The sequence below is a fragment of the Bacillus halotolerans genome (assembly GCF_004006435.1).
Lineage (GTDB): Bacteria > Bacillota > Bacilli > Bacillales > Bacillaceae > Bacillus > Bacillus halotolerans.
Genome location: NZ_CP029364.1, coordinates 403,700 through 633,602, shown reverse-complemented (window position 1 = coordinate 633,602; position 229,903 = coordinate 403,700). Strand labels below are relative to the sequence as shown.

Annotated in this window: 240 protein-coding genes, 5 pseudogenes and 7 riboswitches (2 of these 252 cut by a window edge); of the genes and pseudogenes, 175 read left to right on the top strand and 70 right to left on the bottom strand. The window is 43.0% G+C overall.

Going from position 1 to position 229,903, the window contains the following annotated elements; translation table 11 throughout:
* Positions 1–322: the 5' portion of a serine/threonine exchanger gene (steT, locus tag DIC78_RS03010; RefSeq protein ID WP_099042852.1), read on the bottom strand. It extends 995 nt beyond the left edge of the window; 322 of the gene's 1,317 nt are visible here — the first part of the coding sequence; it begins with the start codon at positions 320–322; its stop codon lies beyond the left edge, outside the window.
* Between the two features lie 394 nt (positions 323–716).
* Here steT and DIC78_RS03005 point away from each other — a divergent pair, with 394 nt between their 5' ends.
* The 4 genes and pseudogenes from DIC78_RS03005 to DIC78_RS02995 all read left to right on the top strand — a co-directional run bounded on the left by DIC78_RS03005 (position 717) and on the right by DIC78_RS02995 (position 5,073).
* Positions 717–1,667: a ring-cleaving dioxygenase gene (locus tag DIC78_RS03005; protein WP_127695396.1), complete on the top strand. Its 951-nt coding sequence runs from the start codon at positions 717–719 to the stop codon at positions 1,665–1,667.
* Positions 1,668–1,811: 144 nt separating this feature from the next.
* A pseudogene (locus DIC78_RS21725) lies at positions 1,812–1,907 on the top strand (hypothetical protein); the annotation flags it as partial.
* Positions 1,908–1,914: 7 nt separating this feature from the next.
* Entirely contained in the window at positions 1,915–4,089 is a 2,175-nt protein-coding gene (locus DIC78_RS03000) for an ArnT family glycosyltransferase (protein WP_106020443.1), read from the top strand.
* Between the two features lie 12 nt (positions 4,090–4,101).
* A complete protein-coding gene (locus DIC78_RS02995; protein ID WP_105953633.1) occupies positions 4,102–5,073 on the top strand; it encodes a glycosyltransferase family 2 protein in 972 nt (323 codons plus the stop codon).
* A gap of 180 nt (positions 5,074–5,253) precedes the next feature.
* On the opposite strand, the gene DIC78_RS21515 is transcribed toward DIC78_RS02995, so the two are convergent.
* Both DIC78_RS21515 and htrA read right to left on the bottom strand, forming a co-directional pair.
* The gene (locus DIC78_RS21515; RefSeq protein WP_164848133.1) at positions 5,254–5,430 is read right to left on the bottom strand and encodes a hypothetical protein; all 177 of its coding nucleotides are present in this window, start codon (positions 5,428–5,430) and stop codon (positions 5,254–5,256) included.
* A gap of 156 nt (positions 5,431–5,586) precedes the next feature.
* Complete coding sequence (gene htrA, locus DIC78_RS02990; protein ID WP_106022237.1) at positions 5,587–6,942, bottom strand: serine protease HtrA; 1,356 nt, start codon at positions 6,940–6,942, stop codon at positions 5,587–5,589.
* Positions 6,943–7,123: 181 nt separating this feature from the next.
* Here htrA and proG point away from each other — a divergent pair, with 181 nt between their 5' ends.
* The 10 genes from proG (at position 7,124) to DIC78_RS02940 (ending at position 17,495) form a co-directional block, all read left to right on the top strand.
* Positions 7,124–7,942, top strand: coding sequence for a pyrroline-5-carboxylate reductase ProG (gene proG / locus DIC78_RS02985; RefSeq protein ID WP_024121099.1), 819 nt, complete (start codon positions 7,124–7,126; stop codon positions 7,940–7,942).
* 127 nt (positions 7,943–8,069) lie between these two features.
* The gene (gene dppA, locus DIC78_RS02980) at positions 8,070–8,894 is read left to right on the top strand and encodes a D-aminopeptidase DppA (protein ID WP_024121100.1); all 825 of its coding nucleotides are present in this window, start codon (positions 8,070–8,072) and stop codon (positions 8,892–8,894) included.
* A gap of 15 nt (positions 8,895–8,909) precedes the next feature.
* Positions 8,910–9,836, top strand: coding sequence for a dipeptide ABC transporter permease DppB (gene dppB / locus DIC78_RS02975; protein WP_044156207.1), 927 nt, complete (start codon positions 8,910–8,912; stop codon positions 9,834–9,836).
* A gap of 5 nt (positions 9,837–9,841) precedes the next feature.
* On the top strand, positions 9,842–10,804 hold the full coding sequence (gene dppC / locus DIC78_RS02970) for a dipeptide ABC transporter permease DppC (protein ID WP_024121102.1): 963 nt from the start codon (positions 9,842–9,844) through the stop codon (positions 10,802–10,804).
* Positions 10,805–10,808: 4 nt separating this feature from the next.
* Positions 10,809–11,816, top strand: a complete 1,008-nt coding sequence (locus tag DIC78_RS02965; RefSeq protein WP_106020436.1) for an ABC transporter ATP-binding protein — start codon at positions 10,809–10,811, stop codon at positions 11,814–11,816.
* A gap of 18 nt (positions 11,817–11,834) precedes the next feature.
* Positions 11,835–13,466 carry a dipeptide ABC transporter substrate-binding protein DppE gene (gene dppE / locus DIC78_RS02960; protein ID WP_095713479.1) on the top strand — a complete coding sequence of 544 codons (1,632 nt, stop codon included), beginning with the start codon at positions 11,835–11,837 and terminating at the stop codon, positions 13,464–13,466.
* A gap of 107 nt (positions 13,467–13,573) precedes the next feature.
* The gene (locus DIC78_RS02955) at positions 13,574–14,509 is read left to right on the top strand and encodes a S66 peptidase family protein (RefSeq protein WP_106022236.1); all 936 of its coding nucleotides are present in this window, start codon (positions 13,574–13,576) and stop codon (positions 14,507–14,509) included.
* A gap of 2 nt (positions 14,510–14,511) precedes the next feature.
* Positions 14,512–15,612: an L-Ala-D/L-Glu epimerase gene (gene ykfB / locus DIC78_RS02950; RefSeq protein WP_106020434.1), complete on the top strand. Its 1,101-nt coding sequence runs from the start codon at positions 14,512–14,514 to the stop codon at positions 15,610–15,612.
* Entirely contained in the window at positions 15,609–16,499 is an 891-nt protein-coding gene (locus DIC78_RS02945; protein WP_106022235.1) for a gamma-D-glutamyl-L-lysine dipeptidyl-peptidase, read from the top strand. Before ykfB ends, DIC78_RS02945 begins: the two co-directional genes overlap by 4 nt.
* 12 nt (positions 16,500–16,511) lie before the next feature.
* Positions 16,512–17,495 (top strand): ABC transporter ATP-binding protein, encoded by a 984-nt coding sequence (locus DIC78_RS02940; RefSeq protein ID WP_106022234.1) that lies wholly within the window; start codon positions 16,512–16,514, stop codon positions 17,493–17,495.
* A 41-nt stretch (positions 17,496–17,536) separates the two neighbouring features.
* On the opposite strand, the gene pgl is transcribed toward DIC78_RS02940, so the two are convergent.
* Entirely contained in the window at positions 17,537–18,583 is a 1,047-nt protein-coding gene (gene pgl, locus DIC78_RS02935) for a 6-phosphogluconolactonase (protein ID WP_024121108.1), read from the bottom strand.
* 89 nt (positions 18,584–18,672) lie between these two features.
* Positions 18,673–19,533 carry a dimethylarginine dimethylaminohydrolase family protein gene (locus DIC78_RS02930; RefSeq protein ID WP_106020432.1) on the bottom strand — a complete coding sequence of 287 codons (861 nt, stop codon included), beginning with the start codon at positions 19,531–19,533 and terminating at the stop codon, positions 18,673–18,675.
* Between the two features lie 188 nt (positions 19,534–19,721).
* Between DIC78_RS02930 and DIC78_RS02925 the strand changes: the two genes are divergently transcribed.
* On the top strand, positions 19,722–20,240 hold the full coding sequence (locus DIC78_RS02925; protein ID WP_010333945.1) for an acyl-CoA thioesterase: 519 nt from the start codon (positions 19,722–19,724) through the stop codon (positions 20,238–20,240).
* 250 nt (positions 20,241–20,490) lie between these two features.
* Positions 20,491–21,693, top strand: coding sequence for an NO-inducible flavohemoprotein (hmpA, locus tag DIC78_RS02920; protein ID WP_106022233.1), 1,203 nt, complete (start codon positions 20,491–20,493; stop codon positions 21,691–21,693).
* Positions 21,694–21,764: 71 nt separating this feature from the next.
* On the opposite strand, the gene DIC78_RS02915 is transcribed toward hmpA, so the two are convergent.
* Positions 21,765–21,989, bottom strand: coding sequence for a hypothetical protein (locus tag DIC78_RS02915; RefSeq protein WP_106022232.1), 225 nt, complete (start codon positions 21,987–21,989; stop codon positions 21,765–21,767).
* A gap of 157 nt (positions 21,990–22,146) precedes the next feature.
* Here DIC78_RS02915 and DIC78_RS02910 point away from each other — a divergent pair, with 157 nt between their 5' ends.
* The 9 genes from DIC78_RS02910 (at position 22,147) to DIC78_RS02870 (ending at position 29,148) form a co-directional block, all read left to right on the top strand.
* Positions 22,147–22,878: a DUF421 domain-containing protein gene (locus DIC78_RS02910; RefSeq protein ID WP_044156192.1), complete on the top strand. Its 732-nt coding sequence runs from the start codon at positions 22,147–22,149 to the stop codon at positions 22,876–22,878.
* 111 nt (positions 22,879–22,989) lie between these two features.
* Positions 22,990–23,517 carry a DinB family protein gene (locus tag DIC78_RS02905; protein ID WP_127695394.1) on the top strand — a complete coding sequence of 176 codons (528 nt, stop codon included), beginning with the start codon at positions 22,990–22,992 and terminating at the stop codon, positions 23,515–23,517.
* On the top strand, positions 23,507–24,022 hold the full coding sequence (locus DIC78_RS02900; RefSeq protein ID WP_069486443.1) for a GNAT family N-acetyltransferase: 516 nt from the start codon (positions 23,507–23,509) through the stop codon (positions 24,020–24,022). Before DIC78_RS02905 ends, DIC78_RS02900 begins: the two co-directional genes overlap by 11 nt.
* A 32-nt stretch (positions 24,023–24,054) precedes the next feature.
* Positions 24,055–24,167, top strand: a riboswitch (guanidine-I (ykkC/yxkD leader).
* A gap of 82 nt (positions 24,168–24,249) precedes the next feature.
* Complete coding sequence (locus DIC78_RS02895) at positions 24,250–24,588, top strand: DMT family transporter (RefSeq protein WP_024121115.1); 339 nt, start codon at positions 24,250–24,252, stop codon at positions 24,586–24,588.
* The gene (locus DIC78_RS02890) at positions 24,588–24,905 is read left to right on the top strand and encodes a DMT family transporter (protein ID WP_059292921.1); all 318 of its coding nucleotides are present in this window, start codon (positions 24,588–24,590) and stop codon (positions 24,903–24,905) included. The genes DIC78_RS02895 and DIC78_RS02890 overlap by 1 nt, the downstream gene beginning before the upstream one ends.
* A gap of 70 nt (positions 24,906–24,975) precedes the next feature.
* Positions 24,976–25,878 carry a formyltetrahydrofolate deformylase gene (gene purU, locus DIC78_RS02885; RefSeq protein ID WP_024121117.1) on the top strand — a complete coding sequence of 301 codons (903 nt, stop codon included), beginning with the start codon at positions 24,976–24,978 and terminating at the stop codon, positions 25,876–25,878.
* Between the two features lie 361 nt (positions 25,879–26,239).
* Positions 26,240–27,337: a glutamate 5-kinase gene (gene proB / locus DIC78_RS02880; RefSeq protein ID WP_106020429.1), complete on the top strand. Its 1,098-nt coding sequence runs from the start codon at positions 26,240–26,242 to the stop codon at positions 27,335–27,337.
* An 11-nt stretch (positions 27,338–27,348) separates the two neighbouring features.
* Entirely contained in the window at positions 27,349–28,596 is a 1,248-nt protein-coding gene (gene proA, locus DIC78_RS02875) for a glutamate-5-semialdehyde dehydrogenase (protein WP_127695392.1), read from the top strand.
* A gap of 126 nt (positions 28,597–28,722) precedes the next feature.
* The gene (locus DIC78_RS02870; RefSeq protein ID WP_127695390.1) at positions 28,723–29,148 is read left to right on the top strand and encodes an organic hydroperoxide resistance protein; all 426 of its coding nucleotides are present in this window, start codon (positions 28,723–28,725) and stop codon (positions 29,146–29,148) included.
* Between the two features lie 29 nt (positions 29,149–29,177).
* Here DIC78_RS02870 and ohrR read toward each other — a convergent pair whose 3' ends face one another.
* Positions 29,178–29,621 (bottom strand): organic hydroperoxide resistance transcriptional regulator OhrR, encoded by a 444-nt coding sequence (ohrR, locus tag DIC78_RS02865; protein ID WP_127695388.1) that lies wholly within the window; start codon positions 29,619–29,621, stop codon positions 29,178–29,180.
* A 143-nt stretch (positions 29,622–29,764) separates the two neighbouring features.
* On the opposite strand from ohrR, the gene ohrB reads away from it, so the two are divergent.
* Together ohrB and DIC78_RS02855 are read left to right on the top strand one after the other, a co-directional pair.
* On the top strand, positions 29,765–30,175 hold the full coding sequence (gene ohrB, locus DIC78_RS02860; protein ID WP_010333958.1) for an organic hydroperoxide resistance protein OhrB: 411 nt from the start codon (positions 29,765–29,767) through the stop codon (positions 30,173–30,175).
* A gap of 119 nt (positions 30,176–30,294) precedes the next feature.
* Entirely contained in the window at positions 30,295–31,398 is a 1,104-nt protein-coding gene (locus DIC78_RS02855; protein WP_106020426.1) for a glycosyltransferase family 2 protein, read from the top strand.
* 4 nt (positions 31,399–31,402) lie between these two features.
* On the opposite strand, the gene guaD is transcribed toward DIC78_RS02855, so the two are convergent.
* Positions 31,403–31,873: a guanine deaminase gene (guaD, locus tag DIC78_RS02850; RefSeq protein ID WP_106020425.1), complete on the bottom strand. Its 471-nt coding sequence runs from the start codon at positions 31,871–31,873 to the stop codon at positions 31,403–31,405.
* 132 nt (positions 31,874–32,005) lie between these two features.
* On the opposite strand from guaD, the gene DIC78_RS02845 reads away from it, so the two are divergent.
* The gene (locus DIC78_RS02845; protein WP_106020424.1) at positions 32,006–32,632 is read left to right on the top strand and encodes a histidine phosphatase family protein; all 627 of its coding nucleotides are present in this window, start codon (positions 32,006–32,008) and stop codon (positions 32,630–32,632) included.
* Positions 32,633–32,669: 37 nt separating this feature from the next.
* On the opposite strand, the gene metE is transcribed toward DIC78_RS02845, so the two are convergent.
* Both metE and isp read right to left on the bottom strand, forming a co-directional pair.
* Positions 32,670–34,958, bottom strand: a complete 2,289-nt coding sequence (gene metE / locus DIC78_RS02840) for a 5-methyltetrahydropteroyltriglutamate--homocysteine S-methyltransferase (RefSeq protein ID WP_127695386.1) — start codon at positions 34,956–34,958, stop codon at positions 32,670–32,672.
* A 128-nt stretch (positions 34,959–35,086) separates the two neighbouring features.
* Positions 35,087–35,242: riboswitch (SAM riboswitch) on the bottom strand.
* Positions 35,243–35,373: 131 nt separating this feature from the next.
* Positions 35,374–36,333 carry a serine protease Isp gene (gene isp, locus DIC78_RS02835; protein ID WP_101860732.1) on the bottom strand — a complete coding sequence of 320 codons (960 nt, stop codon included), beginning with the start codon at positions 36,331–36,333 and terminating at the stop codon, positions 35,374–35,376.
* Between the two features lie 222 nt (positions 36,334–36,555).
* On the opposite strand from isp, the gene rsbRB reads away from it, so the two are divergent.
* The gene (rsbRB, locus tag DIC78_RS02830; RefSeq protein WP_024121127.1) at positions 36,556–37,389 is read left to right on the top strand and encodes an RsbT co-antagonist RsbRB; all 834 of its coding nucleotides are present in this window, start codon (positions 36,556–36,558) and stop codon (positions 37,387–37,389) included.
* Positions 37,390–37,422: 33 nt separating this feature from the next.
* Here the strand turns inward: rsbRB and DIC78_RS02825 are convergent, their stop codons facing one another.
* The 4 genes from DIC78_RS02825 to DIC78_RS02810 are packed head-to-tail and all read right to left on the bottom strand — an operon-like array spanning position 37,423 to position 40,999.
* The gene (locus tag DIC78_RS02825; protein ID WP_106022228.1) at positions 37,423–38,187 is read right to left on the bottom strand and encodes an HMP/thiamine ABC transporter permease ThiX; all 765 of its coding nucleotides are present in this window, start codon (positions 38,185–38,187) and stop codon (positions 37,423–37,425) included.
* Complete coding sequence (locus DIC78_RS02820) at positions 38,162–39,805, bottom strand: ABC transporter ATP-binding protein (protein ID WP_127695384.1); 1,644 nt, start codon at positions 39,803–39,805, stop codon at positions 38,162–38,164. Before DIC78_RS02820 ends, DIC78_RS02825 begins: the two co-directional genes overlap by 26 nt.
* A complete protein-coding gene (locus tag DIC78_RS02815) occupies positions 39,792–40,397 on the bottom strand; it encodes an ECF transporter S component (RefSeq protein ID WP_127695382.1) in 606 nt (201 codons plus the stop codon). The genes DIC78_RS02820 and DIC78_RS02815 overlap by 14 nt, the downstream gene beginning before the upstream one ends.
* Positions 40,394–40,999, bottom strand: coding sequence for an HMP/thiamine ABC transporter substrate-binding protein ThiU (locus DIC78_RS02810; RefSeq protein WP_101860627.1), 606 nt, complete (start codon positions 40,997–40,999; stop codon positions 40,394–40,396). Before DIC78_RS02810 ends, DIC78_RS02815 begins: the two co-directional genes overlap by 4 nt.
* Before the next feature lie 96 nt (positions 41,000–41,095).
* Positions 41,096–41,207: riboswitch (TPP riboswitch) on the bottom strand.
* Between the two features lie 101 nt (positions 41,208–41,308).
* Here DIC78_RS02810 and DIC78_RS02805 point away from each other — a divergent pair.
* The 7 genes from DIC78_RS02805 (at position 41,309) to mgtE (ending at position 46,725) form a co-directional block, all read left to right on the top strand.
* Complete coding sequence (locus DIC78_RS02805) at positions 41,309–41,995, top strand: response regulator transcription factor (protein WP_127695380.1); 687 nt, start codon at positions 41,309–41,311, stop codon at positions 41,993–41,995.
* 3 nt (positions 41,996–41,998) lie between these two features.
* Entirely contained in the window at positions 41,999–43,363 is a 1,365-nt protein-coding gene (locus DIC78_RS02800) for a sensor histidine kinase (RefSeq protein ID WP_106020417.1), read from the top strand.
* Entirely contained in the window at positions 43,360–44,040 is a 681-nt protein-coding gene (locus tag DIC78_RS02795; RefSeq protein WP_106022225.1) for a PepSY domain-containing protein, read from the top strand. The genes DIC78_RS02800 and DIC78_RS02795 overlap by 4 nt, the downstream gene beginning before the upstream one ends.
* Before the next feature lie 92 nt (positions 44,041–44,132).
* The gene (locus DIC78_RS02790) at positions 44,133–44,645 is read left to right on the top strand and encodes a PepSY domain-containing protein (protein WP_024121135.1); all 513 of its coding nucleotides are present in this window, start codon (positions 44,133–44,135) and stop codon (positions 44,643–44,645) included.
* Positions 44,646–44,721: 76 nt separating this feature from the next.
* Positions 44,722–44,859 carry a transcriptional regulator SplA domain-containing protein gene (locus tag DIC78_RS02785; RefSeq protein ID WP_003218541.1) on the top strand — a complete coding sequence of 46 codons (138 nt, stop codon included), beginning with the start codon at positions 44,722–44,724 and terminating at the stop codon, positions 44,857–44,859.
* A 108-nt stretch (positions 44,860–44,967) separates the two neighbouring features.
* Positions 44,968–45,134, top strand: a riboswitch (M-box (ykoK) riboswitch).
* 95 nt (positions 45,135–45,229) lie between these two features.
* Positions 45,230–45,352 (top strand): hypothetical protein, encoded by a 123-nt coding sequence (locus DIC78_RS21980; RefSeq protein WP_010330178.1) that lies wholly within the window; start codon positions 45,230–45,232, stop codon positions 45,350–45,352.
* A gap of 17 nt (positions 45,353–45,369) precedes the next feature.
* Positions 45,370–46,725 carry a magnesium transporter gene (gene mgtE / locus DIC78_RS02775; RefSeq protein ID WP_024121136.1) on the top strand — a complete coding sequence of 452 codons (1,356 nt, stop codon included), beginning with the start codon at positions 45,370–45,372 and terminating at the stop codon, positions 46,723–46,725.
* A gap of 43 nt (positions 46,726–46,768) precedes the next feature.
* Here the strand turns inward: mgtE and tnrA are convergent, their stop codons facing one another.
* Positions 46,769–47,101: a MerR family transcriptional regulator gene (gene tnrA / locus DIC78_RS02770; RefSeq protein WP_003239028.1), complete on the bottom strand. Its 333-nt coding sequence runs from the start codon at positions 47,099–47,101 to the stop codon at positions 46,769–46,771.
* 193 nt (positions 47,102–47,294) lie between these two features.
* Between tnrA and DIC78_RS02765 the strand changes: the two genes are divergently transcribed.
* From DIC78_RS02765 to DIC78_RS02755, 3 genes are all read left to right on the top strand, one after another.
* Positions 47,295–47,450 carry a hypothetical protein gene (locus DIC78_RS02765; protein ID WP_010333974.1) on the top strand — a complete coding sequence of 52 codons (156 nt, stop codon included), beginning with the start codon at positions 47,295–47,297 and terminating at the stop codon, positions 47,448–47,450.
* Between the two features lie 87 nt (positions 47,451–47,537).
* Positions 47,538–47,720, top strand: a complete 183-nt coding sequence (locus DIC78_RS02760; protein ID WP_024121137.1) for a hypothetical protein — start codon at positions 47,538–47,540, stop codon at positions 47,718–47,720.
* A gap of 137 nt (positions 47,721–47,857) precedes the next feature.
* On the top strand, positions 47,858–48,322 hold the full coding sequence (locus tag DIC78_RS02755; protein ID WP_081638289.1) for a MarR family winged helix-turn-helix transcriptional regulator: 465 nt from the start codon (positions 47,858–47,860) through the stop codon (positions 48,320–48,322).
* A gap of 18 nt (positions 48,323–48,340) precedes the next feature.
* Here DIC78_RS02755 and DIC78_RS02750 read toward each other — a convergent pair whose 3' ends face one another.
* Positions 48,341–49,462: an MGDG synthase family glycosyltransferase gene (locus DIC78_RS02750; protein WP_127695378.1), complete on the bottom strand. Its 1,122-nt coding sequence runs from the start codon at positions 49,460–49,462 to the stop codon at positions 48,341–48,343.
* Between the two features lie 93 nt (positions 49,463–49,555).
* Between DIC78_RS02750 and DIC78_RS02745 the strand changes: the two genes are divergently transcribed.
* Complete coding sequence (locus DIC78_RS02745) at positions 49,556–50,107, top strand: YkoP family protein (RefSeq protein ID WP_024121139.1); 552 nt, start codon at positions 49,556–49,558, stop codon at positions 50,105–50,107.
* A gap of 22 nt (positions 50,108–50,129) precedes the next feature.
* Here the strand turns inward: DIC78_RS02745 and DIC78_RS02740 are convergent, their stop codons facing one another.
* Positions 50,130–50,903, bottom strand: a complete 774-nt coding sequence (locus DIC78_RS02740) for a metallophosphoesterase (RefSeq protein WP_253295352.1) — start codon at positions 50,901–50,903, stop codon at positions 50,130–50,132.
* Positions 50,904–51,140: 237 nt separating this feature from the next.
* On the opposite strand from DIC78_RS02740, the gene DIC78_RS02735 reads away from it, so the two are divergent.
* Together DIC78_RS02735 and DIC78_RS02730 are read left to right on the top strand one after the other, a co-directional pair.
* Positions 51,141–52,832 carry a DUF6044 family protein gene (locus DIC78_RS02735; protein ID WP_106020413.1) on the top strand — a complete coding sequence of 564 codons (1,692 nt, stop codon included), beginning with the start codon at positions 51,141–51,143 and terminating at the stop codon, positions 52,830–52,832.
* 12 nt (positions 52,833–52,844) lie between these two features.
* Positions 52,845–53,858, top strand: a complete 1,014-nt coding sequence (locus tag DIC78_RS02730) for a glycosyltransferase family 2 protein (protein ID WP_024121142.1) — start codon at positions 52,845–52,847, stop codon at positions 53,856–53,858.
* 27 nt (positions 53,859–53,885) lie between these two features.
* On the opposite strand, the gene DIC78_RS02725 is transcribed toward DIC78_RS02730, so the two are convergent.
* From DIC78_RS02725 to DIC78_RS02715, 3 genes are all read right to left on the bottom strand, one after another.
* Positions 53,886–55,721 carry a DNA ligase D gene (locus DIC78_RS02725; protein WP_127695376.1) on the bottom strand — a complete coding sequence of 612 codons (1,836 nt, stop codon included), beginning with the start codon at positions 55,719–55,721 and terminating at the stop codon, positions 53,886–53,888.
* Between the two features lie 3 nt (positions 55,722–55,724).
* Complete coding sequence (ku, locus tag DIC78_RS02720; RefSeq protein ID WP_103671596.1) at positions 55,725–56,609, bottom strand: non-homologous end joining protein Ku; 885 nt, start codon at positions 56,607–56,609, stop codon at positions 55,725–55,727.
* Between the two features lie 90 nt (positions 56,610–56,699).
* Positions 56,700–59,102 (bottom strand): bifunctional diguanylate cyclase/phosphodiesterase, encoded by a 2,403-nt coding sequence (locus DIC78_RS02715; protein WP_127695374.1) that lies wholly within the window; start codon positions 59,100–59,102, stop codon positions 56,700–56,702.
* A gap of 189 nt (positions 59,103–59,291) precedes the next feature.
* On the opposite strand from DIC78_RS02715, the gene DIC78_RS02710 reads away from it, so the two are divergent.
* The 4 genes from DIC78_RS02710 to DIC78_RS02695 all read left to right on the top strand — a co-directional run bounded on the left by DIC78_RS02710 (position 59,292) and on the right by DIC78_RS02695 (position 63,172).
* Positions 59,292–59,960: a DedA family protein gene (locus DIC78_RS02710; protein ID WP_049809924.1), complete on the top strand. Its 669-nt coding sequence runs from the start codon at positions 59,292–59,294 to the stop codon at positions 59,958–59,960.
* A 256-nt stretch (positions 59,961–60,216) separates the two neighbouring features.
* Positions 60,217–61,011, top strand: a complete 795-nt coding sequence (locus DIC78_RS02705) for a TerC family protein (protein ID WP_101860637.1) — start codon at positions 60,217–60,219, stop codon at positions 61,009–61,011.
* A gap of 263 nt (positions 61,012–61,274) precedes the next feature.
* A complete protein-coding gene (gene sigI / locus DIC78_RS02700; protein ID WP_044156149.1) occupies positions 61,275–62,030 on the top strand; it encodes an RNA polymerase sigma factor SigI in 756 nt (251 codons plus the stop codon).
* Positions 62,027–63,172, top strand: coding sequence for an anti-sigma-I factor RsgI family protein (locus DIC78_RS02695; protein WP_106020410.1), 1,146 nt, complete (start codon positions 62,027–62,029; stop codon positions 63,170–63,172). The genes sigI and DIC78_RS02695 overlap by 4 nt, the downstream gene beginning before the upstream one ends.
* 10 nt (positions 63,173–63,182) lie before the next feature.
* Here the strand turns inward: DIC78_RS02695 and sspD are convergent, their stop codons facing one another.
* Together sspD and DIC78_RS02685 are read right to left on the bottom strand one after the other, a co-directional pair.
* Positions 63,183–63,377 (bottom strand): acid-soluble spore protein SspD, encoded by a 195-nt coding sequence (sspD, locus tag DIC78_RS02690; protein WP_010333988.1) that lies wholly within the window; start codon positions 63,375–63,377, stop codon positions 63,183–63,185.
* Positions 63,378–63,510: 133 nt separating this feature from the next.
* Complete coding sequence (locus DIC78_RS02685; RefSeq protein WP_024121150.1) at positions 63,511–64,212, bottom strand: DUF1836 domain-containing protein; 702 nt, start codon at positions 64,210–64,212, stop codon at positions 63,511–63,513.
* 171 nt (positions 64,213–64,383) lie between these two features.
* Between DIC78_RS02685 and htpX the strand changes: the two genes are divergently transcribed.
* The 4 genes from htpX to DIC78_RS02665 all read left to right on the top strand — a co-directional run bounded on the left by htpX (position 64,384) and on the right by DIC78_RS02665 (position 67,288).
* Entirely contained in the window at positions 64,384–65,280 is an 897-nt protein-coding gene (gene htpX, locus DIC78_RS02680) for a protease HtpX (RefSeq protein ID WP_127695372.1), read from the top strand.
* Between the two features lie 174 nt (positions 65,281–65,454).
* Entirely contained in the window at positions 65,455–66,804 is a 1,350-nt protein-coding gene (ktrD, locus tag DIC78_RS02675; RefSeq protein WP_127695370.1) for a Ktr system potassium transporter KtrD, read from the top strand.
* A gap of 155 nt (positions 66,805–66,959) precedes the next feature.
* Positions 66,960–67,115: a hypothetical protein gene (locus DIC78_RS02670; protein WP_024121153.1), complete on the top strand. Its 156-nt coding sequence runs from the start codon at positions 66,960–66,962 to the stop codon at positions 67,113–67,115.
* A gap of 2 nt (positions 67,116–67,117) precedes the next feature.
* Positions 67,118–67,288 (top strand): hypothetical protein, encoded by a 171-nt coding sequence (locus tag DIC78_RS02665; RefSeq protein ID WP_024121154.1) that lies wholly within the window; start codon positions 67,118–67,120, stop codon positions 67,286–67,288.
* A 41-nt stretch (positions 67,289–67,329) separates the two neighbouring features.
* Here the strand turns inward: DIC78_RS02665 and DIC78_RS02660 are convergent, their stop codons facing one another.
* On the bottom strand, positions 67,330–68,352 hold the full coding sequence (locus tag DIC78_RS02660) for an acyltransferase family protein (protein ID WP_059292898.1): 1,023 nt from the start codon (positions 68,350–68,352) through the stop codon (positions 67,330–67,332).
* Positions 68,353–68,605: 253 nt separating this feature from the next.
* Here DIC78_RS02660 and DIC78_RS02655 point away from each other — a divergent pair, with 253 nt between their 5' ends.
* The 3 genes from DIC78_RS02655 (at position 68,606) to DIC78_RS02645 (ending at position 71,531) form a co-directional block, all read left to right on the top strand.
* On the top strand, positions 68,606–70,822 hold the full coding sequence (locus tag DIC78_RS02655) for a PAS domain-containing sensor histidine kinase (RefSeq protein WP_024121156.1): 2,217 nt from the start codon (positions 68,606–68,608) through the stop codon (positions 70,820–70,822).
* The gene (locus DIC78_RS02650) at positions 70,819–71,316 is read left to right on the top strand and encodes a methylated-DNA--[protein]-cysteine S-methyltransferase (RefSeq protein ID WP_127695368.1); all 498 of its coding nucleotides are present in this window, start codon (positions 70,819–70,821) and stop codon (positions 71,314–71,316) included. The genes DIC78_RS02655 and DIC78_RS02650 overlap by 4 nt, the downstream gene beginning before the upstream one ends.
* 89 nt (positions 71,317–71,405) lie before the next feature.
* Entirely contained in the window at positions 71,406–71,531 is a 126-nt protein-coding gene (locus tag DIC78_RS02645) for a hypothetical protein (protein WP_024121158.1), read from the top strand.
* A gap of 35 nt (positions 71,532–71,566) precedes the next feature.
* Here DIC78_RS02645 and mtnA read toward each other — a convergent pair whose 3' ends face one another.
* The 3 genes from mtnA to DIC78_RS02630 form a co-directional block, all read right to left on the bottom strand.
* Positions 71,567–72,628: an S-methyl-5-thioribose-1-phosphate isomerase gene (gene mtnA / locus DIC78_RS02640; RefSeq protein ID WP_103671600.1), complete on the bottom strand. Its 1,062-nt coding sequence runs from the start codon at positions 72,626–72,628 to the stop codon at positions 71,567–71,569.
* Positions 72,629–72,635: 7 nt separating this feature from the next.
* Entirely contained in the window at positions 72,636–73,829 is a 1,194-nt protein-coding gene (mtnK, locus tag DIC78_RS02635) for an S-methyl-5-thioribose kinase (protein ID WP_024121160.1), read from the bottom strand.
* Positions 73,830–73,933: 104 nt separating this feature from the next.
* Positions 73,934–74,088: riboswitch (SAM riboswitch) on the bottom strand.
* An 83-nt stretch (positions 74,089–74,171) separates the two neighbouring features.
* Positions 74,172–74,951 (bottom strand): carbon-nitrogen family hydrolase, encoded by a 780-nt coding sequence (locus DIC78_RS02630; protein WP_127695366.1) that lies wholly within the window; start codon positions 74,949–74,951, stop codon positions 74,172–74,174.
* 93 nt (positions 74,952–75,044) lie between these two features.
* Here DIC78_RS02630 and DIC78_RS02625 point away from each other — a divergent pair, with 93 nt between their 5' ends.
* The 5 genes from DIC78_RS02625 to DIC78_RS02605 all read left to right on the top strand — a co-directional run bounded on the left by DIC78_RS02625 (position 75,045) and on the right by DIC78_RS02605 (position 79,525).
* Positions 75,045–76,241, top strand: a complete 1,197-nt coding sequence (locus DIC78_RS02625; protein ID WP_127695364.1) for a pyridoxal phosphate-dependent aminotransferase — start codon at positions 75,045–75,047, stop codon at positions 76,239–76,241.
* Between the two features lie 38 nt (positions 76,242–76,279).
* A riboswitch (SAM riboswitch) is annotated at positions 76,280–76,380 on the top strand.
* A gap of 84 nt (positions 76,381–76,464) precedes the next feature.
* A complete protein-coding gene (mtnW, locus tag DIC78_RS02620) occupies positions 76,465–77,682 on the top strand; it encodes a 2,3-diketo-5-methylthiopentyl-1-phosphate enolase (protein WP_127695362.1) in 1,218 nt (405 codons plus the stop codon).
* On the top strand, positions 77,679–78,386 hold the full coding sequence (mtnX, locus tag DIC78_RS02615; protein ID WP_106020402.1) for a 2-hydroxy-3-keto-5-methylthiopentenyl-1-phosphate phosphatase: 708 nt from the start codon (positions 77,679–77,681) through the stop codon (positions 78,384–78,386). The genes mtnW and mtnX overlap by 4 nt, the downstream gene beginning before the upstream one ends.
* Positions 78,344–78,973, top strand: coding sequence for a methylthioribulose 1-phosphate dehydratase (locus tag DIC78_RS02610; RefSeq protein WP_127695360.1), 630 nt, complete (start codon positions 78,344–78,346; stop codon positions 78,971–78,973). Before mtnX ends, DIC78_RS02610 begins: the two co-directional genes overlap by 43 nt.
* Before the next feature lie 15 nt (positions 78,974–78,988).
* Positions 78,989–79,525 carry a 1,2-dihydroxy-3-keto-5-methylthiopentene dioxygenase gene (locus tag DIC78_RS02605; RefSeq protein ID WP_127695358.1) on the top strand — a complete coding sequence of 179 codons (537 nt, stop codon included), beginning with the start codon at positions 78,989–78,991 and terminating at the stop codon, positions 79,523–79,525.
* A 40-nt stretch (positions 79,526–79,565) separates the two neighbouring features.
* Here DIC78_RS02605 and DIC78_RS02600 read toward each other — a convergent pair whose 3' ends face one another.
* Positions 79,566–79,886, bottom strand: a complete 321-nt coding sequence (locus tag DIC78_RS02600; protein ID WP_127695355.1) for a YkvA family protein — start codon at positions 79,884–79,886, stop codon at positions 79,566–79,568.
* Between the two features lie 202 nt (positions 79,887–80,088).
* Here DIC78_RS02600 and spo0E point away from each other — a divergent pair, with 202 nt between their 5' ends.
* On the top strand, positions 80,089–80,346 hold the full coding sequence (gene spo0E, locus DIC78_RS02595; RefSeq protein ID WP_024121169.1) for an aspartyl-phosphate phosphatase Spo0E: 258 nt from the start codon (positions 80,089–80,091) through the stop codon (positions 80,344–80,346).
* Between the two features lie 86 nt (positions 80,347–80,432).
* On the top strand, positions 80,433–80,864 hold the full coding sequence (locus DIC78_RS02590) for a hypothetical protein (protein WP_024121170.1): 432 nt from the start codon (positions 80,433–80,435) through the stop codon (positions 80,862–80,864).
* Positions 80,865–80,891: 27 nt separating this feature from the next.
* Here the strand turns inward: DIC78_RS02590 and DIC78_RS02585 are convergent, their stop codons facing one another.
* Complete coding sequence (locus DIC78_RS02585) at positions 80,892–82,412, bottom strand: sporulation kinase KinD (protein ID WP_081638293.1); 1,521 nt, start codon at positions 82,410–82,412, stop codon at positions 80,892–80,894.
* Positions 82,413–82,604: 192 nt separating this feature from the next.
* On the opposite strand from DIC78_RS02585, the gene mhqR reads away from it, so the two are divergent.
* Entirely contained in the window at positions 82,605–83,042 is a 438-nt protein-coding gene (gene mhqR / locus DIC78_RS02575; RefSeq protein WP_106020399.1) for a MarR family transcriptional regulator MhqR, read from the top strand.
* A 39-nt stretch (positions 83,043–83,081) separates the two neighbouring features.
* Here the strand turns inward: mhqR and motB are convergent, their stop codons facing one another.
* The 3 genes from motB to clpE all read right to left on the bottom strand — a co-directional run bounded on the left by motB (position 83,082) and on the right by clpE (position 87,115).
* Complete coding sequence (motB, locus tag DIC78_RS02570) at positions 83,082–83,867, bottom strand: flagellar motor protein MotB (RefSeq protein ID WP_024121173.1); 786 nt, start codon at positions 83,865–83,867, stop codon at positions 83,082–83,084.
* The gene (gene motA / locus DIC78_RS02565; RefSeq protein ID WP_024121174.1) at positions 83,839–84,654 is read right to left on the bottom strand and encodes a flagellar motor stator protein MotA; all 816 of its coding nucleotides are present in this window, start codon (positions 84,652–84,654) and stop codon (positions 83,839–83,841) included. Before motA ends, motB begins: the two co-directional genes overlap by 29 nt.
* Before the next feature lie 361 nt (positions 84,655–85,015).
* Positions 85,016–87,115, bottom strand: a complete 2,100-nt coding sequence (clpE, locus tag DIC78_RS02560) for an ATP-dependent protease ATP-binding subunit ClpE (protein WP_127695353.1) — start codon at positions 87,113–87,115, stop codon at positions 85,016–85,018.
* Positions 87,116–87,479: 364 nt separating this feature from the next.
* On the opposite strand from clpE, the gene DIC78_RS02555 reads away from it, so the two are divergent.
* The 9 genes from DIC78_RS02555 to DIC78_RS02510 all read left to right on the top strand — a co-directional run bounded on the left by DIC78_RS02555 (position 87,480) and on the right by DIC78_RS02510 (position 94,755).
* Complete coding sequence (locus DIC78_RS02555) at positions 87,480–88,520, top strand: YkvI family membrane protein (RefSeq protein WP_101860648.1); 1,041 nt, start codon at positions 87,480–87,482, stop codon at positions 88,518–88,520.
* Between the two features lie 212 nt (positions 88,521–88,732).
* Positions 88,733–88,777, top strand: a riboswitch (PreQ1 riboswitch).
* A gap of 128 nt (positions 88,778–88,905) precedes the next feature.
* On the top strand, positions 88,906–89,565 hold the full coding sequence (queC, locus tag DIC78_RS02550) for a 7-cyano-7-deazaguanine synthase QueC (RefSeq protein WP_024121180.1): 660 nt from the start codon (positions 88,906–88,908) through the stop codon (positions 89,563–89,565).
* 1 nt (position 89,566) lies between these two features.
* Positions 89,567–90,007, top strand: a complete 441-nt coding sequence (gene queD / locus DIC78_RS02545) for a 6-carboxytetrahydropterin synthase QueD (RefSeq protein ID WP_024121181.1) — start codon at positions 89,567–89,569, stop codon at positions 90,005–90,007.
* Complete coding sequence (gene queE / locus DIC78_RS02540) at positions 90,000–90,731, top strand: 7-carboxy-7-deazaguanine synthase QueE (RefSeq protein ID WP_024121182.1); 732 nt, start codon at positions 90,000–90,002, stop codon at positions 90,729–90,731. The genes queD and queE overlap by 8 nt, the downstream gene beginning before the upstream one ends.
* A 17-nt stretch (positions 90,732–90,748) precedes the next feature.
* Positions 90,749–91,246 carry a preQ(1) synthase gene (queF, locus tag DIC78_RS02535; protein ID WP_003218613.1) on the top strand — a complete coding sequence of 166 codons (498 nt, stop codon included), beginning with the start codon at positions 90,749–90,751 and terminating at the stop codon, positions 91,244–91,246.
* 487 nt (positions 91,247–91,733) lie between these two features.
* Positions 91,734–92,933, top strand: coding sequence for a DUF3880 domain-containing protein (locus DIC78_RS02530; RefSeq protein WP_105955534.1), 1,200 nt, complete (start codon positions 91,734–91,736; stop codon positions 92,931–92,933).
* Between the two features lie 11 nt (positions 92,934–92,944).
* Positions 92,945–93,160 (top strand): LysM peptidoglycan-binding domain-containing protein, encoded by a 216-nt coding sequence (locus tag DIC78_RS02525; protein WP_106020393.1) that lies wholly within the window; start codon positions 92,945–92,947, stop codon positions 93,158–93,160.
* 85 nt (positions 93,161–93,245) lie between these two features.
* A complete protein-coding gene (locus tag DIC78_RS02520; protein WP_106020392.1) occupies positions 93,246–94,181 on the top strand; it encodes a glycosyl hydrolase family 18 protein in 936 nt (311 codons plus the stop codon).
* A gap of 283 nt (positions 94,182–94,464) precedes the next feature.
* The gene (locus DIC78_RS02510; protein WP_127695351.1) at positions 94,465–94,755 is read left to right on the top strand and encodes a DUF3219 family protein; all 291 of its coding nucleotides are present in this window, start codon (positions 94,465–94,467) and stop codon (positions 94,753–94,755) included.
* A gap of 120 nt (positions 94,756–94,875) precedes the next feature.
* Here DIC78_RS02510 and DIC78_RS02505 read toward each other — a convergent pair whose 3' ends face one another.
* On the bottom strand, positions 94,876–95,061 hold the full coding sequence (locus DIC78_RS02505; RefSeq protein WP_003232446.1) for a YkvS family protein: 186 nt from the start codon (positions 95,059–95,061) through the stop codon (positions 94,876–94,878).
* A 164-nt stretch (positions 95,062–95,225) separates the two neighbouring features.
* Between DIC78_RS02505 and DIC78_RS02500 the strand changes: the two genes are divergently transcribed.
* The 5 genes from DIC78_RS02500 (at position 95,226) to DIC78_RS02480 (ending at position 100,504) form a co-directional block, all read left to right on the top strand.
* Positions 95,226–95,420 (top strand): hypothetical protein, encoded by a 195-nt coding sequence (locus DIC78_RS02500; RefSeq protein ID WP_010334023.1) that lies wholly within the window; start codon positions 95,226–95,228, stop codon positions 95,418–95,420.
* Between the two features lie 297 nt (positions 95,421–95,717).
* Positions 95,718–96,347 (top strand): cell wall hydrolase, encoded by a 630-nt coding sequence (locus DIC78_RS02495; protein ID WP_095713425.1) that lies wholly within the window; start codon positions 95,718–95,720, stop codon positions 96,345–96,347.
* Between the two features lie 117 nt (positions 96,348–96,464).
* A complete protein-coding gene (ykvU, locus tag DIC78_RS02490) occupies positions 96,465–97,802 on the top strand; it encodes a sporulation protein YkvU (RefSeq protein ID WP_024121188.1) in 1,338 nt (445 codons plus the stop codon).
* A 49-nt stretch (positions 97,803–97,851) separates the two neighbouring features.
* Positions 97,852–98,352 (top strand): endospore biogenesis thiol-disulfide oxidoreductase StoA, encoded by a 501-nt coding sequence (gene stoA / locus DIC78_RS02485; protein ID WP_106020391.1) that lies wholly within the window; start codon positions 97,852–97,854, stop codon positions 98,350–98,352.
* Positions 98,353–98,590: 238 nt separating this feature from the next.
* Positions 98,591–100,504, top strand: a complete 1,914-nt coding sequence (locus tag DIC78_RS02480) for a heavy metal translocating P-type ATPase (RefSeq protein ID WP_106020390.1) — start codon at positions 98,591–98,593, stop codon at positions 100,502–100,504.
* Between the two features lie 31 nt (positions 100,505–100,535).
* Here the strand turns inward: DIC78_RS02480 and DIC78_RS02475 are convergent, their stop codons facing one another.
* A complete protein-coding gene (locus DIC78_RS02475; protein ID WP_106020389.1) occupies positions 100,536–100,751 on the bottom strand; it encodes a hypothetical protein in 216 nt (71 codons plus the stop codon).
* A 163-nt stretch (positions 100,752–100,914) separates the two neighbouring features.
* Between DIC78_RS02475 and DIC78_RS02470 the strand changes: the two genes are divergently transcribed.
* The gene (locus tag DIC78_RS02470) at positions 100,915–102,009 is read left to right on the top strand and encodes a M24 family metallopeptidase (protein ID WP_024121192.1); all 1,095 of its coding nucleotides are present in this window, start codon (positions 100,915–100,917) and stop codon (positions 102,007–102,009) included.
* A 53-nt stretch (positions 102,010–102,062) separates the two neighbouring features.
* Here the strand turns inward: DIC78_RS02470 and DIC78_RS21975 are convergent, their stop codons facing one another.
* Positions 102,063–102,188: a hypothetical protein gene (locus DIC78_RS21975; protein ID WP_010334030.1), complete on the bottom strand. Its 126-nt coding sequence runs from the start codon at positions 102,186–102,188 to the stop codon at positions 102,063–102,065.
* Positions 102,189–102,294: 106 nt separating this feature from the next.
* Between DIC78_RS21975 and DIC78_RS02465 the strand changes: the two genes are divergently transcribed.
* The 7 genes from DIC78_RS02465 to splB all read left to right on the top strand — a co-directional run bounded on the left by DIC78_RS02465 (position 102,295) and on the right by splB (position 110,032).
* Complete coding sequence (locus tag DIC78_RS02465; RefSeq protein ID WP_101865214.1) at positions 102,295–103,260, top strand: LacI family DNA-binding transcriptional regulator; 966 nt, start codon at positions 102,295–102,297, stop codon at positions 103,258–103,260.
* A 61-nt stretch (positions 103,261–103,321) separates the two neighbouring features.
* Positions 103,322–104,188 (top strand): glucose PTS transporter transcription antiterminator GlcT, encoded by an 867-nt coding sequence (gene glcT / locus DIC78_RS02460; RefSeq protein ID WP_038954190.1) that lies wholly within the window; start codon positions 103,322–103,324, stop codon positions 104,186–104,188.
* Positions 104,189–104,419: 231 nt separating this feature from the next.
* Entirely contained in the window at positions 104,420–106,519 is a 2,100-nt protein-coding gene (gene ptsG, locus DIC78_RS02455) for a PTS glucose transporter subunit IIABC (protein ID WP_024121195.1), read from the top strand.
* A gap of 98 nt (positions 106,520–106,617) precedes the next feature.
* Entirely contained in the window at positions 106,618–106,884 is a 267-nt protein-coding gene (locus DIC78_RS02450) for a phosphocarrier protein HPr (RefSeq protein WP_010334034.1), read from the top strand.
* Positions 106,884–108,596 (top strand): phosphoenolpyruvate--protein phosphotransferase, encoded by a 1,713-nt coding sequence (gene ptsP, locus DIC78_RS02445; protein WP_059292877.1) that lies wholly within the window; start codon positions 106,884–106,886, stop codon positions 108,594–108,596. The genes DIC78_RS02450 and ptsP overlap by 1 nt, the downstream gene beginning before the upstream one ends.
* Before the next feature lie 90 nt (positions 108,597–108,686).
* Positions 108,687–108,926 (top strand): splAB operon transcriptional regulator SplA, encoded by a 240-nt coding sequence (splA, locus tag DIC78_RS02440; protein WP_044156104.1) that lies wholly within the window; start codon positions 108,687–108,689, stop codon positions 108,924–108,926.
* 77 nt (positions 108,927–109,003) lie between these two features.
* Entirely contained in the window at positions 109,004–110,032 is a 1,029-nt protein-coding gene (gene splB / locus DIC78_RS02435; protein WP_106020387.1) for a spore photoproduct lyase, read from the top strand.
* Here splB and DIC78_RS02430 read toward each other — a convergent pair.
* Positions 110,025–110,728 (bottom strand): annotated as a pseudogene (locus tag DIC78_RS02430) (GNAT family N-acetyltransferase). The gene splB and the pseudogene DIC78_RS02430 sit on opposite strands and share 8 nt — an antisense overlap.
* Positions 110,729–110,885: 157 nt before the next feature.
* Here DIC78_RS02430 and DIC78_RS02425 point away from each other — a divergent pair.
* Together DIC78_RS02425 and DIC78_RS02420 are read left to right on the top strand one after the other, a co-directional pair.
* Positions 110,886–112,853 carry a methyl-accepting chemotaxis protein gene (locus DIC78_RS02425; RefSeq protein WP_127695349.1) on the top strand — a complete coding sequence of 656 codons (1,968 nt, stop codon included), beginning with the start codon at positions 110,886–110,888 and terminating at the stop codon, positions 112,851–112,853.
* 136 nt (positions 112,854–112,989) lie between these two features.
* Entirely contained in the window at positions 112,990–113,856 is an 867-nt protein-coding gene (locus tag DIC78_RS02420) for an NAD(P)-dependent oxidoreductase (RefSeq protein WP_127695347.1), read from the top strand.
* A gap of 39 nt (positions 113,857–113,895) precedes the next feature.
* On the opposite strand, the gene DIC78_RS02415 is transcribed toward DIC78_RS02420, so the two are convergent.
* Positions 113,896–114,675 (bottom strand): CAP domain-containing protein, encoded by a 780-nt coding sequence (locus tag DIC78_RS02415; RefSeq protein WP_024121205.1) that lies wholly within the window; start codon positions 114,673–114,675, stop codon positions 113,896–113,898.
* A 338-nt stretch (positions 114,676–115,013) separates the two neighbouring features.
* On the opposite strand from DIC78_RS02415, the gene DIC78_RS02410 reads away from it, so the two are divergent.
* Together DIC78_RS02410 and kinA are read left to right on the top strand one after the other, a co-directional pair.
* Entirely contained in the window at positions 115,014–117,131 is a 2,118-nt protein-coding gene (locus tag DIC78_RS02410) for a peptidoglycan D,D-transpeptidase FtsI family protein (RefSeq protein ID WP_127695345.1), read from the top strand.
* A gap of 162 nt (positions 117,132–117,293) precedes the next feature.
* Positions 117,294–119,126 (top strand): sporulation histidine kinase KinA, encoded by a 1,833-nt coding sequence (gene kinA / locus DIC78_RS02405; RefSeq protein WP_095714840.1) that lies wholly within the window; start codon positions 117,294–117,296, stop codon positions 119,124–119,126.
* Here kinA and DIC78_RS02400 read toward each other — a convergent pair.
* Both DIC78_RS02400 and DIC78_RS02395 read right to left on the bottom strand, forming a co-directional pair.
* A pseudogene (locus tag DIC78_RS02400) lies at positions 119,123–120,306 on the bottom strand (aminotransferase A). The gene kinA and the pseudogene DIC78_RS02400 sit on opposite strands and share 4 nt — an antisense overlap.
* 201 nt (positions 120,307–120,507) lie before the next feature.
* On the bottom strand, positions 120,508–120,669 hold the full coding sequence (locus tag DIC78_RS02395; protein WP_003238943.1) for a hypothetical protein: 162 nt from the start codon (positions 120,667–120,669) through the stop codon (positions 120,508–120,510).
* 207 nt (positions 120,670–120,876) lie between these two features.
* On the opposite strand from DIC78_RS02395, the gene cheV reads away from it, so the two are divergent.
* On the top strand, positions 120,877–121,788 hold the full coding sequence (cheV, locus tag DIC78_RS02390; protein WP_024121210.1) for a chemotaxis protein CheV: 912 nt from the start codon (positions 120,877–120,879) through the stop codon (positions 121,786–121,788).
* Between the two features lie 41 nt (positions 121,789–121,829).
* Here the strand turns inward: cheV and DIC78_RS02385 are convergent, their stop codons facing one another.
* The 4 genes from DIC78_RS02385 to DIC78_RS02370 form a co-directional block, all read right to left on the bottom strand.
* Positions 121,830–122,294, bottom strand: coding sequence for a YkyB family protein (locus tag DIC78_RS02385; protein WP_044156084.1), 465 nt, complete (start codon positions 122,292–122,294; stop codon positions 121,830–121,832).
* A gap of 125 nt (positions 122,295–122,419) precedes the next feature.
* Positions 122,420–123,712, bottom strand: a complete 1,293-nt coding sequence (locus tag DIC78_RS02380; protein WP_127695343.1) for an MFS transporter — start codon at positions 123,710–123,712, stop codon at positions 122,420–122,422.
* A 75-nt stretch (positions 123,713–123,787) separates the two neighbouring features.
* Complete coding sequence (locus DIC78_RS02375; protein WP_081638296.1) at positions 123,788–124,282, bottom strand: L,D-transpeptidase family protein; 495 nt, start codon at positions 124,280–124,282, stop codon at positions 123,788–123,790.
* Positions 124,283–124,339: 57 nt separating this feature from the next.
* The gene (locus DIC78_RS02370; RefSeq protein WP_127695341.1) at positions 124,340–125,200 is read right to left on the bottom strand and encodes a metallophosphoesterase; all 861 of its coding nucleotides are present in this window, start codon (positions 125,198–125,200) and stop codon (positions 124,340–124,342) included.
* 144 nt (positions 125,201–125,344) lie between these two features.
* Here DIC78_RS02370 and fadH point away from each other — a divergent pair, with 144 nt between their 5' ends.
* The 16 genes from fadH to DIC78_RS02290 all read left to right on the top strand — a co-directional run bounded on the left by fadH (position 125,345) and on the right by DIC78_RS02290 (position 139,174).
* Complete coding sequence (gene fadH / locus DIC78_RS02365) at positions 125,345–126,109, top strand: 2,4-dienoyl-CoA reductase (protein WP_127695339.1); 765 nt, start codon at positions 125,345–125,347, stop codon at positions 126,107–126,109.
* A gap of 311 nt (positions 126,110–126,420) precedes the next feature.
* Positions 126,421–128,736 (top strand): glycoside hydrolase domain-containing protein, encoded by a 2,316-nt coding sequence (locus DIC78_RS02360; protein ID WP_127695337.1) that lies wholly within the window; start codon positions 126,421–126,423, stop codon positions 128,734–128,736.
* A gap of 95 nt (positions 128,737–128,831) precedes the next feature.
* Positions 128,832–129,380 carry a hypothetical protein gene (locus tag DIC78_RS02355; protein ID WP_024121217.1) on the top strand — a complete coding sequence of 183 codons (549 nt, stop codon included), beginning with the start codon at positions 128,832–128,834 and terminating at the stop codon, positions 129,378–129,380.
* A 152-nt stretch (positions 129,381–129,532) separates the two neighbouring features.
* A complete protein-coding gene (locus DIC78_RS02350; protein ID WP_024121218.1) occupies positions 129,533–130,756 on the top strand; it encodes an EAL domain-containing protein in 1,224 nt (407 codons plus the stop codon).
* A 247-nt stretch (positions 130,757–131,003) separates the two neighbouring features.
* Positions 131,004–131,912: a manganese catalase family protein gene (locus DIC78_RS02345; protein ID WP_103671621.1), complete on the top strand. Its 909-nt coding sequence runs from the start codon at positions 131,004–131,006 to the stop codon at positions 131,910–131,912.
* A gap of 190 nt (positions 131,913–132,102) precedes the next feature.
* Positions 132,103–132,342, top strand: a complete 240-nt coding sequence (locus tag DIC78_RS02340) for a YkuJ family protein (RefSeq protein WP_003218671.1) — start codon at positions 132,103–132,105, stop codon at positions 132,340–132,342.
* A gap of 109 nt (positions 132,343–132,451) precedes the next feature.
* Positions 132,452–132,970 carry a ribonuclease H-like YkuK family protein gene (locus tag DIC78_RS02335; protein ID WP_024121220.1) on the top strand — a complete coding sequence of 173 codons (519 nt, stop codon included), beginning with the start codon at positions 132,452–132,454 and terminating at the stop codon, positions 132,968–132,970.
* Between the two features lie 139 nt (positions 132,971–133,109).
* Positions 133,110–133,301 carry an AbrB antirepressor AbbA gene (abbA, locus tag DIC78_RS02330; RefSeq protein ID WP_003218673.1) on the top strand — a complete coding sequence of 64 codons (192 nt, stop codon included), beginning with the start codon at positions 133,110–133,112 and terminating at the stop codon, positions 133,299–133,301.
* Between the two features lie 138 nt (positions 133,302–133,439).
* Entirely contained in the window at positions 133,440–133,883 is a 444-nt protein-coding gene (gene cbpB / locus DIC78_RS02325) for a cyclic-di-AMP-binding protein CbpB (RefSeq protein ID WP_024121221.1), read from the top strand.
* Between the two features lie 146 nt (positions 133,884–134,029).
* Positions 134,030–134,911, top strand: coding sequence for a transcriptional regulator CcpC (ccpC, locus tag DIC78_RS02320; protein ID WP_044156069.1), 882 nt, complete (start codon positions 134,030–134,032; stop codon positions 134,909–134,911).
* A gap of 115 nt (positions 134,912–135,026) precedes the next feature.
* On the top strand, positions 135,027–135,503 hold the full coding sequence (locus tag DIC78_RS02315) for a flavodoxin (protein ID WP_127695335.1): 477 nt from the start codon (positions 135,027–135,029) through the stop codon (positions 135,501–135,503).
* Entirely contained in the window at positions 135,493–136,386 is an 894-nt protein-coding gene (locus tag DIC78_RS02310) for a WD40/YVTN/BNR-like repeat-containing protein (protein ID WP_127695333.1), read from the top strand. Before DIC78_RS02315 ends, DIC78_RS02310 begins: the two co-directional genes overlap by 11 nt.
* Positions 136,387–136,401: 15 nt before the next feature.
* Positions 136,402–136,857, top strand: coding sequence for a flavodoxin (locus tag DIC78_RS02305; protein WP_024121225.1), 456 nt, complete (start codon positions 136,402–136,404; stop codon positions 136,855–136,857).
* Positions 136,858–136,962: 105 nt separating this feature from the next.
* Complete coding sequence (dapD, locus tag DIC78_RS02300) at positions 136,963–137,673, top strand: 2,3,4,5-tetrahydropyridine-2,6-dicarboxylate N-acetyltransferase (protein ID WP_024121226.1); 711 nt, start codon at positions 136,963–136,965, stop codon at positions 137,671–137,673.
* A 70-nt stretch (positions 137,674–137,743) separates the two neighbouring features.
* Positions 137,744–138,868 (top strand): N-acetyldiaminopimelate deacetylase, encoded by a 1,125-nt coding sequence (locus DIC78_RS02295; RefSeq protein ID WP_106020381.1) that lies wholly within the window; start codon positions 137,744–137,746, stop codon positions 138,866–138,868.
* A 60-nt stretch (positions 138,869–138,928) separates the two neighbouring features.
* The gene (locus DIC78_RS02290) at positions 138,929–139,174 is read left to right on the top strand and encodes a YkuS family protein (protein ID WP_010334064.1); all 246 of its coding nucleotides are present in this window, start codon (positions 138,929–138,931) and stop codon (positions 139,172–139,174) included.
* A 34-nt stretch (positions 139,175–139,208) separates the two neighbouring features.
* Here the strand turns inward: DIC78_RS02290 and DIC78_RS02285 are convergent, their stop codons facing one another.
* Entirely contained in the window at positions 139,209–140,012 is an 804-nt protein-coding gene (locus tag DIC78_RS02285) for a mechanosensitive ion channel family protein (protein WP_024121228.1), read from the bottom strand.
* 244 nt (positions 140,013–140,256) lie between these two features.
* Between DIC78_RS02285 and ahpA the strand changes: the two genes are divergently transcribed.
* From ahpA to rok, 3 genes are all read left to right on the top strand, one after another.
* Positions 140,257–140,799, top strand: a complete 543-nt coding sequence (ahpA, locus tag DIC78_RS02280; RefSeq protein WP_010334066.1) for a biofilm-specific peroxidase AhpA — start codon at positions 140,257–140,259, stop codon at positions 140,797–140,799.
* An 81-nt stretch (positions 140,800–140,880) separates the two neighbouring features.
* Positions 140,881–141,339, top strand: coding sequence for a thiol-disulfide oxidoreductase YkuV (ykuV, locus tag DIC78_RS02275; protein WP_103671624.1), 459 nt, complete (start codon positions 140,881–140,883; stop codon positions 141,337–141,339).
* 451 nt (positions 141,340–141,790) lie between these two features.
* Positions 141,791–142,366 carry a transcriptional regulator Rok gene (gene rok, locus DIC78_RS02270; protein WP_024121230.1) on the top strand — a complete coding sequence of 192 codons (576 nt, stop codon included), beginning with the start codon at positions 141,791–141,793 and terminating at the stop codon, positions 142,364–142,366.
* A gap of 41 nt (positions 142,367–142,407) precedes the next feature.
* Here the strand turns inward: rok and DIC78_RS02265 are convergent, their stop codons facing one another.
* Positions 142,408–143,373, bottom strand: a complete 966-nt coding sequence (locus DIC78_RS02265; protein ID WP_024121231.1) for a coiled-coil domain-containing protein — start codon at positions 143,371–143,373, stop codon at positions 142,408–142,410.
* Between the two features lie 132 nt (positions 143,374–143,505).
* On the opposite strand from DIC78_RS02265, the gene DIC78_RS02260 reads away from it, so the two are divergent.
* The 16 genes from DIC78_RS02260 to sipT all read left to right on the top strand — a co-directional run bounded on the left by DIC78_RS02260 (position 143,506) and on the right by sipT (position 159,916).
* Complete coding sequence (locus tag DIC78_RS02260; protein ID WP_103671625.1) at positions 143,506–144,105, top strand: molybdenum cofactor guanylyltransferase; 600 nt, start codon at positions 143,506–143,508, stop codon at positions 144,103–144,105.
* 51 nt (positions 144,106–144,156) lie between these two features.
* Positions 144,157–145,176 (top strand): MoeB/ThiF family adenylyltransferase, encoded by a 1,020-nt coding sequence (locus tag DIC78_RS02255; protein ID WP_106022216.1) that lies wholly within the window; start codon positions 144,157–144,159, stop codon positions 145,174–145,176.
* Positions 145,177–145,193: 17 nt separating this feature from the next.
* Positions 145,194–146,486 carry a molybdopterin molybdotransferase MoeA gene (locus DIC78_RS02250; protein ID WP_127695331.1) on the top strand — a complete coding sequence of 431 codons (1,293 nt, stop codon included), beginning with the start codon at positions 145,194–145,196 and terminating at the stop codon, positions 146,484–146,486.
* A complete protein-coding gene (gene mobB, locus DIC78_RS02245) occupies positions 146,447–146,968 on the top strand; it encodes a molybdopterin-guanine dinucleotide biosynthesis protein B (RefSeq protein WP_127695329.1) in 522 nt (173 codons plus the stop codon). Before DIC78_RS02250 ends, mobB begins: the two co-directional genes overlap by 40 nt.
* On the top strand, positions 146,968–147,441 hold the full coding sequence (locus tag DIC78_RS02240; protein WP_044156051.1) for a molybdenum cofactor biosynthesis protein MoaE: 474 nt from the start codon (positions 146,968–146,970) through the stop codon (positions 147,439–147,441). Before mobB ends, DIC78_RS02240 begins: the two co-directional genes overlap by 1 nt.
* On the top strand, positions 147,434–147,667 hold the full coding sequence (gene moaD, locus DIC78_RS02235) for a molybdopterin converting factor subunit 1 (protein ID WP_044156050.1): 234 nt from the start codon (positions 147,434–147,436) through the stop codon (positions 147,665–147,667). Before DIC78_RS02240 ends, moaD begins: the two co-directional genes overlap by 8 nt.
* Before the next feature lie 237 nt (positions 147,668–147,904).
* Entirely contained in the window at positions 147,905–149,662 is a 1,758-nt protein-coding gene (locus DIC78_RS02230) for an ABC transporter ATP-binding protein (RefSeq protein WP_127695327.1), read from the top strand.
* 10 nt (positions 149,663–149,672) lie between these two features.
* The gene (locus DIC78_RS02225) at positions 149,673–151,487 is read left to right on the top strand and encodes an ABC transporter ATP-binding protein (protein ID WP_127695325.1); all 1,815 of its coding nucleotides are present in this window, start codon (positions 149,673–149,675) and stop codon (positions 151,485–151,487) included.
* Between the two features lie 121 nt (positions 151,488–151,608).
* Positions 151,609–152,304: a YknW family membrane protein gene (yknW, locus tag DIC78_RS02220; RefSeq protein ID WP_024121240.1), complete on the top strand. Its 696-nt coding sequence runs from the start codon at positions 151,609–151,611 to the stop codon at positions 152,302–152,304.
* A 4-nt stretch (positions 152,305–152,308) separates the two neighbouring features.
* A complete protein-coding gene (locus DIC78_RS02215; RefSeq protein WP_101860674.1) occupies positions 152,309–153,445 on the top strand; it encodes an efflux RND transporter periplasmic adaptor subunit in 1,137 nt (378 codons plus the stop codon).
* Positions 153,446–154,138 (top strand): ABC transporter ATP-binding protein, encoded by a 693-nt coding sequence (locus DIC78_RS02210; protein ID WP_024121242.1) that lies wholly within the window; start codon positions 153,446–153,448, stop codon positions 154,136–154,138. It abuts the gene before it with no gap.
* A complete protein-coding gene (gene skiZ / locus DIC78_RS02205) occupies positions 154,135–155,328 on the top strand; it encodes a sporulation-delaying-protein transporter subunit SkiZ (RefSeq protein WP_095714711.1) in 1,194 nt (397 codons plus the stop codon). Before DIC78_RS02210 ends, skiZ begins: the two co-directional genes overlap by 4 nt.
* A gap of 278 nt (positions 155,329–155,606) precedes the next feature.
* The gene (locus DIC78_RS02200) at positions 155,607–156,362 is read left to right on the top strand and encodes a DeoR/GlpR family DNA-binding transcription regulator (protein ID WP_024121244.1); all 756 of its coding nucleotides are present in this window, start codon (positions 155,607–155,609) and stop codon (positions 156,360–156,362) included.
* Positions 156,359–157,270: a 1-phosphofructokinase gene (gene pfkB / locus DIC78_RS02195; RefSeq protein ID WP_106020372.1), complete on the top strand. Its 912-nt coding sequence runs from the start codon at positions 156,359–156,361 to the stop codon at positions 157,268–157,270. Before DIC78_RS02200 ends, pfkB begins: the two co-directional genes overlap by 4 nt.
* Positions 157,271–157,284: 14 nt before the next feature.
* On the top strand, positions 157,285–159,192 hold the full coding sequence (locus DIC78_RS02190; protein ID WP_127695323.1) for a PTS fructose transporter subunit IIABC: 1,908 nt from the start codon (positions 157,285–157,287) through the stop codon (positions 159,190–159,192).
* Between the two features lie 142 nt (positions 159,193–159,334).
* Positions 159,335–159,916, top strand: a complete 582-nt coding sequence (gene sipT, locus DIC78_RS02185; protein WP_044156035.1) for a signal peptidase I sipT — start codon at positions 159,335–159,337, stop codon at positions 159,914–159,916.
* Between the two features lie 34 nt (positions 159,917–159,950).
* On the opposite strand, the gene DIC78_RS02180 is transcribed toward sipT, so the two are convergent.
* Positions 159,951–160,220, bottom strand: a complete 270-nt coding sequence (locus DIC78_RS02180) for a hypothetical protein (RefSeq protein WP_017696821.1) — start codon at positions 160,218–160,220, stop codon at positions 159,951–159,953.
* Between the two features lie 184 nt (positions 160,221–160,404).
* On the opposite strand from DIC78_RS02180, the gene DIC78_RS02175 reads away from it, so the two are divergent.
* Together DIC78_RS02175 and DIC78_RS02170 are read left to right on the top strand one after the other, a co-directional pair.
* A complete protein-coding gene (locus DIC78_RS02175; protein ID WP_024121248.1) occupies positions 160,405–162,024 on the top strand; it encodes an ABC-F family ATP-binding cassette domain-containing protein in 1,620 nt (539 codons plus the stop codon).
* Between the two features lie 59 nt (positions 162,025–162,083).
* Positions 162,084–162,995 (top strand): ketopantoate reductase family protein, encoded by a 912-nt coding sequence (locus DIC78_RS02170; RefSeq protein ID WP_101865186.1) that lies wholly within the window; start codon positions 162,084–162,086, stop codon positions 162,993–162,995.
* Between the two features lie 27 nt (positions 162,996–163,022).
* On the opposite strand, the gene DIC78_RS02165 is transcribed toward DIC78_RS02170, so the two are convergent.
* The 3 genes from DIC78_RS02165 to mreBH form a co-directional block, all read right to left on the bottom strand.
* Entirely contained in the window at positions 163,023–164,255 is a 1,233-nt protein-coding gene (locus tag DIC78_RS02165) for an aminopeptidase (protein WP_044156760.1), read from the bottom strand.
* A gap of 113 nt (positions 164,256–164,368) precedes the next feature.
* Positions 164,369–164,500 carry a protein YkpC gene (locus DIC78_RS02160; protein WP_024121251.1) on the bottom strand — a complete coding sequence of 44 codons (132 nt, stop codon included), beginning with the start codon at positions 164,498–164,500 and terminating at the stop codon, positions 164,369–164,371.
* A 102-nt stretch (positions 164,501–164,602) separates the two neighbouring features.
* Complete coding sequence (gene mreBH, locus DIC78_RS02155) at positions 164,603–165,610, bottom strand: cell shape-determining protein MreBH (RefSeq protein ID WP_024121252.1); 1,008 nt, start codon at positions 165,608–165,610, stop codon at positions 164,603–164,605.
* A 282-nt stretch (positions 165,611–165,892) separates the two neighbouring features.
* Between mreBH and abhA the strand changes: the two genes are divergently transcribed.
* The 5 genes from abhA (at position 165,893) to ade (ending at position 171,121) form a co-directional block, all read left to right on the top strand.
* Positions 165,893–166,171, top strand: a complete 279-nt coding sequence (gene abhA / locus DIC78_RS02145; protein WP_095714714.1) for a transcriptional regulator AbhA — start codon at positions 165,893–165,895, stop codon at positions 166,169–166,171.
* A gap of 190 nt (positions 166,172–166,361) precedes the next feature.
* Positions 166,362–167,648, top strand: a complete 1,287-nt coding sequence (kinC, locus tag DIC78_RS02140; RefSeq protein WP_127695321.1) for a two-component sensor histidine kinase KinC — start codon at positions 166,362–166,364, stop codon at positions 167,646–167,648.
* A 15-nt stretch (positions 167,649–167,663) separates the two neighbouring features.
* On the top strand, positions 167,664–168,494 hold the full coding sequence (locus tag DIC78_RS02135) for a gamma-glutamylcyclotransferase family protein (protein ID WP_106020369.1): 831 nt from the start codon (positions 167,664–167,666) through the stop codon (positions 168,492–168,494).
* A gap of 71 nt (positions 168,495–168,565) precedes the next feature.
* A complete protein-coding gene (gene ktrC / locus DIC78_RS02130; RefSeq protein WP_010334094.1) occupies positions 168,566–169,231 on the top strand; it encodes a Ktr system potassium transporter KtrC in 666 nt (221 codons plus the stop codon).
* Between the two features lie 156 nt (positions 169,232–169,387).
* Positions 169,388–171,121, top strand: a complete 1,734-nt coding sequence (ade, locus tag DIC78_RS02125; RefSeq protein WP_127695319.1) for an adenine deaminase — start codon at positions 169,388–169,390, stop codon at positions 171,119–171,121.
* A gap of 33 nt (positions 171,122–171,154) precedes the next feature.
* Here the strand turns inward: ade and rnjA are convergent, their stop codons facing one another.
* Both rnjA and rnpZA read right to left on the bottom strand, forming a co-directional pair.
* Positions 171,155–172,822 carry a ribonuclease J1 gene (gene rnjA / locus DIC78_RS02120; RefSeq protein ID WP_127695317.1) on the bottom strand — a complete coding sequence of 556 codons (1,668 nt, stop codon included), beginning with the start codon at positions 172,820–172,822 and terminating at the stop codon, positions 171,155–171,157.
* Between the two features lie 5 nt (positions 172,823–172,827).
* Positions 172,828–173,037, bottom strand: a complete 210-nt coding sequence (gene rnpZA / locus DIC78_RS02115) for an RNA polymerase subunit omega 1 (protein ID WP_010334097.1) — start codon at positions 173,035–173,037, stop codon at positions 172,828–172,830.
* Between the two features lie 380 nt (positions 173,038–173,417).
* Here rnpZA and DIC78_RS02110 point away from each other — a divergent pair, with 380 nt between their 5' ends.
* A complete protein-coding gene (locus DIC78_RS02110) occupies positions 173,418–174,191 on the top strand; it encodes a Cof-type HAD-IIB family hydrolase (RefSeq protein ID WP_127695315.1) in 774 nt (257 codons plus the stop codon).
* 41 nt (positions 174,192–174,232) lie between these two features.
* On the opposite strand, the gene def is transcribed toward DIC78_RS02110, so the two are convergent.
* Positions 174,233–174,787, bottom strand: a complete 555-nt coding sequence (gene def / locus DIC78_RS02105; RefSeq protein WP_044156028.1) for a peptide deformylase — start codon at positions 174,785–174,787, stop codon at positions 174,233–174,235.
* A gap of 109 nt (positions 174,788–174,896) precedes the next feature.
* Positions 174,897–175,052: a YjcZ family sporulation protein gene (locus DIC78_RS02100; RefSeq protein ID WP_024121259.1), complete on the bottom strand. Its 156-nt coding sequence runs from the start codon at positions 175,050–175,052 to the stop codon at positions 174,897–174,899.
* A 218-nt stretch (positions 175,053–175,270) separates the two neighbouring features.
* Between DIC78_RS02100 and DIC78_RS02095 the strand changes: the two genes are divergently transcribed.
* From DIC78_RS02095 to lpdA, 5 genes are all read left to right on the top strand, one after another.
* A complete protein-coding gene (locus DIC78_RS02095; RefSeq protein ID WP_106020366.1) occupies positions 175,271–175,942 on the top strand; it encodes a YkyA family protein in 672 nt (223 codons plus the stop codon).
* 408 nt (positions 175,943–176,350) lie between these two features.
* Entirely contained in the window at positions 176,351–177,466 is a 1,116-nt protein-coding gene (pdhA, locus tag DIC78_RS02090; protein WP_024121261.1) for a pyruvate dehydrogenase (acetyl-transferring) E1 component subunit alpha, read from the top strand.
* Positions 177,467–177,469: 3 nt separating this feature from the next.
* Positions 177,470–178,447: a pyruvate dehydrogenase complex E1 component subunit beta gene (gene pdhB, locus DIC78_RS02085; RefSeq protein ID WP_014113660.1), complete on the top strand. Its 978-nt coding sequence runs from the start codon at positions 177,470–177,472 to the stop codon at positions 178,445–178,447.
* A gap of 114 nt (positions 178,448–178,561) precedes the next feature.
* Complete coding sequence (gene pdhC, locus DIC78_RS02080) at positions 178,562–179,890, top strand: pyruvate dehydrogenase complex dihydrolipoyllysine-residue acetyltransferase (RefSeq protein ID WP_024121262.1); 1,329 nt, start codon at positions 178,562–178,564, stop codon at positions 179,888–179,890.
* A gap of 4 nt (positions 179,891–179,894) precedes the next feature.
* Entirely contained in the window at positions 179,895–181,307 is a 1,413-nt protein-coding gene (gene lpdA, locus DIC78_RS02075; RefSeq protein ID WP_044156025.1) for a dihydrolipoyl dehydrogenase, read from the top strand.
* A gap of 45 nt (positions 181,308–181,352) precedes the next feature.
* Here lpdA and slp read toward each other — a convergent pair whose 3' ends face one another.
* The gene (gene slp, locus DIC78_RS02070) at positions 181,353–181,727 is read right to left on the bottom strand and encodes a peptidoglycan-associated lipoprotein Slp (protein ID WP_024121264.1); all 375 of its coding nucleotides are present in this window, start codon (positions 181,725–181,727) and stop codon (positions 181,353–181,355) included.
* A 431-nt stretch (positions 181,728–182,158) separates the two neighbouring features.
* Between slp and DIC78_RS02065 the strand changes: the two genes are divergently transcribed.
* Complete coding sequence (locus DIC78_RS02065) at positions 182,159–182,278, top strand: GapA-binding peptide SR1P (protein ID WP_010334106.1); 120 nt, start codon at positions 182,159–182,161, stop codon at positions 182,276–182,278.
* A 36-nt stretch (positions 182,279–182,314) separates the two neighbouring features.
* Here the strand turns inward: DIC78_RS02065 and speA are convergent, their stop codons facing one another.
* Complete coding sequence (gene speA / locus DIC78_RS02060) at positions 182,315–183,787, bottom strand: arginine decarboxylase (RefSeq protein ID WP_024121265.1); 1,473 nt, start codon at positions 183,785–183,787, stop codon at positions 182,315–182,317.
* A 185-nt stretch (positions 183,788–183,972) separates the two neighbouring features.
* Between speA and DIC78_RS02055 the strand changes: the two genes are divergently transcribed.
* Entirely contained in the window at positions 183,973–184,239 is a 267-nt protein-coding gene (locus tag DIC78_RS02055; protein WP_024121266.1) for a UPF0223 family protein, read from the top strand.
* Between the two features lie 36 nt (positions 184,240–184,275).
* Here the strand turns inward: DIC78_RS02055 and DIC78_RS02050 are convergent, their stop codons facing one another.
* The gene (locus DIC78_RS02050; RefSeq protein ID WP_127695313.1) at positions 184,276–184,914 is read right to left on the bottom strand and encodes a YktB family protein; all 639 of its coding nucleotides are present in this window, start codon (positions 184,912–184,914) and stop codon (positions 184,276–184,278) included.
* 238 nt (positions 184,915–185,152) lie between these two features.
* Here DIC78_RS02050 and DIC78_RS02045 point away from each other — a divergent pair, with 238 nt between their 5' ends.
* The 3 genes from DIC78_RS02045 to DIC78_RS02035 all read left to right on the top strand — a co-directional run bounded on the left by DIC78_RS02045 (position 185,153) and on the right by DIC78_RS02035 (position 186,718).
* On the top strand, positions 185,153–185,341 hold the full coding sequence (locus DIC78_RS02045; protein WP_010334110.1) for a hypothetical protein: 189 nt from the start codon (positions 185,153–185,155) through the stop codon (positions 185,339–185,341).
* A 137-nt stretch (positions 185,342–185,478) separates the two neighbouring features.
* Complete coding sequence (suhB, locus tag DIC78_RS02040; protein ID WP_024121268.1) at positions 185,479–186,276, top strand: inositol-1-monophosphatase; 798 nt, start codon at positions 185,479–185,481, stop codon at positions 186,274–186,276.
* Entirely contained in the window at positions 186,263–186,718 is a 456-nt protein-coding gene (locus DIC78_RS02035; RefSeq protein WP_024121269.1) for a GNAT family N-acetyltransferase, read from the top strand. Before suhB ends, DIC78_RS02035 begins: the two co-directional genes overlap by 14 nt.
* 98 nt (positions 186,719–186,816) lie before the next feature.
* On the opposite strand, the gene DIC78_RS02030 is transcribed toward DIC78_RS02035, so the two are convergent.
* The 3 genes from DIC78_RS02030 to DIC78_RS02015 form a co-directional block, all read right to left on the bottom strand.
* Complete coding sequence (locus DIC78_RS02030; RefSeq protein WP_127695311.1) at positions 186,817–187,731, bottom strand: class I SAM-dependent methyltransferase; 915 nt, start codon at positions 187,729–187,731, stop codon at positions 186,817–186,819.
* Positions 187,732–187,963: 232 nt separating this feature from the next.
* Positions 187,964–188,062 carry a hypothetical protein gene (locus DIC78_RS21720; protein ID WP_240671134.1) on the bottom strand — a complete coding sequence of 33 codons (99 nt, stop codon included), beginning with the start codon at positions 188,060–188,062 and terminating at the stop codon, positions 187,964–187,966.
* Positions 188,063–188,400: 338 nt separating this feature from the next.
* On the bottom strand, positions 188,401–189,966 hold the full coding sequence (locus tag DIC78_RS02015) for a M4 family metallopeptidase (protein ID WP_095714832.1): 1,566 nt from the start codon (positions 189,964–189,966) through the stop codon (positions 188,401–188,403).
* A gap of 349 nt (positions 189,967–190,315) precedes the next feature.
* On the opposite strand from DIC78_RS02015, the pseudogene DIC78_RS02010 reads away from it, so the two are divergent.
* A pseudogene (locus DIC78_RS02010) lies at positions 190,316–190,504 on the top strand (sigma factor-like helix-turn-helix DNA-binding protein); the annotation flags it as partial.
* Positions 190,501–190,794, top strand: coding sequence for a zf-HC2 domain-containing protein (locus DIC78_RS02005; RefSeq protein ID WP_095714831.1), 294 nt, complete (start codon positions 190,501–190,503; stop codon positions 190,792–190,794). The pseudogene DIC78_RS02010 and the gene DIC78_RS02005, both read left to right, overlap by 4 nt.
* A gap of 44 nt (positions 190,795–190,838) precedes the next feature.
* Here the strand turns inward: DIC78_RS02005 and DIC78_RS02000 are convergent, their stop codons facing one another.
* Together DIC78_RS02000 and DIC78_RS01995 are read right to left on the bottom strand one after the other, a co-directional pair.
* Positions 190,839–191,444, bottom strand: a complete 606-nt coding sequence (locus tag DIC78_RS02000) for a hypothetical protein (protein WP_106020363.1) — start codon at positions 191,442–191,444, stop codon at positions 190,839–190,841.
* Positions 191,445–191,716: 272 nt separating this feature from the next.
* Positions 191,717–191,905 (bottom strand): YlaF family protein, encoded by a 189-nt coding sequence (locus DIC78_RS01995; protein WP_010334117.1) that lies wholly within the window; start codon positions 191,903–191,905, stop codon positions 191,717–191,719.
* A 111-nt stretch (positions 191,906–192,016) separates the two neighbouring features.
* Here DIC78_RS01995 and typA point away from each other — a divergent pair, with 111 nt between their 5' ends.
* Both typA and DIC78_RS01985 read left to right on the top strand, forming a co-directional pair.
* Positions 192,017–193,855, top strand: coding sequence for a translational GTPase TypA (typA, locus tag DIC78_RS01990; RefSeq protein ID WP_010334118.1), 1,839 nt, complete (start codon positions 192,017–192,019; stop codon positions 193,853–193,855).
* A 55-nt stretch (positions 193,856–193,910) separates the two neighbouring features.
* Entirely contained in the window at positions 193,911–194,228 is a 318-nt protein-coding gene (locus DIC78_RS01985; protein WP_024121276.1) for a YlaH-like family protein, read from the top strand.
* A 58-nt stretch (positions 194,229–194,286) separates the two neighbouring features.
* Here DIC78_RS01985 and DIC78_RS01980 read toward each other — a convergent pair whose 3' ends face one another.
* Complete coding sequence (locus tag DIC78_RS01980; protein WP_081638297.1) at positions 194,287–194,496, bottom strand: YlaI family protein; 210 nt, start codon at positions 194,494–194,496, stop codon at positions 194,287–194,289.
* A gap of 86 nt (positions 194,497–194,582) precedes the next feature.
* Positions 194,583–195,212 carry a YhcN/YlaJ family sporulation lipoprotein gene (locus DIC78_RS01975; protein WP_101865171.1) on the bottom strand — a complete coding sequence of 210 codons (630 nt, stop codon included), beginning with the start codon at positions 195,210–195,212 and terminating at the stop codon, positions 194,583–194,585.
* Between the two features lie 157 nt (positions 195,213–195,369).
* Between DIC78_RS01975 and DIC78_RS01970 the strand changes: the two genes are divergently transcribed.
* Positions 195,370–196,698, top strand: coding sequence for a PhoH family protein (locus DIC78_RS01970; RefSeq protein WP_024121278.1), 1,329 nt, complete (start codon positions 195,370–195,372; stop codon positions 196,696–196,698).
* A 4-nt stretch (positions 196,699–196,702) separates the two neighbouring features.
* On the opposite strand, the gene DIC78_RS01965 is transcribed toward DIC78_RS01970, so the two are convergent.
* Positions 196,703–197,188 carry a hypothetical protein gene (locus tag DIC78_RS01965; RefSeq protein ID WP_103671640.1) on the bottom strand — a complete coding sequence of 162 codons (486 nt, stop codon included), beginning with the start codon at positions 197,186–197,188 and terminating at the stop codon, positions 196,703–196,705.
* 103 nt (positions 197,189–197,291) lie between these two features.
* On the opposite strand from DIC78_RS01965, the gene glsA reads away from it, so the two are divergent.
* The 4 genes from glsA to pyc all read left to right on the top strand — a co-directional run bounded on the left by glsA (position 197,292) and on the right by pyc (position 203,535).
* Positions 197,292–198,221 carry a glutaminase A gene (gene glsA, locus DIC78_RS01960; RefSeq protein ID WP_106020362.1) on the top strand — a complete coding sequence of 310 codons (930 nt, stop codon included), beginning with the start codon at positions 197,292–197,294 and terminating at the stop codon, positions 198,219–198,221.
* Positions 198,222–198,318: 97 nt separating this feature from the next.
* Entirely contained in the window at positions 198,319–198,600 is a 282-nt protein-coding gene (locus DIC78_RS01955; protein WP_003221339.1) for an Fpa/YlaN family protein, read from the top strand.
* 202 nt (positions 198,601–198,802) lie between these two features.
* On the top strand, positions 198,803–200,014 hold the full coding sequence (locus tag DIC78_RS01950) for an FtsW/RodA/SpoVE family cell cycle protein (protein WP_106020361.1): 1,212 nt from the start codon (positions 198,803–198,805) through the stop codon (positions 200,012–200,014).
* Between the two features lie 74 nt (positions 200,015–200,088).
* The gene (gene pyc / locus DIC78_RS01945) at positions 200,089–203,535 is read left to right on the top strand and encodes a pyruvate carboxylase (RefSeq protein ID WP_127695309.1); all 3,447 of its coding nucleotides are present in this window, start codon (positions 200,089–200,091) and stop codon (positions 203,533–203,535) included.
* Positions 203,536–203,952: 417 nt separating this feature from the next.
* Here pyc and ctaA read toward each other — a convergent pair whose 3' ends face one another.
* Entirely contained in the window at positions 203,953–204,873 is a 921-nt protein-coding gene (gene ctaA, locus DIC78_RS01940) for a heme A synthase CtaA (protein ID WP_095714822.1), read from the bottom strand.
* Between the two features lie 351 nt (positions 204,874–205,224).
* On the opposite strand from ctaA, the gene cyoE reads away from it, so the two are divergent.
* The 6 genes from cyoE to ctaG all read left to right on the top strand — a co-directional run bounded on the left by cyoE (position 205,225) and on the right by ctaG (position 211,230).
* A complete protein-coding gene (gene cyoE / locus DIC78_RS01935) occupies positions 205,225–206,142 on the top strand; it encodes a heme o synthase (RefSeq protein WP_010334129.1) in 918 nt (305 codons plus the stop codon).
* A gap of 238 nt (positions 206,143–206,380) precedes the next feature.
* Positions 206,381–207,451, top strand: coding sequence for a cytochrome c oxidase subunit II (gene coxB, locus DIC78_RS01930; RefSeq protein ID WP_127695307.1), 1,071 nt, complete (start codon positions 206,381–206,383; stop codon positions 207,449–207,451).
* Between the two features lie 32 nt (positions 207,452–207,483).
* Positions 207,484–209,352 (top strand): cytochrome c oxidase subunit I, encoded by a 1,869-nt coding sequence (gene ctaD, locus DIC78_RS01925; protein WP_127695305.1) that lies wholly within the window; start codon positions 207,484–207,486, stop codon positions 209,350–209,352.
* On the top strand, positions 209,352–209,975 hold the full coding sequence (gene ctaE / locus DIC78_RS01920; protein ID WP_010334132.1) for a cytochrome c oxidase subunit III: 624 nt from the start codon (positions 209,352–209,354) through the stop codon (positions 209,973–209,975). Before ctaD ends, ctaE begins: the two co-directional genes overlap by 1 nt.
* A gap of 2 nt (positions 209,976–209,977) precedes the next feature.
* Positions 209,978–210,310 (top strand): cytochrome c oxidase subunit IVB, encoded by a 333-nt coding sequence (ctaF, locus tag DIC78_RS01915; protein ID WP_024121287.1) that lies wholly within the window; start codon positions 209,978–209,980, stop codon positions 210,308–210,310.
* Between the two features lie 26 nt (positions 210,311–210,336).
* On the top strand, positions 210,337–211,230 hold the full coding sequence (gene ctaG / locus DIC78_RS01910; protein WP_103671644.1) for a cytochrome c oxidase assembly factor CtaG: 894 nt from the start codon (positions 210,337–210,339) through the stop codon (positions 211,228–211,230).
* A gap of 33 nt (positions 211,231–211,263) precedes the next feature.
* Here ctaG and DIC78_RS01905 read toward each other — a convergent pair whose 3' ends face one another.
* Positions 211,264–211,626, bottom strand: coding sequence for a YugN family protein (locus tag DIC78_RS01905; RefSeq protein WP_106020356.1), 363 nt, complete (start codon positions 211,624–211,626; stop codon positions 211,264–211,266).
* Between the two features lie 139 nt (positions 211,627–211,765).
* Here DIC78_RS01905 and DIC78_RS01900 point away from each other — a divergent pair, with 139 nt between their 5' ends.
* From DIC78_RS01900 to coaD, 8 genes are all read left to right on the top strand, one after another.
* A complete protein-coding gene (locus DIC78_RS01900) occupies positions 211,766–212,212 on the top strand; it encodes a CBS domain-containing protein (protein WP_127695303.1) in 447 nt (148 codons plus the stop codon).
* Positions 212,213–212,297: 85 nt separating this feature from the next.
* Positions 212,298–213,335 carry a CAP domain-containing protein gene (locus tag DIC78_RS01895; protein ID WP_101860694.1) on the top strand — a complete coding sequence of 346 codons (1,038 nt, stop codon included), beginning with the start codon at positions 212,298–212,300 and terminating at the stop codon, positions 213,333–213,335.
* Positions 213,336–213,774: 439 nt separating this feature from the next.
* Positions 213,775–214,173 (top strand): YlbD family protein, encoded by a 399-nt coding sequence (gene ylbD, locus DIC78_RS01890; protein WP_101860695.1) that lies wholly within the window; start codon positions 213,775–213,777, stop codon positions 214,171–214,173.
* A gap of 15 nt (positions 214,174–214,188) precedes the next feature.
* Positions 214,189–214,428, top strand: coding sequence for a YlbE-like family protein (locus tag DIC78_RS01885; RefSeq protein WP_024121292.1), 240 nt, complete (start codon positions 214,189–214,191; stop codon positions 214,426–214,428).
* Positions 214,429–214,555: 127 nt separating this feature from the next.
* On the top strand, positions 214,556–215,005 hold the full coding sequence (ricF, locus tag DIC78_RS01880) for a regulatory iron-sulfur-containing complex subunit RicF (protein ID WP_010334140.1): 450 nt from the start codon (positions 214,556–214,558) through the stop codon (positions 215,003–215,005).
* Between the two features lie 54 nt (positions 215,006–215,059).
* On the top strand, positions 215,060–215,332 hold the full coding sequence (locus DIC78_RS01875; protein ID WP_024121293.1) for a YlbG family protein: 273 nt from the start codon (positions 215,060–215,062) through the stop codon (positions 215,330–215,332).
* Positions 215,333–215,655: 323 nt separating this feature from the next.
* Entirely contained in the window at positions 215,656–216,213 is a 558-nt protein-coding gene (gene rsmD / locus DIC78_RS01870) for a 16S rRNA (guanine(966)-N(2))-methyltransferase RsmD (protein ID WP_024121294.1), read from the top strand.
* A 1-nt stretch (position 216,214) separates the two neighbouring features.
* Positions 216,215–216,700 (top strand): pantetheine-phosphate adenylyltransferase, encoded by a 486-nt coding sequence (gene coaD, locus DIC78_RS01865; protein WP_024121295.1) that lies wholly within the window; start codon positions 216,215–216,217, stop codon positions 216,698–216,700.
* A 12-nt stretch (positions 216,701–216,712) separates the two neighbouring features.
* Here the strand turns inward: coaD and ylbJ are convergent, their stop codons facing one another.
* Positions 216,713–217,939 (bottom strand): sporulation integral membrane protein YlbJ, encoded by a 1,227-nt coding sequence (ylbJ, locus tag DIC78_RS01860; RefSeq protein ID WP_103671646.1) that lies wholly within the window; start codon positions 217,937–217,939, stop codon positions 216,713–216,715.
* A gap of 180 nt (positions 217,940–218,119) precedes the next feature.
* On the opposite strand from ylbJ, the gene DIC78_RS01855 reads away from it, so the two are divergent.
* Both DIC78_RS01855 and ddcP read left to right on the top strand, forming a co-directional pair.
* Positions 218,120–218,899 carry a patatin-like phospholipase family protein gene (locus DIC78_RS01855; RefSeq protein WP_127695301.1) on the top strand — a complete coding sequence of 260 codons (780 nt, stop codon included), beginning with the start codon at positions 218,120–218,122 and terminating at the stop codon, positions 218,897–218,899.
* Positions 218,900–218,903: 4 nt separating this feature from the next.
* A complete protein-coding gene (ddcP, locus tag DIC78_RS01850) occupies positions 218,904–219,929 on the top strand; it encodes a protease DdcP (protein ID WP_127695299.1) in 1,026 nt (341 codons plus the stop codon).
* Between the two features lie 43 nt (positions 219,930–219,972).
* On the opposite strand, the gene DIC78_RS01845 is transcribed toward ddcP, so the two are convergent.
* From DIC78_RS01845 to DIC78_RS21655, 3 genes and pseudogenes are all read right to left on the bottom strand, one after another.
* Positions 219,973–221,123, bottom strand: a protein-coding gene (locus DIC78_RS01845; RefSeq protein WP_127695297.1) for an IS3 family transposase whose coding sequence is annotated in 2 segments (ribosomal slippage) — positions 219,973–220,850 and positions 220,850–221,123 — 1,152 coding nt in all. Because the reading frame shifts where the segments join, the coding sequence is not laid out codon by codon here.
* A gap of 110 nt (positions 221,124–221,233) precedes the next feature.
* Complete coding sequence (locus DIC78_RS01840; protein WP_127695295.1) at positions 221,234–222,481, bottom strand: nucleotidyltransferase; 1,248 nt, start codon at positions 222,479–222,481, stop codon at positions 221,234–221,236.
* Positions 222,478–222,661: pseudogene (locus DIC78_RS21655) on the bottom strand (hypothetical protein). Before DIC78_RS21655 ends, DIC78_RS01840 begins: the two are co-directional and overlap by 4 nt.
* A gap of 27 nt (positions 222,662–222,688) precedes the next feature.
* Here DIC78_RS21655 and DIC78_RS01835 point away from each other — a divergent pair.
* The 3 genes from DIC78_RS01835 to gerR all read left to right on the top strand — a co-directional run bounded on the left by DIC78_RS01835 (position 222,689) and on the right by gerR (position 224,134).
* On the top strand, positions 222,689–223,207 hold the full coding sequence (locus tag DIC78_RS01835; protein WP_024121301.1) for a YceD family protein: 519 nt from the start codon (positions 222,689–222,691) through the stop codon (positions 223,205–223,207).
* 21 nt (positions 223,208–223,228) lie between these two features.
* The gene (rpmF, locus tag DIC78_RS01830; protein ID WP_003154457.1) at positions 223,229–223,408 is read left to right on the top strand and encodes a 50S ribosomal protein L32; all 180 of its coding nucleotides are present in this window, start codon (positions 223,229–223,231) and stop codon (positions 223,406–223,408) included.
* A 144-nt stretch (positions 223,409–223,552) separates the two neighbouring features.
* Positions 223,553–224,134, top strand: a complete 582-nt coding sequence (gene gerR, locus DIC78_RS01825; RefSeq protein WP_106020655.1) for a sporulation-specific transcriptional regulator GerR — start codon at positions 223,553–223,555, stop codon at positions 224,132–224,134.
* A 53-nt stretch (positions 224,135–224,187) separates the two neighbouring features.
* Here the strand turns inward: gerR and DIC78_RS01820 are convergent, their stop codons facing one another.
* The gene (locus DIC78_RS01820) at positions 224,188–224,670 is read right to left on the bottom strand and encodes an N-acetyltransferase (RefSeq protein ID WP_127695293.1); all 483 of its coding nucleotides are present in this window, start codon (positions 224,668–224,670) and stop codon (positions 224,188–224,190) included.
* Between the two features lie 160 nt (positions 224,671–224,830).
* Between DIC78_RS01820 and DIC78_RS01815 the strand changes: the two genes are divergently transcribed.
* The 6 genes from DIC78_RS01815 to pbpB all read left to right on the top strand — a co-directional run.
* Positions 224,831–225,727, top strand: a complete 897-nt coding sequence (locus DIC78_RS01815; protein WP_106020656.1) for a 2-dehydropantoate 2-reductase — start codon at positions 224,831–224,833, stop codon at positions 225,725–225,727.
* Between the two features lie 70 nt (positions 225,728–225,797).
* Positions 225,798–227,417: a bacillithiol biosynthesis cysteine-adding enzyme BshC gene (bshC, locus tag DIC78_RS01810; RefSeq protein ID WP_127695291.1), complete on the top strand. Its 1,620-nt coding sequence runs from the start codon at positions 225,798–225,800 to the stop codon at positions 227,415–227,417.
* A 125-nt stretch (positions 227,418–227,542) separates the two neighbouring features.
* On the top strand, positions 227,543–227,974 hold the full coding sequence (mraZ, locus tag DIC78_RS01805; protein WP_003221402.1) for a division/cell wall cluster transcriptional repressor MraZ: 432 nt from the start codon (positions 227,543–227,545) through the stop codon (positions 227,972–227,974).
* Positions 227,975–228,042: 68 nt separating this feature from the next.
* Positions 228,043–228,978, top strand: a complete 936-nt coding sequence (gene rsmH, locus DIC78_RS01800; protein ID WP_044155985.1) for a 16S rRNA (cytosine(1402)-N(4))-methyltransferase RsmH — start codon at positions 228,043–228,045, stop codon at positions 228,976–228,978.
* Between the two features lie 39 nt (positions 228,979–229,017).
* Complete coding sequence (ftsL, locus tag DIC78_RS01795) at positions 229,018–229,371, top strand: cell division protein FtsL (RefSeq protein WP_003232200.1); 354 nt, start codon at positions 229,018–229,020, stop codon at positions 229,369–229,371.
* 5 nt (positions 229,372–229,376) lie between these two features.
* Positions 229,377–229,903, top strand: partial view of a penicillin-binding protein 2B gene (gene pbpB / locus DIC78_RS01790; protein WP_434056701.1) — the 5' portion only. The gene runs 1,618 nt beyond the window's last position; 527 of the gene's 2,145 nt are visible here — the first part of the coding sequence; it begins with the start codon at positions 229,377–229,379; its stop codon lies off the right edge, out of view.

The following is a 229,903-nucleotide window of genomic DNA, read 5'->3' as shown; positions in this document are numbered from 1 at the left end:
CGATAATCGCCGGGCCGTAAATAATGATCTGCACCCAGCCGCATAAAAATCCCCAAAACTCGCCGTACACTTCTTCAAGGTACGTATAAAGTCCGCCTGTTTTCGGAATCTGCGTACCGATTTCTGCAATCGTCAGTCCGCCTGCCAGCGTTAATATACCGCCCAACAGCCACGCAAATAGCGCAGTTTTTGAGTCTCCTGAATAAGCGAGCACAGCACCGGGCTTCATAAAAACGCCGGAACCGATAATGGTTCCAATAACAAGAGTAAGGGCAAACAAGAGGCCTATCTCTTTTTTTAAACCGTTTTCTTCAGTATGCATGTCCTTAACCTCCTATGATGAAGCTTCGTGATGAAGAATCTATTTTTCATATTGTAAACCCTATTTTAGAAAAGTGAAATAAAATAAATTTTCTGATTTTCGATATTTGCTTTATTTCCATTCGTAAAATCTGTGAAATCGTCTATTTACTATCTATTGAAACGAATGAAATTGAGTGTAATCTTATCTAAAGTTCGTGTTTTGCGAAAGGTGTTCAAGCGGAGAATGAGCACATTAAACGGCTGACATCGGGACTTAGCAGGATGCCGGACCTAGATGAAGCTGATATGTTGACTTTCGTATGTGAATAAAATACCTTGTAATTAGGAAAATAAATATACATCTTTAATATAATATCTCGAAATCGAGATAAATTGACCTGGAGGGACAGCATATGAAAGTCAACGGCATTCACCACGTGTCCGCATTAACAGCTGACGCGCAAAAAAACTTAGATTTCTATAGTAAAGTATTAGGATTAAAACTCGTCAAAAAATCCGTAAACCAAGATGAACCAACGATGTACCATCTATTCTACGGGGATGAAGTGGCAAATCCGGGAACGGAACTGACGTTTTTTGAGATTCCCCGCATTGCGCCGTTTCATGCGGGAACAAACAGTATTTCTTCTATTGGATTACGTGTTCCAAGCACAGAAGCGCTGCATTACTGGAAAGAACGTTTTGAAGAGCATCAGGTAGCGCATAGCGGCATCGCCCAAAGAGCCGGACGTGACATATTGGCGTTCGAAGATCATGAAGGACAGCGCCTTGTGCTGATTGCTGATGAGAAAGGCAAAGGTTATGGTCTGCCTGTTAAACAAAGCGGCATTCCGGAAGAATTTTCATTTCGCGGGTTAGGGCCTGTTGAATTGACAGTGCCGTACGCTGAACCAACATTACATGTATTAACCAATATTCTTGGGTTTACAGAGGTCAGCCGAGAGCCGGTTGAAGGACAGGGAACAGCGGTCATTTTAGAATCTGGAGAAGGCGGTGCGGCCACGGAAATCCATTTAATTGAAAGAAATGATCTTCCGCGCGAACGTCAAGGAAAAGGAAGTGTCCATCATGTCGCATTTCGCGTGAGAGACGAAGAAGAGCTTGCCGGATGGCACCGCATCATCAGCCGGGAAGGCTTTAGCAACTCAGGCATCGTTGAGCGCTACTATTTCAAGGCGCTGTATTTCAGAGAACCGAACGGCATTCTGTTTGAATTATCTACAGACGGTCCGGGCTTTATGGTTGATGAAGAAATTGATGAGCTTGGCCAAACCATCGCTCTTCCGCCATATCTTGAGCATAGAAGAGAGGAAATCGAAGCAAGACTGAAGCCGATTCAATAACGATATATTGTGATTCTTTGCCTTCCGGCGTCACCGGAAGGCTATTTTTGTTCAAAAACGGCTTACATATGGATGATTAGGTACAAAATATCAGATTTAGATCAGGATAAAGACCCGAAAACTTTTGCTTTTATGGACTGATCGTATGAATTGGTTTTGGCAAAAATATTGCCTTTGTTTATTAATAGTTTTTTCATATTTGCTTGTTACACTATTTCAAAGTTAGACGAAAAGGAGTGAGACACACGTGGAAAAGAAAAAACGCGAGCTGGACATCTTCCTGATTCTCATTTTGCTCGCATCTGCATTTTTAAATATCTATAACATCTGGAATGATGATACGGTGAATCCTTATTACACCGCTGCAGTCACAAGTATGATGCAAAGCTTTCATAATTTTTTCTATGCCTCATTCGATGCGGCAGGGTTTATAACGGTTGATAAACCGCCTGTTACGTTCCAGATACAAACCATCAGCGCACTTATATTCGGTATGCACGGCTGGAGCGTCATCCTGCCTCAGGCACTTGCTGGTGTAGGTTCTGTCCTTTTAATGTATCTGTTAATAAAACCGACATTCGGTAAGACGGCAGCAAGAATCGCCTCTTTCATCATGGCATGTACACCGATTGCGGTGGCTGTGGCCCGGACAAACAATGTTGATGCATTACTGGTATTTTTCTTATTGCTGGCTACATGGCTTCTCTTTAAAGCCATCAGAAAAGGAAAGCTGATCTGGCTGTTAGCAGCATTTTTCGTCGTTGGTGCAGGTTTCAACACAAAAATGCTTCAAGCTTATATGATTTTACCGGCTTTCTTATTGTTCTACCTGATTGCGGCAAATGCCACAATCAAGAGAAAAATCATTTCATTAGGAAGCGCATTAGTCGTATTAGCGGCAGTTTCGTTATCATGGCCGCTCATCGTTGACAATATCCCTGCCAGCAAACGCCCTTATGTCGGAAGCAGCCAGACCAACTCTGTTTTGGAATTGGCTTTCGGATACAACGGAATTCAGCGGCTGACAGGACAAAATTCCGGCGGCGGTCAGGGCGGGTCAAGCAAAGACGCAGCAAAAGAAATGCCTTCTTCGGAGAACAGTTCATCTGACGCTCAGGCACCGCCTAATCAGTCATCAAGCAGCAGCTCATCAAACGATGACAAATCTGCAAATGGCAATATGACGGCACCGCCATCCAATGGGGAAATGCCAAGCGGCGGTCAAGGAGGCCCTCCAAACGGCGGAGGAGATGGCGGACAAGGCGGACCTGGCGGCGACGGAGGTAAGGGCGGTTCAGGCGGATCGAAAATGCAATCAGGTACAGGAATGTTCGGAACGGGAACACCTGGCCCGCTTCGGCTCTTCCAACAAGAACTATCTGATCAAATCAGCTGGCTGCTGCCATTTGCGCTTTTTGGAATTGCAGGCTTGCTGATTGCAGGCGCGCGAGAAAGAAGAAGATTATCTGTTGATCAGAAGGAGACGGTGTTCTGGGTTGCATGGCTTGTGCCGATTGCCGGATTCTTCAGCGTAGCAGAATTTTTCCATCATTATTATCTCATTATGCTGGCGCCGCCGATTGCTGCACTTATCGGAGCTGGATGGGTTGCGCTCGTTCAGTTATACCGAAACCATACAGGCTGGAAGTCTTGGCTTTTGCCGGCGGCGATGATTGCCACAACAGGATTTGAATTGTTTATTCTGAGAAACTACAACGATCAAATCGGTGTTGGATGGAGTATCGGCGTAGGGGTTATCGGTGCGTTATCTGCCATTGCTCTTTTGATTTTTAAACAGCGCCAAAAACCGCTCACATATTATATATCACTTGCAGGTCTTCTCGTATTGCTTGTGATGCCGATTTATTGGGCAAGCACACCTCTCCTGTACGGAGGAAACAGCTCTCTTCCTGAAACAGGGCCGCAGCTCTCTTCAAGCAGCGGAAAAGGCATGGGAATGAACGAGTCGAGTGTAAATGAAAAATTAATTGAGTATTTAGAAGAAAACAACTCCGGAGCGGAATATTTATTCGCCACAACTGATTCAAACACAGCGGCTCCGTATATCATCAAAACGAAAAAGGCCGTCATGACGATCGGCGGATTCAGCGGTTCTGACCCGGCCATCACGCTGACTCAATTTAAAAAGCTCGTAAAAGAAGGAAAAGTGAAATACTTCTTGGCTTCAGGAATGGGGAAAGGCGGAAACAATGAAATTGTCGAATGGGTTCAAGAAAACGGCAAGAAAGTTTCTTCTGATAAATGGCAGTCAAGCGCTGATCAGCAGACATCATCTGATCAGACTGATTCATCAGGTACGTCAAGCGAGAGCAACGCTTCAGGCCAAACCGGCAAAATGGGCGGCGGGCCTGGCGGAATGAACCAGTCAGCTGCATTATACGAACTACATGCTGATGAATAGGAGGAAAAAAACATGAGCAGACATATTCAATATTCAATTGTGGTACCTGTGTATAATGAAGAGCTTGTCATTCATGAAACCTATCAGCGCTTAAAAGAGGTCATGGATCAAACGAAGGAAAACTATGAGCTGCTATTTGTCAATGACGGCAGCAAAGATCGCAGTATTGAGATTTTAAGAGAACACAGTCTGATTGATCCGAGAGTGAAAATCATTGATTTTTCCAGGAATTTTGGGCACCAGATCGCGATTACAGCGGGAATGGATTATGCACAGGGGAATGCAATCGCCGTCATTGACGCCGATCTGCAGGACCCTCCTGAGTTAATTTTAGACATGATTGAAAAGTGGAAGGAAGGCTATGAGGTCGTATACGCCGTACGGACAAAACGAAAAGGGGAAACCTTTTTCAAAAAACAGACAGCGGCCATGTTTTACCGGCTTCTCAGCAGCATGACAGATATTGATATCCCGATTGACACCGGGGATTTCCGTCTCATGGACAGAAAAGTCTGTGATGAAATGAAAAAATTAAAGGAAAAAAACCCTTTTGTCCGAGGACTCGTCAGCTGGGTAGGCTTCAAACAAACGGCAGTTGAGTATGTACGTGATGAAAGGCTTGCCGGAGAAACGAAATACCCGCTTAAGAAAATGCTGAAGCTTTCAATGGACGGCATTACGACATTTTCACATAAACCGCTGAAGCTGGCAAGCTATGTCGGGGTCTTAATGTCAGGCGCAGGATTTCTGTATATGTTTATCGTACTGTATTTGAAGCTGTTCACCGACAGCACCATTACCGGCTGGTCATCGCTTATCGTCATCCAGCTCCTGTTCAGCGGCATCGTACTTCTGATACTGGGCATGATTGGTGAATATATCGGCAGAATCTATGATGAAGCCAAAGACCGGCCGCTTTACATCGTACAGAAATCGTACGGGATTGAAAATAAAAGACTCTATAGAGACCAGCATATGTCCTAACCTGAACCCCTGTCCATTACGGACAGGGGTTTTTTATGTTCTGCATGATGATCAAAGTGAAAGATGCTGATATGGATGGTAGAAGAAGAGAAGAAGGGACTGTGAACTTGCACTGCGGTTCAGGCGAGCTGAAATAAAAACGGCAACGCCTAAAAGCTTTCGTCTTAGGCGCTACTGAAATCAGCTGTTAGATTGAGGGTTTTTTAAGAAACGCATAATCACAGCAGTGCCTGTTATGTTTAATAGAATACTGGTCCCCAGTGTAACTCCCCATGCCAATGTTGATGCAGGAAGGAGAAAGCTCAGCATCAGAAAAGCCAATCCTGCGCAAATTATGCTCAATCCTACGGTTTTCATGTCATTCCTCCTTTTTAAACAATGCTTCAAGCATCTGATTAGAATGATGTCAGCCTGTATCATATACGGGTGTCTCGGCAGAAAGTTTCGTAGAGTGTATAGGTCTTTTATCTAATAAAAAGCCTCAGGCAGCTTTTGCGGCCTGAGGCGCTTTTCTTAAGAAGGTGTTTCTTCTTTTTGATCGAGTTTGATTTTTTTCGTCATTTCTTTTCCGTTTCTGAGAATTTTCACTTCGACGGTGTCGCCGATGTTTGCGTCTTTATATAGGATATTGCGCAATTCGCTGCCTGTATTGATTTCTTTGCCCTTAAGGCCGATGATAATATCCTCTGCTTTTAATCCAGCCTTTTCAGCAGGAGAGCCGGAAGCGACCTCGCGGATATATACGCCCTTATTCAGCTGGCTGCCGAACAGGCCGAGTGTGCCTTCCTGATAGTTTTGCGGCACTTGTTCTAAATCAAGCATGCTGACACCGATATACGGACGTTCAATTTGCCCTTTAGACAGCAATTCTTCAGCTATCGGTTTTACATCATTGCTTGGAATGGCAAATCCGATGCCCTCAACATCATCTTCACTGATTTTCATACTGTTAATGCCGACAATTTTACCGTCTGTATTTAACAATGGACCGCCGCTGTTACCCGGGTTAATCGCGGCATCAGTTTGAATCACGTTAATGCTTGTTTGACCGGCTGAGGTTGACATTGAAACTGTTCTATCCACGCCGCTTACAATTCCCTGTGTTACTGTGCGAGACAGGTCTTTTCCGAGCGGATCTCCAATCGCAATGACGGTTTCGCCTGTTCTGAGATCTGATGAATCACCGAAGTTTGCTACCTTTGTTACGTGGTCATCACTGATTTGAAGAACAGCTAAATCTGTTAAAGAGTCACTGCCTACGAGCTTAGCTGTCACATCAGTGCCGTCGTATAAAGACACCTTGAGTGAAGTTGCGCCTTCTACAACGTGGTTATTCGTAATAATATAAGCCTTGCCGTTCTCTTTTTTGAAAATGACACCCGATCCTGAGCCGCTTTCTGTATCTTCACTTGAATCAGAGCTGGAACCGGAAGAGCCAAACAAAGAGCTGTTTGACTGAGCCTGAAGGTTTGTGATGCCAACAATCGCCGGTGAAAGATCTTCCACCATATCTGAGATTTTAGAAGAATCCTCGCTCTTAAATGCAGATGAGCTTGTCGAGCTTTTGCTTGATTCAGAGGATGTGCTTTTAGCTGTAACAGATTGAGTTTGCTGCTGGCTGGACGTCTGTTTCGGTGCGTCCTGAGAATCGTGGTCGCCAAGCGGTGTGAACGTATAAATGCCAAGGGCGAGACTTCCGCCGATGACTCCGCCAAGCAGCGGCCTGAACCATCCGAATCCGCGTTTTTTCTTCTCTTGATCATGAATCACATTGCGGGCTGAGTAAGACGGGTTTTGATCATTCTCTTTCGTTAAAAAAACCTCATTCTCTTGTCCTTCTGTTCTATTTTCGTCACGATAGTTATCCATCATGTTCACTCCGTTTCTCTCTATTTTCAACTCATTACATTTTGATTATGGCAGTTTTATGACTTGAGTTTATCATAAACAAAAACTGTGGGATAAAAATGAAAACATTATGGGAAATTGTGAAAAAGTGCGAAAAACGGTACACTTTATAAGGAATATTGTACATGAAAGGGCTGAAACGATGGAGTCAATCGGATTGATAGGATATGGCAGCATGGCGGATATGATCGCCAGGCAGCTGTTGAAGCATAAACAAGTAGAGGAAAATGAGCTGTTTGTTGAGACAAGAACTAAGGGAGAGCGGCTTCAGGCTTTGCTCGCTGATTATCCAGACGTTTCGGCAAAACCGCTTGAGATATGGGCGGAAAAGTGCGCCTTGATCTTTATATGTGTCCCGCCGCTCCATGTCATTGAAACAGTACGCCGGCTTCACCCGTATGTGAACCGGAATACTCATATTGTATCCATTGCGGCTGGTGTGCCTCTGCGGCTTTTAGAGGCTGAAACGGCAGCTGGAATATCACGGTTGATTCCGGCCATTACATCTGAAGCGGAAGCCGGCATCTCACTGGTTGTTCACAGTGAAGCACTGGCGGCACAGAAGAAAGAACGTTTGTATGAATTGTTATCGGCTTTCAGCAGTGTGCGAGAAATAAAAGAATCAAATTTGGATGCCGCCAGTAATCTGACGAGCTCTGCTCCGGGCTTCATCGCCGCAGTGTTTGAAGAATTAGCGCTGTCGGCTGTGAGAAACAGCGGCCTGACAAAAGAAGAAGCCTTTGATTTCCTGATACACTCACTGTATGGGACAGGCAAGCTGCTGATCGAAAAGAAGATGTCCTTTGAGGAGACGCTGAACCGTGTTGCAACGAAAGGCGGAATTACAGGGGAGGGAGCGGCGGTGATACGTGCCTCTGTGCCGCATGTTTTTGATCAAGTATTTGAAAAAACACTCGAAAAATATGAGCAGCTGACAGAACAGGCAGCAAAAGAAACATGAATCCTTGAAAGAGGATTCTTTTTTATCTCTGAACGTTAGTGATTTTTCCCAGCTATATTGCATTTTTCCTCTTTTTTTAATATAATCTGTTAGAATATTCATAATTTAGTAAAAAAGGAGGAGCGTTATGAAACTGTACATGTCAGTAGATATGGAGGGTATTTCAGGTCTTCCGGATGATACCTTTGTTGATTCCGGCAAGCGTAATTATGAACGCGGACGGCTGATCATGACCGAAGAAGCAAACTACTGTATTACCGAAGCGTTTAACAGCGGGTGTACGGAGGTGCTGGTGAATGACAGCCATTCGAAAATGAATAATTTGATGATTGAAAAGCTTCATCCCGAGGCAGATTTGATCTCCGGCGATGTTAAACCATTTTCAATGGTGCAGGGGCTAGATGATACTTTCACGGGTGCTTTGTTTCTCGGTTATCACGCAAGAGCCTCAACTCCCGGTGTCATGTCTCATAGCATGATTTTCGGTGTCCGTCATTTTTACATAAATGATCAGCCTGTCGGTGAGCTTGGATTAAATGCTTACGTTGCCGGTTATTACGATGTCCCGGTAATAATGGTAGCCGGTGATGACCGGGCGGCCAAAGAAGCTGAAGAGCTCATCCCGAATGTCACGACAGCTGCTGTTAAACAAACGATTTCAAGGTCTGCAGTCAAATGTCTGTCGCCTGCGAAAGCCGGCCGGCTGCTGACAGAAAAAACCGCATATGCCTTGCAGAACAAAGATAAAGTTAAACCGCTTACACCGCCTGACAGGCCTGTATTAAGCATTGAATTTGCCAATTACGGCCAAGCTGAGTGGGCTCATCTAATGCCGGGTACAGAAATCAAACCGGGAACCACAACCGTTCAATTTCAGGCGAAGGATATGCTTGAAGCCTATCAGGCTATGCTTGTCATGACTGAACTGGCAATGCGAACATCATTCTGCTAAAGGGGTGTTAAGGCTTTGGCAAGATATATAATGAAGCGTTTTTGGGCAATGGCAGCTACGATTTTGGTCATTACCACCCTGACTTTCGTTCTGATGAAGGTCATTCCCGGATCTCCTTTTAATGAGGAGAGGGGCACAAATGAAGCGGTTCAAAGAAATCTCGAAGCCTACTATCACTTAGACGATCCTCTCATTATCCAATACATCATCTATCTAAAATCCATCATTACATTCGATTTTGGCCCTTCTATTAAAAAACCGTCAGACAGCGTAAATGATATGCTGGAACGCGGATTTCCCGTTTCCTTTGAACTTGGGATGGCAGCGATTGTCATTGCTGTGATCTCAGGGCTGATACTTGGCGTAACTGCCGCGCTGCGCCGCAACGGCTTTTTGGACTACGCTGCGATGAGCCTCGCGGTACTCGGCATTTCCATCCCGAATTTCATTATGGCGACGTTGCTTATTCAGCAGTTTGCCGTCAATTTTAAACTATTTCCCGCCGCTACGTGGACGAGCCCGATCCATATGGTGCTTCCGACCGCAGCGCTTGCAGTTGGACCGATGGCGATTATCGCCAGGCTGACAAGATCAAGCATGGTCGAAGTCCTGACACAGGATTATATCCGCACAGCGAAAGCAAAAGGGCTGTCTCCGCTCAAAATTATCGTAAAACACGCACTCAGAAACGCGCTCATGCCCGTCATTACCGTACTGGGAACTCTCGTTGCCAGCATTTTAACAGGAAGTTTTGTGATTGAAAAAATCTTTGCCATTCCCGGAATGGGAAAATATTTTGTCGAAAGCATTAATCAGCGGGACTATCCCGTGATTATGGGAACGACCGTTTTTTACAGCGTCATTTTGATCGTAATGCTGTTTTTGGTCGACTTGGCCTACGGTCTGCTGGACCCGCGCATTAAACTGCATAAGAAAGGGTGAAGCGTATGAATCTCCCTGTACAAACAGATGAACGCCAGCCGCAGCAGCACGCTCAGGTGCCGGACGAATGGTTTGTTTCGAATCAGGAAAAGACCCAAGAGACCGATTCAGTCAAACGGCCGAGTTTATCCTATGCGCAGGATGCCTGGAGAAGGCTGAAAAAAAATAAACTAGCGATGGCCGGGCTTTTTATTCTTTTATTTCTATTTGTGATGGCAGCAATTGGTCCTTTTTTATCTCCTCACAGTGTCGAGCGCCAATCGCTGACAGAACAAAATCTTCCGCCTTCTGCAGATCATTGGTTCGGTACCGATGAGCTTGGCCGGGACGTGTTTACACGAACATGGTACGGAGCGAGGATTTCGTTATTTGTCGGAGTGATGGCTGCACTGATTGATTTTTTGATCGGTGTCATTTACGGAGGCATTGCCGGCTATAAAGGCGGCAGAACAGACAGTGTCATGATGCGGATTATTGAAGTGCTGTACGGGCTGCCGTATCTTCTTGTTGTCATTTTGCTGATGGTCTTGATGGGTCCGGGGCTCGGCACCATTATCGTAGCGCTGACTGTTACGGGATGGGTCGGCATGGCGAGAATTGTAAGAGGCCAAGTGCTGCAAATAAAAAATTACGAGTATGTGCTCGCCTCGAAAACCTTTGGTGCAAAAACCTTTCGCATCATCCGCAAAAATTTGCTGCCGAATACAATGGGCGCGATCATCGTACAAATGACTTTAACTGTACCTACCGCCATATTCGCAGAATCATTTTTGAGCTTTCTCGGTCTCGGCATTCAAGCGCCGTTTGCCAGCTGGGGTGTGATGGCGAATGACGGCCTGCCGACCATTTTGTCCGGGCATTGGTGGCGCCTGTTCTTTCCTGCCTTTTTCATCTCGTTAACGATGTACGCGTTTAATGTGCTGGGGGACGGATTGCAGGATGCACTGGACCCTAAGCTAAGGAGGTAGCTGTATGGAGAAAGTTCTGTCAGTCAATGATTTGCACGTTTCTTTTACGACTTACGGCGGGACGGTTCAGGCGGTCAGAGGCGTGAGCTTCGATTTGTACAAAGGCGAAACCTTTGCCATTGTCGGTGAATCGGGCTGCGGCAAGAGCGTCACCTCTCAAAGCATTATGGGACTGCTCCCGCCCTATTCAGCGAAGGTGACAGACGGCAGCATTTTATTTAAAAACAAAGACCTTTGCCGTCTCTCTGACAGAGAAATGAGGAGCATAAGGGGCGCGGACATTTCAATGATTTTTCAAGACCCGATGACGGCGCTAAACCCGACGCTGACTGTCGGCGACCAGCTGGCGGAAGCGCTTCTTCGTCACAAAAGGATGACGAAAAAGGCGGCTGAGAAAGAGGTTCTGTCCATGCTTGCATTGGTCGGCATTCCGGATCCTGAAGCACGCCTGAAGCAGTACCCCCATCAATTCAGCGGCGGCATGAGACAGCGGATTGTCATTGCGATGGCGCTGATCTGCGAGCCTGATATTTTAATAGCGGATGAACCGACAACTGCCCTTGACGTCACCATACAGGCGCAAATACTGGAACTATTTAAAGAGATTCAGCGAAAAACAAAGGTTTCTGTCATTTTGATCACACACGATTTAGGCGTGGTTGCCCAGGTTGCTGACAGGGTGGCTGTTATGTATGCCGGAAAAATAGCGGAAATTGGCACGAGAAAAGATATATTTTACAAGCCGCAGCACCCTTATACAAAAGGGCTGCTGAATTCTGTCCCGCGGCTGGATCTTGAGGGCGCGGAGCTGATTCCGATTGACGGCACGCCGCCGGATTTATTTTCACCGCCGCCGGGCTGCCCATTTGCCGCCCGCTGTCCGAGCAGAATGATCGTGTGTGACAGGGTATACCCTTATCACACTGTTCGATCCGGCACGCACGCTGTACACTGCTGGCTTCAGGATAAACGGGCTGAGCATGCGGTGCTGCCGGGAGCGAAGGATGAATAACGAAAAAGGGGGAAGAGGATGAAGAGAGTGAAGAAGCTATGGGGAATGGGCCTTGCACTGGGACTTTCATTTGCGCTGATGGGATGTACAGCTAATGAGCAGGCTGGAAAAGAAAGCGGAGAAGATAAGGCAAAGACAAGCGGAGAAAAGGTACTGTACTTAAATAATGAAAATGAACCGACATCGTTTGATCCGCCGATCGGTTTTAATAACGTGTCTTGGCAGCCGTTAAATAACATCATGGAAGGGTTAACGCGCCTCGGCAAAGACAATGAACCGGAGCCGGCGATGGCAGAGAAGTGGTCTGTGTCGAAAGACAAGAAAACGTACACATTTACGATTCGGGAAAATGCGAAATGGACGAACGGAGACCCTGTGACAGCCGGAGATTTTGAATACGCTTGGAAACGGATGCTTGACCCGAAAACAGGAGCTTCTTCCGCGTTTCTCGGCTATTTTATTGAAGGCGGCGAAGCCTATAACAGCGGAAAAGGGAAAAGAGACGATGTGAAGGTGACGGCAAAGGATGATCACACCCTTGAAGTGACGCTTGCCGCACCGCAAAAATATTTCCTGAGCGTGGTGTCAAACCCGGCGTATTTTCCGGTTAACGAAAAAGTCGACAAAGAAAATCCAAAGTGGTTTGCTGAAGCCGATACATTTGTCGGAAACGGCCCGTTTAAACTGTCAGAATGGAAGCATGATGACAGCATCACAATGGAAAAAAGCGATACGTACTGGGATAAAGAAACCGTGAAGCTTGACAAAGTGAAATGGGCAATGGTGAGTGACAGAAATACAGATTACCAAATGTTCCAGTCCGGTGAATTGGACACAGCATACGTACCGGCTGAGCTAAGTGACCAGCTGCTGGATCAAGACAACGTGCACATCGTTGATCAGGCGGGTTTATACTTTTACCGCTTTAATGTCAATATGGAGCCGTTTCAAAATGAAAACATCAGAAAAGCTTTCGCAATGGCTGTTGATCAGAAGGAAATCGTAAAATACGTCACGAAAAACAATGAAAAACCGGCACACGCTTTTGTTTCGCCCGGGTTTACACAGCCTGACGGCAAGGATTTCCGGGAAGCGGGCGGAGACCTGATCACACCAAATGGAAACAAAGCGAAGCAGCTGTTGGAAAAAGGAATGAAGGAAGAGAAGTATGACAAGCTGCCTGCGATCACGCTTACTTACAGTACGAAACCGGAGCATAAAAAGATTGCTGAAGCCATCCAGCAAAAATTGAAAAATACCCTTGGCGTCGATGTGAAGCTGGCCAATATGGAGTGGAACGTGTTTTTAGAGGAGCAAAAAGCGCTTAAGTTTCAATTCTCACAAAGCTCATTTCTGCCTGACTATGCGGACCCTATCAGTTTTCTGGAAGCCTTCCAAACAGGAAATTCAATGAACCGCACAGGCTGGACCAACAAAGAATATGATCAGCTGATGAAACAGGCGAAAAATGAAGCGGATGAAAAAACGCGTTTTTCACTCATGCATAAGGCGGAAAAGCTTCTCATCAATGAAGCGCCGATCATTCCGGTGTATTTCTATAATCAGGTCAATCTGCAAAACGAACATGTAAAGGACATCGTCCGGCACCCTGTCGGCTACATCGATTTAAAATGGGCCGATAAAAACTAACGCGGCGATTGAGAAAATACTGCTCTCTTTATGTGAAGGAGCGGTATTTTTTCTCTTATTTTCACGTATACGTAGGGTGCAGAGCAAATGAAGGGAGCTGATCGGAGTTGAATCACAAGCCGAACGCACTGAAAAAAGGCGATACAGTCGGTGTCATCGCACCTGCAAGCCCGCCTGATCCGAAAAAGCTTGAAACGGCGCTTTTGTTTTTAGAGGAGCTCGGTCTTCAGGTAAAGCTGGGCAAGGCGCTGAAAAACCAGCACGGCTATTTAGCGGGACAGGATGATGAGCGGCTGGCTGATCTGCACGAGATGTTCAAAGACCAGGAGGTGAAAGCGGTGCTGTGCGCATGCGGAGGCTTTGGCACGGGACGGATCGCTTCAGGCATTGATTACAGCTTGCTCCGCAAACATCCTAAAATCTTTTGGGGATACAGTGATATTACGTTTTTACATACCGCCATCCATCAAAACACAGGCCTCGTCACTTTTCACGGGCCGATGCTCAGCTCAGATATAGGCCTGGAAGACGTTCATCCCCTGACAAAAGCGTCGTATGAGCAGCTGTTTCAAGAGACAGTATTCACCTATACAGAAAAGCTTTCTCCGCTGACGGTGCTTGTTCCGGGAAAATCGGAAGGAGAGCTTGTCGGCGGCAATCTTTCCTTGCTGTCATCGACACTCGGCACGCCGTTTGAAATTGATACGAGGGGAAAGCTCCTGTTTATTGAAGACATTGATGAAGAGCCGTATCAAATTGACCGGATGCTGAATCAGCTGAAAATGGCAGGGAAGCTGGCGGACGCAGCCGGTATTCTTGTTTGTGATTTTCATAACTGCATCCCGGTGAAGCGGGAGAAATCTTTGACACTTGAGCAGGTGCTCGAAGACTATATTGTGTCCGCCGGAAGGCCTGCTCTTAGAGGGTTTAAGATCGGCCACTGTTCGCCGAGTATTGCCGTTCCGATCGGTGCGCACGCTGCCATGAATACAGCCGAAAAAACGGTCGTCATTGAGGCGGGCGTTTCTGAAGGGGCGCTTTGAGTATGAAGATCACAAAAATAGACACGAAACGGGTCGCCGTGCCGCTGACAAAGCCGTTTAAAACGGCGCTTCGCACAGTGTATACGGCTGAATCTGTTATCGTAACGATCACTTATGATAATGGCGCAATCGGATGGGGAGAAGCGCCTCCGACAATTGTGATTACCGGAGACAGCATGGACAGTATTGAAAGTGCGATTCACAACGTCTTAAAGCCGGCACTGCTTGGAAGAAGACTGTCCGGCTGCGAGGCCATTCTGCATGACATCCAGCATCTTCTGGAAGGGAATCAAAGCGCAAAAGCAGCTGTAGAAATGGCTGTATACGACGGCTGGGCGCAGATGAGCGGACAGCCGCTTTACCAAATGCTCGGCGGGTATCGAAGCACACTTGAAACGGACTACACCGTCAGTGTGAACTCGCCTGAAGAGATGGCGGCGGATGCAGAGAGCTTTCTTAAACAAGGCTTTCAAACGCTAAAAATAAAGGTTGGCAGAGATGACATTGAGACAGATATCTCCCGTATTCAAGAAATCAGAAAGCGTGTCGGGCCTGGGGTAAAGCTGCGTTTGGATGCCAATCAGGGATGGGTGCCGAAAGAAGCGGTAACGGCCATTCGGAAAATGGAGGATGCCGGCCTGGACATTGAGCTTGTCGAGCAGCCTGTCCATAAGGATGATCTTGCCGGGCTCAAGAAAGTTACGGATGCAACGGACACGCCAATCATGGCTGATGAAAGTGTATTTACTCCGCGACAGGCATTCGAAGCCCTTCAAACCCGCAGCGCCGATCTGATCAATATTAAATTGATGAAGGCAGGAGGAATCAGCGGTGCAGAGAAAATCAATGCCATGGCTGAGATTTGCGGGGTGGAGTGCATGGTCGGTAGCATGATCGAAACAAAGCTCGGCATAACAGCTGCGGCGCATTTCGCGGCAAGCAAAAAAAACATTACCCGCTTTGATTTCGACGCCCCGCTCATGCTGAAAACGGATTTGATCAAGGGCGGGATTATTTACAGCGGCAGCACGATTACGATGCCTGACAAACCTGGTCTTGGCATTACCGGAGTCGCGTATCAGAAAGGAGGGATGGAGACATGAACCATACTGTTATATCAGCAGTTGCCAACATATGGACAGCACCTGATACTCCTCGTCCATTTGATCACACCATGCTTGATCCGACCGTGTCGATCAGAGAATGGCTGAAGAGCATGACCTATGATCAGCGGCTTGGGTTATGTACAGATAATGTGATCCAGACGCAGGTTCTCTTTGGTGAGGAGGTGCTGGTCACGGCAGAACAGGATGAATGGGTGTCTGTCGTTGTGCCCGGCCAGTCATCCCGCAAGGATAAACGCGGTTATCCGGGCTGGATGAAAAAGAACCAGCTGGAAAACACAAATCTCCCACAATCGAATCACACCGTGGCGATCACTAAACCAACAGCTTTTTTGTATGGGGATACCGGAGATAAGGAAATTGAACTGAGCTTCTTAACTGCTCTGCCTCTCATTGGGGAAGAGGACGGCTTTTTCAAGGTAGCGACTCCTTTCGGAGATAGGCTCCTGCGACAAACTGATGCGGCGCTTGTTCGGGATAAAAAAGGAACGGCCGAAGACATCATTCATACAGGGGCAAGTTTTCTCGGGCTTCCTTATTTATGGGGAGGTATAAGCGGGTTTGGATTTGACTGCTCTGGTTTTATGTACAGCGTATTTAAAGCAAATGGATACAGGATTCCCCGTGATGCGGGAGACCAGGCGAAAACAGGGAAGGAAGTGCCGCTTCACGACATCGGTGCCGGTGATCTGCTGTTTTTTGCATATGAGGAAGGAAATGGAGCAATTCATCATGTAGGTCTGTCCATAGGAGACGGAAAAATGCTCCATTCTCCTAAAACAGGGAAATCGATCGAAATCATTACGCTGAAAGATACAGGATATGAAAAAGAGCTTTGTGCGGCACGCCGCTGTTTTTCAGAATGAGGAGGGAGACACATGACACCACTGCTAGAGGTCAGTCAGCTGAAAATGCATTTTGACGCAGGGAAAAAGCGAACAGTCAAAGCGGTCGACGGGGTAACCTTCCAGATTCATGAGGGGGAGACGTTCGGGCTTGTCGGAGAATCCGGCTGCGGGAAATCAACCTTGGGAAGAGTGCTGATGCGTCTTTACCATCCCACAGAAGGAAGCGTCAAATACCGCGGAACAAATCTTCACGCCCTCAGTGAGAAAGAGCAGTTTGCCTCTAACCGCAAACTGCAGATGATTTTTCAGGACCCTTATGCATCGCTTAATCCGCGGATGACCGTTCGAGAAATCATTCTAGAGCCGATGGAAATTCACAATCTTTACAATACCCATAAAGCGCGGCTTCTCGTTGTGGACGAACTGCTTGAGGCAGTGGGGCTTCACCCGGATTTCGGCAGCCGTTACCCGCATGAATTCAGCGGCGGTCAAAGGCAGAGAATTGGGATTGCCAGAGCGCTTTCATTGAATCCGGAGTTTATCGTAGCGGACGAACCGATTTCTGCGCTTGATGTGTCGGTTCAGGCGCAAGTGGTCAACCTGCTGAAGCGGCTTCAAAAAGAAAAAGGGCTCACATTTCTGTTTATTGCCCATGATTTATCGATGGTAAAGCATATCAGCGACAGAATCGGCGTTATGTACTTAGGCCACATGATGGAAATTACAGATAGCGGCACATTGTATCGTGAACCGCTGCACCCGTATACGAAGGCGCTGCTGTCCTCGATTCCGATTCCGGACCCCGAATTAGAGGACAAGCGTGAGCGCATCATTTTAAAAGGGGAGCTGCCGAGTCCGGTACATCCGCCGAGCGGCTGTGTGTTTCGGACGCGCTGCCCGGAGGCGATGCCTGAATGCGGGGAATCACGCCCTTTGCTTCAAGAAATCGAAGCCGGCCGTTTCGTTGCCTGCCATTTATATCGAAATGCTGAAACGAAAGAAAAGGTGAGATAAACAAAAAGCTGGCTCCGTTGTTGGGAGCCAGCTTTCATTTATCATTGCTGTAAAAATTTCACGCACACTGGATAAGGGACAGAAACGGTTGAAGGAAGCAGCGTCAGTCGGCCTGTCTCTGTGTCTCTTTCAAACAATACGAGATTGCCTGTTTCTTCATTTGAAGCAACGAGGAAGGTCTCCGTTGGATCCAGCACAAAGTCACGAGGCCAGTTTCCTTCAGTCGATACTCTTTCCACAAATGCCAGCTCGCCTGAATATTGATTTACTTCAAACACAGCGATGCTGTCATGGCCACGGTTTGCAACGTAAACAAAACGCCCATCCTGAGTGACGTGAATGGCGCTTCCCTGGCTGTTATCTGTGAAATCATCAGGGATGGCAGAGACGACTTGAAGTTCTCTGAATTCGCCGGCTGTCGGATTGTATTCAAGCGCAATCACTTCATTGCTTAATTCTGTCATGACATATGCGTATTTTTCTTTCGGGTGAAAAGCGATATGACGAGGGCCTGCACCGGGAGCAAAGGAATGGCTTCCGGATTCAGTCAATTCACCGTCTTTCAGCTTATAGGTGTACAGCTTATCTGTCCCTAAGTCAACCGCTACGACATAATTATGTTCAGGTGTAAAGCCCGCATAGTGTGTATGCGGCTTTTCCTGTCTCTCATGCGGACCCTTTCCTGTATGGGCGGCTTCTGAAGCGGGAGATTGCAAACCTCCGTCTTGTTGAACCGGAAAAGCGTGTACCTTCCCGCTGTGATAGTTGGCTGTCAATACGAATTGCTGATGATCATCGACGCTCACGTGGCATGGCGATGGGCCATCGATTAACTGATGATTCAGAAATGTTAATTCGCCGCTGTTTTTATCGATTTTATAGGCAGCAATACCGCCTTTACCGTCTGCTTTTTCAATTGAATAAAGAATCGTGTTGTCTTTATTCGGCGTCACATATGTGGGGTTTCCCAGCTTTGCGGCAAGCTTTGGCTCGCTGAGTGTTTTTTTCTCAGTATCCAGCTCGAATGAATAAATACCTTCACTTCCGCCTTTTGTATATGTTCCGACATATCCTATGTACTTTGTCATGCGATTTCCCCCTTAAAAATGATGTCATCTCTATATTAACGTATCTTAAAGAAATACGCTGTTCAAAACATGAAAAAGGGGAATATTCTTCATTCGCCTCGAATGAGCGGCATCGTACAGCATCTGAAGGAACCGCCTGATTTGATAATTTCTGACAAGTCAATTTCGATGATGTGGTAGCCTCTTTTGGATAATTCACGATTCACATGACGATTGCCCGGCAGGCTGATGATGGTTTTTCTGCCGATAGACAGGACGTTGGTGCCGAGTGTAAATTGTTCGTTTTCGGGTACCTCAATGAGATTGTAACGCTCTGCCAGCATATCGACTTCCTGCTGCGGAAGGGCTTCAGGGTAGATTAATGCTTCGCTTTCAGAAATGATATTAAATACGCAGTCCAGATGCAGAAATTTTTCATGGAGCGGAACTGGGATGATGGTATATTCAGGAAGCTCTTCTTGCAGCTGGCCGACCGCTGAGATGTCCGTGCGCTGGCTGATTCCGACATAAACGGTATCGCCATCTATGACGACGTCCCCGCCTTCAATGCTAGTATCCAGCATCCGGGTATAAGGAATCCCTTGATTGTGGAAAAATTCTTTTATCACAGCTTCTTCCCCTTGGCGAATGGGCTCAGTCATGCTGGAAAGAAAGGCTTTTTCCCCGATGACAAAACCGATATCCCGGGTAAATACCTGCTCAGGCAGTCCGTGCTGAACAGGCAAAAGGATGACCTCAATGCTGTGTGACCTGAGCTCTTCTACTAAGCGTTTGTGCTGCTCTTTGGCGGTTTTGACCTTAATATTGTCATCTTCAAAATGTTTTTGGGTTTCATTAATAACGTCCTTAATTGTCATATGCTCGGGTTTGCATAAAATAACTTTCTTCAAGGTGTCATATTCTGTTTGGCATACCGTTTTGTGCTGATGTTTTGGAACGGATACATCCATTTGTTTCTCCTCCTGACCGTGTGAAGAATACGTATATTATTCCCTTGTCAGCCAAATCATTAAACATTTAAGAAAGAAAACCTGACAGACAAATCATTTTAAATTTTAGACAAATGGATGAGAATATTGTTTAATAGGAGAATATGAGTGTATTTACTAATCGATCAGACATCAAAGGGGAGAAAGGTATGGAAGCACAGGAAACAAAATTTTGTAAAGAGTCAAAGGTTGTGAAAACCAGCAGGGTATTCCCTCTCGATACGAACAATCATAATACGCTGTTTGGCGGAAAACTGATGAGTTATATCGATGATATTGCCTCTATTTCCGCAGCGCGCCATTGCAGACGTGATACGGTAACGGCTTCGATGGACTCTGTCGATTTTCTGAAACCGATCGGGCAAAGGGAGTCTGTCTGCTTGGAATCATATGTGACTTGGGTCGGCACATCTTCCATGGAGGTGTTTGTGAAAGTCATCAAAGAGCATCTGATGACTGGTGAACGGGAGCTCGCCGCGACATCTTTTTTGACCTTTGTCGCATTAGACTCAAACGGTAAGCCGGTGCCTGTGCCGAGAGTTGTACCGGAAACAGAAGAGGAAATCATGCTGCATAACACAGCGGTTCAGCGTGCCAGTGAACGGAAAAACCGAAAAAAACACAGTCAGGCGCTGGCAAATGCGCTTGGAACAGACAAGCCTTGGTAAACATGAAACCCAAAACATACGTTGTTTTGGGTTTTTTTGTGCCTTCCATTATTTCGCTGTTAATGTGATCATTACAGAGGTTAGTCCGTTTTTGCTAGGGGATTCTATAAAAAAGCAACAATTGTCACGTTAAATTGATAATTTTGTGACAACTTTATTAAAGATTCATTTTAAATATATCTTTTAAAGGCAGGATCATGTATTTTAAAGATATATTTTAAATGCATCTTTTCGGAAGGGTTGTTAAACGATGATAGATAACAAAACAATCGAAATCATAAAAAGCACTGTACCAGTATTACAGCAGCACGGAGAATCCATTACAGGACGTTTTTACGACCTCATGTTCCAAGATCATCCTGAGCTTTTAAACATTTTTAATCAAACAAACCAAAAGAAAAAAACACAGCGTACCGCTCTGGCAAATGCCGTTATTGCAGCTGCAGCCAATATTGACCAGCTTGGCAATATCATTCCGGTCGTCAAACAAATCGGCCATAAACACCGCAGTATCGGTATTAAGCCTGAACATTATCCGATTGTCGGCAAATATTTGCTGATTGCGATTAAAGATGTTTTGGGGGATGCAGCGACCCCTGACATTATGCAGGCGTGGGAGAAAGCGTATGGAGTTATAGCTGACGCTTTTATCGGAATTGAAGAAGAAATGTATGAACAAGCGGAACACCAAACTGGCGGATGGAAGGAGTATAAGCCTTTCGTCGTTGCGAAAAAAGTGCGTGAAAGCAAAGAAATAACATCCTTCTATTTGAAACCGGAAGACGGCAAGCCGTTACCTGAATTTCAAGCAGGGCAGTATATCAGCATCAAAGTCCGGATTCCTGATTCTGAATATACGCATATCCGTCAATACAGCTTGTCTGATATGCCGGGAAAAGACTATTATCGAATTTCAGTTAAGAAAGACGGTGCTGTGTCTTCTTATTTACACGAAGGGCTGCATGAGGGGGATTCATTAGAAATCAGCGCACCGGCAGGAGATTTTGTTTTAGATTCTTCATCCCGCAAAGATCTCGTTCTGCTTAGTGCCGGAGTTGGCATCACACCGATGATCAGCATGCTGAAAACGTCTGTTTCCAAACAGCCTGAGCGGCAGATTCTGTTTATCCATGCCGCGAAAAATAGTGAATACCACGCGCTACGCGATGAAGCAGAAGAGGCAGCAGAGCATTCTTCTGTTAAAACGGCATTTGTGTATCGCGAGCCGACAGAAGAAGACCGCGCGGGTGACATTCAATTTCATGAAGGTCAAATTGACCAGCAGTTCCTCAAAAGCCTGATCGCCAATACAGATGCGGATTATTATATTTGCGGTTCACCGTCATTTATCACTCAAATGCATAAGCTTGTATCGGAACTCGGATCAGCGCCAGAGTCTATTCATTACGAACTGTTCGGTCCTCAATTAAGCATCGCACAGTCCATTTCTTAATACACACAGCTCTTCTCCTATATGAGAAGGGCTTTTTTTAGGTAAATAGAAGAAGGCGGACGCGCCTTCTTCTACATCCGCACAATGACTGATCCGCCTCCATTTGTGCATACGCGATTTTGCTGCTCTTGAATCGTTCTCAGCAATTCATTGTTCACCTCGATGGCTCTGATCAAATGCTCCATTTTAAGCTCTAAACCGGCCAGCCTGTCAGCTGTATGGTATGGCTGATAGGATGCGGATTTTGACTGTATGCTTTCATAGTGCCAATTGGCACTCTTATGCTGATGTTTCATGCTGTCCCTCCAATAACATGACTTTCTACTATGTTATGTGCCTGCATTCTGCACGTTCGCCTATTTGGATGCTGGATGAAGAGGTAAGATATGCATAGTGTTTCAGTTACTGGGAACAATATATTCATTATGACTAGCGGATGGAGGGCAATGATCAGTGTTATGGATGGTATGGGCATTTTTATTCAAGCCTGTTATCGTGTTTTCGATTGCATATATTTTGTTTCGGCTTGCCGGAAAAAAAGCCGTGTCACAAATGAACAATTTTGATTTGCTTTTGACCTTCGCAATCGGAACCATCATCAGTGAGCCAATCCTCACATCCAAGCTGCCGATGTCTATTTATTACGCAGGCGCCTTTTTATTGCTTTATCTTCTGATGAGCAAGCTTGCTCTTTCTAATAAGTGGAGATGGCTGCTGGTGGTCAGTCCGACAGTGTTAATCCGGAACGGGGATATCGATGAGCGTGGACTCAAAAAAGAGAGGCTGACCGTCAATGAGCTGCTCGGAAAACTGAGAGAAAAGGGCTATGCTGATCCGGCTGATATTGACCTTGCCATCATTGAAGAAACGGGAGAAGTAAGCGTGATCCCGACAGAAGAAGCGAGAGCAGTGCAGGTGCGGGATTTGAATATAGAGGCTGAACGGAACTTTATCCCGATACCCCTCATATTGGACGGCGAGATCCTTGATCACAATTTGAAGTACCTGCAAAAAAACCGAAGCTGGCTGTTTGAAAAACTTAAGGAAAAAGGACACAGCCCAAAACAGCTGTCTTTGGTCACGCTCGGCACGTTAAATGACCGCGGTGACATCTCACTCGATTTGAATACATCCAACGATGCGCACCATGATCCGTATTTGTACAAGCCTGGAAATAACAATTAAATGTGCTGCCGACATCTTTGGCGCTTTCTTGATAGATTAGATTGTGCCTTCTGCAAAGGAAATGTCCCCCCTTACGTCAAAATGTACACATAGGTAAGGAGGGAATGGAACATGAGGGACTTATTCATTAGAAAAGACATGGCGCCGACAGTCAGTCTGCTGTATTCTGCAGTGGAAGAAAACAGCCTCCGTCTGGCATCCATTGTGAGCCGCATGACTCACAAAGAGCTATATTATAAGGGGTGCTGTCAAACAAAAAACAGCACGGCACAGCTGATGCAGCATATCGCAAATGTTGATATCAGATGGGTGTGGCGCATAAAGGAGAATCGGGTCCCAGAACATATTGAAGACATTTACGGCCCGATGACAGATGAAAGCGGACGATTGCCTGAACCAAAGAATCAGCTGGGTTTAGAAGAACTTTTGACAAGACATCAACATGTCATAAACGAGCTGAAATCGGTATGTAAGACCTTGACCGAGAGCGATTTGCATCAAACACTTTCTTACGAGGGTGACAAGGCAACAGTAAGATGGGGGATATGGCATATGGCGGACCATAATCGCTATCATCAAGCCCATATTGAAGCCCTTAAAAAAGAATGGAAGCAGGATATGATCAAAAATGGACGCTGAAACGAAGCTTGTGACCGAACGGATTCGTTTGCGCTGTATGGAGGACCGGGATCAAGAATCTTTACTTGAGCTTTTCAGCGACCCTGAAGTGATGAAATATTATTCCGGTTTAAAAGATAAACGGCAAACTCGCGAGTGGATCGCTTGGAACAAAAGAAATGAAAAAGGGTACCGGGTCAGTCTCTGGATCGCCGAAGACATACAGACGGGGGATTTTTTAGGCCAATGCGGAATCGTGCCTCAGCAAACCGAAAATGAAACGGCAATGGAAATCGGCTATATGTTTGCCCGCCGGCACTGGGGAAACGGCTATGCGCAAGAAGCGGCCAAAGCCTGCCTGGACTATGGTTTCAAGGAGAGGCAGTACGGAAAAATTGCAGCTTTGATTGACCCGGATAACAAAGCGTCTTTACGGGTGGCAGAGAAAATCGGCATGCTTTACAGCCGGACGATCAGAAAATGGAATAAACCGATCGCTGTGTATGAAAGAAAATCTTACAATTGAAGACAGCGTCGAGGTGTAGTATCATAAGACCAGATAAAGTTTTCTAGGGTTCCGCATGTTCATTGACATGGACTGGTCCGAGAGAAAACACATATGCGCATCATAACAGCGCATATGCACACGGAGGGAAAAAAGCCCGGGAGAGTCAAGCTCATTATGAGTCGACTGTCCGGGGTTTTTTTGTTTTCGGAGAATTTTATTGCATAGATAGAAAGGAATGATGTGATATGAAATGGGGATTGGTTGTGTTAGCCGCCGTATTTGAGGTTGTTTGGGTTGTGGGCTTAAAGCATGCTGACTCAGTCTTAACATGGAGCGGCACTGCCGTCGGTATCATAGTTAGCTTTTATTTGTTAATGAAGGCGACAGCCAGCCTGCCGGTCGGTACCGTATACGCCGTCTTTACAGGTCTTGGCACAGCAGGAACGGTGATGAGTGAAATGTTTCTGTTTCACGAACCGGTCGGATTGCCGAAGCTTTTGTTAATCGGCGTGCTCTTAATCGGTGTGATCGGATTGAAGCTTGTGACACAGGATGAGGCTGATGAAAAAGGAGGCGAGGCATAATGCTTCATTGGATCAGTTTATTAGGCGCGGGATTTTTGGAAATGGCAGGCGTCGCACTTATGAATCAATTTGCGAAAGAAAAAAGTGCGAAATGGGTGGTGCTGATCATTATCGGTTTTGCCGCCTCATTTTCCTTATTATCATTTGCTATGGAAACCATTCCGATGGGCACTGCTTACGCCGTTTGGACAGGAATCGGCACCGCGGGCGGGGCGCTTATCGGCATTCTCTTTTACAATGAGCCGAAAGACGCCAAACGGATCTTCTTTATCGCATTAATCTTGTGCTCGGCCGTCGGTTTAAAAATTCTGTCATAAATTGATTTTTATCAAATCTTCAGTATAATGGATAATTAGTTTAGACTTACAAAGATAAGAGGGATTATTCATGAAATCATATATGACCCAGCGGTTAAATGAATACCGTGACGGAAATGAAGATAAAGGGCGCCTCTTGGTCAGCTGTCCTGATCAGCCGGGTATTGTTGCTGCGGTTTCTGCGTTTTTATTAGAACATGGCGCCAATATTATTGAATCCAATCAATATACGACAGATCCTGAAGGCGGGCGTTTTTTCCTGAGAATTGACTTCGACTGTGAAGGCATTCAGGAGAAAAAAGAAAAACTTCAGGATGCGTTTTCGTCTATTGCGGATACATTCGACATGACGTGGAGCTTAACGATGGCCAGCGAACTGAAGCGTGTCGCTATTTTTGTATCAAAGGAGCTTCACTGTTTGCATGAGCTCATTTGGGAATGGCAAACCGGCAATCTCATGGCGGAAATCGCGGTTGTCATCAGCAACCATGAAGATGCGAGAGACCTTGTTGAACCGCTGAACATTCCATTCCACTATTTAAAAGCGAACAAAGATATCAGAGCGGAAGTTGAGAAACAGCAGCTTGAACTGCTGGAACAATATGATATTGATGTGATCGTTCTTGCTCGCTACATGCAGATCTTAACGCCTGATTTTGTGTCGGCTCATCCGAATCGAATCATCAATATCCACCATTCCTTCCTGCCTGCTTTTATCGGTGCCAATCCGTATAAACGGGCTTATGAGCGGGGGGTCAAGTTGATTGGCGCAACTTCTCACTATGTCACAAATGACCTTGATGAAGGGCCGATCATTGAACAGGACATTGAGCGTGTTGACCACCGCGACAATGCCGACGCGCTGAAAAATATCGGCAGAACGATTGAACGCAGCGTTCTTGCCCGCGCTGTGAAATGGCACCTGGAAGACCGCGTCATCGTTCACGAAAATAAAACCATTGTCTTTAACTAGACTGCCAGACGCCCGCGCAATGCGGGCTTTTTTGATGTGGAAAAAACCTTGACAAGAGGCTTTTTTCTTTGCATAATATAAAAAAATCATTGAGCGTTGAAGAGGATTAGTAAGCAGACCTTTCTGTGACAGAGAGCAAAATGAGTGGCTGAAACATTTTGCCGCATGAAACCTGCCGAACCTGCCTTGGAGTCTTAGGGGGAAAACCTAGGCGCATAACCTGGCGTTACAGGGAAGCGGAACGTGCTGAAGTGCGTTCAAACAAGGTGGTACCACGGAAATCCATTTCGTCCTTATGAATGAGGATGAAATGGGTTTTTTTATTGTAAGTTGGCTGGCGAAGAGCCGCGGAGGAGAATAAATGAAAAAACAAAGAATAGTAGTGAAGATAGGAAGCAGTTCGCTTACAAATAGCAAAGGAAGCATTGATGAGGTGAAAATCAGAGAACACGTTCAGGCAATTTCTCTTTTGAAAAAAGCGGGGCATGAAATGATTTTGATTACCTCGGGAGCAGTAGCGGCGGGGTTTTCCAGTCTCGGTTATCCGTCCCGTCCTGTTACCCTCAAGGGAAAGCAGGCGGCAGCCGCGGTCGGACAAACACTGTTAATGCAGCAATACATGAATCAATTTAAACAATACTCACTTACCCCGGGACAAATCCTTTTGACGAGAAATGATTTTTCGAAGAGAGAGCGGTATCGAAACGCGTATGCAACGATTATGGAGTTGCTGGAGCGCGGTGTTATCCCGGTTATTAATGAAAATGATTCTACGTCTGTTGAAGAATTGACTTTTGGCGACAATGATATGCTCTCTGCTTTGGTCAGCGGATTAATTCATGCAGACCAGCTCATGATCCTGACTGACATTAACGGGCTGTATGATGCCAATCCAAATGAAAATCCTGATGCGAAACGATTTGATTATTTGCAGGAGATCACCCCTGAATTGCTGGGATACGCGGGTTCAGCCGGATCAAGGGTCGGCACGGGCGGTATGAAATCAAAGCTGTTAGCTGCACAAACCGCACTGTCTCTTGGGGTCAAAGTATTCATCGGAACAGGCAGCGGCGAACAAAAGCTGGCGGATATTTTAGACGGCAGGGGAGATGGGACTTATATCGGCGACAAGGAGCTATCCTCAGTCAACAATACGAGACAATGGATTCAATTCCACTCGCCGATATCAGGGGAAATCGTCATTGACGCGGGTGCCGAAGAGGCGATGGTTCATAACGGAAGCAGTCTTTTACCGGCTGGCGTAGTGGGCGTGAACGGAAGCTTTCCAAAAGGGGCTGTCGTTGAAGTCCGGGGACCGGGCGGTGTGATCGGCAAAGGCCAGACCCATTATTCATCTGAGGAGATTATGGAGGCAAAAGGAAAACGAAGCAATGAGCTTGATTTTGACAAAACGTTTGAGGTCATTCACAGGAATGACTGGGTCAACTTAAAAGACTAGGGGGCGGAAAAATGAGTGAAGTTTCTGTAAAATCGACGCTGGCGAAAGAAGCAGCAGCTGAAATGATGATGAAAACAACGGCTGAAAAAAATGAGGCGCTCAGTCTCATTGCAAATGGACTCCGTAAAGAATTGGATTTTCTCTTATCGGAAAATGCAAAAGACATTGAGAACGGAAAAGCAAATGGGTTAACACCCGATGTCATTGACCGTCTCACGCTGGATGAGAAACGCATACGCGACATCGCGGACGCGGTAGAGCTATTGATTGATCTGGCTGACCCAGTCGGCGAATCTCTTGAAACAATTGAAAAAGCGAACGGCCTGTTTATTGAAAAAATCCGTGTGCCGCTCGGTGTTGCCGGAATGATTTACGAGGCGAGGCCAAACGTCACAGTTGATGCGGCTACCCTTTGCCTGAAAACAGGAAATGCGGTTGTCCTGCGGGGGAGCTCCTCGGCCATTCACAGCAACAAAGCACTCGTCAGTGTTATTCACAGAGCGCTTGAGCAATCAGCGCTTCCAATCAACGCTGTGCAGCTGATTGAGGATACGAGCAGAGAGACAGCAAAAGAACTCTTTACGTTAAATGACGGATTGGATGTATTGATTCCGCGCGGAGGAAAAAAACTGATCGATCTCGTTGTAAGAGAATCAACAGTCCCGGTATTAGAAACCGGAGCCGGCAACTGTCATATTTTCATAGATGAAACGGCAAATCAGCAAATGGCTGAAAAGATTGTCATAAACGCCAAAACGCAGCGCCCTTCCGTGTGCAACGCGATTGAATCACTGCTGATCCACAAAGCGTGGGCAGAGCAGCACGGAAAAGAATTGCTGACGCAGCTGGAAAAAGCGGGAGTCGAAATCCGCGGCGATGAATTCGTATGCGGGCTTCATTCTTCAAGCAAACAGGCGTCAGAAGAAGATTGGGGAACGGAATACTTAGGGCCTGTCATCAGTGTAAAGACGGTTGAAAGTGTACAGGAAGCTGTGCAGCATATCCAGAAATACGGCACTAATCATTCTGAAGCCATTTTAACTGAAAACGATAAGCATGCGGCTTACTTTCAAACGGCTGTAGACGCCGCCGCGGTCTATCATAACGCGTCGACCCGTTTTACCGATGGCTTTGAATTTGGCTACGGAGCAGAAATCGGCATCAGTACACAAAAGCTTCATGCAAGAGGACCGATGGGGCTTCCTGCATTAACTTCTACAAAATATATCATTAAAGGAACAGGACAAATTCGCGAATAGCACGATGTATTCTCTAAAAAGCTTATCTCTAAAAGGAGGTAAGCTTTTTTTATGAATAAAAAATTGACACGGTAAATTTAATTGTGTACAATTTAATTGTGTAAAACAAAAGAGGGGGAATACAATATGAGTCAGCCATTATTTACAGCATCCGTTTCAGCGATAGGAGGAAGAGAAGGTAAAATTATTTCCTCAGACCGCGTTCTCGAGCTCGATGTCGCAATGCCGGGAACACCGAGAGCTAAGAAATTAGAAAAAGCGACAAATCCGGAGCAGCTGTTTGCCGCAGGTTACGCAGCTTGCTTTGACAGCGCACTTCAGCTTGTAGCAAGAACAGAACGAGTGAAAGTGGAGACCGAGGTTACAGCGCATGTCAGCCTGCTAAAGGATGAAGCAGATCAAGGCTACAAACTGGGTGTGACGCTGCAGGTGAAAGGAAAAGGGGTCAGTGCATCAGAATTACAGGCACTTGTGCAAAAAGCGCACGGTGTCTGCCCTTATTCAAAAGCAACCTCCGGCAATATCGATGTTACATTGGAAATCGCTGAATAAAAAATGAGGATGCCTCACATAGGGCATCCTCATTTTTTTTGGTGCAGGGTTTCAAGCAATGTATATAGAGCCGATTTTAAGTGTTTCAATTCCTCATCGGACTGGCCTGAGAGTACCAGAATCGTTCCCGGAATATCAGCCGCTTTTTCTTTTAATAACGTTCCGTTCTCTGTCAGGCTGATCATCACCGACCGCTCATCCTCTTCAGATCTTTTTCTTATAATCAATTCCTGCTGCTCCATCCGTTTCAGCATCGGTGTCAGCGTTCCGGAATCCAAATACAGAAGCTCGCCCATTTTTTTGACGGAAAGTGTTTCGTGTTCCCACAATAAAAGCAAAGCCAAATATTGAGGGTATGTCACATTCAGCTTTTCAAGCAGCGGCTTGTACTGCTTTGTCATCTCCCGCGAACTCGCATAAAGCAAAAAACAAAGCTGATTCTCTAATTTCATATGATCAAATCCATTTTGCATCTGTGTTCACCAACTTTTTCTGACATTACATACTATTGTAGCTGAAAATCACCACTTTTCCTATTCTCGGCAAACAAAACATGTTTAAAAAGATGTGTATGGGAAATATAACAACTAAAGACAAATAAGGAGGCTGAAAACAAATGGCATTATTTACAGCAAAAGCCACTGCTCGCGGTGGACGTTCAGGACATATTCAATCAGATGACGGGGTTCTCGATTTTGACATTGTCATGCCCAATGCAAAAAAAGAAGGACAAACCGGAACAAACCCGGAACAGCTCTTTGCTGCAGGCTATGCAGCATGCTTTGGCGGCGCGCTTGAACACGTGGCCAAAGAACAAAATATTGACATTGATTCAGAAATAGAAGGTCAGGTCAGCCTCATGAAGGATGAGAAAGACGGCGGCTTTAAAATTGGAGTCACACTAGTCGTCAATACAAAGGGATTGGATCGGGATCAGGCCCAAAAGCTTGTCGAGGCTGCTCATGAATTCTGCCCTTATTCTAAAGCAACAAGAGGAAATGTTGATGTAAAATTGGAATTAAAATAATTTGCAGCATCCTGAGAGTTCTCAGGATGTTTTTTTGATATGAACGGATTGGTTATGATCTTTTCGAAGTGTGAATACATGTAGTATAGGTGGATTCAGACTAGAGAAAAGGTGAGCAAATGAAAAGACCGAAGCTGTCAGTTTGTATGATTGTTAAAAATGAAGAACGTCATATTGTCCGCTGTTTAGAAAGCGTGCAGCATATTGCTGATGAAATCATTGTCGTTGATACCGGATCAAACGATCAAACAGTAGAAATTTGCAGAAGTTTTCATGCTCAGGTCTATCATCATCAATGGACACAGGATTATTCGCAGGCAAGAAACATCAGTTTACAGCATGCCAAGGGTGAGTGGATTTTGATTTTGGATGCAGATGAAGAGTTAGACGTGGATACGGGAAGCTTATTGCGTTCACTGCTGAATGACTGCAGGCAGTCCCTTGGTTACGTAAAGGTTATAAACTATACGGGAAAGCAATGGGATGAAAACGAAGCATTTGAACAAATGCAGATCAGGCTGATACGGAATCAGCGGAAGATAACGTTTAAGGGAAGAATTTGCGAAAAGCCCGTGGGTGAGGAGGCAAGCGGCGCTTTCTCTCTCCCTTGTGTTATTCACCATTACGGCTATCTGGAGCAGGAGGCAAAGTGTAAGCATAAACGTAATTTAAGCATATTGAATACAGAATTATTGACGTCATATGCCGACCCGCTTCTCATTTATCAGAAAGCAGCTGAGTACGACAGAGGCGGTGAACAGAGCAAAGCCATCCGCCTGGCAATGAAGTGCATAAATGAATGCAACAGCAAAAAGCAAATTCCTCCAGCGGTTTTATATTATATCAAGTTTCAACTCTTCATTGATTCTGAACGGTATGAAGAAGCTGAGCGGGATATTGATGAAGCACTGCGGCATTATCCAGATTACAGCACCCTTTACTACTACAAAGGGATAATGAAGTATCAGCTTAAAAAAGTCAGAGAAGCGATTACAGCATTTGAATCCTGTCTGCAAACGCAAGGTGAAAACCATCAGTACGTACAGGTTAAAGGGGCCGCTGATTTTCGATCCCTTTGCTGGCTGGGCGTCTGTCACGCTGAATTGCATCAACATATGACAGCAGTTTTATATTTGCAAAAAGCGCTGAAAGCAAACCCGAGGTGTACTCAGGCACAGCAGCTGCTCAGTGAATTAACAAAGGATCAGGCCGCACATGCCTGATCCTTTAATATTCTTTTTTATGGTCAACATCCCGCCATGCTTGAAACGGAGATAAATGCTCCGTGAGAGTTACGTGATAAAAGGGGATCGTTCTTTCTTCAGCAGGTTTATTGATTTCTTCATAAATGAATGAATCATCAAAACCGGCTTCAGCAGCATCTGTATGCTCAGCAGCATAGTAAACGGCTTTCGGCCGGGCCCAGTAGATGGCGCCTAAGCACATTGGGCATGGCTCGCAGCTCGTATACAACATGCAGTCATCCAGCTGGTATGTCCCAAGCGCTTTACAGGCGTTTCGAATAGCAGTTACTTCCGCGTGGGCAGTCGGATCATTGCTTGTAGTAACGTTGTTCTGTCCTTCGGCTATAATGGCCCCGTCCTTCACGATAACAGCTCCGAAAGGCCCGCCGATTCCAGCAATCACTCCTTCACGAGCAAGCTCGACAGCCCGCTTTAAAAACGTTTCATGATTCATCCCATACCCTCCCAGTCGATCGAATGATATAAGTATAGCCGAAAAGAAGTGCAAAAAACATTCTCAAAAAAATGAAAAATAAACAAAATATTTGGGTGATTTGCTAAGATGAAAAAAAGGGAGGGGGAGCATATGCTGCATTTGTATATCGCCAGGCATGGACAGACACATTGGAACGTAGAAAAAAGAATGCAGGGCTGGCTGGATTCTGGTGTAACAGAACTTGGGCTGTACAATGCCCGAGCTCTTGGAGAACGGCTGAAGGATATTAAATTCAATCAGGTTTACATCAGCCCGAGCAAGCGGACAGAAGAGACGGCAAAAGCTATATTGGGACCGCGCTGCCTGCCGCTGGTGAAAGATCGTATATTCAGAGAAATGTCTCTGGGGCCATGGGAAGGGAAAAAACAAGAGGATATTGAAAGAGACGAACCTGATCTTTTTCATGCTTATTTTCATCATCCTGAAGCATATCGCCAGCCGGGATGTGAAACGTTTTTTGACCTCGAAAGCCGGGCAAGGCTGGCTCTCCAATTGATTTTAGACAGCCATTCTTCCGGGAATATTCTTCTGGTTACCCATTCTGTCTTTATATTAATGCTGTTAAATATCATAAAGGGAAGAGGCATTCATGACATATGGAATTCTGCTTACATACATGATACATCATTGAGCCTTGTGGCATTTGATAAAAATGGAACAGCCAAAATACTAAAAGAAGGGGATGGGGAGCATCGAAAACCGATTCCCGTTTTCTAAAAGAAAAAACCATCTGCATTTGCAGATGGTTTTCGTATTATACAAGCTGTGTCTGCTTAGCTCTTGCCTGTTTCGCCGCTTCAACCATATTTTTTAAGGCTGCGACTGTTTCTTCCTGCTGTCTTGTTTTTAAACCGCAGTCAGGATTTACCCAGAAACGGTCAGTCGGACATACAGCAAGCGCATCAACGATAATGTTGTACATTTCCTCAGTTGACGGGACACGTGGACTGTGAATGTCATAAACACCAAGCCCGAGCCCTTTCAAATACGGATGCTCTTTTAAGTAATCCAAAAATCCTCCGTGGCTTCTGCTGTGTTCGATCGTAATGACATCAGCGTCAAGATCATTGATCGTATCGACGATGTCTTCGAAGTTGCTGTAGCACATATGTGTATGAATTTGTGTTTCATTTTTCACGGAAGAGGTTGTTAATCTGAATGCTTCGGCAGCCCAAGTCAAATATTCATCCCAATCACGGGTTTTTAACGGAAGGCCTTCACGCAGGGCTGGCTCATCGACTTGAATGATTTGAATGCCCGCGTCTTCAAGCGCTTTTACTTCTTTGCGGAGGGCGAGTCCGATTTGGAATGCGATTTCTTTTCTCGAGATATCGTTCCGAGGGAAGGACCAATTTAAAATCGTAACAGGACCTGTCAGCATTCCTTTTACATGCTTGGATGTTAACGATTGAGCGTATACAGTATCTTTCACTGTCATCGGTTCAATAAACTCTACATCTCCATAAATGACCGGCGGGCGTACACAGCGTGAACCGTATGATTGAACCCAGGCGTACTTCGTAAAGGCGAAGCCGGCCAGCTTTTCACCAAAGTATTCAACCATGTCTGTCCGTTCGAATTCACCGTGAACAAGAACATCAAGATCCAATTCCTCCTGAATATCAATCCATCTTTTCGTCTCCGCGTTGATAAAGTTTTGGTATTGTTCATCAGACCACTCGTTTTTCCGCCATTTTTGGCGTGCGCTGCGTACTTCAGCAGACTGCGGGAAGCTTCCGATTGTTGTTGTCGGCAAAAGCGGGAGTCCGAGAGATTCATTTTGCAGGGTTAAGCGTTCTTCAAACGGAATGGGGCGCTTGAAGTCTTTATCGCTTAATTGTTCCAGCTCTTGCTTTTGTTCAGAATTGGCTCCTGTTGCAAATTGTTTGAGCGCTTTGATGTCCGCTTTCGCTTGCTGAATTTGCTCACTGATGGCGGCTTTGCCTGATACTAAGCCTTCTTTTAAAGCTGTTAGCTCTGCCAGTTTTTCTTTCGCGTAGGACAATCCGTTCAGCAGATCTTGTTCCAAATGCTCATCTGGGTGTTTCGCTACCGGAACATGAAGCAGGCTGCTGGAAGGCTGAATCCACAATTCATCAACCTGTGCAATGCTGAGGATATGAAGCACGGCATCCAGGCGTTCTTCAAGATCAGCTTTCCAAATGTTGCGTCCGTCTATGACACCGGCTGCCAGCACTTTATCTTTCGGAAAGCCGTGTGTCTTAAGCTGTTCCAGGTTTCTGCCTTTATCATGAACGAAATCAAGCCCAATACCCTGTACAGGATAAGAAATAAGCTCCTCATAAGCATCAACAGAATCGAAATACGTTTGCAAAAGCACATTCAAGGAAGAAAGCTCATTTGTGATGCTCTCGAATAACTCTTTTACGCCGCGTACATCCTCAGCTGAAGCGGTGACAAGCGCAGGTTCATCAATTTGAACCCATTTTACGCCTTCTTCTTCAAGCTCTTTTAAAAGCTGTACATATAACGGCACGAGACGTTTTTGAATTGCTTTAGCTTCAGATGGCTCGTAGCCTTTTGCAAGCGTGACGAACGTATAAGGGCCGACGATAACAGGTTTTGTTTCAACGCCGTACTCCTGTTTGATTCGGCGGTAGTCTTCAAGCTGTTTGTTTCTTGTCAGGCGGAACTCTAGGCTCTCGTCATATTCCGGCACGATGTAATGGTAGTTTGTATTAAACCATTTTGTCATTTCACTTGATACGGCGTCTTTTATTCCGCGGGCGATGGCGAAGTATGTATCTGTACTGTCAGTCAGGTGTCTGAAGCGTTGCGGGATCCAGTTGAAACTGACCGCAGTGTCAAGAATATGATCATACTGTGTGAAATCAGAAACAGGCACAACATCAATCTGCTGGTCAATTTGCGTTTTCACTGCGGATAAGAATAATTCATCGATTTGCTTCAAAAACGTATCTTTATCGCTGTTTCCTTTCCAATACGCTTCAAGCGATTTTTTCCATTCTCTGTTCAGTCCGATTCTTGGAAATCCTAAATTCGATGTTTTGATTGTTGTCATTGTTTCTCCTCCTTTATATGTAAAACACTCTTGTTGACCCGCGGATACAGGCTGTTAAGAGGTTTTCTCACAACTAAAAAGCCTCTTTCCCATGAGAGAAAGAGGCTTTTTTGCAAAACATACAGCCTCTCTCATCTCTCAGAAACAATCTGATGGAATTAGCACCGTGCCTTAAGAGATATAAATCTCGGCGCGAAAATCAGTGCGCCCCATTTCACAATGGAATTACGGTCGGTTGCTGTTGGGGTCAAAAGGCCAATCCCTCGCCCAACTCTCGATAAGAGAAAATGTTATTAATTTTTTGAAAAGTTGAATCATTTGTTGGTAATCTTAACAGCAATTCAAAATCATTGTCAACAAAGATTTTGAAATTTTTTTTACAAATTACAGTATATATTATATGAGAAAAATAATATTATAGGGTCAGTAAATGTGACTGCTCTGCTTTCTCCGATAGCTCATCAGGAGCGGTTAAATACAGGAATCCATTCCCGGCCAATGTTTTTGCGATATCGAGCGGAAGTGTCCTGCGGATCAGCTGCGCATAAAGCTCAGATTCAGAGAGCTCTCTTTGAAAAGATTCTTCTTCAAAGCTTTTAATTAAAGCAAGCGCTCCGCTGACATGAGGGGCAGCCATTGAAGTGCCGGTAAGCTTCCCGTATTTCTTGTTGGGAAGAGTGGATAAAATGTTTTCACCAGGTGCAACAAGATCAATCTCTTTGTTTGTGTTTGAAAATTCTGACGATTCACGCGCTACTGAAACAGATCCAACCGCAATTACATCATTATACGCAGCAGGATAGGAAAGCTCCTCTGTGCGTTCGTCGCCGTCACCCTCATTTCCCGCAGCACAAACGACTAGCACTCCGTTTTTGACGGCGTTTTTGACCGCTTCCTCCAGTTCAGGCACATCGCTCGGTCCGCCAAGGGACATTGAGATGATATCAGCCTTTTGCTCAACAGCATAGTTAATGCCGTTAATAATCCATTCGTACTTTCCGCTGCCGTTTTCACCGCCAAGCACCTTTACAATTAAAAGGCTTGCCTCAGGCGCAACCCCGGCGATGCCGCCGTTTGAATCGTTAGCCGCAATCGTTCCGGCAACATGTGTGCCGTGTCCGTTGTAGTCGGAAATGGCATCTTCCTTGCCGCCGTCATCATCTGTGAAATTCTTTCCGCCGATGATTTGGTTTTTCAAATCGGGATGGCTCGTATCGCAGCCGGTGTCCAATACAGCAATTTTTACGTCTTTGCCTTTAACCCCTTTTGCCCACACTTCTGGCGCCTTAATCACTTTAATACCCTCAGGAAGCTCGTTCACATCCATGATCTGCTCATTCGTCACATACGGGATCAAGCGGATTTCACCATTCATAAAAAAGCCCTCCTTTTTTATGCTTGCAAGTGGATACAAGGGTGTTATCTCACATTATATGAAAAAAGCAGCCGCTCGGACAGTGTCGTTTGAAGCATTTTGAAAAAATAGGATACAATCCAATGGATTAGTAATTTTCAAAATAATGGATGTCTCTAGCGTGTATGGCTGGGATTCAGCTGTCAGTCAAGTTATAATAGAAGTTGGGAAAGGAGCAGTGTGATGAAACTGAATGAAAAAATATTTGCGTTTTTTTCTGAGCATGTAGAACAAATGGCCGAGGAATGGATTGACACAATGGAGGAAAGCGATCCGAATTCGATTTATGCCTTACATAATGCAACTGTAACCGAGGAGCTGAAAGAGCAGGACAGAGAGTTCTACCGGCATCTGAATTACATGTATGTTTTACCGGAAAAACAATTTCTCGATGAATTTCAACAATGGGTTATTGAGCTGACGAATGATCAAAAACATCTCGATACCCCGGTGCAATACGTCATCCGTGAGTTTATGAGAAACCGAAGATTATATACGAAGTATTTTGAGAAGTTCGCAGAAGAAAACGAGTCGGCATTTGGACCGGGAGAGAAACAAAAATGGGCCGATTTGATTGTGAAAGTTTTTGATTTTACCATTTATACATTCGTCGATCACGCTGAATCGAATGCAAAACAGCAATTAAATGCCCAGAGAGAAATGATACTGGAATTAAGTTCGCCTGTCATTACTCTGAGCAAAACGACAGCTCTGCTGCCGCTTGTCGGTGATATTGATACTGAACGGGCAAAGTTTATTCTTGAGAACACGCTTAATGCATGTGCGAAAAGACGCGTTGAGCATCTGTTGATCGATCTTTCAGGTGTCGTCGTTGTTGATACAATGGTGGCGCACCAAATCTTTAAATTGATTGAGGCGCTTACTTTAATCGGTGTCAGATCCACATTGTCTGGAATCAGACCAGAAATTGCGCAAACCGCTGTACAGCTTGGAATTGATTTTACGAACATTAATATTAAAACCAATCTTGCCCAAGCATTGAACTATCATCAATAATAAAAAAGCCGCTATTCAACATAGCGGCTTTTTCTATGAGGTAAAACATAAAGACACAAGAAAAGATCCTGCGAATAACAAGAGAATGAGGAAAAAGAACAGCCAGTCGCGCGGGCTGACGGTAAGCGACCGGTAATACGTCCGGTTTCGGCTGCCTGTAAATCCTTTTGATTCCATCGCAAGAGCTGTTCGTTCCGCTTTTCTGATCGCGCTTGCTAATAGCGGGATGGTATAGCGCTTTAACGCGTTTATTTTTTCTTTTAAGCCATTTTCCGCCGCCCCGCCTCGGATTTTATGTGCCTGCTGGATCAGCTGGACCTCCTCTTTTAACAGAGGGAGAAAACGAAATCCGGCAATGACGCCATATGCAAGCTTCGGGGACAGCTTGCACTGCTGCACAAGACTCAGCATAAATAAAATCGGATCGGTTGTAAAAACAAACATCATTGATAAGGCAGAAAAGCACAAAATACGAAACCCGAGTGAGATGCCGACAGCCACATTTTCACTGTTGATCGAAAAAGGGCCGGCTTGGAACAGAAAATTATCTGCGGTCGTCGGAATCTTGCCGAAAACAGCGGCTGTCCATACGCAGCCGAATGCTAAAATCAAAAACGGAATCGTGAACAAAAGCCATTTTTTCAGCGGTATTCTGGCCGCAAACAGGACACCCGCAACAATCATGATATAAAAGCACGCCGGTGTGTAAGGATTGTAAATAAACGACAGCATGACGACACAGCAAAAAACCGCCGCTGCTTTTACTGCCGGGTTAATGAGATGTAACGGCTGCTTCATCACGCACCTCCTGCTGGTATGTCATCCATTCATATCGAAGGGGGAGGGTGAGCTTTGCTTTTTGGACGAGCTCGGCTTCCCTAGAAAATAATTGTTCCGGTGTTCCGTCAAAGGCCAAATGTGTGCCGTGAAGCACAAGCACGCTGTCAGCATATGAAGATACAAGCTCCATATCGTGTGTGATCATGAGGACAGCGGTGCCTTCTGTCTGGATATGCTGAATCATTTCCATGCATTCAGCGGCTGTTTTGGCGTCTTGGCCAAAGGTCGGTTCGTCTAAAAGCAAAACCGTTACATCGTGCATCAGCATTGTGGCGACACTCAGCCGCCGTTTTTGCCCTTGGCTGATCGCAAACGGATGGTGGTCCGCCAAATGTGCAAGGCCGAAACGCTGCAGCAGGTTCTGCGCTTTTTTCTCGGTTTCGGCATTTGCCGCATGGCCGAACAGCAGCTCATCATATACTGTGTCAGTCACAAACTGGTGCTCTGGATTTTGGAAAACCAATCCCATTTGTTTGCGAAGCTCTTTTTCTTTGTAAGACTCCAGCGGCTTATCATGCAGAAGAATCTTGCCGCTTTTCGGTTTGAGCAAACGGGCGAGAACAGACAACAGCGTAGATTTTCCTGTGCCGTTTGGCCCGACAAGTGCCGTCAAAGAGCCTGCACGCAATGAAAAACTGATGTCTTTGAAAATGGTCTGCTGTCCTCTTGAAAACGATAAGCTCTGGACCTGCACTGCGTGTTCAGCAGAAAGAACCGCCGCTTCTTCAGCAGGCCCAGCAGGGAAGGGTTCCTTGAACAGCGTTTCTTTTGACAATGTAAACGGTATGCTCACGTTTTCTTGTAAGCCACAAATTTTTGGCGCAGCGATTCCCATTGTTCTTAACATGTTTGAGTGATGCTGAAACATATCCTTAGTCGGCCCGTCTAAGGCTTTCTTGCCTGCTCCATCCAGTACGATTGTTCTTTCAACCCAAGGCGCCCACTCATCAAGCTGATGTTCGATCACGAGAAGGCCGAAGCCTTTTTCCTGCTGAAGCTCTTTGATCATTTGAACGAATTCCCGTGCTGAATAAGGGTCTAAAAGGGAAGTCGGTTCATCCAGAATAATGAGCTCAGGCTCCATCGCCAAAATACAGGCGAGCGCGACTTTTTGCTTCAGTCCCCCTGACAGAGTGGAAATCGTTTTTTCCTTTACATGAGTGATGTGTAATTTTTCCAGAACGTCATCAATTTTCTTCACCATTTCTTCTTGGGGGATTTGCAGATTTTCCAATCCAAAGGCGATTTCATCCTCTACTGTCAGCATACAAAACTGCTGCTCAGGGTCCTGAAAGACGACTCCGACATGCTGAGCGATTGTTTCAGAGGTTTCAGCGTCAGTGATCGTTTTTTGAAATAAGAATACATGCCCAGACAGCATCCCGTCGCAAGCTTCAGGGTAAAGCCCGTTTAAACAGAGGGCAAGCGAGCTTTTTCCGCACCCGCTCGGCCCTAACAATAAAGCGCATTCTCCTTTTTGGAGCTCAAACGTTATATCCTGAAAAATCGGTTTCTCGTTTTCTTCATATGAAAAGCTAAGCCGGTCAACCGAAAGCAACTTGTTATAGGCTTGCATGATTTGATACCCGTTTCCGTTTCCTTTTCTTTTTCAGTTCCTTTCCGAGTGCCATTCCGTTTAAGACACCCGTATATGCGAGAGAATCGCTGACAGCTTTTCCGAGAAGGCCGGCCAGGACCGCACCTGAAACGAGACGGATCACAAGCATAATGAGCAGATAGCCCGGTGAGTACGCCGCATAACCGGAAACAAAGAAATCATAAATAAAGCTGGACACCGAAGACCCCATACCCGCCAGAAGCAGCACAGGAAGGGAATATGCTTTCCAGCGTGTCGCAAGAAATACAGCTTCTGCTCCGAGACCTTGAACAATGCCGATAACGATAACCATCGGGCCTGAAGGATTTCCCAGCAAACATTCAACGAGAGCTGCAATGATTTCTGAAACAAGGGCCGCGCCCGGTTTACGAATGATGTACGCGGCAATCACTGACACGATAAACCAAATGCCGTAAATCGGTTCATAAGCGATGGGCCCGAACATCCCTGCAAGTACGTTTCCGAAATGGGTGAATACTAAATACACAATGCCAAAAACAATACTGATAACAGACATGATGACAATTTCTTTTACTTTCCAGCTTTTCATTTTATCCCTGCTTTCTGTTTTCTTGATGGACTGTTTGCCGAGAAGTTCACGGTCATGGTGACATGGGCTGTTTGCTGATTTGCCATGCGGAAAGCGGCTTCCAGTGTCCGGAACACGTCGTGTGCATCTCCGTCTACCTCACTTGCGTAATGAACACCCTGTACAAAGGTGCCGTCAGCCTTAGCGATTTCAACAGCTTTCATGATGATGTCCATATAATTCGGCTCATTCATCGGATAAAGCGCAAATTGGCAAGGAGCCTCTGCTTTCAGGTCGTGAACAGATTCTTCGTTGACACGCTTTTCATCTGCTGTCAGATATGTATCTCCTTGTGTATCGCCGGGGCAGCCGATGGAAAACGTCCCGTTCATGACAATGTGCTTTTCGCTATTTGCTGCATACAGGTAGATGGCTTTGGCGGCGTCGAATACATGCTCGATCGATCCGCGCAAAACTGTGCTGATATGATCGGTCTTTGTCCAAACCTTTGACGTATCCGTTTTTTTCAGCGCAGACTTGATCACACTGATAAAATCATCTGTCATCGGGTATAAAGAGAACCGAAATCCGGCGATTCTGCTTGTACCGCATAAGTTGTCCATTTCTCTGACCTCCTGTTTTTTTGGTAAAATAAAAAACTGCATATCCTTAGGGAATATGCAGTCATAGATCGAGTAAGCGCACGAAAAAATACACCTTTCGGTCAACCTGCACTTCCCCACGCTGGTATTATCCAGATCGGGTCATAAGGGATCAAAGCGCGTTTTTGCGCGCTTTATCTCAGCCATAACAGCACCCCTAGTGCTTTCCGTATACAATTTTTTATTTTGACATCATAATAGATGATAAGAATCATTTTGTAAACAATGAAATCATTTTTTTCATATAGGAACATGAGAGGATGATCGGAATTGGAAAAAGGGCACATATTAATTGTGGAAGATGAAGAAAAAATCGCGAGGGTCCTTCAGCTTGAATTGGAATATGAAGGATACAGCGTCACCATCAAACATAATGGCTCTGAAGGACTTAACGCGGCCACGGAAGGTTCGTATTCCCTATTGCTGCTCGATGTCATGCTGCCAGGGTTGAGCGGGCTTGAAGTGCTGCGCCGGCTGAGGAAAACGGATCAAAAGACACCGGTTATTTTATTAACAGCCCGCGACAGCGTTCCAGATAAGGTAACGGGGCTTGACATCGGTGCGAATGACTATGTCACCAAGCCGTTTGAAATAGAAGAATTGCTTGCCAGAATCAGAGCGGCACTCCGCCAAACCGGAAGCAAAACAGAGGATATCGGCACATTTTTGACATATGACGATTTGCAGGTGAACGAGAAAACACGTGAAGTCAGACGGGGAGACAAAGAAGTTGGATTAACGCCCCGGGAATTTGATCTGCTCGTCTATATGCTGAAGCATCCGCAGCAAGTGCTGACGAGAGAGCAAATTCTCAGCTCTGTATGGGGGTTTGATTACATCGGTGATACAAATGTCGTCGACGTGTACATAAGATATATCAGAAAAAAATTGGACTATCCTTACGAAAAACAGCTGATTCATACCGTACGCGGGGTCGGCTATACCATTAAGGGGTAAATGATGAAGCTGAAGACAAAGATTCATCTGTATACATCCATTTGGCTGTTGATTTTATTAATGTTGGTTCATACTGCGGTCTATCTCATTTTTTCATCGGCACTCACCTCAAAGGATGCGGCCCGTCTTGCCGATGAAACGGACAATATCACCGAAGCTCTTCATACCGCCGAAACACAAGGGGTGGCTTTGCAGGATATGCTGCAGGCCTATCTTCCGGCAAACGGAATGGTGCGGGTAGTGAGTGCGGATCGGAAAGCCGTCATGACCATCACAAAGGAAAAAGCATATAAAGACTTCCCTCTTTCTTTTCACAGCGGGGAAACGACAGACGTGACAAAGCATGAAGGCAAACTGTTTGCAGCAGCAGCTGTCCCGGTCATTTGGACAGACGGACAAGTCGTATCGCTTCAGCTCGTGGAAAGGCTGGAGCATACAGAAGAGAGTCTTCTTCTGCTAAGAATCATCTTAATTGCGGCCAGCGCGGCTGTCTGTATCGCTTCCTTCTTTGCCGGAAGCTTACTCGCCCGCCATATCACCAATCCAATCAGACAATTGGTGACAACGATGAAAGACATACAGAGAGAAAAAGCATTCAAAACAATTTCTCTGGAAGGACAGTCGCATGACGAACTGTATCAAATGGGGCTGACCTTTAATGAGATGGCGAGCATGCTGAAAGAGCACTACGATAAACAGCAGCAATTCGTCCAAGACGCTTCACACGAGCTGAAAACCCCGCTCACCATTATTGAAAGCTACAGCAATCTGATGAAACGCTGGGGGGCAAAAAAGCCTGAAGTGCTTGAGGAATCCATTGAAGCTATTCATTCAGAAGCGGTCCATATGAAAAAACTGACCAATCAGCTGCTTACGCTGGCCAAGACCCATAAAGAACTGGAGCTTGATCTGAAAACGGTTGACCTGATCGAAGTGTCGCGCGCCGTCATACAAACACTCCAGCCGGTTTATAAACGCGACATCCTTCTTGAGACGGACAAGGAGAATTTGCTTGTAACGGCAGATGAAGAACGCATAAAGCAGCTGCTGACGATTTTGCTTGATAATGCCATAAAGTATAGTGACAAGGCCATTGTGATTTCCGCAGGAACCAATAACAGACGTCCGTTTTTGTCCGTAAGGGATGAAGGAATCGGCATACCTGAAGATCATATCCCGCGCCTGTTTGAACGTTTTTACCGGGCGGATGAGGCACGTAACCGCAAAACAGGCGGAACGGGTTTAGGTCTATCCATTGCCAAACATATTGCCGATGAGCATGGTATTGACCTGTCTGTAAAAAGCAAACCGGGACAGGGAACAAATGTCACGATGCAATTTAGAGAACAGAATGGGGGAGCGCTATGACAAAACGAATGAAAACAGGAGCTGCTGCTGCGGCAGCCGTTTTAGCCATTGTCATCTGCGCGGTTCTTATCATTCAGCAAACCCATGAGGACGTGCTGTCAAAGGAGGCAGTCATAAAAAAAGTAGAAACCTCCTATGAAGGCGACATCACAAAAGTGACGCAATCCAATGATAAAAAAACGTATGATATGACTTTGGAAAATCCAAAAGGAATTTATTTTCTAAAAGCTGATGCTAAATCGGGCGACATATTGTCAATGAACAGAGTGAAAAAGACGAACACATCTGAGATGACAGAAAAAGAAGCTGAGCAGCTCGCTCTGGTGCGGGTGCCGGGCACCGTCAAAAAACACACGCGAAAACACGGAGTTGCGTCGTATACCATTCAAAAAAATAATGGGGAAACATACGAAGTGAAGGTAGATATGAAGACAAAAGCGGTGGTGTCCGCTGATAAAATCAGCAGCAAAGACAAACAAAAGACAACAATTTCGGAAAAAGAGGCAAAAGCCATTGCAGAGCGTGAGGCTGGAGGAAAAGCGGATGACGCCGATTTGGAAGAAAGCGAAGGCACTCTCCTGTTTGAAGTAGATGTTGATCTCCCGAATGACAAGGAAGCTACGGTGAAAATAAACGCCTATACCGGCAAAGTTTCTAATATTATCTATGAAGACTAATGGTTTTCTCATCAAATTCTCATCTTTCTCTCGTTTTCCTTTCATGTTGAGTGTGTAAACTGATCTCATAATGAACAAGGGAGGAATCACATATGCTGAAGAAAAGATGGATGATTGGCTTATTAGCAGGGTGTTTAGCGGCCGGAGGGTTCAGCTACAACGCGTTTGCGAAAGAAAATAATGAACAAACACAGTCTGTTTCTGAAACTGGCGGACTTACTGAACAAGAAGCGGAGTCTATTGCCAAAACAGTTGTTGACGGAACAGTGGATGACATCGACAGAGACATCTATAATGGCAAAGAAGCTTATGAAGTTGAAATCGAAAAAGACGGTGAAGATTATGATGTTTATGTGGATATCAAGACCAAACAAGCGCTCAATGACCCGTTAAAAGAGAAAAAAGAGCAAGTTGTTTTGACAAAAGAAGAAGCAGAACAGATTGCTCTAAAGAAAACAGCTGGAACCGTCACAGAAAGCAAGCTGGATGAAGACGACGGTGCTTATATCTACGAAATTGAGGTTCAAACGAAACAAGGGACTGAAGCAGAATTTGACATCTCTGCAAAGGACGGACGTATTATGAAACAGGAATTAGACGACTAACCCCGCACCCGCGGGGTTTTTTTCATGATAACGAACCGCTTTTTGGACAATCTAATAAGAAAAGGAGGCGAAGCGCTTGGAAAAGAAAGAAGAACAATACATCAATCAGGCTGAGTATGTTCCACATCCGACGAAGGAAGGGGAATACGCCTTATTTCTTCATGAAACCTATCATTTGCTTTCTGAAGATGATGAGACGCAAACAACAGAATAAGGGCTAAGGCCCTTATTTTATTTCATTTGATGAGATGTAAACGCATAAATAACTTTTTTAAGTTGACATAGCTTGTTTTTTTCTGTAATCTCAGTGTGTCAATTCAATTACGAACTTCGTTAGGTGAGGCTCCTGTATGGAGATACGCTGCTGCCCAAAAATGTCCAAAGACGCCAATGGGTCAACAGAAATCATCGACATAAGGTGATTTTTAATGCAGCTGGATGATTGCTCCTATGCCATACAGTGCTAAAGCTCTACGATTGAAGGCGCCCGCACGCTTTTTTTGCCGTGCTTCTTTCACCTTCAATCCAGAAGGCTTTTTTTATGCCTTGAAAACGAAATGTTGAACAAAAAGGAGGTGCGGAGTATGGATTCTCCCCATTCGAGTCAATCTGAAGAAGTACCCATATACTATGACAGCAAGACAATTGATTACACGATGAGGAGACGATCTGCCGCACCTTCTGGCGAGGCCGGCACGTCTCCGTAGAGGAGGTACGAGTCCCGATGGTTCAAAACATGACCTATGACGAACTCATTTTACGCATCATTATCTTATTGCGAGACGGAAAAATCAGGGATTTCAGAAGTGTTATTGATGAGCTTCAGCCCTATGATATGGCGTTTATTTTTAAAGAAATGCCGGAAAAACACCGCGCCCGCTATTTATCTTATTTAACTGTTGATGATATTACTGATATGATCGGCGAACTGGAACGGGAATTTCAGCTAGCCGTCTTAAATAAAGTCGGAAAAACAAAAGCAACACTCGCCATGAACAAAATGGACAACGATGACCTCGCTCAATTGCTTGAAGAAATGGATGAAGAACTGAAGGAACAGCTTTTATCCAGCATGGAAGCATCAGAGTCAAAAGCTGTTCAGCTCCTTATGAACTACCCGGCTGATTCAGCGGGGCGCATGATGACCAACCGTTATGTGTGGATTCCTCAGCATTACACGGTAAAAGACGCGGTCGTCAAACTAAAAAGTTTCGCGGAAATCGCAGAGTCTATCAACTACTTATATGTTATAAATGACAGTAAGCAGCTTGTCGGCGTTTTGTCATATCGCGATTTGATTCTCGGGGAACCGGAAGAAAAGGTACAAGACTTGATGTTTACCCGTGTCATTGCAGCAGACGCGCTTCAAGATCAGGAAGAAGTGGCGCGGCTGATTGAACGTTACGATTTCTTAGCGATTCCGATTGTGGAAGAAAACAATGTGCTTGTCGGGATCGTGACGGTCGATGATATCATCGACGTCGTTATTCGGGAAGCCGATGAGGACTACGAAAAATTCGCCGCATCAGGTAAAGCCATTACCTTCGATACAAAAGCATATGTTGCAGCATACCGCCGCCTTCCATGGCTGATCTTGCTTTTGTTCATCGGGCTGATTTCAGGCAGCATCATGAGCTATTTTGAAGATACGCTGAAGCAGGTCGTGGCGCTGGCATTCTTTATGCCGATGGTGTCAGGGATGACAGGGAATACAGGAACACAGTCTCTCGCGGTTGTCATCAGAGGTTTATCTAAAGAAGAAATGAATAAAACAACGATTGTGAAACTGATTTTTCGGGAGCTCAGAACGAGTATTTATATCGGTGCCGTCTGTTCTGTCTTAATTACGGTGATCGCCATTATATGGCAGGGGAATGTGCTTTTAGGATTTGTTGTAGGCTCTTCACTGCTGCTGACCTTAATTATCGGCACGATGTCCGGAACAATCATCCCCATTATTCTGCATAGACTGAATGTAGACCCGGCCATTGCGTCAGGCCCGCTCATTACGACGTTAAATGATATTTTGTCATTATTAATTTACTTTGGTATTGCGACTGCATTCATTCACTCATTATAAACGATAAAAGTCCGTCTCAGATTGCGAGGCGGACTTTTATCGTTTAACGGTTTTTGTACCTAAAGTGAGCATTAAGCTGCCCCTCCAGCATTTTTTTTCGTACTTGCGGATCGTTTTTTACCATTTGTTCTTTTTTGCGCATATCTTTTAAAATTTCAGCTGTCTGCACGCCGTCTTCGCGTTTATTCGCGATATCCATCAGCCGCTCGACGTCGGCAAAAGAATATTTTCTCGTTCCCCTTGAAGAACGCTGCGGATAAATCAGCTTACGCTCCTCATAATACCTGATCTGTCTTACGGACAACCCTGTCAATTCACTGACAATCCCGATTGAAATCACTTTTTTGTCTTTATAAGAATGATCTTCTGTGGTCATTTTTCCACCCCTGGATGTCTTTTGATAATAGTATATAAAAAACATAGAGAAAAAACCTGACGCTTGTTATATTTTCTAACATGAAATAGCAGATTTTTGAAAAAATACGGCAGAAAAATTAACAAGAATGATGCGTAACCTATAAGCGCGTTTTATCCTTTATGTAACGATTAAATGAGGAGGAAGGATAATCATGGAGGAAGAAAAAGCGGTCTCACTGGCAAAGGAAATAATCGAGTTGGATATGAAACGGGATGAAATGCTTGAAACGTTTATGCAGCTTGCCGGAGAACATGCTTTTCAGCTTTTAAGATCAGTTCAAAACGGACTTTACCGAAAATCTTCGTAAACATAAATTCTTTACATTAGATTCACACCACATTCATTTAAAAAGAGTATCTTATTTAGAGGATACCTTAAAATGAAGGAGGACGCTATGAGTAATTTATTGAAAACTGCATTAGAAAAAGAACGTAGCCATTATTCAGAAAAACTCTTTCAAATCGGAGTTTATAATAAAGAAGTAATGAACAAAATGACACTTTCTGAACTGCGGAAGGAATACGCATATTTCTTTCGCAGCATCCCATATCACCAAAAAAATCCTTATACAAAATAACGAGTATAAGGATTTTTTTGTTTCCTAAAAAGGAATTTCTCGAATTATAGCGAATAAAAATAATAAGGGCATTAAACTCTTATTATATGTAAGGGTTTTCATTATTTTTTTATAAAAATTCTATATACGGGGTAGATATGATGAGATTATCGTTTAACGAAGAAGAAGTTGAGCGTGCGATGAATTTGTACAGAGTTTTTGCAAGGGCTTTCAAAAGTGTGTCTGAACACAGCATCCGTGACAGCAAAGAGCACGGCTTTAATCCCACAGAATTTGCCGTACTGGAACTTTTGTATACGAGAGGCCCGCAAAAATTACAGCAAATTGGGTCGCGACTTCTGCTTGTAAGCGGAAACGTCACATATGTCATTGACAAGCTAGAAAGAAACGGGTTTTTAGTCAGGGAGCAGGACCCGAAAGATAAACGCTCCGTTTACGCGCATCTCACGGATAAAGGGAATGAGTATTTGGATAAAATTTATCCAATCCATGCGCTCCGTATAGCGAGAGCGTTTTCAGGCCTTTCGTCTGATGAGCAGGACCAGCTGATCCTCCTGCTGAAGAAAGCAGGTATCCACAGCCAGCATTTACTGTTTCGTTAGTCATTCCACACTCTCTTTTCAGGAGGGTGTTTTTTTATGTTCACATTCATCTAATATCCTTTTTAAAACCTCCCCAATCTCCCGGTCACACATTTGGACAAGATACTCCCTGACTTGCTTCTCTGCTGCTGCCCGTTCATTCGATTGAAAAAATGCGGAAATGCGTTCCTCTGCCCGCTTCATATCCCAGTTTCTTATATCTGTGACAAGCTGCCGTTCTTTTAACAGGTTCAAATTCATTTCCTCCTGTCCCGGCAGCGCATGATAGATAAAAACCGGAAGCCTTTTCTTTAAGCATTCACTGATGGTTACGCCTCCTGGCTTTGTCATGACGCCTGAGGCTTGTGCGTACAAACTGTTCATTTCTGCTTTGCTGTGAAGGTATGGGATCGCTTCGATAAAAGGATGTTGTAAACTTTTGACATAGCGGTAGAGCTTTTCGTTTCTGCCGCATAATATTTTGTATAAGATGTTTCCGCCTGGCGACAGCTCCTGGACCAGCTTAAAAATACCTCCGACTCCCATACTGCCGCCTGTAATCATGACGGTATAAGGCGGACGATGCTGACAGGGGTCTGCGGTTCCTGTTTCATAAGCCCGGTGAACGGGAATGCCGGTCAAAAATATTTTTTCCTGGCTGATTCCTTCGGTCATGAGCTGCTTCTTGATATCCATGATCGGGACAAAGTGGTAGTCAATGTTCTTCCGCCCCCATACCTGATTCACAAAAAAATCCGTGTAGACATTTACAATGGCCATGTTTGGATATTCCGGTTTCAGCCGGTTTAGCAGGTAAGAAGGCAGGGCGTGTGTGCAGAAGGCGATATCAGGCTGTTTTTCTTTGAGAATCTGTCTCATGCTTTGCATAAACAGCCATTCATACATGGCATAGCGTTTGACATTTTTACACTCTCCGCAAGCGAGAAGCTTGTATATTCCGCTGTACGTTTTCGGGAAATATTGAATCCATTTTAAATAAGCTGAGGAGGACAGTTGTTCTAAGTGTTTATACGTATGTGAAAAGATATCAATTTTTTCTGAATGCAGCCCTTTAGATTCCAGATCAGCCTTTAGGGCATCAGCAACATGATGATGCCCGGTGGAAATGCTTAAAAAAGGAAAAATAAGAATGTTTGTCATGTCCGTCCTCCTTAAAAATATGGCAACTATATTTTGGGGAGAATCATCACAAAATATAAGGGTGTTTTTTTTGATGATAAGGAAGGTGAAGAGATGAAAACCTGTTTCCTTTCCATTTGGAGAGTAATTGACCCGATTTATTTCTTTTTTTCGAGGCTGACTTTGATTGAAGATGAGCGAAAATGCGTCTTTCGAGTCAGACTGACGAAATACAAAGGGCATCATGTCGTGCTGAGTGACGGAACGCATATAAGAAAAAACGATGTGCTCGTTAAAATCCATCTGCACAACATCAAGCTGATCAGGGAACTGCAAAGCATTGAAAGCGCAGTCAGAAAAGGAATCATTATTTATCAAAAAGTATATCAATCAATGCCGATGCTGCTGGAGTATATCAACAATCATAAAAAAAGCGAAAAAATCAAAGGAATCATTGGCATTACAATGCTTGATAAAGGGGTAGAAAGGCTCGGCTTTGACGTGGTAACCCCGGTCAATCCTTTTTACAGATCCTTTAAAAAAATCACCCATATGCCGATTTTATATTTAACGTCAAAGCCAGTGAGCTTGCGAAATCTGCCGAATTCATCCTATTTGTTTATCTCGAAAGAAAAGCTTCAGCACACCTATCAAAAAAAAGACTGATGCCATGGTCAGCACAGTCTTTTTAAATTTGATGGAAAGTCACTTCGGGACGGCTTCCTACACGGATATTAACGCCAGTTTGTCCTAAACCTTCACTGATATAAAACGGTTTATCGTGATGATAATGAAGACCTTTAATCATATTCATGCGTACAAGCTTGCCCATTTTCACCAAATGATACGGCTTTGGCCAGTGGATTTGCCCTCCGTGAAAATGGCCTGATAACAGGTAGTCAAAATGAATATCCTGCATCTCTAAAATAATATTCGGATCATGTGTCAGTACAAGGTGATAGCCATTCTGAAGGCCTTTATAAGAGTTTGTGATTTTACTGCGATTCGTGCTGTAATCGTCAATTCCGATAATATTAACAGGCCCTGCGTCAGTATTGATGTGAACATGTTCATTTTGCAGCGTAATGCAGCCGTTTTCCTCCAGCACTCGCTTTAATCTTTGAAAGTCCTTTTCTTTTAATACATAATCATGATTGCCAAACACCGCGTACATGCCATACGCAGGCTTCAGTTGTTGCAGTGCCTGCAAGTAGCCGGCAAGCTTTGGAATATTTCGTTTCCGGTCAAGAAAATCTCCGGTAAGCGCAATGAGGTCTACAGGTTGATTATTTGTTAAACGATACAGCTCATCAGGCGAAACAGAAATGTTTTCTAAATGAAGATCCGATAAATGAAGGATATTCAGTTTTTTTCTTACTGGAAGGCCGTCTTGCTGATCAATTGAAATCGTGTTGACCTTCACATCTTTTGTGTTGCGGTTTGCTTTATATATAAATGGCATAACAGCAAGTATGACCAATGAAAGTAAGATGAACACATGTATCCCCTCCCTTCTACCAGTATAGTAAGTGATCCAGCCTTATGGATAGCGGGAATTAATGGGTTGAAGACCAGTTTGAAAAATGCAGAAAGGATTGTCATTTATGAATGTTTTAGAAGGGAAAAGGGATAATAAATTTTGACAGGTGAGGTAGATCATGCCCAATAGAAGTCAGAATAACAGATGGATGTGTTAGGGATGTTACGATTAAGACAACACAAAAAAGAAACATATTATCTTTTGATGGCTTTATTTCTCCTTTTGCTGTATGTCTCCCCGCTTTTTATTTTGAAGGAAGACGCCCATATTCGCGTACACGATAATTTGGATTCCAATATCGCTTGGTACAAGGTGCTGGCCGACAGCGGAGAAATCATCGGCAAAGTTGATGCGGCCATTCCGCAAATCATTAACGGACTGCCACGGGATGCGTTTGGCACTGAGTGGAGCGGAATTGTTTGGCTGCACGCGTTGTTTTCTTCTATGACCGCCTATGCGGTAAGCCAGACCATTACGAGAGTTGTCGCTTTCTTCGGAATGTATGTGCTGCTGAAGAAACATGTGATTCCGGAGGAGAAAGCGGCATTGATCCGAATTGGCGTATCGCTCGCATTTGCCTTAACGCCTTTTTGGCCTTCTGGAATGCTGAGCACGCTTGGATACCCTTTGGCGCTGTGGGCTTTTTTGAATATCCGAAAAGGGGATATCTCATGGAGAGAATGGCTGACGCTCGGTTTGCTGCCGTTGTATTCAAGCTTTGTATTAGGCTTCTTCTTTTTCTTGGCTGGGATGGCATGCTTCTGGCTGTATGATGTCATCACAAAAAGAAAATGGAATTTCATTTTCTTAGGCAGCATCGCTTTTATGACAAGTATTTATCTATTTGTCGAGTACCGGCTTGTCTATTCGATGTTGATTTCACACGCGCCGATGCACCGGATTGAATTTATTTCATCAAGGCATGATGTTTGGCACTCTCTGCGTTTGTCCGTCAAAAACTTTGTCTACGGACATAACCATGTCATGACAGTTCATACCGTTGTGATTCTTCCAATCTTATTACTCGTATTTTTTGCTGTGCTGTTCAAACGAAATCGGACAAGGGAAGAAAACGTTTATCTTTTTCTCTGCGTGCTGAATTATGCGCTGTCACTGTGGTATGCGTTTTGGTTTAACAAAATATGGGCTGTTCCAAAGCAGAAATTTGCATTTTTAGCTGAATTTAATTTTGCCCGTTTTCATTTTTTGCGCCCGCTGGTGATCTACATGAGTTTTGCGCTCGCTTTGTACCTCATCTGGCGGATGGGGAAAAAGTGGCAATGGCTTGTGTATGCGGCTGTTACTGCGCAGCTGATGGTCCTTGCGCCTTTTAATGAGGAGTATACGTATGGCGTTCACTACAACGCGCCGACGTTTCGTGAATTTTACGCGTCTGACCAATTCAAAGAGATTAAGGAGTATATCGGGCGCCCGCAAGATTCGTACAGGGTGGCGAGTATCGGTCTGCATCCGTCTATTGCCCAATACAACGGTTTTTACACCTTAGATACATATAACAACCTGTACCCGCTCTCATATAAATATGAATTTAGAAAAATCATTGAAAAAGAGCTGGAAAAAAACGCCCAATTGAAACGATACTTTGATGAATGGGGGAGCCGCTGCTATCTGTTCGTCGATGAGCTTGGCAAACGATATGACTTTAAAAAGAATTCGAAGAAAACAATCAATCATCTTGAATTAAATACAGATGTGTTTAAACAAATGGGCGGACAATATATTTTTTCTTCGGTTCCCATCATGAACGCTGACCAAAACCACCTGGCGCTCGTGAAAACATTTGACCATAAAGATTCCGCCTGGCGCATTTATTTATACGAAACAAAATAAGGAGGATATCGATTGAAACAGCCACAGCCAGTGTTAACCATCGTCGTTCCGTGTTTCAATGAAGAGGAAGTATTTAAAGAGACAAGCCGTCAGCTGACGGAGGTTGTAAACAGCTTAATGGAAGAAAAAATGATATCCGAAGACAGTAAAATTTTATTTGTTGATGACGGCAGCAAAGACCGCACCTGGTCTTTGATTGCCATGGAAAGTGTGAAAAACAAGAAGGTAACCGGATTAAAATTAGCCTGCAATGTCGGACATCAAAAAGCGCTTTTAGCAGGTCTGCATAAAGCAAAGCAAAAATCAGACTGCGTGATTTCGATTGATGCCGACCTGCAGGATGATATCTCTGTTATCAGAGAATTTATGCTGAGATATCACGATGGTTTTGAAATCGTGTACGGCGTGCGCCGCAGCCGGAAAACCGATACCTTTTTTAAGCGCACGACCGCTATAGGGTTTTACCGGCTCATGAATAAGCTTGGGATTAAGTTAATTTACAATCATGCCGATTTTCGCTTAATGAATAAAAGGGCGCTTGAAGAACTCGCGCGCTATCCGGAAGCCAATTTGTTTTTAAGGGGCATCGTTCCTATGATCGGCTTCAGGTCAGCCGAAGTTTTGTATGACCGCAAAGAACGTTTTGCCGGAAAAACGAAATATCCGCTGAAAAAAATGCTTTCATTCGCATTTAACGGAATTACATCCTTCAGTGTGGCCCCGATTCGCTTTTTTACGCTTTTGGGTTTTCTATTATTTTTGGTAAGCGCCATGGCGGGGATTGGAGCAGTCATTCAAAAAATGCTCGGCCACACAAACGCGGGCTGGGCGTCTCTCATCATCTCTATTTGGTTTCTGGGCGGATTGCAGCTCATGGGAATCGGGATTATCGGCGAATATATCGGAACGATTTTCTCTGAAGTGAAAAGACGGCCGAAATATGCGGTGGATATCGATTTGTATAATGAACCCTTGAGCCCGCTGCAGCGCCAGGAAAGTGAGCGTTTGGAGAAAAAATACAGTTGAAACAACAAAAAGAGCTGACCGGATAAGTCAGCTCTTTTTCTTCAGCTGATTCAAAATAGCGGCAAGAGGTTCATCCTGCGGATTGCGGTAAAATTCATAAAACGGGCATCCGTGTTTCTTGACCCGGTCAACGACGGTATCGATTGTATACATCGCCGGTGTCAAAGATGGCTGCACCTCGTGCCAATACAGCGGCGCCGCTACGGTGCCAAGCTCGTTTCCCCTAGTGGAATAGGGGCAGATAATCGTTTTTCCTTCAGCATGCTGCAAATAATCGAGATACAATTTTCCATGCCTGTTTTTGATCAGGCGTTCGGTTGTAAATAGGTCTGGAAATGCATTGGTACAATATTCGGCAATCAGCTGTGTAAATTGGCGTGTGTCCTCGTACGTAAATGCTTCTGGTGACAAGGGAATGTAAAGCTGAATCCCCTTGTTGCCGGAAAGCTTCGGATACGATGTGATGCCGAAGGATTCAAAGAGCCGTTTGAGTTCATTTGCTGCCTGAACAGCCATCAGAAAGTCATCTCGGGACGGGGGATCTAAATCAATGACAATCTCTGCCGGCCTTCTGCTTGTAATCGTTTGAAAAGGAACATGAAACTCTAAAGCGAGCTGATTGGCAAGCCACAATAAGGTGGACAGGTCCTTACAGACAATATGTTCATGGCTACCGTCAAAAAAGGATTGGACAAAGTCCGGTGTATAATCCGGCTTATTTTTTTGGAAAAAGGATTCGCCCCTTGATCCGTGCGGATAGCGAATAACCGTGACAGCACGGTCTTTGAGAAACGGGAACAGGTAGTCGCTGATTTCAATCATATACTGGATGAAATCTTCTTTTGTTCTTTTATGCTTTTCAAATATGATTTTATCCAGGCTTGTAAACTGCAGTTTTGGATGAACCGGCTTTGAGCGGCGCACAAGCTGTGCAAAGGTGCAGTCGGTCCAGTCCATTTGAAATTGAAATTTGACAAACGAAACCTCTCGAAGCGTGCCTTGTAAAATCGTTAAGTACTGGACAGTAGCGCAGATCGATGGTTCGAGCGTATATTCACCTGATGCTGTTTTATGTCCGTGCTGTTCCATAATCGCACGTATTGCATTTTTTTCTTCCTCGCTCATCCCATGTGATACAGAGGCGACAGGCGTCATTACACCGTTTTTTAACACAGAAACCGTCAGAAATCCATTGTGAGGATTAAATCCTGTGATACAAACATCGGCATGTTTAAAGTTTTTATATTTCAGCCAATCAGATGACCGTTTTTTTTCGAGCCATTTGCTGTTGATTTTTTTTGCTACAATTCCCTCTCCGTCATACTTTATTACCTTCTCCCAAATCGGATCGGAGTGCTGGTAGGAGGGGATATACTGAATGGTTTCCTTTGCATAAGGATTTGGCTCAGCCGGAAGCTTTGCAGCAGACATCAGCTCATGCAGCGATGTTTTTCGGTCAGTATAGGAATAAGTCGATACATCTTGTCCGCTTCGTTCCAAAAGGTCAAATGCGAGAAAGCAGCAAGGCCGAGAGTTTGCGGATTCCTGTATCTTATCCGGCCTTTTCAAACGTCCCCGCACTTGAATATGTTCAAAATCTGAACGGAATGGATTCGCCAAAAACACGATTTCTCCGTCAAGTGTTAACGGAAGTTCCTTTTCTATATGCTGAAAAGCAGTTTCGGCAAAGTTAGCAATTTCAGGGAAGGTGCTGTTAAGCTCTAAGCCATTTCTGCTCGTTAATGTCACGCCTGACGGATGAATACGGAGAATACAGCGAAACCCGTCATATTTTACTTCGTAACGCCATTCCGCTCCTTTTGGAGGTGAAGAAGTAAGGACGGGCTGCATGGTAAACGCCATTGGTTATGATGTGCCGGAGACTTTTTTTCTAGTGGTTTTCTGCTTTTTTTCTCCGGCTCCTTTCGGTTCTCCGCCTTCGGCTGGTGCTGCCGCTGGTTTTTCCCGGTTCGGCCTTTTGGTTCGATCGATGCTGGCTTGAAGTGCGCTGACCAGGTCGATCACATCCTCACGAGGAGGCGCTTTGTCAGGAGTGACGGCTGTTTCTTTATTTTCCAGCTTATCATTGACTCTTTGCAGCAAGGCTTTTCGATACGTATCCTCATATTGTTCCGGCTGAAAATCAGTTGTCAGCTCATCTATCAGTGTAATGGCGGTTTGCAATTCTTTATCATTTACACTTGATTGATCAGGCACTCCGGGTACGTGGGCAGCACTACGGACCTCATCGGGATAATGAATGGATTCCATTACGATGCAATTTTCATATACGCGGAGAATGGCAAGCTGCTGTTTCGACCTGATCGTCATATTGGCGATCCCGATCTTTCCGGTGGATCGAAGCGCCTCGCGAAGAAGAGTATAGGCTTTCGTGCCGTTATCTCCGGGTCCGACAAAGTAGGAGCGGTTAAAATATATCGGGTCAATTTCCTGCAGCTGAACAAAATCGACAATTTCAACCGCTTTCTCTTCATGCTCCTGCTTTAAGCTTTTTAAATCTTCATCAGTCAGCACGACATATTTTCCTTTTACGTATTCATATCCCTTCACAATTTCGTCAGGGCTGAGCGTTTTTTCGCAGTTGGTGCACATTTTTTCATATTTAATTGGCGCATGATCTTCTTTATGAAGGCTTCGCAGTTTGATGTCTTTGTCTTCTGTGGCGGCATAAAGCTTGATGGGGATATTCACCAAACCGAAGCTGATGGATCCCTTCCACATTGTATGCATATCGATGAACCCCTTTTTTTCATTATTGTGGAGATGAGAAAGGGGATTCATGTGTAGTAACTTATGGGTATAAAAAAACAGCCGGCGCTGTTAACGCGGCGGCTGGTTCAATATCAAGTGTTCAAGCTGTTCGGGCGGTATCGGCCTGCTGAAAAAGAAGCCCTGTAAATGGTCACAGCCTTTTTCGTCAAGCAGCTGTTTTTGGCCGGAGTTTTCCACGCCTTCGGCAATGACTTGTAAAGACAGCTGATGGCCCATGGCAATAATGGCACCTGTAATTTGTTCTGATTTTGGGTGTGTCTGAATATCATCGATGAATGATTTATCGATTTTCAGCCTGTGGATCGGAAAGTCCTTTAAATAACTTAGAGAACTATGCCCCGTGCCAAAATCGTCAATGCTGATCCTGATGCCTAATTTGGTTAAAGAAGATAGAACCTTTTTGGAGTGGTCAAGATTATCCATAGTCATGCTTTCTGTTACTTCAACTTCAAGAAGGCGAGGGGGAAGCATGTATTTAGAAAGTGTATTCTTGATGAGCGGAATCAGTTCCTCCGATTGAAACTGTCTGGCGGAAATATTAATGGCGACAGAAAGATCAAATCCTTTGTCGTGCCACACTTTTGCCTGCCTGCACGCCTCATCAATAATCCACTTTCCAATATCAATAATAAGGCCGGTTTCTTCGGCAACACCGATGAATTCTCCAGGCGGACGCAGATTGCCGTCGGGAGTGACAAGGCGTATGAGCGCTTCAGCACCTGTCATTTTTTGATCTCTTGTACTGAATTGCGGCTGATAATGCAAGACAAATCTTTTGTTATCAATCGCTTCCCTCAGCTCCATTTCTTGATTAAGCTTGACGGTTTCTTTATTGCCGATTGAGAAAGAGTAGTATCTGTATTTGCTTTTGTTTCGCTCTTTGGCCGCATACATTGCCATATCTGCTTTTTTCATCAATTCAGGGCCGTCTGTTCCGTCTTTAGGAGAAATCGCAATTCCGATGCTGACGGATGTAATAAGGGTGTGTTCCTGAATTTTAAATGGCTTTTTGAATTGCTGAATGATTTTTTTAGCCAAAACATCGGCTTCTCCCGTTCCGGTATTGGCGTCAGTCATAATAATAATGAATTCGTCACCCCCAAGCCGTGCGATAAATCCATTATCCGGTATAACGGATGAAAGCCGTTTAGCCGCGAGCTGGAGCAGCTGATCGCCCACATTATGGCCTAATGCGTCATTTATCACCTTAAACCGGTTCAAATCTAAGAAAAATACCACGGTGTTATAATCCAAGGCATGCTCGCGATTCAAGACCTTTGTTAAATGGGAGATCGCATGTCTTCTGTTGGGTAAATCTGTAAGTGAGTCGTAATGAGCCATTCTATGGATTTTTTTTTCGGCCCTGTACTGTTTTGTCACATCTTTACAGATGACATATATGCTGTCCAGTTCTTGGTTCACCTCAACAGGAATAAACGTAATATTCAAATGAAACTGGCCTTTGTCCGTCATAAGATTGGTATCGCTGTTAATGGCTTGTTTTTCGCTTTTGACCTGCTTAAAAAGCGCATTGATTTTTGGCGACATATAATGATTCCAATTTTGATGGTTTAGGCCGAAATTATTCATCATATCCTCACCAGCATGATTAGAAGAAATAATATCTCCTTTTAATGACAGGATAAAGATCGCATCAATATTATGAATGATTAAAGATTGAAACCGCTGTTCGTTATCCTTCATGCGTTCATTTTGTTTCATGAATTTTCGATCAGCATGAGAACTGAATAATAATAACGTTTGAATACAGAAGACGATTAAGGCAATCAGAATAGACCAATCGAATGTATGGACTTCCATATGATGGTCGGGAGGTGCAACATCCTCATAAAATGTAGCGGCCATCATTCCTGTATAATGCATTCCCGATATGCCAATTCCCATTATTAAGGCACTGATTATTTTATAAATCAGCAAATGGTCTGCAGGTTTTTTTATGGACAAGTCAAAGAAAATCTTTAGTGAGACGAAAGAAGCTCCAATGGCAATGACAATGGATAATGTAAAAAGCAGCGGTTCATACATCATCATTACCCGGGAAATGGAAGACATTCCGATATAATGCATAGACGAAATCGATGCACCCAGCACCACCGATCCTGTAAGCAGCCTGTAAAAGGTTAGGATATAACGGCTGACGATATATAAAGAAACAAATGATCCAGAAACAGCAGCTGCAATCGAGGCAACTAAAGGCGCCGGTTCATAATGCATCGGCATCTCCGTATGAACAGCCATCATGCCGATAAAATGCATGGACCAAATCCCAAAGCCCATAATGATAGAGCCTGCAATCAGCCATACCTTGCTTTTTAATCCTGTATGAATGGTGACTTTTCTTGAAAGTTCAAGGGAGGTGAACGATGCTGCACAAGCAATAAGAATAGATAAACATATGAGTGTTGTATTATACGTTGCGTGTAATTCCATATGGAGATTCCCCCGTGTGTTCCAGTCTTGTTGACTCTCCTTAATATCGGCTGTCAGCTAAAGAATTTCAGTCTATATGCCTGGAGAAATTGTCAGAAAAACGCTTGAAATGAAGATTCTCTGTTTTTAGTTCTGCTGACCGTCAAAAATATGTTAAAATCATTTTGATGTTTTGAGTGAAAAACAAAAATGTGTATACATAGATCAGGGAAAAGGGAAGTGAAGATGATCGAAGAATTGGTTATGTCCTGGATAGAAGCATTTAAAAGCTTATCTTATTTCGGAATTTTTCTGGCGCTCTGTATTGAATTTATTCCGGCCGAAATTGTCCTTCCGCTTGCAGGTTATTGGGTATCGAAAGGTGACATGACGCTTGCCGGCGCTGTTCTGGCAGGATCATTAGGAGGAGTCGCCGGTCCGCTCACCCTGTATTGGATCGGGCGTTATGGAGGCAGGCCGTTCCTTGAACGTTTCGGAAAGTACCTCTTTATAAAGCCTGAGGCTCTTGACAAATCGGATGAATTTTTTAAAAAGCATGGCGGTTTTGTCGCTTTCAGCGGCCGCTTCCTGCCAGGGATCCGCACACTGATTTCCATACCATGCGGCATCGCAAAAATGAATGTCTGGGTGTTTTCTCTTTACACGTTTATCGCCATGCTTCCGATCACATTTGTTTATGTATATCTCGGTGTGAAGCTCGGAGAAAATTGGAAAGACGTTGGCTCTATTCTAGACCAATATATGCTTCCGATCGGGATCGCCATTTTGATCTTGTTTGTTCTCTATTTAGTGATAAAAAAGAGGAAAAAACGAATGCAGTCTGAACATTTTTCAGTTTTTTTAAAAAATAAGCGTTGACAAATAAACTCGCTCCGCATATCATTGACATATAATATGATATTTCTTGAAATCCCAAAGGGGAGTAGCGTCCGGAATGTTCCGGAAACAAAGTCGTCATTTCATGGATAGTGATATCCATCGGCTTTGTTGGCATGCCTGAATTCATGTCTAGCAAGACCTTTGCCTTATGTCGGCAAAGGTCTTTTTTGCATGTCCGGCCGGCATAAGATCGGATGAAGAGAAAGAAAACAACTTTTTTGGGAGGGTATCATTTATGGATGCAGCATTATTATTGGAGTATGGTTGGGTTCTTCTCGTCTTGATCGGGCTGGAAGGTATTTTAGCCGCCGATAACGCTTTAGTGATGGCGGTTATGGTAAAACATTTGCCGGAGGAGCAAAGAAAGAAGGCATTGTTTTATGGGCTGGCAGGCGCCTTTGTTCTGCGATTTGGCTCTTTATTCGCTATTTCTTTTTTGGTGAACGTATGGCAGGTTCAAGCCATTGGCGCGATCTACTTGCTGTATATTGCAGCAAGCCACTTGCTCAAAAGATATGTATTTAAGAAAGAAGACAATCATAAGGTGACGAAGCAAAGCGGATTTTGGCCGACTGTATTAAAGGTTGAACTGGCAGATATCGCTTTTGCTGTTGACTCCATCTTAGCGGCCGTCGCTCTGGCCGTTACGCTGCCGGGAACTTCACTTCCAAAGATCGGCGGACTTGATGGAGGACAATTCTTCGTTATTTTGGCCGGAGGCATTATCGGACTGGTGATTATGCGGTTTGCGGCATCGATGTTTGTTAAGCTTTTAAAGGAACGTCCAAGCCTAGAAACAGCAGCATTTGTTATTGTCGGATGGGTCGGGGTAAAGCTTGCTTTATATACACTCGCACATGATGACATCGCCATAGTGTCCTCGCACTTTATCCACTCAGGGACATGGAAGGTGATTTTCTGGGGTGTCTTAGCGGCGATCGCAGTTTGCGGCTGGTTTATGTCAGGCTCAAAAAAACAGGCGGAAGACGCACAAAACGAACAAAATAACAGAAGCCAAGAAAGGGCTTAATCATAAAGACTCTGCTGAAAAGCAGAGTCTTTTCATGTTTGAAGCGTTTTCAAAGACGAAATAAAATAACATTTTTATAACAGCTTTGTTACAAAAACCTCTTTTAAAACCCCCAAAATTCTCTTTAAAGGCACGAAATCCTGTATAGTACGTGAGAATGGATTGTCATAATTGAGACATTGGAAATCAATATTTCTTTTTCTCCTTTGCGATTCCCTATCAAATTAGCTATCATTAATGAATAGTTATAGGGAGGAACTGAGGTGAAACCAGTGCTTAGCCTTTTGTTTAAATTGGGAAAAAAGAAGCAAACGCTTGAAAAATCTGTTGAAAGCATACAAAAAGGCAATAAAGATCTGCAAAACGAGTTGATACAGCAATATAAGCCATTTATCGCAAAGACGGTTTCATCCGTTTGTAAACGATATATAGATGAAAAAGACGATGAGTTCAGCATCGGACTGATTGCATTTAACGAAGCTATTGAAAAGTACTCACCTGAAAAAGGAAATTCGCTGCTCGCATTCGCAGAGCTTATTATAAAAAGAAAAGTCATTGATTACATTAGAAAAGAAGCAAGAACCGCACAAAATATTAATATGGATTTACAGGAGGGTGACGATCAGGAATCCTCACAAAGCCTGATTGAAGCCGAGCTTTCTATTGATGAATACCGCCGCCAGATAGAACAGGAACAGAGGCGGGAGGAAATTCTGTATTTTCAAAAGCAGCTCAAAGACTACGGACTTTCATTTCAAGAGCTGCTTGAACATTCTCCAAAGCATGCGGACGCAAGGCAAAACGCCATAAAGGTGGCGCTCACTCTTGTCGAGCATGAAGAATTAGCTGCGATTCTTTATACGAAGAAACAGCTTCCTGTTAAACAGCTCGAACAGCTCGTTTCAGTAAGCAGAAAAACGATTGAGCGAAACAGAAAATATATCATTGCAATGTGCATTATCATTACCGGTGATTATATTTATTTAAAAGATTATCTTAAAGGGGTGCTGCACTCATGAGAAGAGGGATCATAGTAGAGAAAAATAAAAAATTCGTCACGTTGCTGACCCCTGACGGACAATTTTTAAAAGCAAAAAATGATCGCCAAACATATGAAATCGGAGAAGAAATCATGCTTCCGAGTGAGACACGCATGGGCAGAAGGGCCAGCTTTTTTGATGTTTTAAGACTGCGCCCTTTCAAAATGGGGATTTTTTCGATGACTGCTATTATGCTTTTTATTTTTATTATTCTCCCCGTTTTCTCTAATGACAAGGCCTATGCGTATATGACAATAGATATCAATCCAAGCTTCGAAATGGCGTTAAACAGCGATTACGAAGTGATCGAACTGACGCCCTTAAATGATGACGGCAAGAAGGTTATCAGTGACATCGATGATTGGGAGGAGACTGATTTTAAAAAGGTGATAGACGATATTATTACGGATTGCAGCGAGCATGGATATGTAAAGGAATCGAAAGAAATATTGATTTCCACTGTTTATGAAAATACGGATGACGATACATATAAATCAGGAGTAAAAAAACAGCTGAATGATGTAACGGAAAAATATAAAACGACATACCGCATGGAATCTCTCGAAACAGATATGAAAACGAGAGAAAAAGCAAAAAAGGAAGGCGTATCAACAGGCAGCTACATAAAATCGAATGAAAAGAATAACATGAAAGATCCAAATGAAGATTCTCAAAAATCCGGGGAAGAGGATCAAAAAAATACCGGCAACGAGGAAGAAAACACGAATCAGACAGACGATCAGGACAGCAAACAAGGAGAAAATGAACAGCTGGATGATACGGATTCACAGAAAGAAGATACAACTGACACGCAGAATGATGATAGTGAACAGAATAAAGATGTAAAGGAATCAGATGAAAACAAGAAAGTTGAAAAAGATGGGGATACTGAGCAAACCCCTACACAAGTTCCTCAAGATAACGGAAATGAAGAAGAAGACAATGGTGAACAGAATAGCAAGAATAGCAAAAATCGCAAAAATTGGAATAACGGTGAAAAAGGAAAGGATCATTCCTCATCTAATCGGGATAATGCTTCTTACCACCGTAACCCAAATGGCTACAGCAGCAATAATGAATCAGCTCAAACAGAAGATTCGCCGAGTGCCCCCGGCGAATAGAGTCCTGAGTTTATTTATTTGTGCCATTTAGCTGTGATTGTGCCTGCTGAACCAGACGCTTTGTCATTTCCCCGCCTACAGAGCCGTTAGCGCGTGAAACTGTATCAGAACCAAGGTTCACACCGAATTCTTGAGCCACTTCAAGTTTAAATTGGTCTAGTGCCTGCTCCACCCCTGGAACAACGAGTTTATTTCTGCTCGCCATCTTTTTTCATCTCCTTTTTCTATTAAGAAATTCTTAACGCGTATTTAGTTTGAAATGTACGGGGTTTATTTATGCTGGCAATTGTTGTGGGGGAATAAGAAACCCCCGGCAATTTGCCGGGGGTACCTCCTGATTACAGTATGTCAGCGGTCATTTTGTTCGCGGTCGCCTGAATATGGAACGTCAAAATGGAGAGAACTGTAATGGCAATAATCTGCCTGATTTTGACCCATTGGGCGTCACTCAGCTCTTCAAAATGGTGACGAAGAAGGTCTGTTTCCTGTTCGACAATCTGCTGGAGGTTTGATTCCTTCATGGAAGGAGTATCTTGGTGATAAATGGCATGCAACACATGCGCGCAGCTTTCATAGTACGCTAACGGGCTGATGACATCATCAGATCTGTCTGAGATGGTGTTAAAAGCAACTTTTAAGATAGCTCGTATGTGTTCAAAGTCATAAATGGATTTTAGGTCACGTACAATTAAAAGAATCACTGCCTGTTCAACTGAATACTTTTTACCCAGCTCAGGATGGCCAATGAGGTCTTTGATATCGCGTTTCACCCAATTTTGAATCGCGGTTGACTTTAACGAAGTCAGCTCGCATAAATTGCCAAGCTCAACGATTTCGTTGGTTGACAGGCCGTATTCTTTTTTCTGTTTTTTTCGTTCATATCTTGTAAGAAATTCTGGAATTTGAAGATGGCTTGCCGCTTCTTCCGCTGACATATTCGCCGATTTAACGAGGATGTCGAGCGGGCTAATGTCTCCCAGGCCTTTAAGGGAATAGAGTAGCCGTACCATCTCAATTCGAGTGAGTTTAAAAATATTCATTGTTCACCTCTTCAAGACAATTTGACGCGGATATAATCTCTATGTATAAATGCACTATTAAAGCGTCAGTAATACATTAACATCATACGTCTAAATCCTTGCATTTTCAAACAGATGTTTTATAATTTAAATATACAGGTTCATTTGATCTTAAAAATAACGGAGGTTATTATGGCGAAAAGAATTTTTCTGTTTATTTTAACGAATATTTTGGTGCTTACAACGATCGGAATTGTTTTATCTGTCATAAGCTCTGTCACTGGAGTTGGGACGTACTTTACAGCTGATGGCGGTATAGATCTTATTGCGCTTCTTGTATTCAGTTTAGTCGTCGGTTTTGTCGGTTCCTTTACGTCTCTTGCGATGTCCAGATGGATGGCAAAGACAATGATGGGCGTCAGAGTGCTGAATCCGGAGAAACATACACTTAGCCATGAAGAGCAGCAATTGGTTGACCGTGTTTATAGATTAAGCCGCTCTGCCGGCTTAACGAAGATGCCGGAGGTCGGAATTTACCGCTCATCCGAAGTGAATGCGTTTGCGACTGGCCCTTCAAAACGCCGCTCTCTTGTCGCTGTGTCGTCAGGCCTGCTTGATCAAATGGATGATGCTGCGGTTGAAGGCGTGCTTGCCCATGAGGTCGCTCATATTGCAAATGGTGATATGGTGACAATGACGCTTTTACAAGGTATTGTGAATACCTTTGTCGTCTTTTTATCACGTATTGCTGCATGGATCGCGAGCCGCTTTGTTAAGGAAGATCTTGCTCCGATTGTTCATTTTATCGCAATGATTGTGTTTCAGATTGTCTTTTCAATTCTCGGAAGCCTCGTTGTTTTTGCGTATTCACGCCACCGTGAATTCCATGCTGACCGGGGAGGAGCGGATCTTGCCGGCAAGGATAAGATGATTCATGCTCTTCGAACGCTTAAGAGCTATTCTTCCCGCATCATAGAAGAAGATCAGACAGCTGTCCAAACACTAAAGATTAATGGCAAGAAGCGGTCATCGCTTTTCTCTACTCACCCTGATTTAGATGAAAGAATCAGACGATTAGAAGCTAAATAAAATAAAAACATCCTTCCTCTGAGAACCCTCAGAGGTTTTTTTTTCTGTTTCACTTTGACTAAAATAATAAAAAAATATGCAAGTTAAGAAAATGTTTCGCAAAAGCCTTTAAAAATGGATCTAATATCTTTAGAATAATTACCGTACTTTAAAAGAGAGGCAGAAGGATTTCACATGAGATTAAAGCTTGGAAAATTGATACAGGCATTATCTCCGGCCCAGCTGATTGCATTATATTACTTTCTCGCAGTAACTGTGGCCCTGATATTGCTGAGCCTGCCGTCTGCCCATAAGCAGGGAGCGGATTGGACTTTTATTGACGCGCTTTTTACGGCTGTCAGTTCAGTCAGCGTCACGGGGCTGACGGTTGTGGATACAGCTGATACATTCAGCACTACAGGCATTTTTATTTTGGCATTCGTTCTGCAATTTGGCGGAATCGGGATTATGACGCTCGGAACGTTTATTTGGCTGATCATGGGAAAAAGAATCGGCCTTAAAGAACGGAAATTGATTATGGTAGACCAAAACCAATCCCAGTTTTCGGGTATTGTCAATTTAATGAAGCAGGTTCTTTTTCTTATATTGTGGATTGAATTTTTTGGAGGAATCATACTTGGCACTTATTTTTTAACCTACTATGATTCCTTTCAGGAAGCTTATTTACACGGGTTTTTTGCAAGTGTCAGCGCTACCACAAATGGCGGGTTTGATATAACAGGAAATTCCATGGTTCCATTCCGCCATGATTATTTTGTGCAGTTTATTACGATGCTTTTGATCATATTCGGAGCGATCGGCTTTCCGGTGCTTGTCGAAGTAAAGGACTTCTTGTTTTCAAAGCATCGGAGATATCCGTTTACGCTTTTTACAAAAATCACGACCATTATGTTTGGCTCACTCGTAGTGTTTGGCGCCATCGGCATCTATGCGCTGGAAGCAAGCCACTCGTTTGCAGGAAAGGCATGGCATGATATTTTGTTTCTATCCTTGTTTCAATCAACAGCTACCCGAAGCGGTGGGCTTGCAACAATTGATATCAGCCAGCTGTCGGATCCCACGTTGTTTTTTATGTGCGCGCTGATGTTTATCGGTGCGTCACCAAGCTCAGTCGGGGGAGGCATAAGGACAACAACTTTTGCCTTGAATCTGCTTGCGCTGTTTCATTTTGCACGCGGCAATAAAGCGGTAAAAGTATTCAAACGGGAGCTGCACCCAGCAGATCTGATGAAGTCTCTTGTTGTCACAATGATGGCGATTTTGCTCGTTTTTGGAGCGACACTGATCCTTACAGTGACAGAAAAGCATTCTCTGCTGGAGCTTTTGTTTGAGGTATGTTCGGCCTTTGGAACGACTGGTCTGTCCCTTGGCATTACCGCTGATTTGAGCAACGTAGGAAAATGTGTCATTATGATCGTAATGTTTATCGGGCGGATCGGAATATTGACCTTCCTTTATCTGATCGGAAGAAAAGAAATTGAAGCAAATTACCATTATCCGAAGGAAAGAGTGATTATCGGATAATTAAACACCGCATCTGCGGTGTTTTTTTATTGCCAAAAAAAAGATGTGTGACCTGGCACCAGTTGGAGAACCTAACATAAACAGCTGCAGTTAATCAGCTGGCCTGCATTTTCAAGCGAAATAAAAATTAGAAAATACTGGCGAGGAGGATTTCTATGAAACGTAAGGCTGAGGTCGATGAAGCCATAAAAAATAACAATACACCGACTGAGAGTATGGACAGAAATGCATATAAGACTCAATATCACGACGACCCGAATTTCCGAGGGGCCAATCGCAATTCCAAACAAGGTCAGCAAGGAGGCGCGTGATCATGAAAAAGAACCAGCACAGCAAAGACATGCAGAATCATAAAAAGCCGATGAATAAGAAGGTGCTTGAGGAAGAATTCTCAAGTGAGCTTGGGGATTACAACGCCGGGAAAATCATTGAAACCCTTGAAGTAACAAAGCCGAAAAAGAAAAAAGAGAAAAAACAAAAATAAAAAACACCTCTTAGGCGGCATGCCGCTTAAGAGGTGTTATGCTATTTTAAATAGGCATTTTTGCTGCTTCCTCTGACTAGCTGCAGCAAGCCTGTCATTCTCAGTTCAATGAACGGCTGAGCAACCGTTTTGACGAAATTGCTTGAGAGAATGGAGGTAAGAGCTGCAGTTAAGAGCAGCAGGATGACTAAGTTTTGATAGTCAGTGAGTCCATCCTCAAGCCCGACCTGCCTGAGTGTTTTAATGATAAATCCGTGGAGCAGGTATACGTAAAATGTCCTTGTTCCCCACTTAGTAAAGAAATAGCGTTTTTGCGGAACAAGCGCTAAAAAGCTAAAGGTTGCCGCAAAGGCAAGTACATACCAGCCGATTCGGGAGAGGCCGCTTGCCAAGGTGACATCGCCAAATGATGAGTACGGCTTAGAGCCGAACAGCCATGAATAGTCAAAATCGATGCCCCAGCAGATGACAAATACGGCGGCGAGCACACCGAGCGCAATCTGTTTGCCTCGTTTTGATCTCAGTAAATCAAAGTGATGTTTATTAGAGTAAAATCCGACAAGGAACATCGGTAAGAATACAAATGTCCGGGACAGGCTCAGTGTGCTGCTGACAAAGTCGAGATAGCCGATCAGCACGGCGATGCCGCAGCTGACAAACAGCGCCCAATGCTTAGAAAGCTTTGAAAAAGGATAGAGCAGGATATTCCAGAAAAATAAGCTTACCAGAAACCATAACGACCATTGCGGATCAATCGGATTCACATTTGTCATGCTTTCGTCTTGAATGATGTAATAAAAGACGGAATAGATGCTTTGGAAAATCAAATATGGAATAATCAGCTTGACCGCCAGCTTTTTCACATATCCGGCGCGTTTAAAACCTTTGGCGAAATAACCGGATACAAGAATAAAGGCAGGCATGTGGAACGTGTAAATGAACTTGTAGAGGTAGAGCATAAAATTGTTATCATGAATAAAAGATCGAAGAATATGACCGAATACAACAAGGAATATCAATAAGAATTTTGCATTGTCAAAATAACTGTCTCGCGATTTACTCATAGCATCACCTTCTCTTTAAATCAGTCACTAAAAGATTATTCCCTGTTGGTATTTATTTTAAAATAAAAGATCAAAAAGGATTTGAAAAAACGTCTGATTGTTAGGACGATGTAAAGTGACGGTAAGGATCGTTGAAAATGTCTTCTTTATGTAATCACGCTGAAATTTTCTGAAATGTATAGGGCGAATGAAGGAAGTTCATGCAATATGTAGAAATATTGAGGGATAGGTTTTGAAGAAGGAGTGTTTACGCATGGAAACTCTCGATGTCGAGACAAATTCAGATCTGAAAGAGGAACTGAAGCGCCTCAAACAAGAAAATGATCGGCTGAAAAAGGAATTACATCAGCATCAAGTGATTGTGAACAATACGCTCGATGCTATTTTTATATGTGATAATGAAATGAAAATCGTGCAGGCAAATGAAGCAACAGCGAGGATGCTTCAAGTAGATGCGGAAGGTTTGAAAAAGCGTTCCGTTTTTGATTTTTTGTTTTCTATTCCAAAGGATGAGCTGGACCTTTCCGTAAAGAAGTTTTTTAAGAAAGGTTTTCTGTGGAAGGAGGTTCCGATCAGGCTGGACAGCGGAGCGACAAAATATATTGAGTTTCTTGCCAAAAGAGGGATTGGCGAGGATTTCTTTTTTGTCGTTATGAGAGACATTTCTTCAAAGAAAATTTTGGAGCGGGAATTTTCCATGAATGAACAGCTTTTTAAGGACTTGTTTGACAGAGCTGTCGACGGAATCGTTTTATTTGATAAAGACGGCGGCTTTATTGATGCCAATCTGTCCTTTTGCAAAAGCTTTGAAATCGACCAGAATGAGCTGTCACATTTGTCGCTGTATCAATTCATAGACAGCGGATCGCGAAAAGATTTCGATAACATTTGGCACACGCTTTATCGAAAGGGAAAAGCAAAAGGCGAGCTGCCTGTCAGGCTTCGTTCAGGAGATCAGAAGCTGTTTGAATTTACGATTACGTCTAACATCATCAGCGGTTTTTATATGTCGATTATGCGGGATATCACAGAGAAGAGATCCATGGAGCTCCAGCTATTTAAAAGTGAGGAGCGCTTCAGAGAAATTTTTGAAAACGCCATGGACGCCATTATCATCTGGTCGAATGACGGAAGAATCGTTAAGGCCAATCAGTCAGCCTGTAAAATTTTTGAGCTGCCGATGAATTTGCTGTTAAAAAGAAAGCTGTGTGATTTTCTCGTAGACTCTCAGCAGAAATACAGCTTGACGAAGAGAAAATATGCAAAATACGGTGAGATCAGAGAAGAGATGCTGTTTCAAATGGGCAACGGGCAGTTCAAAGAGCTTGAATTCACTTCAAAGCGGACAATACTTGAAAACCAGCACTTAACAATTTTAAGAAATGTCAGTGACCGAAAGCGGATGGAAAAGGAGCTTCGGGAAAGCGAGCTCAAATTCAGAAAAGTGTTCAACGGCTCAATGGACGGCAACGTATTATTCGACAATCAGTACCGAATCATCGACGCCAACCCGTTAGCGAGCAATATTTTGGGCCTGCCGCATGAAGAACTGAAAAAACACAGCCTGCTTGATATTATTTCTTCCTATGAAATAGAAAATCTGGCATCGCCCGCAAGGCAGATTAATTTCGATGAAATGGACAATGAGATTCCATTTTTGCTGAGCAGCAATGATAATCGAAAACTAGAATTTTCGTTTAAACGAAATATTATTCAAAATATGAACCTGGCTATCTTTAAAGATGTCACAGAGCGAAAAGAACTGGAAGAGCGTCTTCGCAAATCTGATACTCTCCATGTCGTTGGAGAACTCGCTGCCGGTATCGCTCACGAAATCAGAAATCCAATGACAGCTCTTAAAGGCTTCATTCAGCTCCTGAAAGGGAGTGTGGAGGGAGACTATTCTCTTTACTTCAACGTCATCACCTCAGAATTAAAGCGCATCGAATCCATCATCACAGAGTTTTTAATTTTAGCCAAGCCCCAGGCTATCATGTATGAGGAAAAACATGTGACACAAATTATGAAAGACACATTAGACCTTCTTAACGCGCAAGCCAATCTCAGCAACGTACAAATGCATCTGGATTTAGTCGGAGACATTCCGCCGATATACTGTGAACCGAATCAGCTGAAACAGGTTTTTATCAATATATTAAAGAACGCCATCGAAGTCATGCCTGACGGCGGCAATATTTATGTGACGATCAAAAAAGCTGATCAAGATCATATTCTTATATCTTTGAAAGACGAAGGAGTAGGAATCACAGAGGATAAATTAAAGCGTCTAGGAGAACCATTTTATACAACAAAGGAGCGGGGAACTGGACTCGGGCTTATGGTAAGCTATAAAATTATTGAAGAACATCAAGGCAAAATAATGGTGGAAAGTGAAGAAGGAAAGGGGACTGTTTTCCATCTTACACTTCCCGTCAGGCAGAATTTTGAAGAAAGAAGGTTAGACGAATGAATTACTATATGACAGCGGAAACGCCGCTCGGGGAGCTCGCGATTGTTGAGGAAGAAGGCAGCATCACCCGTCTCTTCCTCAGTAAGGAAGATTTGATGCAGTGGAAAGAATCTGTTGAGAATACGGAGCAGTTGGAGACGGCTTTTTTGGCAGAAGCGAAAAAGCAGCTTCACGAATATTTTGCGGGAGAAAGAAAGATATTCTCACTGCCATTGAGCCAAAAGGGCACGCCTTTTCAGCAAAAAGTATGGGAGGCGCTTGCCATGATTCCGTATGGCGAATCACGAAGCTATGCTGACATTGCCGTAGCGGTCGGAAGTCCGAAAGCAGTACGCGCTGTCGGACAGGCAAATAAACGAAATGACCTGCCGATATTTGTCCCGTGCCACAGAGTGATCGGCAAAAACAGCACGTTAACAGGGTATGCCGGAAGTAAAACTGACATCAAAGCTTATTTGCTTAGCATCGAGCAAATCTCCTATAAAGAAAAATAAAACATATGGCACGTTCCCTTTTTTCGCCGCCGACATATGATTTTACTAAGTTAAAAAAGTTGGTCTGATGAAAGAGGAGGACAAAGCAATTGAAGCCGAGCCGCTCTGAGAAAATTGCCGTTTTTGCCGAGCTGCTTGTAAAACTGCATATCTTATCCAGCGCTCAAAAAGATGAAATAATCGATATGAATATGAGCAAACAAAAAAACCGCTGACTCGGCCCAATATGAGCAAAGTCTTCAGCGGTTTTTTAATGAACCTTTTCGCCTGTAAACAGCTGTTCAATTTCTTCTTCATAGGAACCGGTCATAATCCCTTTTTCAGTGATGATCCCAGAAATAAGATGGTGTGGTGTAATATCAAAAGCAGGATTAAAGACAGGCACTTCAGCCGGAGCGGTTCGGACGCCGGAAATGTTCCTGACTTCTTCGGGGTCCCGTTCCTCAATCGGGATATCAGCCCCGCTTTTTACTTTTGTGTCAAAAGTAGATAAAGGTGCTGCTACAAAAAACGGAATATCGAAGGCGTTTGCTAAAATAGCAAGTCCGTAAGTGCCAATTTTATTCGCGGTATCTCCGTTCTTTGCAATTCGGTCCGCGCCAACGATGACGGCAGAAATTTGTTTTTCTTTCATCGTATGGGCTGCCATGCTGTCCGTAATCAGAGTGACGTCAATACCGCCCTGCATCAGTTCCCAAGCAGTAAGCCGTGAACCTTGAAGAACCGGTCTGGTTTCACAAGCATAAATATGAAGCCCCAAATCCTTTTGTTTCGCCAAATAAAACGGGGCAAGCGCGGTTCCATAGCGGCTTGTCGCGATAGAACCGGCATTGCAGATTGTCATAATCTTGTCGCCTTTTTTGAAAAGCTGAAGCGCGTTTTGGCCGATCATACGGCACGTTTCTTCATCCTCGACTTGAATCTGAATCGCTTCATGGACAAGATTGGTTTTTGCTTCATTTACAGAAATGGCGTTTTGAATTGAATGGCTCAGTCTCTCGAGCGCCCATGATAAATTGATTGCTGTTGGCCTTGAACTGTTCAAATAATTTTTGATGTTATCCAATTCGCAGCGGAATTCCGCCACATTATCAGTTTCGATGTTTTTTGCCGCCAGCGCGAGCCCAAATGCTGCCGTAATGCCGATCGCCGGGGCTCCTCTAACTTTAAGTGAGACAATCGCGTCAAATACTTCTTCTTTCGTTGTCAGCTCCAAATATTCCGTAACATCAGGAAGCTTTTGCTGATTTAAAATCTTAATGGCTGTTTCTTTCCATTCAACAGAACGCGGAACAGCAAATGAATTGGTCATGGGTGAATCATTCCTTTACAAGTAACTTAAAACATTCAATAACATCCGTTATGGTTTTTAATTGTGAACGTTTTTCGATGAAGGCAGTACCGGTTTCCAGCGCCAGCCGTTTTCTTTCGATTCGCTTATCAAACGGTACGATTGTATCCAGATCTGCCACATGGGCAAGACCAACGGTGCGGCGTATCAGTTCGCAGCCGGCAAACCCAATTGTCTCTTCAAAAATATGGCTGAGTGTATCAGCGAGATAACCGTCGATTTTGGCATACACATCGAGACTGTTTTTCTCCCAGGCTTCACTGAATGTTGTTTGAAACGTGTCCCACACTTGTTTTACATGTTCATATAATGGCTCTCGATCAGCACCGTCACGGCTGAGTGCATTTAACAATAAGTTGGCGATAAATTGACCAACATCAAAACCGATTGGTCCGTAAAAAGCGAATTCAGGATCAATCACCTTTGTCTCAAGCTCGCTGGCAAAAATGCTTCCTGTATGCAGATCGCCATGAATCAGCGTTTCGGCAGATGTTAAAAATGACTTTTTCAGCTTAGCCGCTTCAACTTTGACCTTGTCATTTTTCCAAAGCTTTTCAACATATGGACGAAGCTCTTCCTCAAATTCATTTGTATCATGATCAAAGAAAGGATCTGTAAATACGAGTCTTTCGGTAATATCGCAGAGCTCAGGATTTGTAAATTGTTTAACAAGCTGTTTTTTTACCTTAGGCTCAAGTGCGTAATCAGAAGAGTAAAAAAGCGTTTTTCCTAAAAATTCGCCAATGTCTCGTGACAGATTTGGATAATTTTCACCTTCAAGAAGTCCTTTTCTAGCGATCTTTAGATGTGAAAGATCCTCCATGACCGTAACCGCCAATTCAGTATCTGAATAGTAAACTCTCGGTACGAGGTGAGGGACGTGTTCACCCTGACGGATCAGTGCGCTGCTTTCGATTCTTGCCCGATCGATTGTCAGCGGCCAGCTTTCCCCGACAACTTTTGCATAAGGAACCGCCTGTTTAATGATCAAAGCCCTGTCATTTTCTTGGTCATAAATTTGAAAGACGTAGTTTAAATTTCCGTCGCCGATCTCCTGGCATGTCAGCGTGCTTTTGCTTTGAAATAAGCCGAGTTTCACCGCCAGTGCGACAGCGGAGCTTTCATTTAACGTTTCGTATAAAGGTGTTTTTGTGACTGCCATCGTCATTACCTCCAGTTATGTAATATCTTGTTATGTGTGCCGCGAATGGCCGTAAAAAAGCCTCCTTCTCAGAGAGAAGGAGGCTTAACAATCATGTCCCGCCTCTCTTATCTCTCAGATCAAATCTGATGGAATTAGCACCGTGCCTTACGAGACCTCAGTCTCGGCGCCAAGAAGATGCGCCCCATTTCACAATGGAATTACGGTCGGTTGCTGTTGGGGTCAAAAGGCCAATCCCTCGCCCAACTCTCGATAAGAGAATATATTCACTTGTTAAACAATTCTAATTTATCAGTTGATGAACATAGTAACAGGTGTGTGATTGAATTGTCAATATATTTTTTAATATAAATCTTTTCTGATATCATCGAAAACAGGAATTTTTCCCCGCACCTCAACGCTTTCTTGAAGGTCAATTTCCGCTCTGACAATGCCTTCTTCACGGCCGCCCTCGGCCAATATGCGTCCCCAAGGGTCAATAATCATGCTGTGCCCGGCGAATTCATTATCGGGATTAGATCCTGTGCAATTGCAGGCAGCGACAAAGCATTGATTCTCAATAGCCCTCGCAATAAGCAGGCTTTTCCAATGATCAAGACGGGGCAGAGGCCATTCCGCAGAAATGAACAGCACGTTAGCGCCTTTAGTCGTATGTTTTCTGATCCATTCCGGAAAACGGATATCATAACAGATCAGTCCTGAGCTTTTGACGCCTTCAAGCTCGAAGTATCCGTCCTCGGAACCGGCTGATAAATACTCATGCTCATCCATCAGCTGAAAAAGATGGGCTTTGCTGTACTCTTTAATGATTCGTCCTTCCTTATCTGCGATGAACATTGTATTATAAACATCAGAACCCTTTCTGACAGCAACAGATCCTGCGACAATATGAACCCCGTGTTTTTTTGCGGTTTTTTGCAGCCAGCTTTGAGCAGTGAGCCCGTCTTCATCAGCAAGCTGATCAAGTTTGGCAAGGTCGTAACCAGTCGTCCATAATTCAGGGAGAACAAGAACGTCAGCATATTTACTCTCTTTTTCAATTAAAGATTCAGCCTTTTTTATATTTTCTGAAGGTTTTCCGTATGAAATATCAAATTGAAGACAAGATATGGTCCATTTCATTTTTTAACACCCCATATTTTTCTTTACTTTTTTCATTTAACCATATATGATACTGGACTATCATTTCAAGATTTTTTTAGAAGGTGAAAACAGATGAAATTTGAACATTCTCAAGTGCTGCAGGAACTGCCTAAACAATTCTTTGCTTCTCTTGTGCAGAAAGTGAACCTAAAGCTGAAGGAAGGACATGATGTCATCAATTTGGGGCAGGGGAATCCGGATCAGCCGACGCCCGAGCATATTGTTGAGGAAATGAAGCGAGCCGTTGCTCAGCCTGAAAATCATAAATACTCCTCATTTCGAGGTTCGCACAGTCTTAAATCAGCAGCGGCTGCATTTTATAAAAGAGAATACGGCGTTGAGCTTGATCCGGAAACTGAAGTAGCCGTATTATTCGGCGGGAAAGCCGGTCTTGTCGAGCTGCCGCAATGCCTGCTAAATCCGGGGGATACGATTTTGGTTCCTGACCCTGGCTATCCAGATTATTGGTCCGGTGTCACGCTTGCGAAAGCGAATATGGAAATGATGCCGCTCACTAAGGAAAATGCGTTTCTTCCTGAATACGCAAGCATTTCCCTTGACGTAAGAGAACAAGCGAAACTGATGTACTTGAATTATCCGAATAATCCGACTGGAGCCGTCGCTACCGCAGAATTTTTTAGAGAAACGGTGAGTTTTGCGAAAGAAAACGAAATCTGTGTGGTCCATGATTTTGCTTACGGTGCAGTGGGCTTTGACGGACACAAGCCTTTAAGCTTTTTGCAGACTGAAGGCGCTAAGGATATCGGAATAGAAATTTACACGCTGTCCAAAACATATAATATGGCGGGCTGGCGGGTCGGTTTTGCAGTTGGTAACGCCTCGGTCATAGAAGCGATCAATCTTTATCAAGACCATATGTTTGTCAGTCTTTTCAAAGCAACCCAGCAGGCTGCCGAGGCGGCACTTTTATCTGAGCAGACATGCGTAGCGGAGCAAAATGCCCGGTATGAAAGCAGGCGCAACGCTTGGATAGCGGCATGCAGGGAAATTGGCTGGGATGTAACAGCGCCTGCGGGTTCATTTTTTGCGTGGCTGCCGGTGCCTGAAGGCTATAGCTCTGAGCAATTCTCAGATCTCTTGCTTGAAAAAGCGAATGTGGCGGTTGCAGCAGGAAACGGCTTTGGTAAATATGGCGAGGGGTATGTCAGAGTGGGGCTCTTAACGAGTGAAGCTAGGCTTAAAGAAGCAGCTCATCGAATTGGCAAACTAAACCTGTTTACCCAAAAAAGCATTGACAAGATTCTTTAACGGTGGGATAATTCAAAATAATTTATAAAATCTATATTTTCTTATCAAGAGCAGGCAGAGGGACGAGCCCGATGAAGCCCGGCAACCGACTTGTAAAGCACGGTGCTAATTCTTGCAGCTGGCGGCTGAGAGATAAGATTCGGACGAGAAACGAAACCTCTTTAGACGCATTGCTGTTTGAAGAGGTTTTTTATATGGGTTAAAAAATGAAAGGAGCTCTGGCATGAGTGAATTATTAGCAACATATCTCCTGACCGAGCCGGGAGCCGACACGGAGAAAAAAGCAGAACAAATCGCAACAGGATTGACGGTGGGCTCTTGGACTGATCTGCCTCTGGTGAAGCAGGAGCAGATGCAAAAGCATAAGGGACGGGTTGTAAAGGTCGAGGAGAGAGAGGGACATCTTGCATCAGGAAAACAAGCGGTTATCACAATTGCCTATCCCGAGGTAAATTTCTCACAGGATATTCCGGCATTGCTGACAACTGTGTTTGGCAAGCTGTCGCTGGACGGAAAAATCAAGTTAATAGATCTCGAATTTTCTGTAGCGTTTAAGCGAACACTTCCGGGCCCGAAGTTTGGCGTATACGGCATCCGGAAGATGCTTGGAGAGTTTGAAAGACCGCTGTTAATGAGCATTTTTAAAGGGGTCATCGGAAGGGACCTGAGTGATATTAAAGAACAGCTCAGGCAGCAGGCGCTAGGCGGGGTTGACTTAATCAAAGACGATGAAATTTTCTTTGAGACGGGTTTAGCACCTTTTGAAACAAGAATTACAGAGGGAAAACAAATTTTGAAAGAAACATACGAGCAGACCGGCCATAAAACGCTGTATGCAGTGAATTTGACTGGTAGAACGGCTGAGCTTAAAGATAAAGCAAGACGCGCTGCTGAATTGGGAGCGGATGCGCTTTTATTGAATGTCTTCGCTTACAGTTTGGACGTCATGCAAAGCCTTGCGGAAGATCCGGACGTATCAATCCCCATTATGGCGCACCCAGCAGTCAGCGGGGCATTTACATCCTCACCGTTGTACGGGTTTTCCCATGCTCTTTTGCTCGGAAAATTAAACCGATATTGCGGCGCTGACTTCAGTCTGTTTCCTTCTCCATATGGTTCAGTTGCGCTTCCTAGAGAAGACGCGCTGGCGATTCATGAAGAATGCGTAAGAGAAGATGCCTTTAACCAGACATTTGCCGTTCCGTCTGCTGGTATTCATCCTGGCATGGTTCCGCTTCTCATGCGTGATTTTGGCATCGATCATATTATTAACGCCGGAGGAGGCATACACGGACATCCAAACGGCGCCCAAGGCGGGGGCAAAGCGTTCAGAGCCATTATTGAGGCGGTTTTGGAGGCGCAGCCGATTGAAGAAAAAGCCGGTCAATGCGAAGATTTGAAGCTTGCGCTTGATAAATGGGGAAAGGCTGAAGCCGTATGACGACTCAAAAACCGTTAATTATATGTGATTTTGATGGAACCATCACGATGAACGACAACATTATAAACATTATGAAAACATTCGCTCCGCCGGAGTGGACGGCGTTAAAAGACGGCGTGCTCTCCAAAACGATGTCGATCCAAGAAGGCGTCGGGCGAATGTTCGGCCTTCTGCCGAGCAGCTTAAAAGAGGAGATTACGAGATTCGTATTAGAAGACGCAAAAATCCGGGACGGCTTTCGGGAATTTGTCGCATTTGTTAACGAGCATGAACTCCCGTTTTATGTCGTAAGCGGGGGGATGGACTTTTTTGTCTATCCGCTGCTTGAAGGAATTGTTGAGAAAGATCATATTTATTGCAACCGTGCGTCATTTGAGAACGAATTCATTCATATTGATTGGCCTCATTCTTGCAAAGGCACATGCACAAATCAATGCGGGTGCTGCAAGCCGACTGTTATGAACGAGCTTTCTGAGCCTGATCAATATATCATCATGATCGGTGACTCCGTTACCGATGTAGAGGCGGCAAAGCTGTCTGATCTTTGCTTTGCAAGGGATTATTTATTAAATGAATGCAAGGAGCATCATCTGAATCATATCCCATACCATGATTTTCACGAAATAAAGAAAGCGATTGAAGATGTAACGGAGGTAAAGAAATGGCTGCAAAACAAGAACGATGGCGCGAGCTTGCCGAAGTAAAACGGGAATTGGCAGAAAGAGATTGGTTTCCGGCGACAAGCGGCAACCTGTCCATCAAGGTTTCTGATGAGCCATTGCAATTTCTCGTAACGGCGAGCGGAAAAGATAAACGAAAAGAAACGGATGAAGACTTCCTGTTGGTGGATCAGAACGGAGAGCCTGCCGAAAGCGGATATCATCTGAAACCGTCAGCAGAAACGCTTTTGCATACACATCTGTACAATAAAACAAATGCCGGATGCTGTCTTCATGTTCATACAGTAAACAATAACGTCATCTCAGAGCTGTATGGAGATCAAAATCAAATCACTTTTAAAGGCCAAGAAATTATAAAAGCGCTGGGCATGTGGGAAGAGAATGCAGAAGTGTCCATTCCAATTATAGAAAATCCGGCTCATATTCCGACTCTCGCAGCGCTTTTCGCGGATCAGGTTACTGGAGATTCAGGAGCTGTCCTAATCCGGAACCATGGCATTACTGCTTGGGGAAGAACGGCATTTGAAGCGAAAAGAGTGCTTGAAGCATATGAATTTTTATTCAGCTATCATTTAAAGCTGAAAACACTCCAGCATCAGCTGGTTAAATAAAAGGGGGAACCGCAAATGGCAACAATTCGAATTCATGATGAGGCAAATACAACGATTGAAAATCAAGAGGAAGTGGCAAGCTTTCTGGACAGCCAAGAGGTGATCTATGAGCAATGGGATATCGCCAAGCTCCCTGAACAGCTTTCAGAAAAATATGACCTGTCTGAAGAAGAAAAACAGCAAATTCTTGACACCTTCGACGCTGAAATTAAAGATATCTCAGCCCGCCGCGGCTACAAAGCCCAAGATGTTATTTCTTTGTCTGACGCAAATCCGAAACTGGATGAACTGCTTGAAAACTTTAAAAGAGAACATCACCATACAGACGATGAAGTCCGTTTTATTGTAAGCGGACACGGAATTTTCGTCATTCAAGACAAGGACGGCACATTTTTTGATGTCCGTTTAAACCCTGGAGATTTAATCTCGGTACCTGAAAATATCCGCCATTATTTCACGCTTCAAGAGGATCGAAAAGTTGTGGCGGTGCGGATCTTTGTAACATCTGAAGGCTGGGTTCCGATTTATGAAAAAGACAGCGTGAACCAATAAGAAGAAAAAGCCCCGTCCATAAAGGCGGGGCTTTTTTTGCTTATCGTAAACGCCATTCTTCGTATTGGGACATTTCTTTTTTGACCAGCGTCCAAATCAAACCGAGAACGGCAGCATCGTCAAGAATTCCTAAACCGAGCACGATGTCCGGAATCATATCAATCGGCATGATGATATAAAAGATAGCAGCTGTCAGAAGCAACAGTGTTTTAATCTGTGAACGGGGATAGTCACCGTTTCGCCAATCGCGAAGCATTTGACAAAAGATCGTGATATGATTGATTAATTTTTTGCGGGTTTTCCTTTTCAGAATAGCTTTTCCGCCTGCCGCACCGAGCATTATCGCTTTTTTTTTCTTCATTTAGCATTCCTCCTGCCTGCCGGTGTGTTTAAGATGGTCTTCGTCTGGGTATTGTTCTTCTAATCCTATCAATATATCTATTATAAATGAAAAATTAAGTTATTTAATAAAAATATGTTTACAAATAAAGTATAATCTGTAATAATGCACAATAACCCAATCAAACTTGTTTCCTATTTCTTAGCGGCGAGGGGTGAATTGAATGGGCTGTTCTTCTGAACAAGAAAGATTGCTGGTGTCTATTGATGAAAAAAGAAAGTTAATGATAGACGCCGCTAGTAAGCAGGGATTTACAGGGCATGACACAATCAGGCACAGTCAGGAGCTGGATTCTTTAATGAACGAATACCACCAGCTCATGCAAGAAAACGAACATTCCAAAGGAATTCAAGGCCTTGTGAAGAAATTAGGCTTGTGGCCCCGAAGAGACGTCATGCCTGCATATGATGCACATAAATAGCGGCGCTATCTGATGCATATATAAAGAGAGAGCTTTTCAGAAGCGCTCTTTTTTTCTGGGAAAATTTCATACGAAAGAGGGAACTGATGAAAGAACTGGCGGTAGTCATTACTGAAATGATAAACCAATTTCATGATGCTTTTATTTCGATATGCGGGATGCTTGGCATTCAATTAACCGACAAAGAAATGCATTTTTGGGTGATTGGAATATTTGGCATCTTCTTTTTCGCTGTCACTCACGCTGTATTTACATGGCTTTCTAAATGGAGCTTGACGGCTTTGTCCTTTATCTATACCGTAACGATCATCATTGTTATCGTATTTGCAATTGAGATTCAGCAAAAAGTGACCGGACGGGGAAATATGGAGTTTTTAGATGCGACGGAAGGGTTAAAAGGCTTTTTGGTGTTCTTTTTCATCTTTTTGCTTTTGAAAATGCTTTTGCGTTTGATTCGATTCTTCTTTTCAGGAGGAGCTGTAAGCAAGGAGAATGAAAATACCCGTTCACGAAAATAAATAAGCCCTCCTGAGACTGTCAGGGGGCTAGGAAGAGGAGACGGGGAGGGTAATGGTAACCTCGGTTCCTCTTCGTACTTCACTTTCTATATGAATGGAACCTCCGTACATCAGCACGATCCGTTTACATACGACTAACCCGAGGCCGGTTCCTTTTTCTTTAGAAGTGACAAATGGAAGAAAGATATGATCCAGCATTTCCTGTGATATCCCTTCACCGTTATCCATCACTTTTATAATGGCCTTTTTATCAACTGCTCCTAAGGAAATTGTGAGTTTGCCGCCTTCCGGCATAGACTCAAGGCCATTTTTCGCAACATTCAAAATGACTTGTTTAATATGATCTTTTGTACATTTTACTTTTAGAGGTTTATCAGTTAAAAATGTTAACTCTACCTCCACATTATATAAATTTCCTTCAGAATAGATGATCGGCATAATTTCTCCGATAATATCCTGAAGCGAGTTAAGCTCCCATTTCTCAGCTGTCGGTTTTCCGAGAACTAAAAACTCACTCACAATTTGATTGATACGTTTAATCTCCTGGTCGATAATTGAAAAATACAGCTGGTCTTCTTCACCTTTATATTTCTTTTGCAGCAGCTGAATAAAACCGCTTATGCCGGTGAGCGGATTGCGGATTTCGTGAGCCGTGCTGGCAGCAAGCGTTCCGATCAGCTCTAATTTTTGCTGCTCATTTTCCGTGCGCTCCAGCTGGGTCCGCCGCTTCAGCAAATAATAAAGTACTAGAATAAAAAGAATATTCAGCAAGACTATAATACAGGAAAGAGGAAGCACAAGGCTTTTACTCAGCTCCTCTATTGTGACAGGATTCGGATATACTTTCATATTCCAGCTGATATCATCAAGATAACCGCTGACAGGTTTTTGATCTCTTGCGTGAGAAGCCTGTCCGCTTGAGAAAATCATTTTGTTATTTTCGTTCACAACCTCAATATAGACATCAGGGCTCAGCAAGTTAATCAGGTTTTGCAGATAGTCAATTTGTATAGCTGCCACAAGATAATCTGTGACATTTTTCTTTTCATCCAGCACGGGAACACAAATTGTAAAAATCGGCTGGCCTGTGATCCTGCTTGAATAGCTGTCTGTAATGACAGTCTTTTTTGTTTTTTTCGCTTTTGTAAAAAAGGATCTGTCGGCCAGATTGACTTTAGTTTTTAATTCTGTTGCGCTGGCAGTGACATCTCCTTTAGCATTGAGAAAATAAAGACCGGAAAACCTTGGTTCGGAATCAAACGTTTTTTCCAAAACAGTTTTCATTTTATTCATATCTATCGGTCTGTCGATAGCGATAGACAAGGACGTCATTCTCGCTTTTGTTTCCCCGATTAAATAATTTATTTTGTTGCGGTGAAGGTTCAGCATAACACTGGCTTCTTGCTTATGTTCTGCAGCTATTGTTTCTTTTTCTTTTTCATAGACGAAAAAGCTTATGACGAGTGCCGGAATCACTACTAGTGCAATATAAAGCTTAATTCTCCCGCAGGCGCCTTTTAGTATTTTCAATTTGCATCGCTCCAACATACACCTGATTAGAGGTATTATATCATTGTTTCTTCTTGTTTAATAAGAAAAAATAACCAAAATAATTAAGAAAAATATGTTGTTCACATGAATAATAAAAAAGAAGAGAAATATTGGAAAGATTTTTATTGACATTTCGGTATTTGTTTATTAATGTTTCTCTGTAACGGTTTCTAAAAGGATGATTGAGATATGACAGAAAAATCACTGAAGTTATTTATCGTGCTGTCACGCGCGTATAGGTCTATTAATGATCATATGAATAAGCATATTCATAAGCATGGACTGAATCCTACTGAATTTGCTGTGCTGGAGCTGTTATATCATAAAGGTGATCAGCCGCTGCAGCAGATAGGGGATAAAATTCTCTTGGCCAGCGGGAGCATCACCTACGTCGTAGATAAGCTTGAGCAAAAAGAGCTCCTTATTCGGAAAGCGTCGCCTACAGACAGACGAGTAACATTTGCACAAATTACCGAAAAAGGCATCGGTCTTTTGGATGATATTTTCCCTGATCATGCAGCTGAAATTGATGAAATGATCAGCGTATTAAGCGAAGAAGAAGTTGAAATGTGCACTGAAATGTTAAAAAGAGTAGGATTAAACGCAAAACAGTTTCATAATAAGTAAAAAAAGGAAGCCTTGTGATAGATCAGGCTTCCTTTTTTACTATTTTTCATTTGTTTCCGCTGCGCCTCTTGGCAAGATGAGAACCTCAACCCGCCTGTTTTTGCTTCGGCCTTCCGCAGTTTTGTTGGAGGCCACCGGTTTATACTCACCATAGCCTTTGGCACTGAACACTTTGGCATCAAGCTTAGGGTTCTCAATCAGAAGCCCCATGAAGTTTACGGCTCTCATCACACTTAAATGCCAGTTTGACTGAAATTCTGAATTTCTAATCGGCATATTGTCTGTATGTCCGCTGATAATGATGTTTCTTGGCGGATTAATCACAAGAAGGTTTGAAATCTCTTTTGCAAGCGGAATGTCTTCCTGGCGGATGGTCGCTTTTCCTGAATCAAAGAAGATGCTGTCTTTAATCGTGATCAGCAGGCCTTCCTTAGTCATCTTTGTTTCCAGCTGATGCTCCAGCTTTTTATTTTTAATGAACTTTTCCACCTGGCTCTGCACATTTTTAAGTTCTTCTTGATCAGCTGCTTTTTCCTTTTCTTTCTTGTTTTCCTTTTTCTCTTCTTTTTCCTTTTCCACTTCGTCGATTCCGTCTGACTCATTTTTAGGAGGGGTGACGCTGGAATAATCCAATACGCCGGTCCCGCCTGTAAAGACTTCATTAAATGATTTTGAAAGCATTTGAAATTTAGCTGCGTCAATCGAGCTGCTCGCGTACAGCACAATAAACAATGCTAGGAGAAGGGTAAGGATATCGGCGTAAGGAACCAGCCATGATTCATCAACGTGCTCGTCCTCATGCTTCTTCTTCTTTTTTCTCGCCATTTTGCGCCTCTCCTTCTCGTTCTGCAAATTTCAAACGGTCCTTCGCAGGAAGGTACATTAAAAGTTTCTGCTCGATCACTTTCGGTGCCTGTCCTTCTAAAACGGACAGGACGCCTTCAATCATAATTTCACGGAGCTTGACTTCCTGTTTTGACTTGCGTTTTAATTTGTTTGCAAAAGGATGCCATAATACATATCCCGTAAAGATACCGAGAAGGGTGGCTACAAAGGCTGCACTGATGGCGTGACCAAGCTCATCTGTATTGTCCATATGAGAAAGTGCGGCGATCAGTCCGATAACAGCACCGAGCACCCCAAGTGTCGGCGCGTAAGTTCCCGCCTGTGTAAAAATAGCGGCTCCGGCCTGGTGTCTTTCCTCCATCGCTTCAACTTCTTCAGTCATGATATCTCTGATAAATTCTGCGCTTTGCCCGTCAACAGCCATGCTGAGACCGTTTTTCAGAAACGCGTCATCTACATTTTCAATACTTGCTTCCAAAGCCAGCAGGCCTTCACGGCGTGCAAGCTGAGCCCATTCAGAGAACATAGGAATGAGTTCTTCTATTGTCAGCTGTTTGTTTTCTTTAAATAGCACACGGAACAGCACAGGCACTTTTTTGATTTCTTTCGTTGGGAACGCAATGACTACCGCTGATATCGTTCCGGCGATGATAATTAAAATGGCAGCGGGATTTGCAAGAGCAGCGAAACTGACGCCTTTCAGAACCATTCCCACACTCAATGCAACAAAAGCAAGAATAATACCGATAATCGAAGTTTTATCCATAATTTTCACCAAATCCTTTTTTACTAGCTTGTCTATGGTTAATATCGGTATCAGTGTCTGGAACTTTAGGGACATTGTGAAATTGTTCATGAAATATTCAAGGAAGATACATAGAAGGGAGAAATAAACAAACGCAGGCTTTTCAGCAGGGGAAAGGCCGCGGGTTTTGACGTGCGTATCTGATTCTCTAAAGTGCTTTCGTATAACAATAGAAATAAATATTCATCATGTTCCATCCCTCTTTATGAAAAGTGTAAAGAAAGAAGGAGATGAGCGCTTCAGGGGATGGAATGACATGTTCTCGGACGAGAGAAGGATTTCACATAAAAAGCGGCTTCCCTGAAAAGGAAGCCACTGATTTTTATTTTGCCTGAACTTTGATGTTATCATTTTCTACTGTGACGTGAAAACTTGCAATCTCGTTATTGTCAAGCAGCAGATCAGTCATTTCGTCCTCAACCCATTCCTGGATCGTTCTTCTGAGCGGGCGCGCACCGAATGAAGGATGGTAACCCAGCTCAGCGATTTTTTCTTTCGCTTCATCTGAAACACTCAAGCTGATGCCTCGTTCTGCCAATGTTTCTTCCAATTCTCCAAGAAGAAGGCTGACGATTTTGACCAGATGCTCTTTTTCAAGGGAACGGAATTCGATGATGCTGTCAAATCGGTTGAGAAACTCAGGTTTAAAGAACATGCTGAGTGAATCAATTAATGTTTGTTCTTCAATCACGCTGTCTTCTGATTGGAAACCGACTTTCGTTTGTTTTTCACCAGTGCCTGCATTGCTTGTCATAATGATGACGGTGTCTTTAAAGCTTACGGTTCTGCCTTGGCTGTCCGTTAAGCGGCCGTCCTCCATAATTTGCAGGAACATATGCTGAACATCTGGGTGCGCTTTTTCAATCTCATCAAGCAGCACGATGCTGTATGGATTGCGGCGCACTTTTTCCGTTAATTGTCCGGCTTCCTCATGACCGACGTATCCAGGCGGTGAACCAATAATTTTCGATACGGCATGTTTCTCCATGTATTCACTCATATCGAGACGGATAATGGCATCTTTCGTACCGAATAATTCATCCGCCAGGGTTTTAGAAAGCTCTGTTTTCCCTACGCCGGTTGGTCCGACAAAGAGGAAGGAGCCGACTGGTCTGTTTTTTGATTTTAAGCCGGCGCGGCTGCGTCTGACCGCTTTTGCCACTTTTTGAACAGCCGCTTCTTGTCCGATGACGCGTTCGTGAAGCTTTACTTCAAGCTCTTTCATTTTTGTTTGCTCATCTGCCTGCAGTTTTCCCACAGGAATGCCTGTTTTTTGTTCTACGATATCCTGAATGTGCTCAGCTTCCACTGTGACGGCGGAATGTGAAGAAGAGCTGTTCAGTTTTTTCTCCAGTGCGATTTCTTCATCACGGAGTTTTGCTGCCAATTCGTAATTCTCTTCTTCCAGCGCTTTTGTTTTTTCTGCTTCAATTGCAGTCAGCCGTTCAGCTGCATCTTCATCATTCAAATCATCAATTAACAGGTTGGCTTTAGATCCAGCTTCGTCTAATAAATCAATCGCTTTGTCCGGCAGATGTCTGTCCTGAATGTAGCGTGATGATAAAGTGACACAGGCTTTCAGTGCTTCATCGCTGAATGTCACGCCATGGTATGCTTCGTATTTGTCTTTAATTCCTTGCAGAATGCTGATCGCTTGTTCAATTGTAGGCTCCTGCACCATGACAGGCTGAAAACGTCTTTCCAGCGCAGCATCTTTTTCAATTTGGCGGTATTCTTTCAGTGTTGTCGCTCCGATAACCTGCAGCTCGCCTCTGGCAAGAGCGGGTTTGAGAATGTTACCTGCATCCATTGAGCCTTCTGCAGAGCCTGCCCCAACGAGAAGGTGAATTTCATCAATGAAAAGAATGACATTTTTGCGCTCTTTCAGCTCAGTGATCAGCTGTTTCATTCTTTCTTCAAATTGACCTCTGATGCCGGTGTTTGCAACAAGGGATGCGACATCAAGCAAGTAAAGCTCTTTGTTTTTCAATTTATTTGGAACATCGCCTTCAGCGATTTTTAAAGCGAGCCCTTCTGCAATTGCTGTTTTCCCTACACCAGGCTCTCCAATCAGAACCGGATTGTTTTTGTTGCGGCGGTTAAGAATCTCGATCACACGCGCAACTTCTTCATCACGGCCGATGACGGGATCAATCAGACCGGCTTTTGCGCCGTTTGTAATATTTTGCGCCAGTTCATCAAGCAATCCTTTTTTCTCGCTTTGCTTAGCTGCGCTTTGTTCTTTCGGCTGGAATGCTTGTTCAAACGGTAAACCGAAAGATTGAGGACCCATGCTCATTGAAGGTTTACGGGTCAGTTCGTGATAGCAAGTTTCACATAAAACCATTTGTTTATGAACGGAATTTATTTGCATGTTAAGGCGAATCGTCGCCTCGTTTTGATGACAGTGTTGACAACGCATTTGCCAAAACCTCCTTATAAAATTTGATCATCTTTGACCAATTGGTTTAGAAAAAAGGCCGATTCCTTTGACCTTCTTTGACTATTAGTATACGCCAGATTCTCTGGCTTTCAAAACCATTTGCTCAAAGCAGTCTTGTTTTTGACTAACTTTGACCAATGAAATAATATAAAAAGACGGCTGGTTTGACCTTCTTTGATGAATAGTATACTCTGACCTTTTTTGACTTTCAAGGCTTTTGCTCAAAAATATTTTTGAATTGTTTACACAGTAAAACATGTTTTGTTCGTCTTTTCAAGGAACTTGTCTCATAGGCTATAAAAAGGCTAAAAGGACAATACTGCGGTTGGTTCGGAGGGGAGAAATGGAACAATCAAAAGGGTCTGCACATCAGCTCGCTTTTGTGTATGTAGGCACAGTCGTCGGAGCGGGATTTGCAACTGGCAGGGAAATTGTTGAGTTTTTTCTGAAGTTCGGCTGGTTCGGATTGCTTGGTATTATTATAAGCGGCGGGATGTTCACGTTTTTAGGCGCAAAGCTGATGATCATTTCAAAGCGAATCAATGCCAAGTCCTATCAGGAAATGAATATATACTTGTTCGGGGCGGCTGCCGGACGGATTATCAATGTCTTTATGCTGTTCGTTCTTCTCGGTGTCACATCTGTCATGCTGTCGGGGGCAGGAGCGCTTTTTGAGGAACAGCTTGGGATGTCCGCTCAGGTTGGAATGCTGATCACAATTGGATTAAGTTTGATTGTGATGACAAGAGGAGTAAAAGGCATTTTCGGTGTGAATGTGTTTGTTGTACCGCTTTTGATTATCTTTTCTATGATTGTGGTGGCCGATTCATTTATTTTCAGTGAGACGCGAAATACAGCTCAGTGGGTGTGGCCGCATCGATGGGACTGGCTATTATCAGCAGTGTCGTACGGAGCCTTGAATTTATCGCTTGCCCAGGCTGTTTTGGTGCCGCTGGCGAATGAAATGTCTTCGGAACAGGTGATAAAAAAAGGCGCTTTCATCGGCGGTACAATGCTGACAATTGTGCTTTCCGCAAGTTTTTTGTCTTTGTCGATGCTCCCGGATGTATTTTTGTACGATATTCCGATGGCTCAAGTGGTTTACCTCTTCGCGCGATCTGTACATTTGATTTATTTGTTGATTATATTCGGCGAAGTGTTCACATCGGTGATCGGAAACCTTTATGGGCTGGAAAAACAAGTGAAGAGCTTTCTTCCTATAAAAAGTAAATATATTTTTGCCGCAATAATGATTACGGCTTATATCACGAGTCAAATCGGCTACGGCAAGCTCATTTCAACCATTTACCCACTGTTTGGCTATGTGAGCTTGGCTTTCATAGGCGCTTTGGTCTGTAAAAAGCTCCCCCGGCGCAGTTTGTAATCACAATATTGAAACATATATAATAATGAAGCAAATGTTTATGTTAGACCCTGCGCCAGCCGAAACGGATCTTAATTAGGTATTTTCGCTGTGTAAAAGGATCAAGGCGGAAAAAATGAGACAGGCTTTTCGGCTATCTTTTTTATTGTCAATAAAAACAACATTATGGTAAGATAGCAGAAGTGAAAAATTGAAGAAAATCCGTTCGATATGCGGGAGAGGTTCTAGCTACACCCTCTATAAAAAACTAAGGACGTGCTGTATCCTTGGATACGGCCTTTTTTATGTTTTTCTAGAGCACCTTTCCAAAAAGGTGTTTTTTTATATTTAACAGTTGTAGCGATGTCTCTCGCCGAGATTTTTATAGCGGAGAAGGAGAGGAATCATGAAAAAGGAAAAAGCAATTGTCGTATTCAGCGGCGGCCAAGACAGTACCACATGTTTACTGTGGGCGTTAAAGGAATTTGAGGAAGTGGAAACTGTAACTTTTCATTATAATCAGCGTCATTCGCAGGAAGTTGAAGTGGCGAAGGGGATTGCGGATAAGCTTGGTGTGAAAAATCATTTGCTTGATATGTCACTTTTAAACCAGCTTGCGCCTAATGCCCTGACGAGAAATGATATAGAAATTGAAGCAAAAGACGGCGAGCTGCCATCAACATTTGTTCCAGGCCGTAACTTAGTATTCTTATCTTTTGCGTCTATCCTGGCGTACCAAATTGGCGCCCGCCATATTATCACGGGCGTTTGCGAAACGGATTTCAGCGGCTATCCTGACTGCCGTGATGAATTCGTTAAATCTTGCAATGTGACGGTTAACCTGGCCATGGAGAAGCCTTTTGTGATTCATACACCGCTCATGTGGCTGAATAAGGCGGAAACGTGGAAGCTTGCAGATGAGCTTGGCGCGCTTGATTTTGTGAAAAACAACACGCTTACATGCTATAACGGCATCATCGCAGATGGCTGCGGCGAATGTCCGGCATGTCATCTTCGCTCCAGAGGCTATGAAGAATATATGGCGATGAAAGGAGAGCGGGCATAAATTGTTATCTCAAATATATCCACAGGTCCAGCATCCTTATTCATTTGAATTGAATAAGGACATGCAAATTTCTGCTGCTCATTTTATTCCGCGTGAAAGTGCGGGAGCGTGCAGCAGGGTTCACGGGCATACGTATACCGTAAATATTACCGTTGCCGGTGATGAGCTTGACAATTCCGGCTTTCTCGTGAATTTCAGTGTGCTCAAAAAGCTGGTTCACGGCTCCTATGACCATACGCTTTTAAATGATCATGAAGAATTTTCTAAGGACGACCGGTATTCACTGCCGACAACTGAAGTCGTGGCGAAAACGATCTATGACAAAGTGCAGGCTTATTTAAACACACTCGAGAATAAACCAAGCTGTGTGCAGGTGTTTGTCCGTGAAACACCGACCAGTTATTGTGTATACCGTCCGAAAAAGGGTGGTTTGAATGGCTAAAGGAATTCCTGTATTAGAAATTTTCGGCCCGACGATTCAAGGGGAAGGCATGGTGATCGGACAGAAGACAATGTTTGTCCGCACGGCCGGCTGTGATTACTCCTGCAGCTGGTGTGACTCCGCCTTCACTTGGGACGGATCTGCTAAAAAAGATATTCGCTGGATGACAGCCGAGGAGATTTTTTCAGAGCTTAAGGAGATTGGGGGAGACGCGTTTTCCCACGTAACAATCTCCGGCGGAAACCCGGCGCTGTTAAAACAGCTGGATGCTTTGATAGAACTGCTGAAGGAAAACAATATCCGTGCAGCTCTCGAGACACAGGGGACAGTCTATCAGGATTGGTTTACACTGATCGATGATCTGACGATTTCACCAAAACCGCCAAGCTCGAAAATGGTGACGAACTTTGATAAGCTGGATCACATTTTGACATCACTGAAAGAGAATAACAGACAGCATGCTGTCAGCTTGAAGGTTGTCATTTTTAATGATGAAGATCTCGAGTTTGCCAAAACTGTACACAAACGCTACCCGGGGATACCATTTTATCTGCAAGTCGGTAATGATGATGTGCATACGGCAGACGACAAATCACTCATTGCACATTTGCTTGGAAAATATGAAGCGCTCGTTGATCAGGTAGCTGCCGATGCGGAGCTGAATCTTGTCAGAGTGCTTCCGCAGCTGCATACCCTGTTATGGGGCAACAAACGAGGAGTTTAATAGAAAGGAAGATAAATATGACGACAAGAAAAGAATCAGAATTAGAAGGTGTAACACTGCTTGGCAACCAAGGAACAAACTATTTATTCGAATATGCGCCGGACGTGCTCGAATCCTTCCCGAATAAACATGTAAACCGTGATTACTTTGTAAAATTCAACTGCCCTGAATTTACATCTTTATGTCCGAAAACAGGGCAGCCTGACTTTGCAACAATTTACATCAGCTATATTCCTGATGAAAAAATGGTGGAGAGCAAATCACTAAAACTGTACTTGTTCAGCTTCAGAAACCATGGAGACTTCCACGAAGACTGCATGAACATCATCATGAATGACTTGATTGAATTAATGGACCCGCGCTACATTGAAGTATGGGGCAAATTCACGCCAAGAGGCGGAATTTCCATTGATCCGTACACAAACTACGGAAAACCTGGCACGAAGTATGAGAAAATGGCCGAGTACCGTATGATGAATCATGACTTGTATCCGGAGACGATTGATAATCGCTAATGAGAACCCACACTAAGTCCAATAAAAGTGTGACCTAGTGTGACTTTTATGCAGTGAAAAGTTGATATTGCAGAGGTAATTTAAGACGTACAAATGTGTACGTCTTTTTCTTTTATGCAAAAATCAATATATTAACGTAAGTTTTTTGGCAGAAAGTCTAGCTAAATCAAAGGAAAGTATTTTGTAGATCGCTTTCTTTTCTGTGGGGCATCCGCACAAGCTATTAAATGATGATTATAATTTTTATTTCTCATTATATATGGATGGCGTATCCGGCAATACCGAAAGTATTTTTCAGCTTCTGTTATATTTTTTCGTGTCGACGAGAGAAACGATTATTTTTCGTTCTCTTAGAATGTAATTTTTCAGGAAGCTATTACGTCATCTCATATCTGAACGTTTTGTATAGACTAGTACCGTCACAAGTTATATTACAAATACATACCAATAAGTAGACATTAAAAAGTGAAAGAGAGGACGAACATGTGTGAAAATTCTTTTTCTAGAGAGTCATCCTATGTGGCTCTATGGTTTACCGAATGGGTTTAGTGAAGCAGGCCATACCGTAATGATTTCGGGCCCTGTAAGTCGGGAAAATGTTACTGAAATGATAGAAGAATTCAAACCAGATCTAATCGTATCTATGGGTTGGACACCAGAGCATTCAAGGGAAAAGCAAGCCTGGATCCGCAATGCTACTAAAAAGGTGAAGATCCCCCTCGTTTATTGGGCAACTGAAGACCCGCTGCACACTCAAAACTTTACTATCCCGTTAATTAAAAAGATGAAACCGGATTTTGTTTTCACCGTTACACCTTCTCTATGTAAAACTTATGAAAGGATGGGGATAAAAGCGGCTCATTTAGACTTTGCATATCACGAAAGTATACATCATCAGATTAAACCATTGGACAAATATAGCTGTGATATAGCGGTGGTGGCTAATGCTTACCCTAATTTTCTTGAAGAACATCCGGAAGTGTTCCGCTCGTCCTCTTTAAAAACGCTTATTCGTCCTCTCATACAAAATGGTATTCGCATTGATTTTTGGGGGAAAAATTGGGAGAAAATGAGCAAACATATAGGAAGAGAAATTCCCCGGAATTGGATTCATGGATACCTTGATTATACTGAAGCATATAAAGTTTACAGTTCAGCAAAAATCATTCTCGGTTTGCAAAACTGTGAAAGCCAGCTTACGCAGCGCACCTATGAGATTCTTGGTTCCGGAGGGGTTTTATTGACATCGGATACACCAGCAGTTCGAGGTAAATTCAAACCTGGCCGCGATCTCATCGTTTCATCTTCCCCAAAAGAAACATTTGAAAAGGTTAAATACTATTTGAATCATGATAGCGAGAGAAAGAAGATTCGGATAAACGGTAAAAAGGCTGTAAAGAATGATTCCTATCGGCATAGAGCTGAGAGAATGCTTGAGGTGCTAAAAAGCAGAGGAATCTTAAGAAACCTAGAGGAAACCATTCATTATGTTGATGTTCTCAAAGAAAATTACGTGATCCATCATGTTGCTCCCGGTGAAACATTAACGAAAATCGCCATAAAGTATAAAGTTTCCCTTCAGCAAATCATGGAGCTAAATCATTTCAAATCAGATCAGATATATGCGGGACAAATCATTAAGATTAGAAAGAAACGGTCTAGAGATGTTAAAAATAAATTTTTCTAAAGGAGAGTAATATGAATGAAGGGGAAAAAACCAAAACAGAAGTGAAAAGAACGCCTCGTTATATGGAATTTCCCGTGACATATGAAGTATATTGTGTGGAATCCGGCGATACATTATGGACGATTTCAAAATCCTTTAATATTCCGGCACAACAACTTATGAATCTTAATAAGCTTTCTTCAGATAGAATTTATCCCGGACAAATGATAAAGATAAGAGAAAGGTAATTTATGAGGTTTCGGAAACGAAACAAATTGAAATGGTCAATTATTTGTTAAAACTTGATATCTCTGAGAATGAAGGGGTTATGAGATGTTTCAAATGAGCTATTTCTATTCTGGATTAGGTTATGGTATTATTCATCACGTTGATCAAACGAACGGAGTATTAAAAGTCGTGTCTCCTGACTTTTTCTATATCAGAAAAAATGGATCACTACTTCTCCGTTCAGCTAATCCTGATGTGATTAAAGCTCTTCATAGAAGAAAATTAAAAGTAGTTCCTTTTTTAAGCAATCATTGGAATCAGGATTTGGGTCGAGTTGCGTTAAAGAAACGAGTGGTTTTGGCTAAACAAATTTCTAATGCAATAGAAGAACTGGATCTAGACGGGGTCAATATCGATATAGAAAACCTTACAGAGAAAGATCGGCAGGCATTTACGGATTTCGTTAGATTAGTAAGAAAAGGTATTCCTAGGCACAAAGAGGTATCAGTTGCAGTGGCAGCAAATCCTTTTGGCTGGACGAAGGGCTGGCACGGATTATATGATTATGAGAATTTAGCTAAACATGCGGACTATCTAATGGTTATGGCCTATGATGAAAGCCGCCTTGCTGGGCCTACTGCAAGTGTAGGATGGGTGGAAAAGTCCATTCAATATGCTCTAGCCCAAAAAATCTCTCCCAAAAAACTGGTTTTAGGATTGCCTTTCTATGGCCGTTGCTGGATGCAAAACCAATCTAACTCACAAGCCATTTCACTTTACCTTGTTAACTCATTAGTAAAAAGGCATAACGGTACAATTATTTTTGACATAAAGAGTCAGTCTCCAAAAGCTGTTTTTACGATCAAACACGATAAGAAGGATCTATTACCTCCAGGAACATATACATTATGGTTCGAAAATGAACAGTCACTCAGAGCAAAAATAAAACTCGTTCAAAAATATAACCTAAAAGGTCTTGGCAGCTGGAGTCTTGGACAAGAAGATTCGTCAGTCTGGAATAGAGTGTTTAAAAATATATAAGCGGAGGCGGTTAATAATCGTTAATATAGTTTCTCCTGCGGAATGCAGGGGATTTTATACATAAAAAAGACGAGTGAATCCGGGGGGGAATGCCACTCGTCACCTTCTAATGAAAAGACGGGATGCTGGATGGCAGCTCGTCTGTTTTATTATAAAATATCGAACGTATGTTTGTAAAGGCGTCTTTTTTAAAGAAATGGTTAAAATAATGCTCAGAACAGATTCATTGTAAATGTTAACGGCGTTATGTTAAGATGCATGAACTGATAAGGAGTGATACAAAGTGAAAACATTGCGTTTAAACGATGTCACGTTAGAAATGTCAACATATCAAGAAGAGAGCGAGCCGAAGCGGAAAATTGCCTTTACCTTACACGTTACCAGTGAGACTTATCATGATATCGCTGTGCTGTTATATGAAAAGACATTTAACGTCGAAGTTCCGGAACGAAATCTTGCCTTACGCGGTGAAATCACAAATTATTCAACGTCATTGACCAACCTGTACGAAGCGGGAGCCGTGAGTGAATTTTATATCGAAATAACGGAAACAGACACGAACGCCGATTCATAATCGGTGTTTTTTATGTAAAAAAGCTGCCGGCCGGCAGCTTTTGAGAAAGCTAATTTGATATGTAAGGTGTTTAATTGTTCGTCTTGCAGTTTTTGCGAATGCGTGTGGATGAAGGAGGATTTAATAGGAGTCTCTGATGATCTTGTAATTTTTATGATTAACAACAGTCAGTGAATCTAGCTCAAGATCCCGATAGTTATCCATAATGGTAACATCTACGATAACAGAATTCTCATTAACTTTTTCAACAACACCGGTTAATCCGTTTTTAAATTCAATGACGTTTCCGACCTTAGCGATTTTCACAAGCTTCCTCTCCTTTAAACATAATAATTCCTTTTGAAAGTATTAAACAGTATTTTTATTGAGAAGTAAAGCGATAAGGAGTTTTATCGTCCTAAGGAATTGTCCTGGCGCAGGAAAAATGATATATTGATTTTCGTTCAAAGATTGAAAAGGGGGAGTTTTGATTGCGTCCCGAAGACATAACAGAACAGATTGAACAGCTTCGTACTGGTGAAATAAAAGAATTGAGAGTCCAAAAAGAACACTTTCTTGATTTCAGGGCCGTTTTATCGAAACAGGACGATTTTAAGCATTTCCGAGGCATTGCCCAGCAAGGCGGAGATGTGGTGTTTCAATATTTAGAACAGCCAAGAAGCTAAAAGGTTTCTCATAAGTGAGAAGCCTTTTTATCATATATGACAGAACGCCAGCCTTTTATTACAAATGATGTAACAGACGTAAATAAAATGTAAAATTACAAAAATGGATAAATATGCCTTGAAATGACAAGATTTATAGAAAATCACGCTGTTTTTTTGCCATTAATCAGTGCGTCACCCGGTATATTCCATCCTGATACCTGTTTGGGAGAGTTGGAAAATCTTTTTCCGTGAAATTGATTTGATCTCTTGTTAAGGTTATGAAGTGTTTTTTGAGCACTTTAAGGAGGAAACTGTATGACGACAAAATTTACTGCGCTAGCTGTTTTTCTTCTTTGTTTCATGCCTGCTTCGAAAATTGAACATACACAAGCTTCACTACTGAACACAAAGAAGACAAAACATGAAGAAGCTAAGCTGCTTACCCATATAAATCATGACACAGACACATCTTTCTCTTCACTGTCTGCTGATGAGGACAAGAAAAAAATAAAGCCGATCAAGCTATCAGCGAACACTGAAAAGAAAGAAAAAGAACAATCAGAGAAAGCGAATGAGAAGAGAGAAACTTATTCTGAGTCTGAAAAAGAATTGCTTTCCCGACTCGTTCACGCAGAGGCGAAGGGCGAATCCTATGAAGGCAAGGTCGCTGTTGCAAGCGTTGTGCTGAACAGGACGGATAAGAAGGGCTTTCCCGATACAATCAGAGGGGTTATTTATCAGAAAAATGCCTTTGAACCTGTCGCAAACGGAAGCATTAATCAAGAGCCAGACAAAGAATCAATTGAGGCTGTTGAAGAAGCGATGTCATCTAAGGACAGAGAAACAGAAGCCCTTTTCTTTTATAACCCGAAAACGGCGTCAGATGACTGGATTCGCTCAAGGAAAATCATTGAAAAAATCGGCAGGCATGTCTTTGCCATATAAGCATAGAAGAGACCATTCGTCTCAGCTGTGCTTTTTTTTATAGAAAGAGTAAAAATAAAATAATTTTTGAACTTGTCTCATATGATGTTGGTAGTACAAGAGACAAGGAGAGACATCATGAATCGATTTGTAAAAGGGATTATTCTTTTATCCATTGCCGCCTTTTTCGCCGAATGCCTTGAATTTGTCGTGAATATGATTTTGGCGCGCGAGCTTGGCGAGCACGGGATGGGGCTTTACATGAGTATTTTGCCTACCATCTTTTTAATTATTGTCATCGCAAGCTTGGAGCTGCCAATATCAATTTCTAAATTTATCGCTGAATCAAATCCAAAGCTCCATGAAAGCATGCTGAGGCACGCCTTCAGAATGACAGCTGTTTTCACGGCCTTTTCCACCGCCGCCGCCAGTATTGCGCTTCCTTTTATTCCGGTGTTTGATACATATCACCCGTTTATCAAAGGAATTGTCATCGGCTTGATTCCTATTGTCGCCTTTACGTCAATTGCCAGAGGCTACTTTATGGGTGTGCAAAAAATGGGGAAGATCGCAATCGCTAATGTACTGAAAAAAATCATTCAGCTGTTGTGCTTGTTCATCTTCTTTCAATGGTACTCGTTTGAGCTGGACATGGCTGTGCTGATTTCGCTGTTTGTCCTTGTCGTGAGCGATGTGATCGTGCTTGTTTACTTGTATTCACAGTTTATCCTGGCAAGACGTGCGGTATCGGTTCAGCAGCATATCCATTTACGCGGGAAAGATGTTAGAAAAAGACTGCTTGCCGTATCGATTCCGACAACCGGACTGCGCATTTTCCACGCTGTAGTCAACGCCATTGAGCCTTTTTTAGTAAAAGGAGCGCTTTTGGCAGCGGGCGTTGCAGGGACAACTGCCATCGATCAATACGGCATGCTGGCCGGAGTGGCTGTGACAATAGGGTCGTTTCCTGCTTTTATCGCCCATTCGTTAATGGTCGTCATGATTCCCAGTATTTCTGAAGCTTATTCTCTCTCACAATATGACATCGTATTAAAAAGGCTGAAGCAGTCGATCTTTATCACGTTGGGATACGGTATACCGGCTGTCTGGATCATGTTTCAGTTTGCGGAGCCCCTGACCCATCTGTTTTTTCACTCTCCTGAAGCGCAGTATTATTTGCAGCTTTTGTGGCCGTACTTTCTCTTTCATTTATTTGTGATGCCCCTGCAGGCATGTTTAATCGGGATGGGCTTTGTCAAAGAAGCTTTTTATCACAACGTGTGGAGCCATCTCGTTGCGCTGAGTATGATGTATGTGCTGGGTTCAATGGAAAACCTGCAAATGCTCGGGATTATCCTTGGGATGAATACAGGTATGATTTTGCTGACGAGCCTACACTATACAACGATTTGCAAAGCGCTGCGTGTATCTGTTTTTCTGACGGGAGGAAACCGAACGCCGCGGATTGAAGGATGATAAATCTCTAGCGGGGCAAGCTATTTGAAAAGCATGAAAGGAAGATTCCATGTTGACAAAACGCTTGCCCCTCGCTATTTGCCTGATCTTATTTGCTATGATTCCATGGCTGCCTCTATCGGCACAGGCTGCCAATAAACAGCCTGCTGTTCCTGCGGTTTTCCTCATGAAAACGATAGAAGGAGAGGATATCTCCATCCCAAATAAAGGACAGAAAACGATCCTGCATTTTTGGACTTCATGGTGTCCGCCCTGCAAAAAGGAACTCCCTCAGTTCCAATCATTTTACGAGGCTCATCGATCTGACAGTGTGAAGCTGGTAACGGTCAATTTAGTGAATTCAGAACAAAATCAGCAAGTCGTTAAAGACTTTATCAAAGTAAACCATCTGACCTTTCCGATTGTTCTCGACACAAAAGGGGATTTAATGAAGGAATATCATATTATAACGATTCCCACCTCGTTTTTGCTGAATGAAAAGGGTGAAATTGAAGAAACAAAAGTGGGGCCGATGACGGCTGAACAATTGAAAGAATGGACGAAAGAATAAGCTGAGAGCGTAGCCTTTCAGCTTTTTTGTCATATAATGAAAGGTGAACAGATGTTAATGATAATTATTATCAAAAAGAAATTAAAATAATTATAATTGAAATTCTTTTTCTGCATGCTATAATTAAGAAAGACATCATGAAATAACCAACGATGAAGCTGCCTTCTGGGCGGCGATTTTGTTTTTTATAAGAGAAATGAAGATGATTTGCGTTCTCAATTAGGGAGGAGAATTCGATATGAATGAACAAGTGATGCTTCAACATGATCAGCATCAGCCATTAAAGACAGAACAGCCAGAAAAAAGCTGGTCCCAGCATGCGGAGCTTATCGCAGCCCTTGTGTCAGGTGCTCTTATTTTAGCAGGCTGGCTCCTTTCCTCACATCAGTTGTTATCGGTAACGCTATATTTGCTGGCCTTTGTCATCGGCGGATTTGCTAAAGCGAAAGAAGGAATCGAAGAAACGCTCGAATCCAAAACGCTGAATGTTGAGCTTTTAATGATTTTCGCTGCCGTGGGTTCCGCATTGATTGGGTACTGGGCAGAGGGTGCCGTTTTAATCTTTATTTTTTCCTTAAGCGGAGCTTTAGAAACATACACGATGAATAAAAGCAGCAGGGATTTAACTTCTTTAATGAAGCTTGAGCCTGAAGAAGCAACGCTGATTGTAAACGGTGAAACCAAAAGAGTATCGGTTGCAGATATAAAGGCTGGTGATACGATTGTTATCAAACCTGGAGAACGGGTGGCAGCTGACGGAATCATTGAATCTGGTTCTACAAGTCTTGACGAGTCAGCGTTAACGGGCGAATCGATGCCCGTAGAAAAAAACACCGGCGACGCTGTGTATACGGGAACTGTTAATCGAAACGGCTCCTTGACCGTCCGTGTCACAAAAGCAAGCGAAGATTCTTTATTCCGAAAGATTATCAAATTGGTGGAATCTGCGCAAAACAGTGTGTCACCTGCGCAAGCTTTTATCGAACGATTTGAAAATGCATATGTAAAAGGCGTTCTGATCGTGGTGGGGCTGCTGTTGTTTGTTCCGCACTTTGCACTTGGCTGGAGCTGGAGTGAAACCTTTTATCGCGCGATGGTATTTATGGTGGTGGCGTCACCTTGCGCACTTGTCGCGTCCATCATGCCGGCAGCGCTGTCCTTGATTTCAAATGGCGCCCGCAACGGCATGCTAGTGAAAGGAAGTGTATTTCTTGAACAGCTGGGATCTGTGCAAATGATCGCTTTTGACAAAACGGGGACTGTAACAAAAGGCCAGCCCGCGGTTGAGACGGTCAGACTGGCGGAAGGGTATGAAGAAACGGAAGTGCTTGAAGCTGTCTATGCGATTGAGAAGCAGTCCAGCCATCCGCTCGCGCAAGCCATTGCCGGCTACGCTGAAAGCCGCGGCATCAACAAGTCCGGCTACATATCAATCGAAGAAACGTCAGGCTTTGGTGTAATGGCTGAAGTGGCGGGTGCCAAATGGAAAGTCGGAAAGGCAGGATTTATTGGGGAAGAATTGTCAGCGCAATTTTTGAAACAATCTGCATCAGATATCATTCAAAACGGCCAAACCATAGTGTTTGTGAAAAAGGACGATCAAATTGCCGGCTGTATCGCTTTGAAAGATCAAATCAGACCTGAAGCAAAAGAAGTCATGGATGAACTGAGCCGTCTGGGGATTAAAACGGCCATGCTGACGGGAGATCACGAGGACACGGCTCAAGCGATAGCGAAGGAAGCGGGAATGACAACAGTTGCAGCAGAATGTCTGCCTGACCAAAAAGTAAATGAAGTGAAACGATTAAAAGAAGAATTCGGGACGATTGCAATGGTCGGAGACGGAATCAACGATGCGCCGGCACTAAAAGCGGCGGATGTCGGCATTGCAATGGGCGGCGGAACAGACGTGGCCCTTGAAACTGCTGATATGGTGCTCATGCAAAACGATTTGAAAAAACTCGTAAAAATGTGCCGTTTATCACGGAAAATGAACAGGATTGTAAAGCAGAATATCGTATTTTCTCTCGCGGTCATTTGCCTGCTTATTTGCGCAAACTTTTTACAGGTGATGGAATTGCCGTTTGGCGTTATAGGCCATGAAGGAAGTACGATCTTGGTGATTCTAAACGGTTTGAGGCTTTTAAAATAAAAAACAGCGGTCCAAATGGGCTGCTGTTTTTTTATGGATCAAGTTTTACCTTCCTTTTCTTTTTCTCTTGATCCGGCCTTTTCATCACAATGATGAGAGCCAGGATGCAGCAAAGGAAGCCGGCAGCACAGCCTATGATAGAGCTGTAATAATAAAAATCCACCAGCTTCATACCGACAAAAGGAGCGGAAATTCCCCCAACTGTTAATAGAACAACTGCCTTACGTCTGAAAAAATTCATCAGCAAACGGAACAACTCCCTGCGATTTAACTCTCCTCTCAGTATACAAGATGACCGGCAGGAAATAAAATGATGGAAAACGGAAAGTCGCCGTGAAAGGCAAACACCCGTAAAACCTGTTACAATATATAAAGAACAATGCATGGCAAAAGGCAGGGAGGAACAAGAAATGAATAGAATACAACGCGTCTCTTCATGGCTGAAGGAAGCGGGGCATACTGCCGCATTTATTCATACGAAAGAAAATGTATTTTACTTAACCGGTTTTTATACAGAGCCGCATGAACGTGTAATGGGTTTGTTTATCTTTCAAGAGGAGGAGCCATTTTTCGTTTGTCCGGGAATGGAGGCAGACCAGGCTCGAAATGCCGGATGGAATCACGAAATTATTGGCTATGCCGATCACGAAAATCCATGGGAGCTCATTGAAAAAGCACTCAAAAAACGAAATGTCAGCATACATACGCTTGCCGTAGAAAAGGATTCAATCTCGCTTTCGCGTGCCGAACAACTGAAGCATTCAGCTGGAGGAGCTCAATTTGTATCAGCAGAAGAAACACTTAACCAGTTTCGTCTGATTAAAGGCGAGCATGAAATTAAATTGCTGAAAGAGGCGGCGAAGCTTGCCGATTTTGGTGTTGAAGTCGGAACAGCTGCTTTGCGTGAAGGCATCAGTGAGGTGGAAGTTCTCGCTCAGATTGAGTATGAGTTGAAGAAAAAAGGAATTCAGGGCATGTCTTTCTCGACAATGGTGCTATTCGGGAAAAAATCAGGTCAGCCTCACGGAAATCCGGGGACAGCCACATTAAAGAAAGGCGATCTTGTCTTGTTTGACCTGGGTGTTATTATGGACGGCTATTGCTCTGATATCACGCGAACCTTTGCTTACAAAACAATCAATCCGAAGCAGGAAGAAATGTACGAGACGGTGCTTCAAGCGGAAAAAGCCGCGATAGAAGCAAGCAAACCAGGCGTGAGAATCGGAGATCTGGACTTAACTGCCCGCGGAATCATTGAAAAAGCCGGATACGGAGAATATTTCCCTCACCGGCTGGGCCATGGTCTCGGCATTTCAGTGCATGAGTACCCGTCAATGAGCAAAGCCAATGACACGCTGCTGCAGGAAGGAATGGTTTACACAATCGAACCGGGCATTTATGTGCCGGATGTTGGCGGCGTACGCATTGAAGATGACGTTCACGTAACAAAAGACGGGGCGGTTGCGCTTACTCAATATCCGAAGGAATTAACGATATTGCCGTAACAGGCAGAGATAAAAAAGGACTTTGTTCTCGACATCGTCCTTTTTTATCTGTTTTAAATAAAAAAATCATCAAACGTCCGAAATGGTTTCACTTCATGTTTTTGATTGAGCGGTCTTACAGCCAGGCAGCTTCCGCCCAGAACGGCCAGACATAATCCAATTAAAATGAAGAAACCCATTTATATCTTCTCCTTTCAGCAAAAAAACATCTAATCTGTCGGTACGTTCTTATCGTATTGTATGAAACGCATTCCAGATCAAGGGAAATCAGAAAGAAGGGAATTTATGGCTAATATTAAAGACATTGCAGACAAAGCCGGTGTCTCCGTTACGACGGTTTCCAGAGTCATAAACAATCATCCTTATGTAAGTGAAGAGAAAAGAAAAAGAGTGCTTGAAGCAATGGAAGTGTTGGAGTACACAAGAAATGTCCACGCTGTGCATTTGTCGAAGGGGTTTTCAAACATGATCGGTGTTGTGATGCCGACGATCGGCCTTCCTTATTTTGCGGAACTGATGGCGGGAATCTCAGACGCTGCCGCAGAATCAGGTATTCACCTCTCTTTATTCCAGACAAATTATGACGTGAAGAAAGAAATCTTTGCGCTGTCCCAATTAAAACAGCGCCAGGTTGACGGTTTGATTTTTTGCTCGAAGGCGCTGTCTGATGACAAGCTCAAGGAGTGGGAAGGGCCGATATTGCTTTGTCAGAATTCAAACAAGGGCGGATTTTCCACAATCAGCATTCCTCATCAAGCCGCATTCCGGGACGGACTCGACTATTTAATCGCCAAAGGGCACAAAAAAATAGCGATTTGCTTAGCGAGAAAAAAAGGCATGAACAGTCATTTTCGCATCAAAGCATATAAAGAAGCATTGGAAGAGATCGGAGAAACATTCAATGAAGAATGGGTGATTGAGAAAGCGATTACAATGAACGATGGGAAAGCGCTTTTTCATAAATGGAACAACTGGAGAGAAAGGCCGACGGCTATTTTTGTCGCGAATGACCAGGTATCGGCAGGGCTTTTACTCGAAGCGAAAGCTCAGAAAGTGTCTGTTCCGGATGAACTTGCGATCTTAAGCTTTGATAACCATGAAATCAGCCAATTGCTTGGGATATCAACTATCGATATTCAAGCGAAGGAAATGGGCAAGCAGGCGTTTGCCATGCTGGAAAAAAGGATTCAAGGTCAGCCGATTGAAAGCAGGGTTCTTGATTACCGTCTCATTGAAAGATCGACTGTTTAGTGAAAGCATGAAAAAAGGTTTGACGCGCATTCCGTTCGTTATGTACGATATGAGGTATTGAATGACAAAGGAGCTGAGGATCGTGAATGGGTCCTTTACAGTGAAAAAGGTACTGAATAATAACGTATTAATTGCTTCTCATCATAAATACAGTGAAGTAGTTTTGATCGGAAAAGGAATTGGTTTCGGAAAAAAACAAGATGATGTGATTGAAGATAAAGGGTACGATAAAATGTTCATTTTAAAGGACGAAAAGGAACAGAAGCAGTTTAAAAAGCTCCTCGACTATGTTGATGAAAAGCTCGTTGATATTTCAAACGATGTCATATACCATATCAGCAATCGGACAAACCGCTCACTAAATGAACATATTCATATTGCACTGACTGACCATATTGCATTTGCAATCAAAAGGCAGCAGCAGGGCTTTGATATGAAAAATCCTTTTTTAATGGAGACGCAGTCACTTTATCCGGATGAATATCAGATTGCCAAAGAAGTCATTGATATGATCAATGAAAAAGCGGGCATCTGCCTTCCGGAAGGGGAGATCGGTTTTATCGCCCTGCATATTCATTCAGCCCTGACGAATCGCCCGCTGTCCGAAGTCAATAAGCACTCTCAGCTGATGGCGCAGCTTGTAGAGGTGATTGAAGACTCGTTTCAAATGAAAGTAAATAAGGAAAGCGTCAACTATTTACGGCTTATCCGGCACATCAGATTTACGATAGAAAGAATTAAAAAAGAGGAACCGACTAAAGAACCAGAAAAATTAATGTTGTTATTGAAAAATGAATATCCGCTATGCTACAATACAGCTTGGAAATTGATTAAAATCTTGCAGCAAACATTGAAGAAACCAGTTCATGAGGCGGAAGCGGTTTATCTCACGCTTCATCTGTACCGATTAACCAATAAAATTTCATAAATTCAGTTTATCCTTTAAAAACGTGTTACTGATCCGATCAGGCATGAGTGATTGAGGGGAAAAAACGGGAAGGTCATTCTCGTTCTTTTGCGCACCCTATTTTGCTCATGCCTTTTTTGTTGTGTAAAAGGGCAAATGTAAACGGTTAAACTGGAAGACTTACGCCTGTGAATTCGTTGTCATGATTTTTAGCTGTAAGGTCAGACTAGTAAAAAGAGGAGGTCAATTCTTATGTTTAAAGCATTATTCGGCGTTCTCCAAAAAATCGGGCGTGCGCTTATGCTTCCAGTTGCGATTCTTCCTGCGGCGGGTATTTTGCTTGCGATCGGGAATGCAATGCAAAACAAGGACATGATTCAAGTCCTGCATTTCCTAAGCAATGACAATGTTCAGCTCGTAGCGGGTGTGATGGAAAGCGCTGGGCAGATTGTTTTCGATAACCTTCCGCTTCTTTTCGCAGTAGGTGTAGCCATCGGGCTTGCCAACGGAGATGGAGTTGCAGGGATAGCAGCAATTATCGGTTATCTGGTGATGAACGTATCCATGAGTGCGGTTCTTCTTGCAAACGGAACCATTCCTTCCGATTCAATCGAAAGAGCCAAGTTTTTCACGGAAAACCACCCGGCATATGTAAACATGCTCGGCATACCTACCTTGGCGACAGGGGTATTCGGCGGTATTATCGTCGGTGTGCTGGCGGCATTGTTGTTTAACAAATTTTATACAATTGAATTGCCGCAATATCTTGGTTTCTTTGCGGGTAAACGTTTCGTACCGATTATTACGTCAATTTCCGCACTGATTCTTGGTCTTATTATGTTAGTGATCTGGCCTCCGATCCAGCATGGATTGAATGCCTTTTCAACTGGATTAGTGGAAGCGAATCCAACCCTTGCTGCATTTATCTTCGGGGTCATTGAACGTTCGCTTATTCCATTTGGTCTGCATCATATTTTCTACTCGCCGTTCTGGTATGAATTCTTCAGCTACAAAAGTGCAGCCGGAGAGATCATCCGCGGGGATCAGCGCATCTTTATGGCGCAGATTAAAGACGGCGTACAGTTAACAGCAGGTACGTTCATGACAGGTAAATATCCATTTATGATGTTCGGTCTTCCTGCTGCGGCACTTGCGATTTATCATGAAGCAAAACCGCAAAACAAAAAACTTGTTGCAGGTATTATGGGTTCAGCAGCACTGACATCCTTCCTGACAGGGATCACAGAGCCATTGGAATTCTCATTCCTATTCGTTGCCCCTGTCCTATTTGCGATTCACTGTTTGTTTGCAGGGCTTTCATTCATGGTCATGCAGCTGTTGAATGTTAAGATTGGTATGACATTCTCCGGCGGTTTAATTGACTACTTCCTTTTCGGCATTTTACCGAACCGCACGGCTTGGTGGCTTGTCATCCCTGTTGGTTTAGGGATTGCGGTTATTTACTACTTCGGATTCCGATTTGCGATCCGCAAATTTAATCTGAAAACACCAGGCCGTGAGGATGCTTCAGCTGAAACAGCAGCATCCGGGAAAACAGGAGAAGCAGGCGACCTTCCTTACGAGATCCTGCAGGCCATGGGTGACCAGGAAAACATCAAACACCTTGATGCTTGTATCACTCGTCTGCGTGTGACTGTAAACGATCAGAAAAAGGTTGATAAAGACCGTCTGAAGCAGCTTGGCGCCTCCGGGGTTCTGGAAGTGGGCAACAATATTCAGGCGATTTTCGGACCGCGTTCTGACGGATTAAAAACACAAATGCAGGACATCATCGCGGGACGCAAACCAAGACCTGAACCGAAAACATCCGCTGAGGAAGAAGTAGGGCAGCAGGTTGAGGAAGTCATTGCAGAACCGCTGCAAAATGAAATTGGCGAGGAAGTCTTTGTTTCTCCGATTGCTGGAGAAATTCACCCAATTACTGATGTTCCTGACCAAGTCTTCTCAGGAAAAATGATGGGTGACGGCTTTGCGATCCTTCCTTCTGAAGGCATCGTCGTTTCTCCGGTACGAGGAAAAATATTAAATGTTTTCCCGACAAAACATGCAATCGGCCTGCAATCCGACGGTGGAAAAGAAATTTTGATCCACTTCGGCATTGATACGGTCAGCCTCAAGGGCGAAGGGTTTACGTCTTTCGTATCAGAAGGGGACCGCGTTGAGCCTGGACAAAAGCTTCTTGAAGTTGATTTGGACGCAGTAAAACCGAATGTACCGTCTCTGATGACACCGATCGTATTTACGAACCTTGCTGAAGGAGAAACGGTCAGCATTAAGGCAAGCGGATCAGTTAACAGAGAGCAAGAAGACATTGTGAAGATTGAAAAATAAGGGTATATAGTACGCTGTGCTTGTCAGATGACAAGTACGGCTGTATGATATAATATTGTGAAGTAATATAGCTTTAAGTTAAAAGGAGAATGATAAAAATGGCACAAAAAACATTCAAAGTAACTGCAGATTCTGGAATTCACGCTCGTCCTGCAACAGTTCTTGTACAAACTGCAAGCAAATACGACGCTGACGTTAATTTGGAATATAACGGCAAAACTGTAAACCTTAAATCAATCATGGGTGTTATGTCTCTTGGAATCGCTAAAGGCGCTGAAATCACAATTTCTGCTGCTGGCGCTGACGAAAACGATGCTCTTAACGCTTTAGAAGAAACAATGAAAAGCGAAGGACTCGGCGAGTAATGCAAGAATTAAAAGGGATTGGTGCTTCAGCCGGCATCGCGATTGCAAAAGCGTACCGGCTTGAAGAGCCAGATTTAACGGTTGAAAAGAAAAACATCTCTGATTCTGAAGCGGAAGTAAGCCGTTTTGATGAAGCGATTGCACGTTCTAAAGAAGAGCTCGAAAAAATCAAAGAGCATGCTTTGAAAGAACTGGGTCAGGATAAAGCTGATATTTTTTCTGCTCACCTTTTAGTTCTCAGTGACCCTGAGCTTCTGAATCCTGTGAAAGAAAAAATCAGCTCTGATTCTGTAAACGCTGAATTCGCTTTAAAAGAAACGTCTTCTATGTTCGTTACCATGTTTGAATCCATGGATAATGAATACATGAAAGAGCGTGCGGCAGATATCCGCGACGTAACAAAACGCGTAACGGGCCACCTGCTTGGCGTTGAAATTCCAAACCCAAGCATGATTTCAGAAGAAGTTATTATTGTAGCTGAAGACTTAACACCGTCTGACACGGCTCAATTAAACCGTGAGTTCGTAAAAGGATTCACAACTGATATCGGCGGACGCACATCTCACTCTGCCATCATGGCGCGTTCTCTTGAGATTCCTGCAGTTGTCGGAACGAAAGCGGCTACAGGCACGATCCAAAACGGCGTGACTGTTATCGTTGACGGTATTAATGGCGATGTCATTATCGATCCTTCTGCGGAAACTGTAAAAGAGTATGAAGAAAAACATAACGCTTATTTAGCTCAAAAAGCTGAGTGGGCGAAGCTGGTCAATGAACCGACTGTATCAAAAGACGGTCATCATGTAGAGCTTGCAGCGAATATCGGTACTCCTGATGATGTGAAGGGTGTTCTTGAAAACGGCGGAGAAGCAGTTGGTCTTTACCGTACAGAATTCCTTTACATGGGAAGAGATCAGCTGCCTACAGAAGATGAGCAGTTTGACGCTTACAAAACGGTTCTTGAGCGTATGGAAGGAAAATCAGTTGTCGTTCGGACACTTGATATCGGCGGAGACAAAGAGCTTCCTTACCTGCAGCTTCCTAAAGAAATGAACCCGTTCTTGGGCTACAGAGCGATTCGTCTTTGCCTTGAAGAGCAAGAAATCTTCAGAACACAGCTTCGCGCGCTGCTTCGTGCAAGTACATACGGAAACTTGAAAATCATGTTCCCTATGATTGCGACAGTTAACGAATTCAAAGAAGCGAAAGCGATCCTTCTTGAAGAGAAAGAAAAGCTTGTCAAAGCGGGACAAACTGTATCTGACGACATCGAAGTCGGTATGATGGTTGAGATTCCGTCAACTGCAGTTATCGCTGATCAGTTTGCTAAAGAAGTTGACTTCTTCAGTATCGGAACAAATGATTTGATCCAATACACAATGGCAGCTGACCGTATGAATGAACGTGTATCTTACCTGTATCAGCCATACAACCCTGCAATCCTTCGCTTAATTACACTTGTAATTGAAGCGGCACATAAAGAAGGAAAATGGGTCGGCATGTGCGGAGAAATGGCAGGAGATGAAATTGCGATTCCGATTCTTCTTGGCTTAGGCTTAGATGAGTTCTCAATGAGCGCAACTTCTATCCTTCCGGCAAGAACACAAATCAGCAAATTGTCTAAACAAGAAGCTGAGTCATTCAAAGAGAAAATCTTATCTATGAGCACGACAGAAGAAGTTGTCGCGTTCGTAAAAGAAACATTCAAGTAATTCACAAAAACCAGACGGCCTCCGGCCTGTCTGGTTTTTTTCATAATCTGGGATGCAGCGGGGCACAATAACATGGCTAGGAGGGATAGAATGTCAAACGAATTTAACGCAGGAGATACAGTCTACGTCATCTACAGAAATCCGCACGCCGCCAATGTTGCTCATATAAAGGAAGCTGAAATTGTGCATCACCCATACCATGAGGGTGAGCTTTCCCTGTTTATATTTGAAACCTATCATCCGTTTGCTGAGGATGATGCTGTTTTTGCAAGCTATGAAGAAGCAAAAACACTTTACAAAGAATTATTTGATATCGATCCGTACGAGTAACAAGGAAAACATTACAACTCATATCCTTTCCGCCTTATGAGAAAAGTAACGGTAGAAAAGGAAAAGGATGTGGCACCATGCAGAACCCATTTGTTCCGCAGCTCGTTTATATTGAACCGAGAGCAATGGAATATCCATTGGCACAGGAATTACATGATAAATTTGAAAAAATGGGCATCGAAATCAGAGAAACGACGTCCCATAACCAAGTGCGCAATATTCCTGGTAAAAACCATCTTCAGCAATACCGTAATGCAAAATCAACTTTAGTTATCGGTGTCCGAAAAACATTAAAGTTTGATTCTTCAAAACCGTCAGCTGAATATGCGATCCCGTTTGCGACAGGCTGTATGGGGCATTGCCATTACTGCTATTTACAAACCACAATGGGAACAAAACCCTATATCAGAACCTATGTAAATGTCGAAGAAATCTTGGACCAGGCGGATCAGTATATGAAAGAACGTGCACCGGAGTTTACAAGGTTTGAAGCTTCATGTACCTCGGATATTGTGGGCATCGACCATTTGACACATACGCTCAAGCACGCCATTGAACATTTTGGACAGAGTGAGCTTGGCAAGCTCAGATTTGTCACGAAGTTTCACCATGTTGATCACCTTTTGGATGCGAAACATAACGGGAAAACAAGATTCAGATTCAGCATAAATGCTGACTATGTGATTAAGAATTTTGAGCCGGGAACCTCTCCTCTCGATAAACGGATTGAAGCGGCTGTAAAAGTAGCGAAAGCAGGCTACCCGTTAGGCTTTATTGTTGCGCCGATTTACATCCATGAAGGCTGGGAGGATGGATACAGACATCTGTTTGAAAAACTTGATGCCGCTTTGCCGCAGGATGTCAGACAGGATATTACCTTTGAATTGATTCAGCATCGATTTACGAAGCCGGCGAAACGAGTCATTGAGAAGAATTATCCAAAAACAAAGCTTGAGTTAGATGAAGAAAAGCGGCGCTATAAATGGGGACGCTACGGGATCGGAAAATATATTTATCAGAAAGATGAAGAGCATGTGCTTCGAGAAACGCTTGAATCTTATATCGATACGTATTTTCCTAATGCAAAAATTGAATATTTCACGTAAACGGGCTGTCAGCTTTACAGCTCGTTTTTTCATAAAAAGGGATTTTTCCACTCCATCAAAACCCCGTAATTCAAGGATTCTTCATCGTCCAAATAATTGCTGACGATGCAGAGCGGTGAACGGCCGCAATGGAGGAGAAATGACAGTACAGGATCTTTCTTTTTTCCTTCTATAACATCCTCTACATATTGTGAAGCACTGATCTCATGTGCGTACTTATGATAAAAAGGAATACGTCCGCCGCCGAGTAACCGTTCCATTCGCATTTCAACGGCTAATTCATACATCGTATTCATCAGCCATTTCCCTATTCCAAGCTTCCGGTAATGCGGTGAAACCGAAATATCAACTACATATAACGTATTTGCCTGCGGATCATGACATGTAATATAGCCGTTATCTGTTGTCTCCGCCCATGTATGCTCGGGAGCATCAGGATCAAATTGCACGATAAGGGAAGTCATCGAACCGACGATTTCACCATTAACCAGCGCGCATAAGGCGCCTTCCGGAAAGGTGTTGATATGGCTGTCAAGCTGTTCTTCTGACCACAGCAATTCCTGCGGAAATGGAGGGGGGAAAACACTCTTTCTGCAGAGAAAGCAATCCCTCAATGTCTGTTCTTGAATAATTTCTGATCGTCAGCCGCTCAAATTTAATGCCATTATGGACATACATCTGTTTAAAAATGACAATCACTCTCCTTGTGCTGTTTATTATATCGTAATCCAAACTGCTGAAACACAATTAGTTTGAATTTTCAGTAAATATCTTGTAATTTCATTATAATTTATTTTATGTTTATTCATTTTTTGGGTGAAAAGGCCGATATAGAAAATAGGAGGGGATTGGTTTGTTTAAAAAACTTCACATGAAGATTGCTGTTTTCGTTTCTATCATGTTAGTCGTCACAGTTGTTCTTTTGATGCTTTCTTCTTACCTGACGTTAAAACCGATGATTACAGAGGATGGGAAAAACACGACACAAAACGTAACAAACTCGCTTGAACAAAATATCGAACTGCAATTAAAGAGTTATGACATTTCGCTGTTAAGATTGGCAAATGGAGAGTTAACACGTGCATTTGTGACAAACTCAAGTAAAGCAGCTTCCAGGCTGTTTAATGATGACATTAAACAAATTAAAGAAAACGATGATTATGTGGCGATGGCCTATATAGGAACCGCAAAAAAAGAAATGTTTACATATCCGAAAGCAAAATTTGCAAAAGATTATGATCCGGTTTCTAGACCATGGTATAAGCGCGCGGCTGAAACACCGGATAAAGTCGTCTGGACGGAACCCTATAAAGATGTCGTGACGGGAGAAATGATCGTCACAGCCTCAAAAGCAATTCTTGACGGGCAGAAGGTGATAGGCGTTGCCAGTTATGATCTGAAACTTTCTTCCATCCAGACCATGGTAAATAAGCAAAAGGTGCCATATAATGGCTTTGCTTTTTTAGCTGATGCAAGCGGCAATCTTTTAGCACATCCGTCAAACCAAGGAACAAATATCTCCAAGGACCAAACATTAAAAACCATTGCATCTGACAAAAACGGGATACAAGATGCAAAGGGAAAAATGATTGTGTATCAAACGGTTGGAGAAACGGGATGGAAAGTCGGAACACAATTTGACACAAATAAATTAATGTGGATTTCAGATAAAATGAATCGGGCGAACCTTTTCATCTCACTCATCGCGCTGGCGGTGACGATTATTCTCAGCTACTTCCTCGCCAAAACAATAACCGGGCCGATCCAGCAGCTGATTGCAAAAACAAAGGCCGTCTCTGCAGGCGATTTGACAGTGCATGCAGAGTCAAAGACCAAGGATGAAGTCGGCATGTTAACAAGAGACTTTAATCAGATGGTTGAAAACATGAAGGAAATGGTGGAACAAGTCAGACATTCTTCAGGAAAAGTGTCTGACACCTCTGAACAATTAACAGCTGTCTCCGCTGAAACCAATGAAACGAGCGGACAAATTGCGAAAGCGATCGAAGAAGTGGCAGCAGGGGCAACGGAACAGGCTTCAGAAGTTGAGACCATTAACGAAAAATCAGAAAACCTGTCTGCTAAAATCAGACGAATTGCTGATCAGGCAGGCGGCATGAAAGCACGTTCAAAATCCTCAGAGGATGCAAGCTATAAAGGGCTTGACGCGCTCGGCCAGCTGCTGATGAAATCAAACGAAGCCAATACGGAAACAAAGAAAGTCGAAACGATGCTGCTGGATTTGGAAAATCAAACGAAGAATATAGAAGAAGTGGTTACTGCGATTTCAAATATTTCGGATCAAACCAATTTACTTGCCTTAAATGCCAGTATTGAAGCAGCCAGAGCCGGTGAAAGCGGACGGGGATTTGCAGTCGTGGCTGAAGAGGTGCGGAAGCTTGCCGAGCAGTCAGCGCTTTCCACCAAGCATATCAGTGAGACAGTGAAGTTGATTCAGCTTGAAACAAAAGAGGCTTCCCATGCAATGGTCGAAGCAAGTAAAATGAATGATGAACAAAACAGTGCAATTCATGAGACTGGCGAAGTATTAAACACCATCACCGCGGAAATGCAGTCACTTGTTCAAGGGATTGATCAAATTTACGTAGAAATACAAAGAATGAGTGAAGAACAGCTTGCCATTTCTGAAGCGATTCAAAGCATCTCAGCTATATCACAGGAATCGGCTGCTGCAGCGGAGGAAGTCAACGCCTCAACCGATGAACAGCTGATCACGCTTGAGAAAGTCAAACATTCAACTGATACATTAAAACATGCAAGCCAAGAGCTTATGAACGCTATTGCTAAATTCACATTATAATCAACATTGGATACCCAGGGCTTTTTCAAGTTTTGGGTTTTTTATTTTTTAGACTCTACTATATGATTACTAGATATGGTAGTCTAGAAAATGATAAATTTTAACTAAATGAAATCTAACGTCTGGGGGAATTTACTTGAAAAAAACAGTCGGTTTTATCGGTCTTGGAGTAATGGGAAACAGTATGGCTTCACATATCCTTAAAGATGGACATCACGTATTGGTGTATACCCGGACAAAAGCAAAAGCGGACAGCATACTGGAAAAAGGCGCGGTGTGGAAAGACACTGTAAAAGATCTATCGAAAGAAGCAGATATCATTATTACAATGGTAGGCTATCCCAGTGATGTAGAAGAAGTGTATTTCGGCAGCAGCGGAATTATTGAAAATGCTAAAAAAGGCGCGTATCTCATTGATATGACGACTTCCAAACCGTCATTAGCCAAAAAAATTGCGGAGACAGCCAAAGAAAAATCATTATTTGCCTTAGACGCACCTGTTTCAGGAGGTGACATTGGCGCGCAAAACGGAACACTGGCGATTATGGTCGGAGGAGAAAAAGAAGCGTTTGAAGCTTGCCTGCCCATCTTCACTTTAATGGGAGAGAATATTCAATATCAAGGGCCGGCAGGAAGCGGACAGCACACAAAGATGTGTAATCAAATCGCGATTGCAGCAGGTATGATCGGTGTAGCCGAAGCGATGGCTTATGCCCAAAAATCAGGCCTTCAGCCGGAAAATGTCCTGAAGAGCATTACAACTGGAGCGGCAGGAAGCTGGTCATTATCAAATCTCGCCCCGCGTATGCTGAAAGGTGATTTCGAGCCAGGATTTTATGTAAAGCATTTTATCAAAGATATGGGAATTGCTTTAGAGGAAGCTGAATTAATGGGTGAAGAAATGCCAGGCTTGTCGCTTGCGAAATCATTATATGACCAACTTGCCGCACAAGGAGAAGAAAACAGCGGGACCCAAAGTATATATAAGCTTTGGGTGAAATAAAAAGAGATTGCCTGTCCAAAACAGGCAATCTCTTTTTTATTATTTTCCGATGAATTGCTGTGTCCAGTAGCTGCCGGATTCAACATAACCGACACCGATGTGTGTGAAGTTAGGGTTAAGAATGTTTTTTCTGTGGCCCTCACTGTTCATCCAAGCTTTTACTACTTCTTCAGGTGTTTTTTGTCCTTTAGCAATGTTTTCACCAGCTGTTTTGTAGCTGATTCCGAAAGATTTCATCATATCAAACGGTGAGCCGTAAGTTGGGCTTTGGTGATCAAAATAGTTCTTGTCTTTCATATCCTGTGATTTTGCATGTGCAGATTTGCTTAATGTTTCATCAATTTGTAGCGGTTTTAAACCTTGTTTTTGTCTTTCTGCATTTGTCAGCTCAACAACTTTTTTCTCATATGCACTTACAGATGAAGGTGCAGCTGTTGTTGTATTATTGCTTGTTTTTTCAGGAGTAGCCGGTGCTTTAGCAGCAGTGCTTTTATCAGCAGCGGCTTTTTCAGGAGCCTTTTGGGCTGGCTTTGCAGCTTCCGGCTTTTGAACATCCTGAATCTTCATGTTGGATTGTTTCGCGTGCTTTTGAAGAAGCTTCTCGAGATCTTTTTCGTTAGCCGCGTTTAGTGTTTTTATATTTGTTTTAATATGTAGCTTTTTCACTACATCCTTAAGTGTAAGGTTTTGCACTGTGTTCCCCGTTTTGACCGTTACCACAGGCTGGCAGGAGAGTTCTTTCGCTGATGCTTGCTGTACGCCTCCGAATGTGAATAATCCCACCGCAGCGGCAGCTGATAAAATAAATGCTTTTTTCATTAGTTCGTAACCTCCTAGAGTTGTTTGTTTTCTACAAAAAAATCATAACATAGCTTTTTTGTCATAAAGAATCCATCACTTTCCTTTGACAAATGGCGATTGTCATTTTTGTAATCAAAACGCGCTGAACCGCTGATGGCAAGCGAGTAACGCGTATGTAGGGGCTTTATCTCACATTTACATAGCTTCCTATTTTTTGAATCGTTAGTTATATTTTAATGTATTTCAATATTGACAACTTTTTTTATCTCTTTTCGCTGTAACAACTATTACAAAGGTGTTACAATTAAAAACAGTATATGTAAATATATTGAATGATTTGAGAGGGGTAACCAGAAGTGACTGAAATAGGACGTGAACCAAAGAAAAAGCGCAAAGGAAACAGAGCAATCAGAATGAATCTGTATTTCCTAGCGGTCTTTGTTCTATTTACTGCATTAATCTTTAAGCTTGGCGTTGTTCAAATTGTCGAAGGCGAACAGCATGAAGAAAACGCTGAGAAAGCTAATGCGAAGACAGCGTATTACCCAGCGCCTCGGGGGAAGATGTATGACAGAAACGAGAAAGTGGCTGTTGATAACCAGAGCGTGCCGGAAATTGTGTATGTCTCAACATCAAGCACAAAAACAGAGGACAAAATCAAAACAGCTAAACGGCTTGCCGCTTTGATCGATATTGATACCGAATTTTTAAAGGATAGAGATTTACGTGATTACTGGCTCGCTTCTCATCCAAAAAAAGCTCTCAACCTGTTAAAGGAATCTGAAAGTAATCTGAAGGGGACACAGGCTTACAAGCTTCAAGTTGAACGCGTCCCGGCTGAAGAATTGAAGGCCATCCAGCGGGATGACGAAGAAATGCAAACCGCGGCCATATACACAAGATTTTCAAGCGGGAATGCGTATGAACCTCAGATTGTAAAAGCGATGGACCCAAATGACAGCAACGGCAACGGCAAAAACGGATCATTGCTTGATGAAAAGAAAAACTCCTCGCAAAGACCGAAAAATGATTTAACATATGATGAAATTTCTATTGTGTCTGAGCATTTAGAAGAGCTGCCGGGGATAGATGTCGTAAACGATTGGACACGAAAATACCCTTATGACAAAACACTTTATTCCGTTTTTGGAGGTGTCACAACACCTGATCAAGGGCTGCTCAGCGACCGGAAAGACTTTTATGTTACGAGAGGCTATGCGAGTAATGACAGAGTCGGCAAAAGTTATTTGGAGTATCAATATGAGGACTATTTAAATTCTCATAAAGAAAAAGTGGAATACGTGGAAGACAATAAAGGAAATGTCGTCAGCCAGAAAACAATCGACAAAGGCAGCCGGGGCTATGATCTTCGTCTTTCATTTGACATGGAGCTGCAGGCAAAGGTAGAAAAGATTGTGGAAGAAGAAGTGAGAAATAGCCGCGCACGCGGAAACTATATGCTTGACCGGGCCTTTGTTGTGATGATGGATCCGAATAACGGTGATATTCTGTCGATGGCAGGAAAAAAGATAGATTTAGAAACAAATAAGATTCAAGATTATGCGATCGGTGCTTTTACAACCCAATATGAAATGGGATCAGCAGTAAAGGGCGCAACCGTTCTCGCGGGCTATCAGGATGGGATTCCGCATTATAAATATTTCCATGATGCGCCGATGTATTTAGGAAGGAACCTCATAAAAAAATCTTACACAAATATGGGAACCATCAATGAATTAACGGCTTTGCAAAAAAGCTCAAACGTTTATATGTTTAATGTTGCTATGCATATTGCTGGGGTAACGTATAAGCCGCATGGACCGCTTCCTGCTGATCAGAAGGATCTGCTCAAAATGAGAAATTACTACAGCCAGTTTGGCCTTGGAGTCAAGACTGGTGTTGACCTGCCGCAGGAATCTGCAGGAATGCAAACGACACCTGATGTTGTAGGGGGCTTAATTTTAGACTTGGCAATTGGTCAATATGATACATATACACCGCTTCAGATGGCGCAGTACATTTCGGCAATCGCAAATGGCGGATACCGCATACAGCCTAGAATCGTCACAAGTATCCATAAACCCAGCAGTGAAGAGGAGCTTGGAAAAACAATTGAGCAAAGAAAGCCCAACATCCTGAATAAAATCAATAATACGGAAAGTGATATTCAGCAAGTAAAAACTGGAATGAAATTAGTTACAACTTCGGGGACCGCTAAAAATACTTTTACAGAAGACGTGTCTGGAAAAACGGGAACAGCGGAAACATTTTACTATGGCACAAATCAAAATTGGTGGGGAAAAAGCTCATACAATCTAACATTTGTCGGCTATTACCCATCGAAAAATCCAAAAGTTGCATTTAGTGTGGTTGTACCTTCAGTAGCAAACGATCACGATCCGATCAATAAGTTAATCGCCAAAAGAGCCATACACGCTTACGCAGAGCTCGAAAAGAAAAATAGCGAAAAATAAAAAACAGGGTGCACATCTGACAGATTGTGTGCCCTTTCTTTTCCTCAAAAATTAGAGATCACTATAAGAATAGAAGGAGAATACTCATTTTCTAGCGAATCATACTAGGTAAAAGTCAATCTGTAAATGTCGAACATGATGATCATGCAAAGGAGGGATTCTGTGGAACAGGATACGCAGTATGTTAAGCCATTTCAAACGAAAACCGATATTCATGCAGTCTTGGCTTCTAATGGACGCATCATTTATATATCAGCCAACTCCAAACTGTATCTGGGTTATCTCCAGGGAGAAATGATCGGATCATTCCTCAAGACATTTCTGCATGAGGAAGACCAATTTTTAGTTGAAAGCTATTTTTATAATGAACATCATCTGATGCCGTGCACCTTTCGTTTCATTAAAAAAGATCATACGATTGTATGGGTGGAGGCTGCAGTAGAAATTGTGACGACGAGAGCTGAGCGGACGGAACGGGAAATCATTTTGAAAATGAAGATTCTCGAAGAAGAGTCCGGGCATCAGCCTCTTAACTGCGAAAAACATGAAATTGAGCCTGAGAACCCGGAATCAACTACATATATAACGGATGATTATGAGCGGCTAGTTGAAAATCTTCCAAGCCCGCTATGCATCAGTGTCAGCGGCAAAATCGTCTATGTAAACAGCGCGATGCTTTCCATGCTGGGAGCAAAAAGCAAGGATGCTGTTATTGGCAAATGGTCCTATGAATTTATTGAGGAAGAGTATCATGATATCGTGAAAAACAGAATTATAAGAATGCAAAAAGGAATGGAAGTCGGAATGATTGAACAGACGTGGAAAAGGCTTGATGGCACACCTGTTCATTTAGAAGTGAAAGCGTCCCCGACCGTCTACAAAAACCAGCAGGCTGAACTGCTTCTGCTAATCGATATCTCTTCAAGGAAAAAATTCCAAACCATCCTGCAAAAAAGCCGTGAACGATATCAGCTGCTGATTCAAAATTCAATCGATACTATTGCTGTGATTCATAATGGGAAATGGGTGTTTATGAATGAGTCGGGAATTTCGCTGTTTGAAGCGGCGACCTATGAGGATTTAATCGGCAAAAATATATACGATCAGCTCCACCCTTGTGATCATGAGGACGTGAAAGAGAGAATCCAAAACATTGCCGAGCAAAAAACAGAATCGGAAATCGTTAAACAATCATGGTTTACCTTTCAGAACAGGGTCATCTACACGGAGATGGTCTGCATTCCGACGACCTTTTTCGGTGAAGCGGCTGTCCAAGTCATTCTGCGTGATATTTCTGAGAGAAAACAAACAGAGGAACTCATGCTTAAATCAGAAAAGTTATCTATCGCAGGACAGCTCGCAGCGGGAATCGCGCATGAGATCCGCAATCCGCTGACCGCGATCAAAGGGTTTTTACAGCTGATGAAACCGACGATGGAAGGAAATGAACATTATTTTGACATTGTATTCTCTGAGCTCAGCCGAATTGAATTAATACTCAGTGAACTGCTGATGCTGGCGAAGCCCCAGCAGAATGCCGTTAAAGAGCATTTGAACTTGAAAAAACTAATCGGTGAAGTCTCTGCGCTGCTGGAAACCCAAGCGAATTTAAACGGGATTTTCATCAGAACCCGTTATGAGAAAGACAGCATTTATATAAACGGGGACCAAAATCAGCTAAAGCAGGTATTCATTAATTTAATAAAAAATGCAGTAGAATCTATGCCTGACGGAGGCACTGTAGACATTATCGTAACAGAGGATAAGCATTCTGTTCATGTTACCGTCAAGGACGAAGGGGAGGGCATACCTGAAAAGGTGCTCAACCGTATTGGAGAACCATTTTTAACGACAAAAGAAAAGGGAACGGGACTCGGGCTGATGGTAACATTTAATATCATTGAGAATCATCAAGGCGTTATCCATGTAGACAGCCAGCCGGATAAAGGCACAGCGTTTAAAATCTCATTTCCAAAAAATAAAACAACGGCTTAAACGCCGTTGTTTATATCGTCTGCATCGATTCCCTTTTCTTTAGTACAAATAATTCTAAACGATCTAATCCTTCTCTTAATGTGTCCAGCGAGTATGCAAAAGACAGCCTTACATATCCTTCACCAAACGCTGAGAACGAGCTGCCGGGCACAAGCGCCACACCAGCATCCTCCAAAAGAGCCATACTAAAGTCAAACGAAGACATCCCAAAGGATTTAATAGAAGGAAAAATATAAAATGCGCCAGACGGTTTTACGACATCAAGACCCATAGACACGAGGCGGTCATACACATAATCGAGCCGTTTTTTGTACTGCTCTCTCATGATCAGGGCGTCGTCAAATCCGTTAGTCACAGCTTCAAGTGCTGCCTTCTGAGAAATAGAGGACGCACATGACACATTGTATTGATGAACCTTTAAAATGTGTTTTGCTATGTCTTTCGGAGCGAATAAAAATCCGATTCTCCATCCCGTCATGCTGTGGGACTTTGACAAGCCGTTAATGACAATGGTTTGATCCCGCAAATGTGTTGCAATCGAATGGTGCGGTCTGTCATATGTTAATTCGCTGTATATTTCGTCTGACAATACGAAGACATTTCTGCCTTTTAATAGAGCCGCGATGCTTTTCAGCTCTTCTTCAGATAATGTCACACCGGTAGGGTTTGACGGATAAGGAAGCACGACACACTTGGTATTGGGAGTCAGAGCTTCTTCAATCAGCCGGGCTGTGAGTTTAAACCCGTGAGACGTCGTGTCAACAATGACAGGCTTGGCACCGCATAAATTGATAATAGGTTCATAACCCGGGTATATCGGACCTGGCATAATGACTTCATCGCCGGGAGACAGAATGGTGCGGAAAGCTGCATCAATGGCTTGGCTCGCTCCCGTTGTGATCATTATTTCACTTTCAGCTTCATAGTTGAAGTCCGCTTTTTTCTTCATATAAAGCTGAACAGCTTGTCTCAATTCCAGGTAGCCGGCATTTGGAGTGTATGACGTAACATTGTCATCAATGGCTTTTTTTGCGGCAGCTTTCACATGATGCGGCGTGAAAAAATCAGGCTGGCCGATCGTAAGTGAAATGACATTTTCGTGTTGAGATACAAGATTTGAGAATTTGCGTATTCCTGAAATTTCAATTTCTCTGGCTTTCGGATTCAGCAAATGTTCCATAATTCATCACCTTAATATATATAATGAGTTTCTCCTATTTTACCACTAGCTGGCCATTTGTCACCTTTTTAACCGATATATTTCGATTGTATGCGCCTATTTACTAAACATACCTTCCTTCTCAGAAAAAAAGAAGACAACCAGCGATTTGATTGTCTTTATTGTATCATGTTCTATTATTGTTTATATGTGCCAATTTCATCAATAACCATAGTCAAAATGAAGGTCTTCGTGCCAAATCATGTACGGGGGATGCTCTTCTTGAAGATCAGCAGATTCTTTCTTCATATGAAGATAAGTCTCTTCACTGATATCCTCTAAAACAGTCATTTCATTTTCTTTAAATATTACTAAAGTACCCATTATTTACACCCTTCTTTGGAAAAATCCTTGACTATTTTATCACTGTCAGTTGGAAAGTCAATGGCCATTAGGAAAAAAGTTTCTTTTTTTAAGGTTATCAGCATAACTGTCGCCAGAATAGGATTTTGAAGAGCCTCACCATTCATTTTTTATAATTTGCGCCGATATATACAGTACAATACTGAATGCGAATAGCGAGGGATTGAATTGTCGTTACAACAATACGAAATTTTATTGGATTCTGGTACAAATGAATTAGAAATTGTGAAGTTTGGCGTTGGTGGCAATGCTTTCGGCATTAACGTCATGAAAGTAAGAGAGATTATTCAGCCTGTCGAGGTCACATCAGTGCCTCACTCCCACCAGCATGTTGAAGGAATGATTAAACTAAGAGGAGAAATTCTCCCAGTCATCAGCCTGTTTTCCTTTTTCGGAGTTGAGCCTGAGGGATCAAAAGACGAGAAGTATATCGTAACCGAATTTAATAAGCGAAAAATTGTTTTCCATGTCGGGTCTGTTTCTCAAATTCACAGGGTTTCATGGGAAGCGATTGAAAAACCGACTTCCTTAAATCAAGGAATGGAGCGGCACCTCACAGGGATTATCAAACTGGAAGAAACGATGATCTTTTTGCCTGATTATGAAAAAATCATCTATGATATCGAATCAGACTCAGGTGTTGATACGTACAATATGCATACCGAGGGCTTTGATGAAAGAAGAACTGATAAAAAGCTTATCATTGTAGAAGACTCACCGCTTCTGATGCGTCTTTTAAAAGATGAATTAACCGAAGCCGGATACAACAATATTACAGCGTTTGAGAATGGAAAAGACGCATATGACTATATCATGAACCTTACCGAAAGCGGCAATGATTTAACAGAACAGATCGATATGATCATCAGTGATATTGAAATGCCGAAAATGGACGGACACAGGCTGACAAAGCTGCTTAAAGACAATCCGAAGAGTTCTGATGTGCCGATTATGATTTTCTCATCATTAATTACAGATGATTTGCGTCACCGGGGAGAAGTGGTCGGCGCCGATGAGCAAATCAGCAAGCCGGAAATCAGCGATCTGATTAAAAAAGTGGATACGTATGTGATCGATTAATAAAAAAAGCCGGATGCCATAAGTGGCATCGGCTTTTTTTATTAAAAATAACTCTCGCCGAGTTTCTTAAAGACAGGCTTATGATAAGCGGGCTGCTGGCGATTCGTCACAAGCGGCTTTTCTTTCATGCCGACGTATTCTTGCAATAGGTGTTTTGCTTTTGTTAAAGACATTTGAGCTTTAGGATTTCGGTACGACTGATTAAGTGTACCTAAATGCGGAAGATGTTCGAAGTCTTCTTTAGTTGGAGGCATGTGAAAATAGTAGTCTCCGATTGAGATAAGCACGTCCGATTGCTGTTGGCTGAACCTTGGATTTTTTGAAAAATGAAGCCCTATTTTCTTTCCTTTACCTTCTTTGACAAGCTTTTGCAAAGCCCGTTTTTTCAGCAGATATAGGTATTTAGGGTTGGGGGCGGTTTTTGCATGGCGGTTCACGGTGTAAACTGCTTTTGAAAGATTTTCTACGGTTGGCTGCAGATCTTTCGAGTATGCATGGTCGTCCATTATTTCTCTCCTTTGCTCTTATCAAATTTCTTATGATTAGATTATACTTTTTTAAGGTTGAAATGCAAATATTGAATGCAAAAATGCGCTTTTTCTATGGAAAAAAAGCGCATTTTCAACTTATATTATACAGATTTTGCTTTCTTTTTCGGCTGAGCCTGAAATGTTTCCTGTACATTCACTTCTACAGCCTGCGCACTGTATTTTGGCAGTGCGACAAAATAGAAAATGAAAACAGCTAAGATGAAAACGCCCATGCCGTAATACAAATAATCGATGTTTGATACAAACTTAGGGAATAACAGCGCCACTAAGCCAAGTGTCAAAGACTGCGCAAACATCATAAAAGGATCTTGCCAGCCGCTTACACGTCCCATAAGCTTCGGATTGACAATCTTAGGCATCCATCCCCCAATGGCGATGTTTACCGGACCGATGCACATCCCCAGTACAAAAGTAGTTGCATAGTACACCCATAAAACTTTGGTGTAGCCAAGGACAAAAATCAGCAAGCCCGCAATTAAAATCGGCACCGACATTAAAAAGTGAGGCTTCACTTTTTTAGAGATTAACGTGCCGATCACACTTCCTGCCAAAAGCCCAAACCCGATTGCGATCGTAAAAACGGATGTATGCCATTCATAACGGTCGGGGGCCAGTCCATACTTCATTGTAAACATTGGCAATACAGCAAATCCTCCGTTCACAAAACCAAAAACAAAGAAACCGAAAATAAGAGAGGCCAGCAGCTTGTTTTTTAAAATGTAGACAATGCCTTCCTTAAAATCGTTTATCGAATCCTTGACGGAAGCTTGTCTCCAGTTAAATGTGCCGTTCGGCTGTCTGGCTTCTTTCGGAATCCGGCAGGTGCGGATAAGCAGGCCGGAAATAATAAAGCTGACAAAATCAAGAATAATCGCTCCATGAATTCCGATTGTGTTATACATAAAAGCACCGATTCCAACGCCAAATACCATAAAGATACTAAAAAGCATCTGATTAAGCCCGGCCGCTTTCGCATAATGCTCCTTCGGCAGGATGGCTTGTACTAAACTGTTTTCTGCAGGAAAGAAAAACTTGGTTACAGCGCTTCTGACAAACAATATACAGAAAACAAGAGGAATATTGCCGGTAAATAAAGTGAAAAAAAGTACGACAGTCAGGGCGGCTCTGATCCAATCACAGTTTTCCGCGACTTTTTTTCTGTCAAACCGGTCCGCAACGACTCCCACAAGCAAAAACACAAATACTGTAGGAAGGGAATACATCAGTTCAGCCAAGGTTGTATAAGAAGGCTGGCTGCTGAAGCGGTCCAGCAAGAAAAAAGCAAATGCCATGTTGCCTACTGTCGTGCCCATTTGAGAAGCGAGTGCTGCGAAAAATAGACGAACAAAATTACGATTTTTAAATATATCCATAAAAACGCTCCTTACCCTAAAGGTCCCACTTTATCATATTATAAACCGCCTGTTTTTGAAACAAATAAGAAAACATTACCGGTTAATCATGACTCTTGTTCCGTTTGGCACAATTGAAGCGAGTTCCAGAACATCTTTGTTATGCATGCGGATACAGCCTTTAGACACAGCCTTGCCAATCGAAGCGGGATTATTCGTTCCGTGTATTCCATAGTGCTGCCTTGAAAGGCTCAGCCAATAAGCGCCAAATGGGCCGCCGGGATTGCGTTGGCGGTTAATAATATAGAACTCGCCAGTTGGTGTTTGTGTCAATATTTTACCGACGGCGATCGGATAAGTTTTTATTACCTGATTATTTTGGTACAAAGTAAGGGTTTTAGCCCCAATAGAGACTGCAATATGATATGGGATCGTATTTGGGTCCGGCAGACCGGGGATGACAATGCGCTGTCCGGCGATAACTCCTGATTGCAGCGATGGGTTGGCTTGAATCAAAGCAGCGGTGCTGATTCTGAAATCGGCCGCGATGCTGGTGAGTGTATCGCCTTGTTTAATCTGGTACGTAAGCAGTTTCCTCATCCTCCCTTTTTTATTTATAAGTATTGATGAGGAACCCATTCTGCTACATTAAGTTGTGCTTTTTAATGTAAAGACTGTGATTTCAGGTTTAGCCAGAAATCGCAAAGGCAGTCTCGTCATCCCGAGGCCGCGGTTCACATAAATATGAGTGTCGCCTGTTTGGTACATTCCTTCGGTATAGACTTTTCCGTACGGAGGCGTAATAAGCGGTCCGTAGAAGGGCAGCTGGATCTGCCCGCCGTGTGTGTGTCCGGATAGCTGCAGATTGACAGGATATGTTTTTGTATTCAAGGCAGCATCAGGCTCATGGACGAGCAGAATGGAAAACAGCCTCTCGCTTAGTTTCGATAGGGTGCCTTCATAATCGGGCTTGCCGAGCATTAAATCATCGAGCGCAGCGATCTCAATTTCGCTGCCGTCTGTGAGCGCCAATTTTTGATAGGCATTGCGGAATACCGTAAAACCTCCTGATGACATCAGGCTTTTATAAGCATCGGTTCCATAGCCGCCGTGATCATGATTGCCGTAAACACAAAACTTGCCGAAGGGTGCTTGCAGCTTTCTCAAAAAAGGAATCACTGCCTGATAATGTTGATACGTATCAGGGTTATCGATAATATCCCCGGTAAAAACAATTAAATCAGGCTTAGTTTCATTGATCGTCAGGATGACAGTTCTAAAGTCTTCAAGCGTAAAATAATCGCTTAAATGTGTATCACTGAACTGCACGATTTTAAAACCGTCAAATCCATGGGGAATGAGAGAGCTTTTAATCGTGTGCTCAGTAGTCTCAATCATATGCGGTTCCAGATAGCGGGCATAGCCATATCCCCCGCTGGCCGTTAAAACCCCGGCCGCAAAAACGCCGAGCGTTCCTTTTAAAAATTGTCTTCTGGACATCTTTTTCATTTCAAACCAACCTTTAGTAGAGTTTTTCTATTATATCACCTGTATCTTGAAAAAATCTCATCTCAGCATGTGCTGACAGAAGCTTGCGTATAATGATAGAATAATATTGAATGAATACTCATTCATAACAGGAGGGATCATACAATGGAAAAAAAGGTTGTTATTATTACCGGCGGGTCAAGCGGCATGGGAAAAGCAATGGCAAAAAAACAGGCCGAATTAGGCTGGAATGTCATGATAACAGGGCGGAACCATGAAGCACTTGAAGAAACAAAAAAAGAAATTGAAACCTTTGAGGGCCAAGTTGCCTGTTTTCAAATGGATGTCCGTTCTGATTCTGGGGCAGCACAAATGGCTGCAGAAGCGTTACATGTGTTTGGGCGTCTTGATGCACTTATTAATAATGCGGCCGGCAATTTTATTTGCCCGGCAGAAAAGCTCACGCCCAATGGATGGAAAGCGGTAATTGAGATTGTATTAAATGGTACGTTTTTTTGCAGCCAAGCCGCAGCCAGGCACTGGATTGAGCATCAGCAGAGGGGTGTTATTTTAAATATGGCCGCCACATATGCGTGGGGAGCGGGAGCGGGGGTTGTTCATTCCGCTGCGGCAAAAGCTGGCGTATTGTCGCTCACTAGAACTCTTGCCGTAGAGTGGGGCAGTCAATACGGAATCCGCACAAACGCGATTGCACCCGGTCCAATTGAACGAACAGGCGGTGCAGAGAAGCTATTTGAATCGGAAAAAGCGAAGGCCCGCACGCTGAACAGTGTGCCGCTCGGCCGGCTTGGCACACCCGAGGAAATCGCCGCTTTGGCCGCGTTTATGCTTTCTGATGAAGCGTCCTATATGAATGGGGAATGTGTCACTCTGGATGGGGGGCAATGGCTGAATCCTTATCCGTTTTAATTTCACATAATATTTATCAGTAAATATTGAAATTATTAAGTGAAATTTTTATGTTTAAAAGTTTAACCTCCAAAATTAACCTTCTTCCTATCCAATTAAACCTATTAAGATAACACATAAAGCTCTAATTGTTTAAGAGGAATTGGTGTCATACGTAAGCCACCTAATATATGAAAGTTATATTTCAAAAGGGGAGGCGAAGTATGAAGAACTTAGATTAAAACATTCATATAATTACCTCTTTAACTAAAAAGAGAAATTATAGGAATGAATTAATTAGGTTTATATTATTATGGGAGGAAGGTTAAATAATGGACGAAATGGTATTATTAACTCAGGAATGGCTCAATGAAACGTACAAGGGGAAAAGTGGCTATAATCCCATTGAGGAAAATGGGAAAACTGGCTGGGAAACAATGTATGCATTAACTAGAGCCTTACAACTAGAATTGGGAATTATACAGACTTCCGACAGCTTTGGTCCTACAACTTTGAGAAAGCTTGGAGAGTTAGGCCCAATTTCTATGTCATCTAATTCAAAAAAAAATATTGTGAAAATTGTTCAAGGTGCCCTATATTGTAAAGGTTATGGTCCAGGTGGATTAACGGGTACATTTGGACAGGGAACGAAAGGCGCGATAGCAGAAATGCAATTGCATATGGGGCTTTCTAAAACAGACGGTGTAGTAACGCCTAAAGTGTTTAAAGCTTTATTAAACATGGACTCTTATATCCTTTTAAATGGGGCGTCAGAGAAAGTTCGTTCAATACAGCAATGGCTAAATAATAAATATAACAATAGAGAGAATTTCTATTTTATGCCCTGTGATGGCCTGTATTCAAGGGATACTCAAAAGTCTCTTGTTTATGCAATACAGTACGAGGAAGGGTTAAGTGATAGTATAGCTAATGGGAATTTTGGACCAACTACTCAAAGATTGATTCCTGTATTAAGAATTGGAGAAACAGATGAAAAAAACAGTTTTATTCATTTATTTCAAGCTGCTCTAATCTTTAATGGCTACAATGTTCCTTTTGATGGAGTATACTCTGAATCTGTAAGATCAAAAGTAAAGGCTTTTCAGTCTTTTGCAAAATTACAACAGAGTGGTACTGCCGACTTTCAAACATGGGCTTCACTTCTAGTAAGTACTGGAGACCCTAATCGAAAAGGAGTTGCTTGTGACTCAATTACTCAAATTACATCGGACAGGGCGGAGTCCCTTAAGAGGGCAGGTTATAAGATTGTAGGGCGATATCTAACAAATGCGCCGGGGAGTACACTAAATAAAAAAATACAACCAGGTGAATTAGAAACAATCTTAAAATCAGGTTTAAATGTTTTTCCGATTTATCAAACCTATGGGGGAGCAACAAATTATTTTAATAAAGAACAAGGAAAGAAAGATGCGTTTGCTGCTTATAAAGCAGCAAAAAAATACGGGTTTAAAAATAACACTGTAATATACTTTGCAGTAGATTATGATGCATATGGTAACGATTTAAACAACAATATTATTCCACACTTCGAAGGTATAAATGAAATAATGAACGGTTTTTTAGGTTCAACTTACAAAATTGGTATTTATGCCCCTAGGAATGTATGTACTATAGTTTCTAAAAAAGGTTTAGCATTTGCAAGTTTTGTAAGTGGTATGTCTACTGGCTTTAGCGGAAACTTAGGATATCCTTTGCCTTACAATTGGGCGTTTGACCAAATTTCAACAATTACTGTTGGAAATGGTTCTGGAATGATTGAAATTGATAATGATATTTGTTCAGGTTTGGATAATGGAGTTAATACCATAAATATAGTGTCTTCAGAGAATAAGAAGTTTTTTGATCAAATTGATGTTTTATATGAAACTGCTGAAAAATATGCTCAAATGCAAAGCGATTTAAATAATGGGGTAGAAAAAACACAATTAGCTAATGAGTTGGTTGCCCAGTATTTAAGAAAGGATGACTACAAAGGGTGGAAGTGGGTCCCTACCGCAGGCCAGATTGATCCTATTTATCGTGAATGGGCAGATAAAGCGCTAGGGGAAGACCTAGTAAATGGAATTGTTGATCCTATATCAAAAACTGTCATAGGAACGCAGCATCTTATGGCAACTTATAATGCCATTATTTATAGTGGTGGTTACTCTCAAACACTACGAGATTTTGCTGGTTGGACTGGAGATCTATTAACAACAATACAGGACATGAAATTACACGCTCAAGAATTTAATTCGCCTTATGATGCGGCTATGAAAATAATAGGTAATATGTATCAATTTAGCCTAGATGATTTATTTAGTGATGTAGATGCAATTAATCTAGCGAATAAAACATCAGTTGGTGCTAATGCACAACCTCTAAATATCGCAATTAGAGATTATTATAGTAATAATGACTGTATGAATAGGTTCACTCAATTTGTAAATAATAGATTTGATGGTTCGTTAGACAAAATTTTCTCTGAAGCAGAGTATTATTTAAATACAAACCTTGACCCAGTTGTTGTTCCAATTAGGTTAGCCTTTAAACGTGCTTTTGATGTTGAGGATTATAGTGAAGAGATTGGAAAAATAACAGCACAAGCATTTAGAGATGTTATTGAGAAAAAAATGATATCTGAATAAACTGCAAAACAAGCGAACGTTAAAACTGGTCGTTCGCTTGTTTTATTTTCTATTCAAATTTATGATATAATTTTTAAAGATTAAGGAGTGATTCATTGAAGAAATTGTTAAAAAAGTTAGTTGTATTATTTTTAAGCAGTTTAGTTATCATCTTTAATATTTGGTACTTTATTATTTGTGCTTTTTCCCCAGAGTATTATCAAAATACAAATCTTACTTCTAATGAAATAATAAGATTTGAAAAACTATACCACATAGATTTTCCTGATGAAACAAAATTTATTAAAGCTAGAGAGTATTTGGCTGGGCCCGGAGGAGATACGTCAGCTGTATTATATGTGTCTCTGCCAACCAAGCGGGTAGAAAAAGTTTTATCTGATTACACGCATATGAAAATAAACTATACTGACAATGTCGGTTCAATGTATGGAGTTGACGTTTCAAAGAGTGTCGCCGGTTTAACAACTCTTACATTTGGCACTTACGATAAAAAAGGAACTTTCTATAATATGAAACATGATGATGATTGGATGTATAAAGGCACTGACTGGAATCTTTACTTTTGGACAGCTGCTAGTTATAATGCTGTTATTTTTGTATTTGTCTTGGTTATTGTGAAACAAATGAATAAAATTCTTAATTAACCAGTCTGTAGATTGATAATCTCAAAAAAATTTTCCTCTTCTTTTAACATACTCCATACGACCCTCTTTTCCATACTATGATTTTTTTGAAATTTGTGGTGTAGTTATAATTGTGCGTATAATCAGACAAAGATAGAGAAGCAGGTGATAACATGTTGGATCCACTTGATATTTTAACGAACATTGATGATGTCCTCCCATATTACCAGGCGATTTTCAGTGCCGAGGAGCAGAAAATCGTCGGATATGAGGTGCTGGGACGTATATTGGCAGATTCAGAAATTCAAAGTCTCGGACCCTTTTTTTTAGATGCGGGGATACCCGAAGAATATAAATTAGAGGTTGATAACAGAATTATCCGCCAGGCTCTTGACCGCTTTTTAGAAGCGGATTCTGATCTGCTGATTTTTATGAATCAGGATGCCAATCTTTTAATGCTTGATCACGGCGAAAGCTTTCTTGAGCTTCTGAAAGAATATGAAGCGAGAGGGATCGAACTTCATCGTTTCGTGCTTGAAATTACGGAGCACAATTTTGAAGGGGATATTGAGCAGCTTTACCATATGCTTGCCTACTATCGTACATACGGAATCAAAATAGCAGTTGATAATATCGGAAAAGAAAGCAGCAATCTGGACAGAATTGCGCTGCTATCGCCAGATTTGTTAAAAATCGATTTACAGGCGCTGAAAATCTCACAGCCATCTCCGTCTTATGAGCATGTGCTGTACAGCATTTCATTATTAGCAAGAAAAATCGGTGCGGCGCTGCTTTACGAAGATATTGAGGCGAATTTTCAGCTTCAATACGCATGGAGAAACGGCGGCCGCTATTTTCAGGGCTATTATTTGGTGTCCCCGTCAGAAACGTTTTTAGAGAGAGATGTATTGAAGCGAAGACTTAAGACTGAATTTCACCAATTTATCACTCATGAGAAAAAGAAACTAGAAACCGTCTATGAGCACTCTGAACAGTTTTACAAACGGGTGCACCAAGCTGTTACATCATTGCGGAAAAACAGCCAGTCCCCGGATGATGATTTTATTAAAAAGCTGGCGGAAGAGCTGACGGATTGCAGCTTTAGAATTTATATCTGTGATGGAGAAGGCGATCAGCTGACTGGAAATGTTTTTAAACAAGACGGAGAATGGATTTATCAGCCGGAGTATACGGAGAAGAACTGGAGCTGGCGTCCTTATTTTCTGGAGAACATCATGAGAATGAGAAACCTCAGAAAAGGGTTTTTCAGTGATTTGTACAGCGATTTGGAAACAGGCGAAATGATCAGAACGTTTTCATATCCGATGGATGATCAAATATATTTATTTATAGACCTGCCGTATTCTTATTTATATGAGCAGGATGGATTGATTTAAACGGCTGAAGAGCCGTTTTTTTTATGAATTGAAAAAAATATCAAAAAACGATTGACATTGATACTGAGAATCATTATCATTTAATTATAGAGAGAAGCTACTCTCTGTTCCCCAACCCCTCTATCAGATCAAGATCCGAAAAGCTTGGCGCTACCCCCGCCAAGTTTTTTATTTGTCAACGCATAAGACAATCCGTAGAAACAATAAACCTTATTAGTGGTAAACAACGGCACTAGGAGGTAAAAACATGTTCAAAAGGAGCAACAGACTGCTGATTGACCTTCCAACCCCAGAACATCCTGACCCAAATGCGGCAGCAGCGGTTCAAGAGCTGTTAGGCGGCAAATTTGGTGAAATGTCCACTCTCAATAATTATATGTTCCAGTCCTTTAACTTTCGCAGCAAGAAAAAATTAAAACCGTTTTACGATCTCGTATCAAGCATTACCGCTGAAGAATTCGGCCATGTTGAGCTTGTGTCTAATACGATATCCTTAATGCTGACAGGTTCGACATTTAAAGGTGATCCCGACGTTACACCGATGAGAGATGCAAAAAATAAACGAAATTCCCAGCATTTTATTGAAACGGCTCAAACGTCTTATCCGTTTGATTCGATGGGGAAAGCCTGGACCGGTGAAAATGTGTTTAACAGCGGAAATCTGGTGCTGGATTTGCTCCATAACTTTTTCCTGGAATGCGGCGCCCGAACTCACAAAATGAGAGTGTATGAAATGACTGATCATCCGGTGGCCAGAGAAATGATCGGTTATTTGCTCGTGCGCGGCGGCGTTCATATCGTGGCGTATGCCAAAGCGCTTGAGATTGCGACTGGCGTAAATATCGGCAAAATGCTTCCGATCCCGAATCTTGATAATAAACATTTTGATACAGCCAGAAAATTCGAAGAGCAGGGAATTCATACGAAGCTGTATACATTCAGTGATACGGATTACAAGGATATCAATAAAATCTGGAAAGGTGAGCATCCGATAGACGGCAGTGAGCTTCATGTCATTGAGGGGAGCCCTAAGGGAGCGCCCGTTCCTGATTTCAGAGAAGTGCCGGAGGAATTTGCTCCCGGGATTTCAAAAGAGGATTTTGACGAAATTGCAAAAAGGCTGTTGGATTCTGCCGGAATATCAAAAAAATCTTAATTGTGTGTATGACATTCCAAAAAAAGCCTCAAACTACGTAAAAATAGTTTTTTCACTTTTTTTCTTTTCTTAAATTCAGCAGGGAAAATGCCATCCTGTCCGACTTTATGGTATGATGCTCAATAGAACTTGTATTATAATAAATACTTGTTGATTTGAAGTTGTTTTTTGAAAGGAGTCTTTTTTTAGAATGTCACAATTAATGGGTATCATCACACGGCTGCAAAGTCTGCAAGAAACGGCGGAAGCGGCTAACGAGCCAATGCAGCGCTACTTCGAAGTAAATGGTGAGAAAATATGCAGTGTTAAATATTTCGAAAAAAATCAAACATTTGAACTGACGGTTTTCCAAAAAGGTGAAAAGCCGAACACATATCCGTTTGATAATATCGACATGGTTTCAATCGAAATCTTTGAACTTCTGCAGTAAGACTCTTGATATAGGGAAAACAAGCTTTCGCTTTGCAGCATGTAATCGAAATAAACGGTAAGGAACATACTTGTTTCATGGTTGTAAATCCTTGAAAAGGAGTGTCGTCATGGCCGATTCTTTTCTGTTTTATAATCTTTCAGAAGCACAGATGACCTTTCAAGATGTGATGGAGCGGCTTAAAGCCTTTATTCGAAGGGATCCCCGTTCTTCATATGTGTTATCGATCGGAACCGATTCACAGGTTTATCGTGATTACACAAAGTTTATTACTGCATTACATTTGCATCGTACAGGCAAGGGAGCTTGGGGCTGCTTGAAAAACCACGCAGTCGACAGACCCATACATAGCCTTCGTGAAAAGATTTCGTTAGAAACGGCGTACAGTCAAGAAACAGCCGCCTATATTCTGGATGGACACTTGATGGATATTACCGATCTGCTCCTGCCTTTTACAGGCGAAGGGGCGGATCTTACATTTGAGGTTCACTTGGATATTGGGAAAAAAGGGCTTACAAAAGAACTGATTCAAGAAATGACAGGGCGCATAACTTCAATGGGGATTGAGGCTAAAATCAAACCGGATTCATACACAGCCTTCAGCTATGCAAATCGTTTTACAAAATAATTCCGGCTCGCAAGCCGAGGGAAATGTCGAATTATGCGGTTGACGATTGTTTTCTGATTACTTATTCTAGCGGTAGAGCTGAAAGTAAGTTTTCTTGCTTTCAGAGGTATTCAGTATAAAACAGGGGGCCTGATTACGAATGAGTCTTATCGGTGAACGATTTACAGAAGAAGAACAAAAACTTCTGCTGAATATCCTGATCAATCATGAGTATGCTATCGAGCTTTTAAGCAGTGAGATCAACGATATAGAGACAGGAACCAAAAACGTTGACGGAACCACCTACAAAAAACTTGTAACGCTATACGACCGATTTCGATTTGAAAATTAATGGCACACCTTATAATTGATACTCCTCCAAAGAGTATCTTTTTTATTGAAGGAAACTTTTCGACAAATACTGATAAAGTTTATATTATTGTAGTATAGGGAATGTATGTGTTGATGAAAATGAAAAGGGGTCGAAAACATGATAAGCTTGCAATCAGATCAGCTTCTTGAGGCAACAGTCGGACAATTTATGATTGAGGCGGACAAAGTAGCGCACGTTCAAGTTGGGAACAACCTGGAGCACGCTTTATTAGTGCTGACAAAAACAGGGTACACAGCCATCCCGGTGCTGGATGCGTCATATCGTTTACACGGCTTAATAGGAACCAATATGATCATGAACAGCATTTTTGGTCTTGAAAGAATTGAATTTGAAAAGCTTGACCAAATTACCGTTGAGGAAGTTATGCTGACTGATATTCCGCGTCTTCATATAAATGATCCGATTATCAAAGGATTCAGCATGGTCATTGATAACGGGTTTGTTTGCGTTGAAAATGATGATCAGGTCTTTGAGGGGATTTTCACAAGAAGAGTGGTTTTGAAGGAATTGAATAAGCATATTCGCTCATTGAACAAGTAGGCTGCTCAGCCTATTTTTTATTCTATTTGCAGAGCAATAAAGAAAGCGCATACATAAATTGGGGTGAAAAGGACTTGAATCATAAACTAAGATTTTATTAGAATAGAAGATAAGAAAAACTTATTGATAATAAAAAGGAGGACGACATGCAGCTTCAAGAGCTTCATATGCTCGTAGTTTTAGCTGAGGAGTTAAATATGAGAAAGGCGGCGGAACGGCTTTTTGTATCCCAGCCGGCTTTATCTCAGCGTTTACAAACCATTGAAAAGGCGTGGGGGACAAAGATATTTTTAAGATCCCAAAAAGGATTGACAGTAACGCCGGCCGGAGAGAAAATCATTCAGTTTGCGAATGACGTTACGTTAGAGCAGGACAGAATTAGAGAAAATATCGATGAGCTCGAAGGGGAAATTCACGGCACACTGAAGCTTGCCGTCGCCTCCATCATCGGCCAGCATTGGCTTCCAAAAGTTCTAAAAACGTATGTGGAAAAGTATCCGAATGCAAAGGTCTCGCTCATTACCGGCTGGAGCAGCGAAATGCTGAAAAGCCTTTATGAGGATCAGGTTCATATTGGCATTATTAGAGGAAACCCCGAGTGGAAAGGCCGCAAAGACTATTTAATGACAGACCATCTGTATTTAGTCGACACTGAAATCTCTTGTATAGAAGATATTGCTCATACAGAACGGCCGTTTATCCAATTTAAAAGCGACAGCACTTATTTTCAGGAGATTCAGCATTGGTGGCATCAAAAATTTAAAACGTCGCCAAAACAGACTATATTGGTTGATCAGATTGAAACGTGCAAACAGATGGCGCTGCACGGGATCGGATATGCGATTTTACCGTCTGTTACCCTTCAGAACGAAGACAAAGTCAATAAAATGCCTCTGTTAGACGTTAAAGGCAACCCTATAGGGCGGGATACCTGGTTATTAGGCTATGAACCTGCTTTTGAACTGAAGCAAGTTCAAGCTTTTGTTTCAGTTGTAAAGGAGATGCTTGATCAAGAGCACCCATTTTAAGAGAAAAGACAGCACAAGGCTGTCTTTTTTTATTTATATATTGACAATGAAAATCATTATCATTTAAAGTGATACATATGATATTGAAAATCATTATCAATTATGAGGTGATAACATGGCAAAAGCCTTGATTACATATGCCAGCATGTCAGGAAATACCGAAGACATTGCCGGAATTATAAAAGATACGCTGCAGGAGTATAGTCTAGACATTGATTGCATCGATATGGATGACGCGGAGGCATCGGCTCTGACTTCTTATGATTATGTGCTCATTGGCACCTACACATGGGGAGATGGCGATTTGCCTTACGAAGCAGAGGACTTTTTCGAAGAGGTTCAGCAGCTCCAGCTGAACGGTTTGAAAACAGCTTGCTTCGGCTCGGGGGATTACTCTTATCCAAAGTTTTGCGAAGCTGTCAATTTGTTCAGTGACATGCTGCAAGAGGCGGGAGCTGCTGTCTATCAAGAAACACTTAAAATTGAGCTTGCCCCTGAAACGGATGATGACGTGGAAAGCTGCAGAGAATTTGCAAGAGGTTTTCTTGCATGGGCAGACTTTATGAACAAGGGAAAAAGCCATGTTTCATAAAGGGGCGACAGCTGTTGCGGCATCGGCGTTTTCTGGCTATTTTGTGGCAGTAAAAAGAGAAGGCATTTTTCATTATTCTTTGGAACAAGGCTGGAAAAAGCTTTTTCGTTTAAAAGCGAAAATACACTGCATCAGTTACATCGGTCCTTACTTATTCGGTGTCGGTGAAAAGGGAACGATCATTCGTTCATCTGACGAAGGGAAAAGCTGGACGATGTCGAGCTTCCCGACAAATGCGACAGTGTGGTCGATTACCGGCAGGAATGATGGATTTGTTTGCGCCCATGGCAAGCACTGCATTTATGTATCAGAAGACTTCGGTATTTCGTGGCGGGTTGCCAAACCCTTTGCGGAATTTGAACATCCGCCTGTTATCCGTTCACTGTGTCTGCATGGCGGGAATCTTTATATTGGTACACAAATACACGAATGTTTCGGAGGGATTTGGGCTTACGATTTCAAACGAGGCGCTGTCCGAATGGTAAAAAAAGAAGACAGCCGTATGACGGCATCCATGCTTGTGTTCGATGAAAAATGGCTGGTTGCTGCAATGGGCTCTGCAAAAGGAAAGCGCGGAGCCGTCACTGCACAACATATTTTAACGGCTGAAGAAGTCACGATACATTCCAGCATGATCAAAAAAGAAGAATCGTTTCTTGATATTTCAGAGGATGATGGCATTATTTATGTCACAACGGCTCAAGACGAAAATGGCTATTCGAGGATTTATCAGGCTGATCTTGAGGCCCGAGAGCTAAAATGGTTCGATACCATTAAAGGTCATGGATGGAGAGTCGCCAATCAAAAAGAAAATTTCTTTTGTGCAGGCTTGTATGAATGTAAATTTGTCCAGCCGTACGAAGTTTCAGCAATGATTCATTAGAGGAGGAATACGGAATTGGGGAAGATTTTGCTGGTTTACGCAACGATGTCAGGCAACACAGAAGCCATGGCTGATTTGATTGAAAAGGGTCTTCAGGAGGCGGAAGCGGAAGTAGATCGATTTGAAGCGATGGACATTGATGATGCCGAGCTGTTTAATGATTATGAACATATCATCTTAGGAACCTATACATGGGGAGACGGTGATCTGCCTGACGAATTTCTTGACCTTGCCGAAGAAATGGAAGCCCTTGACTTTACCGGAAAAACATGCGCCGTTTTCGGTTCCGGTGATACAGCATATGAATATTTCTGCGGTGCTGTAGATACGCTTGAAGAGAAAATAAAAGAACGAGGCGGCGAAATTGTGCTTCCTTCCGTAAAGGTTGAAATGAATCCTGAAGGGGAAGAAGAAGAAGTATTAAAGGAATTCGGCAGACAATTTGCCAGAAAAAGCGGCTGTGCTGTCTGATAGATGCAAAGGGAACTGCCGAGCGGCTGTTTCCTTTTTTTCTTGTCTTTGTATCTTTCCTTTGATACAGTAATGAGGTAGAAAATCAGGAGGAGGACTATACATATGAAAATGATGGACGCAAATGAAATTATTTCATTTATTCAAAATAGCACAAAATCTACACCTGTAAAGGTTTATGTAAAAGGTGAGCTGGAAGGAATCAATTTCGGTGAATCTGCGAAAGCTTTTCTAAACGGAAACACTGGTGTTGTTTTCGGTGAATGGAGCGAAATCAAAACAGCAATTGAAGAAAACCAAAGCAAAATCGAAGATTACGTGGTAGAAAATGACCGCCGCAACTCTGCGATTCCTATGCTTGATCTTAAAGATGTCAAAGCGCGCATCGAGCCGGGTGCGATCATCCGCGACCAAGTTGAAATCGGCGATAACGCAGTCATCATGATGGGGGCTTCTATCAATATCGGATCAGTTATCGGAGAAGGTACAATGATCGATATGAACGTTGTTCTTGGCGGACGAGCTACTGTCGGTAAAAACTGTCACATCGGTGCGGGTTCTGTGCTTGCGGGCGTTATTGAGCCGCCATCCGCTAAACCGGTTGTCATTGAAGACGACGTTGTGATCGGTGCAAATGCTGTCGTACTCGAAGGTGTAACAGTCGGTAAAGGAGCTGTTGTCGCTGCGGGAGCGATCGTAGTGAACGATGTTGAGCCATACACAGTTGTTGCGGGAACACCTGCTAAGAAAATTAAAGATATCGATGAGAAAACAAAAGGCAAAACCGAAATCAAGCAGGAATTACGCCAGCTGTAAGGAATGATTTGATCAAAAAGGCGTGGATGATATATCCACGCCTTATTCGTATAGGCAGGAGGAAATGAAAATGAAGAAAGAGGAGCTCATTGCAATTCGCAGAGATCTGCACCGTATTCCCGAGCTTGGATTTCAGGAATTCAAAACACAGCAATATTTATTAAACGTCTTGGAGCAATATCCGAAAGACAGAATTGAAATTGAGAAATGGAGAACCGGACTTTTTGTGAAAGTGAACGGAACAGCGCCGGACAAAATGCTCGGATACCGAGCGGACATTGACGCGCTTTCAATCGAAGAGCAGACAGGGCTGCCATTCGCATCAGAGCATCACGGCAACATGCACGCCTGCGGACATGATTTGCATATGACGATTGCGCTGGGCATCATCGACCACTTTGTTCATCACCCTGTTAAGCATGATCTGCTCTTTTTATTTCAGCCGGCAGAGGAAGGGCCAGGGGGAGCGGAACCGATGCTTGAGAGCGACGTCTTAAAAAAGTGGCAGCCTGATCTCATCACTGCGCTTCATATTGCTCCAGAGCTTCCGGTCGGCACCATCGCGACAAAAAGCGGTTTGCTTTTTGCGAATACATCAGAGCTTGTCATTGACCTGGAAGGCAAAGGGGGGCATGCCGCTTATCCGCACTTAGCTGAGGATATGGTTGTAGCGGCAAGCACACTCGTTACTCAATTGCAAACGATCATCTCCAGAAACACAGACCCGCTGGACAGCGCTGTGATTACTATCGGTACGATTACGGGCGGCTCCGCGCAAAATATTATTGCGCAAACAGCTCACCTGGAAGGCACAATCCGCACGCTTTCTGAAGAATCCATGAAGCAGGTAAAGGAACGGATCGAAGATTTAGTAAAGGGAATCGAAATCGGCTTCCGGTGTAAAGGAAAAGTGACGTATCCGTCTGTGTATCACCAAGTTTACAATACAAGCGGGCTCACAGAGGAGTTTATGTCTTTTGTTGCTGAGCAAAAATTGGCACAAGTAATCGAAGCAAAAGAAGCGATGACAGGAGAGGATTTTGGCTACATGCTGAAAAAATACCCGGGTTTCATGTTCTGGCTCGGCGCTGATTCCGCGCACGGACTCCATCACGCGAAGCTGAATCCTGATGAAAATGCGATCGAAACAGCGGTTAACGTGATGACAGGTTATTTTTCTGTTTATGCCAATTAAGTACAATGGAAAGAATAAAATGCCATATGATGAGCACCCTATTTAACGGAGGTGTTCTTTATGACAAAAAAAATAGGAATTGAACAGTCGTTATCAGATGTAGAAGCTGCATTAAGAGAAAAAGGATATGACGTTGTCATGATGAAAAGTCCTGCAGATGCAAAAGGCTGTGACTGCTGTGTCGTAACAGGGCTAGACAACAATGTGCAAGGTATTGCCGATACAGTAACACAAGCACCGGTCATTACAGCTTCCGGGATGACTGCTGAAGAAATTTGCAGCGAAGTTGAAAGCAGAATTCAGTAAAGTAAAAACCGAAGCAAAAGCTTCGGTTCTTTTGTTATTCTGTTTCTTTAGGAAAAGCGCGATCGAGTGCGGTTTTTATTTCTTTTCTCAGCACTCGTTCGACCCGCCACTGTTCCATATTTTCTGTTTTTGCAATGACTCTGATCACAATTTCAGAGGTTCCCAGCTCTTGAATGCCAATGACATTAGGACCCTCTTTTATTTGTGGAAGAGCAGCTGCCGTTTCGTCACATACATGTTGTAAGATGTGAATGGTTTCATCGAGGTTTCTTTCAGCCGGGACTTTAATATCAACCAGCGCCTGCATCGTTCCGCGGGAATGGTTGCTTACATTTGTGATGTTCCGGTTCGGAATGTAATGCAGTGTGCCGTCAAAGCTGCGGATTTGGGTCGTTCTTAAACCGACCTGCTCCACAATTCCGTCAAAGGTCGCAACGGTTATATAATCTCCGACATCCAATTGTTTTTCAAGCAGAATAAAAAAACCTGTCACGATGTCGCTGACAAGGCCTTGGGCGCCAAAACCGACCGCCAGACCTACGATTCCCGCACCTGCTAAAAGAGCGCTCGGGTCGTAATGAAACAAATCCAGAACCATAACGAAAAAAATAAAAATCAATATGTAAGCAAATACGTTAAGTGTCAGGCTTCGGAGCGTGTGAGCGCGTCCGATAGACAGGCTGTTTTGGGCTTCAAATTTTGCAAATAGATGTTTAATAATTCTCATGCCTACAGATCGAACGATAAAATATAAGCAAATCATAATGACGAGCTTAATGAGTAAAACACCCGCACTGGTGACAAGACCTGTCCAATCATACTGTGTAATAAAATCCATGTTGGAGCTTCCTTTCTGAATGTGTTGCAGCATGTTAAAGTTTGTTTCCCTATACATGAACATGTTAAACTTTTTACCGTAAAATGTCGAAGGCAAAGACATGTATTCTTTGTTAAAAATTGACTGGGAAAATGCGGTTCGATATAATAGTCATTGCGAGGTTATTGACGAAATAAGGAATATTTTCCTTTATTTTCTTGTTCATCTGGCTTTTAAAGCCAAACTATCAATTGGAGGGATACATATGGCAGAACGTATGGTAGGTAAACAAGCTCCTCGTTTTGAAATGGAAGCAGTTCTTGCAAATAAGGAATTTGGCAAAGTAAGTCTTGAAGAAAACATGAAAAACGATAAATGGACGGTTCTTTTCTTCTATCCAATGGACTTTACTTTTGTCTGTCCGACAGAAATTACAGCGATGTCTGACCGTTATGACGAATTCGAAGATCTTGATGCTGAAGTGATCGGCGTTTCAACTGATACAATCCATACTCACTTGGCGTGGATCAACACAGACCGCAAAGAAAATGGTCTTGGTCAGCTGAAATATCCGCTTGCTGCTGATACTAACCATGAAGTATCCCGTGAATATGGCGTTTTAATTGAAGAAGAAGGCGTTGCACTTCGCGGATTGTTTATTATCAATCCTGAAGGCGAGCTACAATATCAAACGGTTTTCCATAACAACATCGGCCGTGACGTTGATGAAACGCTTCGAGTACTTCAAGCACTTCAAACAGGCGGACTATGCCCGGCTAACTGGAAACCAGGTCAAAAAACACTTTAATTCTTTTTGAGAACGAAAGAAAAAGGTCTAACAATTCGTTAGGCCTTTTTGACTCTTACTGCTCACTAGGAGGGAAAAGCGATGAAATTACGTCAGCCAATGCCTGAATTGACAGGAGAAAAAGCTTGGTTCAATGGTGAAGTAACAAAAGAACAACTGATTGGAGAAAAACCGACACTTATTCATTTCTGGTCCATCAGCTGCCACCTGTGCAAAGAAGCAATGCCGCAGGTGAATGAATTCCGTGACAAATATCAAGACAAGCTGAACGTTGTAGCTGTTCATATGCCTCGTTCCGAAGATGACCTGGATCTCGACAAAATCAAAGAAGTAGCTGCTGAACATGACATTACTCAGCCTATTTTTGTTGACAGCGACCATACCTTAACCGACGCATTTGAAAACGAGTATGTGCCTGCGTACTATGTGTTTGATAAAACAGGACAGCTTCGTCATTTTCAAGCCGGCGGCAGCGGCATGAAAATGCTTGAAAAACGTGTGAACCGCGTTTTGGCTGAAACAGAACAAGAAGCTGAATAATTGTGCGCAAATTAAAAACCTGATCCTAATCAGGTTTTTTTATTTGCGCAAAAAAGGAAAAGAGTAAGAAGCTTATTTTTCCATATTTGGGTATAAGAAAAACGCTTTTTAATGATTTATCTTCTAAAAACGAGACCTAATTTCTTATGTTTTTCTGCATATTTAGATATTTTTCATATCCCTGCACGCGAAAATTGTAGATATTACACTAAATTTCATTAAAGAAGTAATTAAAAGATATATTTTCAACTTTATTCCAAATGACTGACATAAGCTCTTGAACCCTTGTGAATAAAGAGGTCTGTTAAAAAATAAAACATTTTCAGAAAATAAGGAATTTTTCATAGAGTAAATATAATAGTAAAATGCTAAAATAATAGTTGATAAAATTACTTTTGTAATCTAATATCTTAATTAAAGATGTTAATTCTGATAGGGGGTACATTGAGGAATGTTTAATGAAAGAGAAGCTTTGCGCTTGCGATTAGAACAATTAAATGAAGCTGAAGTAAAAGTCATTCGTGAATATCAAATTGAACGCGATAAAATATACGCAAAATTAAGAGAGCTGGACAGAAATGGAAGCACTTCCGAAACGAAAAAGGAGTTCCGTTCTGAAAGAAAAACTGACTCTCTGCCAGTTCTCGCCGAGCTTGCAGCTCAGGAAATCAGAAGCTATCAGCCGCCATCACAGCAGCAGTCCGCCCAGCCTCAGCTTCAATCTATTTCCTCTCTTCCTGCCGGTATACCAGATGGAGCGACTAGAAGAAGAAGAGGAACGGCAAGACCGGGATCTAAAGCAGCTAAACTGCGTGAAGCGGCTATTAAAACATTAAAACGCCACAACGCGGCAATTAAGAGCTCCGAACTTCAAAAAGAGATTGAAAAGGAAAGCGGTCTTGAAATCCCTAATATGACAACGTTTATGCAAAGTTTAATTAAAATGTATCCGGAAGTGAAAAAACCGTATCGCGGCCAGTACATTTTAGAGGGTGACATCGAATCAGCTGAATCAGCAACAGAATAAGCACACAGAAAAACTGCTTGGGAGCTCAAGCAGTTTTTTTATTATTGGGTTTTTTTCGGTGAAGGTTTGTTTTCTTTTTCAAGATTAAGCTTATACACCCATTTTTGATAAGGTTTTTCTTCGGCGGCACGGCTCTTCAGCTCTTCAATTTTATGGTTGATAAGCTGGTCAGATGATTGGGCTCTGGTCAGCTGTTTTTGAAGTTCATTTACTTGTTTTGTGACATCTTCAAGGATGGTCTCTACATGACTTGACGGTGCGTAAACGGTTTGAGCTTCTTCTGCCGTTTTTTCTTTCTGTTTCGCACCGCCATCAATATCGGCAAAATGAGAAGCAATCCAGGCATCACTTTCATCAAGCTGCCGTTTGTACGAAATAATAGTTTCTTGAAATAGTTTTTCTTTCGTTTTTTCTATTTCAAGCAGCCTTTCTTTTGTTTCTATGATTCGATCTTTCATATGATCTATTTCTATTTTGATATGTTTTAGCTGGTATTCTTTTTCTATCATTTGCTCTTTCAAGCGTCCGTTTTCGGCTTTTATCGTTTCAGCTTGCTGCTTCGCTTGAAACAATTCGTTCTGTTCTCGCTGGATAGAGGTATTAAGATGAATAATTTGTTTATGCAAATTTTTATTTTCTTCCTCAATTTTGATTTTTTCGATATGAAGCTTATGTTTTTCTTCGATTTCGGTTTTGCGTTTGTAGGTTTCTGCGGAAAGAAGCTCCTGCAAGGTGACGATTTTATCGAGCAGTTCAGCTCTCATTTGATGCAGTGTATGGCTCGTATAGGAGGCGTGTTGTTCTTTCATTGACATTTGCTTTAGCTCAGCGGACAGCTGCTGAAGTTTTTCTTTCATATTGGTATTTTCTTTGAGCAGTTTGTTATTTTTCTGATGGAAGTAGCTTGCCTCAAGCTCGGAAATTAGTTTACGGCACCTTGACAGCTCTGATTTTAAATAAAGGTTCTCCTGTGACACGTCATGGAAAAAAGGACCTGTTCTTTTCAATCGAACCATCTCCCTCATGATGTTAACATTACAATATGCAAATACTGAACAGCTATTCCTCTTTAATAAACAGACAAGCATTGGCGTTGGGGCCTTGCTTTTGCTATGCTTTTGGTAACTAGAGGTGAGAGCATGAAACATATAAATGTACTTTTAGCAGGAGGAGCCTCACGCCGGTTTGGGGAGCCCAAGGCGTTTGTAAAATGGAGAGGCCGAATGTTTTACGAATGGGCTAAAAAGTCGCTGGGTGAGCAAGCGGTCATCATCAGCCGTCCCGAGTTTATCGATAGATTTCAAGAGAATGGCGAAACCGAAGTGTATCAAGACGCGGAGCCGTTCCAAGGAATGGGCCCATTGGCTGGTATCTATACTGCTTTTGAAAAGACAGACGGTGACCTTTATACGATTCTATCCTGTGACACACCGCTGATACGAAAAAGGACGATGGCGGAGCTCAGGCGCATGGTAACTGCCGATACGGACGCAGTCATCCCGATATCAGGCGGACGAGTGCAGCCATTGATAGCACTGTATCATAAAAGGATCATGCCTATTCTATATGAACAGCTATCTGAGAAAAAATTAAAACTATCAGATTTCTTAGACCGTATTTCAGTTCGGTACGTACAGGCAGAGGAAATCGCGGCAGTGCCGGAAGAGTTTATGAATATTAATACACGACATGACTATAGGCGTTTGAATGAACTCAAGACATTCTCCTGCTGGGACTGACGGGGGGAAATCATGGTATGATTGACATAAAAGATAAGGAGATCAGGTTTGATGGAAGAGCGTTATTCACGGCAAATCAGATTTAAGCAAATTGGAGAAGAGGGCCAGCAAAGACTGGCAGACAGCCGCGTGCTGATCGTAGGAGCAGGAGCGCTCGGAACAGCCGGAGCTGAAGGGCTATCGAGAGCGGGAGTTGGCACCGTCACCATCATTGACCGTGATTATGTAGAATGGAGCAATCTGCAAAGGCAGCAGCTCTATACAGAAAGCGATGCGGAACTCCGCATGCCAAAAGCTATGGCTGCCAAAGAACATTTATCCGCTATTAACAGCGGCATACATATTGAGGCATACGTTACAGAGGGGACGGCTGAAACGCTTGAACCGCTGATTGAAAAAGCGGATGTTGTCATCGATGCAACAGATAATTTTGAAACACGCATGCTTATCAACGATCTAGCTCAGAAAACAAAGACACCGTGGATTTATGGCGCTTGTGTAAGCAGCCAAGGGATGTTCATGACAATTATTCCGGGGGAGACACCTTGTTTATCTTGTTTGTTTGAGCAAATTCCTGTCGGCGGAGCGACGTGCGATACAGCGGGGATTATTCCGCCTGCGGTCCATATGGTTTCAGCCTATCAGCAGGCGGAAGCGCTGAAACTGTTAACGGGAAACACAGAGGCGATACAGCGCGGGTTTGTCACGTTTGATGTCTGGAACAATTCACATATGAAAATCAACGTTAGCAATGTACGAGTCGAAGATTGTCCGTCGTGCGGCGCGCACGCAGTTTATCCTTATCTTCAAGAATGGAACACGCCAAAAGCGGCTGTGCTGTGCGGCCGTGATACGGTTCAAGTCAGATCAGAGTCATTAAAAAGAATACCGAAGCAGGAGCTCGCCAGTCGGCTGAAAACAATCGGCAAGGTAGAGGCCAATGCATTTTTGCTTCATGTCTATTATGAAAATTTCAGAATCGTCATTTTTAATGACGGACGGGCTCTGATACACGGAACAAGTGATGTGAAAGAAGCCAATTCTGTGTTGGCAAGAGTAATCGGATTGTAACAACAGGAGGGTTCAGAATGCTGGAGAAAAGAACACCGATACCGGTAGATGAAGCTGTTCGGCGTGTCAGCCGATTTCAAAAACGAGGGGAAACAGAATGGGTGGCGCTTGAAAATAGCCTTCACCGATTTTTAGCTGAAGATGTAACGGCAGATCACCATGTGCCTGCATTTGACCGTTCGCCATATGATGGTTTTGCTGTCAGAGCATGTGATACGGCTGAAGCTTCACGCGAGCACCCTGTCCGCTTTGAGGTCATTGACCATATCGGAGCAGGAGCTGTATCTGAGAAAGAACTTGCTGCGTTTCAGGCAGTGCGGATCATGACAGGTGCGCAAATTCCAAAAGGCGCGGATGCCGTGGTCATGATTGAGCTGACTCAAGCCTTTGAAGAGAATGGTCAGCCGTTTATGTCTTTAAAACGCCGCTTCCAGCCAGGGGACAATATTTCAAAAACAGGTGAAGATGCTCAAAAAGGGAGCGTTTTAGTCAGAAAGGGCACGCGAATTACCCCGGGGGTAACAGCTCTTCTGGCAACCTTTGGCTACGCTTCTGTGCCTGTCGTGAGAAAGCCTGTTGTCGGAATTATCGCTACCGGCACTGAATTGCTGAATGTCAGTGACCCGCTGGAGCCGGGGAAAATCCGTAACAGTAACGCCAGTATGGTATATGCACAAGTTATCGAAGCGGGCGCTTCACCTCTTTACTTAGGGAAAATCTCCGATGATCTTGATCAAAGCTTTGCTGCGGTCGAGGAAGCAATGGAAAAGGTTGATTTTCTAATCACCACAGGCGGCGTGTCAGTGGGTGACTTTGACTTTTTGCCTGCAATCTATGAAAGACTCGGGGCTGATGTGCTCTTTAATAAAGTTGCTATGCGCCCGGGAAGTGTAACGACTGTGGCTCATGCAAACGATATGCTGCTGTTTGGGCTGTCAGGTAACCCGTCGGCATGCTATGTCGGTTTTGAACTGTTTGTAAAACCGATGATCCGGTCATGGCTGCTTCATGATAAACCGCATCCAATTTGCGCAGAAGCTGTTTTGACTAAGGACTTTCCGAAGCCGAATCCTTTTACCCGATTTGTACGTGCTTATGTACACCATCAGGAAGGAAAGCTGTTAGCGGCTCCCGTTGGATTAGATAAGTCAAGCTCTGTCACTTCACTTGCAGAGGCGAATGCGTTTATCATCCTGCCGGGCGGTACGAGAGGTTACGAATCAGGCAGAACGGTCCACGTGCTGCTGATCAGAGAAGAGAATGGAAGTGAGTGGCCTTGGTCCGTCCTTTCCCGATCGTCCAAGTTGTAGGATTCCAAAACAGCGGAAAAACAACGTTGATAGAGCGTATTCTTAAAAAAGCCGCACTACAGGGGCTGCATGCAGGCTGCCTGAAGCATCACGGTCATGGCGGTGAACCGGAAGCATTCACTGAAGGAAAAGACACTGACCGTTACCAAGCTGCGGGAGCTGATGTAACAGCAGTAGAAGGAGCGGGTGTTTTACAGCTTACAGCCCGCCGTAAATGGGATCTCCCGCAGCTGATCGAGTTATATCGCTTTCTCGATATGGATTGCCTGCTCATAGAAGGCTTTAAAAAAGCTCCTTATCCTAAAGTAGTAATAGTACGAGATAAGAATGATCTGGCTGAACTGCAGGCAGTAAATATCATCGCAATTATATACAGAGAAAAAGAACAAATGGCTGCAAACCAAGGATTACCCGTTTTTCACGCGAATGATCCAGCAGCAGTTGATTATGTGCTTTCACAGCTGAAAGGGGAATCTGTGTAATGGGACGGTTTGAGATTACGAAAACACCCATCGTTACTGAAGATATCATAAAAAAAGTAGAGAGACGGGAAGCCGGAGCTATTACCACGTTTATCGGGACAGTTCGGGAGTGGACAAACGGAAAAAAAACAATCCGGCTGGAATATGAGGCTTATGAACCGATGGCTGTGCAGATGCTGGCCCAAATCGGGGCTGAAATAGAAGAGAAATGGAAAGGTGCTTCGGCTGCTATCACACATCGGATCGGTGTACTGGATATCGGCGAAGCGGCAGTTGTCATCGCTGTGTCTTCTCCCCATCGAAAAGCCGCTTATGAAGCCAATGAGTATGCAATCGAACGCATTAAACAGATTGTGCCTATTTGGAAAAAAGAAATTTGGGAAGACGGAGAGCAATGGATCGGTGACCAGCTTGAGACAACAGCTTATCCGAATGGAAAACCAGATGTAAGTGAGGGAGAGCAGCATGATTAACATTCTTTTGTTTGCGGGACTTGCTGAAAAGGCCGGCACGTCAACGCTTGAAATTGATATGGAACAAGCAACAACCGATGATATAAAAGCGGTATTAAAGGAACAATACGGACTTGAATCAATTGATACGGCTATGATTGCTGTAAATGAAAACTACGTCAAAGAAAATACCTCAGTATCTTCCGGTGACACGGTGGCTGTTATTCCTCCTGTCAGCGGGGGATGAAAACCGGACGGCGATAAAGCCGTCCGGTTTTTGCGTTAAAAGTCATATCCCTCTTTTTTTGCATATCCTGCTCATCATCCTGCATACAATGATTTTCTGTAGGCATTTATTTTACATAAGTCCCACCATATAAAGTAAGAGACTATCTCCACCATTAGATTGAATTTTTGAAAAATAATAGAAATTTATTTCTGGAATCGATATAGTAAGGGTGAAAAAACTGGAAGGGTGCTGGGTATGGAGACATTTAAAAGATTAAAAGCATTTTATTGGCCGTACAGAAAGGTGTTTATGTGGTCGCTTCTGGCGATGGTTTTGATGACAGCCATTACGGTCGTTTATCCGATCATTCTGCAAATTACGATTGATGAGATCGTACTGGGGAGGCAGTATCAGCTTGCAGCATGGATCAGTCTGGGATTTATTGCGGTTATGGCTGTAAAAGGAACTGCCACTTTTTTTCATCAGTATTTAGGTGATATGTTTGGCATCAAATCTGTTTATCGGCTGAGAAATGGCCTGTATGCAAAACTGCAGAGGCTTTCTTTTTCTTACTATGACAACGCAAAAACAGGTGATTTGATGTCCAGGCTGACAGCCGATGTTGAAGGGCTCAGGTTTTTTTTATCCTACGGGCTTGCTGAGTTTATTCGATTCGGCTTGCTGGTTGCAATCAGCTTATCGGTCATGTTTTACTATTCGGTTCCGCTTACGCTGGTAACAATCGCTGCTTTGCCTTTTCTGGCGGTCGCGGTATATCAGTTTGACAAAAGAGTACACCCCGCATTCCGAGGCATCAGAAAATCGTTTGCAAAGCTCAATACAAAGGTGCAGGAAAATATCAGCGGCATCAACACAGTTAAGTCACTATCAAGAGAAGATTTTCAAATCAGCGCCTTTAATAAGGCAAATGCGGCCTACAGAACAAAATATTTACAAACGTCATCCATCTGGTCTGCGTATTTTCCGCTGATGGAGTTTATCGGCAATATTTGTATTGTGGCTCTTCTTTCATACGGCGGCTATTTGGTCATGCAAAATCAGCTGAATCCGGGTGAGCTTGTCGCTTTCTTCAGTCTTGTCAATTATATGATGTGGCCGATTATGAACTTAGGTTTTGTGATTAATATGTTTTCTCAGGCAAAAGCCTCAGGAGAGCGTCTGTTAGACATTCTTGATGAAGAGGAAGACATCAAAGACCACGTTCATGCTTTAAATCAGCCAAAGTTAACCGGAGATGTCTCATTCAAAGATGTAACTCTCACATACAGAAATGAACAAACGAACGCGCTTTCCGATGTAAGCTTTGAAGCAAAAAGCGGAAAGATGATCGGACTTTTGGGTCCTACAGGATCTGGAAAAAGCTCAGTCACACAGCTCCTCACTAGATTTTACAGTCCTGCAGGCGGAATCATCACCATTGATCATAAACCTATCACAGATTATTCATTAAAAACCCTTCGCTCAAATATTGGAGTTGTACTTCAAGAATCATTCCTATTTTCATCTACTATTCGATCAAATATTTCATACGGGAAGCCGGATGCTTCGATGGACGACATTATAAATGCGGCAAAAAGAGCTCAGGCCCACGATTTTATTATGGAACTGCCTGACGGATATGACACCATGCTTGGAGAAAGGGGGCTGGGGCTTTCTGGAGGTCAGAAGCAGCGCATTGCTATTGCCAGAGCCATCTGTTTAAACCCGAGCATTTTAATATTAGATGACGCCACAAGTGCAGTAGATATGCAAACTGAGCACAGCATACAGCTTGCGTTAAAAGAAGTCATGAAAAACCGCACAACCTTTATCATCGCTCACCGCATTTCTTCACTGAAACACGCAGATGAAATTCTTGTCTTCGATAAAGGTAGCATTCGTGAAAGAGGCAATCATCACGAGCTTCTTGCCAAGAACGGCTATTACAAAAAGATATACGATTTGCAATACCGGGACGTCAATATGATAAATGAGCCGCATCAGGTCGGATAGGGAGGAACATATGAAACAAGCAAAAAAACAGGGGATTTTGGAGCGTTTCTATTATTCTTCAGATGAAATCATTGAAAAACCGTTTAACTGGGCTCAAATGTGGCGGCTGTTAAGCTATGTCAAACCATACGGAAAAACAATTCTGCCGCTTTCTTTTCTCACCGTTTTGATTGGGACTGCTGTGAAGCTTGTCATTCCTATTCTGATCGGTGTTTATGTTCTCGATCAAGCCATTACAGCAAAGAATTCGGAATTGCTGATGCAGCTGATTATTTTGATCAGCGTTTTATACGCTGTTAATTATGCAGCCAATATGCTAAGGATCAGATGGATGAACCAGCTTGGCCAGCATGTCATTTACGATTTGCGCCAGCATTTATTTACCCATGTGCAGCGCTTGTCCCACCGATTTTTTGATCAGAGATCGGCAGGGTCTATTCTCGTCAGAATTATGAATGACATTAACTCCCTTCAGGAGCTTTTCACAAGCGGCGTGATTAACTTATTAACAGATTTATTGCTTTTGGCGGGAGTCGTCATCATTTTATTCACGCTGAGTCCTGAACTGACCATAGCCATCATGGTGACTCTGCCGATTATGTTTTTTATTTCAACAAGTCTCAGAAAAAAAATCCGCCGTTCATGGCAAACGGTGCGTCTGAAGCAATCAAAGCTGAACTCCCATTTAAATGAAAGCATACAAGGTATCCGCGTAACGCAGGCTTTCACGCAGGAACAAGAAAACATGGCGTATTTTGACGGAGTCAATCAGGAGAACTATCAATCATGGCGGGAAGCAACAAGAAAAAATGCTGTGTTCCGTCCGCTGGTAGAAATGACAAATGCGATAGGAACGGCTGTATTAATATGGTATGGCGCCACACTCATCATGAACCAAACTATTACAATAGGTGTCTTCGTATCTTTCGCCTTCTATTTAGGCATGTTTTGGGAGCCTATTTCAAGATTAGGCCAGGTTTATAACCAATTGTTAATGGGGATGGCCTCGTCAGAGCGGATTTTCGAGTTTTTAGACGAACAGCCGAACGTCAAGGAAAAGCGGGATGCCATTCACAAGAAAAATATTAAAGGCCATATCAGCTTTGAAGAGGTTGAATTTTCTTATGATGAAAAACGAAAGGCACTTCATGCCGTTTCCTTTTCTATTCCTGCAGGCTCGACACTTGCACTAGTCGGACACACGGGGAGCGGGAAAACAACGATTGCCAATTTAATCAGCCGATTTTATGATGCAACAGGAGGAACCATTAAAATAGACGGCACTCCGATAAAAGACCTGGCCATTGCCAGTTTACGCTCTCAAATCAGCATTGTGCTTCAAGATACGTTTATTTTCTCGGGAACGATTATGGAAAATATTCGTTTCGGAAGGCCGGATGCGTCAGACGAAGAAGTGATAAAAGCTGCTCAAGCAGTCGGAGCGGATGAGTTTATATCTGGTTTAGCAGAAGGATACGAAACAGAAGTGGAAGAAAGGGGCAGCGTACTATCCGCCGGTCAGCGCCAGCTCATTTCCTTCGCAAGAGCGCTGCTCGCAGATCCTGCTATTATCATTCTTGACGAAGCCACGGCAAGCATTGATACAGAGACAGAAGTCAAAATCCAGCAGGCTTTAAAAACTTTGCTGAAAGGCCGTACAGCCGTCATGATTGCCCATAGATTGTCCACGATCCGCGACGCCGACCATATCATCGTTCTTGATCACGGCAGGAAAATGGAAGAGGGCAGCCACGAACAGCTGCTTACGAAAGGAGGTATTTATGCAGGACTGGTGAAAGCGCAATACAGCATAGCTGCCGAATAAAAGCCTGCAGTTTGAAAGTCTGAAGGCCTATTGAATGATTTGGGATTTTTTTAAAAAAATATGAAACTTTTTTTAGATCCTTTCGTATTATCAGCTAGATATGTTCAAGGAGGTTTTATATATGGAAGCAAATGTAGAAAAAAACGGCGGAGTGTCAACTGAAAAGCCATCCCTTTTTGGAGTGATCACAAGTCCTGGAACTCAATTTGAGAGAATAAGAGAAAGGCCGGTTGTATGGGGCCCGCTCTTGATTGTTGCGGCAATCATCATAGTTGGTGCTGTATTGCAGGGTCTCGGAACGGATTATAGCGAGCTTCTTAAAGCGACGGATACTGAAGGTTTATCGCCTGAGCAGATTTCAACTGTCGCCACTATTACCAAGTTTGGAGCAATGGCAGGTTCGATTCTCGGCGGAATTGCAGCTTTATTTATTGCACCTCTCATTTATTGGCTCTGTGTGAAAATATCAGGAGGCGTAACGACGTATAAGAAAATGCTTTCTCTCGGTCTGTTTGTCTCCTTAATCAGCAGCTTAGGATTATTGATCAACGGAATTGTTGCTTTTACAACTGACACAAGTTCACTTTACAGCATGACGTCACTTGCGGGAATTATTCCTTCAGACATGCCTTTAGCCAATGTATTAAATACATTTGAAATCTTCAGCATTTGGAGCTATGTATTATTAGCGATCGGTCTTCACAAAACGGGAGGCATCTCCAAAAAAGCAGGGTGGATATCCGTTATTATTCTTTTCGTCCTTTTGGTCGCATTTTCGTTTGTTTCAGGGGCGATAAACTCTGTGGCAGGTGCATAAATAGATGAAAAAAGTCTGGATTGGAATTGGGATTGCAGCATTAGTCGCTCTTTTTATAGGAATTAATATTTACCGGTCTGCCGCTCCGACAAGCGGCAGCGCCGGCCAGAAGGTGGAGACGGGCAGTCTAGAAGAAAAAAAGATATCGTCAACGGTTATGGTTCCAGGCACACTTAAATTTTCAAATGAACAATATGTGTTTTATGAAGCCGATAAAGGAACTTTGAACGACATTAAAGTGAAGGAAGGCGACAAAGTTAAAAAGGGTACGCCGTTAGTCACTTATACGAACGAGCAGCTTAGTCTGGAAAAAGAACAGAATCAATTGACCTCTGAATCGAACCGGCTGCAAATCGATCAAATTCAAGAAAAGCTACAAGCGTTGGACAGTAAAGAAAAAGAACTGACAAAACAGCTTGGAAAGAAAGAAGCAGAAAAACAAGTTGACTCTGAGCGCACAGAGCTTGAAATGCAGGAAAAAACAGCTCAAATTGAATTAAAGCAAACTGAGCTTCAGCGGCAGTCGCTTGCCAATCAAGTGTCAGATCTTCAAGTGAAAAGCGAGATCGAAGGCACTGTGATTTCTGTCAACCAGGAAGCGGCATCAAAAAAGTCAGATATTCAAGAGCCCGTTATACATATCGGCAATCCTAAAGATCTTGTCGTTGCAGGAAAATTGTCTGAATACGATACACTTAAAGTCAAAAAAGGCCAAAAGGTCACACTCACTTCAGATGTCATTCAGGATAAAACATGGAAAGGTACAGTTTCAGCTGTCGGACTAGTGCCGGATCAGCAGGATAACGCCGCGGCAGCAGCTGGCACAGATCAGGCGGTACAATACCCGCTTCAAGTCAAAATAAAAGGTGATCTTCCTGAAGGAAAGCCAGGTTTTAAATTCATTATGAATATAGAAACGGATAAGCGGAAAACCAATACGCTTCCTTCTAAGGCAGTTAAAAAAGAAGACGATCAATATTATGTGTATACAGTAAAGGACGGTAAAGCCAAGCGAGTCGACGTCAAAATCGGGGAAGTAACAGATGATGTAACGGAAATAAAAGAAGGAATTTCTAAGGATGATCAGGTCATTTTAAATCCTGCTGATGATTTGGCTGACGGAACGGAAGTGAAAGCATAAATGATTCAGCTTTCAAATGTGCGAAAAAGCTACCAGATCGGCAGAGAAACGTTTGATGTTCTTCATTCGATTGATTTGAACATCAATCAAGGGGAATACGTTTCGATCATGGGGCCGTCAGGATCGGGAAAATCAACGATTATGAATATTATCGGCTGTCTAGACCGTCCGACTTCCGGTATATATAAGCTGGACGGCGAAGACATCTCTTCTTATAAAGACAGAGAACTGGCCGCAGTCCGCAACAAATCCATCGGTTTTGTCTTTCAGCAATTCCAGCTTCTCCCGCGGCTGAACGCTAAAAAAAATGTCGAGCTGCCGATGATTTATTCCGGCATTGGAAAAAAAGAACGCCAAGAGAGAGCCGAAAGAGCCTTAGAAAAGGTCGGATTAGCCGATCGGATGCTTCATATGCCGAATGAGTTATCCGGCGGTCAGAAGCAGCGTGTGGCCATTGCGAGGGCAATCGTCAATGAACCAAAATTAATTTTGGCGGATGAACCGACTGGCGCGTTGGATACGAAAACAAGTGCAGCGATTATGGACCAATTTACAGCGTTAAACGACGAGGGAACAACGATTGTACTTGTCACCCACGAGCCGGAAGTTGCAGATTGCACGAACCGGGTCATCATGGTGCGAGACGGAGAAATTGTTCCTCCCGGCTCCGGACAAAGGAGCGTGGGGGAATGAGTCTGTTAGAAAACGTCAGAATGGCTTTGAGCTCTGTTCTTGCACATAAAATGCGTTCCATTTTAACGATGCTCGGAATCATAATTGGTGTTGGCTCTGTTATTGTCGTCGTTGCTGTAGGGCAGGGCGGCGAGCAAATGCTTAAGCAGTCCATCAGCGGTCCGGGGAATACGGTGGAACTTTACTACATGCCGAGTGACGAAGAGCTTGCAAGTAATCCGAACGCCGTAACGGAGTCAACTTTCACAGAAAACGATATTAGCGGATTAAAAGATATAGAAGGGATAAAACAAGTGGTTGCATCGACTTCTGAAAGCATGAAGGCGCGTTATCATGAGGAAGAAACCGATGTAACCATTAACGGAATCAACGACGGATATATGAATGTCAATTCCTTAGAAATAGAAAGCGGGAGAACCTTTACTGATAATGACTTTCTTGCGGGAAAAAGGGCGGGCATTATATCGCAAAAAATGGCAGAAGAGCTGTTTGATAAATCCTCTCCTCTCGGTGAAGTTGTCTGGGTAAACGGACAGCCTGTGGAAATTATCGGTGTGCTGAAGAAGGAAACAGGTTTGCTGTCTTTCGGACTAAGTGAAATGTATGTGCCGTTTAATATGATGAAATCGTCTTTCGGTACAAGTGACTTCAGTAATGTGTCATTGCAGGTCGAATCGGCTGATGATATAAAATCTATCGGAAAAGAAGCGGCACAGCTGGTGAATGACCATCATGGCACTGAGGATTCATATCAAGTAATGAACATGGAAGAGATTGCAGCAGGAATTGGAAAGATCACAACAATCATGACCACGATTATCGGCTCAATTGCAGGCATTTCGCTTGTAGTCGGCGGAATCGGTGTCATGAATATTATGCTCGTGTCAGTGACAGAACGAACGCGGGAAATTGGGATTCGGAAGTCTCTCGGAGCGACGAGAGGACAAATTCTGACCCAGTTTTTAATCGAATCAGTCGTATTAACGCTTATCGGCGGACTGATTGGGATCGGGATCGGATACGGAGGGGCCGCGCTGGTTTCTGCCATTGCCGGCTGGCCGTCATTAGTATCCTGGCAGGTCGTATGCGGAGGCGTGCTGTTCAGTATGCTTATTGGCGTTGTCTTTGGAATGCTTCCTGCAAATAAAGCTGCCAAGCTCGATCCGATTGAAGCGCTGCGTTACGAGTAACCTCATGCATATGCATGAGGTTTTTTTATGTTTGGTGCTTTTTACTATGAATATAAAAGACTTTTTACATTAAGATAAGAAGAAAAAGTCATACAATTGTCCTTATTTTTGTCGAATTTACAGTTTACAAACCCTATATACATACGTTAATATGGAGAAACGTGAAAGATTTTGATAGTTATTGAATGAATTTGAATGATTTTAGTTGCCTATTGTAAAAAAAGCGTTTACAATGAAATTGTATTCAAAATGAATACGTTTTCATTAGGAGGTGAAGCATGCTAACTCCTGAAAGATATCAGTTGATTATTGATCAAATAGAAAAGCGTGATGTGGTAAAGATTCAAGAGCTCATAAATCTTACAAATGCTTCTGAATCTACAATCAGAAGAGATTTATCGACGCTTGAAGAACGCGGTTTTTTAAAGCGTGTTCACGGGGGAGCTGCCAAGCTTTCCGATATCAGACTTGAACCTGATATGCTTGAAAAATCATCCAAAAACCTTCAAGACAAATTGAAGATTGCTGAAAAAGCCGCTTCACTTTTGGAGGAAGGGGATTGCATTTATCTCGATGCGGGCACGACGACTTTGCACATGATTGATTTTATGGATAAAAGCAAAGATATCGTTGTGGTCACGAACGGGGTTATGCACATCGACGCATTGATAAGGAAAGAAATATCTTTTTATCTGCTTGGAGGATATGTAAAGCACAGAACGGGTGCGGTTATCGGAGGCGCTTCACTGATTGCCATGGATCAGTACAGATTCGATAAGAGTTTTCTGGGGGCAAACGGTGTGCATACAGAGGCCGGCTTCACAACGCCTGACCCTGATGAAGCCCTTTTGAAAACGAAGGCTGTCAAACAGGCAAAACACGCTTACGTCTTAGCGGACCCTTCGAAATTTGGAGAAATTTCATTTTCGGCATTTGCCGGCATAGGCGACGCAACAATCATTACGACTGACGCTGAAGAGCTTACATTCGATAATTACCAAGAAAAAACTGTCGTAAAGGTAGTGAAACCATGATTTATACTGTAACACTTAATCCATCTGTCGATTATATTGTTCACGTTGAAGATTTTACTGTAGGAGGCCTGAACCGTTCCGCATACGATACAAAGTATCCAGGGGGAAAAGGCATCAACGTATCGAGAGTGCTGAAAAGACATCATGTTCAGTCAAAAGCGCTCGGATTTATCGGCGGATTTACCGGAGAATATATCAAAACATTTTTGCGCGAAGAAAACCTGGAAACAGCTTTTTCTGAAGTAAAAGAAGATACCCGCATCAATGTGAAATTGAAAACTGGTGATGAAACGGAAATTAACGGTCAGGGACCAACGATTTCAGACGAAGATTTCAATGCCTTTTTAGAACAGTTTACATCTTTGCAAGAGGGGGATATTGTCGTTCTTGCTGGAAGCATTCCATCTTCACTGCCTCAAGATACCTATGAAAAAATCGCAGAGGCTTGCAAACAGCAGAACGCGCGTGTTGTGTTAGATATCTCTGGCGAAGCGCTTATGAAAGCAACAGAAATGAAACCGTTTTTGATGAAGCCAAACCATCACGAGCTTGGTGAAATGTTCGGAACGACGATTTCATCTGTTGAAGAAGCTGTTCCTTATGGGAAAAAGCTTGTAGAACAAGGCGCTGAGCATGTAATCGTATCCATGGCCGGTGACGGAGCGCTTCTGTTTACGAAGGATGCCGTTTACTTTGCAAACGTACCAAAGGGGAAATTGGTAAACTCAGTCGGAGCAGGAGATTCTGTCGTTGCAGGTTTTCTTGCCGGTGTTTCCAAGCAGCTGCCGCTTGAAGAGGCATTCCGCTTAGGAGTTACATCAGGCAGCGCTACCGCGTTTTCTGAGGAACTTGGTACAGAAGAATTTGTCCAGCAGCTTCTTCCTGAAGTTAAGGTCACACGTCTATAGAGGAGGAAACAAAAGTGAAAATAACTGAGCTTTTAACGAAGCATACGATAAAGCTTAATATTGAAAGCAAAGAAAAAGAAAACGTTATTGACGAAATGGTCACAGTTCTTGATAAGGCTGGAAAATTAAATGACAGACAAGCCTACAAAGAAGCCATTTTAAATCGTGAAAGCCAAAGTTCAACGGGTATCGGTGAAGGAATCGCTATTCCGCATGCGAAAACGGCAAGCGTTATCAACCCGGCGATTGCGTTTGGGCGTTCAAAAGACGGTGTCGATTATGAATCACTAGACGGCCAGCCGGCACACTTGGTCTTCATGATTGCAGCGACTGAAGGTGCAAACAACACTCACCTTGAAGCACTGTCAAGACTGTCTACGCTGTTAATGCGTGAAGAAATTCGCAAACAGTTGCTTGAAGCTGAATCAGAAGACGCGATTATTGACATTATCAATCAGCATGATAAAGATGATGACGAAGAGGAAGAAGAAGAAGAAGAAACGGCACCAGCACCAGCCGGAAAAGGTAAAATCCTAGCGGTTACAGCTTGTCCGACAGGTATTGCCCATACTTTCATGGCAGCGGATGCCCTTAAAGAAAAAGCGAAAGAGCTTGGTGTTGAGATTAAGGTTGAAACAAATGGTTCAAGCGGTATTAAGCACAAGTTAACTGCTCAAGAAATTGAAGATGCACCTGCAATCATTGTCGCAGCGGACAAGCAGGTTGAAATGGAGCGCTTTAAAGGCAAACGCGTGCTTCAGGTTCCAGTAACGGCAGGTATCAGACGTCCGCAAGAGCTTATCGAAAAAGCGGTGAATCAAGACGCACCGATTTATCAAGGCAGCGGCGGCGGTTCTTCTGCTCAAAGTGATGAAAATGAACCAAAAGCCAAATCTGGCGGCATTGGAAACGCGTTTTATAAGCACCTTATGAGCGGTGTCAGCAACATGCTTCCATTCGTAGTGGGCGGCGGTATACTCGTTGCAATTTCATTCTTCTGGGGTATCCATTCTTCAGATCCGAATGATCCTAGCTACAATACGTTTGCTGCAGCATTGAACTTTATCGGCGGCGACAATGCATTAAAACTGATTGTTGCAGTTCTGGCCGGCTTTATCGCGATGAGTATTGCAGATCGTCCGGGATTTGCTCCTGGTATGGTCGGCGGGTTTATGGCCACTCAAGCGAATGCTGGATTCTTAGGCGGTTTGATTGCCGGATTCCTTGCTGGTTATGTCGTGATTTTATTGAAAAAAGTATTTGTGTTTATCCCTCAGTCACTTGATGGATTGAAGCCTGTATTGATTTATCCGCTGTTTGGTATTTTTATCACTGGCGTATTAATGCAATTTGTAATCAATACACCTGTAGCAGCATTCATGAATTTCTTAACAGACTGGCTTCAAAGCCTTGGGACTGGAAACTTGGTGTTAATGGGTATTATTTTAGGCGGTATGATGGCGATCGACATGGGCGGTCCGCTTAATAAAGCAGCCTTCACGTTCGGTATCGCGATGATTGATGCAGGCAACTATGCGCCTCATGCAGCGATCATGGCCGGCGGTATGGTTCCTCCGCTAGGTATCGCACTTGCAACAACAATTTTCAGAAACAAGTTCTCTCAGCGTGACCGTGAAGCAGGTATTACATGCTACTTCATGGGTGCGGCTTTCGTAACAGAAGGCGCAATCCCGTTTGCTGCGGCTGATCCGCTTCGCGTAATTCCAGCGGCTGTGGTCGGTGCAGCGGTTGCCGGCGGATTAACTGAATTCTTCCGTGTAACCCTTCCTGCACCTCACGGGGGCATATTCGTAGCCTTTATTACAAACCATCCGCTCCTTTACTTATTAAGTATTGTAATTGGTGCTGTGGTTATGGCGATGATCCTAGGTATCGTGAAAAAACCTGTAACTGAAAAATAAGGAAAAAAGCGTCCTGTTACTAAAGGACGCTTTTTCTCTATCTTCTCGCGGCAGCGCGGTTAAGTTATGTATTTTATAATAAATTATGATAAAGTAAAAGAAGGGAAACAACTGACATAGCAATCGTCTAGGAGGAAACACTTTGACCGAAGAAAATCAAACAAAAACTGAAAAAGCTGGGAAGAAAAAAACCAATACGTATTGGGAATGGGGAAAAGCAATTGTCATTGCTGTCCTGCTGGCACTCATTATCCGCCACTTCCTATTTGAACCGTATTTAGTCGAAGGTTCATCTATGTACCCCACTTTACATGACGGCGAAAGACTGTTTGTCAATAAAACGGTACACTATATCGGTGACCTGGAGCGGGGAGATATCGTCATTATCAATGGTGAGACTTCAAAAATCCATTACGTCAAACGATTGATCGGTAAGCCTGGAGAAACCGTGGAAATGAAGGATGACACGCTTTATATAAACGGAAAAAAAGTTGCCGAGCCTTATTTGTCTAAAAACAAAAAAGAGGCAGAAAAGCTTGGTGTCAGTCTTACAGGCGACTTTGGCCCGGTGAAAGTACCGAAAGGCAAATATTTCGTCATGGGGGATAACCGGCTAAACTCCATGGACAGCAGAAATGGCCTCGGACTGATTGCGGAAGATCGGATTGTGGGTACGTCGAAGTTTGTATTTTTCCCGTTTAATGAAATGCGCCAAACCAAATAAAAACGCCTTGCTGGCCTTTGGACAGCAGGCGTTTTTATTTGGAAAAAGAAGCGACTAATGCAATGCATAATACAGTGACAAATACTGAACCGATAATGGCCAGCACACTGAAGAAAAGATGCACTTGCTTGTTCTCTTTGCCGCGTTTTTCTAATAGCCGTTTAGAGAAGATATGTGAGAAAATATAAATCAGGGCGATCCCGATATATAAGCCGATATCTTTGGCGGTAAAGCCAGTTACGGCAAGGTAAAAGCCTGTAAAAAAGATCAATAAGCAATATTCAGTCAGTGTTAAAAGCCTCAATGTGTTCCTCCGAGTAAGAATGTATGATTTTCCATCTGGATGCATCCTCTTTGCCTTCAATTGTACCACAGCTTTTCCCTTTTAGTGTAGAAGTGTTTCTGCCTGCTTTTATCAGGGAAGCATTTCTCTTGTCTTCCATTCATGGTATACTTTTAATGATGATAGACATGATGGAGGATATTAAATGATTGCTGTAAATAATGTGAGCTTGCGCTTTGCGGATCGCAAGTTATTTGAAGATGTAAATATTAAATTTACCCCAGGCAACTGCTACGGGTTAATTGGTGCCAATGGTGCTGGTAAATCAACGTTTCTGAAAGTGTTATCAGGAGAAATTGAGCCTCAGACAGGCGATGTTCATATGAGTCCTGGCGAGCGTCTTGCCATCCTGAAACAGAACCACTTTGAGTACGAAGAGTATGAAGTGCTAAAAGTTGTGATTATGGGACATAAGCGTTTATACGAGGTCATGCAGGAGAAAGACGCAATTTACATGAAGCCTGATTTCTCGGATGAAGACGGAATTCGTGCGGCAGAGCTCGAAGGTGAATTTGCAGAGCTGAACGGATGGGAAGCAGAAAGTGAAGCTGCGATCCTTCTAAAAGGTCTCGGCATCTCAGAAGATCTTCACACGAAGAAGATGGAAGACCTTGGCGGTTCCGAAAAAGTGAAAGTTCTCTTGGCTCAGGCATTATTCGGCAAGCCCGATGTTCTGCTTCTTGATGAGCCGACGAACCACTTGGACCTTCAGGCAATTCAGTGGCTGGAAGAGTTTCTGATTAACTTTGAAAACACTGTGATTGTTGTATCCCATGACCGTCACTTTTTAAATAAAGTGTGTACACATATTGCTGACCTTGATTTTAACAAAATCCAAATCTACGTCGGAAACTATGATTTCTGGTATGAATCAAGCCAGCTTGCTTTGAAGCTTTCTCAAGAAGCGAACAAGAAAAAAGAAGAGCAAATTAAACAGCTACAAGAGTTTGTGGCCAGATTCAGCGCAAATGCGTCTAAATCAAAACAGGCGACTTCAAGAAAGAAACTTCTTGATAAAATTTCTCTTGATGATATTAAACCGTCTTCACGCCGTTATCCTTACGTCAACTTCACACCGGAACGAGAAATCGGTAATGATGTTCTCCGGGTAGAAGGATTAACGAAAACAATTGACGGTGTAAAAGTTCTCGACAACGTCAGCTTTATTATGAATAGAGAAGATAAAATTGCTTTTACAGGACGTAATGAATTGGCTGTTACTACTTTGTTCAAAATCATTTCCGGGGAAATGGAAGCTGACAGCGGAACATTTAAATGGGGCGTGACGACATCTCAAGCGTACTTCCCTAAAGACAACAGCGAATATTTTGAAGGCAGTGATTTAAATCTTGTAGACTGGCTTCGCCAATATTCTCCTCATGATCAAAGTGAGAGCTTTTTACGCGGCTTCTTAGGACGCATGCTGTTTTCCGGTGAAGAAGTACACAAAAAAGCAAATGTTTTATCCGGAGGAGAAAAGGTTCGCTGCATGCTTTCGAAAGCAATGCTTTCTGGCGCCAATATTTTAATTTTGGATGAACCGACCAACCACTTAGACCTAGAATCTATTACAGCGCTCAATAATGGCTTAATCAGCTTTAAAGGCGCTATGCTGTTTACATCACATGACCACCAGTTTGTACAGACGATTGCCAACAGAATCATAGAGATTACACCTAATGGCATTGTTGACAAGCAAATGAGCTATGACGAGTTCCTTGAAAATGCTGATGTGCAGAAAAAACTGGCTGAACTATACGCGTAATAAAAAAAGCAGAGAATTCTCTGCTTTTTTTGTACATAGAAAAGAAAGGGGACATTAACTTGAAATTTTTAATTGTCGGAGCAGGTGGAGTAGGCGGTTATATTGGCGGACGGCTTGCAGAGAAAGGGAATGCGGTGACGTTTCTTGTCCGCCAAAAAAGAGCTGAACAGTTAAAACAAACGGGACTAGTTATTCATAGTGAAAAGGGTGACGTGTCCTTTCAGCCCGCAGTAATCACTGCAGGAGAAAAAGAACAGTTTGATGTGATCATCATCGCTTCTAAAGCATATTCACTCGGTCAGGTGATTAGTGATGTCAAACCTTTTGTCCACAGTGAATCAGTTATTATTCCTTTCTTAAACGGTTATCGTCACTACGAGCAGCTGTTTACGGCATTTTCGAAAGATCAGGTGCTGGGCGGGCTGTGCTTCATAGAAAGTGCTTTAAACAATCTGGGAGAAATCAACCATACAAGTGCGTCGCATCGTTTTGTGTTCGGTGAATGGAACGGTGAGCGTACGGAACGGATAAAAGAGCTTGAGGAAGCATTTGCAGGAGTGAAGGCAGAGGTCATCATTAGCGGGCATATTGAGAAAGACATCTGGAAAAAATATCTGTTTATTGCAGCACAAGCAGGAATGACAACCTTATTTCAAAGACCGCTTGGACCAATCCTTGAAACAGAGAGCGGACGGCACACTGCGCGAACACTCATTGGGGAAATCGGTATGATCTTGCGCAAGGAAGGAGTTCCGGCTGATCCAGAGCTTGAAGAAGACAGCTTCCGCACAATGACAAGCATGTCTTATCATATGAAATCCTCCATGCTCCGTGATATGGAAAATGGCCAAACGACTGAAGGAGATCATCTGCACGGCTTTTTGCTTGATAAAGCAAAGCGTTTGTCTCTTTCAACACCAATATTAGAAACAGTTTATGCCAATCTGCAAATGTATGAAGCAAAAAAATAAGAAGGAGGCGAAAGCCTCCTTCTTTATTTAAAAAGCCCAATTTCCATTTCTAAAGATAGGCTCTCTTTTTCCGTCTTCAGTAATTCCATCAATGTTCATATCCTTAGAACCAACCATAAAGTCTACGTGGGTAATGCTTTCATTTAAGCCTTCTTTGACAAGCTCTTCGCGAGACATCTGTTTTCCGCCCTCAATATTAAAAGCATAGGCACTGCCGATCGCCAGATGATTTGACGCATTTTCATCAAATAAAGTGTTGTAAAAAAGAATATTTGACTGTGAAATAGCCGAATCGTACGGGACAAGAGCTACCTCACCAAGATAGTGAGAGCCTTCATCTGTTTCGACCAATTCTTTTAAAATGTCTTCTCCTTTTTCGGCTTTAATGTCAACAATACGGCCATTTTTGAATGTGAGCGTGAAGTTTTCGATAATGTTCCCGCCGTAGCTTAGCGGTTTTGTGCTCGATACAAACCCGTCAACCCCGTCTTTTTGCGGCAGTGTGAATACTTCTTCTGTCGGCATATTGGCCATAAATTCATGTCCGCTTTCATTTACGCTTCCGGCACCTGCCCAAACGTGTTTTTTCGGCAGCTTGATTGTTAAATCAGTTCCTTCTGCTTGGTAATGTAAAGCGGCATAATGTTTTTGGTTCAAGTGATCAACTTTTTCATGAAGGTTTTGATCATGATTGATCCACGCTTGAACCGGATTTTCTTCGTTTACGCGTGTGGCTTTAAAAATTTCTTCCCACAGGAGCTGTGTCGCTTCCTCTTCTGATTTGCCAGGGAATACTTTCTGAGCCCAACCTGCTGATGCAGCACCGACGACAGTCCAGCTCACTTTATCAGATTGAATGTATTGTCTGTATGTATGTAACGCTTTGCCTGCAGCTTTTTGGAAGGCGGCAATCCGTTTGGAATCTACACCTTGCAGTAAATCTGGGTTTGAGGATACGACTGAAATAAAAGCAGCTCCTTTCTTGGCAAGCTCTTCTCTGCCTTTCGCTTCCCATTCAGGATACTCTTCAAAGGCTTCAAACGGCGCCAGTTCATATTTTAATTTGGCCACTTCGTCATCCTGCCAATTCACTGTTACATTTTTTGCGCCTTTTTCATATGCATGTTTTACAATCAGACGGACGAAATCGCGTACCTCCGTCGAAGCATTTACCACCACATACTGGCCTTTTTGGACATTAACGCCGACCTCAACCGCCAGCTGGGCATATGTATTTAGTTTCTCTGAAAATGTATCCATCAATCTTTCCTCCTCGTGCTTTTTTCTCATCATATCAAATAATCTCCTATAAAGAAAAGAAAGGAGTGCAAAGAGAAAAACCCAAAACAAAATGGTTTTGGGCTTTTCAACACTTATGGATGATTCATTTTTACAGTACCTTCAGGCGCATGAGGCATGTTTGCCAGTGAAATGCTCATGCCTCCAAGAATGATTCCGCTCAAAATGGCTGCAATCGCTACCCGTCTTCCTAAATCTCTAAGCATCTGTTTCCTCCTTATCGTTTCTCCATTTCCCACAATATGAAGCGAGAGAGGAAAAAAGAAGCAGGAATTTCAATTACTTTCTGAGATTTTGCGAGAAAAGGATTATTTAACCGCTTTTTGGAGCTTATCAATCACCTCTAAAGAACGGCCGGTGCCGATTGCCACGGATTCAAGCGGGTTTGGCGCCACGTGTACAGGTACAACGATTTCTTCTGACAGCCATTCTTTGATCCCGTTAAGAAGCGCCCCGCCGCCTGTTAAAATTACGCCGCGATCGACAATGTCTCCGCTTAATTCAGGAGGACAGTCCTCAAGTGTGGCTCTAATCGCTTCAAGAATATGAAGGAGAGATTCACGCATCGCGTTTTGAATTTCATTTGATTGAAGCATAATGGTTTTCGGTAGCCCCGTCACAAGGTCACGTCCGCGAATTTCCATTGCATCCGGCACATGCTCAATCAATGCATGGCCAATTTCCATTTTAACCTGCTCAGCTGTACGTTCACCGATCAGCAAATTGTACTTTTTCCGCACAAAAGCAACGATATCCTCATCAAGCTGGTCTCCGCCGATTCTGATTGAATGGCAGGAGACAACGCCTCCAAAGGAAATAATCGCGACTTCCGTCGTCCCTCCGCCGATATCTACCACCACGTTAGCAACCGGCTCGTCAACCGGCAAATCCGCTCCGATTGCAGCTGCCACCGGTTCTTCAATTAAATGGACGTTTTTCGCTCCGCAATTTTTCACCGCGTCACTGATGGCGCGGCGTTCCACTGCAGTTGAGCCTGATGGTGTGCACACAACGACATTCGGCTTTCTGAACGACATGCCGATGCTCTTTCCGGCTTTTTTCATGATGTGCTTTAACAAATCAGTTGTCATGTCGTAGTCAGCGATAACGCCGTCCTTCATCGGTCTGACAGCGACAATTTTTCCCGGTGTTTTACCGATCATATTTTTCGCGTCAGTCCCGATCGCAAGCACTGCTTTAGTCGTTGTATCTACTGCGACAACAGAAGGTTCATTTAAGATGATTCCTTTATTTTTGCTGTAAACAAGTATATTAGCTGTTCCTAAGTCAATTCCAATTTCAGTTGATTGAAACATGTTTTCACCCAATCTTTATCCTGATTTTATATGATTCTACATTTAAAGTTTCTAAGAAAAGAAGCGATTTTTGGGGGTGTGCTTCGGGAAAGAAATGTTTTTGTAAAAAACTGCGGAAGGGTGTAACAGAAGTAATACAATTTTCGGTTTTATGGAAAAAATATCTTGCGATTCTTCAAGAAAGCGGGAAACTTTTTCTAAGTTTCGTACGTCTACGATATATTGAGGTACAACCTTGAATATTACATGAAAAAAGAAACATTTAAGGAAGAAGGGTTTTTTATGAAATCAATAGGTGTTGTAAGAAAAGTAGATGAATTAGGCCGTATTGTTATGCCGATAGAGTTAAGACGGGCACTGGATATTGCTATTAAAGACAGCATTGAGTTTTTTGTCGAGGGCGATAAAATTATTTTGAAAAAGTACAAACCTCATGGCGTTTGTTTAATGACTGGGGAAATCACTTCAGAAAATAAAGAGTACGGCAACGGTAAAATTACGTTAAGCCCTGAAGGCGCACAGCTGCTTCTCGAAGAAATTCAAGCCGCTTTAAAAGAATAATATATGTTGAAAAAGGCGGAATGGTGTAATCTCCGCCTTTTTTTGCGTGCCGATTTCTGATTACCGCCGCCTAAGATATGACATCATGAACAAAAGGTAATGAATGATTTGGGATACTTTACATATTTTACTCAATTATTTGTCGAAGAATGGTACAATAAACAGAGAAACACAAGCGGCAGGTGGTCATATGAGAAAATATCAAGCACGTATCATTTCCATTATTTTGGCAATGATTTTTATTATGTTTTGGGATTATTTATTTTATTTTATAGGCAAAAACCCGATTAATTGGCCTGTTGACATTGTGTATACAGCAGTAACGATTTTCAGTGTCTGGATGCTGGCGTATTATGTCGATGAGAAAAAACAGCTGGTCAAGAAAATGAAAGATAATGAATGGAAGTATAAACAGCTTTCTGATGAGAAGAACCGCATCATGGATAATTTACAGGAGATCGTTTTTCAAACAAACGCAAAAGGCGAAATTACATACTTAAATCAAGCGTGGGCAGCCATCACAGGTTTTTCGATCAGTGAATGTATGGGGACAATGTATAATGATTACTTCATAAAAGAAAAGCATGTAGCTGATCACATTAATACTCAAATCAAAAACAAAGCGTCCTCGGGGATGTTTACGGTAAAATATGTGACAAAGAACGGGACGATTTTTTGGGGCGAGGTTCACTATAAACTTTACTATGACCGAGATGAGCAATTTACCGGAAGCCTGGGTACAATGTCAGACATCACTGAGCGAAAAGAGGCTGAAGATGAGCTTCTGGAAATTAATGAACGGCTTGCGAGGGAGTCGCAGAAACTGTCAATCACGAGTGAACTGGCTGCCGGCATTGCACATGAGGTCAGAAATCCTTTAACGTCCGTCAGCGGATTCCTTCAAATTATGAAAACATCATATCCGGATAGAAAAGATTATTTTGATATCATCTTTTCAGAGATTAAAAGAATTGATCTGGTGCTCGGCGAGCTGCTGCTGCTGGCGAAGCCGCAGGAAATTACATTTAAAACGCACCCAATCAATGAAATTTTGAAACAAGTCACGACATTGCTTGATACGAATGCCATATTGTCCAATATTGCTATTGAAAAGAATTTTGGTGAGACGGAAGCCTGTATGATTAAAGGGGACGAAAACCAGCTGAAGCAGGTTTTTATCAATATTATTAAAAATGGAATTGAAGCAATGCCAAAGGGCGGTGTCGTAACGATTTCCACTGCTAAAACAGCTTCACACGCCGTAATAAGCGTAAAAGATGAAGGGAACGGCATGTCACAGGAAAAGCTTGAGCAAATCGGAAAACCTTTTTATTCAACAAAGGAGAAAGGCACAGGGCTGGGGCTCGCCATTTGTTTGAGAATATTAAAGGAACATAACGGGGAATTGAAGATTGAAAGTGAAGCTGGAAAAGGCAGCATCTTTCAAGTTGTTTTGCCTTTGAAATCTGACAGCTGAGAGGGGAAAAACAAGATGAACTCGCTTCTGTTTGTATATGGGACCTTAAGGAAGCATGAAAAAAATCATCATTTGTTATCACAGTCGGCTTGTATCAGTGAGCAGGCGCGGACAAAGGGAAGTCTTTTTAATACGGCAGCCGAGGAACCCGCGGCCGTGTTTGGGGCTGATGGCTATATTTGCGGTGAGATATATGAAGCAGATGAATCGTGTATACATAAGCTTGATCTTTTTTATCAAGGCTACCACAAGAAATCTGTACATGTCGAAACTGATGCTGGAATCAAGGAAGCACTTGTATATTATATGGAAAAAGATGATTGTGCTGACTTTGTGAAAATAGGCAGCGGTGACTGGAAAGAACATCAGATGATCAGCAAATCTAAAGATCCCGTGTACTATTTTGCCTATGGATCTTGTATGGACAATGCCCGTTTTCAAAAAGCAGGGGTTGATCATTATTTTCAAGATCCAGTGGGAGGAGCTGTTTTAAAAGGGTATACAACCCGCTTTACGTTAAAAAGGCCAGACGGCTCAAGAGCGGATATCACTGAAGACGGAGGCACGACAGAAGGGGTTCTGTATCGTCTTCCTTTTTCAGCTGTCACCTATTTGTATAAAAGGGAAGGGGTTGAATCTCTTACCTATCGGCCGGCATTTGTAGACGTTGAAGCAGGGGGAAAGCTCTATACCGATTGTTTAACCTTTCTCGTCCTCCGAAAAGAAGCAGAAACAGCACCTCCTCAGCATTATCAAATCGAGATTGAACGGGGAGCGGAGCTTTATTTGACCCCGGGCTTTACTGAACGGCTTAAGCAGCATATGAATTCGCTGCCAAAAGGTTGATGAAATTAACACTGCTTCAAAAGAATATGTTAAAATTTGATCAATATGATGTTAGGTAAAGGAGCACCACTATGAAAAAAGAATTTGCCGTAATTGGTCTCGGCCGTTTTGGTGGAAGTATATGCAAAGCATTGAGCGAAGAGGGCGTCGAGGTCATGGCGATGGATATTGATGAAGATAAAGTCAACGAGTATGCCAAGATTGCATCACATGCCGTCATCGGAGACTCGACCGACGAATCTGTTCTGAAAAATTTAGGTTTGAGGAATTTTGACCACGTCATTGTTGCGATCGGTGAAAATATTCAGGCGAGTATATTAACAACTCTGATCCTCAAAGAACTGGGTGTCAATACGATTACAGTTAAGGCTCAGAACGATTATCATGAAAAAGTGCTGTCCAAAATCGGCGCGGATCACATTGTCCACCCGGAACGTGATATGGCAAAAAGAATTGCGCATAATATCGTTTCCAACAATGTACTTGATTATTTGGAGCTGTCAGAAGAGCATAGTCTTGTCGAGATCGTGGCCAACAGCCGTCTTGCCGGAAACACTCTTCTCGATTTAGATATACGGGCGAAATACGGTATTAATATTGTAGCGATTAAAAGGGGCAAGGAAGTCATCGTGTCGCCGCTTGCGACTGAAGTGATACATCAAGAAGATATTCTCATCGTCATTGGATCGGTTACGGATATTTCACGTTTTGAGAAAAGAGTTCTTCATACGAAATAGAAGAAATATAAGCCGTCCTTAGGGGCGGTTTTTTAATATTATCAGAATATAACAACATTAATGAACTGAGCGCCAATTTACTAAAATTTTATTGACTACGGATAAGCGTTCCGATAGCATATTGTACCATATAAATAAAAAAGAGGAGGGGGCCATTTGAATAAAGAAGCGCTGGTCAAAAGGCTGAATGCTTCAGCCCGCAGACAAAAAGCTGACATCGTCATTAAGAACGGGAAAATCATGGACGTATATAATCATCAGTGGATTTATGAAGATATTGCGATAACAGACGGAGTTATTGTAGGCCTCGGCCAGTATGAAGGTGAAGAAACCATTGATGCAGAGGGGCAAGTCATTGTGCCGGGATTTATTGATGGTCATGTACATATTGAGTCATCAATGGTGACACCGATCGAGTTTGCAAAAGCCGTATTGCCGAATGGCGTGACGACCATCATTACCGATCCGCATGAAATAGCGAACGTGTCCGGTCAGGAAGGGATCAAATTTATGATTGAACAGGCTCGCCAAACACCGCTGAATATCCATTTTATGCTTCCCTCCAGTGTGCCTGCCGCCAGCTTTGAGCGATCCGGTGCGGTACTTCGGGCGGCCGATTTGAAGCCATTTTACGAAGAGAAGGAGGTATTGGGTCTGGCTGAAGTGATGGATTATGTATCGGTTGAGCAGGGTGAAGCAGACATGGTTAATAAGCTGTTTGATGCCCGGAGCGCGGGGAAACGGATTGACGGACATTTAGCAGGCTTGTCAACTGATCTCATCAATATATACAGAACCGCTTTTGTCTTGACTGATCATGAGGTAACGACGAAGGAAGAAGCGCTGGATCGTATCAGAAGAGGAATGTACGTCATGATGCGAGAAGGGTCAGTCGCCAAAAACACAATGAAAGTGCTGCCGGCTGTTAATGAAAAGAATGCGCGCCGTTTCTTCTTCTGTACTGATGATAAACACGTAGATGATTTATTGTCAGAGGGAAGTGTGAATCATCAGGTGAAAATGGCTATTCAAGCAGGTCTCGATCCGTTTTTGGCATACCAATTGGGAAGCCTGAATGCAGCGGAATGCTACGGTCTAGATACAAAGGGAGCGATTGCTCCGGGATTTGACGCCGATTTGCTCTTTATTTCAGATGTGGAAAATGTCACTGTCACAAAGACGTTGGTAAAAGGACAAACTGTTGCTGAATATAATAAAGCAGTCTGTCAGGCACAAGCTCATACGCTAACACCAGATCCGGCGCTGCTTCATTCCGTTAACCTTGCTGCTCCTCTTTCCGAACAGGATTTTCATATGCCAATTGATCCCCAGCAGCAGATGAATGTCATTCAAATCATACCAAATCAGCTTGAAACACGCCTGGTGAGTATTCCGGCTCCGGAAGCACCCATTTTTCAGCCTGACATCGATCTTGACTTGTTAAAGATTGCAGTCGTCGAACGGCATAAGGGATTAAAAGAAACAGGACTTGGTATTGTGAAAGGATTTGGTTTGAAAAGCGGGGCGATTGCAACAACGATTTCACACGATTCGCATAATATCATTGCTGTGGGGACAAATGACACCGATATCGCAGCCGCAGTTAATAAGCTACAGGAAATTGGCGGCGGATTAACAGTTATAAAAGACGGGGAAGAACTTCACTCGGTTCCTCTGCCGATTGCGGGGTTATTATCCGACCAATCTGCAGAATTGGTGAATCAAAGCTTAATGACGCTTCATGAAAAGCTCTCATTCATCGGTTTCAAAGACCGGTTTAACCCATTTTTGACGCTTTCATTTTTGGCTTTGCCTGTCATTCCTGACATCAAAATGACGACAACAGGGTTGTTTGATGTAAAGTCATTTCAGCATATAGCACTGCAATAAAAAAGATGCACTCCTAAGTGAGTGCATCTTTTTTTAAACCTCCATAATGATCGGAAGGATCATTGGGCGGCGTTTCGTTTTTTCATATAAGAACGGAGCAAGCGTATCCGTGATCTCATTTTTGATTTCTGACCATTGAGTGGTTTTTCGTTCCATGACTTTTTGCAAGTGGTTTGAAATGAGCTCCTGGGCGTCATTGATCAAATCACCTGATTCTCTCATGTAAACAAACCCTCTGGAAATCAAGTCAGGGCCCGCTGAAATCTTAAATTCATCCATATCTATGCTGACAACGACGATCACAAGACCTTCTTCAGAAAGAATTCTGCGGTCGCGAAGCACGATATTTCCAATATCACCGATACCGCTACCGTCGATATATACTGAACCGGATGGGATTTTACCGGCAACTGAAGCTTCATCGCCTTTAAGCGCCAATACTTCACCGTTATCCATGATAAAGCAGTTTTCTTCAGGGATGCCGCAATCTGTCGCAAGCTTGACATGCATCTTTTGCATTCTGTACTCACCGTGAATCGGCATGAAGAATTTAGGCTTGATTAAACGAAGCATCAGCTTTTGTTCTTCCTGTCCGCCGTGACCGGATGTATGGATATCATTAAGAGGTCCGTGAATAACCTCGGCCCCCGCACGATACAGCTGGTTAATTGTGCGGCTCACGCTGATTGTGTTGCCCGGGATAGGGGATGAAGAAAATACGACTGTATCTCCAGGATTGATTGAAATCTGCCGGTGTGTGCCGTTTGCAATTCTGGATAAAGCCGCCATCGGTTCCCCTTGGCTTCCTGTACACAGGATCGTTACTTTATTGGCAGGAATGCGATTGATTTCATTATGTTCAATAAACGTATTTTTAGGACAGTTAATATAGCCGAGAGTTTGTCCGATTTCGATAGCAGATTCCATACTGCGTCCAAATACGGCAACTTTTCTTCCATTTAATACAGCAGCCTCAATTACCTGCTGCAAGCGGTGAATATTCGACGCAAATGTAGCGAAGATAACTCGGCCGTCCACCTTGCGGAAAATGTCATGAATGCTTTCTCCGACACGGCGTTCAGACATAGTGAACTCCGGGTTTTCACTGTTTGTGCTGTCTGAAAGGAGGCACAGAACGCCTTCTTTGCCGATTTCAGCCATTTTCGTTAAGTTTGCCGGCTCGCCGACTGGAGTAAAGTCGAATTTGAAATCTCCAGTATGTACGATGTTTCCGGGCGGCGTTTTTACAACAATACCGTAGGAATCCGGAATACTGTGTGTTGTTCTAAAGAATGACACAGCCGTTTTGCGAAATTTTACGATATCATCCTCACCGATGATGTTAAGCTTAGTCTGTCTTAATAATCCGTGCTCTTCAAGTTTATTCCGAAGTAAGCCGATCGCGAGTTTACCGCCGTAAACGGGAATATTGACTTGTCTAAGCAGGTACGGGATGCCGCCGATATGGTCTTCGTGCCCGTGAGTGATAAAAAGCCCTTTAATTTTATCTTCGTTTTTAACTAAATACGTGTAATCGGGAATGACGTAATCAATACCGAGCAGTTCGTCCTCGGGAAACTTGATCCCCGCGTCAATCAGCACAATTTCATCCTGAAACTGCACCGCATACGTATTTTTACCGATTTCACCCAGTCCTCCAAGGGCGAAAACAGCAGTCTGATCGTTTTTTACAAATTTCATACCGCTCATAACTCCAATACTTTAAAATTTTCACTCTGTTGCTCATATTCTAAAAAAGCACCGTCAACAGGTGTGATAAATTCAATATTAAATTTCTTGTCTTTCAGTTTCGTTCTGACGTCACGCTCTGATACGCCTTCAATATAAAGTGAATCTGTTTTTTCCCGAACAGGTACTTCCTCAGCTTTTTTTTGATAAAATACCTTATAAATCATCCAAATCTCTCCTTAAATGCCGTATGTTAGACTCGCTTATTCTATTATATTCGAAAACGGAATATAAGGAAAGTCTTGAGCAAAATAAGGACCTTTCAAAAAGGGACAGATCCCTTATCAGGCAATGGCTCTCCTGCGGAGCATTCCGTTCCATTGTCTTCTGAGTTTCTTTTTTAACTTCCGAAGCATAACGCGGTCCCTCCTTCGATTGATACTTGTCCAAGGCTGTTTTATACAAATAGTATACGGAGTTTAGCACGGATTTTTCGTGGATATTAATGGAATTTTATTTTGTTTTGAGGGAAATAGTTTGCTGAACTGAAATCTTTTTGTATGATGAGTGTGGGAATTGCAGATTTAGACGATAAAGGGGAATAACGATGGACTCAAAATTAATTTTTTTCGATATTGACGGCACGATATATGATCACGACAAAAAGATACCGGAAAGCACAAGAAAAACGGTAGCGGAGCTTCAAAGGCAGGGGCACCATGTGTTTATCGCCAGCGGGCGGTCCCCGTTTCTGGTGAAGCCGATTTTAGAGGAGTTAGGCATTCACTCATTTATTTCCTACAACGGTCAGTATGTCGTCTTTGAAAATGAAGTGATTTATAAGAATCCGCTGCCTGAAGAGGCAATCAGAAAATTGTTAAAGCAGTCGGGAGAAGGAAGCCACCCGGTTGTGTTTATGGCTGAAGATACAATGAAAGCGACTGTTGCTGACCATCCTCATGTCTTGGAGGGAATCGGCAGCCTGAAAACCGACTATCCTGAAACCGATGACCTCTTTTATGAAGGAAAAGAAATTTTTCAGCTTCTGTTGTTTTGCCAGGATGAAGAAGAAAAAATTTATGGGGCTTTTCCAGAATTCGATCTTGTACGCTGGCATGAGCTTTCGACTGATGTGCTGCCGCGCGGCGGATCAAAGGCGGAGGGGATTAAAAAAGTAATCGAGCGCCTTCCGTTTGATATCAGAGATACATATGCCTTCGGTGACGGATTAAATGATCTGCAAATGATTCAGTTTGTCGGAACAGGCGTTGCCATGGGGAATGCCGTTCCTGAATTAAAAGAAGTTGCGGATTTTGTAACAAAGCCTGTAGACGAGGATGGAATTGCTTATGCTGTCAAAGAATTAGGCCTGCTAAAATAAAAAAGCGGCTGGCACTTATAGTGTCAGCCGCATATTTTCTTTTAGCGGTCAATCGCCATCGCGTTTTCAGGTTCTTTAAATGGATTTTCTTTATCGATATGATCATAAAACATAACACCATTTAAATGGTCGATTTCATGCTGAAATACAATCGCCGGAAATCCTTTTAAACGAATGTCTATTTGTTCTCCCTCCAGTGTTGTTCCTTTCACTCTGATACGAGCGTAGCGCGGAACATAGCCGGGAATTGCCTCATCAACTGACAGGCAGCCTTCACCGCTTGTTAAATAGCTTCTTTCAACGGAATGGCTGACGATCTTCGGGTTAAACAATGCATAGCTGTATAACTTCCCGGAAGCATCTTCTGCATGGACTGCGATCATCCGTTTATTAATATTAATTTGAGGTGCCGCAAGTCCTACGCCGGGGCGCAGATTGTATTTTTCAGCTAATTCCGGATTTTGGCTGTTTTTTACGAATTCAATCATATCTGCCAGCTGCTGTTTTTCTTCTTCTGTGGCAGGCAGCCCGACAGGCTCTGCTGTCTCTCTTAAGGCAGGGTGGCCGTCGCGCACGATGTTTTCCATAGTAATCAAGAAACTTCACTCCTAAAGCTTAATATGTAAATTATATCGGATTTCTTCGTAAAGGTGCAACGAAACGAATGACCAGCCGTAAATGGCTGGTCAGTGTTTTACTGTGTAATTAGCAACAGCCTCCGCCTAAATAAGCAGCTCCAACAATGATTAACAGAATGAATAAAACAACGATTAACGCAAATGTGCGGCCATATCCTGCTCCGCCATATCCGTAACCATAACTGCAGCAGCCTCCGCCGTAACCATATCCATAACCGTACATGAACATAACCTCCTCTTTTAATTACGCCAGAGCCTTGTAGTAGGCATAGCGTCTACAATAACCTATGTAAAAACAAAAAAGTTGTATGGTCATCTGTCCTGATTTTTGACGATTTAGATTTGATTTTTTGCTCAGCAAGCCATGCGATAACCACCTGGCTATTGTCAAATATCTCTATGGATTCTATAGTAGAAATTGTCAAGATTGGGGGATTTAACGTGAAAGACGGAATAAAACGGCGCCACGGTGTGAAAATCGGAGCCTTTTGCGCTGTGACTTTACTATTAACAGGGTGCGTGGGACAGGATCCGCTGGATTCACTTCATGACTCATTAGAAAAAGTCGCTGATCTAGAAAAACCGTTTCAAGAAGAACAGAAAACGCTCGAGGAATTAGAGAAAAAAGAACATGCTCTCTACAATGATGTCATCAAGCTCAATATGGATGATTATAAAAAAATCGTTTCATTATCAGACGAAGCGCTTGAGAATGTAAATAAACGCGAAGAACATCTGAAGCTTGAAAATGAGAGCATCGAAAAATCCGAATCAGAATTTGAGGAAGCCAAAACATCCGCAGAAAATATTAAGGATAAACACATCAAGGCAAAGGCCGAGACTGCGGCAGATCATATGAAAAAAAGATATGCTGCATACAGCTCTATGTCTGAAGAATATGAAAAAGCCATTAAACTTGATAAAAAACTGTATAAGCTGCTGAAAGACAAAGACTTGACGCTGGATAAGCTTGATCAGCAGATCGAAAAAGCGAATGCTTCTTATAAAAAAGTCCTTAAACAAAGCGGCGAATTTGATGTGCAAACGGAGAAATATAATAAAGCCCGCGAAGATTTATATGACGCCGCAGGCTATCATATAAAAAAGAGCTGACTATGATCAGCTCTTTTTTAAAATTCTATTCAAAATTTAAATTTCTATTGTAGTACAGTGTGATAGGTTATACTAGTACAGTTTGAGGTACAGGCTGCATCTGTTTTTTTATAGAAAATGTAAAGCGAATACATTTATTGAAAATCAGCGATGAAAACGATTGACGGTTCTTCTTTATATGGTGTAAACTAATCCATGTTAAGCGGTGTTGTATTAGTTTTTTACAACTTCGAAATAATACAGTTCAAAGCAGAGTGTAACTATCCTACATAAATGGTTTCGGCAAACTGGGGATCGGCTAAAATATATACGACTTACTGCTGATACTTTAGGGTACCCTAAGTTTGTATGTATAAAAGGAATGCACGTCTAATGACTGTTTAAAAGAAAGGAAGAGGTGACTTTAGTATGGCTGCAAAAACGAAAAAAGTAATCGTTGATAGTAAGAAGCAATTTGATGCCATTAAAAAGCAGTTCGAAACGTTCCAAATTTTAAATGAAAAGGGAGAAGTCGTGAATGAAGCGGCGATGCCTGATTTAACTGATGATCAATTGAAAGAGCTTATGCGCCGCATGGTATTTACGCGTGTGCTTGATCAGCGCTCTATCTCATTAAACCGTCAAGGACGTCTCGGATTCTACGCTCCTACTGCGGGCCAAGAAGCTTCTCAGATTGCTACACATTTCGCGCTTGAAAAAGAAGACTTCGTTCTTCCGGGATACCGTGATGTGCCTCAGTTAATCTGGCACGGCCTTCCATTATATCAAGCGTTCCTGTTCTCTCGCGGACATTTCCGAGGAAACCAAATGCCTGATGATGTGAATGCCCTTTCTCCACAAATCATTATCGGTGCTCAATACATTCAAACGGCCGGTGTTGCGCTAGGTCTTAAAAAACGCGGTAAGAAAGCTGTCGCAATCACTTACACTGGTGACGGCGGAGCTTCACAAGGGGACTTCTACGAAGGAATTAACTTTGCCGGCGCTTATAAAGCACCTGCGATCTTCGTTGTACAAAACAACCGTTACGCGATTTCAACTCCAGTTGAAAAACAATCTGCAGCAGGCACAATTGCACAAAAAGCAGTAGCTGCCGGTATTGTGGGTGTACAAGTAGACGGAATGGATCCGCTTGCTGTATACGCTGCAACTGCTGAAGCACGCGAACGGGCGATTAACGGTGAAGGCCCGACACTGATTGAAACACTGACATTCCGTTATGGCCCGCACACAATGGCTGGTGACGATCCGACTAAATATCGCACAAAAGAAATCGAAAACGAGTGGGAGCAAAAAGATCCGCTTGTACGCTTCCGTGCGTTCCTTGAAAACAAAGGCCTATGGTCTGAAGAAGAAGAAACAAAAGTAATCGAGGATGCAAAAGAAGAAATTAAGCAGGCGATCAAAAAAGCGGATGCTGAGCCTAAGCAAAAAGTAACTGATTTAATGAAAATCATGTTTGAAAAAATGCCTCATAACCTTGAGGAGCAATTTGAAATTTATACACAGAAGGAGTCGAAGTAAGCCATGGCGCAAATGACAATGATTCAAGCAATCACGGATGCGTTACGCACAGAACTGAAAAATGACGAAAATGTCTTAGTTTTCGGAGAAGACGTTGGTGTTAACGGCGGCGTATTCCGTGCGACAGAAGGATTGCAAAAAGAATTCGGTGAAGACCGTGTGTTTGACACGCCACTTGCTGAATCTGGTATCGGCGGTCTTGCCCTTGGTTTAGGCTTAAACGGCTTCCGTCCGGTAATGGAAATCCAATTCTTTGGATTTGTTTACGAAGTAATGGATTCAGTTTCTGGCCAAATGGCTCGTATGCGTTACCGTTCTGGCGGACGCTGGACTTCACCTGTAACCATTCGTTCTCCGTTCGGCGGCGGTGTTCATACTCCTGAGCTTCACGCTGACAGCTTAGAAGGTCTTGTTGCACAACAGCCTGGTATCAAAGTTGTTATTCCATCAACTCCTTACGATGCCAAAGGACTTTTGATTTCTGCGATCAGAGACAACGATCCTGTTGTTTTCTTAGAGCACATGAAGCTTTACCGTTCTTTCCGTCAGGAAGTTCCTGAAGAAGAATACACAATTGAGCTTGGCAAAGCTGACGTAAAACGTGAAGGTACTGACCTTTCAATCATCACTTACGGCGCAATGGTTCATGAATCATTAAAAGCTGCCGAGGAGCTTGAAAAAGACGGCATTTCTGCTGAAGTTGTCGACCTTCGCACTGTAAGCCCGCTTGACATTGATACAATCATCGCATCTGTAGAAAAAACAGGACGCGCGATTGTTGTTCAAGAGGCACAAAAACAAGCCGGTATTGCTGCAAACGTAGTAGCAGAAATTAATGACCGTGCGATCTTGAGCTTGGAAGCACCTGTACTTCGCGTGGCTGCGCCTGATACAGTATTTCCTTTCTCTCAAGCGGAGAGCGTATGGCTTCCAAACCATAAAGATGTTCTTGAAACAGCAAGAAAAGTACTTGAATTTTAATCAAACTGCATAATCGAGAGGGAAGATGAACGTTTTCCCTCTATTATATATCTGTTTTCAATGCTTACGTTGTAAACTTTAAAATTGCTTAATCAAACTAGGAGGTCGAGAACTGTGGCATTTGAATTTAAACTTCCAGATATCGGGGAAGGTATCCACGAAGGCGAAATCGTAAAATGGTTTGTCAAGCCTAACGATGAGGTTGACGAAGATGATGTACTGGCGGAAGTCCAAAATGATAAAGCAGTAGTAGAAATTCCTTCACCTGTTAAAGGAAAAGTATTAGAATTAAAAGTTGAAGAGGGAACGGTTGCAACTGTTGGACAAACGATCATTACGTTTGATGCACCTGGTTACGAAGACCTTCAATTTAAAGGCAGCGATGAGTCTGGCGACGCAAAAACTGAAGCACAAGTTCAGTCTACTGGTGAAGCTGGACAAGATGTTGCGAAAGAAGAGCGTGCTGAAGAGCCTGCTAAAGAAACTGGTGCAGGACAGCAGGATCAAGCTGAAGTTGACCCGAACAAACGCGTGATCGCTATGCCTTCTGTACGTAAATACGCTCGTGAAAAAGGCGTAGATATCCGTAAAGTAACAGGTTCAGGCAACAACGGACGTGTTGTGAAAGAAGATATCGACAGCTTTGTAAACGGAGGAGCGCAAGAAGCTGCGCCGCAAGAAACGGCTGCACCTCAAGAAACAGCTGCTAAACCGGCTGCTGCACCGGCTCCAGAGGGTGAATTCCCAGAAACTCGCGAAAAAATGAGTGGTATCCGTAAAGCAATTGCAAAAGCGATGGTTAACTCTAAACATACTGCTCCTCATGTAACACTAATGGACGAAGTGGACGTAACAAACCTTGTTGCACATCGTAAACAGTTCAAACAGGTTGCTGCTGATCAAGGCATCAAGCTGACATACTTGCCTTACGTTGTAAAAGCTCTTACATCTGCACTGAAAAAATTCCCTGTTTTAAACACGTCAATTGACGATAAAACAGATGAAGTAATCCAAAAACATTACTTCAACATCGGTATTGCTGCTGACACTGAAAAAGGCTTGCTTGTGCCAGTTGTAAAAAATGCAGACCGTAAAGCGATCTTTGAAATTTCTGATGAGATCAACAGCCTTGCAACAAAAGCTCGTGAAGGCAAGCTTGCTCCAGCTGAAATGAAAGGCGCATCTTGCACAATTACAAACATCGGTTCAGCCGGCGGACAATGGTTCACTCCGGTTATCAACCATCCAGAAGTTGCGATTCTTGGTATCGGACGCATTGCAGAAAAAGCGATTGTTCGTGATGGCGAAATCGTAGCAGCTCCAGTCTTAGCTCTTTCTCTCAGCTTCGACCACCGTATGATCGACGGAGCGACTGCGCAAAATGCACTAAATCACATCAAGCGTTTACTGAACGATCCACAATTAATTTTAATGGAGGCGTAATGTTATGGTAGTAGGAGATTTCCCTATTGAAACAGATACTCTTGTAATTGGTGCGGGACCTGGCGGCTATGTAGCTGCCATCCGCGCTGCACAGCTTGGACAAAAAGTAACAGTCGTTGAAAAAGCAACTCTTGGAGGCGTTTGTCTGAACGTTGGATGTATCCCTTCAAAAGCGCTGATCAATGCTGGCCACCGTTATGAGAATGCTAAGCATTCTGATGACATGGGAATCACTGCTGAGAACGTAACAGTTGATTTCACAAAAGTTCAAGAGTGGAAAACTTCTGTTGTTAACAAGCTTACTGGCGGTGTAGCAGGTCTTCTTAAAGGCAACAAAGTAGATGTAGTAAAAGGCGAAGCTTACTTTGTAGACAGCAATTCAGTTCGTGTAATGGATGAGAATTCTGCTCAAACATACACGTTCAAAAACGCAATCATTGCGACTGGTTCTCGTCCTATCGAATTGCCAAACTTCAAATATACTGAGCGTGTCCTAAATTCAACAGGTGCTTTGGCTCTTAAAGAAATTCCTAAAAAGCTTGTTGTTATCGGCGGCGGATACATCGGAACTGAGCTTGGAACTGCGTATGCAAACTTCGGCACTGAGCTTGTTATTCTTGAAGGCGGAGATGAAATTCTTCCAGGCTTCGAAAAACAAATGAGTTCCCTTGTAACTCGCAGACTGAAGAAAAAAGGCAACGTTGAAATCCATACAAACGCGATGGCTAAAGGCGTTGAAGAAAAAGCTGACGGCGTAACAGTCACTTTCGAAGTAAAAGGTGAAGAAAAAACTGTTGATGCTGATTACGTACTGATTACTGTCGGACGCCGTCCAAATACTGATGAACTTGGTCTTGAGCAAGTCGGTATTGAAATGACTGACCGCGGTGTTATCAAAACTGACAAACAGTGCCGCACGAACGTACCTAACATCTATGCAATCGGTGATATCATTGAAGGACCGCCGCTTGCTCACAAAGCATCTTACGAAGGTAAGATTGCTGCAGAAGCGATCGCTGGAGAGCCTGCAGAAATCGATTACCTTGGTATTCCTGCGGTTGTCTTCTCTGAGCCTGAGCTTGCATCAGTCGGTTACACTGAAGCACAAGCGAAAGAAGAAGGCCTTGACATTGTTGCTGCTAAATTCCCATTTGCAGCAAACGGCCGCGCGCTTTCTCTTAACGAAACTGACGGCTTCATGAAGCTGATCACTCGTAAAGAGGATGGCCTTGTAATCGGTGCGCAAATCGCCGGCGCAAGCGCTTCTGACATGATTTCTGAATTAAGTTTAGCTATCGAAGGCGGCATGACTGCTGAAGATATTGCTATGACAATTCATGCACATCCAACATTGGGTGAAATCACAATGGAAGCTGCTGAAGTGGCAATCGGAAGCCCGATTCACATCGTAAAATAATAGAGATGACATAAAAAACAGCCCCGTAAGCGGGGGCTGTTTTATTTATTTAGACAGTACATGCTGTAATGGTTTAATGATGTCTTCTTTCTTTTTCACACATCCCTCTATTTTCACAACGACATGCCGCTGATCAACTACCATGAGAGTAGGGACGGTTTCGATTTCATCTTCCCAGCCTTTTCTGTTATCGTATACCTTCATTTTATCTATTTGATCAGGATAATCCTTTTCTAAATCTAGCAGAGCATCATAATATGACGCCTCTTGATCAATTTGATTTTCATCAGAAAAAAATAGGATTTGAGTATGATGAATGCTGTCAATTCGGCTTTTTTTAATTGGATTGATTGTGGAAAGGGTGCAGCCCGATAAAGCAAATACTATCATCAGTATGGGAAATACCGCGCGATATCGCATCTATCTTCTCCTCTGTATAAACCATAGTAAACTAGTTTTAGTTTATCACGAGTAACCGCGTCATCTGCTTCTTGTTACCTAATTGTTATATAATTGAAACCGTTTTTAAAGAGAGATAACATCTCTTTAAACCGAATACTCTGAACGCACACATTATTCATCGCGAATCATTTGCAATTTCGTTACACTATTCAAAAAAAGTTCGCGAAAACATGAAATCACAATGTCTTTTCAGCATAAGTATCGAATGAAAGCGTTTGTTAAGAAGATGATAATTCATGGAACCGAAAAGAAAAAACATGTTACATTAAAAGTTTTTGAAATAAATGTGCTATACAGTTTATTGTTGACATTTTAAATGTGACATATTAATATAATACCAACAAAAGAAATTAAGCGTTTTCAAAATTAAAAGAAATGGGGAATGAGAGATGGGTACGATTGTTTGCCAAGATTGTAACGAAGCCATTCATTACTTCGAGGATGAGAAGGTTACAACGTTATACGGAACATGCTGCGGACAATGTCAGTGTCCTCTTGATGAAGAGTAAAAAAAAGCATGCGGCTTAGCCGCATGCTTTTTGTATTTATTGAATAGCTTTTTGCTCTTTTATGACTCGAATCATGCTCAAAGTAGAATCCTCCGGTCCTTGAACTGGAAGTCCGGCATCAATGTTTTTGAAGATATAGCTGATGTTTTCTTCTGTAATAATCTCGCCCGGGATAAAGATAGGAATTCCAGGAGGATACACCATCACAAATTCAGCGATAATCCGTCCTGCTGCTTCTTTTAATGGAACAACTTCTGTATTTGCATAGAAAGCGTCACGCGGCGTCATCGCCAGTAATGGGATTTCTGGAAGCAGTACCTTTGTCTGTTTATGCGTAACATCATTTGCTGACATTTGACGCGCTATCTCTTTTAAAGCTTCCACAAGGCGATCTGCATCGTTCTGGCTGTCACCAGGTGTGAAGATACACAAAATGTTGTACAGATCTGAAAGCTCTACTTCAATATTAAAGGATTCCCGCAGCCACTTCTCGACATCATGTCCTGTGAGCCCCAGGTTTTTAACTGAAATAATTAATTTTGTCGGGTCATAATTGTAAGCGGCTTTAGAACCGATAATTTCAGAACCGACACAGTAAATACCGTCAATTTGGTTCAGACGTTCTCTCGTCTGATTAGCAAGCTTCAACGTTTCTTCAGCAAGCTGATAGCCCTCTGTCGCAAGCCGTTTTCTGGCGACGTCCAAAGAGGCTAGAAGCAAATAAGAAGTAGACGTGGTTGTCAGCATGCTGAGTATCGATTGCACTCTGTCTTTAGAAACAAGGCCTTCTCTCATGTTTAGAATAGAGCTCTGTGTCAGTGATCCGCCTAGTTTATGCACACTTGTCGCAGCCATGTCTGCACCTGCCTGCATCGCTGAAAGCGGAAATTGGTCGTGAAAATGAATATGAACGCCGTGTGCTTCATCGACTAGAACCGGCACATCAAAGGAATGGGCTAGTTCTACGATGCTTTTTAAATCAGCAGCTACTCCGAAATATGTCGGGTTGATCACAAGAAGCCCTTTGGCATCAGGATGTTCATTCAGCGCCCGTTTAGCGGATTCAAGTGTAATGCCGTGAGAGATGCCCAGTTCATTGTCAATTTCAGGATGAATAAAGATTGGGACGGCTCCGGAAAATACAATAGCTGACATAATGGATTTGTGCACATTTCTTGGAATGATGATTTTATCTCCAGGTCCGCAGACAGCCATCACCATTGTCATGATTGCGCCGCTTGTTCCCTGAACAGAAAAAAAGGTGTGATCCGCGCCGAAAGCTTCGGCAGCCAAATCCTGCGCTTCTTTAATGATGCCTTTAGGCGCATGCAGGTCATCTAATGGTTCAATATTAATCAAATCTATACTTAACGCGTTTTCACCGATAAATTGTCTGAACTCTGGATCCATTCCTGCCCCTTTTTTATGGCCGGGAATGTGGAATTGAACAGGCTGTCTGCTTGCGTGCTTTTTCAGGCCTGTGTATAAGGGTGTTTCATGTTGCGACAATTGTTTTCCCACCTTTGTAGTAATACCTATGCATATTAGTGTGTATTAAAATCAGTTTCTCAACCGTTTTTTAGACGTAAAACAAATGAATTATATTATGAACTTGAAAGAATGTAAAGAACAATTTATGATCAAATGAAGATGCTTTTTGTAAAAGGAAAGCGAATCTATAAGGAGTGAAGAAAATGGAATACCAATATCCGATGAATGAAGATTGGACAACCGAAGAAGCAGTGGATGTGATTGCATTTTTCCAGCAGGTTGAGCTGGCTTATGAAAAGGGAGCCGACCGTGAAGAGCTGCTTAAGACGTATCGGCGATTCAAAGAAATTGTGCCGGGAAAAGCTGAAGAAAAAAAGCTGTGCGGCGAGTTTGAGGAACAAAGTACATACTCTCCTTATCGTACGGTCAAGCAGGCGAAGGAATCTGACCAGGCAAAGATTAAGATGTAAAAGGAAAAGAGCCGGATGAAAGATCCCGGCTCTTTTTTATGCTTGTGATACTTTTTGGGTTAAGCGGTACAGAAATGCAAGCTGCTGGAAGGCACCGTCGATTCGCTGAAGGAATTCTTGGTTATTCATATTCAGCACCTCTTCTTTTTGAAGCTGAATGCCGCATAACAGCTCGGCTTTCTTTATTGTCTGCAATCGTTCAAACAATGTCTTGAGCTGTTCCTTGCCCATTTCTGACTGCTTATGGACCCCTGGTTTTGTGTGATCCGCAGACCATACAAAGCTGTCTGGAATGTGATTTGTAACGCTGTCTTGATTCGCTTCAAGCAATTTGCCGTATTCTTCTTTTATAGGGGACTCATAAATGATCGCGAACCATACAAAAACATGGCTCTCCCACAAGCCGATTTGAAAATGCGGCAGTTTTTTATAGCCTCTTTTGCTGTTTGCGAATGCCACCCAGCTGTCTGCAGGAGGGTTGACTGATCTCCTTGCATGCTTGGCCACATGGGGAAACATTTCATCTCCGGTTAAAGCGGATAATGTCGGGGCAAAGTGCTCGCCTAAAGCAGTCAGCTTCGGACGAACCCGCTCTTTTAACACCTCCATGCGTGGGTCTAAGCCGTCTATTGTAAATGTGTTAAAGTCTTCTTCAGTAAAACGCATTTGTGTCATGATTTTCCTCCTTCATGCTAAGTATACATATTTTATCACAGTTAGAACGCGCAGCAAAAAGATGAGCACGCGTTTGAAGAGAGGGGGAATGTGGTAATAAACGAATAGGTAAACACACAATTTTCAGAATCATGTTACAGGTAAATAGAAGAATCATAGGATATAAGAAGTATCATTGTTGAATGGCAAAATGGGATGCTTTTTTAAAACAAATGATCTCTGGAAGGGGCGAAAGACAATGAGGCAAGTTGTGAAAGAGGGATTTAGGGAAGAGAAAAACAACCGTGTAGCTGTCTGGAGACTAGAGGTTGATTATGAATTGGCAACCCTTTATGAGGCAATGCAAAAGGAAAATGACGAACAAATTGAGCTAAGCAAAAACAAACTTGAACGTCTCAGAAAAGAATGGATTCGCCTCAACGGGTAAAAAGCTATAGTAAAAACGAACCGCGTGAATGGTTCGTTTTTACGTGAGAAGGCATATTTTTCATTTTCCTTGCTTTTTCACCGCCGTTATCAGTATCCTATAAAATAAAGGTCTACATAGAAAAGAGGTACGCATGAATGACAAATTGGACGGAAATTGATGAGACTGCAAAGAAATGGATAAAAGAAGCAGGCGCAAGAATTAAACAGTCGATGCACGAAAGTCTGACAATTGAAACAAAATCAAATCCGAATGATTTAGTCACCAATATTGACAAGGAAACGGAAAAGTTTTTTATTGACCGCATCCAAGAAACCTTTCCGGGGCATCGCATACTCGGAGAAGAAGGACAAGGAGACGAACTTCACTCGTTGGAAGGTGTCGTCTGGATTATCGATCCGATTGACGGCACGATGAATTTTGTGCACCAGCAAAGAAATTTTGCAATCTCAATCGGTATTTTTGAAAATGGAATTGGCAAAATCGGTTTAATTTACGATGTGGTGCATGATGAACTGTATCACGCGTTTAGCGGTAAAGGTGCTTATATGAATGAAACGAAGCTGTCTCCTTTAAAGGAAACCGTTATTGAAGAAGCGATTCTAGCCATTAATGCGACATGGGTGACGGAAAACAGAAGAATTGACCCGGGTGTGCTGGCACCGCTTGTGAAAAGGGTGAGAGGAACACGCTCTTATGGCTCTGCCGCTCTAGAACTGGCAAACGTCGCTGCGGGAAGAATTGACGCTTACATTACGATGCGGCTTGCTCCTTGGGATTACGCAGCCGGCTGTGTGCTGTTAAACGAAGTAGGGGGCATTTATACAACGACTGAAGGGGAACCGTTCACTTTTTTAGAAAATCACTGTGTGCTGGCCGGAAACCCATCTATACATAAAACAATATTTGAAGAGTATCTTCATGCTGAAAAATAGACCATTTGAACAGGATGACCTCAGTTGGTTAGAGGAAATTGCGGAGGCTCATCCTGTTTGGAAAAAGGAAGAGTTTGGGGAAAAAGATGCAGAAAGCTATATGATCTCCTATTCGATGTATAACGGATCATGGCTTGTTTGGGAAAAAGACGGTTTGCCTGTTGCCGTCAGCTATCATCTCGAATGGGCTCCTTCCAACGGAAAGCCATGGCTGGGAACAGTGCTGGTTGATCCTGCTGAAGAAAGAAAGGGACATGCCAGGAAGATCATTGAACAGATCGGCCAATCGCTTCAAGACAAACATAGAGCACTATTTACAGCGGTTCCGATTGACCGGAATGAATGGATACTGTTTTTGAGCCAATGCGGCTTTGAACAGCTCAAGACGGAGAAAGATGAGGCAGATAAGCCGTACATAATCATGGTAAAGCCTTTAGTTTAAGCTGCCGTATATATGACGGCAGCTTATTTTCATGCGCAAAAAACCTCTCAATCCTTCACCGTCGATTGAGAGGCGAGCCTGGTGAAGAACCAGGGGGGTTATTTTTTTACGGCATGTATATAATGAATGGTTTCAAACGCTGACAAATAATCCGTTCGTTTCTTGAAGAAAAGGTCATTGATTTCGGCTGGTGTTACATGTTCATAGATGAGTAAACCAGCTGAATCTAATGCTTTTTCGATTTCAAGATAAGTAAAACACGATTTCATCGGTTCACCGCTTGCTGAAGCCATTTTCACCATATGTTCAACTCTATTAGACTTTCCTTTTGTTTCAAAGAGCGTTTCGTCTGCGTAATCAAAAACGATAGAGCTTCCGGAGGGGACATGGGCAAATAATTGGTTAAGCAGGCTTTTATTCTCTTCTTTCGTCAAATAATAAGAAACGCCTAAAAGGCTGAAGAACGTTTTTTGGTTATCAAAGCCTTCATTTAAGAGAGGCTGATATGAAAACGTTTTGGTAAAGTCCATAGGAACCAAATGAAGATTCGCTGGAATAGTAAGCCTTGCATCATCCAGTCTTTTCTTTTTCAATTGCTGTGTAGCCGGGTAATCAATTTCAAATATGTCTAAGCTGTCTTCCAGCTCTGGATGCCGGAAGCAGAATGTATCTAATCCGGCGCCAAGAATGACATACTGTTTTGCTCCCAGCACCACTTCGTTGTGAAATACTTTCTCACAATATGCTGCTCGAGCTAAGGGCGTAGGGGAAAGCTGGACTTGTGTAATCCACTTTAGTATCTCCTCTGGGTCATCTTGAAACTTTTGGGCAATATCTTTATTGAAAAACTGTATGCCTTGTATCATATTTTGACTAATATCAGAAAACTCTTTTTCAGAAATAAGGTGTTTGGCGAGATAATCGTCAAAAATTTTAGGTGTATCATATTGACTGTGATAGGCTCGGCTAAACGCTGATATCAAAGCTGTTAAACTGGACTCATTTTCCCTCATATCATGTCCTCCTGATAAACAAAAATAAGATTCCCCTGGCCAGGAGAACCTTATTATACACACAAAAATATTAATAGTAAATTATAGCATAAATAAAAATTTTTGTCAATGTATTTGAGGTTGGAAGAGTAAGATTCTTCTATTCAATTTTTGGCTGTTTAAATGAGAATGAAAGAATGTTTTTACAATACGAAGTGTATGGTCTTGGGTAAACCGATATGTCCGGCACCTTTTACTTTATACATAACTCATCATGACCTGCTTTTGTAAGTGCCCTGTATAAATCAGCGCTTTGCTTATACAGAACAACGTCATCCTGATCACCGCACATAATGAGAAGCGGAGTCGCCTCGCGATGAACATAAGCGGCTTGGGCCTAGCTCTAGAACCTGAAGTTTATTTGTTCGGGTCCAGCAGTCGGGATGAGAGTTTTCATGAGTGTGGAAAAGCTCACCTTCTTCAACAATCTCTTTTGACATCGATGAAGCCCGATTTTTTTAACAATCGGCTGATTTGGCGGATAATGACCGAGTTTGTATTTACACTGTCTGCGATTTGTTCAGAGGCAAGGTGGTCATATGTACGGCTATCATGAAACAGCTGCTGATTTTTAAACAAACTTGAAAATCAAGAAAAAGCCTGAGATATCTCAGGCTTTTCATTTAGAAATTACAAACCGACGGCTTTCCAGGCTGCTTCAACTTTTGCGGCATCAGTTGAGCCATAAAGGTCACGGGCAGACTGAATGAGGGCGGCCTTCGCATCTTTGAAAGTGGAATAAGGCGTAAGGTACGTTGTTAACGCACGGTAATAAATCTGCTGTGATTTAGATATGCCTAGGCTTGTAATGGTATTATAAGCGGCTTTGTTTGGAATTCCGCTGTTTATGTGTACACCGCCGTAATCGCCTTCATCTGTATTCGGAAGGTTTTGATAGTTGGCGTAATTGTCAGGCTGGTCATATTTTGTCGGATTGGACAAACTGCGGAGAGCCGGCTGGCTGACCGTAATGTCTTCACCGATATCCCAGTCTTCTGTATCAGTGAAATAACCGAATACATCAGAGAACGACTCGTTTAATGCCCCAGGCTGGTTTTCATAGACAAGGTTGGCTGTTTCTTGAGTGACACCGTGTGTCATTTCATGCGCCGTCACATCCAATGAGCCGGAAAGCGGGGAGAAGAAGGAGCCGTCTCCATCACCGTAAATCATTTGATCCCCTGTCCAAGCGGCGTTATTATAACGGCTGCCGTAGTGAACAGAAGAAACGATTTTACTGCCTTTGTTGTCATAGCTGTTTCGTTTAAACGTAGAGTAAAAATAATCGTACACTTTACCCAGGTTATAGTGGGCATCTACAGCTGCGCGCTGTGATGAAGTTGTGAATTTATTTGTTGTGCTTGAGACAAGTGTTCCCGGAAGGCGGCTTTGTCTGTTTTGTAAATCATACGTGATAATTTGAGTGCCGGTTGGTTTTGACAGATCTCTTAAAACATATTTGCCGCTTTCATAAGAAATATTCAGAGGAACTGTTGCGCCTTTTAGTGTTGTCCCTGATCCTGTTGCGGCTGCATGTTCTACTTTATTTTGCTGTTTTAAAATGGTGCCTGATTCGGCATCCACTAAAACTTCCCAGTTAGCAGGTTCAGGTTCGATATAGCGAATCGTGACATCGTAAGCCAGACGATAGCCGCCGTCCTCTGTTTCTACCGCTTTTAACTCTGCTTTATCGCTGTTTTTTGCGCTTCCGTTAGAAACGGCGTCAGGTGATTTGCCAATGGCTTTAAAAGCGAGTGCCAGTGCTTTGTCAGAGGATACCTTTTGGCTGTTTTCTGTTTTTGAAGCAGACTGATTGTGCAATTCTCCATTGATCGCATAGACATTGTCAGATTTATCGACGTGAACGATCACTTGCGAATCTTTAATAGGCACTCCGTTAATGACAGGCACATATCGAAAGTGCTTGTACCCAAGAGCGTCAGTTGTGCTTTCCACAAGTTTCAGTCTTTTGGCGGGATCGCCTTTAAACACTTTGCTGTTCTTTTTCAAAAACTGTTTGACAGCTTTGTCATTTGGAGCAGAGAGCTCTGTTTGTGCAATGGCGCTTTTAGGGAGAAAGTTTGTTTGATTCTCCTTAAGCTGGTCATTCTCAGCAGCCTGAACACCCGGAAGGCCGATTGATAAACTCATAAACGAAGCAGCGACAACGACGGACAATTTCTTACCTAAACCCACAATAAATCCCCCTTTTTGAAAATACTGAAAAATCTTTATATTGTTATATTAAACGAGCAATCTGGTATTCTCAACAAAAACTAACATAACTAGACAAAATTGATAGAATTGTCCTGTGTTTATTTTTGTTGAATAATATCAAGATGAGTCAAGTGTCATGTGATGGATAAATTGCAAGAGTTATGTCGTCTTTATATCGAAGGGGGGAGATGAGAAATTTTTGGTTTTTATTGAAACTTTATAACAAGCGGCTTGTCTAACCGGATGAGGCCTTAATAAGAAGTAAAGGATTGTTGTTCGTGTTTGATTTATTCAGTCATTATGTATTGCATTTTGAACAGATATACTGCAAGAGCTCCTGCAGCTAAAGGATCAGCACCAATCCGTTTTGATTTTAAGAGAATTTCAAGAGCTTTCTTATGAGGAAATCGCCGAAATCTTAGGCTGGAGCCTTTCGAAAGTGAAAACCACTCTTCACCGGGCTAGATTAGAGCTCAAGAAAAACATGACGAAAAGAAGAGAGGAGGAGCGGATATGATCTGCTTTCTAGTAAGAGACCTTCTCCCTCTGTATATTGAAGGTGATTGCAAAAAAGAAACGGAAAACTTCATTGAAAAGCATATGAACACCTGCCGCAGCTGCAGAGAAATGTTTGAACAGATGTCTGAGCCTTTTGAGTTTAAAGATGAACAGCCCCCTCAAGATGCTTTTCTGCCTGAAGAAGAAATCCGTTTTAAACAAAGATACTATGGTTTGCTGATTATTAAAGCAGCCTTCTGGTTTGGAGCTGTGTTTGCTGTGATGCTGATCATCAAACTGCTGATATAAAGGAAAAGCGCTTGCCGGATTTACGGACAAGCGCTTTTCTTACATTAAGCTTGCGGATGAAGCATTTGGTAGATGGCTGCAAGCTGTTCTTGAGACAGTGCACCGAAGAGCTTTTCATAAAAATCAGCCTGCTCCGGTGTCGCACCAGCTTCTAAAGCTGCATCTTTATCAAAGCTGTACGCTCCATCTTCTGAAACAATGGATGCCTGCAGAATATGAATTTTAAGGGAAACAGCGGCGAAAAATTGGTCAAGCGCGAGTGCTTCTTTTTCTGTGAAGCCGAGCTCAACAGCTTTTTCTGTATCAAATTTGTAGCTGCCGTCTTCAACATACACACATTGTGAAACAATATCGAAGAATTCAGATGTCGATTCCCACAATTTTGCAATGATTTGAGCCTCTTCTTGTGTCATTCCTAACTCGACAGCTTTTTCACTGTCAAAATAATAAACCCCGCCTTTTTCATATATACATTGATTTAATAAATCGAAAAATGTATTCAGGTCTTCATTTGTGATTGTCTCCTGCAAAGCAGGTGTGCTGTGACTAACTGTTTTTGCGCTTGCGGCATCGGGTCCGAAAGTAAGCAGGGTGGCTGAGGTCAGTGCGGCAGTTGTAAGTATGGCTTTTTTTACAAATGGTTTCTTCATGTTTCGTCTCTCCCTTTTGTGAATTGTGGTACAAATCCCATTATAGGGAGAGGCTGGTGTGAGGAAAATAGGCTTTATGGTAGTTTGTGTATATCAATGTCGAACCACTTTTGTTTGGTTAAAAGTGTCATATTTAGAACGATTGTCCATGAATGGATGTTGTTTTGCTTCTTCCCGCCTAGGAAACAGGGGAGATAAGCCTTACGCAACGAAAAAACACCGCATTCATTTGCGGTGTTTTTGATTACAATGTCTTTAGCAAGGATAAGCTTTTAATCGAGTAATCCTTGCTCACGCATTTTCTTTTTTAACGTAAATCCGCTTCCCATAACGGCGCAAACGAGCACAATGCTGGCGATAATGCCCCACGCGCTTTTTTCGGCGATAAAGACGCCGATCAGCATTATGCTGAAAACCGCTGCAAATGCAAATAATAATAAAAGCCAATTCATTTTTTTCATATTTCCATCCCCTTTTACGTCTTATAATAAGTTTACAGAAAAACGTGACGCTTTTAAAGAGGATGTGTGGTATAATATGAAAGTTATCTAATTTTTTTAGGAGATGAAAAAGTGAAACTTCGAAATGATCTTCGCAACATCGCGATTATTGCCCACGTTGACCATGGGAAAACGACTCTAGTCGATCAGCTTTTACACCAGGCTGGTACATTCCGTGCCAACGAACAAGTTGCTGAACGCGCAATGGACTCAAACGATCTTGAACGCGAACGCGGCATTACAATTTTGGCGAAAAATACTGCGATTAACTATAAAGATACACGCATCAATATTTTGGATACCCCTGGACACGCAGACTTTGGGGGAGAGGTAGAACGGATTATGAAAATGGTTGACGGCGTACTGCTTGTCGTTGACGCATATGAAGGCTGCATGCCTCAAACTCGCTTCGTTCTGAAGAAAGCTCTTGAGCAAAACTTGAACCCGGTTGTTGTTGTGAACAAAATCGACCGTGATTTCGCACGTCCTGAAGAAGTTATCGATGAGGTTCTTGACCTGTTCATCGAGCTTGACGCAAATGAAGAACAGCTCGAATTCCCGGTGGTATATGCTTCCGCGATTAATGGAACAGCGAGCCTTGACCCTAAGCAGCAAGATGAAAACATGGAAGCTTTATATGAAACGATTATTAAGCATGTTCCGGCACCTGTTGAGAATGCAGATGAGCCGCTTCAATTCCAAGTTGCACTTCTTGATTATAACGACTATGTAGGCCGTATCGGAATCGGACGTGTTTTCCGCGGTACGATGAAAGTCGGTCAGCAGGTTTCTCTTATGAAGCTTGACGGTACAGCTAAATCATTCCGTGTGACAAAAATCTTTGGTTTCCAAGGCTTAAAACGGGTGGAAATTGAAGAAGCAAAAGCGGGAGACCTCGTTGCGGTTTCCGGTATGGAAGATATCAACGTCGGTGAAACAGTCTGTCCTGTTGAGCATCAAGAACCGCTTCCGGTGCTTCGCATTGATGAACCGACACTTCAAATGACATTTGTCGTGAATAACAGCCCGTTTGCCGGCCGTGAAGGGAAATATGTAACAGCCCGTAAAATTGAAGAGCGCCTTCAGTCACAGCTGCAGACTGATGTCAGCTTGCGTGTCGAGCCTACAGCTTCTCCAGATGCTTGGGTGGTTTCCGGCCGCGGTGAGCTTCACCTGTCTATTTTAATTGAAAACATGCGCCGTGAAGGCTATGAGCTTCAAGTGTCAAAACCTGAAGTCATCATCAAAGAAATTGACGGTGTACGCTGTGAGCCTGTCGAGCGCGTGCAAATTGATGTTCCGGAAGAGCATACAGGCTCTGTAATGGAATCAATGGGAGCGCGTAAAGGTGAAATGATCGATATGATTAACAACGGTAACGGCCAAGTCCGTTTAATCTTTACAGTGCCTTCCCGCGGATTGATCGGTTACTCAACAGAGTTCCTGTCATTAACACGCGGCTTCGGTATCCTGAACCATACGTTTGACAGTTACCAGCCGATGCAGGCGGGCCAAGTCGGCGGACGCCGTCAAGGTGTGCTTGTGTCAATGGAAAACGGAAAAGCGACATCTTACGGAATTCAAGGGATTGAAGACCGCGGTGTGATCTTTGTTGAACCTGGTACTGAAGTTTATGAAGGAATGATTGTCGGAGAGCATAACCGTGACAACGACCTTGTTGTCAATGTCAGCAAAATGAAACAGCAGACAAACGTCCGCTCTGCAACAAAAGATCAAACAACAACAATTAAAAAAGCGCGCATCATGTCTCTTGAAGAATCTTTAGAGTACTTAAACGAAGATGAATACTGCGAAGTAACGCCTGAATCCATCCGTTTAAGAAAGAAAATCCTTAATAAAAACGAACGTGAAAAAGCGGCTAAAAAGAAAAAAACAGCAGGATTGTCTTAATCCCTTGCAGAATTTGAAAAGATAGAACCCGTACGCTGCAGGGGAGGGAATCTTTTTGAATGACGTAAGCGAACGCCTGTCGTTCTTCGCCGCTCTATATCAAGTGGACCGGCAGCCAGCAGCAGGCATGTGGCTGCTGTATGGCACCATTTTTGTTTTAGCTGTTATTGTGTTTAAGCTTGGATTTGCAAAACGGCTTCCGGTATTAAAATCAGCAGTGGTGTACTTATTTCTGGCTTTAGGCTGCACTGTTTTGACTTTTCTCGGTGTATTTTTGCCTGTGGCAGAGGGATTGGTCGTCGCTGCATTGATTTTAATCATTTACAAAATTCGGCTGTATCAGTCGAAAAAGGAACAGTCCGCAAAATCATGAAAAAAGACTCAGCATCTCGCTGAGTCTTTTTTTGTATTCTGTATGAATAGCTGCCGCTTTATTTTTTAACTTTTTCTTTCTTCTGCTGTCCCGGGTGAAATGTAAACTTTCCGGTTTTCAGCCGTTCTTCTGTTTTTTTGGCAATTCGGTCATGGCATTCCTGGCACATATATGTATGGATCGGACGGTTTCTCAGCCGTTTCGCGATCAGGGTTTCATCATCAATCGTTTCAATTTTATCGCAAATGGAACATTGGACCCTCATCATATCACCTCTTTCACTCTAATATGCATTATATCATGGATCAGATGCTGTCCAAAATAAGAAAAAGCTAAAGCCGAAAGGGCTCTAGCTTAATCATTATTATTCTTTTTCATATGATGATCAGATTGATCGTTTTGTTCCGTTTCCATTTCCTTCTCTTGCTTTCTGTTTAATTGATCGTTTTGCTGCTTGGTTTGCGGTTCGTCTTCATCGTCAATCACATCGTTAGGCACTTCCGGAAGCACCCGGCCGACAATCGCGGCCAGTTCATCTAAAATCCCCGTAACAGGACGGCCTTCACTGATCTCTCGTCCCATTTCATTGAGACGGCTGACGGTATCAGGATCAGCAACCACAACTGCATTGGCGCCGTGCCGATCATTTTTTAAAGCCTGTGCCACAGAGTATTTGATGGTTTCGACTTTGCTTCTATCCAGGTTATCGTCGACGTCAATTCCTACTACAGCATATCCTCCAAGCACAATAGCTGTCGCATCCTTGACATCCGGCACTTTTTCCGCAACGCCGACAAGATGCTTGGCAATATCAGTTCTAGTTCCATTGTCTTTTGTTTCCTGAGATGTGTCCTTTACGTGAATCGGTTTTGTTTCCTGCTGTCTTGTTGATTCTTTTTCAATATTTTGCTCCTGTCTTCCCTGTTGAACAGCGCAGGCGGACAAAATGAGTGTGAGCTGTATGATAATGAAAAGAATTCGCACTTGCGGTTTCCCTCCTTGAAATGCATTCATTAATTTTATTGTTGAATTAACCTTCTATCTTTATTCACAAAAACATATATTTTAGCAGGCGTTCACCTTTTTCATCGTAAGAGAAGCAGGAAGAACTTTGACCACCCTTATATCAGGAGGCTGAGACTTGAGTAAAATTTATGTGTTAGATACGAATGTGTTATTACAGGATCCTAACGCTATTTTTTCTTTTGAAGAAAATGAAGTTGTCATCCCTGCTGTCGTTTTAGAAGAGGTTGATTCTAAGAAACGATATATGGACGAAGTTGGGAGGAATGCGAGGCACGTATCTAAGCTGATAGACGCGCTAAGACTGAAGGGGAGGCTGCATGAGAAGGTTCCGCTTGATACGGGGGGAACGCTGCGAATTGAATTGAACCACCGTTCCTTTCACCAGCTTCAAGAAATCTTTATCGAAAAAACGAATGATAATCGTATATTAGCCGTTGCTAAAAACTTAAGCCTTGAAGAAGAGACGAAGGAAGACGGCAGGCCTGTGATCCTTGTCAGCAAGGATGTATTAGTCAGAGTCAAAGCGGATGCCATCGGCCTTCTTGCTGAAGATTTCTTAAATGACAGGGTTGTGGACAATGATGAAATGTACAGCGGATATAAGGATTTATATATAAACCAGCAGCTATTTAGCTCTTTTTACGGAAAAAAACAAATTTCAGTTCAGGATATGAAGCAGCATGCATTTTACCCAAACCAGTTTGCCTTAATGAAGGATGAATTAGGAGGGTCGTCCTCTGCCGTCGGTATTGCGGATAAAACGGGCACGGTCCTAAAAAGACTTGTGTTTGATGATGAACACGTATGGGGAATTAGGCCGAGAAATGTTCAGCAGACAATGGCGTTAGAGCTTTTGCTGCGAGAAGATATTCCGCTGGTGACGCTGATCGGAAAAGCCGGAACCGGGAAAACGTTGCTTGCTTTGGCAGCGGGGCTTTTACAGACAGAAGATTTAGGGATATATAAGAAGCTGGTCGTGGCAAGGCCGATTGTTCCTGTCGGCAAGGATATCGGATACTTACCGGGTGAAAAAGAGGAGAAGCTAAAGCCTTGGATGCAGCCGATTTTTGATAATTTAGAGTTTCTGTTTAATGCCAAGAAACCGGGAGAGCTCGAGGCGATTTTGGCGGGGATCGGTTCGATCCAGGTAGAGGCGCTGACGTATATCAGAGGGAGAAGCATTCCTGATCAATTTATAATCATTGATGAAGCGCAAAATTTGACCAGGCATGAAGTGAAAACACTTCTTACAAGAGTGGGAGAAGGCAGTAAAATTGTCTTAATGGGCGATCCTGAACAGATTGATCACCCATATTTAGACAGTCTGAATAATGGTCTGGCATATGTTGTTGAGCGGTTTAAAGGACAACCCATCTCTGGCAGTGTGAAGCTTTTAAAAGGTGAGAGATCCGGGCTTGCCCAGCTTGCCGCTGACTTGCTGTGACGATTTAAATGATGTCGATCTCTTTTATATTGGTGATTGGCTGTTCGTGATCAACTGGATCTTCAAAATAAATATGAACTGGGCCGCCTTCCTGAATCGGCTTGCCTGCCTGGCTGAAATGGACAATACTGTTCAGCGCGGTTTCAAGAGGAACAGCGGCTTTACCGGAACTTGTAATAAATACACATTGTGATGCAGAGCTGAGCGGCTCGGCATTTTTCAGCACATTTCCCAATTTCATTGCGAAGCTGCCGTTCATCAGTTTTTGTTTCTCAAATTGTTTTTCCGTCTTTAATGTAGGCGGCGCAATCCGTCCTTCTCTAATAACACGTTCAGTGTCAAGGCCAGATTCATTCTCAGCCGTATGAAAATTGATTTCTTGGCCGTCCCCTTTACGGTCAAATGAAAATTTGCGATCATCAAAAATCCATACGCTAGGATCAATCGTAATCGGATATGTAACATTGCCTTTTACTTGTATAACGCTCATGGTATAACCCCCTTCTCTCAAAATTATAAAAGTTTTCGCATGAATTGTCACTTTGTGTAACAAATTATATGTATTGAGATGCTCAGGGAGCGAGGGTGGTCGCATGGTATGCCGGCATAATGACGAGCTGGAAGCGTTAGTGAAAGAAGCGAAAAAGGTGACAGGCAAGGGAGCGGTGGCCAGCTATATTCCCGCTTTAGCAAAAGCTGATCAGCACGATCTTTCAGTAGCGATTTATTATTCAAATAATACTTGTCTGTCAGCGGGTGACGTAGAAAAAACATTTACTCTTCAAAGTATATCGAAAGTGCTCTCGCTTGCCCTTGTGTTAATGGAATACGGCAAGGACAGAGTCTTCAGTTATGTCGGACAGGAGCCGACCGGTGATCCGTTTAATTCAATCATTAAGCTTGAAACCGTGAATCCGAGCAAACCGCTAAATCCTATGATAAATGCCGGAGCATTGGTTGTCACCAGCTTGTTGAAAGGACAAACGTCTAAAGAGAGACTCGATTATCTGCTTTCTTTCATCAGAAAATTGACAAACAACCAAGGCATCACCTACTGCCGGGACGTAGCTGAGTCTGAATACAGCACATCTATGATTAATCGGGCGATGTGTTATTATATGAAGCAGTACGGGATTTTTGAGGATGATGTGGAAGCAGTAATGGATTTATATACGAAGCAATGTGCGATTGAGATGAACAGTCTTGATTTAGCAAAAATCGGGGCTGTGTTTGCGCTCAACGGCAGGCACCCGGAAACAGGAGAACAAGTCATTTCGAATGATGTCGCGAGAATTTGCAAGACGTTTATGGTCACCTGCGGAATGTATAATGCAAGCGGTGAATTTGCGATTAAGGTCGGAATTCCTGCGAAAAGCGGAGTATCAGGAGGGATTATGGGCATTTCACCCTATGATTTTGGCATCGGCATTTTCGGCCCGGCTTTGGATGAAAAAGGGAACAGCATTGCAGGTGTAAAGCTTTTGAAAATAATGTCTGAAACGTACAAGCTGAGTATTTTTTAATTTATGTCATCTGTTTAAATCCTCTTGCATTTTCTGCTGATACCCTTTATGATAAATAGAAGAATTAGGTACTCGCCTGGGGAACGGAGGGATACTTTTGGCTTCAGAGATGATAGTCGACCATCGGCAAAAAGCTTTTGAGCTACTGAAAGTTGACGCTGAGAAGATTTTGAAGCTGATCCGAGTACAAATGGATAACTTAACGATGCCTCAATGTCCTCTATATGAAGAGGTATTAGATACTCAAATGTTCGGACTTTCGAGGGAAATCGATTTTGCTGTCCGCCTGGGATTGGTTGACGAAAAAGATGGAAAAGACCTTTTATACACATTAGAACGCGAATTGTCTGCTTTGCACGACGCGTTTACAGGTAAATAAATGATAAAACTCAAACTAATTAACAGTTTGGGTTTTTTTATAACCGCTTGCTTTTTTCACCGTTAATGACGGTCTCTTTTTGTGCATTTCATCCGAATCGTATAGAGAATCTTCGTGTCGTTTGATAAATTGTAGTAAAATAAAAAATATAAATACATAAAAACCATAGGTAATGGAAGTTGGAAGCAGGGAAGAGGATGTTATGTTAAAAAAAATGCTAAAATCTTATGATTACTCACTGATATTCGCAATTGTTTTACTATGCGGATTCGGTTTAGTGATGGTGTACAGCTCAAGTATGATTACGGCTGTTTCTCGGTATGGGGTGAGCAGTAATTATTTTTTCATGCGGCAGCTGTTTGCTTTAATTGCAGGAGGAATCCTTTTTATTGTTATGGCCGTGTTTCCTTACAAAGCACTGGCTCATCAAAAGTTTCAAAAGGTAATGCTGCTTGCTTCTGTGTTTGCGCTTATCTCACTGTTTGTATTCGGGCATGTTGCCGGAAATGCGCAAAGCTGGTTTAAAATCGGCGGAATGAGTATCCAGCCGGGTGAATTTGTCAAGCTGGTGGTCATTTTATATCTAGCAGCTGTATATGCAAAAAAACAAAGCTATATTGATCACCTGTTAACGGGAGTTGCGCCTCCTGTGGTGATGACGGTTATTATTTGCGGTTTAATTGCCATGCAGCCTGATTTTGGTACAGCGATGATTATCGCCATAATCGCAACGTGTATGATTTTGTGCTCTGGTTTCAGCGGAAAGACGCTGGCAAGGCTTGTTTTGCTGGGCGGAATTGTTTTAATCCTGGTCAGCCCGCTTATTTATTTAAATAAGGATGACATTTTAACTAAAGGGCGTTTAGCTCGTTTTGAGAGTCTGGAAGATCCCTTTAAATATGCGGATTCATCTGGTTTGCAAGTGATCAATTCTTATTATGCGATTGGGTCGGGCGGTATATTCGGTCTCGGACTCGGTGAAAGTATCCAAAAATACGGGTATCTTCCAGAATCCCATACTGACTTTATCATGGCCGTTATTGCTGAAGAACTTGGCATTTTTGGGGTATTGTTTGTTGTTTTCCTGCTGGGCTTTATCGTATTAAAAGGTTTCTATATTGCGAGAAAATGCGAGGACCCGTTTGGAAGTCTTCTGGCAATCGGCATTTCTAGCATGATTGCCGTACAATCGTTTATTAACCTTGGCGGTGTCAGCGGGCTAATTCCGATTACGGGTGTTACGCTGCCATTTATCAGCTACGGAGGCTCTTCTTTACTTCTATTATTGGGAAGCATGGGGATATTAATCAATATCAGCATGTTTGTGAAATATTCAGAGAATAAGAAAAAGAGAGAGTCCTTGGCGCCAAAGGGAATGAAAAAGAAGCAGCTTGAAAAAACTGTTTATCTGTAAAAAACAAGTGTGTACACGTGAAGGATATTCCGATATGATAGATTATATTCCATTCGGGTAAGGGGGAAAAAAGTTTGTCACAGCAATCGATACAAAAAGTGTTAGTAGCAAACAGGGGAGAAATTGCAATCCGTATATTCCGCGCTTGTACAGAATTGAATGTTCGTACAGTTGCGGTTTATTCAAAAGAAGATTCCGGTTCCTATCATCGTTACAAAGCCGATGAAGCGTACCTGGTTGGCGAAGGAAAAAAACCAATTGATGCCTACCTGGATATTGAAGGTATTATTGATATTGCGAAAAGAAACAAGGTGGATGCGATCCACCCGGGATATGGTTTCTTATCTGAAAATATACATTTCGCAAGGCGCTGTGAAGAAGAAGGCATCGTGTTCATTGGTCCGACTTCTGAACATTTAGATATGTTTGGTGATAAGGTAAAAGCGCGTGAGCAGGCGGAAAAAGCCGGAATTCCTGTAATACCAGGAAGCGACGGCCCTGCAGAAACGCTTGAAGCAGTCGAACAATTCGGACAAACTCACGGTTATCCGATTATTATTAAAGCTTCGCTTGGCGGCGGCGGCCGCGGCATGAGAATTGTCAGAAGTGAAAGTGAAGTCAAAGAAGCATATGAACGTGCGAAATCAGAGGCAAAAGCAGCCTTTGGCAATGATGAAGTATATGTAGAGAAACTGATTGAAAACCCTAAGCATATTGAGGTCCAGGTTATCGGAGACAATCAGGGAAACGTGATTCATCTATTTGAACGGGATTGTTCTGTTCAAAGACGCCACCAAAAGGTAATCGAAGTAGCGCCGAGCGTTTCGCTGTCAACTGAATTGAGAGATCAAATTTGTGAAGCTGCGGTTGCGCTTGCTAAAAACGTGAACTATATAAATGCTGGTACGGTTGAATTCCTTGTCGCGAACAACGAGTTTTATTTTATAGAAGTAAATCCGCGTGTTCAAGTTGAACATACAATTACGGAAATGATTACCGGTGTTGATATTGTGCAGACACAGATACTTGTTGCCCAAGGCCACAGCCTACATAGCAAAAAAGTCAACATTCCGGAGCAGAAGGACATTTTTACAATCGGCTATGCGATTCAGTCACGGGTAACGACTGAAGATCCGCAAAATGATTTTATGCCTGACACAGGGAAAATCATGGCTTACCGTTCAGGCGGAGGCTTTGGTGTTCGTCTTGATACAGGAAACAGCTTCCAAGGCGCCGTTATTACGCCATATTACGATTCACTGCTCGTTAAGCTTTCAACTTGGGCTTTAACGTTTGAACAGGCGGCGGCCAAAATGGTTCGAAACCTTCAGGAGTTTAGAATCAGAGGAATTAAAACAAACATTCCGTTCCTTGAAAATGTCGCAAAGCATGAAAAGTTTCTGACAGGACAATATGATACGTCTTTCATTGATACAACGCCTGAGTTGTTTAATTTCCCTAAGCAGAAAGACCGCGGAACAAAAATGCTTACTTATATCGGGAATGTGACAGTGAATGGTTTCCCTGGAATCGGCAAAAAAGAAAAACCGGCGTTTGACAAGCCGTTAGCTGTAAAAGTCGACGTTGATCAGCAGCCTGCAAGAGGAACAAAACAGATTCTAGATGAAAAAGGCGCTGAAGGGCTTGCAAATTGGGTTAAGGAACAGAAATCTGTTCTATTAACTGATACAACATTCCGGGATGCCCATCAGTCTTTACTTGCGACTAGATTCAGATCGCATGATTTGAAAAAAATCGCTAATCCGACGGCTGCGTTATGGCCGGAGCTGTTCAGCATGGAAATGTGGGGAGGCGCGACCTTCGATGTAGCTTACCGCTTCCTGAAGGAAGATCCATGGAAGCGTCTGGAGGATCTCCGCAAGGAAGTGCCGAATACGCTGTTCCAGATGCTGCTTCGCTCCTCAAACGCTGTCGGCTATACGAATTATCCGGATAATGTGATTAAAGAATTTGTGAAGCAATCCGCTCAATCCGGTATTGATGTTTTCCGTATTTTTGACAGCTTAAACTGGGTAAAAGGGATGACGTTAGCCATCGATGCCGTTCGGGATTCAGGTAAAGTGGCTGAAGCGGCAATTTGTTATACAGGTGATATTCTTGATAAAACCCGTACAAAATATGATCTCGCTTACTATACATCTATGGCGAAGGAGCTTGAGGCTGCAGGGGCCCATATTCTCGGAATTAAAGATATGGCAGGTCTGTTAAAACCGCAAGCTGCATATGAGCTGGTGTCTGCGTTGAAAGAAACGATCAATATTCCGGTTCACCTTCATACGCATGATACGAGCGGCAACGGAATTTATATGTATGCAAAAGCAGTAGAAGCAGGCGTTGATATCGTAGACGTGGCGGTCAGCTCAATGGCTGGCTTAACATCGCAGCCTAGCGCGAGCGGATTTTACCATGCGATGGAAGGCAACTCCCGCCGTCCGGAAATGAACGTGCAAGGCGTGGAATTACTATCCCAGTATTGGGAATCAGTTCGTAAATATTATAGTGAATTTGAAAGCGGGATGAAGTCTCCGCATACTGAAATTTATGAGCATGAAATGCCTGGAGGCCAATACAGTAACCTGCAGCAGCAGGCGAAGGGAGTAGGCCTGGGCGATCGCTGGAACGAAGTCAAAGAGATGTACAGACGAGTAAATGATATGTTCGGTGATATCGTGAAGGTTACGCCTTCCTCTAAAGTAGTCGGGGATATGGCGCTGTACATGGTGCAAAATAACCTGACTGAAAAGGACATTTACGAAAAAGGCGAATCATTAGATTTCCCTGACTCTGTTATTGAGCTTTTCAAAGGAAATATTGGACAGCCTCATGGCGGATTCCCGGAAAAACTTCAAAAGCTCATTTTAAAAGGGCAGGAGCCGATCACAGTGAGACCGGGAGAACTGCTTGAGCCGGTATCCTTTGAAGCGATCAAACAGGAGTTTAAAGAGCAGCATAACCTGGAGATCTCAGACCAGGATGCTTTGGCGTACGCACTTTATCCCAAAGTCTTCTCTGATTATGTAAAAACTGCTGAAAGCTATGGAAATATTTCGGTATTAGATACTCCGACCTTCTTCTATGGCATGACATTAGGCGAAGAAATAGAAGTGGAAATTGAACGCGGGAAAACGCTGATCGTCAAACTAATTTCAATCGGTGAACCTCAGCCGGATGCAACTCGTGTGATCTATTTCGAACTGAACGGCCAGCCGCGTGAAGTGGTCATAAAGGACGAAAGCATTAAGTCTTCCGTTCAGGAAAGATTAAAAGCAGACCGTACAAATCCAAGTCATATTGCAGCTTCTATGCCTGGAACTGTTATCAAGGTACTGACAGAAGCGGGTGCCAAAGTTGATAAAGGTGATCATTTGATGATCAACGAAGCCATGAAAATGGAAACAACGGTTCAGGCGCCAATCTCAGGAACAATCAAACAGATTCATGTGAAAAATGGAGAGCCGATCCAAACGGGAGATCTGCTTCTCGAAATTGAAAAAGCATAATCAAAAAAGAGTGTATATCATTTGATATACACTCTTTTTTAGTGAGGAACGAGATATGAACGTGCAGCTGCTGCAACGAGCGGGGGCTGTTTCAAACGTGTGTGAAGGACGCATTGGTTGTCTGCTCGCGGGTGCAGGAATGAGAAAAGCTGATGCTTAATAAGCTTGGTATAATTACGGCTTCTTTTCTGGTGAGAATGAATTGACTTCTTGAGGAAAAGTTATTTTAATTAAAATCCTGTCCCAAACATCGATTGAGCAGCGCGTTTAGAATACATCATCGCCCGAGATTATCCAAACCTTATATAAATCATCAAGTTCAGTATGCAAACCGAAAGTTGAATTATATGAAGCTGCCGAAATGGAATGATAAAAAAGACCAAAGCGTATAAGAGCTTTGGTCTTGTGTCTTATGTCTTATACCCGTCTTGATTCGTAACGAAAACGTGCAATCAATAATAAGAAGTAGCATAAAACCCCAAACAGGCAGGCAATAAAAAATGAGTGCGCAAGCGCAAAGCCCAGCGCCAGTTCAGAATACACGATCATAATGCCGGACAGTGCCTGTAACGTGATAAAAATAAGACACGAAATCCAGCCCCAAAAGATTTGCTTTTGTTCTTTATAGGAAGTAATCGCATGAACAGCGGCAACGATGATCCATACAAACAGGAGCAAGGCTGCAGCTCTGTGCCCCATTTGCACCCATTCGTGAAATTGGGTCGGAAGTCCATTGTTCAGCCTGCTGCACAGCGGCACATCAGGACACGCCAGACTGGATTCTGTATGTCTTACGTATGCGCCAGTATACACAACGATATAGGAATATATCAAAATACCTATCATGTGAAATTGCATTTTCTTGCCGATTTGAAGCGGTTTGACCAGTTTTCTGGCTGATTTATCAGCTTCAAATATAAGCAAAGTTAATATTAAAACAGACGCAAAAGAAATTAGTGAAATCCCAAAATGAAGCGCCATAATAAGCGCGTTTGAACCGAACACGACAGCCAACGCACCAAGCAGTGCCTGAAGAAACAAAAAGATAATGGACATGATAGCGAGAAACGTTGTTTCACGGAAAACAGGTGTGATCTTCCTCCATGACCAAAAGGCAAGGCTTAATACTAGAATAATTGAGATGCCGCTTGCGAATCTGTGGCTCCATTCAATAATAGAAGCGGGATTCAGTTCAGGGAAGAAGCGCCCGTGGCACAGCGGCCACTGTCTGCCGCATCCTTGGCCGGAACCTGTTTTTGTAACGAGGGCTCCCCCGATTAAAACAATAAGCATCACAAATGTTGTCAAAACACCGAGAGCTTTTAATGCTTTATTCATACAATATCCACCTTCTTAACAAACTGCTGCAATTTTTTATACGTACCAAGTGTAAGCGAATATGTGTTTTGTGGCAATTCTTAGAGCCCTTTGTTCACAAAAATATAATAGAATCACGACTTCTGGAAATGTATACTTGATTATTCATGCCGGGTCTGATAGAAATAAGGTAAACGCATTATCGAATTGGCGTTTGCCTTCATCTTTGGTAAAATTCATAAAAAGTTCACAAATAAATTCCTGTTTCTCGTTTAATATTTAATAGGATGTTTTTTTACAAGTTGTTATCTTGTATGATAGAGTTGCAGGTTATTATAAACCTGCGTTAGGTTTGTAAGGGAGGTTTACGTTATGGCTAACTCCAGAATCTTAAATGATACAGCTATAGACGGACAAATTGAAGAAACAACGGCATGGAAAGATTTTCTGTCCCTCATTAAAATAGGGATCGTAAATTCTAATCTCATCACAACTTTTACTGGAATGTGGCTTGCTTTTCATATTTCCGGTTTAAGCTTTTTAGGCAATATAAACACCGTTCTTCTTACTTTATTTGGATCATCTTTGATTATTGCGGGGTCCTGTGCGATCAATAACTGGTATGACCGGGACATTGACCATATCATGGAGCGTACAAAAGTAAGACCGACGGTTACGGGTAAAATTCAGCCGAATCAGGCATTATGGTCTGGAATTTTGCTTGTTGCTTTAGGATTGATCATGCTGCTGATGACCACTGTGATGGCTGCTGTTATTGGTTTTATCGGAGTATTTACTTATGTTGTACTGTACACAATGTGGACGAAACGCCGCTATACGATTAACACAGTAGTAGGGAGTGTTTCCGGAGCAGTGCCGCCTCTGATTGGATGGACGGCAGTAGAAGGAAATATCGGCGTCGTGGCATGGGTATTATTTATGATTTTATTCATTTGGCAGATTCCTCACTTCTTATCGCTTGCCATTAAGAAAACTGAGGACTACAGAGCCGCGAATATTCCAATGCTTCCAGTCGTATATGGATTTGAAGTGACGAAAAGACAAATTATTGTATGGGTTGCGTGCCTGATGCCGCTTCCATTCTTTTTAGGAAGCCTAGGTCTACCGATTGTGATTCTCGGATTGCTGTTAAATATCGGCTGGCTGATTCTTGGTTTGATGGGTTTCCGTTCAAAAAATATCATGAAGTGGGCGACGATGATGTTCGTTTACTCACTGAATTACATGACAATCTATTTCGTTGCAATGGTTGTCTTTACGCTTTTCTAAAAAATAGATATATTGCTTGTTTTATCGCTTCAAAATAAACGATGACAACTAGTAAATGCCGCCTTGACCTTTTGTTTAATCAGGCGGCTTTACTTTTATACATAGATGGCATTTTGAGTAAAAAAACTCATAATTTAAGAGAAGAGGAAATGTAAGTGCTTTATTGGGAGGCGGCCGGATTGCGATGGAATCAATCTATTTTCCGCCGCTGTATTGACCAGAAAAGGGGTTGGGTGAAATGGTAAAGCATTGGCGTCTTATCTTATTATTAGCCTTGGTGCCGCTTCTGTTAAGCGGATGTGGAAAACCTTTTTTATCCACGCTCAAGCCTGCTGGCGAGGTGGCTGATAAACAGTATGACCTGACAGTGCTCAGTACATTGATTATGGTTGTTGTCGTAGCAGTCGTATCTGTTATCTTCTTTTACGTGATTGTAAGATTCAGAAGGTCACGGGTTGGGGAAAACACGATACCAAAACAAGTGGAAGGGAATAAATTTTTAGAAATCACATGGACAGTGATCCCTATTTTGCTGCTCATCATTCTTGTTATCCCTGTCGTATTATATACGCTTGAACTCGCAGATACATCACCTATGGATAAGAAAAACCGCAAAGCCGAGGATGCTCTCGTTGTCAATGTCAGAGCAAATTTGTATTGGTGGGAGTTCGAGTATCCTGATTACGGCATTATCACAAGCCAGGAGCTGATCGTACCGACAGACCAGCGGGTTTATTTCAGTTTAAAAGCCTCTGATGTAAAACATTCTTTCTGGATTCCTTCAGCAGGAGGAAAAATTGATACCAATACTGATAACGAAAATACGTTCTTCTTAACTTTCGATTCAAAACGCAGCAAAGAGGCGGGAGATACGTTCTTTGGAAAGTGCGCTGAGCTTTGCGGGCCTTCACACGCACTCATGGATTTTAAAGTAAAGGCGCTTTCTGCGAAAGAATTCCAGTCATGGACAAAAGATATGAAAAACTATAAGACGGCAGCAGAAAGTGATTTGGCTAAGCAGGGGGAAGAGCTGTTCAAAGAGAAGAACTGCCTGAGCTGCCATGCGGTCGAGCCAAATGATAAGCGTGCAGAGGCAGCAAGAACGGCGCCAAACCTTGCTACTTTCGGTGAAAGGACAAAAGTGGCAGGGGTGAAGGATGCGAATAAAGAAAATGTGAAAGCCTGGCTGAAAGACCCGGAGAGCATAAAGCCAGGGAACAAAATGACAGGAACATATCCGAAGCTTTCAGACAGTGAAATGGACGCGCTTTATGAATACTTAAAAGGCTTGAAAGCAGAAAGCAAGTAGGGAAGAAAGGGAGATATTGGGGGAGGTCACATATGTTGAATGCGCTTACAGAAAAGCGGACGCGCGGATCTATGCTTTGGGATTATTTGACGACGGTGGACCATAAAAAAATCGCGATACTTTATTTAATCGCAGGGGGATTCTTCTTTCTTGTCGGGGGAATTGAAGCGATGTTTATCAGAATCCAGCTTGCAAAGCCGGAAAATGCTTTTCTCAGTGCTCAAGCGTACAATGAAGTGATGACGATGCACGGGACGACAATGATCTTTTTGGCTGCGATGCCGCTTTTATTTGCTTTGATGAATGCGGTTGTTCCATTGCAGATCGGAGCGCGGGATGTTTCGTTTCCATTTTTAAATTCGCTTGGTTTTTGGCTCTTCTTTTTCGGGGGCATTTTCTTAAACTTAAGCTGGTTTTTGGGAGGAGCGCCAGATGCGGGCTGGACGTCATATGCCTCGCTTTCGCTTCATTCAAAAGGGCACGGCATAGACTTTTTCGTCCTTGGACTGCAAATATCCGGACTGGGGACGCTGATAGCCGGGATTAACTTTTTGGCCACGATTATTAACATGAGGGCTCCCGGCATGACGTACATGAGGCTGCCTTTGTTTACATGGACGACATTTGTGGCGTCGGCATTAATTTTGTTTGCGTTTCCGCCGCTTACGGTTGGCTTGGCTCTTATGATGCTGGATCGGCTGTTCGGCACAAATTTCTTTAATCCTGAGCTTGGCGGTAACACGATTATTTGGGAGCATTTATTTTGGATATTCGGACATCCGGAGGTTTATATTCTGATTTTGCCTGCTTTCGGCATTTTCTCAGAGGTCATCCCTGTGTTTTCCAGAAAGCGATTGTTTGGATATTCTTCAATGGTTTTTGCGATCGTGCTTATCGGTTTTCTTGGCTTTATGGTTTGGGTGCACCACATGTTTACGACAGGTCTCGGACCGATTGCGAACGCAATCTTTGCAGTTGCTACAATGGCGATCGCGATCCCGACCGGGATTAAGATATTTAACTGGCTGCTGACGATTTGGGGAGGAAATGTGAAGTACACGACGGCCATGCTGTATGCCGTCTCATTTATCCCATCCTTTGTGCTTGGCGGTGTGACAGGTGTCATGCTGGCTGCGGCAGCTGCAGATTACCAGTTCCATGATACGTATTTTGTGGTGGCGCACTTTCACTATGTCATTATAGGCGGAGTCGTATTCGGGCTATTAGCCGGTGTTCATTTCTGGTGGCCGAAAATGTTTGGTAAAATTCTGCATGAAACAATGGGGAAAATTTCATTTGTTTTGTTTTTTATCGGTTTCCATCTTACTTTTTTCATCCAGCACTTTGTCGGTTTAATGGGAATGCCGCGCCGTGTGTATACCTTCTTGCCAGGCCAGGGCCTTGAAACCGGCAACTTGATCAGTACAATCGGGGCGTTTTTTATGGCAGCAGCAGTTATCCTCCTGCTTGTCAATGTCATATGGACTTCGGTGAAGGGCGAATATGTCGGAAGTGATCCATGGCATGACGGACGTACGCTTGAATGGGCTGTTTCGTCACCGCCGCCTGAATATAACTTTAAACAGCTTCCATTTGTCAGAGGGCTTGACCCGCTGTGGATCGAGAAGCAGGCGGGACACAAATCTATGACACCGGCTGAACCGGTTGATGATATCCATATGCCAAACGGTTCAATTCTGCCGCTGATCATTTCCTTCGGTCTCTTTGTCGCTGCCTTTGGTCTCTTGTATAGAACCGAGCACGCTTGGGGCCTGCCGGTGATCTTTATCGGACTTGGCATCACATTTTTTACAATGCTGCTCCGTTCATTGATTGATGATCACGGTTATCATATTCACAAAGAGGAACTGCCGAACGATGATAAAGGGGTGAAGGCGTAATGCAAATTGAAGAAAAATTCACCGCAGAGACCTTTCCAGCTTCTCCCGAAAAAGCAACACTGGAAGGGAAAAATAAATTTTTAGGATTTTGGCTTTTTCTTGGGGGAGAGACTGTTTTGTTCGCGTCTCTCTTCGCCACTTTTCTTGCACTACGGAATTCAAACGCCGGTGACCCGCCTACAACAGAAATGTTTGATGTCACACTCGTTTTTATCGCCACAATGCTCTTATTAACGAGCAGTTTAACGAGTGTGTATGCGATGTACCATATGAAAAACTTTTCATTTGGCAAAATGCAGCTCTGGCTGGGAATTACCTTGTTATTGGGTGCGGGATTTTTAGGCTTGGAAATTTATGAATTTAAGCATTACACACATGAGTTTGGCTTTACCATCACAAGCTCGGCGCTTGGCTCATCGTTTTATACGCTTGTCGGCACACATGGTGCACACGTGGCGTTTGGCCTTTTGTGGATCAGTACGCTGATGATCCGCAATGCAAAGAGGGGCTTAAGTTTATATACAGCACCTAAGTTTTACGTGGCCAGTCTTTACTGGCATTTTATTGATGTCGTGTGGGTCTTTATCTTTACCGTTGTATATTTAATGGGGATGGTGGGATAAACATGGTCGATAAAAAAAGCAGAGGACATATCAGCAGCGACCTTGAATATAAGAAAAAGAAGCATGCTCAGGAGATGAAATATCAAGTCATGTCTTTTGGCCTGATGATCGGCCTTACGCTCGTTGCATTTCTGACTGTGGCAACAGACGGCATCGGCAGCTGGTTTACGATTCCTTTCATTATACTGCTCGCGGCTATTCAAGTGATATTTCAGCTGTATTACTTCATGCATATGAATCAGAAAGGGCATGAAGCGCCGGCATTGTTTCTGTATTCAGGCATGTTTGTCGCGTTCATTACGGTGCTTGCGTTTGTTACAATTATATGGTGGTAATTTGAGCAGCCGCCGGAGGTGAAGACATGAATCAGTTAGACGTGTTTGGGTTTCGCGCCATGTGGAGCCCTTATCTTTTTTGTATCCTTTTAGGCATCACGGTGCTTTACATCTTTTTTTACAGGCGGTTGACTTCAAAGCCTGACCGTATCACGGGTAAAGAAATGGCCTGTTTTCTGTCGGCGATGCTGTTTTTATATGCAGCCGAAGGAAGCCCGGTTGATCTGCTCGGACATATTATGTTCAGCGCCCATATGGTGCAGATGGCTGTTTTGTATTTAGTGGTTCCGCCTTTATTAATCGCAGGAATTCCCGCATGGGCCTGGGAAAAAATGATTTTTCGGCCTGCCATTAAGCCGTTTTTTACATTTTTCTCTACACCTTTAATTGCATTGCTTTTATTTAACGGCATTTTTTCTCTATATCATGTGCCGCTAATATTTGATACTGTCAAAACGGATACGCTTTACCATGCGTTAATGACTTGGCTCATCTTCGTGTTAGCGTTTTTTATGTGGTGGCCGCTCGTACACAAGGTGGCTCGTCTCCCGCAGCTCAGCGGCCTGATGAAGCTGGGCTATATTATGGCGGACGGTATGCTGCTCACGCCTGCTTGTGCACTGATCATGTTTAGCGGCACGCCCTTATATGCCACTTATACCGATCCGTCTGCCTGGGCGGAAGCCATGAAGCTTTGTGTTCCTGCGGATATGCTGGGACAGGTTCCGTTAACAGGACCGGAAATGTTTAACACACTTCCTTTGTTAGAGGATCAGCAGCTTGGGGCAGTTATGATGAAAATCATTCAGGAAATTGTGTACGGCGCTTTTTTGGCTATTGTCTTTTTCCAATGGGTGAAGAAGGAAAGGGAAAAGGATGGACAGGAGGAGCCGCCTTATATTCAGCAGACGATATCATAAAAGGTACAGCGGCAATCGGCTGTACCTTTTTTATTACATTTGAACTGTTTTCAGCATGTCGGAGATGTCCTGGATGAGTGCCTTGCTTTTGGTCACAACCTGCACTGGGAATTCTTCTGTTTCTCCGTATTCCACTCCGTGCGGGTAATAGTGTTTTCCTAATAGAGGGGGCATTAATTGAATAACGGCGCGGCCGCTTCCGACATCGCCCTCTGCCGCAATGCCTTGAACCCGCAGGTAAAACGTTCCCTCAATCGTCGAAAACTTTCTGTCATAGGTCACTCTTTCATAATCCCATTGACCGGCTCTGATGAGTCCCTTGCTTTCCATCAAATCGTCCAAGAGGCTGAGCTCAGCCTTTACCCCTTCAAGTCCGCTATCAGTAAACTTCAACACTGACCCCTCCTTATAAAAATTACCTTTCCTGACAATCATAGTATGAAAGCGTTAAACTTTCAATGAATCTTCTTCTTTTGAAAGTATGCAAAAATGAAAATTTGACGAAAATATCACTAGATAAAAGGAGGTTTTACGGATGACAAAAATAAAAGATCTGATGACAGCTGACTTGCAATATTGCACGGTATTAGATAATGTATATGAAGCTGCGGTAAAGATGAAAGACGCGGATGTAGGAGCCATTCCGGTAGTTGGTGAGGATGGAGAAACACTGGTCGGTATCGTAACCGATCGTGATCTGGTGTTAAGAGGCATCGCCTCAAAAAGGCCAAACTCGCAAAAAATCACTGACGCTATGACTGAAAAACCTGTCAGTGTTGAAGAGGACGCGCCAGTTGATGAGGTTCTTCATTTAATGGCATCCCATCAGCTCAGGCGCATACCTGTAACCAAAAACAACAAGCTGACTGGTATTGTCACGCTTGGCGATCTTTCCTTATCTGAACAAACAAATGAACGTGCCGGCAGTGCTTTATCAGATATTTCAGAGGACGAAAACAGAGAGCAAGGCTTTTTGCATTAACACATAAATCTTTGACATGTTAAATAGGCTGTATTGTAATGAAAAATAAGGCAAGACATGCAATTCACATCACGGGGGTGATAGATTGAAAAATATATTAAGAGCCATGGTTATCCTCTTGATTATTTGCGGAACTTATGTTCTGTTTATTCAATATGGGGCTGTTCCTGAAAAAAAATCAAATGACAGCGAACCTCAAGTCTCTAACGAGGAAGCGGCAAGCGGCAAACGAATACATATGCCGACTTCAGGATTATTGTCCTTTATGGGCAAATCCGCCGACGATGTAAAGAAAAAACTTGGGGAACCGGAACGTATTGACCCCTCGGCTTATGATTACGAATGGTGGGTTTACAATCAGGGAAAAGACCAGTATGTGCAAATCGGGATGCTGCACAATAAAGTGGTCACATTATTTGCGGCGGGAAATGATATTAACGCAAAGCCCTTCAAAATCGGTGAGTCAACGGGAGAAGTATTTAAGACAACTCAGGTGGCTCCGTTTGTAAATGTAGAGTATAAAGGAAATTCCTATCGGTTTGAGTTTTCTGAAGAGGACATCAATACCAGACCGACTGTAAAAGTAGGGAAGATGTACGTCCAGCTGTATATGGACAAATTTGAAGGGAAGCTATCCAGCATCAGGGCGTTTGATTCGCAAACCTTTGTCAAGCAAAGACCTTATGAGGTAGTGTACCGCGGTGAGTTAGTAGAACCGCAAACCGTTACGGAAGATAAGTGGAAAGAGATCCAATCAACGAGTGAAAAGCAAATACTTGATTTGACCAATGTTATTCGTGTCAAACATGGGTTAGCTAAGCTTGAGTGGGATCAGCCGACGGCCGAAGTGGCTTTTGGCCACAGTGAGGATATGAAAGAAAACAACTATTTCTCCCATGTATCGAAGAAATACGGCACGCTGAAGGACCGCTTAGAAAAAGGGGATGTCGACTTTGAGCAAGCGGGAGAAAATATCGCGTACAATTATGTGGACGGTCCGGCTGCTGTAGAAGGCTGGCTGAATAGTGAAGGCCATCGAAAAGCGCTTCTACATTCAGACTACACGCACCTTGGCGTCGGTGTAGACCGGAAGTATTACACTCAAAACTTTATTAAACGCTGAAATCAGCCGCGGACGACAGGTTCTGCGGCTTTTTATTGTTTCTGCAAAGGCTTTAGAACAAGGCAATTGCAGCAGACGAAGCTTTCTCAATGGATACTGTGAGTGACATTACCAAAAAAATGAACTTTTAAGAAGCTGAAGCTGGATCAACGTGTTGCTGCCCGGCTCTTTTTTGATGAGGAGACTTTAAGACCGGCCGGGGGCGATTAAGGATCTTGTTCTGATGGGCTTTGGAATGCGGCATCCCAAACATTTGCAAAGGGCAGGAATCTTGATTTCAGGAACAATTTAGGCCCCGGCTTTATCGGGGGAGGAAGCTTATGTTGTTCCGCGCTTCTTGTTTTACGAGAAAAAGATTTTTCGATGAATATTAGGCGAACACATTGGCTTACAAACCGATACATTGTAGTAGGTATATTTTTCGGAGGGGGTGAGGATTGTGGCCAATCAACATGCCAATCATTCAATTAATGACTTTAAACAATTCGTTAAAAAACATCCCAAGCTGATTAAAGAAGTGCGCAAAGAACAAAGAAGCTGGCAGGACGTGTACGAAAATTGGGTCCTTTTCGGAGAGAAAGACCCAATTTGGGACCCGTACAGAGAACCGGAGGAAGCCGCAGAAGCGGTACCCGAAACATCAGAAAAAAATGATTTTGTTTCTAAAATGGTTACAGCTGTGAAAAAGATGGATGTCAATCAAATGAATGAACAGATCAATAAAATGAGCCAATCGATCTCATCGTTGCAAAGCCTTCTCAACACATTTTCCGGAAGCGGACAGAAGCAATCTCAGCCAGGACCCGGACAGCATCCTTTTTCTTTTCGGAAGGATTAATAAAGGAGAGCTTATATGCGCAAAGACGTTCAGGAATTTATTTTAGCAGATAAAGAACGAAAACGATTCTTAAGAGAACAGCCGATATGGTACCGGAGGCTTGCGAGAAAGCCGGATGACTTGGCTTCATTTCAGCTTGAGATGATGAATTTTTACGAAAAAACCATTCCGCATCGGGTGAATCAATTTACGAACGGGATTCAAATGGCGCAAATGATGATGCAAATGTTCCAGGCAATGCGGACAAAAGATTAAAAGACCCGAAAATGGGTCTTTTTCATTGTGTAAACTAGGGAGGCTTTTACAACTCCATTTTTAAGTGCGGCTAAGCATTTTCCAATTGGCTGGTTTCATGGTAAACTAACAACTGGAGGTGCGTGCTATGTATGCGACGATGGAATCCGTGCGGCTTCAAAGTGAAGCTCAGCAGCTTGCCGAGATGATTCTGCAGTCGGAGACGGCTGAGAACTACCGCAATTGTTACAAGCGTCTCCAGGAAGATGAAGAGGCAGGGCGGATTATTCGTTCTTTTATCAAAATAAAAGAGCAATATGAGGATGTGCAGCGTTTTGGCAAATATCATCCTGACTATAGAGAAATATCCCGAAAAATGAGGGAGATCAAACGGGAGCTCGACCTGAACGATAAGGTGGCCGACTTCAAAAAAGCAGAGACGGAACTGCAGTCTATTCTTGATGAAATCAGCGTTGAAATTGGGACAGCTGTCTCAGAGCATATTAAAGTTCCGACTGGGAATCCTTATTTTGACGGTTTGTCTTCATGCGGAGGCGGCTGCGGATCAGGCGGCGGCTGCGGATGCAAAGTGTCATGACGAGACTGGCCGTCTCGTCTTTTACATATAAGAGAAATCAGGCAGGTGAATGTATTGGAGAATAGACGCCAAGGCATGATTGTGTATCTTCATTCTTTAAAGCAAAGCAAAATGCTGAGAAAGTTCGGAAATGTGCATTATGTGTCAAAACGCTTAAAATATGTCGTGCTGTATTGTGATATGGGCCAAATTGAAAAAACAATGGACAAGATCTCATCTTATTCTTTTGTTAAGAAAGTTGAGCCTTCATATAAACCGTTTTTAAAATTGGAATTTGAGTCAAAGCTTGATAAAGCAAAAGAATATGATTATAAAATCGGAATATAGCTGTATAAAAAAATCCCCGCAGGTTTCTGCGGGGTCCTTCTATTCCTTAACAAGTTAAGGAGAAGGCAAAGGGAGAGGAGAAACCGGAGGAAGAACTTATGGGGAAACGTAAGTCTTCTCCGCGGTTGGCAACAACATCCTCTGGATGCTGTTGCTTATAGTATGGACAATGATCATTCCGCTTATACACTTGTATATGAAGATTAGCGCTCATTGTTTGAAAGAATGCTTTATGATAAGATAGGATTGGTTTTTTTCTTATACATAACGGCGTCCGGCCGAACAAGGAAACAAAATAGCTTTTAGAAAAAGTGGTGTGGAACATGAGAGTAATTTCTGGATCAAAAAAAGGCCGTTCACTAAAGGCAGTGCCGGGAACATCAACGAGACCGACAACCGATAAAGTGAAGGAATCCATTTTCAATATGATTGGCCCTTATTTTGACGGGGGCAGGGGACTTGACTTATTCGCAGGAAGCGGAGGTCTTGGTATTGAAGCGCTTTCACGAGGGTTTGACCATTGTGTATTTGTTGACCGTGATTTTAAAGCGATTCAAACGGTGAAATCGAACTTGAAAACATTAGAGCTTACAGCATATGCAGATGTGTACCGTAATGATGCGGAACGTGCTTTGCACGCAGCTGCGAAAAGAGAAGCGGGCTTTCACGGGATTTTTCTTGATCCTCCGTATAAGGAACAAAAACTGAAGGCGCTCTTAAGTGTGATAGACGAACAACAAATGCTGGAAGATGGCGGCTTTATCGTCGCAGAGCATGACAAAGACGTCGAGCTTCCCGAAGCAGTAGGTGATCTAGTGATAACAAGGAAAGAAACCTATGGCCTGACAGGGGTGGCGATCTATAAAAAGAGGGGGTTGTGATGTGACGAGTATAGCTGTCTGCCCCGGCAGTTTTGATCCGGTGACCTACGGGCATCTGGATATCATTAAACGCGGGGCCAATATATTTGATCAAGTGTATGTGTGTGTGCTGAACAATTCTTCAAAAAAGCCGTTATTCAGTGTAGAAGAACGCTGTGAGCTTTTGAGAGAAGTGACAAAAGACATTCCGAACATAACAGTTGAAACGTCACAAGGGCTGTTAATTGATTATGCAAAAAGAAAAAATGCAAAAGCCATTTTAAGAGGCTTGAGAGCGGTGTCTGATTTTGAGTACGAGATGCAGGGAACATCCGTAAACCGTGTGCTTGATGAATCAATTGAAACCTTTTTTATGATGACAAATAACCAATATTCTTTCTTAAGCTCAAGCATAGTAAAAGAAGTGGCAAAGTATAAAGGTGCGGTGTCAGAATTTGTACCGCCGGAAGTCGAGAAGGCGCTTCAGGAAAAATTCAGGCAAGGATGAGTGTTTTTAAGCTCATCCTTTTTTTGTACCGTTTGTCAGTCTGTAAGAAAAAATGAAAATGTACGTAAACAGTGCACATAACGTGACAGCAGGGCCAATCTGCACAAGCAGATTCCATCCGCTGATAAGAGCTGTCGGCAGCTCACCTGTATCAAGAGATTTAAAAACGTACTGATCATGGTCATGCCACGCAGTGTAAAGAGGTTTCCATAACAGAATGACAAAAACGGCGGCATAAATGCCTTGCAGCACACGCGCGATAAAGAATGGTTTAAATCTGATGTCCGTCTCTGATAAAATGCCTGCCACCTGAGCCTGAACGGAAAAGCCGCTGAATCCGAGGATAAAGCTGACAACAACAGCTTTTTGCAAAAGGGAGACATCTGTCTCGCTGACAAGCTTGCTTCCTAATGTGATTTCAAACATTCCTGATAATAGAGGAATGTCCAATTGAGCGGGAAGCTGAAACAAGGTCAGTGCGCCTTTTGTAACAATAGAGAGAATATCGGTCAGCTGTACGACGGATAACAAACGATTAAAGACAGAAAACAAAATAATAAAGCCGCCTACCATTAGAAGCGTTTGAACGGATGAGGTTACAGCGTCGCCCAAAATTTTTCCTAAAGGCCGTTTTTCCGCAAGCCTTGCAGTGTGAAGCGCATGTAAAGCATCTTTGATAGAAGGCAAAGCTATGGTTTTATTTCTCATGAGCTGGCGCTCTTCTTTACGCCCGTAGGAGCGCATCGTTAAACCGACAGCCAAATTGCCCAAATAGTGTGCAGATGCTAATAAAATACCTAATGACGCATTCTGAAAAAAGCCGACGGCGACAGCTCCAAAAATAAAGAGCGGGTTGGATGAATTGGTGAAGGAAGCAAGCCGTTCTGCTTCTACTCTTGAAATCTGTTTTTCCTGCCGCAGCCTTGCCGTCAGTTTTGCGCCCGCGGGGTTTCCTGATGCCATGCCCATGGCCAGAACGAAGCCGCCGACACCCGGCACGCGGAAAATAGGGCGCATAAAAGGCTCAAGCAGAACACCGACAAACCTTACAATACCAAAGCCGATTAATAGCTCAGACAGTATGAAAAACGGCAGCAAAGACGGAAATACGACCTCCCACCACATGGACAGCCCGGTTTTAGAGGCTTCGAATGAGGCCTGCGGATGTGAGATGACAGTCGCTGTTAAAAAAATAAAAAACGCAGCAATCAAAAGTGTATGAATCTTCGACAAGTTCATTCTTACCTCCCCGACGCTAAAAATGCACAATGACATGTATATCATGATAAAATATGGTATGACTCGAAACGGCCAAGCAGTACCTGTCCTCTTGACCCTTTGTACTAATATACGAGCATAGGGGTTCAGTTTAGACCATAGAATTCCGTATACAGGGAATTCGGGCAGGAGGTTAACATGTTGGCCAAACCTAAAATCGGGTTAGCGTTAGGATCGGGAGGCGCCAGAGGACTTGCTCATCTCGGCGTGCTTTCCAGTTTACATAAGCACCAAATTGATGTGGATATGATTGCGGGGAGCAGTATGGGCGCTTTGGTCGGCAGCTTCTATGCCGCGGGGCATGACGTGGAAACGATGAAAAAAGTCGCCAAGGCTTTCAAACGGCGGCTCTATGCTGATTACACGGTACCGAAACTCGGTTTTTTGAGAGGTGACCGTGTCAGGCAGCTCGTGCATGCTTATACATTCGGCAAACCGATTGAGGAACTCAAAATCCCTCTTGGAATTGTCGCGTGTGATCTGCAGACAGGAGAAAAGATTGTTTTCCGCAAAGGATCAGTGTCAGATGCGGTTCGGGCAAGCATCAGCATACCAGGCATTTTTATTCCGCAGAAGCTGGACGGACGGCTTCTCGTAGACGGCGCGGTGGTCGACCGTATTCCGGTTTCTGTTGTAAAAGATATGGGGGCTGACATTATCATCGCTTCAGATGTCTCCAGGGTTCGGAAAACCGAAAAGGCGGCGCATATTTTTGATGTAATCATGCAAAGTATGGATATACTCCAAAATGAATTGGTGCGACATCAGACGATCGCCGCTGATATCATGATTCGCCCTTCTCTAGAAACATACAGCTCGAGCTCGTTTGCCAATATTGAAGAGATGATAACAGCGGGCGAGCAGGCAACAAACCGAATCATCAGCCAGATAAAAAAAGAAATAGAGAATTGGGAGGGCTAATAACTTGCTACGTAAAAAACATTTCAGCTGGATGCTTGTCATCCTCATACTGATTGCCGTTGTATCATTTATAAAACTGCCATACTATATTACAAAACCGGGAGAAGCGACAGAGCTCGGCTCACTGATAAAAGTGGAGGGGGGCTACCCGGAAACAGGGAGTCTGTCCTTAATGACTGTCAAAGTGGGACCGGCTAATCCATTTACATACGCATGGGCTAAAATGCACCCCTATTATGAAATTGTTCCTGATGAAAGCATCAAGGAAGAAGGCGAATCAGATAAGGAATATATGAAACGGCAGCTGCAAATGATGAAAAGCTCACAGGAAAATGCCGTCATCGCCGCATATCAAAAGGCAGGAAAAAAAGTAAGCTATTCCTTTAACGGCATCTACGCAAGCTCAGTTGTCGAAAACATGCCGGCGAAAGGGAAAATAGAAGTCGGCGATAAAATCATCAGTGCGGACGGAAAAAACTATCAGTCTGCTGAAAAGCTGATCGATTATATCAGCAGCAAAAAAGCCGGGGATAAAGTAAAGTTAAAAATCGAAAGAGAAGAAAAAGATAAGACGGTCACCCTTGCGTTAAAACAATTTCCTGATGAGCCTGGCCGTGCCGGAATCGGGGTTTCGCTGTATACGGACAGAAACGTCAAGGTAAAGCCTGATATTGATTTCGAAATCGAAAATATCGGCGGCCCGTCAGCGGGATTAATGATGTCGCTTGAAATCTATAATCAGCTGACAAAAACAGATGAAACAAAAGGCTACGACATTGCAGGCACCGGAACGATTGATGTTGACGGGAAAGTCGGCCCGATCGGCGGCATTGACCAAAAAGTTGTTGCCGCAGACAAAGCCGGCAAAGACATTTTCTTCGCTCCGAATCAAAACGGCGCCAGCAATTCTGATTACAAAAATGCAGTAAAAACAGCGAAAGACATTGATTCGGACATGAAGATCGTGCCTGTTGATACGATGCAGGATGCGATTGATTATTTGAATAAGCTGAAAGCGAAAAGCACCTGATATGGGACTGACCCCTGTTTTTGAGACAGGGATCAAAACACTTTTATACAGCCAATTGCCGATAGCTTATCGGTGATTGGCTGTTTAGTTTCGTTTGAATACGAATGTTGTTATAATAATAAATGTATTCTTTGACAGTGCGTTCTACGATGGCGGTCGTGGTTCGATTAATGCTGTTAAGATAGAACGTTTCAGACTTTAGTGAGGAATGAAACGATTCGATGGAGGCATTATCAGCGGGCGTCCCTTTGCGGGACATGCTCATGGTAATGCCTTTTGTTTTAACAGCTTTCTGATACTCATAAGATGTATACACAGATCCTTGGTCACTATGTAACACGCAGTTCTGAGGCAGTGTTGGCAGTTGTTCAAGTGTGTTTAAGACAAAGTCTGTGTCCTGCTTATCTCCAATCGTGAAAGCAATCACTTCTCCATTGTATACATCCAATATACTGGAAAGGTACAATTGTTTCTGTCCATAAGGCAAATATGTGATGTCCGTTACTAGTTTTTCAAGAGGGCGATCAGACTGAAAGTTCCGATCCAACACATTATCGGCCACGGCATATGGCTGCCCATTCTTCTTGCGTTTTTTCACCTTAACCCGGCACTGCCACTGATTTTTCTGCATGATACGCTGAACCGTTTTATGGTTAATACGCATTCCCTTTTTTAATATAGCTGTAATTTTTCGATATCCATATCGATACTTGTGCTCTCGGCACAACGTGCCGATATGTTTTTCCAAATGGCACTTGGGATGATCTTTCATCAGGTTCTTCTTCCAACGATAATAAGACGCTCGTGAGATACCTAAATGAACACAGATATTCTGTACGGTCATTGTGCCGTGCAATACTTCTACAAGTTCGACTGACGTTTGGCTATCAACTTCCTTTCCAATTCGTTGTACTTTTTTAGAACTTCATTCTGTTGTCTCAGATAACGGTTCTCTGCCTGCAGTTTCTCTAATTCGGAAGAATACTCCGGACCTTTTCCGTAAGTGTATTGCTTACCAACAGGCTGTTCAAATCGATGTGTATCCCCAGCCTTATGCCATCTAACCCTTGTCTGAACCTGCGTCTTATTCTTGATATTCAATTCCTGCATGATCGCTTTCATAGGCACGCCTGCCAATCTCATTTCTACAGCCTTCTGTTTGACTTCAATCGGATAACTCATTCTTGTTCCCATACAAAAAACACCTCCAAGTCTTATTTCGGATAACAACTATCCGTTTTCAAACTTGAAGGTGTTTTTTATTTGTCTCATCTTATGGGGTCAGTCCCTATCCAGGTGCTTTTTTATATGCTCAAAAAACGGTGTTCATCCTCGTCATATCGTATTGGGGCATGTCCGTATTCTTGTAAATCAAACTCGGTTCTAAGGGGTTCTTCTATCGCAAGGCTGTAGATTCTGCTTGCTTTAATATCGAGATCGAGAGCGGGGTGGGAAAAGGAGGCCAGCTTGCTGACAAGCGGAACGGACAGCTCCTTTTTCTTTTCTGATAAAAAGGCCTGTCCTTTTTTCGTCATCCCAAGTAGTCTGATATAAGGCACCTCCTCGACATTGAGCAGACGGTGAATCTCCTGTTTTTTCGTTCTCGTTAAAATGTGTGTACTCATCCGCTGAAGCCTCGTCCACGTATATCGCTTTGTTTTCAGAAACTCCATAAATTCCTGATAGGAGCTGGCTTTTCTGATTGAACGGAGGATTCTGTTCTCCAGCCCTTCCTCAACCTCGTATATTTGCTGTAATTCTAAGGCTGTGAGAGTCGAAAGACTATATTTCAAGTAAGAAAAATAGCTTTCTGGTGTATGCCACAGCCCGAAAGACTTGCGGTAATTCGCTAATTCCCATGCAGCTGCTGCGGGAAGAAACGTAACGCAGTCTTCAAAAGGCTTTTCAATCAGGGCTTTTCTGATGCTGGTTGCGCTGGCGATATGGCTGTCTTCATCAGGAAGGTCGGCATCATGATAATCCGAGGAGATTCTCGATGTCGTATAGGGTTTCATTTCATATCTGCCGGAAAGAATCGATTTCACATAATGGTACCCCAAAATATTGTTCGGCTTCGACATATCAAGTCCGTTTTCTGTATGTAAAATCGATTTGAAGGCGATAGCAGCAGCTGATGGATAACTGGCACCCTTTTTAAGCTCTTCTTTGATACATTGATCAAACGAATCTTTATGCTCATCCATTACCTTTGCGGTTTCTAAAAACGGCTCAATCTGTCCGTTCTCACTCCCGAAAAACAGTGCCTCGCATCCCAGTTTGTTCAAAGTGGAGACGCTGCCGTGTGCAAAAATCTCCGCTTTTTGCACCGCGTAAAGATAAGGCAGTTCGATTACGAGGTCGACTCCGCTTTGAAGCGCCATTTTTGTGCGGGCCCATTTAGATACAACCGCAGGCTCCCCGCGCTGCAGAAAATGTCCGCTCATCACCGCAACAGCCGTGTCACATCCGGTTTGCCGCTTGGCTGTTTGGGCATGATAAAGATGTCCGTTATGAAAGGGATTGTACTCAACCACCAATCCGACAGCTTTCATATTTTTTCCGCCTTTCTTGCTATGTTTAAAAACGTATGGTACATTTGCAATTGAAAACTCTTACGTCTTTTTTGATTTAAGTGTATGCATAGTATATTCAGCTGTCAACGATGCTTGGCTGGCAGCATTATGCTGTAAAGAAAAAATATTGACAAAAACATTCTTAAAAGCTATAATCATGTTTGTTGCTTTCCTGAGGTGATACAAATGAAATGGACGATTTATCAGTTGCATCAAATGAAAAAACCGAGTTTTGAGTTTGATGAGACAGTTGAGTTACATGAGCTGACAAAGCTGAATTCTGACATTCGCCGCATTTCTCCTGTAAGGGTGAAAGGCAGAGCGGATATCAAATCTAAGCAGGTTTCGTTTGATTTTACGATCTCAGGCGAAATGATTTTGCCATGCTCAAGAACACTCGTTGATGTACCGTATCCATTTACAATTTCGACAAAAGAACTGTTTATATTTCATCAGACGGATGATATAGAAGATGATGACGTTCACACTGTTGAGGACGATACTATCGACTTAACTCCGATCGTGAAAGAAGAAATTCTTTTAGAAATCCCTATGCAAATCTTTTGTGAATCTGAACAAGAAAAAGGAGCTGCTCCTCAAGAAGGAAAGGACTGGCAAGTCATTTCAGAGGAAGACAAGAAGAACAAAGTCGATCCGAGACTTGCAGCCCTTGAAAAGCTCTTAAAACAAGATGATGAATCTTAACTCTTTAAGGAGGTGGGAATAATGGCTGTACCTTTTAGAAGAACTTCTAAAATGAAAAAAAGATTGCGCCGTACACATTTCAAACTTAATGTACCTGGTATGACAGAATGTCCGTCATGCGGAGAGATGAAATTGTCTCACCGTGTATGCAAAGCATGCGGATCATACAACGGCAAAGACATAAATGTAAAAAGTAACTAATAAGAAAAGCGCAGGGTGAAAACCCTGCGCTTTTTCTTTTTTTCTTCCTGTCAGCTTGCAGAAAATTTGTGAGTGCAAATAGTCTATCTAATCTATTACCGGCATATGTATGAGATAAATAAGCTGACATGGAGGGAGATTGATTTGACCATTACAAGACAAGATGCTTGGACACAGGATGAGGATTTGCTGCTGGCAGAAGTAGTGCTTCGTCATATTCGCGAGGGCGGAACACAGCTTTCTGCCTTTGAGGAGGTCGGAAGGGCACTGACCAGAACAGCCGCTGCCTGCGGATTCAGGTGGAACTCTTATGTGAGAAAGCAATATCAATCAGGCATAGAACTGGCAAAAAAACAGCGGAAAGAACTTAGGAAACAAATCGGGGTTCATTCCGTCAATATGCCGAATTCCGTCAAGCAGGCAGCCCCGGCAGCTTCAGAGGGGAAAAGAGATTTGTCCATTCAGGATGTGATTGAGTTTCTCGAACAGTTTAAAGAGGCGCCGTCCGCGCAAGAATTCCACTTTGAAAAGGAAAAAATGAAGGAGCAAATTCAGTCGCTGCAAAAAGAACTTGAGGATTTACGGAGTGAAAACCAAACATTGAGAAACCAGCTGGAGATGACAGAAGAGGACTACAAGGCACTGATCGATATTATGGATCGAGCCAGAAAAATGGTTGTTTCGAAGGAAGACGGGAGACTGAAAAAAACAGCTCAAGAAACGTAATGAACCCTCAAATGAACCGGCCCTAGAGTCATCAAAGGCCGGTTGTTTCATGTTTATGCTGATTCACCCGGTGTCATTTCACCATCCATATCCGGATGCCAGATGAGCGGGTTTTCCCCTTTGTCCCGCGCCATGTCATATTTGACTGGTTCAAAGTTCATTTTACTAAAAAACTCTGCTGATTTAATCCGAGAATTTGTTCGAATCGGCATTCTGAATGATTTGGCGAATTCAACCAATGCTGTACCGTAGCCCCTGTTTTGATAACCTGGAAGGACCTCAAGCTTCCAAAGCTCTAAGTAATCCTGATGTTGGTCGAAGTAAGGATTTGATTTGCCATTGACTTGATACAGACTCATTCGCGCTACCAGTTTATCCCCGAAATAAATCCCATAAAAAGGCGAAGTGCTGTCATTTTCAATGATATTATCTTGAAGATCTTCAAGCATTGAGAGCTCTTGTATACCGTATTCTTTGAATTTCTTGAATTCATCAAGCGTTTTATAGTTGACGAGCAGACGTTCTACTTTAATCAAACCAATCTCCCCCTTTGTTGTTCTCTACATATATTGTAAACGCTTTATTTAAAAAATCCAAATATTTAAACTTTAATTTAAGTGTTTTGAAATCTCTGTGAAGTATTTTTTTCATACTTCTGCTATGATAATACGTAAATGTTAAATTGGGTGTGACATCATGAAAATTGGAATTATCGGCGGGGGCTCCGTCGGTCTTTTATGTGCCTATTATTTATCTTTGGATCATGAGGTGACTGTTTTGACAAGGCGGGATGAACAGGCCGCAGCGATTCAATCGGAAGGGATTCAGCTTTATAAAGCCGGAAAAGCGTTCAATGCTCATTGCAGCGCGGGCACAGCTATTGATTCATGTTTTGACCTTCTTGTCGTGACAGTGAAACAGCATCAGCTTCAGACTGTTTTCCCGATGCTTGAACGAATCAAAAAAACAAATATTTTATTTTTGCAAAACGGTATGGACCATATACACGGCCTTAAAGACTGGGGTGCTGACCATTCCGTTTATGTTGGGGTTGTTGAGCACGGTGCTGTAAGGAAATCGGATACAGCCGTTGAACATACAGGCATTGGTGCGATAAAATGGAGCGCGTTCAAGCAAGCTGAACCAGATCTCCTGAACGCGGTGCTTCAGCATAACCATTCCGAATTCCCAATTCGCTATGAGATGGATTGGTATCGCCTGCTGACGGGCAAGCTGATCGTAAACGCCTGCATCAATCCGTTAACTGCGCTTCTGCGTGTGAAAAATGGAGAGCTGTTGACTGTGCCTGCTTATTTTTCTTATATGAAGCTCGTTTTTCAAGAGGCGTGCAGCATTTTGCGGCTGGAAGATGAAGAGGCGGCCTGGGAGCGTGTACGTGCAGTTTGTGAGCAAACGAAAGACAATCGCTCTTCCATGCTGGTCGATGTGGCCGCCGGACGGCAGACGGAGGCTGACGCCATCCTCGGATATTTGCTGAAAGAAGCACAGCTTCAAGGCCGCGACGCTGTTCACCTTGCGTTTTTACATGGCAGCATCAAAGCTTTGGAGCGAAACCCAAACAAAGTCTTTTGAGCTTTTCTGGTAACATGCTATACTCGTTTCGGATAACTAACTATTTATTGGAGAAAGGAAGTTCTAGAAGATGCAGCTAACTGAACTTTCCATCAAAAATCAGAATGTGTTTGTACAGCACTATATAGATGGTAAAGAAGAAATGTCTTCTTTTTTTGATTACAGCATTCATCATAAGGATATGTGGCAAGAAAGACTGAAAGATTTATCCTCGCGGGTTTTCGCAAGAGAGGAATTGACAGCCTATTTATCCTCTTATCACAACAAATTCGGCTCAAGCGCCATGCAGCATTCTATTGAGAAGCTGAAGGATCCGTCAAGTGTTGCTGTTGTCGGCGGACAGCAGGCAGGGCTTTTAACAGGACCGCTTTACACTATACATAAAATCATCTCAATTATTGTTTTAGCAAAGGAAAAGGAAGAACAGCTGCAAGTGCCTGTTGTACCGATCTTTTGGGTTGCCGGAGAAGACCATGATTTGGATGAAATTAATTTTGTCCACACGTTAGAAGAAAGCGGTCCGGTGAAGAAAAAGCTTCCGCAGTCTTACTGGAAAAAGTCATCTGCCGCCAACACACCGCTTGACCAAGAAAAATGCGCCGCATGGATAGACGACGTGTTTGCGGCTTTTGAAGAAACAGACCATACGAACACACTTCTAGAACATGTGAAACGATGTTTAAGGGAATCTGTTACGTTTACTGATTTCTTTGAACAGCTGATTGCGGATCTGTTTCAAGAGGAAGGCTTAGTATTGTTAAATTCCGGAGACCCGGGAATTAAAAAGCTGGAAACCGCCATGTTCCAAAAGATCCTCCGTGACAATGATGAACTTGCACACGCTGTTTCTAAACAGCAGGACTTCATGCGCGGAGCGGGCTACAAGCCGATTATCGAGTCTGGAAAAGAGCAGGCAAATCTGTTTTATGAATATGAAGAGGAACGCTTTTTAATTGAGAAGGACAACGGCCGCTTTGTGATTAAGGAGCTTGATCTGGCATGGTCGATGGATGAACTTTATACGCATATAGAAGAACATCCTGAACGCTTCAGCAATAATGTTGTAACGAGACCGTTAATGCAGGAATTTTTGATTCCTACCTTGGCATTTATCGCGGGCCCCGGTGAAATCAACTATTGGGGTGAGCTCAAACAGGCTTTTGCAGCGATGGGCTTTAAAATGCCTCCTGTTATGCCGAGGCTGAACATCACGATAGTCGAGCGCCATATTGAGAAAAAACTGGTTGAACGAAAGATATCATTACAAGAGGCGATAGAAGGCGGGACGGAAAACCAAAAAGAAAAATACTTTGAACACCAGATTCCAGAAGAGTTTACCGCGGTGATTGAGCAAGCAAAAAACCAGATTGAAGCAATTCATAAAACCGTCCGGCAGGAGGCGCTTAAGGTTGATCAGAGCATGGAGCCTTTGCTCCTGAAGAACGCGGCGTTTATTCAGGACCAGCTTCAGTTTTTAGAGCGTACAGTGACAAAACGAATTGAAGAAAAAGAAGGCTATGTCTTAAGGGATTATGAGAGAATCCAAAATAGCATTAAACCGCTGCTCGCACCGCAAGAGCGAATTTGGAATATCATGTATTATTTAAACAGGTACGGTCCAAAATTCTTCACATCATTCAAGAATCTGCCATTTTCTTTTCAAAATCAACATCAAGTTGTCAAACTTTGAAATAAAGTTTTAAAGAACCCTGAATAGTTCAGGGTTTTTTTTTATGTATAAACAGTGTAAAATGAAGTTGTGGAGAGAAGTGGTGGATAGTGGTGAGTTAAGGAGAGAAAGTGGGGCAAAAGATCATGTTTATGGGTGAATACCAGCATACAATCGATGCGAAAGGCCGCATGATCGTACCCGCTAAATTCAGAGAAGGCCTCGGTGAGCAGTTTGTGCTGACAAGAGGACTTGATCAATGTCTCTTCGGCTACCCTATGCACGAGTGGAAACAGATTGAAGAAAAACTAAAAGCTCTTCCTCTCACAAAAAAAGATGCCCGCGCATTTACCCGTTTTTTCTTTTCAGGTGCGACAGAATGCGAACTGGACAAGCAGGGCAGGGTGAATATCGCATCATCTCTATTGAATTACGCAAAACTGGAAAAAGAATGTGTTGTTATCGGGGTTTCGAATCGAATTGAATTGTGGAGTAAAGTAATTTGGGAACAATACACAGAAGAGCAAGAAGATTCATTCGCTGAAATTGCTGAAAACATGATTGGGTTTGATATATAATGAATCTTCGTGTATAACACTCTAAAAACAATTTCAATTCATCCTGATAAAAGGTGGGACCAACACAAATGTTTCAACACAAGACAGTACTTCTTCGTGAAACCGTTGACGGCCTAAATATTAAACCGGACGGTACATATGTAGACTGCACACTCGGCGGAGCTGGGCACAGTACATATTTATTACAGCAGTTATCAGAGAAAGGGCGTTTAATCGCTTTTGACCAAGATGACACGGCATTACAGCATGCAGAAGAAGCGTTGTCCGATTATCAAGGACAGCTTATTCTGATTAAAAGCAACTTTAGGTATTTAAAAGAATGTTTACATGAACACGGCATTACTGAAGTAGACGGTATTTTATTTGATTTAGGGGTGTCTTCCCCGCAGCTGGATACACCGGAAAGAGGATTCAGTTACCATCATGACGCACCTTTGGACATGAGGATGGACCAGTCGGCCACGCTTACGGCGAAAGAGGTCGTAAATGAGTGGCGCTATGAGGATCTTGTCCGTATTTTCTTTAAATACGGTGAAGAGAAGTTCAGCAAACAGATCGCCAGAAAAATTGAGGAGGCAAGAAGCAAATCTCCTATTCAAACTACGGGCCAACTGGTCGATCTAATAAAAGACGCGATTCCCGCTCCGGCCAGAAGGAGCGGAGGACATCCCGCAAAACGCGTGTTTCAGGCAATCAGAATTGCTGTGAACGATGAACTGAAGGTTTTTGAAGAGGCTTTGGAGCAAGCAATTGACGTGTTAAAGCCGGGGGGCAGGGTATCAGTGATTACCTTCCACTCACTTGAGGACAGAATTTGTAAATCTACGTTTAAAGAGAAGTCGTCACTTCCGGAACTTCCTCCGGGTCTTCCTGTTATACCGGAAGAGTTTGAACCGGAGCTCAAGCTTATCACAAGAAAACCGATCACGGCATCTGAAGAAGAGTTGGCAGAAAACAATCGTGCTCGTTCTGCGAAGCTTCGAATTGCTGAAAAAAGAAAATAACAATACGCGAACGCAAACTTAAAAGGAGGTCATCAGCCTATGAGCAATTTAGCTTATCAACCAGAGAAACAGCAACGGCATGCGATCAGTCCTGAGAAAAAAGTGATTGTCAAGAAAAGGGCTTCCATTACACTCGGAGAAAAGGTGCTTCTCGTCCTCTTCGCTGCGGCAGTGCTGAGCGTATCGCTTTTGATCGTATCGAAGGCATATGCGGCTTACCAAACAAATATAGAGGTGCAAAAGCTTGAAGAGCAAATTTCTTCCGAAAACAAGCAGATTGGTGACCTCGAAAAAAGCGTTGCTGATTTAAGCAAGCCGCAGCGCATTATGGATATTGCGAAAAAGAACGGCTTGAATTTAAAAGATAAAAAAGTGAAAAACATACAGGAATGATTCAAATGCCAAAAAAGAATAAATTTATGAACAGAGGAGCAGCGATTCTAAGTATTTGTTTCGCTCTCTTTTTCTTTGTCATCCTTGGGAGAATGGCATATATTCAAATAACCGGAAAAGCCGACGGTGAAGTGCTTGCGACAAAAGCGACAGAGCAGCATGAAAAGAAACGGACAATCGAAGCGAGCCGGGGCTCCATTTTAGACAGAAATGGAAAAGTGATTGCTGAGGATACAGCTACGTATAAGCTGATCGCTGTTCTTGATGAAAAAATGACAACTGACAAAAAGCATCCGCAGCATGTCCAGAACAAGGAAAAAACAGCGGAAGAACTGTCTAAAGTGATAGATTTGGACAAGGCTGAAATCCTTGATATCTTAAATAAGAAGGGTGCAAAACAAGTTGAGTTCGGATCAGCAGGCCGGGATATTACCTATTCCCAAAAACAGAAAATCGAAAAGCTGAAACTTCCGGGAATTTCATTTTTGCGTGATACAAAGCGGTACTATCCGAACGGCATATTTGCGTCCAA

What these genes read in the sequence shown, in the direction of transcription:
- DIC78_RS03005 (WP_127695396.1), top strand. Translation starts at nt 717, where the DNA reads ATGAAAGTCAACGGCATTCACCACGTGTCCGCATTAACAGCTGACGCG.
- DIC78_RS02995 (WP_105953633.1), top strand. Translation starts at nt 4,102, where the DNA reads ATGAGCAGACATATTCAATATTCAATTGTGGTACCTGTGTATAATGAA.
- DIC78_RS21515 (WP_164848133.1), bottom strand. Translation starts at nt 5,430, where the DNA reads ATGAAAACCGTAGGATTGAGCATAATTTGCGCAGGATTGGCTTTTCTG.
- htrA (WP_106022237.1), bottom strand. Translation starts at nt 6,942, where the DNA reads ATGGATAACTATCGTGACGAAAATAGAACAGAAGGACAAGAGAATGAG.
- proG (WP_024121099.1), top strand. Translation starts at nt 7,124, where the DNA reads ATGGAGTCAATCGGATTGATAGGATATGGCAGCATGGCGGATATGATC.
- dppA (WP_024121100.1), top strand. Translation starts at nt 8,070, where the DNA reads ATGAAACTGTACATGTCAGTAGATATGGAGGGTATTTCAGGTCTTCCG.
- dppC (WP_024121102.1), top strand. Translation starts at nt 9,842, where the DNA reads ATGAATCTCCCTGTACAAACAGATGAACGCCAGCCGCAGCAGCACGCT.
- DIC78_RS02965 (WP_106020436.1), top strand. Translation starts at nt 10,809, where the DNA reads ATGGAGAAAGTTCTGTCAGTCAATGATTTGCACGTTTCTTTTACGACT.
- dppE (WP_095713479.1), top strand. Translation starts at nt 11,835, where the DNA reads ATGAAGAGAGTGAAGAAGCTATGGGGAATGGGCCTTGCACTGGGACTT.
- ykfB (WP_106020434.1), top strand. Translation starts at nt 14,512, where the DNA reads ATGAAGATCACAAAAATAGACACGAAACGGGTCGCCGTGCCGCTGACA.
- DIC78_RS02945 (WP_106022235.1), top strand. Translation starts at nt 15,609, where the DNA reads ATGAACCATACTGTTATATCAGCAGTTGCCAACATATGGACAGCACCT.
- DIC78_RS02940 (WP_106022234.1), top strand. Translation starts at nt 16,512, where the DNA reads ATGACACCACTGCTAGAGGTCAGTCAGCTGAAAATGCATTTTGACGCA.
- pgl (WP_024121108.1), bottom strand. Translation starts at nt 18,583, where the DNA reads ATGACAAAGTACATAGGATATGTCGGAACATATACAAAAGGCGGAAGT.
- DIC78_RS02930 (WP_106020432.1), bottom strand. Translation starts at nt 19,533, where the DNA reads ATGGATGTATCCGTTCCAAAACATCAGCACAAAACGGTATGCCAAACA.
- DIC78_RS02925 (WP_010333945.1), top strand. Translation starts at nt 19,722, where the DNA reads ATGGAAGCACAGGAAACAAAATTTTGTAAAGAGTCAAAGGTTGTGAAA.
- hmpA (WP_106022233.1), top strand. Translation starts at nt 20,491, where the DNA reads ATGATAGATAACAAAACAATCGAAATCATAAAAAGCACTGTACCAGTA.
- DIC78_RS02915 (WP_106022232.1), bottom strand. Translation starts at nt 21,989, where the DNA reads ATGAAACATCAGCATAAGAGTGCCAATTGGCACTATGAAAGCATACAG.
- DIC78_RS02905 (WP_127695394.1), top strand. Translation starts at nt 22,990, where the DNA reads ATGAGGGACTTATTCATTAGAAAAGACATGGCGCCGACAGTCAGTCTG.
- DIC78_RS02900 (WP_069486443.1), top strand. Translation starts at nt 23,507, where the DNA reads ATGGACGCTGAAACGAAGCTTGTGACCGAACGGATTCGTTTGCGCTGT.
- DIC78_RS02895 (WP_024121115.1), top strand. Translation starts at nt 24,250, where the DNA reads ATGAAATGGGGATTGGTTGTGTTAGCCGCCGTATTTGAGGTTGTTTGG.
- DIC78_RS02890 (WP_059292921.1), top strand. Translation starts at nt 24,588, where the DNA reads ATGCTTCATTGGATCAGTTTATTAGGCGCGGGATTTTTGGAAATGGCA.
- purU (WP_024121117.1), top strand. Translation starts at nt 24,976, where the DNA reads ATGAAATCATATATGACCCAGCGGTTAAATGAATACCGTGACGGAAAT.
- proB (WP_106020429.1), top strand. Translation starts at nt 26,240, where the DNA reads ATGAAAAAACAAAGAATAGTAGTGAAGATAGGAAGCAGTTCGCTTACA.
- proA (WP_127695392.1), top strand. Translation starts at nt 27,349, where the DNA reads ATGAGTGAAGTTTCTGTAAAATCGACGCTGGCGAAAGAAGCAGCAGCT.
- DIC78_RS02870 (WP_127695390.1), top strand. Translation starts at nt 28,723, where the DNA reads ATGAGTCAGCCATTATTTACAGCATCCGTTTCAGCGATAGGAGGAAGA.
- ohrR (WP_127695388.1), bottom strand. Translation starts at nt 29,621, where the DNA reads ATGCAAAATGGATTTGATCATATGAAATTAGAGAATCAGCTTTGTTTT.
- ohrB (WP_010333958.1), top strand. Translation starts at nt 29,765, where the DNA reads ATGGCATTATTTACAGCAAAAGCCACTGCTCGCGGTGGACGTTCAGGA.
- DIC78_RS02855 (WP_106020426.1), top strand. Translation starts at nt 30,295, where the DNA reads ATGAAAAGACCGAAGCTGTCAGTTTGTATGATTGTTAAAAATGAAGAA.
- guaD (WP_106020425.1), bottom strand. Translation starts at nt 31,873, where the DNA reads ATGAATCATGAAACGTTTTTAAAGCGGGCTGTCGAGCTTGCTCGTGAA.
- DIC78_RS02845 (WP_106020424.1), top strand. Translation starts at nt 32,006, where the DNA reads ATGCTGCATTTGTATATCGCCAGGCATGGACAGACACATTGGAACGTA.
- metE (WP_127695386.1), bottom strand. Translation starts at nt 34,958, where the DNA reads ATGACAACAATCAAAACATCGAATTTAGGATTTCCAAGAATCGGACTG.
- isp (WP_101860732.1), bottom strand. Translation starts at nt 36,333, where the DNA reads ATGAATGGTGAAATCCGCTTGATCCCGTATGTGACGAATGAGCAGATC.
- rsbRB (WP_024121127.1), top strand. Translation starts at nt 36,556, where the DNA reads ATGAAACTGAATGAAAAAATATTTGCGTTTTTTTCTGAGCATGTAGAA.
- DIC78_RS02825 (WP_106022228.1), bottom strand. Translation starts at nt 38,187, where the DNA reads ATGAAGCAGCCGTTACATCTCATTAACCCGGCAGTAAAAGCAGCGGCG.
- DIC78_RS02820 (WP_127695384.1), bottom strand. Translation starts at nt 39,805, where the DNA reads ATGCAAGCCTATAACAAGTTGCTTTCGGTTGACCGGCTTAGCTTTTCA.
- DIC78_RS02815 (WP_127695382.1), bottom strand. Translation starts at nt 40,397, where the DNA reads ATGAAAAGCTGGAAAGTAAAAGAAATTGTCATCATGTCTGTTATCAGT.
- DIC78_RS02810 (WP_101860627.1), bottom strand. Translation starts at nt 40,999, where the DNA reads ATGGACAACTTATGCGGTACAAGCAGAATCGCCGGATTTCGGTTCTCT.
- DIC78_RS02800 (WP_106020417.1), top strand. Translation starts at nt 41,999, where the DNA reads ATGAAGCTGAAGACAAAGATTCATCTGTATACATCCATTTGGCTGTTG.
- DIC78_RS02795 (WP_106022225.1), top strand. Translation starts at nt 43,360, where the DNA reads ATGACAAAACGAATGAAAACAGGAGCTGCTGCTGCGGCAGCCGTTTTA.
- DIC78_RS02790 (WP_024121135.1), top strand. Translation starts at nt 44,133, where the DNA reads ATGCTGAAGAAAAGATGGATGATTGGCTTATTAGCAGGGTGTTTAGCG.
- DIC78_RS21980 (WP_010330178.1), top strand. Translation starts at nt 45,230, where the DNA reads ATGGATTCTCCCCATTCGAGTCAATCTGAAGAAGTACCCATATACTAT.
- mgtE (WP_024121136.1), top strand. Translation starts at nt 45,370, where the DNA reads ATGGTTCAAAACATGACCTATGACGAACTCATTTTACGCATCATTATC.
- tnrA (WP_003239028.1), bottom strand. Translation starts at nt 47,101, where the DNA reads ATGACCACAGAAGATCATTCTTATAAAGACAAAAAAGTGATTTCAATC.
- DIC78_RS02765 (WP_010333974.1), top strand. Translation starts at nt 47,295, where the DNA reads ATGGAGGAAGAAAAAGCGGTCTCACTGGCAAAGGAAATAATCGAGTTG.
- DIC78_RS02760 (WP_024121137.1), top strand. Translation starts at nt 47,538, where the DNA reads ATGAGTAATTTATTGAAAACTGCATTAGAAAAAGAACGTAGCCATTAT.
- DIC78_RS02755 (WP_081638289.1), top strand. Translation starts at nt 47,858, where the DNA reads ATGATGAGATTATCGTTTAACGAAGAAGAAGTTGAGCGTGCGATGAAT.
- DIC78_RS02750 (WP_127695378.1), bottom strand. Translation starts at nt 49,462, where the DNA reads ATGACAAACATTCTTATTTTTCCTTTTTTAAGCATTTCCACCGGGCAT.
- DIC78_RS02745 (WP_024121139.1), top strand. Translation starts at nt 49,556, where the DNA reads ATGAAAACCTGTTTCCTTTCCATTTGGAGAGTAATTGACCCGATTTAT.
- DIC78_RS02740 (WP_253295352.1), bottom strand. Translation starts at nt 50,903, where the DNA reads ATGCCATTTATATATAAAGCAAACCGCAACACAAAAGATGTGAAGGTC.
- DIC78_RS02735 (WP_106020413.1), top strand. Translation starts at nt 51,141, where the DNA reads ATGTTACGATTAAGACAACACAAAAAAGAAACATATTATCTTTTGATG.
- DIC78_RS02725 (WP_127695376.1), bottom strand. Translation starts at nt 55,721, where the DNA reads ATGGCGTTTACCATGCAGCCCGTCCTTACTTCTTCACCTCCAAAAGGA.
- ku (WP_103671596.1), bottom strand. Translation starts at nt 56,609, where the DNA reads ATGCATACAATGTGGAAGGGATCCATCAGCTTCGGTTTGGTGAATATC.
- DIC78_RS02715 (WP_127695374.1), bottom strand. Translation starts at nt 59,102, where the DNA reads ATGGAATTACACGCAACGTATAATACAACACTCATATGTTTATCTATT.
- DIC78_RS02710 (WP_049809924.1), top strand. Translation starts at nt 59,292, where the DNA reads ATGTGTATACATAGATCAGGGAAAAGGGAAGTGAAGATGATCGAAGAA.
- DIC78_RS02705 (WP_101860637.1), top strand. Translation starts at nt 60,217, where the DNA reads ATGGATGCAGCATTATTATTGGAGTATGGTTGGGTTCTTCTCGTCTTG.
- DIC78_RS02695 (WP_106020410.1), top strand. Translation starts at nt 62,027, where the DNA reads ATGAGAAGAGGGATCATAGTAGAGAAAAATAAAAAATTCGTCACGTTG.
- sspD (WP_010333988.1), bottom strand. Translation starts at nt 63,377, where the DNA reads ATGGCGAGCAGAAATAAACTCGTTGTTCCAGGGGTGGAGCAGGCACTA.
- DIC78_RS02685 (WP_024121150.1), bottom strand. Translation starts at nt 64,212, where the DNA reads ATGAATATTTTTAAACTCACTCGAATTGAGATGGTACGGCTACTCTAT.
- htpX (WP_127695372.1), top strand. Translation starts at nt 64,384, where the DNA reads ATGGCGAAAAGAATTTTTCTGTTTATTTTAACGAATATTTTGGTGCTT.
- ktrD (WP_127695370.1), top strand. Translation starts at nt 65,455, where the DNA reads ATGAGATTAAAGCTTGGAAAATTGATACAGGCATTATCTCCGGCCCAG.
- DIC78_RS02670 (WP_024121153.1), top strand. Translation starts at nt 66,960, where the DNA reads ATGAAACGTAAGGCTGAGGTCGATGAAGCCATAAAAAATAACAATACA.
- DIC78_RS02665 (WP_024121154.1), top strand. Translation starts at nt 67,118, where the DNA reads ATGAAAAAGAACCAGCACAGCAAAGACATGCAGAATCATAAAAAGCCG.
- DIC78_RS02660 (WP_059292898.1), bottom strand. Translation starts at nt 68,352, where the DNA reads ATGAGTAAATCGCGAGACAGTTATTTTGACAATGCAAAATTCTTATTG.
- DIC78_RS02655 (WP_024121156.1), top strand. Translation starts at nt 68,606, where the DNA reads ATGGAAACTCTCGATGTCGAGACAAATTCAGATCTGAAAGAGGAACTG.
- DIC78_RS02650 (WP_127695368.1), top strand. Translation starts at nt 70,819, where the DNA reads ATGAATTACTATATGACAGCGGAAACGCCGCTCGGGGAGCTCGCGATT.
- mtnA (WP_103671600.1), bottom strand. Translation starts at nt 72,628, where the DNA reads ATGACCAATTCATTTGCTGTTCCGCGTTCTGTTGAATGGAAAGAAACA.
- mtnK (WP_024121160.1), bottom strand. Translation starts at nt 73,829, where the DNA reads ATGGCAGTCACAAAAACACCTTTATACGAAACGTTAAATGAAAGCTCC.
- DIC78_RS02630 (WP_127695366.1), bottom strand. Translation starts at nt 74,951, where the DNA reads ATGAAATGGACCATATCTTGTCTTCAATTTGATATTTCATACGGAAAA.
- DIC78_RS02625 (WP_127695364.1), top strand. Translation starts at nt 75,045, where the DNA reads ATGAAATTTGAACATTCTCAAGTGCTGCAGGAACTGCCTAAACAATTC.
- mtnW (WP_127695362.1), top strand. Translation starts at nt 76,465, where the DNA reads ATGAGTGAATTATTAGCAACATATCTCCTGACCGAGCCGGGAGCCGAC.
- mtnX (WP_106020402.1), top strand. Translation starts at nt 77,679, where the DNA reads ATGACGACTCAAAAACCGTTAATTATATGTGATTTTGATGGAACCATC.
- DIC78_RS02610 (WP_127695360.1), top strand. Translation starts at nt 78,344, where the DNA reads ATGGCTGCAAAACAAGAACGATGGCGCGAGCTTGCCGAAGTAAAACGG.
- DIC78_RS02605 (WP_127695358.1), top strand. Translation starts at nt 78,989, where the DNA reads ATGGCAACAATTCGAATTCATGATGAGGCAAATACAACGATTGAAAAT.
- DIC78_RS02600 (WP_127695355.1), bottom strand. Translation starts at nt 79,886, where the DNA reads ATGAAGAAAAAAAAAGCGATAATGCTCGGTGCGGCAGGCGGAAAAGCT.
- spo0E (WP_024121169.1), top strand. Translation starts at nt 80,089, where the DNA reads ATGGGCTGTTCTTCTGAACAAGAAAGATTGCTGGTGTCTATTGATGAA.
- DIC78_RS02590 (WP_024121170.1), top strand. Translation starts at nt 80,433, where the DNA reads ATGAAAGAACTGGCGGTAGTCATTACTGAAATGATAAACCAATTTCAT.
- DIC78_RS02585 (WP_081638293.1), bottom strand. Translation starts at nt 82,412, where the DNA reads ATGTTGGAGCGATGCAAATTGAAAATACTAAAAGGCGCCTGCGGGAGA.
- mhqR (WP_106020399.1), top strand. Translation starts at nt 82,605, where the DNA reads ATGACAGAAAAATCACTGAAGTTATTTATCGTGCTGTCACGCGCGTAT.
- motB (WP_024121173.1), bottom strand. Translation starts at nt 83,867, where the DNA reads ATGGCGAGAAAAAAGAAGAAGAAGCATGAGGACGAGCACGTTGATGAA.
- motA (WP_024121174.1), bottom strand. Translation starts at nt 84,654, where the DNA reads ATGGATAAAACTTCGATTATCGGTATTATTCTTGCTTTTGTTGCATTG.
- clpE (WP_127695353.1), bottom strand. Translation starts at nt 87,115, where the DNA reads ATGCGTTGTCAACACTGTCATCAAAACGAGGCGACGATTCGCCTTAAC.
- DIC78_RS02555 (WP_101860648.1), top strand. Translation starts at nt 87,480, where the DNA reads ATGGAACAATCAAAAGGGTCTGCACATCAGCTCGCTTTTGTGTATGTA.
- queC (WP_024121180.1), top strand. Translation starts at nt 88,906, where the DNA reads ATGAAAAAGGAAAAAGCAATTGTCGTATTCAGCGGCGGCCAAGACAGT.
- queE (WP_024121182.1), top strand. Translation starts at nt 90,000, where the DNA reads ATGGCTAAAGGAATTCCTGTATTAGAAATTTTCGGCCCGACGATTCAA.
- queF (WP_003218613.1), top strand. Translation starts at nt 90,749, where the DNA reads ATGACGACAAGAAAAGAATCAGAATTAGAAGGTGTAACACTGCTTGGC.
- DIC78_RS02525 (WP_106020393.1), top strand. Translation starts at nt 92,945, where the DNA reads ATGAATGAAGGGGAAAAAACCAAAACAGAAGTGAAAAGAACGCCTCGT.
- DIC78_RS02520 (WP_106020392.1), top strand. Translation starts at nt 93,246, where the DNA reads ATGTTTCAAATGAGCTATTTCTATTCTGGATTAGGTTATGGTATTATT.
- DIC78_RS02495 (WP_095713425.1), top strand. Translation starts at nt 95,718, where the DNA reads ATGACGACAAAATTTACTGCGCTAGCTGTTTTTCTTCTTTGTTTCATG.
- ykvU (WP_024121188.1), top strand. Translation starts at nt 96,465, where the DNA reads ATGAATCGATTTGTAAAAGGGATTATTCTTTTATCCATTGCCGCCTTT.
- stoA (WP_106020391.1), top strand. Translation starts at nt 97,852, where the DNA reads ATGTTGACAAAACGCTTGCCCCTCGCTATTTGCCTGATCTTATTTGCT.
- DIC78_RS02480 (WP_106020390.1), top strand. Translation starts at nt 98,591, where the DNA reads ATGAATGAACAAGTGATGCTTCAACATGATCAGCATCAGCCATTAAAG.
- DIC78_RS02470 (WP_024121192.1), top strand. Translation starts at nt 100,915, where the DNA reads ATGAATAGAATACAACGCGTCTCTTCATGGCTGAAGGAAGCGGGGCAT.
- DIC78_RS21975 (WP_010334030.1), bottom strand. Translation starts at nt 102,188, where the DNA reads ATGGGTTTCTTCATTTTAATTGGATTATGTCTGGCCGTTCTGGGCGGA.
- DIC78_RS02465 (WP_101865214.1), top strand. Translation starts at nt 102,295, where the DNA reads ATGGCTAATATTAAAGACATTGCAGACAAAGCCGGTGTCTCCGTTACG.
- glcT (WP_038954190.1), top strand. Translation starts at nt 103,322, where the DNA reads ATGACAAAGGAGCTGAGGATCGTGAATGGGTCCTTTACAGTGAAAAAG.
- ptsG (WP_024121195.1), top strand. Translation starts at nt 104,420, where the DNA reads ATGTTTAAAGCATTATTCGGCGTTCTCCAAAAAATCGGGCGTGCGCTT.
- DIC78_RS02450 (WP_010334034.1), top strand. Translation starts at nt 106,618, where the DNA reads ATGGCACAAAAAACATTCAAAGTAACTGCAGATTCTGGAATTCACGCT.
- ptsP (WP_059292877.1), top strand. Translation starts at nt 106,884, where the DNA reads ATGCAAGAATTAAAAGGGATTGGTGCTTCAGCCGGCATCGCGATTGCA.
- splA (WP_044156104.1), top strand. Translation starts at nt 108,687, where the DNA reads ATGTCAAACGAATTTAACGCAGGAGATACAGTCTACGTCATCTACAGA.
- splB (WP_106020387.1), top strand. Translation starts at nt 109,004, where the DNA reads ATGCAGAACCCATTTGTTCCGCAGCTCGTTTATATTGAACCGAGAGCA.
- DIC78_RS02415 (WP_024121205.1), bottom strand. Translation starts at nt 114,675, where the DNA reads ATGAAAAAAGCATTTATTTTATCAGCTGCCGCTGCGGTGGGATTATTC.
- DIC78_RS02395 (WP_003238943.1), bottom strand. Translation starts at nt 120,669, where the DNA reads ATGGGTACTTTAGTAATATTTAAAGAAAATGAAATGACTGTTTTAGAG.
- DIC78_RS02385 (WP_044156084.1), bottom strand. Translation starts at nt 122,294, where the DNA reads ATGGACGACCATGCATACTCGAAAGATCTGCAGCCAACCGTAGAAAAT.
- DIC78_RS02380 (WP_127695343.1), bottom strand. Translation starts at nt 123,712, where the DNA reads ATGGATATATTTAAAAATCGTAATTTTGTTCGTCTATTTTTCGCAGCA.
- DIC78_RS02370 (WP_127695341.1), bottom strand. Translation starts at nt 125,200, where the DNA reads ATGAAAAAGATGTCCAGAAGACAATTTTTAAAAGGAACGCTCGGCGTT.
- fadH (WP_127695339.1), top strand. Translation starts at nt 125,345, where the DNA reads ATGGAAAAAAAGGTTGTTATTATTACCGGCGGGTCAAGCGGCATGGGA.
- DIC78_RS02360 (WP_127695337.1), top strand. Translation starts at nt 126,421, where the DNA reads ATGGACGAAATGGTATTATTAACTCAGGAATGGCTCAATGAAACGTAC.
- DIC78_RS02350 (WP_024121218.1), top strand. Translation starts at nt 129,533, where the DNA reads ATGTTGGATCCACTTGATATTTTAACGAACATTGATGATGTCCTCCCA.
- DIC78_RS02345 (WP_103671621.1), top strand. Translation starts at nt 131,004, where the DNA reads ATGTTCAAAAGGAGCAACAGACTGCTGATTGACCTTCCAACCCCAGAA.
- DIC78_RS02340 (WP_003218671.1), top strand. Translation starts at nt 132,103, where the DNA reads ATGTCACAATTAATGGGTATCATCACACGGCTGCAAAGTCTGCAAGAA.
- DIC78_RS02335 (WP_024121220.1), top strand. Translation starts at nt 132,452, where the DNA reads ATGGCCGATTCTTTTCTGTTTTATAATCTTTCAGAAGCACAGATGACC.
- abbA (WP_003218673.1), top strand. Translation starts at nt 133,110, where the DNA reads ATGAGTCTTATCGGTGAACGATTTACAGAAGAAGAACAAAAACTTCTG.
- cbpB (WP_024121221.1), top strand. Translation starts at nt 133,440, where the DNA reads ATGATAAGCTTGCAATCAGATCAGCTTCTTGAGGCAACAGTCGGACAA.
- ccpC (WP_044156069.1), top strand. Translation starts at nt 134,030, where the DNA reads ATGCAGCTTCAAGAGCTTCATATGCTCGTAGTTTTAGCTGAGGAGTTA.
- DIC78_RS02315 (WP_127695335.1), top strand. Translation starts at nt 135,027, where the DNA reads ATGGCAAAAGCCTTGATTACATATGCCAGCATGTCAGGAAATACCGAA.
- DIC78_RS02310 (WP_127695333.1), top strand. Translation starts at nt 135,493, where the DNA reads ATGTTTCATAAAGGGGCGACAGCTGTTGCGGCATCGGCGTTTTCTGGC.
- dapD (WP_024121226.1), top strand. Translation starts at nt 136,963, where the DNA reads ATGAAAATGATGGACGCAAATGAAATTATTTCATTTATTCAAAATAGC.
- DIC78_RS02295 (WP_106020381.1), top strand. Translation starts at nt 137,744, where the DNA reads ATGAAGAAAGAGGAGCTCATTGCAATTCGCAGAGATCTGCACCGTATT.
- DIC78_RS02290 (WP_010334064.1), top strand. Translation starts at nt 138,929, where the DNA reads ATGACAAAAAAAATAGGAATTGAACAGTCGTTATCAGATGTAGAAGCT.
- DIC78_RS02285 (WP_024121228.1), bottom strand. Translation starts at nt 140,012, where the DNA reads ATGGATTTTATTACACAGTATGATTGGACAGGTCTTGTCACCAGTGCG.
- ahpA (WP_010334066.1), top strand. Translation starts at nt 140,257, where the DNA reads ATGGCAGAACGTATGGTAGGTAAACAAGCTCCTCGTTTTGAAATGGAA.
- ykuV (WP_103671624.1), top strand. Translation starts at nt 140,881, where the DNA reads ATGAAATTACGTCAGCCAATGCCTGAATTGACAGGAGAAAAAGCTTGG.
- rok (WP_024121230.1), top strand. Translation starts at nt 141,791, where the DNA reads ATGTTTAATGAAAGAGAAGCTTTGCGCTTGCGATTAGAACAATTAAAT.
- DIC78_RS02260 (WP_103671625.1), top strand. Translation starts at nt 143,506, where the DNA reads ATGAAACATATAAATGTACTTTTAGCAGGAGGAGCCTCACGCCGGTTT.
- DIC78_RS02255 (WP_106022216.1), top strand. Translation starts at nt 144,157, where the DNA reads ATGGAAGAGCGTTATTCACGGCAAATCAGATTTAAGCAAATTGGAGAA.
- DIC78_RS02250 (WP_127695331.1), top strand. Translation starts at nt 145,194, where the DNA reads ATGCTGGAGAAAAGAACACCGATACCGGTAGATGAAGCTGTTCGGCGT.
- DIC78_RS02240 (WP_044156051.1), top strand. Translation starts at nt 146,968, where the DNA reads ATGGGACGGTTTGAGATTACGAAAACACCCATCGTTACTGAAGATATC.
- moaD (WP_044156050.1), top strand. Translation starts at nt 147,434, where the DNA reads ATGATTAACATTCTTTTGTTTGCGGGACTTGCTGAAAAGGCCGGCACG.
- DIC78_RS02230 (WP_127695327.1), top strand. Translation starts at nt 147,905, where the DNA reads ATGGAGACATTTAAAAGATTAAAAGCATTTTATTGGCCGTACAGAAAG.
- DIC78_RS02225 (WP_127695325.1), top strand. Translation starts at nt 149,673, where the DNA reads ATGAAACAAGCAAAAAAACAGGGGATTTTGGAGCGTTTCTATTATTCT.
- yknW (WP_024121240.1), top strand. Translation starts at nt 151,609, where the DNA reads ATGGAAGCAAATGTAGAAAAAAACGGCGGAGTGTCAACTGAAAAGCCA.
- DIC78_RS02215 (WP_101860674.1), top strand. Translation starts at nt 152,309, where the DNA reads ATGAAAAAAGTCTGGATTGGAATTGGGATTGCAGCATTAGTCGCTCTT.
- DIC78_RS02210 (WP_024121242.1), top strand. Translation starts at nt 153,446, where the DNA reads ATGATTCAGCTTTCAAATGTGCGAAAAAGCTACCAGATCGGCAGAGAA.
- skiZ (WP_095714711.1), top strand. Translation starts at nt 154,135, where the DNA reads ATGAGTCTGTTAGAAAACGTCAGAATGGCTTTGAGCTCTGTTCTTGCA.
- DIC78_RS02200 (WP_024121244.1), top strand. Translation starts at nt 155,607, where the DNA reads ATGCTAACTCCTGAAAGATATCAGTTGATTATTGATCAAATAGAAAAG.
- pfkB (WP_106020372.1), top strand. Translation starts at nt 156,359, where the DNA reads ATGATTTATACTGTAACACTTAATCCATCTGTCGATTATATTGTTCAC.
- DIC78_RS02175 (WP_024121248.1), top strand. Translation starts at nt 160,405, where the DNA reads ATGATTGCTGTAAATAATGTGAGCTTGCGCTTTGCGGATCGCAAGTTA.
- DIC78_RS02165 (WP_044156760.1), bottom strand. Translation starts at nt 164,255, where the DNA reads ATGGATACATTTTCAGAGAAACTAAATACATATGCCCAGCTGGCGGTT.
- DIC78_RS02160 (WP_024121251.1), bottom strand. Translation starts at nt 164,500, where the DNA reads ATGCTTAGAGATTTAGGAAGACGGGTAGCGATTGCAGCCATTTTGAGC.
- mreBH (WP_024121252.1), bottom strand. Translation starts at nt 165,610, where the DNA reads ATGTTTCAATCAACTGAAATTGGAATTGACTTAGGAACAGCTAATATA.
- abhA (WP_095714714.1), top strand. Translation starts at nt 165,893, where the DNA reads ATGAAATCAATAGGTGTTGTAAGAAAAGTAGATGAATTAGGCCGTATT.
- kinC (WP_127695321.1), top strand. Translation starts at nt 166,362, where the DNA reads ATGAGAAAATATCAAGCACGTATCATTTCCATTATTTTGGCAATGATT.
- DIC78_RS02135 (WP_106020369.1), top strand. Translation starts at nt 167,664, where the DNA reads ATGAACTCGCTTCTGTTTGTATATGGGACCTTAAGGAAGCATGAAAAA.
- ktrC (WP_010334094.1), top strand. Translation starts at nt 168,566, where the DNA reads ATGAAAAAAGAATTTGCCGTAATTGGTCTCGGCCGTTTTGGTGGAAGT.
- rnjA (WP_127695317.1), bottom strand. Translation starts at nt 172,822, where the DNA reads ATGAAATTTGTAAAAAACGATCAGACTGCTGTTTTCGCCCTTGGAGGA.
- rnpZA (WP_010334097.1), bottom strand. Translation starts at nt 173,037, where the DNA reads ATGATTTATAAGGTATTTTATCAAAAAAAAGCTGAGGAAGTACCTGTT.
- DIC78_RS02110 (WP_127695315.1), top strand. Translation starts at nt 173,418, where the DNA reads ATGGACTCAAAATTAATTTTTTTCGATATTGACGGCACGATATATGAT.
- DIC78_RS02100 (WP_024121259.1), bottom strand. Translation starts at nt 175,052, where the DNA reads ATGTACGGTTATGGATATGGTTACGGCGGAGGCTGCTGCAGTTATGGT.
- pdhA (WP_024121261.1), top strand. Translation starts at nt 176,351, where the DNA reads ATGGCTGCAAAAACGAAAAAAGTAATCGTTGATAGTAAGAAGCAATTT.
- pdhB (WP_014113660.1), top strand. Translation starts at nt 177,470, where the DNA reads ATGGCGCAAATGACAATGATTCAAGCAATCACGGATGCGTTACGCACA.
- lpdA (WP_044156025.1), top strand. Translation starts at nt 179,895, where the DNA reads ATGGTAGTAGGAGATTTCCCTATTGAAACAGATACTCTTGTAATTGGT.
- slp (WP_024121264.1), bottom strand. Translation starts at nt 181,727, where the DNA reads ATGCGATATCGCGCGGTATTTCCCATACTGATGATAGTATTTGCTTTA.
- DIC78_RS02065 (WP_010334106.1), top strand. Translation starts at nt 182,159, where the DNA reads ATGGGTACGATTGTTTGCCAAGATTGTAACGAAGCCATTCATTACTTC.
- DIC78_RS02055 (WP_024121266.1), top strand. Translation starts at nt 183,973, where the DNA reads ATGGAATACCAATATCCGATGAATGAAGATTGGACAACCGAAGAAGCA.
- DIC78_RS02050 (WP_127695313.1), bottom strand. Translation starts at nt 184,914, where the DNA reads ATGACACAAATGCGTTTTACTGAAGAAGACTTTAACACATTTACAATA.
- DIC78_RS02045 (WP_010334110.1), top strand. Translation starts at nt 185,153, where the DNA reads ATGAGGCAAGTTGTGAAAGAGGGATTTAGGGAAGAGAAAAACAACCGT.
- suhB (WP_024121268.1), top strand. Translation starts at nt 185,479, where the DNA reads ATGACAAATTGGACGGAAATTGATGAGACTGCAAAGAAATGGATAAAA.
- DIC78_RS02035 (WP_024121269.1), top strand. Translation starts at nt 186,263, where the DNA reads ATGCTGAAAAATAGACCATTTGAACAGGATGACCTCAGTTGGTTAGAG.
- DIC78_RS02030 (WP_127695311.1), bottom strand. Translation starts at nt 187,731, where the DNA reads ATGAGGGAAAATGAGTCCAGTTTAACAGCTTTGATATCAGCGTTTAGC.
- DIC78_RS21720 (WP_240671134.1), bottom strand. Translation starts at nt 188,062, where the DNA reads ATGTGCGGTGATCAGGATGACGTTGTTCTGTATAAGCAAAGCGCTGAT.
- DIC78_RS02005 (WP_095714831.1), top strand. Translation starts at nt 190,501, where the DNA reads ATGATCTGCTTTCTAGTAAGAGACCTTCTCCCTCTGTATATTGAAGGT.
- DIC78_RS02000 (WP_106020363.1), bottom strand. Translation starts at nt 191,444, where the DNA reads ATGAAGAAACCATTTGTAAAAAAAGCCATACTTACAACTGCCGCACTG.
- DIC78_RS01995 (WP_010334117.1), bottom strand. Translation starts at nt 191,905, where the DNA reads ATGAAAAAAATGAATTGGCTTTTATTATTATTTGCATTTGCAGCGGTT.
- DIC78_RS01980 (WP_081638297.1), bottom strand. Translation starts at nt 194,496, where the DNA reads ATGATGAGGGTCCAATGTTCCATTTGCGATAAAATTGAAACGATTGAT.
- DIC78_RS01965 (WP_103671640.1), bottom strand. Translation starts at nt 197,188, where the DNA reads ATGAGCGTTATACAAGTAAAAGGCAATGTTACATATCCGATTACGATT.
- glsA (WP_106020362.1), top strand. Translation starts at nt 197,292, where the DNA reads ATGGTATGCCGGCATAATGACGAGCTGGAAGCGTTAGTGAAAGAAGCG.
- DIC78_RS01950 (WP_106020361.1), top strand. Translation starts at nt 198,803, where the DNA reads ATGTTAAAAAAAATGCTAAAATCTTATGATTACTCACTGATATTCGCA.
- ctaA (WP_095714822.1), bottom strand. Translation starts at nt 204,873, where the DNA reads ATGAATAAAGCATTAAAAGCTCTCGGTGTTTTGACAACATTTGTGATG.
- cyoE (WP_010334129.1), top strand. Translation starts at nt 205,225, where the DNA reads ATGGCTAACTCCAGAATCTTAAATGATACAGCTATAGACGGACAAATT.
- coxB (WP_127695307.1), top strand. Translation starts at nt 206,381, where the DNA reads ATGGTAAAGCATTGGCGTCTTATCTTATTATTAGCCTTGGTGCCGCTT.
- ctaD (WP_127695305.1), top strand. Translation starts at nt 207,484, where the DNA reads ATGTTGAATGCGCTTACAGAAAAGCGGACGCGCGGATCTATGCTTTGG.
- ctaE (WP_010334132.1), top strand. Translation starts at nt 209,352, where the DNA reads ATGCAAATTGAAGAAAAATTCACCGCAGAGACCTTTCCAGCTTCTCCC.
- ctaF (WP_024121287.1), top strand. Translation starts at nt 209,978, where the DNA reads ATGGTCGATAAAAAAAGCAGAGGACATATCAGCAGCGACCTTGAATAT.
- ctaG (WP_103671644.1), top strand. Translation starts at nt 210,337, where the DNA reads ATGAATCAGTTAGACGTGTTTGGGTTTCGCGCCATGTGGAGCCCTTAT.
- DIC78_RS01900 (WP_127695303.1), top strand. Translation starts at nt 211,766, where the DNA reads ATGACAAAAATAAAAGATCTGATGACAGCTGACTTGCAATATTGCACG.
- DIC78_RS01885 (WP_024121292.1), top strand. Translation starts at nt 214,189, where the DNA reads ATGCGCAAAGACGTTCAGGAATTTATTTTAGCAGATAAAGAACGAAAA.
- ricF (WP_010334140.1), top strand. Translation starts at nt 214,556, where the DNA reads ATGTATGCGACGATGGAATCCGTGCGGCTTCAAAGTGAAGCTCAGCAG.
- rsmD (WP_024121294.1), top strand. Translation starts at nt 215,656, where the DNA reads ATGAGAGTAATTTCTGGATCAAAAAAAGGCCGTTCACTAAAGGCAGTG.
- ylbJ (WP_103671646.1), bottom strand. Translation starts at nt 217,939, where the DNA reads ATGAACTTGTCGAAGATTCATACACTTTTGATTGCTGCGTTTTTTATT.
- DIC78_RS01840 (WP_127695295.1), bottom strand. Translation starts at nt 222,481, where the DNA reads ATGAAAGCTGTCGGATTGGTGGTTGAGTACAATCCCTTTCATAACGGA.
- DIC78_RS01835 (WP_024121301.1), top strand. Translation starts at nt 222,689, where the DNA reads ATGAAATGGACGATTTATCAGTTGCATCAAATGAAAAAACCGAGTTTT.
- rpmF (WP_003154457.1), top strand. Translation starts at nt 223,229, where the DNA reads ATGGCTGTACCTTTTAGAAGAACTTCTAAAATGAAAAAAAGATTGCGC.
- DIC78_RS01815 (WP_106020656.1), top strand. Translation starts at nt 224,831, where the DNA reads ATGAAAATTGGAATTATCGGCGGGGGCTCCGTCGGTCTTTTATGTGCC.
- bshC (WP_127695291.1), top strand. Translation starts at nt 225,798, where the DNA reads ATGCAGCTAACTGAACTTTCCATCAAAAATCAGAATGTGTTTGTACAG.
- mraZ (WP_003221402.1), top strand. Translation starts at nt 227,543, where the DNA reads ATGTTTATGGGTGAATACCAGCATACAATCGATGCGAAAGGCCGCATG.
- rsmH (WP_044155985.1), top strand. Translation starts at nt 228,043, where the DNA reads ATGTTTCAACACAAGACAGTACTTCTTCGTGAAACCGTTGACGGCCTA.
- ftsL (WP_003232200.1), top strand. Translation starts at nt 229,018, where the DNA reads ATGAGCAATTTAGCTTATCAACCAGAGAAACAGCAACGGCATGCGATC.